This is a genomic window from Streptomyces sp. STAM6, from assembly GCF_054963715.1.
In genome coordinates, this window is record NZ_JBUEFZ010000006.1 from 113,852 (window position 1) to 284,962 (window position 171,111).

The 171,111-nt window shown below is 71.3% G+C and carries 138 protein-coding genes, 1 tRNA gene, 2 pseudogenes and 1 riboswitch (1 of these 142 running past the window's edge); of the genes and pseudogenes, 53 read left to right on the forward strand and 88 right to left on the reverse strand.

Annotated features, from left to right (window positions below; all coding sequences use genetic code 11):
• Positions 1 to 470 carry the 3' portion of a cation:proton antiporter gene (locus tag ACY34K_RS10780; protein WP_462745949.1) on the forward strand. It extends 805 nt beyond the left edge of the window, so the window shows 470 of its 1,275 coding nt (coding positions 806–1,275); its start codon lies beyond the left edge, outside the window; the stop codon is at positions 468 to 470.
• A 740-nt stretch (positions 471 to 1,210) separates the two neighbouring features.
• On the opposite strand, the gene ACY34K_RS10785 is transcribed toward ACY34K_RS10780, so the two are convergent.
• The gene (locus ACY34K_RS10785; RefSeq protein ID WP_462745950.1) at positions 1,211 to 1,549 is read right to left on the reverse strand and encodes a helix-turn-helix domain-containing protein; all 339 of its coding nucleotides are present in this window, start codon (positions 1,547 to 1,549) and stop codon (positions 1,211 to 1,213) included.
• 751 nt (positions 1,550 to 2,300) lie between these two features.
• Here ACY34K_RS10785 and ACY34K_RS10790 point away from each other — a divergent pair.
• A complete protein-coding gene (locus ACY34K_RS10790; RefSeq protein ID WP_462745952.1) occupies positions 2,301 to 2,660 on the forward strand; it encodes a hypothetical protein in 360 nt (119 codons plus the stop codon).
• 84 nt (positions 2,661 to 2,744) lie between these two features.
• On the opposite strand, the gene ACY34K_RS10795 is transcribed toward ACY34K_RS10790, so the two are convergent.
• From ACY34K_RS10795 to ACY34K_RS10805, 3 genes are all read right to left on the reverse strand, one after another.
• Positions 2,745 to 3,053, reverse strand: coding sequence for an SCO5918 family protein (locus tag ACY34K_RS10795; RefSeq protein ID WP_462745953.1), 309 nt, complete (start codon positions 3,051 to 3,053; stop codon positions 2,745 to 2,747).
• A gap of 119 nt (positions 3,054 to 3,172) precedes the next feature.
• Complete coding sequence (locus tag ACY34K_RS10800) at positions 3,173 to 3,472, reverse strand: CBS domain-containing protein (RefSeq protein ID WP_462745954.1); 300 nt, start codon at positions 3,470 to 3,472, stop codon at positions 3,173 to 3,175.
• 805 nt (positions 3,473 to 4,277) lie between these two features.
• A complete protein-coding gene (locus ACY34K_RS10805) occupies positions 4,278 to 4,481 on the reverse strand; it encodes a cold-shock protein (RefSeq protein WP_462745955.1) in 204 nt (67 codons plus the stop codon).
• A gap of 1,292 nt (positions 4,482 to 5,773) precedes the next feature.
• Between ACY34K_RS10805 and ACY34K_RS10810 the strand changes: the two genes are divergently transcribed.
• From ACY34K_RS10810 to ACY34K_RS10820, 3 genes are read left to right on the forward strand one after another with little or no spacing between them, the layout of a single operon-like run.
• Positions 5,774 to 6,673 (forward strand): hypothetical protein, encoded by a 900-nt coding sequence (locus tag ACY34K_RS10810; RefSeq protein ID WP_462745956.1) that lies wholly within the window; start codon positions 5,774 to 5,776, stop codon positions 6,671 to 6,673.
• A gap of 16 nt (positions 6,674 to 6,689) precedes the next feature.
• The gene (locus ACY34K_RS10815) at positions 6,690 to 7,769 is read left to right on the forward strand and encodes an ATP-binding cassette domain-containing protein (RefSeq protein ID WP_462745957.1); all 1,080 of its coding nucleotides are present in this window, start codon (positions 6,690 to 6,692) and stop codon (positions 7,767 to 7,769) included.
• Positions 7,766 to 9,166: an MFS transporter gene (locus ACY34K_RS10820; protein WP_462745958.1), complete on the forward strand. Its 1,401-nt coding sequence runs from the start codon at positions 7,766 to 7,768 to the stop codon at positions 9,164 to 9,166. Before ACY34K_RS10815 ends, ACY34K_RS10820 begins: the two co-directional genes overlap by 4 nt.
• Positions 9,167 to 9,407: 241 nt before the next feature.
• Here the strand turns inward: ACY34K_RS10820 and ACY34K_RS10825 are convergent, their stop codons facing one another.
• Together ACY34K_RS10825 and ACY34K_RS10830 are read right to left on the reverse strand one after the other, a co-directional pair.
• Positions 9,408 to 9,599, reverse strand: a complete 192-nt coding sequence (locus tag ACY34K_RS10825) for a CsbD family protein (protein ID WP_462745960.1) — start codon at positions 9,597 to 9,599, stop codon at positions 9,408 to 9,410.
• A gap of 841 nt (positions 9,600 to 10,440) precedes the next feature.
• Positions 10,441 to 11,934, reverse strand: a complete 1,494-nt coding sequence (locus ACY34K_RS10830; protein ID WP_462745961.1) for a long-chain-fatty-acid--CoA ligase — start codon at positions 11,932 to 11,934, stop codon at positions 10,441 to 10,443.
• Between the two features lie 344 nt (positions 11,935 to 12,278).
• Here ACY34K_RS10830 and ACY34K_RS10835 point away from each other — a divergent pair, with 344 nt between their 5' ends.
• From ACY34K_RS10835 to ACY34K_RS10865, 7 genes and pseudogenes are all read left to right on the forward strand, one after another.
• Positions 12,279 to 13,304 (forward strand): AraC family transcriptional regulator, encoded by a 1,026-nt coding sequence (locus ACY34K_RS10835; RefSeq protein WP_462745962.1) that lies wholly within the window; start codon positions 12,279 to 12,281, stop codon positions 13,302 to 13,304.
• 323 nt (positions 13,305 to 13,627) lie between these two features.
• Entirely contained in the window at positions 13,628 to 14,686 is a 1,059-nt protein-coding gene (locus ACY34K_RS10840) for a beta-keto acid cleavage family enzyme (RefSeq protein WP_462745963.1), read from the forward strand.
• A gap of 53 nt (positions 14,687 to 14,739) precedes the next feature.
• Positions 14,740 to 15,714 carry a quinone oxidoreductase family protein gene (locus ACY34K_RS10845; protein WP_462745964.1) on the forward strand — a complete coding sequence of 325 codons (975 nt, stop codon included), beginning with the start codon at positions 14,740 to 14,742 and terminating at the stop codon, positions 15,712 to 15,714.
• A 205-nt stretch (positions 15,715 to 15,919) separates the two neighbouring features.
• Positions 15,920 to 16,837: a TauD/TfdA dioxygenase family protein gene (locus ACY34K_RS10850; protein WP_462745965.1), complete on the forward strand. Its 918-nt coding sequence runs from the start codon at positions 15,920 to 15,922 to the stop codon at positions 16,835 to 16,837.
• A gap of 93 nt (positions 16,838 to 16,930) precedes the next feature.
• Positions 16,931 to 18,217: an MFS transporter gene (locus ACY34K_RS10855; RefSeq protein ID WP_462745966.1), complete on the forward strand. Its 1,287-nt coding sequence runs from the start codon at positions 16,931 to 16,933 to the stop codon at positions 18,215 to 18,217.
• Positions 18,214 to 18,822 carry an RBBP9/YdeN family alpha/beta hydrolase gene (locus ACY34K_RS10860; protein ID WP_462745967.1) on the forward strand — a complete coding sequence of 203 codons (609 nt, stop codon included), beginning with the start codon at positions 18,214 to 18,216 and terminating at the stop codon, positions 18,820 to 18,822. The genes ACY34K_RS10855 and ACY34K_RS10860 overlap by 4 nt, the downstream gene beginning before the upstream one ends.
• A 118-nt stretch (positions 18,823 to 18,940) precedes the next feature.
• Positions 18,941 to 21,046 (forward strand): annotated as a pseudogene (locus tag ACY34K_RS10865) (acetoacetate--CoA ligase); the annotation flags it as partial.
• A 43-nt stretch (positions 21,047 to 21,089) separates the two neighbouring features.
• On the opposite strand, the gene ACY34K_RS10870 reads toward ACY34K_RS10865, so the two are convergent.
• From ACY34K_RS10870 to ACY34K_RS10895, 6 genes are all read right to left on the reverse strand, one after another.
• On the reverse strand, positions 21,090 to 22,001 hold the full coding sequence (locus tag ACY34K_RS10870; protein WP_462745968.1) for an aminoglycoside phosphotransferase family protein: 912 nt from the start codon (positions 21,999 to 22,001) through the stop codon (positions 21,090 to 21,092).
• Positions 22,002 to 22,045: 44 nt separating this feature from the next.
• The gene (locus tag ACY34K_RS10875; RefSeq protein WP_462745969.1) at positions 22,046 to 22,597 is read right to left on the reverse strand and encodes a hypothetical protein; all 552 of its coding nucleotides are present in this window, start codon (positions 22,595 to 22,597) and stop codon (positions 22,046 to 22,048) included.
• Between the two features lie 436 nt (positions 22,598 to 23,033).
• Positions 23,034 to 23,426 (reverse strand): hypothetical protein, encoded by a 393-nt coding sequence (locus tag ACY34K_RS10880; RefSeq protein WP_462745970.1) that lies wholly within the window; start codon positions 23,424 to 23,426, stop codon positions 23,034 to 23,036.
• Between the two features lie 640 nt (positions 23,427 to 24,066).
• Positions 24,067 to 24,693 carry a carbamoyltransferase C-terminal domain-containing protein gene (locus ACY34K_RS10885; protein WP_462745971.1) on the reverse strand — a complete coding sequence of 209 codons (627 nt, stop codon included), beginning with the start codon at positions 24,691 to 24,693 and terminating at the stop codon, positions 24,067 to 24,069.
• 154 nt (positions 24,694 to 24,847) lie between these two features.
• Positions 24,848 to 26,176 carry a class I SAM-dependent RNA methyltransferase gene (locus ACY34K_RS10890; protein WP_462745972.1) on the reverse strand — a complete coding sequence of 443 codons (1,329 nt, stop codon included), beginning with the start codon at positions 26,174 to 26,176 and terminating at the stop codon, positions 24,848 to 24,850.
• 76 nt (positions 26,177 to 26,252) lie between these two features.
• The gene (locus tag ACY34K_RS10895; RefSeq protein ID WP_462745973.1) at positions 26,253 to 28,301 is read right to left on the reverse strand and encodes an APC family permease; all 2,049 of its coding nucleotides are present in this window, start codon (positions 28,299 to 28,301) and stop codon (positions 26,253 to 26,255) included.
• Between the two features lie 320 nt (positions 28,302 to 28,621).
• Here ACY34K_RS10895 and ACY34K_RS10900 point away from each other — a divergent pair, with 320 nt between their 5' ends.
• Together ACY34K_RS10900 and ACY34K_RS10905 are read left to right on the forward strand one after the other, a co-directional pair.
• Entirely contained in the window at positions 28,622 to 29,290 is a 669-nt protein-coding gene (locus ACY34K_RS10900) for a potassium channel family protein (RefSeq protein WP_462745974.1), read from the forward strand.
• On the forward strand, positions 29,290 to 29,967 hold the full coding sequence (locus ACY34K_RS10905; RefSeq protein WP_462745975.1) for a potassium channel family protein: 678 nt from the start codon (positions 29,290 to 29,292) through the stop codon (positions 29,965 to 29,967). The genes ACY34K_RS10900 and ACY34K_RS10905 overlap by 1 nt, the downstream gene beginning before the upstream one ends.
• 927 nt (positions 29,968 to 30,894) lie before the next feature.
• Here ACY34K_RS10905 and ACY34K_RS10910 read toward each other — a convergent pair.
• The 8 genes from ACY34K_RS10910 to ACY34K_RS10945 form a co-directional block, all read right to left on the reverse strand.
• Positions 30,895 to 31,656, reverse strand: coding sequence for a DUF3159 domain-containing protein (locus tag ACY34K_RS10910; RefSeq protein ID WP_462745976.1), 762 nt, complete (start codon positions 31,654 to 31,656; stop codon positions 30,895 to 30,897).
• A 3-nt stretch (positions 31,657 to 31,659) separates the two neighbouring features.
• Complete coding sequence (locus tag ACY34K_RS10915; protein WP_462745977.1) at positions 31,660 to 32,058, reverse strand: OB-fold nucleic acid binding domain-containing protein; 399 nt, start codon at positions 32,056 to 32,058, stop codon at positions 31,660 to 31,662.
• 33 nt (positions 32,059 to 32,091) lie between these two features.
• A complete protein-coding gene (locus ACY34K_RS10920) occupies positions 32,092 to 32,778 on the reverse strand; it encodes a response regulator (protein ID WP_462745978.1) in 687 nt (228 codons plus the stop codon).
• Positions 32,775 to 35,393: an ATP-binding protein gene (locus ACY34K_RS10925; protein ID WP_462745979.1), complete on the reverse strand. Its 2,619-nt coding sequence runs from the start codon at positions 35,391 to 35,393 to the stop codon at positions 32,775 to 32,777. Before ACY34K_RS10925 ends, ACY34K_RS10920 begins: the two co-directional genes overlap by 4 nt.
• 226 nt (positions 35,394 to 35,619) lie before the next feature.
• Positions 35,620 to 36,357 carry an ABC transporter ATP-binding protein gene (locus ACY34K_RS10930; RefSeq protein ID WP_462745980.1) on the reverse strand — a complete coding sequence of 246 codons (738 nt, stop codon included), beginning with the start codon at positions 36,355 to 36,357 and terminating at the stop codon, positions 35,620 to 35,622.
• A gap of 132 nt (positions 36,358 to 36,489) precedes the next feature.
• Positions 36,490 to 37,263: a DUF3710 domain-containing protein gene (locus tag ACY34K_RS10935; RefSeq protein WP_462745981.1), complete on the reverse strand. Its 774-nt coding sequence runs from the start codon at positions 37,261 to 37,263 to the stop codon at positions 36,490 to 36,492.
• Between the two features lies 1 nt (position 37,264).
• A complete protein-coding gene (dut, locus tag ACY34K_RS10940; RefSeq protein WP_462745982.1) occupies positions 37,265 to 37,777 on the reverse strand; it encodes a dUTP diphosphatase in 513 nt (170 codons plus the stop codon).
• Complete coding sequence (locus ACY34K_RS10945; RefSeq protein ID WP_462745983.1) at positions 37,777 to 38,352, reverse strand: PaaI family thioesterase; 576 nt, start codon at positions 38,350 to 38,352, stop codon at positions 37,777 to 37,779. The genes dut and ACY34K_RS10945 overlap by 1 nt, the downstream gene beginning before the upstream one ends.
• Positions 38,353 to 38,410: 58 nt before the next feature.
• On the opposite strand from ACY34K_RS10945, the gene ACY34K_RS10950 reads away from it, so the two are divergent.
• Entirely contained in the window at positions 38,411 to 38,896 is a 486-nt protein-coding gene (locus ACY34K_RS10950) for a DUF3093 domain-containing protein (RefSeq protein ID WP_462745984.1), read from the forward strand.
• Between the two features lie 73 nt (positions 38,897 to 38,969).
• Here the strand turns inward: ACY34K_RS10950 and ACY34K_RS10955 are convergent, their stop codons facing one another.
• The 4 genes from ACY34K_RS10955 to ACY34K_RS10970 all read right to left on the reverse strand — a co-directional run bounded on the left by ACY34K_RS10955 (position 38,970) and on the right by ACY34K_RS10970 (position 42,474).
• Positions 38,970 to 39,878, reverse strand: coding sequence for a hypothetical protein (locus ACY34K_RS10955; RefSeq protein ID WP_462745985.1), 909 nt, complete (start codon positions 39,876 to 39,878; stop codon positions 38,970 to 38,972).
• Between the two features lie 13 nt (positions 39,879 to 39,891).
• Positions 39,892 to 40,188 carry a DUF4193 domain-containing protein gene (locus ACY34K_RS10960; protein ID WP_003955561.1) on the reverse strand — a complete coding sequence of 99 codons (297 nt, stop codon included), beginning with the start codon at positions 40,186 to 40,188 and terminating at the stop codon, positions 39,892 to 39,894.
• 395 nt (positions 40,189 to 40,583) lie between these two features.
• Complete coding sequence (locus ACY34K_RS10965; protein WP_462745986.1) at positions 40,584 to 41,816, reverse strand: sensor histidine kinase; 1,233 nt, start codon at positions 41,814 to 41,816, stop codon at positions 40,584 to 40,586.
• 4 nt (positions 41,817 to 41,820) lie between these two features.
• Positions 41,821 to 42,474 carry a response regulator transcription factor gene (locus tag ACY34K_RS10970; RefSeq protein ID WP_462746079.1) on the reverse strand — a complete coding sequence of 218 codons (654 nt, stop codon included), beginning with the start codon at positions 42,472 to 42,474 and terminating at the stop codon, positions 41,821 to 41,823.
• Between the two features lie 353 nt (positions 42,475 to 42,827).
• Between ACY34K_RS10970 and ACY34K_RS10975 the strand changes: the two genes are divergently transcribed.
• Entirely contained in the window at positions 42,828 to 43,001 is a 174-nt protein-coding gene (locus ACY34K_RS10975; RefSeq protein WP_462745987.1) for a hypothetical protein, read from the forward strand.
• Positions 43,002 to 43,162: 161 nt separating this feature from the next.
• On the opposite strand, the gene ACY34K_RS10980 is transcribed toward ACY34K_RS10975, so the two are convergent.
• Both ACY34K_RS10980 and ACY34K_RS10985 read right to left on the reverse strand, forming a co-directional pair.
• Positions 43,163 to 43,966, reverse strand: a complete 804-nt coding sequence (locus ACY34K_RS10980) for an inositol monophosphatase family protein (protein ID WP_462745988.1) — start codon at positions 43,964 to 43,966, stop codon at positions 43,163 to 43,165.
• A gap of 213 nt (positions 43,967 to 44,179) precedes the next feature.
• Complete coding sequence (locus tag ACY34K_RS10985; RefSeq protein WP_462745989.1) at positions 44,180 to 45,307, reverse strand: ferrochelatase; 1,128 nt, start codon at positions 45,305 to 45,307, stop codon at positions 44,180 to 44,182.
• Positions 45,308 to 45,436: 129 nt separating this feature from the next.
• Here ACY34K_RS10985 and ACY34K_RS10990 point away from each other — a divergent pair, with 129 nt between their 5' ends.
• The 3 genes from ACY34K_RS10990 (at position 45,437) to sepH (ending at position 49,669) form a co-directional block, all read left to right on the forward strand.
• Positions 45,437 to 46,684, forward strand: a complete 1,248-nt coding sequence (locus ACY34K_RS10990; protein ID WP_462745990.1) for an MFS transporter — start codon at positions 45,437 to 45,439, stop codon at positions 46,682 to 46,684.
• Positions 46,644 to 47,963, forward strand: a complete 1,320-nt coding sequence (locus ACY34K_RS10995; RefSeq protein WP_462746080.1) for a D-arabinono-1,4-lactone oxidase — start codon at positions 46,644 to 46,646, stop codon at positions 47,961 to 47,963. Before ACY34K_RS10990 ends, ACY34K_RS10995 begins: the two co-directional genes overlap by 41 nt.
• 656 nt (positions 47,964 to 48,619) lie before the next feature.
• On the forward strand, positions 48,620 to 49,669 hold the full coding sequence (sepH, locus tag ACY34K_RS11000) for a septation protein SepH (RefSeq protein ID WP_462745991.1): 1,050 nt from the start codon (positions 48,620 to 48,622) through the stop codon (positions 49,667 to 49,669).
• A gap of 55 nt (positions 49,670 to 49,724) precedes the next feature.
• Here the strand turns inward: sepH and ACY34K_RS11005 are convergent, their stop codons facing one another.
• Entirely contained in the window at positions 49,725 to 50,555 is an 831-nt protein-coding gene (locus ACY34K_RS11005) for a sulfurtransferase (RefSeq protein ID WP_462745992.1), read from the reverse strand.
• Positions 50,556 to 50,781: 226 nt separating this feature from the next.
• On the opposite strand from ACY34K_RS11005, the gene ACY34K_RS11010 reads away from it, so the two are divergent.
• Positions 50,782 to 51,555: a VOC family protein gene (locus ACY34K_RS11010; protein ID WP_462745993.1), complete on the forward strand. Its 774-nt coding sequence runs from the start codon at positions 50,782 to 50,784 to the stop codon at positions 51,553 to 51,555.
• Here ACY34K_RS11010 and ACY34K_RS11015 read toward each other — a convergent pair.
• Positions 51,527 to 52,178: pseudogene (locus ACY34K_RS11015) on the reverse strand (thymidine kinase). The gene ACY34K_RS11010 and the pseudogene ACY34K_RS11015 sit on opposite strands and share 29 nt — an antisense overlap.
• A 621-nt stretch (positions 52,179 to 52,799) precedes the next feature.
• Between ACY34K_RS11015 and ACY34K_RS11020 the strand changes: the two are divergent.
• On the forward strand, positions 52,800 to 52,979 hold the full coding sequence (locus ACY34K_RS11020) for a DUF1932 domain-containing protein (protein WP_462745994.1): 180 nt from the start codon (positions 52,800 to 52,802) through the stop codon (positions 52,977 to 52,979).
• Between the two features lie 390 nt (positions 52,980 to 53,369).
• The gene (locus tag ACY34K_RS11025) at positions 53,370 to 54,827 is read left to right on the forward strand and encodes a hypothetical protein (RefSeq protein WP_462745995.1); all 1,458 of its coding nucleotides are present in this window, start codon (positions 53,370 to 53,372) and stop codon (positions 54,825 to 54,827) included.
• 325 nt (positions 54,828 to 55,152) lie between these two features.
• Here the strand turns inward: ACY34K_RS11025 and ACY34K_RS11030 are convergent, their stop codons facing one another.
• The 4 genes from ACY34K_RS11030 to ACY34K_RS11045 form a co-directional block, all read right to left on the reverse strand.
• Positions 55,153 to 55,800, reverse strand: coding sequence for a thymidine kinase (locus tag ACY34K_RS11030; protein WP_462745996.1), 648 nt, complete (start codon positions 55,798 to 55,800; stop codon positions 55,153 to 55,155).
• Between the two features lie 159 nt (positions 55,801 to 55,959).
• A complete protein-coding gene (locus ACY34K_RS11035) occupies positions 55,960 to 57,165 on the reverse strand; it encodes an alkaline phosphatase family protein (protein ID WP_462745997.1) in 1,206 nt (401 codons plus the stop codon).
• Positions 57,165 to 57,749, reverse strand: coding sequence for a DUF5998 family protein (locus ACY34K_RS11040; protein WP_462745998.1), 585 nt, complete (start codon positions 57,747 to 57,749; stop codon positions 57,165 to 57,167). The genes ACY34K_RS11035 and ACY34K_RS11040 overlap by 1 nt, the downstream gene beginning before the upstream one ends.
• A 94-nt stretch (positions 57,750 to 57,843) precedes the next feature.
• The gene (locus ACY34K_RS11045) at positions 57,844 to 60,807 is read right to left on the reverse strand and encodes a bifunctional acetate--CoA ligase family protein/GNAT family N-acetyltransferase (protein ID WP_462745999.1); all 2,964 of its coding nucleotides are present in this window, start codon (positions 60,805 to 60,807) and stop codon (positions 57,844 to 57,846) included.
• 87 nt (positions 60,808 to 60,894) lie between these two features.
• On the opposite strand from ACY34K_RS11045, the gene ACY34K_RS11050 reads away from it, so the two are divergent.
• Positions 60,895 to 61,176 carry an HPr family phosphocarrier protein gene (locus ACY34K_RS11050; RefSeq protein WP_003981826.1) on the forward strand — a complete coding sequence of 94 codons (282 nt, stop codon included), beginning with the start codon at positions 60,895 to 60,897 and terminating at the stop codon, positions 61,174 to 61,176.
• A 168-nt stretch (positions 61,177 to 61,344) separates the two neighbouring features.
• Here ACY34K_RS11050 and ACY34K_RS11055 read toward each other — a convergent pair whose 3' ends face one another.
• The 4 genes from ACY34K_RS11055 to ACY34K_RS11070 form a co-directional block, all read right to left on the reverse strand.
• Positions 61,345 to 62,043: a GntR family transcriptional regulator gene (locus ACY34K_RS11055; RefSeq protein ID WP_462746000.1), complete on the reverse strand. Its 699-nt coding sequence runs from the start codon at positions 62,041 to 62,043 to the stop codon at positions 61,345 to 61,347.
• 292 nt (positions 62,044 to 62,335) lie between these two features.
• Positions 62,336 to 63,118 (reverse strand): M23 family metallopeptidase, encoded by a 783-nt coding sequence (locus ACY34K_RS11060; RefSeq protein WP_462746001.1) that lies wholly within the window; start codon positions 63,116 to 63,118, stop codon positions 62,336 to 62,338.
• 12 nt (positions 63,119 to 63,130) lie between these two features.
• Positions 63,131 to 63,298: riboswitch (cyclic di-AMP (ydaO/yuaA leader) on the reverse strand.
• Positions 63,299 to 63,519: 221 nt separating this feature from the next.
• Positions 63,520 to 64,887 carry a M16 family metallopeptidase gene (locus tag ACY34K_RS11065; protein ID WP_462746081.1) on the reverse strand — a complete coding sequence of 456 codons (1,368 nt, stop codon included), beginning with the start codon at positions 64,885 to 64,887 and terminating at the stop codon, positions 63,520 to 63,522.
• Positions 64,888 to 64,910: 23 nt separating this feature from the next.
• The gene (locus tag ACY34K_RS11070) at positions 64,911 to 66,245 is read right to left on the reverse strand and encodes a M16 family metallopeptidase (protein ID WP_462746082.1); all 1,335 of its coding nucleotides are present in this window, start codon (positions 66,243 to 66,245) and stop codon (positions 64,911 to 64,913) included.
• Positions 66,246 to 66,433: 188 nt separating this feature from the next.
• On the opposite strand from ACY34K_RS11070, the gene ACY34K_RS11075 reads away from it, so the two are divergent.
• The gene (locus ACY34K_RS11075; protein WP_462746002.1) at positions 66,434 to 68,887 is read left to right on the forward strand and encodes a DNA gyrase/topoisomerase IV subunit A; all 2,454 of its coding nucleotides are present in this window, start codon (positions 66,434 to 66,436) and stop codon (positions 68,885 to 68,887) included.
• A gap of 265 nt (positions 68,888 to 69,152) precedes the next feature.
• Here the strand turns inward: ACY34K_RS11075 and ACY34K_RS11080 are convergent, their stop codons facing one another.
• Entirely contained in the window at positions 69,153 to 70,226 is a 1,074-nt protein-coding gene (locus ACY34K_RS11080; RefSeq protein ID WP_462746003.1) for a CobW family GTP-binding protein, read from the reverse strand.
• Between the two features lie 235 nt (positions 70,227 to 70,461).
• On the opposite strand from ACY34K_RS11080, the gene ACY34K_RS11085 reads away from it, so the two are divergent.
• Both ACY34K_RS11085 and ACY34K_RS11090 read left to right on the forward strand, forming a co-directional pair.
• Positions 70,462 to 72,216, forward strand: a complete 1,755-nt coding sequence (locus ACY34K_RS11085; protein ID WP_462746004.1) for a sensor histidine kinase — start codon at positions 70,462 to 70,464, stop codon at positions 72,214 to 72,216.
• Positions 72,213 to 72,905: a DUF7342 family protein gene (locus ACY34K_RS11090; protein WP_462746005.1), complete on the forward strand. Its 693-nt coding sequence runs from the start codon at positions 72,213 to 72,215 to the stop codon at positions 72,903 to 72,905. Before ACY34K_RS11085 ends, ACY34K_RS11090 begins: the two co-directional genes overlap by 4 nt.
• Before the next feature lie 6 nt (positions 72,906 to 72,911).
• Here the strand turns inward: ACY34K_RS11090 and ACY34K_RS11095 are convergent, their stop codons facing one another.
• From ACY34K_RS11095 to ACY34K_RS11105, 3 genes are all read right to left on the reverse strand, one after another.
• On the reverse strand, positions 72,912 to 74,504 hold the full coding sequence (locus ACY34K_RS11095) for a solute symporter family protein (RefSeq protein ID WP_462746006.1): 1,593 nt from the start codon (positions 74,502 to 74,504) through the stop codon (positions 72,912 to 72,914).
• Entirely contained in the window at positions 74,501 to 75,043 is a 543-nt protein-coding gene (locus ACY34K_RS11100) for a DUF485 domain-containing protein (RefSeq protein ID WP_462746007.1), read from the reverse strand. The genes ACY34K_RS11095 and ACY34K_RS11100 overlap by 4 nt, the downstream gene beginning before the upstream one ends.
• A 172-nt stretch (positions 75,044 to 75,215) precedes the next feature.
• Positions 75,216 to 77,333, reverse strand: coding sequence for a DNA gyrase/topoisomerase IV subunit B (locus ACY34K_RS11105; RefSeq protein WP_462746008.1), 2,118 nt, complete (start codon positions 77,331 to 77,333; stop codon positions 75,216 to 75,218).
• Positions 77,334 to 77,769: 436 nt separating this feature from the next.
• On the opposite strand from ACY34K_RS11105, the gene ACY34K_RS11110 reads away from it, so the two are divergent.
• A complete protein-coding gene (locus ACY34K_RS11110; RefSeq protein WP_392220176.1) occupies positions 77,770 to 77,997 on the forward strand; it encodes a DUF7455 domain-containing protein in 228 nt (75 codons plus the stop codon).
• A gap of 91 nt (positions 77,998 to 78,088) precedes the next feature.
• Here the strand turns inward: ACY34K_RS11110 and ACY34K_RS11115 are convergent, their stop codons facing one another.
• Both ACY34K_RS11115 and ACY34K_RS11120 read right to left on the reverse strand, forming a co-directional pair.
• Positions 78,089 to 78,904 (reverse strand): serine protease, encoded by an 816-nt coding sequence (locus tag ACY34K_RS11115; protein WP_462746009.1) that lies wholly within the window; start codon positions 78,902 to 78,904, stop codon positions 78,089 to 78,091.
• A gap of 181 nt (positions 78,905 to 79,085) precedes the next feature.
• Positions 79,086 to 80,639 carry an RNA polymerase sigma factor gene (locus ACY34K_RS11120; RefSeq protein ID WP_462746010.1) on the reverse strand — a complete coding sequence of 518 codons (1,554 nt, stop codon included), beginning with the start codon at positions 80,637 to 80,639 and terminating at the stop codon, positions 79,086 to 79,088.
• Here ACY34K_RS11120 and ACY34K_RS11125 point away from each other — a divergent pair.
• On the forward strand, positions 80,572 to 80,739 hold the full coding sequence (locus ACY34K_RS11125) for a hypothetical protein (protein WP_462746086.1): 168 nt from the start codon (positions 80,572 to 80,574) through the stop codon (positions 80,737 to 80,739). The two genes, ACY34K_RS11120 and ACY34K_RS11125, sit on opposite strands and share 68 nt — an antisense overlap.
• 336 nt (positions 80,740 to 81,075) lie before the next feature.
• Here the strand turns inward: ACY34K_RS11125 and ACY34K_RS11130 are convergent, their stop codons facing one another.
• The 5 genes from ACY34K_RS11130 to ACY34K_RS11150 all read right to left on the reverse strand — a co-directional run bounded on the left by ACY34K_RS11130 (position 81,076) and on the right by ACY34K_RS11150 (position 88,438).
• Positions 81,076 to 81,963: a FadR/GntR family transcriptional regulator gene (locus ACY34K_RS11130; protein WP_462746011.1), complete on the reverse strand. Its 888-nt coding sequence runs from the start codon at positions 81,961 to 81,963 to the stop codon at positions 81,076 to 81,078.
• Positions 81,964 to 82,123: 160 nt separating this feature from the next.
• Positions 82,124 to 83,860 carry an ABC transporter ATP-binding protein gene (locus ACY34K_RS11135; protein WP_462746012.1) on the reverse strand — a complete coding sequence of 579 codons (1,737 nt, stop codon included), beginning with the start codon at positions 83,858 to 83,860 and terminating at the stop codon, positions 82,124 to 82,126.
• A gap of 109 nt (positions 83,861 to 83,969) precedes the next feature.
• Complete coding sequence (locus ACY34K_RS11140) at positions 83,970 to 84,740, reverse strand: NUDIX hydrolase (RefSeq protein ID WP_462746013.1); 771 nt, start codon at positions 84,738 to 84,740, stop codon at positions 83,970 to 83,972.
• Between the two features lie 97 nt (positions 84,741 to 84,837).
• Positions 84,838 to 86,913 (reverse strand): glycogen debranching N-terminal domain-containing protein, encoded by a 2,076-nt coding sequence (locus ACY34K_RS11145; protein WP_462746014.1) that lies wholly within the window; start codon positions 86,911 to 86,913, stop codon positions 84,838 to 84,840.
• A 115-nt stretch (positions 86,914 to 87,028) separates the two neighbouring features.
• A complete protein-coding gene (locus tag ACY34K_RS11150) occupies positions 87,029 to 88,438 on the reverse strand; it encodes a DUF4192 domain-containing protein (protein ID WP_462746015.1) in 1,410 nt (469 codons plus the stop codon).
• A 311-nt stretch (positions 88,439 to 88,749) separates the two neighbouring features.
• Between ACY34K_RS11150 and ACY34K_RS11155 the strand changes: the two genes are divergently transcribed.
• Positions 88,750 to 90,930, forward strand: coding sequence for a RecQ family ATP-dependent DNA helicase (locus tag ACY34K_RS11155; RefSeq protein ID WP_462746016.1), 2,181 nt, complete (start codon positions 88,750 to 88,752; stop codon positions 90,928 to 90,930).
• 218 nt (positions 90,931 to 91,148) lie between these two features.
• Entirely contained in the window at positions 91,149 to 91,781 is a 633-nt protein-coding gene (locus ACY34K_RS11160; RefSeq protein ID WP_462746017.1) for a hypothetical protein, read from the forward strand.
• A 561-nt stretch (positions 91,782 to 92,342) separates the two neighbouring features.
• Here ACY34K_RS11160 and ACY34K_RS11165 read toward each other — a convergent pair.
• From ACY34K_RS11165 to ACY34K_RS11175, 3 genes are all read right to left on the reverse strand, one after another.
• Positions 92,343 to 92,975, reverse strand: a complete 633-nt coding sequence (locus tag ACY34K_RS11165) for a hypothetical protein (protein WP_462746018.1) — start codon at positions 92,973 to 92,975, stop codon at positions 92,343 to 92,345.
• Positions 92,976 to 93,066: 91 nt separating this feature from the next.
• A complete protein-coding gene (locus ACY34K_RS11170) occupies positions 93,067 to 93,777 on the reverse strand; it encodes a ribonuclease HII (protein ID WP_462746019.1) in 711 nt (236 codons plus the stop codon).
• 161 nt (positions 93,778 to 93,938) lie between these two features.
• Complete coding sequence (locus tag ACY34K_RS11175) at positions 93,939 to 94,565, reverse strand: TetR/AcrR family transcriptional regulator (RefSeq protein WP_462746020.1); 627 nt, start codon at positions 94,563 to 94,565, stop codon at positions 93,939 to 93,941.
• A gap of 156 nt (positions 94,566 to 94,721) precedes the next feature.
• Between ACY34K_RS11175 and ACY34K_RS11180 the strand changes: the two genes are divergently transcribed.
• Complete coding sequence (locus tag ACY34K_RS11180) at positions 94,722 to 96,278, forward strand: MFS transporter (protein WP_462746021.1); 1,557 nt, start codon at positions 94,722 to 94,724, stop codon at positions 96,276 to 96,278.
• A gap of 448 nt (positions 96,279 to 96,726) precedes the next feature.
• Here the strand turns inward: ACY34K_RS11180 and ACY34K_RS11185 are convergent, their stop codons facing one another.
• The 3 genes from ACY34K_RS11185 to ACY34K_RS11195 all read right to left on the reverse strand — a co-directional run bounded on the left by ACY34K_RS11185 (position 96,727) and on the right by ACY34K_RS11195 (position 99,130).
• Positions 96,727 to 97,638: an ADP-ribosylglycohydrolase family protein gene (locus ACY34K_RS11185; RefSeq protein ID WP_462746022.1), complete on the reverse strand. Its 912-nt coding sequence runs from the start codon at positions 97,636 to 97,638 to the stop codon at positions 96,727 to 96,729.
• A 12-nt stretch (positions 97,639 to 97,650) separates the two neighbouring features.
• Positions 97,651 to 98,310: a histidine phosphatase family protein gene (locus ACY34K_RS11190; protein WP_462746023.1), complete on the reverse strand. Its 660-nt coding sequence runs from the start codon at positions 98,308 to 98,310 to the stop codon at positions 97,651 to 97,653.
• 214 nt (positions 98,311 to 98,524) lie between these two features.
• On the reverse strand, positions 98,525 to 99,130 hold the full coding sequence (locus tag ACY34K_RS11195) for a YdbC family protein (protein WP_462746024.1): 606 nt from the start codon (positions 99,128 to 99,130) through the stop codon (positions 98,525 to 98,527).
• Positions 99,131 to 99,323: 193 nt separating this feature from the next.
• Between ACY34K_RS11195 and ACY34K_RS11200 the strand changes: the two genes are divergently transcribed.
• Positions 99,324 to 99,854 carry a TerD family protein gene (locus ACY34K_RS11200; protein ID WP_462746025.1) on the forward strand — a complete coding sequence of 177 codons (531 nt, stop codon included), beginning with the start codon at positions 99,324 to 99,326 and terminating at the stop codon, positions 99,852 to 99,854.
• A 109-nt stretch (positions 99,855 to 99,963) separates the two neighbouring features.
• On the opposite strand, the gene ACY34K_RS11205 is transcribed toward ACY34K_RS11200, so the two are convergent.
• Positions 99,964 to 102,867, reverse strand: coding sequence for a vitamin B12-dependent ribonucleotide reductase (locus ACY34K_RS11205; RefSeq protein WP_462746026.1), 2,904 nt, complete (start codon positions 102,865 to 102,867; stop codon positions 99,964 to 99,966).
• Between the two features lie 143 nt (positions 102,868 to 103,010).
• A complete protein-coding gene (gene nrdR / locus ACY34K_RS11210; protein ID WP_462746027.1) occupies positions 103,011 to 103,523 on the reverse strand; it encodes a transcriptional regulator NrdR in 513 nt (170 codons plus the stop codon).
• 479 nt (positions 103,524 to 104,002) lie between these two features.
• Between nrdR and lexA the strand changes: the two genes are divergently transcribed.
• Positions 104,003 to 104,788: a transcriptional repressor LexA gene (lexA, locus tag ACY34K_RS11215; protein ID WP_462746028.1), complete on the forward strand. Its 786-nt coding sequence runs from the start codon at positions 104,003 to 104,005 to the stop codon at positions 104,786 to 104,788.
• 112 nt (positions 104,789 to 104,900) lie between these two features.
• Here lexA and ACY34K_RS11220 read toward each other — a convergent pair whose 3' ends face one another.
• Genes ACY34K_RS11220 through ACY34K_RS11240 form a run of 5 tightly spaced genes read right to left on the reverse strand, consistent with a single transcriptional unit; the run spans position 104,901 to position 112,892 of the window.
• Positions 104,901 to 106,898 carry an ATP-dependent DNA helicase gene (locus ACY34K_RS11220; protein WP_462746029.1) on the reverse strand — a complete coding sequence of 666 codons (1,998 nt, stop codon included), beginning with the start codon at positions 106,896 to 106,898 and terminating at the stop codon, positions 104,901 to 104,903.
• A 54-nt stretch (positions 106,899 to 106,952) separates the two neighbouring features.
• Complete coding sequence (locus tag ACY34K_RS11225) at positions 106,953 to 108,818, reverse strand: IucA/IucC family protein (RefSeq protein ID WP_462746030.1); 1,866 nt, start codon at positions 108,816 to 108,818, stop codon at positions 106,953 to 106,955.
• A 59-nt stretch (positions 108,819 to 108,877) separates the two neighbouring features.
• On the reverse strand, positions 108,878 to 109,477 hold the full coding sequence (locus tag ACY34K_RS11230; RefSeq protein WP_462746083.1) for a GNAT family N-acetyltransferase: 600 nt from the start codon (positions 109,475 to 109,477) through the stop codon (positions 108,878 to 108,880).
• A gap of 57 nt (positions 109,478 to 109,534) precedes the next feature.
• Entirely contained in the window at positions 109,535 to 111,427 is a 1,893-nt protein-coding gene (locus tag ACY34K_RS11235) for an IucA/IucC family protein (RefSeq protein WP_462746031.1), read from the reverse strand.
• Between the two features lie 31 nt (positions 111,428 to 111,458).
• Positions 111,459 to 112,892 (reverse strand): aminotransferase class III-fold pyridoxal phosphate-dependent enzyme, encoded by a 1,434-nt coding sequence (locus ACY34K_RS11240; protein WP_462746032.1) that lies wholly within the window; start codon positions 112,890 to 112,892, stop codon positions 111,459 to 111,461.
• Positions 112,893 to 113,187: 295 nt separating this feature from the next.
• Between ACY34K_RS11240 and ACY34K_RS11245 the strand changes: the two genes are divergently transcribed.
• Both ACY34K_RS11245 and ACY34K_RS11250 read left to right on the forward strand, forming a co-directional pair.
• Positions 113,188 to 114,363, forward strand: a complete 1,176-nt coding sequence (locus ACY34K_RS11245; RefSeq protein WP_462746033.1) for a trypsin-like serine peptidase — start codon at positions 113,188 to 113,190, stop codon at positions 114,361 to 114,363.
• Positions 114,364 to 114,656: 293 nt separating this feature from the next.
• Positions 114,657 to 115,823, forward strand: a complete 1,167-nt coding sequence (locus tag ACY34K_RS11250; protein ID WP_462746034.1) for a trypsin-like serine peptidase — start codon at positions 114,657 to 114,659, stop codon at positions 115,821 to 115,823.
• An 87-nt stretch (positions 115,824 to 115,910) separates the two neighbouring features.
• Here the strand turns inward: ACY34K_RS11250 and hflX are convergent, their stop codons facing one another.
• The 6 genes from hflX to miaA form a co-directional block, all read right to left on the reverse strand.
• Positions 115,911 to 117,404, reverse strand: a complete 1,494-nt coding sequence (gene hflX, locus ACY34K_RS11255; RefSeq protein WP_462746035.1) for a GTPase HflX — start codon at positions 117,402 to 117,404, stop codon at positions 115,911 to 115,913.
• 270 nt (positions 117,405 to 117,674) lie between these two features.
• Positions 117,675 to 119,237 carry a M1 family metallopeptidase gene (locus ACY34K_RS11260; RefSeq protein WP_462746036.1) on the reverse strand — a complete coding sequence of 521 codons (1,563 nt, stop codon included), beginning with the start codon at positions 119,235 to 119,237 and terminating at the stop codon, positions 117,675 to 117,677.
• A gap of 197 nt (positions 119,238 to 119,434) precedes the next feature.
• Positions 119,435 to 121,528, reverse strand: a complete 2,094-nt coding sequence (locus tag ACY34K_RS11265) for a RelA/SpoT family protein (RefSeq protein WP_462746037.1) — start codon at positions 121,526 to 121,528, stop codon at positions 119,435 to 119,437.
• A 171-nt stretch (positions 121,529 to 121,699) separates the two neighbouring features.
• Positions 121,700 to 122,572, reverse strand: coding sequence for a diaminopimelate epimerase (gene dapF, locus ACY34K_RS11270; RefSeq protein WP_462746038.1), 873 nt, complete (start codon positions 122,570 to 122,572; stop codon positions 121,700 to 121,702).
• A 67-nt stretch (positions 122,573 to 122,639) separates the two neighbouring features.
• Positions 122,640 to 123,140, reverse strand: a complete 501-nt coding sequence (locus ACY34K_RS11275) for a hypothetical protein (protein ID WP_462746084.1) — start codon at positions 123,138 to 123,140, stop codon at positions 122,640 to 122,642.
• A 105-nt stretch (positions 123,141 to 123,245) separates the two neighbouring features.
• A complete protein-coding gene (miaA, locus tag ACY34K_RS11280) occupies positions 123,246 to 124,184 on the reverse strand; it encodes a tRNA (adenosine(37)-N6)-dimethylallyltransferase MiaA (RefSeq protein WP_462746039.1) in 939 nt (312 codons plus the stop codon).
• Between the two features lie 182 nt (positions 124,185 to 124,366).
• Here miaA and ACY34K_RS11285 point away from each other — a divergent pair, with 182 nt between their 5' ends.
• Together ACY34K_RS11285 and ACY34K_RS11290 are read left to right on the forward strand one after the other, a co-directional pair.
• Complete coding sequence (locus tag ACY34K_RS11285) at positions 124,367 to 124,603, forward strand: gliding motility protein (RefSeq protein ID WP_462746040.1); 237 nt, start codon at positions 124,367 to 124,369, stop codon at positions 124,601 to 124,603.
• Positions 124,604 to 124,637: 34 nt separating this feature from the next.
• A complete protein-coding gene (locus ACY34K_RS11290) occupies positions 124,638 to 124,892 on the forward strand; it encodes an antitoxin (protein WP_462746041.1) in 255 nt (84 codons plus the stop codon).
• Positions 124,893 to 125,148: 256 nt separating this feature from the next.
• Here ACY34K_RS11290 and ACY34K_RS11295 read toward each other — a convergent pair whose 3' ends face one another.
• A complete protein-coding gene (locus ACY34K_RS11295) occupies positions 125,149 to 125,871 on the reverse strand; it encodes a class III extradiol dioxygenase subunit B-like domain-containing protein (RefSeq protein WP_462746042.1) in 723 nt (240 codons plus the stop codon).
• Between the two features lie 38 nt (positions 125,872 to 125,909).
• Positions 125,910 to 127,397, reverse strand: coding sequence for a tRNA (N6-isopentenyl adenosine(37)-C2)-methylthiotransferase MiaB (gene miaB, locus ACY34K_RS11300; RefSeq protein ID WP_462746043.1), 1,488 nt, complete (start codon positions 127,395 to 127,397; stop codon positions 125,910 to 125,912).
• Between the two features lie 76 nt (positions 127,398 to 127,473).
• Between miaB and ACY34K_RS11305 the strand changes: the two genes are divergently transcribed.
• On the forward strand, positions 127,474 to 128,472 hold the full coding sequence (locus ACY34K_RS11305) for a TAXI family TRAP transporter solute-binding subunit (RefSeq protein WP_462746044.1): 999 nt from the start codon (positions 127,474 to 127,476) through the stop codon (positions 128,470 to 128,472).
• Positions 128,473 to 128,581: 109 nt separating this feature from the next.
• Here ACY34K_RS11305 and ACY34K_RS11310 read toward each other — a convergent pair whose 3' ends face one another.
• Both ACY34K_RS11310 and ACY34K_RS11315 read right to left on the reverse strand, forming a co-directional pair.
• The gene (locus ACY34K_RS11310) at positions 128,582 to 129,976 is read right to left on the reverse strand and encodes a sensor histidine kinase (protein WP_462746045.1); all 1,395 of its coding nucleotides are present in this window, start codon (positions 129,974 to 129,976) and stop codon (positions 128,582 to 128,584) included.
• Between the two features lie 12 nt (positions 129,977 to 129,988).
• Positions 129,989 to 130,696: a response regulator transcription factor gene (locus tag ACY34K_RS11315; protein ID WP_462746046.1), complete on the reverse strand. Its 708-nt coding sequence runs from the start codon at positions 130,694 to 130,696 to the stop codon at positions 129,989 to 129,991.
• Positions 130,697 to 130,947: 251 nt separating this feature from the next.
• Between ACY34K_RS11315 and ACY34K_RS11320 the strand changes: the two genes are divergently transcribed.
• The 7 genes from ACY34K_RS11320 to ACY34K_RS11350 all read left to right on the forward strand — a co-directional run bounded on the left by ACY34K_RS11320 (position 130,948) and on the right by ACY34K_RS11350 (position 137,591).
• Positions 130,948 to 131,733 (forward strand): amino acid ABC transporter ATP-binding protein, encoded by a 786-nt coding sequence (locus tag ACY34K_RS11320; protein WP_462746047.1) that lies wholly within the window; start codon positions 130,948 to 130,950, stop codon positions 131,731 to 131,733.
• A gap of 41 nt (positions 131,734 to 131,774) precedes the next feature.
• On the forward strand, positions 131,775 to 132,698 hold the full coding sequence (locus tag ACY34K_RS11325) for a glutamate ABC transporter substrate-binding protein (RefSeq protein ID WP_462746048.1): 924 nt from the start codon (positions 131,775 to 131,777) through the stop codon (positions 132,696 to 132,698).
• Positions 132,699 to 132,831: 133 nt separating this feature from the next.
• A complete protein-coding gene (locus ACY34K_RS11330) occupies positions 132,832 to 133,479 on the forward strand; it encodes an amino acid ABC transporter permease (RefSeq protein WP_462746049.1) in 648 nt (215 codons plus the stop codon).
• The gene (locus ACY34K_RS11335; RefSeq protein ID WP_462746050.1) at positions 133,476 to 134,366 is read left to right on the forward strand and encodes an amino acid ABC transporter permease; all 891 of its coding nucleotides are present in this window, start codon (positions 133,476 to 133,478) and stop codon (positions 134,364 to 134,366) included. The genes ACY34K_RS11330 and ACY34K_RS11335 overlap by 4 nt, the downstream gene beginning before the upstream one ends.
• A 225-nt stretch (positions 134,367 to 134,591) precedes the next feature.
• Positions 134,592 to 136,307, forward strand: coding sequence for an FAD-dependent monooxygenase (locus ACY34K_RS11340; RefSeq protein ID WP_462746051.1), 1,716 nt, complete (start codon positions 134,592 to 134,594; stop codon positions 136,305 to 136,307).
• Positions 136,308 to 136,521: 214 nt separating this feature from the next.
• A complete protein-coding gene (locus ACY34K_RS11345; protein ID WP_462746052.1) occupies positions 136,522 to 137,151 on the forward strand; it encodes a cupin domain-containing protein in 630 nt (209 codons plus the stop codon).
• Between the two features lie 2 nt (positions 137,152 to 137,153).
• On the forward strand, positions 137,154 to 137,591 hold the full coding sequence (locus ACY34K_RS11350; RefSeq protein ID WP_462746053.1) for a rhodanese-like domain-containing protein: 438 nt from the start codon (positions 137,154 to 137,156) through the stop codon (positions 137,589 to 137,591).
• Positions 137,592 to 137,612: 21 nt separating this feature from the next.
• Here ACY34K_RS11350 and recX read toward each other — a convergent pair whose 3' ends face one another.
• Complete coding sequence (recX, locus tag ACY34K_RS11355; RefSeq protein ID WP_462746054.1) at positions 137,613 to 138,281, reverse strand: recombination regulator RecX; 669 nt, start codon at positions 138,279 to 138,281, stop codon at positions 137,613 to 137,615.
• Positions 138,187 to 139,320 (reverse strand): recombinase RecA, encoded by a 1,134-nt coding sequence (recA, locus tag ACY34K_RS11360; protein WP_462746055.1) that lies wholly within the window; start codon positions 139,318 to 139,320, stop codon positions 138,187 to 138,189. Before recA ends, recX begins: the two co-directional genes overlap by 95 nt.
• Positions 139,321 to 139,637: 317 nt before the next feature.
• On the opposite strand from recA, the gene ACY34K_RS11365 reads away from it, so the two are divergent.
• The 3 genes from ACY34K_RS11365 to ACY34K_RS11375 all read left to right on the forward strand — a co-directional run bounded on the left by ACY34K_RS11365 (position 139,638) and on the right by ACY34K_RS11375 (position 141,871).
• Entirely contained in the window at positions 139,638 to 140,933 is a 1,296-nt protein-coding gene (locus ACY34K_RS11365) for a sensor histidine kinase (protein WP_462746056.1), read from the forward strand.
• On the forward strand, positions 140,930 to 141,595 hold the full coding sequence (locus ACY34K_RS11370; RefSeq protein ID WP_462746057.1) for a response regulator: 666 nt from the start codon (positions 140,930 to 140,932) through the stop codon (positions 141,593 to 141,595). The genes ACY34K_RS11365 and ACY34K_RS11370 overlap by 4 nt, the downstream gene beginning before the upstream one ends.
• 138 nt (positions 141,596 to 141,733) lie before the next feature.
• Entirely contained in the window at positions 141,734 to 141,871 is a 138-nt protein-coding gene (locus ACY34K_RS11375; RefSeq protein ID WP_462746058.1) for a hypothetical protein, read from the forward strand.
• Positions 141,872 to 141,917: 46 nt separating this feature from the next.
• Here ACY34K_RS11375 and ACY34K_RS11380 read toward each other — a convergent pair whose 3' ends face one another.
• The gene (locus tag ACY34K_RS11380; protein ID WP_462746059.1) at positions 141,918 to 143,174 is read right to left on the reverse strand and encodes an AI-2E family transporter; all 1,257 of its coding nucleotides are present in this window, start codon (positions 143,172 to 143,174) and stop codon (positions 141,918 to 141,920) included.
• Between the two features lie 137 nt (positions 143,175 to 143,311).
• Entirely contained in the window at positions 143,312 to 143,506 is a 195-nt protein-coding gene (locus tag ACY34K_RS11385; RefSeq protein ID WP_462746060.1) for a DUF3046 domain-containing protein, read from the reverse strand.
• 79 nt (positions 143,507 to 143,585) lie between these two features.
• Here ACY34K_RS11385 and ACY34K_RS11390 point away from each other — a divergent pair, with 79 nt between their 5' ends.
• Entirely contained in the window at positions 143,586 to 144,491 is a 906-nt protein-coding gene (locus tag ACY34K_RS11390) for a hypothetical protein (RefSeq protein WP_462746061.1), read from the forward strand.
• A gap of 2 nt (positions 144,492 to 144,493) precedes the next feature.
• Here the strand turns inward: ACY34K_RS11390 and ACY34K_RS11395 are convergent, their stop codons facing one another.
• Genes ACY34K_RS11395 through ACY34K_RS11405 form a run of 3 tightly spaced genes read right to left on the reverse strand, consistent with a single transcriptional unit; the run spans position 144,494 to position 146,452 of the window.
• On the reverse strand, positions 144,494 to 144,802 hold the full coding sequence (locus ACY34K_RS11395; RefSeq protein WP_462746062.1) for an AzlD domain-containing protein: 309 nt from the start codon (positions 144,800 to 144,802) through the stop codon (positions 144,494 to 144,496).
• Positions 144,799 to 145,566 carry an AzlC family ABC transporter permease gene (locus ACY34K_RS11400; protein ID WP_462746063.1) on the reverse strand — a complete coding sequence of 256 codons (768 nt, stop codon included), beginning with the start codon at positions 145,564 to 145,566 and terminating at the stop codon, positions 144,799 to 144,801. The genes ACY34K_RS11395 and ACY34K_RS11400 overlap by 4 nt, the downstream gene beginning before the upstream one ends.
• Before the next feature lie 10 nt (positions 145,567 to 145,576).
• Positions 145,577 to 146,452 carry an AraC family transcriptional regulator gene (locus ACY34K_RS11405; RefSeq protein ID WP_462746064.1) on the reverse strand — a complete coding sequence of 292 codons (876 nt, stop codon included), beginning with the start codon at positions 146,450 to 146,452 and terminating at the stop codon, positions 145,577 to 145,579.
• A gap of 81 nt (positions 146,453 to 146,533) precedes the next feature.
• Here ACY34K_RS11405 and ACY34K_RS11410 point away from each other — a divergent pair, with 81 nt between their 5' ends.
• The 3 genes from ACY34K_RS11410 to ACY34K_RS11420 are packed head-to-tail and all read left to right on the forward strand — an operon-like array spanning position 146,534 to position 152,797.
• Positions 146,534 to 151,153: an ATP-dependent helicase gene (locus tag ACY34K_RS11410; RefSeq protein WP_462746065.1), complete on the forward strand. Its 4,620-nt coding sequence runs from the start codon at positions 146,534 to 146,536 to the stop codon at positions 151,151 to 151,153.
• Positions 151,154 to 151,190: 37 nt separating this feature from the next.
• Positions 151,191 to 152,000, forward strand: coding sequence for an Fpg/Nei family DNA glycosylase (locus ACY34K_RS11415; protein WP_462746066.1), 810 nt, complete (start codon positions 151,191 to 151,193; stop codon positions 151,998 to 152,000).
• A gap of 32 nt (positions 152,001 to 152,032) precedes the next feature.
• Positions 152,033 to 152,797 (forward strand): SDR family NAD(P)-dependent oxidoreductase, encoded by a 765-nt coding sequence (locus ACY34K_RS11420; protein WP_462746067.1) that lies wholly within the window; start codon positions 152,033 to 152,035, stop codon positions 152,795 to 152,797.
• Here ACY34K_RS11420 and ACY34K_RS11425 read toward each other — a convergent pair.
• From ACY34K_RS11425 to ACY34K_RS11470, 10 genes are all read right to left on the reverse strand, one after another.
• A complete protein-coding gene (locus tag ACY34K_RS11425; protein WP_462746068.1) occupies positions 152,745 to 153,029 on the reverse strand; it encodes a hypothetical protein in 285 nt (94 codons plus the stop codon). The genes ACY34K_RS11420 and ACY34K_RS11425 overlap by 53 nt on opposite strands.
• 138 nt (positions 153,030 to 153,167) lie before the next feature.
• Positions 153,168 to 153,638, reverse strand: a complete 471-nt coding sequence (locus ACY34K_RS11430; protein ID WP_462746069.1) for a Dps family protein — start codon at positions 153,636 to 153,638, stop codon at positions 153,168 to 153,170.
• Between the two features lie 212 nt (positions 153,639 to 153,850).
• The gene (locus ACY34K_RS11435; RefSeq protein WP_462746070.1) at positions 153,851 to 154,234 is read right to left on the reverse strand and encodes a helix-turn-helix domain-containing protein; all 384 of its coding nucleotides are present in this window, start codon (positions 154,232 to 154,234) and stop codon (positions 153,851 to 153,853) included.
• Positions 154,235 to 154,343: 109 nt separating this feature from the next.
• Positions 154,344 to 154,865 carry a CinA family protein gene (locus ACY34K_RS11440; protein WP_462746071.1) on the reverse strand — a complete coding sequence of 174 codons (522 nt, stop codon included), beginning with the start codon at positions 154,863 to 154,865 and terminating at the stop codon, positions 154,344 to 154,346.
• Positions 154,862 to 155,527 (reverse strand): CDP-diacylglycerol--glycerol-3-phosphate 3-phosphatidyltransferase, encoded by a 666-nt coding sequence (gene pgsA / locus ACY34K_RS11445; RefSeq protein ID WP_462746072.1) that lies wholly within the window; start codon positions 155,525 to 155,527, stop codon positions 154,862 to 154,864. The genes ACY34K_RS11440 and pgsA overlap by 4 nt, the downstream gene beginning before the upstream one ends.
• Positions 155,524 to 157,038: a 30S ribosomal protein S12 methylthiotransferase RimO gene (gene rimO, locus ACY34K_RS11450; RefSeq protein WP_462746073.1), complete on the reverse strand. Its 1,515-nt coding sequence runs from the start codon at positions 157,036 to 157,038 to the stop codon at positions 155,524 to 155,526. The genes pgsA and rimO overlap by 4 nt, the downstream gene beginning before the upstream one ends.
• 287 nt (positions 157,039 to 157,325) lie before the next feature.
• Entirely contained in the window at positions 157,326 to 158,147 is an 822-nt protein-coding gene (locus ACY34K_RS11455; RefSeq protein ID WP_462746074.1) for a helix-turn-helix domain-containing protein, read from the reverse strand.
• A 208-nt stretch (positions 158,148 to 158,355) separates the two neighbouring features.
• Entirely contained in the window at positions 158,356 to 161,145 is a 2,790-nt protein-coding gene (locus ACY34K_RS11460; RefSeq protein WP_462746075.1) for a DNA translocase FtsK, read from the reverse strand.
• Between the two features lie 123 nt (positions 161,146 to 161,268).
• The gene (locus tag ACY34K_RS11465; protein ID WP_462746076.1) at positions 161,269 to 161,943 is read right to left on the reverse strand and encodes a response regulator; all 675 of its coding nucleotides are present in this window, start codon (positions 161,941 to 161,943) and stop codon (positions 161,269 to 161,271) included.
• A 244-nt stretch (positions 161,944 to 162,187) separates the two neighbouring features.
• The gene (locus ACY34K_RS11470; RefSeq protein ID WP_462746077.1) at positions 162,188 to 167,704 is read right to left on the reverse strand and encodes a HAMP domain-containing protein; all 5,517 of its coding nucleotides are present in this window, start codon (positions 167,702 to 167,704) and stop codon (positions 162,188 to 162,190) included.
• A 328-nt stretch (positions 167,705 to 168,032) separates the two neighbouring features.
• Here ACY34K_RS11470 and ACY34K_RS11475 point away from each other — a divergent pair, with 328 nt between their 5' ends.
• Complete coding sequence (locus tag ACY34K_RS11475; protein WP_462746078.1) at positions 168,033 to 170,684, forward strand: SpoIIE family protein phosphatase; 2,652 nt, start codon at positions 168,033 to 168,035, stop codon at positions 170,682 to 170,684.
• A gap of 49 nt (positions 170,685 to 170,733) precedes the next feature.
• Here ACY34K_RS11475 and ACY34K_RS11480 read toward each other — a convergent pair.
• Positions 170,734 to 170,806, reverse strand: a tRNA-Thr gene (locus ACY34K_RS11480).
• Between the last annotated feature and the right edge of the window lie 305 nt (positions 170,807 to 171,111).

Here is a 171,111-nt window from a genome sequence, read left to right on the forward strand (position 1 = left end):
TGGGCCTGATGATCCCGCCCGACTCACCGCACTGGAACGCACCGGTCCGCTGGGTGTCCACGCTGGGCCTGTGGCTGGTGCCGGTCTTCTTCATCGCCACCGGCCTGAGGATATGGACGGGCTCGGGCGGTATCCCCTGGCTGGTGACGATCCTGGTGACGCTCCTGGCGGTGCTCTCCAAGATCGGCGGCGGCTACGCGGTGTCCCGCCTGGGCGGCGAGGAACGCGCCGAGGCACTACGGGTCGGCGTCATGCTCAACACCCGGGGCCTCACCGAGATCGTCCTGCTCCAGGCCGGGTACAGCGCCGGAGTGCTCACCTCCGGCCTGTACCTGGCGCTGCTGGTGATGGCGGTGGTCACCACCTCGATGACCGGCCCGCTCCTGTCGCTGATCGACCGCCGCCGGGCAGCGAACGCGCCGCCGGCGCCTCCCCGGAAGGGCGGGCGGGTAGCGGCCGCCCCGGGGTAGGGCCGGCGGCCCGTTACGGAAGGGGGACGGGGATCGCGACGCGCTCGACATGACGGGTGAACCCGTCCGGCGCACCGGGGGGTGACAGCGTCGTGCACGTCCGGGCACGCCGGACGGCAGCTCGTCCGGGGACGGAGGCCGTTACACGCGGAATGCGCACCTGATCGGACCCCCGTTCCCGGAATGCCGCCGTCCCGGGTCGGCACCCCGGGCGGCCGCCGGGCCGACGGGCAGGGCGGCCCCGCCCTCTCACGTGCTCGGTGTCTGACCGGTCCCGCCGTATGCGCGGTGCAAGTACCAGGAAGTGGGTCCGCCCCGCTCGGACCGCCCGCAGATGTGTACCCCGGCGAAAGGACGGATCCGCCCGGGACCGCAATGAATCAGAATCGCTCTCGGCTTCCGGGTGTGCCGAGGTCCGCATCGTCGCCGCCACGCCGGATGCAGCCCGTGGGGCGGCGGACATCCTCCGTCACCACTTCCGCGGGCAGCGGGTAGCGGGTAGCGGGCAACGCGACTGCCCGTCCCCGGCGGACGCACTCCGCTCCGCCTCGGCCTCGACATCACGCACCACGCCGAACCGGCCCGCTCCTGGCCGGCGGCCCACAGGCCCCATGAGCGGCACCGGGCGCCACACCGAGGAGCCCTGACCAGCCTCGGCGGCGAAGTCCGCCTTGGCAGCCCGTCGCCCCAGCGAGAACAGCTACCGCGGTGATGACCCCGACGCGATCGGTCCGCCCGTGTCAGTCCCTGGTCGGCGGCTCTTGCTCGCCCGCCGCCCGGCGGTACTCGGCGTTGATCCGCTGAGCCTCCTCGAGCTGGTCCTCAAGGATGATGATGCGGCAGGCGGCCTCGATGGGGGTGCCCTGATCGACGAGTTCCCTGGCCCGGGCGGCGATGCGCAGCTGGTAGCGGGAGTAGCGCCGGTGACCGCCCTCGGAACGGAGCGGTGTGATCAACCGGGCCTTGCCGAGGGCGCGAAGGAACCCGGGGGTCGTACCGAGCATCTCGGCTGCGCGGCCCATCGTGTAGGCGGGGTAGTCGTCGTCGTCAAGACGGCCGATCGGATCGTCTGCTGTCATTCGCACCTCTCTTGGGAACGCGTCGAGGGGCCCTGGTGCCGTACGGCACCAGGGCCCCGAAGGAACTGCACCATCTGCCGGCCCGGTTCTGCGCCGGCTCATCGTGTCCGCATCATCGCCCGTGAAGGGGGTGACGGTGCGGGGATCGCGAATGTGTGACCGGAGACCACCTGCCTAACGATGTCCTGCGGTACCCGGGCTCACGTTCCCTCCCGGGCGATCCGGATGGCGCTTCTCTCCTCCGTTTCTTGCCTGCGATCAACTTACTTGTCAACTGCGGTACTGCTGGTGACCCCGGGGGGCGTCACCCTTCCCGCCCGATGCGGTGGCCAGTCCCGTCACCCTTCTGTACCAACTGCGGCTCCAGGACTCCGCCACCGCCCCGTTCTGCGGGGGCTACTGCCCGGCAGATCGTCCTCTGCCGGGCTCTCTGATCTCGAGTACGACAGAAACTGTAGCCAGGTCATCGACCAATGTCTACTCTCACCAAGATAGATTTTTGCATTTCTGTCAGGGCGGTAATCTCATCCATCGAGCTGATGCTCTACCTGGGGCGATGCTCCACCGCCGCACCCCGGCGATCGACGGCCGGGAGTCGGACGGCTCATGGAGGACCGGGGCTCCTGTGCGCCCGGGGGGTGCGCCCGTCACCGCCCCTTTCCCGGCGCAGGGACATGGGTGCGCGGGCAGGTCCGGCTGCCGGCTCCCCCGTCGTGACGGCCGGTGGGCCCGATGGCTACGATCGGCCCTTATGTCGAAGCCTGACGAGTTGCTCGTTGACATCGCCGCCAAGGTCGAGTCCGGGCAGAGCAATCAGATGTCCCTGACCGTGATCACCGGTGGGGCCGTCATCACGGGGCGCCTGGCCCCCGAAGCCGTGTGGAGGCAGCGGGTGAGGGAGGTCCTGACGGATTCGGCCCGGCTGGGCGAGTTCGCCGCCGTCTTCAGCAAGCCGGCGGGTACGAGTGACCGTCCCACGCATCTCCACTTCCACGTCGCCCGGATCATCCAGGGCCCGGTGGGGATCCCGGAGACGGGCGGGATGTACCGCGTCTCGATCGACGACGTCAGCGCCTGGACAGTGGGGGACTTCAGCTACTCCGACCACTGACCCGGACGGCGCGGAGGAGGGCCCGACCGGTGATCCGGTCGGGCCCTCCTGGTCTGCCTTGGTGCGCGAGGCCGCGGTTCGCGGTCAGACCGCCGCGGACGAACCGAGCAGGGCGGACGCCCGCTGGACCGGATCGCCGACGGCCGCCGGTGATGCCGTGGGGAAGGCATGGCAGGTGAAGCCGAGCCGCACCATGGCCCGGACGACTTCGGCGGCGCTGAAGTCACGGCGGTCCTGGCGCGTGACGACCGCGCCGACCTGTTTGACGGGGTACTGGCGACGTCCGATGGTGACGGACTCGCCGGTGATCGGTTCGGGCTTGACGCCCTTCATTGCCTCCGTCACACCGTTCTTCGTGAGCTCGAACGGGAAGCGGGCGATGACGCAGCGCATGGGACCTCACAGTTGAGAGACATCGGGAGCACGAGCGGGGACCGCTCGCGTACGGCGGCGACGGGTCAGCGACCTTGGCGGGAGGTCGTCGCCGCCTCGCGACCGCCTCGGCCGCCTGGTCAGGGGTGAAGCACGCCCTGGGTGACGGACGGCGGGGCACCCAGTCGCACCCGGTCGGTGCCGGCGAGACGGGCGCGGAAGGCGGTGAGCCGGGCCTGGGTGACGAGACCGGCACGACCGCCCTCGTCGTCGCGGACGGTCGGATCCACGGCGCGGGCGCTCGGCATGCCCGACGGAGCCACCGCTGCGGCCATGTCGTCCCAGACCTGCGGTCCGGTCGCCTCATCACCGGTGTTCCGGCCCTGCGCGTGAACAGGGGCGGTGCACGCCGAGCGGACCTGGGCCTGAGTCGCTGTCACGAGTGCCTTTCGATGGGGAAGTCGATGGGCGTGGCCATGGGCGCGGCGGAGCCTGAGGCGCTGTCGCGTCGATCGGCCGGCTCTGCGCCGCGGCGCCTTGCCGCCGGGATCCGGGACGGAGGAGCGAGGCGGCCCGACGGGCCTCTCCCACGCCCGCAGGGCGAAGGCCACAGCCCCGGAGAGGTGTCCGCCCCGGCCCGCCGGGCGGGTCCGTGCGGACGGCGCGGGACGGCATGAGCGGGCCCCGTCAGGCGACCGGTGCGGCGGGGGACCGACGCCGGGCGGCACTGGACGGCGCCGTCGGGGGTGGTTCCCTGCGGGAACGGAAACCCACCAGGGGCGGCGACACTCCGACGGACGCGGCCACCCGGGTGCCCCGGTCCACCGCAACGGCCCCGATTCCGCTCCGCGACACCCCCGCCGTCAGAGTGACGGGAGAATCGGTCGCACCTGCGCGTATTGTTCATATGACCTTCCTCGATGCGCCACGAATCAAGGAATTCCCTCGGAAGAACATCGCGAGGAATTCCGGCTCGGGAAGCTGAGAAGCACAGCAGATGCCCCGGCGGTGAAGCCGCGCGATCAGGGACGCCGCAAGGGGCGAGGCGGCATGGACGCAATGACCGCCGCATCGGGCCGTGACACGGCACGGAGAGCGTGTGGCGCGTACTCCCGAGGAAAACGTCATGCGACGCGGACCGGGCGAGGCGGATTCCGACCCTGGTGGAGGTGTTCGGGAAACGCATGCAGCCGGGGCCCGCATCCCGGAGGATGCGGGCCCGGACCATGTCATGCGTGGTCAGCGTCAGGCGGGCACGATGTTCTCGGCCGTCGGGCCCTTCTGGCCCTGAGCGATGTCGAAGGCCACCTTCTGGCCCTCCTGCAGCTCGCGGAAACCCTGGGCGGCGATGTTCGAGTAGTGGGCGAACACGTCGGGGCCGCCTCCGTCCTGCTCGATGAAACCGAAACCCTTTTCCGAGTTGAACCACTTCACGGTGCCAGTGCTCATGCCGTATCTCCTTCGGGGATCATCCGCATCCGCACCGTGCGGATGCATGTCGCCGCGATGATTACCCCGCCGGAAAAACCGGAGATGAAAACGCTCCCGACGAACCCTGAGGCCGCCGGAGGGCGCCTGAAGTATCGGGAACCACAACTGCAACTGAAATCGACGGTAGCACGCGGCGATGGCTGACGCCGATGGAATGGCGCCGCCACTTATTCGCGGCAAGAAACCGAAACGCGCGACCTCGCGAACCTTCACCTCGCCGATGGAGAAACACTCCCCCGCGGGCGCACCGGGGCGCTCCTGTCGGCGGCCACGAGTATCACCAGCCGCCCCGGTGCCTTCGGCGTGGGGCTCTGGTGGCGGCAACGGAGAACCCCGGCGGTTCACCAGCCCCTCCCGGTGGGACGGGACCGTCCGAGAGCTGAGCGGGATCGTTCTCGGCTGTGTACTGGTCCGCGACGGTGAACGTGCTGGACCAGTCCGGGCACTCGGCGTGGCCGAAGAGGTAGGTCAGGCCCTCGGCCATCCGCTCCCGGCCGTGCCTCGGGGCTACGTTGTGCATCCACCGGGCCGTGCCACCGAGTTCCCCGACGACAACCGGTCCGAGTGGGCGGCGGCGGATATCGCCCAAGTCCCGGTCGCGGTGGGCCGAGTAGCGCCCGTGGTCGCCGATGGCCACGGTGACGCGCACCTCGCGGTGGGGGCAATGACGTTCAAGTGCCTCCGGAACATGGGGCGGCAGCGGAACCTCCCGGCGGCTCTTGGAGCTTTTCGGGTACCCCTTCACAGGGTGCCGGGTCATCCGAAAACCCAAGCGTCACACGCGTACCCAGCGTCGGCGTGTCGGCCACCGGTCGATCGGTGGGCGTCCGGGCCGAACAAGGATCCGTGGTCCCTACATGCGACGTCGACCGCTCCATCTCGGGGTTCCGGCAACGTCTCAAACACGCGTGTTCGATATGAGGGTCCACCTCGTTGACCTCGGTGTCGTCGTACAAGGCACAAGAAACCAGGGGTGGAGGACCGCAGTTGAGCACAGCGTGCACACGCGAGTTCCAGCAGGACAACAAAGTTCCTCGTCCGCTGCCGGCGAGGATCCGGTACACGGCGCAGTACTCCGTCAACCGCCTCGCTCGAGCCTCCTTCCGCAGGCACTGCGCCCAGGTCCCGAAGATGCCGCACCGCATCATCGGCATGTCCAGCCGCATCGACAGCCAGGCGGATCTTCTCCGCCCGCCGGGGCTTGACGTTCGCACGCGCCGCTCGGCACGACCGGGTACGAGGTGGGCGGCATGAGTGAGCCCACCGATGCAGCATCCAGCAGCGTTCCCGGGCCGCGGTCCGCCCCGCTGCCCCTGCCGCCGAGGACCGTGCCCGCCGGGCCGGAGGACGGCGACATGACCGATGCGATGGAAGAGGCGTACTGGTCCGTCCACGACGGCGCCGCCGCCAGTGCCACCGTGCGTCAGGTCCTCGCCCGGCTGCCCAGGACCCTGATCGGGCGGCTCGCCTGGCAGGCGGACCGCGCGTCCACCGTCACGGCCGTCGTCTGCCAGCTGGCCTCGGCCGCCATGGCGGCCTTCGGGCTGATCGCCTCGGTGGGTGTGCTCCAGCACCTGTTCGCTCAGGGGCCCACGCCCGATCGCGTACGCGCGGCCGTCCCCCAGATCCTCCTCGTGGCCGGCTTCCTCGCCGCCCGCGCCCTGCTGGAAGCAGCCGTCTCGGTGGCCCAGGCGCGCGTCACGCCCAAGATCCGCACCGCGCTCGAATGCGAGTTCTTGCACCTCACCGCGCACGTACGGCTGGAGGCGGTGGAGGACGCCGACTGGCACGACGAGGTGCACCGTGCCAACGACCGCGGGCTCTTCTACGCCCGGATGATCGTCGGGCAGGTCGTCTCCCTGGCCTCCGCGGCCCTCGGGCTCGTCGGCACCGCCGGCGTCCTGAGCGTCCTCCACCCCGCCCTGCTCCCGCTGTTGCTGCTGTCCGTCCTTCCGGTGGGGGCCGCCGCCGTGCACAGCGCGCGGGCCCGCTTCCACTCCTTCAAGCGATGGAACGCGCTGCAACGCCGCGTTCGCGTGTTCTCGTGGCTGCTGCTCGACGTGGACGCGGCCGCGGAGCTGCGCTCCGACACCGCCCAAGGCGCCCCTGCTGGACGAGCACCGCCGCCTGACCGTCAGGATCGCCGATGAGGACACCCGCCTGGGGGTGAACTCTGCCCTGATCAACCTGGCCGGCCGGGCGGTGGGCGGAGTCGGCACCGGCATCACGTACACCGCGCTGGCCGCCATGCTGATCGCAGGGTGGCTTCCCCTGGCCGCAGGGGCCGGCGCCGTCCTGGCCATCCAGTCCGGACGGTCCTCCCTCACCCAGCTCATCGAGTTCGCCCACCTCGTCTACGAGCACGCCCTGTGGGTCGACGACCTCCTCGCCGTCCAGGAGCGCAGTCGCCACCTCCTGCCCCGTACGGCCGATGTGCGGGCTCCGAGGAAGGTGCGGGAGATCACCGTCCAGGACCTCCACTTCACCTACCCCGGCAAGGACACCCCCGCGCTCAACGGGGTCTCCTTCACGCTCCGCGCCGGTGAGACGGTGGCGTTCGTCGGCCTCAACGGATCGGGGAAGTCGACCTGCGCCAAGGCGCTGGCCGGCCTGTACGAACCGCAGCAGGGCAGCGTGAGCTGGGACGGCATCGACGTACGCGAGATGGACGCCCAGTCGGTGCACCAGCAGGTCGCCTGTGTGCTGCAGGACCCTGTGCGGTTCCCCTTCAGCGCCCTGTCGAACATCACCGCCGGAACCGGCACGCTCACCGAGGCCGACCCCCAGCGCGCCATGACCGCCGCACGGGCCGCAGGAGCCGACGGGGTCATCGCCCCACTTCCCGCTCAGTGGAAGACACTGCTGTCCAAACGGTTCAAGGGCGGGCAACAACTCTCCGGCGGACAGTGGGCGAAGATCGCCGTCGCCCGGGGCCTGTACAAGGCGGCGCCGCTGCTGCTCCTGGACGAGCCGACGGCGAGCATGGACCCGCCGTCCGAGCACGCCGTGTACGAGGCCGTTCTGCGCGGCCGACTGCGCACCGACCAGATCACGGTGCTGATCTCCCACCGACTCGCCAGCGTCGTCGACTGCGACCGCATCCTCGTCTTCGACAGCGGCCGCATCGTCGAATCCGGGTCCCACGACGAGCTCATGGCCAGAGGCGGCGACTACGCCGCCATGTTCACCCTGCAGGCCAGCGGCTATCAGGCCGGCGCCGCCACAGCCGAGGAGGCCGGCCGGTGAACCACTCCGTCACCACTCCCCCGCTCACCGGGCCCGGTGAAGGCCGCTCGTCCACGTCGTTGTGGCGGCACCGCGACTTCCGGTGCTATCTGACCGGCCAGACCGCCAGTGTGGCGGGCAGCTCGCTCAGCTCGATGGCGATCCCGGTACTCGCCGTACTCGAGCTGGACGCCACCCCCGGCCAGGTGGCCTGGCTGGCGTTCTGGGGGCAGCTGCCGCCCGCACTGCTCGCTCTGCACGCCGGTGCGCTCGCCGACCGGCACTCCAAGCGACGGCAGATGATCACCGGTGACCTGGTCAGCGCCACGGCGCTGGCAACGGTGCCGGTGGCCGTGGCCCTGGGGGCGCTGACCCTGGCGCAGCTCATGGTCGTCGCCGTGGTTCAGGGTGCCGCGGGCGTGCTGCACGATGCGGCGGCTATCAGCCTGCTGCCGAAGCTGGTGGACCGGTCCCTGATCCAACGGGGCAACAGCCGTATCGGGGGCATGCTCGCGATCGCGGCGACCGGCGGCAGCACCCTCGGCGCCGCGCTGACCGCGCTGTTCGGCCCGGCTCGCGCTCTCGTCGGGGACGTCGGCTCCTACCTGCTCAGCGCCTGGTGCACCGCCCGCATCCAGGCCCGTGAGACCACCCGGGCGCGGACCGGGCGGCCCCGGCTGCGGACGGAGATCGCCGAGGGCCTGCGCTACGTACGCGACGACCACCGGCTGAGCGTGCTCACCTGGGTCAACGCCACCACGTCGCTGGCCCTGGCCGCGCTCAACACCCTGTGGGCGCTGTACCTGCTGCGGGTCCTGGAGATGAGCGCGACCGCCTTCGGCGTGGTGCTCGGGTTCGGCGCCCTCGGCGCGGCCGCCGGGGCGCTGTCCGCCCAGGCCGTCGCCCGGCGGTTCGGACCCGGGCCGTTGATGCTCGGCGCGCTCGCGCTGACGCCGCTCACCCAAGTCCCCCTCCTCGTAGCCTCACCGGGGCTCGGCTGGGAGATCGTGATCGGCGGCGCGTTGTTCCTGCAGCTGGCCTGCGCGGGGGCAGCGGGCACCACCCAGCGGTCGATCCGTCAGATCATCACCGAGGACAGCATGCAGGCCCGGATGCAGGCCGTCAGCACGTGGCTGACCTCCGGCGCCCGGCCGTTGGGCGCACTGCTCGCCGGCGGGCTCGGCACATGGGCCGGCGTACGCCCCGCGCTGGTCACCGGTGCCTGCCTGCTCGTCGTACCGCTGGTGGTCCTGGCCCGCTCGCCGCTGCGCGCCCTGCGGGAGATGCCCGCCCCTCCGCCCACCCCGGAGGGCACGGGCTGCACCACGGGGCAGCCGCCTGCCGCTGCCGGGCCGACCGTGCCCGCGCCGGGGCCTGAACCCGCCACGGAGGGCTCCATGGACGGAGGTATGCCGTGACGCAGCCGAACACCGGCGGTACGGAAGCGGGGCCGACCGCCATGGCGCTCCCCGGACCGCGCACCGCAGCACCCGCAGCGGCCGCATCCCGGCCGCATCCCGGTCGCTGCTCGCCGCGCCGAGAACCGCCACCCCGAGGGCCACGGCCGTCCAGCTGCCGCCCGGCGCACACGCGACACCTCCGCTGCGTGGCGGTGCCGGCCACGCCTGAGCGGTCACGGGTCGTGCGATCCGGAGAACGTCAGGAGCGGTCGTCTCTCAGTGAGTCCTTGATGCCTTCGGCGCGGCGGCGGATGCTCGTTGCCTTCTGCCGGATCCTGGCTTTCGCCTCGTCCGTTCTGCCCTCGGCCTCGAGGCGCTCGTGCCCGGTGGCCTTTCCGGCGATCACTTTGAGCCTCGCCTTGGCCTTGTCCAGGGCGCCATACCTTCTCATGATGGTCCCTTCGTCGGATCGGGCTATCAGGGTCCAGGCTAGGTTTGAGTGAGCCACCGTGCCTGTCGACGCCCCTTCCGGTCGGATCGGTGATCGCATCCGAGTGGACCATGGTCTGCTGAGCAGAGCCTCGTCCCCGGAGATCCTCACCACTGTTCCACCACATGCCCGCGTCGGCCTGATCATGTCGACTGCCGAGAGTGGTCTGTATTCGCCCTTCGTGGATCCGGCGACGGTACGTCGTGCGGCCCGTAGGGCGACATGGTCGGCGCAGGAGCTCGGGGGCTGGACACGGTGGACTCGCGGCTCACGGTCGAGCGCCCGGGGTCGCTCCCGCATCCTCCCCGGGCGTTGCCGCAGACGCGGTACCGGCGGTGGCTCCCCGCGCATCCGCACGCACGCGCGACCCCGGGAGTCCGGCGACACCGTGCGTCAGTGACGCCATCGCAGCCCTGGCCGTCCAGCAAGGGGGTGCGACCGGAGCGGCCGTGTGATGCGGGGCGCGGCCGGCTCGACAATCCGGATCTGCCGGCCCAGCCTGCCGACAGGCTCCTCGGGGCCGTGCCGAATCCGCTCGGTTCAGGGGATAAGCGTGTCAGGCGCCGGGCCATGGCTCGGCGGAGTGCTGGTCGCCGTCACCGCCCGGCAGGAGCTCTTCCGGGTGACCGCGGTGATCGCGGCGGCCAAGATCTTCCACCGACCCTCCGCGAGCTTGCCACCCACGCAGCGACGCGATTGCGGCACACGATCGAGTGGGCCGCCGTCCGCTTACCCGGGTCGCCCGCTTCCGGACCGGCTTGCCCCGCCGACATGTGCAGGACCCGCCGTACACAGAACGACCTCAGGGTGCGGTGACGACGATCTCGCGCTTGAGGATCTTGCCGGTGGGACCCTTGGGGAGTTCCGCGGTGAAGGTCACGATCCGCGGGTACTTGTACGCCGCCACTCGCTCCTTGACGTAGTCGCGGATCTCCTCGGCTGTCGCACGGGCGCCGCCGCGGAGGATGATCACCGCCGCGATCTCCTCGCCGTGCACCTCGTGGGGCACGCCGACGACCGCGGCCTCGGCGACGGCGGGGTGCTCGTACAGCACCTCCTCGATCTCCCGCGGGTACACGTTGTAGCCGCCGCGGATGATCAGGTCCTTCTTGCGGTCGACGATGAAGTAGAACCCCTCTTCGTCGACACGGGCCAGGTCGCCGGTGTGGAACCATCCGTCGCGGACCGCTTCCGCGGTCGCCTCAGGACGGTTGAAGTACCCCTTCATCACGTTCTCACCGCGGATCGCGATCTCGCCGACCTCGCCCGGTCCCGCTTCGGAGCCGTTCTCGGCGACGAGCTTCATCTCGACCCCGCGGATCGGCATCCCGATGGAGCCGGCCTTGCGGGGGCGGTCCGGGTGGTTGAAGGAGGCCACCGGCGAGGTCTCGGAGAGGCCGTAGCCCTCCAGCACGGTGGCGCTGAAACGCCGCTCGAATCCGTGCAGCACCTCGACGGGGATCGCGGCGCCGCCCGAGACGGCCACGCGCAGCGGGGAGGCGTCGAAACCGTCGGGGAGTTCGGCGTGGAGCAGCGCCGAGTACATCGTGGGGACGCCGAGGAAGACGGTGACCCCGTCACGGTGCATGATCTCCAGCGCCCGCTGCGGATCGAACCGCGGCAGCAGCGTCAGCGTCGCTCCCGCGGCCACGGCGGTGTTGAGCGCACATGTCTGCCCGAACGCGTGGAACAGCGGCAGGCCGCCGAACAGGACGTCGTCGGGGCCGAGGTGCAACAGCGTCTCGGCGGTGGTGGCCGTGTTCGAGACCAGGTTGCGGTGCGTCAGCTCGGCTCCCTTGGGCGTACCGGTGGTGCCCGAGGTGTAGAGGATCAGCGCGGGGTCGTCGTCCGCCCGGTCGACGATGCCGGACAGCGGTTCGACGGCCGTCAGCAGGTCGTGGAACGCCGAGGGTTCCGTCACCAGGCACTCGGCCCCGACCTCGGCGGCGGCCTTCGCCACCTCCTCCGCGAACAGCGGGAACGTCACCGTGACGCGGGCCCCGCAGTCGCGCAGGACGTAGGCCACTTCACGCGACTTGAGCAGGGGGTTCATCGGCACGACCACGCCCCCGGCCCGAATGATCCCGTAGTAGACGACGGGGAACAGCGGCACGTTCGGCATGGTCATGGCGACGCGGTCCCCCGGCCGCAGACCACGTTCCCGCAGCACCGCGGCGAACCTGGCGCTCATGTCGTCCAGTTCGGCGTAGGTCAGGGTGGTGTCGTCGTGGCGTACGGCGACGTGGTCGCGACAGGCCGCCGCGGAGTTCACCAGGAATGCGGCGAGGTTGGTCATGTCGGCAGTCTCCATTCTGTTCGGCTCAGCCGCCGGCACGGTGCCGGCGACGGTCGGGGCTTCCGGTGCCGGGGCGGGTGGTCCGCAGGCTCCGGGGCCGGACGGCCGGGCCCGTGAAGGGCTACCACGCCATATCCCTTAATCCGCTATATCGGGCATGATCGCCTCCGTGTGGTGACGGGCCGTCCCGGTCCGCCGGACCTGCCTCGCCCCGGGGGCGTCCGCCGCGACGAAACCGTTCGCCGGGGCGGCGCTGAGGGGATGCTAGGGTCCGCGCACACTCCCTGCTTGACGGGACGGGACGGAATACTTAACTTCTCGGGACCTAGTCCCTGGAGTACGCCATGAGGCCCCTTGTCCGTACCGCGGCGCTGAACGGCTACGTCGAGCTGAGCCGGTCCCTCGGCATCGACCCGCACGGGCTGATGAAGCGCGTGGATCTGGACACCGCGGACCTCGCCGTCCAGGACCGATGGATCTCCGGCCCGGCCGCCGTCCGGCTGCTGGAACTCTCAGCGGCCGCCTCGCACCACGACGACTTCGGCCTGCGCATGGCGGAGCTCCGGCGCTTCTCCAACCTCGGCCCCATCAGCCTGGTCGTCCGCGAGGAGCCCGACGTGCGCAGTGCGCTGGGACTGCTGCTCCGACACGAGCACATGTACAACGAACTCCTGCACACGCGGCTGTCCGAGCGGAACGGCCTGGCCACCCTCAAGGTCGACCTCCGGCTCGGTGAGACGACGCCGGCCCGGCAGGCGACGGAACTGGTCGTGGGTGCCTTCACCCGCATTCTGCGGGGATTCCTCGACGCACGGTGGCAACCGCTCTCGGTGTGGTTCGCCCACACCGCTCCGGCGGACTCCGCCCGGCACCGCCGCCTGTTCGGCCCCGGCCTCGAATTCGATCGCGAATTCGACGGCATGGTCTTCTACGCCGACGACCTCGACGCCCCCAACGCCATGGCGGACCCGCAGCTCCGGAACTACGCCCGGCAGTACTTCGACGCCATCGCCGCCGCTCCCCGGGACACCTCGGTGGCGGACCGGGTGCGCGAGCTCATCGAGGCCCTGCTGCCGACCGGCCGATGCTCGATCGAGCAGGTCGCCCGCAGCCTCGGCGTCGACCGGCGCACCGTCCACCGTCATCTGGCGCACTCGGGAGAGACGTTCTCGTCGCTGCTCAACGCTACGCGGATGCGGCTCGCGGAGCAGGTCGTGGCCAGTCCCCGCCGTTCGCTCACGGAAGTCTCCGACCTCCTGGGCTTCTCGTCCTTGAGCGCGTTCTCCCGGTGGTTCCGCGAGCAGTTCGGGTGCAGCCCGAGGGAGTGGCGCAAGGAGAAGGCACGGGAGCAGGACCCCGGCCGGGGCTGACTGGCACGACGGGACGACACACGGTCGGCGCCTCCGCCGCCGGGCCCGACTGTCCCCAAATGACAAGTCGCCCGTCACCACGGGTCAAGCAGCCGGGTTCGCCCCGCTCTACCTTGGCTGCACCGCACACAAGGTGGTCGCCCCCCGGAGGGGAGCCGGGCCACTCCCCCGCAGCACGCTCCCCTCCGGGCCGGCCGTCCGCAACCGGGCTTGTGCGCCCGACGTTCTCCCCGACCCACTTCACTCTCTGCCGTCCGAGTGCCCGACACCACGGACGCCGGTGGACACGTTGAGTGATCATCCGTACGCGAAGGAGAAGGACCGTGCATTTCCACGACGACTCGCTCTTCCCCGAGAACCAGGAGAAGCTGGTCATCCAGGCTGCCCCGTACGGGCCGGAATGGCTGCCCGGCGACGCCGACGACCTGCCCCTGACCATGGACGAGCACGTCCAGGCGGCCGTCGACTGCTACAACGCCGGGGCCACGGTTCTCCACATCCACGTGCGCGAGCTCGACGGCAAGGGCTCCAAGCGGATGTCCATGTTCAACGAGCTGATGGGCCGGCTGCGCGAGGCCGTGCCGGACATGGTCCTCCAGATCGGCGGGTCGATCTCCTTCGCCCCCGAGGGCGAGGGCGCCGACGCCAAGTGGCTCAGCTACGACACCCGCCACCTGCTGGCCGACCTCACCCCCGCGCCGGACCAGGTGACCATCGCGATCAACACCAGCCAGATGAACATCGTCGAGATCATGACGGACGACGACCTGGAGGGCACCTCGATCGCGAAGCCGGAGTACTACCGGGCCTACCGGGACATGGTCGTCGAGGCCGGCCCGGACTTCTACCTCGAACACCTCAAGCGCCTGAAGGAAAGCGGGATCCAGCCGCACTTCCAGCTCGCCACCATGGCCCAACTGGAGACCGTCGAGCGGCTCATACGCGCCGGCATCCACACCGGCCCCCTGGTCCTCAACTACGTGGCGATCGGCGGCGGTTTCGCCGGTCGGCACCCCGCCGACCTGATCGAGTTCATCCGCCGCGTCCCGGACGGCGCGGTCCTCACCATCGAGAGCTCCATGCGCGCGGTGGCGCCGATGAACGCGATCGCCATCGCCCTCGGCGTGCACGTCCGGGTGGGCAACGAGGACAACCTGTGGCGGCGCAAGGGCGAGCGGATGTCGTCCGTCGAGCAGATCGAGCAGATGGTCCAGATCGCGGACGCCCTCGGACGCGACATCGCGACCGGCCCGGAGGCCAAGGAGATCTACAAGATCGGCGAGCACTACGCGGACGCCGACGAGACCCTCGCCCGTCTGGGCATGGTCCCGAACCGCCTGCCCGGCCGGCGCGGCTTCATGCTGCGCGACCTCACGAGCTGACCCGGCATCCGCGCCAGACACGAGTCCCCACACACGAGCGATCGGAGCAACCCGTGGCACACGCCGTCCGCTTCTACGAAACCGGTGGCCCTGACGTCCTGACATGGGAGGAGGTCAGCGTGGGCGCCCCCGGTCCGGGCGAGGTGCGCGTCCGGCACACAGCCGTCGGCCTCAACTTCGCCGACACGTACTTCCGTACGGGTCTCTACCCGGTCCGGCTGCCCGACGGCATCGGCGTCGAGGCATCCGGCGTGGTCGAAGCCGTCGGCGAGGGCGTCACACATGTCGCCGAGGGCGACCGCGTGACCTATACCGGCAGCCCGCTGGGCGCCTACTCCACGGAACGGGTCATGCCCGCCTCGCACCTGATCAAGCTGCCTGACGAGATCGGCTGCGAGACCGCCGCCGCGATGACCATGCGCGGGCTCACCTCGGCGTACCTGCTGCGCCGGATCCACCCGCTGAAGGCGGGTGACACGGTGCTGCTCCACGCGGCGGCGGGGGGCGTCGGCCTCATCGTCTCGCAGTGGGCCAGGCTGCTCGGCATCCACGTGATCGGAACGGTCTCCAGCGAGGAGAAGGCGGAGGTCGCCAGGGCCCACGGCTGCGAGCACATCGTCTACTACCGGCGCGAGAACGTGGCCGAGCGGGTGCGGGAGCTGACCGGCGGTGCCGGAGTGCCGGTCGTCTTCGACAGCGTCGGCAAGGACACCTTCGCCGGCTCGCTGGCCTCGCTCGAGCGCCGCGGTCTGCTGGTCTGCTTCGGCACCGCCTCCGGCCCCGTGCCGCCGATCGACGCCATGCAACTCGCCGTCAGCGGCTCCCTGTTCGTCACCCGCCCCGCGCTGGCGGACTACATCGCCGACCCCGCGGAGCGGGACTCCCTGGCAGGCGAACTGTTCGGCCATGTCGCCTCCGGACGCATCAAGATCGAGATCAATCAGCGCTACCCCCTCAAGGACGCGGCACAGGCACATCTCGATCTGGAAGCCGGACGAACCACGGGATCCTCCGTCCTCCTTGTCTGAACAGCCACCTGATCCCCGGGACCGGCCTTCGTCCAGGACCGACCACCGACCCGGGACCGGCCTTCGTCCCGGACAGCCGACTACCGACCCGGAACCTTCGTCCCGGACCGACTACCGACCCGGGACCGGCCTTCGTCCCGGACCGACCACCGACCCGAGACCGGCCTTCATCCCAGGAGTGACCTTCACCTCAGGAGTGTGCACCATGCCCCAGACCCTCCGCCCCAACGAACCCGCTCCCGCCCTGGTGCGCCCGGGCGTGCTCCGCAGCTCGATCGAGGTCGAGCCGCTGACCTGCACCATCGGCGCCGAGATCTCCGGCGTGAGTCTCGCCGACGCCGCCCGTGACGAAGACCTCTTCGCCGAGATCAAGTGCCTGTTGCTGCAGTACAAGGTCCTGTTCGCGCGCGACCAGGACATCACCCGCGCCGAACACGTCGCCTTCGCCCGGCGCTTCGGTGAGCTGGAGGACCACCCCGTCGCCGGAAGCGACCCCGATCACCCGGGTCTGGTCCGTATCTACAAGGACCTGGACAGTCCGGCCGAGCACTACGAGAACGCCCTCCACACCGACGGGACCTGGCGCGAGAACCCGTCCATGGGAGCCGTGCTGCGCTGCGTCGAGTCACCTCCGGTGGGCGGCGACACGATCTGGGTCAACATGGCCGAGGCATACGACCGCCTGCCGGAGCACCTCAAGACGCAGATCGCGGAGTTGCGCGCCCGGCACAGCATCGAGGCGACGTTCGGCGCCGTCATGCCCGAGGAGAAGCGCCACGCCCTGAAGGCACAGTTCCCGGACGCCGAGCACCCGGTGGTCCGCACCCACCCCGAGACCGGCGAGAAGATCCTCTTCGTCAACGCCTTCACGACCCACTTCGTCAACTACCACACGCCCCAGAACGTCCGCTTCGGCCAGGACTACGCGCCCGGGGCAAACCTCCTGCTGAACTACCTGATCAGCCAGGCCGCGGTCCCCGAGTACCAGGTCCGCTTCCGCTGGCGGAAGAACAGCGTGGCCATCTGGGACAACCGCTCCACCCAGCACTACGCCGTCCAGGACTACTGGCCCGCCGTCCGCAAGATGGAGCGCGCGGGAATCGTCGGCGACAGACCGTTCTGACCCTTCCCTTCAGAAGCAGTCGAGGTGATGACAATGGGGTTTCACACCGCTGCGGACTCCGCCCCGGGGGCCACTGCCTCCTCGGGGTGGCCCGTGTCCCGGCGCTACGCCTGGGTGGTTTTCGCGCTGAGCTTCGGGCTCCTGCTGTCCGACTACATGTCCCGACAGGTGCTCAACGCCGTCTTCCCGATGCTGAAGGCCGAATGGCTGCTGTCCGACGCGAGACTGGGTTCGCTCAGCGGCATCGTGGCACTGATGGTCGGCCTCCTCACTTTCCCCCTCTCGCTGATGGCCGACCGCTGGGGCCGGGTGAAGTCCCTGGTCATCGCCGCGACGATGTGGAGCCTGGCGACCCTGGGCTGCGCGGTGGCAGCGAGCTACGGCCAGATGTTCCTCGGCCGGCTCTTCGTCGGCATAGGCGAGGCGGCCTACGGAAGCGTCGGCATCGCCGTCGTGCTGAGCATCTTCCCCGTCGCCATGCGGGCCACCCTCTCCGGTGCCTTCATCGCGGGGGGTGCCTTCGGCTCGGTCCTGGGAGTGGCGATCGGCGGCGCCGTCGCCCAGCAGTTCGGCTGGCGCTGGGCGTTCGGCGTGATGGGCGTCTTCGGCCTGGTGCTCGCCCTGATCTACGCGATCGTGGTCAAGGAGAGGAAACTGACGCCGCAGGGGCAATCGGCCGACACCGGCGACAGCGGCACCGCACGCGGTCAGCTCAGGACCCTGCTGCCCCGCCTGTTCTCCTCCGTCTCCGTGGTCAGCGCCTACATCGGCAGCGGTCTGCAGCTGTTCATCGCGGGCTCGCTCATCGCCTGGCTGCCCAGCTACTTCAACCGCTACTACGACATGCTCCCCGCGAAAGCCGGGGCGACCGCGGGTCTCTTCGCCCTTGTCATTGGAGTCGGCATGATCCTCGGCGGGATCGCGTCGGACAGGCTCAGCCGACGGTCCCCGGTCCGGAAGTGGGCTGTCGCCATCAGCTGCAGCATGGGATCCCTGATCCTGCTGATGATCACGTTCCGCCTGCCGGCCGGCCCTGTGCAGCTGCTGGTGCTGGCCCTGGGGACCCTGCTGTGCGCGGGAACGGCCGGGCCGGGGGCGGCCATGGTGGCGAACCTGACGCCCGCGGCCGTCGCCGCGACAGCGTTCGCCACCCTCACGCTGGCCCAGAGCCTGCTCGGTCTCGCCCCCGGCCCGGCCGTGACGGGGTTCCTGGCGGACCGGCTCGGCCTGCTCCGCGCGCTGCAGTTCGTCCCCCTCGTGGCGATCGGGGCCACGGTGGCCTTCCTGATCGGCCGCCGCTGGTACGAACGTGATCTGCGCCGCCTCACCGGCCTCGCCCCGGCGGCGGAGCCCAGGGAACCGTCGGAGGTGTCCGCATGAGCCCGACCACACAACCCACGGTCGTGATCGTCCCCGGCATGCGCGACCATGTCGAGGAGCACTGGCAGACGCTGCTGGCCCAGCGGCTCACCGACGCCGGCCGCACCGTGTCCACCGTTCCACCGTTGACGGGGAACCGTCTCAGCCGCCACTCCCACGTCGCCAACCTGGTGGAGATGATGGCGCAGATCACCGGACCGGTCCTGCTGGTCGCCCACAGCGCGGGCTGCATGACCACGGTGCAGTGGGCCCAACGGCACAGCGCGGACGTCCGGGGCGCCCTGCTGGCCACGCCCCCGGACTTCGACACACCCCTCCCGGACGGCTACCCCACCCCGGGCGAGCTGGAGAAGTTCGGCTGGACCCCTGTCCCCCGCCGCCCCCTCCCCTTCCCCAGCATCGTCGCGGCCAGCTCGACCGATCCTCTCGGCTCCCTGGAACGCGTCGCGGAGCTGGCCCGGAACTGGGGCAGCCGCCTTGTGGAACTCGGCGACGTCGGACACCTCAACCCCGCCTCGGGTCACGGCCCATGGCCCGGAGCCGAGGAGTGCGTCGAGGCGCTCGAGCACGGCTGGTCCCGTACGGATCCGAAGCCGGCCGCATAGGCCCGTAGGCACTCCCACCCACCGCGCGGCCCCCGGAGAGGCAACGATGAACACGGACACCGACCTGTTGTGGTCACCCGGTCGCCGCGAGCTGGAGGACTCCAACGTCGCGTGCTTCATGGAATGGCTGGAGGAGGTCCGGGGGCTGAGCTTCGCCGACTACGCCGAGCTGTGGCGGTGGAGCTCCACCGACCTGCCCGGGTTCTGGTCGGCGGTGTGGGAATTCTACGGCCTCGACGCCGTCACCCGCTACGACGAGGTACTGACCGACGCATCGATGCCGGGAGCCTCCTGGTTTCCCGGCGCACGTCTGAACTTCGCCGAGCGGTGCCTCGCTCAGGCCACCGACACGCGTCCGGCGCTGGTCGCCGTGGCGGAGGGCGGCACCCCCGTCGAGATCTCGTGGGAGCAGTTGCGACGCGACGTCACCGACGTCGCGGCGGCCCTGCGGCGAATGGGGGTGGGGCCCGGTGACTGCGTCGCCGGATACCTGACCAACATCCCCCAGGCGGTGGTGGCGCTCCTGGCCACCGCCGCCGTCGGCGCCGCATGGACGGCCTGCTCACCCGACTTCGGCACACCCAGTGTCCTCGCCAGGCTCGGGCAGGCCCGGCCGAGCGTCCTGGTCGCAGCGGACGGCTACCGCTACGGCGGCAAGGAGTACGACAGGCGCCCCGCGGTCGCCGAACTCCTGGACCGACTGCCGACGGTCCGTCATCTCCTGGCCGTCGACCGTCTCTTCCCCTCCTCCGGGGCGTGGTCCACGCGGCCCGACGTCGAGCAGCACGTCTGGTCCGCGCTGCCGCCCGCCGACGAGCCGCTCGTCTTCGCCGACGTACCGTTCGACCACCCGCTGTGGATCCTGTGGTCGTCAGGCACCACCGGTGTGCCCAAGGGCATCGTGCAGGGCCACGGCGGCATCGTGGTGGAACTGCTCAAGGCGCTCGGTCTCGGTGCCGACCTGCGCCCCGAGGACCGGTACCTGTTCCTCACCTCCACGAGCTGGATGGTCTGGAACTTCCTCGTCGGCGGCCTGCTGCACGGCAGCACGATCGTCCTGTACGACGGCAGCCCCACCTTCCCCGACGTGGGCGGAGCCTGGCGCGTCGCCGAACAGACACGGGCGACGATGGTCGGGGTGGGCGCGGCCTACCTCGCGGCCGTGGAGAAGTCCGGCACCGATCCCGCCGCCGACGCCGATCTCGGCGCGCTGCGCTCCATCCTCCAGACCGGGTCGGCCCTGGCCCCGAGCACCTGGCGCTGGGTCCACGACCGTCTCGCCCCCGGCGTCTGGCTCCAGTCCATCTGCGGCGGGACCGACATCTGCTCCGTACTGGCCGGTGGCTCCCCGCTGTTGCCGGTACGGGTCCGCCGGATCCCGTGCCCCTCGCTCGGCGTCGCGCTGGCGTCATGGGACGACGCCGGAGAGCCCCTCACCGGCGAACAGGGTGAGCTGGTGGTGACCGCCCCGCTGCCGTCCATGCCGCTCCGCTTCGTCGACGACCCCGACGGCACCCGCTACCGACGCAGCTACGTCGCCGCCGAGGCGGCGCTTACTGCCGAGCTCCGCGTGGAGCTGGGGCTGCCGGCCGACCGGGAGAGTGCGACGCAGATCCCCACGATGGGTGTGTCGTTCGCCCTTCCCCGCTTCTACGGCCCGCAGGCCACACTCGTCCCGAACATCCGGTTCTTCCGCCCCACGCTCCCCGAACCGCCGTCCGCGGCGGTCCGCGGAGCGGGCGGAGTGCCCATCGTCCTGGTCACGCTCGGGACCACGGCCGGGGTGCCGCACCGCGACTTCCTCCGGCGGATCCTCCACGGGCTGCGGGGCGCGCCCGCCCGGGTCGTCGCGGCAGTGCCGGACGCGGACCGGGCGGACCTCGCCGATGCGTTCCCCGAGTCCGAGATCCTGGGTTTCGTGGCGCTGGAGCGCCACCTCGACCGTGCGGACCTGGTGGTGACCAACGGCGGCTTCGGGACCGTGACCAACGCCCTCGTCCGCGGGGTGCCGCTCCACCTGACTCCCTTCCACAGCGACCAGTTCTTCAACGCCGAGCGATTACGGGACGCCGGCGTCGGGGTCGTCCTCGACTGGTCGGAGTGCTCGCCCGAGTCCCTGCGGGGGAGCGTGCTCGCGGCGTTGGCCGACACCTCGTTGCGCACGGCCGCCCGGTACTTCATGCAGGAACTGCACGCGCTCCCCCACCTGTCCGACTGCGTCACATCCCTGGAGGAGTACTTCGGGCAACGGAATGTGGTCCAGTGGATCAGCCGGTGGCCAGAAGCCGGTCGATCGCCGCCCGGCCCGCCGCTCCCCAGGTCCGCTTCCCACCCGGCAGGCCCCGTTCCCCGGCGTGCCCGATGGCGACGAGAGAGAGGGCCTTCAGGACAGCCCAACCGCGGGCCCGCCGGATCATCGCCTCGTCCGCGTACGGGTAGTCGGCGAGGAACCGCAGGTCCGCGCCGTCGGGGAGCAGCAGCCACGCACCCGCGACATCGGTCGCCGGATCGCCGACGCAGAGCTCGCCGAAGTCGATCACACCCGAGAGTGTGCCGTCCGAGACGACGACGTTGGCCGGGTGCACGTCACCGTGCAGCCACTTCGGCGCGCCCTGCCAGGCGGGGGCCGCCACCGCCCGCTCCCAGACATCGCGCACCGCGTTCGCCCGCTCACTGAGAGCGAAGGGCTGGAAACGCTGCTCGAACTCCTCCCTGAGGATGCCGAGCGGGACACCGCGGTTCGCGCTCCCCGGTGCTCCGGCCGGCGCCGTCCGGTGAAGCGCGGTGAGGAAGGCGGCCAGCGCGTCCGCGGCGTCCTGGTCGCGGGTGATCGTGGCACGGTCGCCGGGCTCGCCGGGAACCCATGTCACGATGCTCCACGGGCGCGGGAACAGCTCGGACGGCTCACCGGTCCGCACCAAAGCCGGCACCGTGAGGGGAAGGCCCGGTCCCAACAAGGGCAGCCACTGCTGCTCCTTCCGGAGCAACTCCGGGGCCCGCGAGGTGCGCGGCAGGCGCAGGGCAAGCTCGTCCCCGAGCCGCCACTGCTGGTTGTCCCACCCGGTGGCCGCGAACCGGAGGTCCAGCCCCGCCAGATCCGGGTGCTGTTCCCGGAGCAGGGAGCGCACCGCTTGCTCGTCGATCTCCACGATCTCCATACCTGATCTCCCATCTCTCATCGAACCACAGAACCCGTGGGGAACGGCCGGGTGGGGCGGCCGGATCAGCCTTCCAACTCCAGCAGGAGATCGAACAGCTCGCCCTGGACTGCCAGGACGACGGGATGACCTCCGAGCGCGAGATCCCGGGCATCGGAGACCTGCCGGGAAGGCCAGTCGGCGCCCCCGCAGGGCCAACGGAACTCCACGTCGCTGATCCCCTCCCGGAGCAAACCGTGCGGGATCACCACCGTGGCGGCCGTCCACGTGGGAGCCACCGCGAGCCCGGACACCGGGTGTCCGTTTACAGCGACCTCGACCCGGGAGTCCAGCCGGACGGCCGCCGGAACACGGTAGGTCAACCGCAGTCGGCCGGGGGCCACCTCGCCCAGCCGGAACCCGAACCGCGACCCACACCCGAAAGCCTGGAAGAAGGCGCGTTCGGGCAAGTGGTGGTTGACGGTCCGGAAGGCGCCGTCGATGAACCCCTTCTCCGTGGTGCGGAGCAAGTCGATCCCCTTCCGGGCCGGCGCCGTGACCGGCCCGCTCCCCACAGCGGCAATCAGGGCTGCGCGCACGCTCCACATGCCCAGCAGCTCCGCGGCCCGCGACAGCATGGGTTCGAGGTACGTGCCGCGTGCGGATGTGCGAGCAGAGGGCCGACGGCTTCGCCGCTCCACACCGGCCCGGTGCCCTCGAGCAGCCGGAGCAGCGCCTCGGCACAGCCGCGCCCTTCCGGATGCGTCCGGACGGCACGCCGGACCGGCCGTTCTACGTGCCCCGGTTCCTGGTCGTAGTAGCTGTTGTGGACGGCCGCGAGAAGGTCCCCGACGGCGCGGTCCGCCGCGGAGAGGACGTCCGACGGCCGGGTGGTCCCCGGTTGCCGGCCCGCGACAGCGTCGGCGAGGGCGGCTGCGAGCAGTTCGATGCCCGTGCTGCTCAAATGGCAGTAGTCGAGGAAGAAGTCCGGATCGGGTGCCGGGGCATCGGGACCGGTTCGCAGCGGCTCGGCGAGATCGACGCATCCGAAATTCCGTTGGGCCGCCCCTGCGATCAGGGCGCCGCGGATGCCCTCGGTGACCCGGGGGCATGGGCACCGAACAGCCCGCACACCGCGTCCCGAGACTCCTCCAGGGCCTGTCGTTCCAGTTCCGGACGACCGGCCGCGCCCGCGGCCCGCGCCCGCAGCCAGCCCGTGACCGGACTCATCCCTTGGTCGAGGTGGGCCATCTCCTTGGTGACCCGGAGCACGACGTCGGCGTCGCCGACGGCCAGGGCCGTCTCGGCCGCCCTACGGTGGTCCACCCACGCCGACAGGTCGCGGGGCGACACCGGCGGCAGCTCCAGTCCCGGGTCGGGCGACCAGCCCCGGAGGTTGAACTCGGGAACCACCACGATCACCTCGGCGGCGCAGGCCTCGGCGACCTCGGCGAGGCTGTCGAGCACCTGCTCGACGCCGGGCCCGGCGACCCGGTCTGCTAGGCACGGCGCATCGCCGGGTAGCCGCCGGCGCGAAGTCCTGCCGCCAGGGCATCGAGATCGGCGGTGGTCTGCCGCGAACGCATCCAGTTGTTGCCGGCGTAATGACGATGACATGCGGCTCCAAGCACGGCAGTTGCAGCACGGTCTCCACGAGGTCGTGCCGGTCGGCGCCGGTCTGTGCCAGGTCCACCACCTGGTAGGCGTCGCCGGACGCGTTCAACTGCCGCTCCAGTGCGAGGGCCGGGGTGAGCACAGGGTCGAGCAGGAAATCCCGGGCGCTCGACTCTCCGAGCAGCACAACCCGCCGGACACCGTCGGCGGCCGGGATCCGGTCGACCTCCGCCCACCGGCGGCTCTCGTCGGGGCCGAGTCGACGCCGGCGCAGTGCCGGGCCGCCCGGTCCGGCGAGGATCTCCCAGGCGCCCACGACGTCGCCCCCGACCGAGACGTCGGTGGTCTCGGGCGCGGCCTCTGCCGCCGTCTCCAGCCACAGCTTCCGCAGCTCGGCCAGCACCTCGGACCCGCGCTCGTCCGAGAGGAGGCGCGCCAGGTTGTCCGAACGCAGTTTGAGGGTATTGTCGGGCATGGTCGGCTCCTCGCCGGCTCAGAGGAAGGTGTAGACGTCATCGCGGATGACTGGTTGCCGGTACGACGACTGCCGGTCGACGCGGGAGAACCAGGACGGCGGCAGGTCGGACGAGCGGACGGCGAGGTCGGCCAGTACAAGGACGTCCAGACGTGACCGGACAAGGCAGGCCAGCGCGTCTGCCGGGCTCGACACGATGGGTTCACCCCGCATGTTGAACGACGTGTTGCGCAGGACCGGATAGCCGGTCCGGCGCCCGAAGGCAGTGAGCAGGCCGTGGAAGCGCGGGTGGTCGGCCCGGTCGACCGTCTGGACCCGGGCGCTCCCGTCTACGTGCGCGATCGCGGGGAGCGCCTCCGGGTCGCGAACCGGCGCGGTGTCGAGCATGAATGGCGAGGCTGTCGAGAGCTCGAAGAACTCCGCGCAGCGCTCGGCCGGGACGGCGGGTGCCAAGGGCCGGAAAGCCTCGCGCTTCTTCACGAGGGCGTTGATGTGGTCGCGCATCTCCGCCCGCCGCGGGTCAGCCAGGATCGACCTGGCGCCCAGTGCCCGGGGGCCGAACTCCATACGCCCCTGGAACCAGCCGGCGACGGCGCCCTCGTCCAGCCACCCGGCCGTCCTCGACCGTCCTCCGCTGCACCCCACAGAGGCGCCGCGGTGAGCCCTCAGAAGCCCCTGACGGCCTATCAGCAAAGGTACCAGGGCGTGCGTCAAACGAGCGTCACGAGCGTCATTTCAGCGTCGAGATATCGCCCGTAACGCCCACAACACACATAATGCGCACCGACAAAACCGCAGGTCATGAGCCTTCCCGCACCGGTTCAAGGATCGCGACGCACTCCACGTGATGCGTCATCGGGAACAGGTCGAACGCTCGCAGCGTCCGCACCCTGTATCCGCCCTCCCTGAAGTACGCGATGTCGCGCGCCAGGGCCGCCGGGTCGCAGGCCACGTAGGCGATGCGCCGGGCGCCGAGGGAGGCGAGGTGGGCGACCGTCTGCTTGCCGGCGCCCGCGCGTGGGGGGTCGAGGACGATCAGGTCGACCTCGGTGATGCGGGTCCGCGGGAGGGCCGACTCGACCTTGCCCTGTTCGATGCGGACGCGGTCGAAGTGCTGGAGGTTGTGGCGGGCGTCCTCCACCGCGCGCTTGCCGTATTCGATGCCGAGCACCGCGCCCTTGTCGCCGACGCGGTCGGCCAGGGCGCCGGCGAAGAGGCCGACGCCGCAGTAGAGGTCGAGGGCCGTGTCGCCCTTGCGGGGCAGCAGGCCCTGCATGACCGCGCGGACGAGGGTGTCGGCGGCCTTCGGGTGGACCTGCCAGAAGCCGCCGTTGCCGACGCGGTAGGTGCGGTCGTCGGCGCGCTCGCGGACGAACGGGCGGCCGTGCACGCGGTGGACGCTGCCGTCCTTCTCGTGGATGCGCAGGACCGAGACCGGCTGGTCGAGCTCGACGATGGGGAGGCGGGCGCCCGGGCGCGGGGTGAGGACGACCTGGCGGTCGCCCGAGCCGGTCGCGGCGATGGCCTCGACGGACGCCATCCCGGTCCAGTCGCGCTGCTCGATGCCGAGTTCGGAGACGCCGGGTGCGGCGATCATGCAGTGCTCGATCGGCTCGACATCGTGGGAGCGGTGGCGGCGCAGGCCCGCGTGGCCCGAGGCGTCGACGGTGTACTGGACGCGGGTGCGCCACGCGGGCACCTCGCCGGCCGGCAGCTTGTCCCCCTCGGCCGGCATGACCGTGCCGTCCCAGCCGGCCTCCTCGGGCGTGAGGCCGGCGAGGCGCTTGAGCTGTTCGGCGATGACCTCGCCCTTGAGGCGGCGCTGGGCGCCGGGCTTGGCGTGCTGCCAGTCGCAGCCGCCGCACTTGCCGGGGCCGGCGTACGGGCAGGGCGCCTCGACCCGGTCCTTGGAGGCGTCGAGGACGCGTACGGCGTCGGCGCGCAGGAAGCGGGAGTCCGCGGAGCCCTCCGTGACGCGGGCGACGACCTTCTCGCCGGGCAGCGCGTGCCGGACGAACAGGACGCGGCCCTCGTCGGTGCGCGCGATGCAGTGGCCGCCGTGGGCGACAGGGCCGACCTCGACCTCGTACTCCTCCCCGATCAGCGAGGACTCAGGTGCGTTCGGCATGGCGGGGTGGCTCCAGGGATAGAAAAGTGGGCTGCCGGAGTGGCAGCCCACCAGTCTACGTGGCCCGGGGGAGCGCTCAGCCCTTGGTGGAGGACTGCTTGGGTCGCTCGTCGACGGGGCCGCGTCGCACGGCGCCCGGGGCGTTCCATTCCTGGCGCTTCTTCGCCCGCTTCCTGGCCAGCTCGGAGGACTGGAGCTGGTAGGGGACGGACGTGACCATCACACCGGGCGTGAACAGCAGCCTGCCCTTGAGGCGCAGGGCGCTCTGGTTGTGCAGCAGGTGTTCGTACCAGTGGCCGACGACGTACTCGGGGATGATCACGCTGACGGCGTCCCGTGGGCTCTCGCGGCGCAGGCCCTTCACGTATTCGATGATCGGCCTGGTGATCTCGCGGTAGGGCGAGTCGAGGATCTTCAGCGGGACGTTGATGCCGCGCCGTTCCCACTCGGCCCTGAGGGCCTTGGTCTCGGCCGGGTCGACGTTGATGCTGAGCGCCTCCAGTTTGTCGGAGCGCATCAGCTGGGCGTAGGCGAGGGCCCGCAGCGTGGGCCGGTGGAGCTTGGAGACCAGGACGATGGAGTGGACCCGCGACGGGCGGGCGGTGTCGTCGGTGGGCTGGTCGGGAGCGGCGATCTCCTCCGCGACGCGGTCGTAGTGCTTACGGATCGCGGTCATGGTCCCGTAGAAGATGACCATGCCCAGCAGGGCGACCCAGGCGCCGTGGGTGAACTTGGTGGCGAGGACGACGACCAGCACCAGGCCGGTGAAGAAGGCGCCGAAGGTGTTGATCGCTCGGGAGCGGATCATACGGCGGCGTACGGCGGGGTTGCGCTCGTTCTTCAGGTGCCGGTTCCAGTGCCGGACCATGCCGGTCTGGCTGAGCGTGAAGGAGACGAACACGCCGACGATGTAGAGCTGGATGAGGCGCGTGGAGTCGGCGCCGTAGAGCCAGACGAGCAGAATCGCGGCGCCGGCCAGGAGCACGATGCCGTTGGAGAAGGCGAGCCGGTCGCCGCGGGTGTGCAGCTGGCGCGGCAGGTAGCGGTCCTGGGCGAGGATCGAGCCGAGGAGCGGGAAGCCGTTGTACGCGGTGTTCGCGGCGAGGAACAGCACCAGGGCGGTGGCCGCGGCGAGCAGGACGAAGAAGAAGGTCCCGTCTCCGAAGACGGCGGCCGCGACCTGGGAGATCACCGGGTTCTGGACGTAGTCCTCACCGACCGGGACGCCGTTGCGCAGCAGGTCGTGGGCGGGGGTCTCGGCCATCTTCACGTCGGTGGCCATCGCCAGGCCGATGATGCCGCAGAACATGGTGACGGCGAGGGCGCCCATGAGCAGCAGCGTGGTGGCGGCGTTCTTGCTCTTCGGCTTGCGGAAGGCGGGGACGCCGTTGCTGATGGCCTCGACGCCGGTGAGCGCGGCACAGCCGGAGGAGAAGGCGCGCAGGAGGAGGAAGACGAGCGCGACTCCGGCGAGACCCTCGTGCTCCGCCTTGATCTCGAAGTCGGCGGTGGGGGCCTTCATGGTGTCGTCGAGGACGATGCCCTTGAACGCACCCCAGGCGATCATGATGAAGACGCCGGCGACGAAGACGTAGGTGGGAATCGCGAAGAGTTTGCCCGACTCCTTCACACCCCGGAGGTTCATGAGGGTGAGGAGGACGATGATTCCGATGGCGCAAAGCACTTTGTGCTCGACGACGAACGGAATGGCCGAACCCAGGTTCTCCACGCCGGAGGAGATGGAGACCGCCACGGTCAGGACGTAGTCCACGAGGAGCGCGCTGGCGACGGTCAGGCCGGCCTTGGGGCCGAGGTTGGTGTTGGCGACCTCGTAGTCGCCGCCCCCGCTGGGATAGGCGTGCACGTTCTGGCGGTAGGAGGCCACGACCGTGAACATCAGGACCACGACGGCGACCGCGATCCACGGGCTGAAGTGGTAGGCCGACACACCTGCGATGGAGAGAACCAGCAGGACTTCTCCCGGTGCGTACGCCACCGAGGACAGCGGGTCGGAGGCGAAGACGGGGAGCGCGATGCGTTTGGGCAGGAGGGTCTCCCCCAGCCTGTCACTGCGCAGCGCACGGCCGATCAGGATCCGTTTGGGCAGGTCGGTCAGTTTGGACACGGAGAGGATCGTAAGCGTTCGAAATCGGACCCGCCCACCCACCACCCCTCATGCGCACGGAATCTCCGTGTGGTCTACCGCATAGGACAACCATGGTTGTGGCCGAGACCACGCCCGGGTTTCACGCGTCTTCCTTCGGGAGATTGGCCGAAAGGGCCGGTGGTGCCTCGGATGCGGGCAAGAACACCGTCCCGGCATAAGCTCGTCATCAGGCAACACCGCACGCTGTTGCCCACGTGGGCCCGGCAGGCCGAGAGAAAGAAGTGAGCAGGGTGTTTTCGCAGGTCAGCAGAGTGACCAGGAGTGCGGGGTAAGCGGACGTGCACATCGTCATCATGGGCTGCGGTCGCGTGGGCGCCGCTCTCGCTCAGACCCTGGAGCAGCAGGGGCACACGGTCGCCGTCGTCGACCAGGACCCCACGGCCTTCCGCCGCCTGGGCGCCGGCTTCGGCGGGCGGCGCGTCACCGGCGTCGGGTTCGACCAGGACACCCTGCGTGAAGCGGGGATCGAGGAGGCCGGGGCGTTCGCCGCGGTGAGCAGCGGCGACAACTCCAACATCATCGCGGCGCGGGTGGCACGCGAGATGTTCGGGATCGAGAACGTCGCGGCCCGGATCTACGACCCCCGGCGCGCGGAGGTGTACCAGCGTCTCGGTATCCCGACGGTCGCCACGGTCCGCTGGACCGCCGACCAGATGCTGCGCCGGCTGCTGCCGTCCGGCGCGGAGCCGCTGTGGCGGGACCCGAGCGGTGGTGTGCAGCTCGCCGAGGTGCACACGACACCGGCGTGGATCGGGCACAAGATCAGCAAACTGCAGGAGGAGACCGGCGTACGCGTGGCCTTCCTCACCCGGCTGGGCGAAGCGGTCCTGCCGACCTCGCAGACCGTGCTGCAGGAGGGCGATCTGGTCCACGTCATGATGCGTACGGACGAGATCGAGAAGGTCGAGGCGGCGTTCGCCGAAGGGCCTGAGGAGGGCGGTCACTGATGCGGGTCGCTATTGCGGGTGCCGGCGCGGTGGGCCGATCCATCGCGGGCGAGCTGCTGGAGAACGGGCACGAGGTGCTCCTGATCGACAAGGCACCGACCGCCATCTCGGTGGAGCGGGTGCCGCAGGCGGAGTGGCTGCTGGCCGACGCCTGTGAGATCACCTCGCTGGACGAGGCGGCGCTGCAGCGCTGCAACGTCGTCATCGCGGCGACCGGCGACGACAAGGTGAACCTCGTCGTGTCACTGCTCGCGAAGACGGAGTACGGCGTGCCGCGGGTGGTCGCCCGTGTGAACAACCCGAAGAACGAGTGGCTGTTCAACGAGGCGTGGGGCGTCGACGTCGCGGTCTCCACACCGCGTCTGATGTCGGCGCTGGTGGAGGAGGCGGTGAGCGTCGGCGACCTGGTCCGGCTGCTGCGCTTCAGCCACGGCGACGCGAACCTGGTCGAGCTGACGCTGCCGCCGGAGTCGGCGATCGCCGGTACGCAGGTGGGCGACGTCGCGTGGCCGGAGGACACCTCGCTGGTGACGATCATCCGCGGCTCTCGGGTCCTCACCCCCAGCCCGGAGGAGACGCTGGAGGCGGGCGACGAGCTCCTGTTCGTGGCGGCCCAGGCCCGCGAGGAGCAGCTGGAGGACCTGCTGTCGGTCCGCCGCCAGGACGCCACGAGCTGAGCCCCCGGCGCCGACGGCGCCAGGGCGCTCGGGTGCCGTGGCGCTTCGGTGCCGGTGCTTCGGTGCCGCGGGCGTTTTGGCGCTTCGGTGCTTCGGCGCACAAGAGCGGCAGGGGCCCGGCGACCGTCACGGTCGTCGGGCCTTTTCGGCATACCGGCCCGCCCCCGGGGGTGGTGACCCTCGCGACACGGGGCGATCGTGACCCAGCGGGCCGGCGGTCCTACGGGCCTTTGGCTGTCGTGCGGGCCCGGCAGGCGATGCGGGTGCAGTGGACCGGCGGTCCTGCGGGTTCGGCAGGCGCTGCGGGCCCTGTGGCCCGGCGGCCCAGGGGCTTGGCCGGCGATGCGGGCCTGCCGGATGGCTGGTGCGGTGGTCCTGCGGGCCCGCAGGTCCTGGGGGCCTGACAGGTAGCCAGCCCGGCGGTCGTGCGGGCTCGACGGGCGTGCGGGCTCCGTGGCCCAGCGGTCCTACGGGGCTGGCAGGCGCTGCGGGCCTGACAGCTTGCGCGCCCCGCGACCCAGCCGGCCCGGTGGTCCTGCGCGCCCCGCGACCCGCGCGCCCTGTGGCCCGGCGGTCCTAAGCTCCCACGAGACTGGCAGGCGCCGCGCGGCCCGGCAGGGCCTGCTGGCTCGGCAGCCCTGCGGCCCTGAGCCGCACAGCCGTGCGTGTGGCCGGGCCCCGGAGGAACGTAGGGCCCCGGCCGGGAACCCTGAGAACCCAGGAAGCGGGTACGCCCGGCGTCGCCACGGGCGGGCCTGGCCGAGTTCCCGGAAGCGTCGGCCGCGCGTACGGCCCGAGGGGCGCAGGGGCGCCCCTGGTCGGGTCCGGGTGCGCCCAGCAGTCGCGAGGAGACCCGCCGTCGGGGGCCGGTGCACCGTTTCGGCAGGGGCAGGGGCAGGGACGCACGGGCAGGGGCAGGACGGGCCCCTAGACCTCCGTCTGCCGCGCGGCCGCGGCCTTGCGCTCCTTCTCCGCCTGCTCCTCCGCCTCCATCTCCGCGAAGACGTCGATCGGCGGCGGGGCCTTCGCCAGGAAGACCCAGGTGAGGTAGACCGCGAGCAGGAACGGCGGGATCTTCAGGGTCACCAGGACCCAGCCGAGCTGGGTGGTGTCGGCCCACCAGTAGAGCGGGAAGAGGATCGCGCACTTGGCGAGCAGGATCAGGCCCCAGGCGTAGCTGGCCTTGGTGTACGCCTTCTTGCGACCCGGGTTGCGGGTCCGCCAGGAGAGGTTCTCCTTGAAGACGGGGCCGAGGATGAGGCCGATCAGCGGGACGCCGGCCACGGCGGTAGCGATGTACGCGACGCCGAGGCCCAGTGTGTAGAGCATGCCCGGCAGGTAGAAGTCCTTGGCGTTGCCGGTCATCATCGCGAAGACCACACCGAAGGCGACACCGAAGACGCCGCTGAAGGCGTGCTTCACGGTGTCGCGCCGGATCAGGCGGACGGCCACGAGCAGCAGGGACACCCCGAGGGCCGCGATGGCCGAGATGTGCAGGTCCTTGTTGATCGTGAAGATCGTGACGAAGAGCAGGCCGGGGAGGACCGTCTCCACCATGCCGCGGACGCCGCCGAAGGCGTCGAACAGGGCGGCCTCCGTCACGGCCTTGGCGGCGTGGTCGTCGTGGCCGGCGGTGTCGCCGTCGCCCTGGGCGTCCTGATCGGTGGTCGGCTTGTCGAGTGACGTCACCGGCTACTCCTGTCCGAGCGGTCGGAGTTCGTATTTGGGGTTGAAGAGCACCCTACGGCCGTGGCTCATGGAGATGCGGCCGGAGGCGATGAGCTTACGGCCCGGCTCTATGCCCACGATGGACCGCCGGCCCAGCCACACCACGTCCAGGGGGGCCGTGCCGTCGAAGAGTTCCGCCTCCAGCGCGGGCACGCCGGCCCGCGGACGCAGGGTGACCGTCCGCAAGGTACCAGTCACCTTCACTATTTGCCGGTCGTCGCAGTCGGAGATACGGGTGCACCCCGAAGCCTCCGCGTCCTCCTGGAGCTCCTCCGACTCGATGTCCCCCTGGGAGCTGGACAGCCGGTCGAGCATCCGGCGGAAACGGCCGGCCGGCTTCTCTGTACGCGGTGCAGCACTCATACAGAAAGCGTACCGGCCTCCACTGTCAAGGGATCAACGCTCGAAGCGGTATCCCATTCCGGGCTCGGTGATGAAGTGCCGGGGGTGCGAGGGGTCCGCCTCCAGCTTGCGGCGGAGCTGCGCCATGTAGACCCGCAGGTAGTTGCTCTCGGTGCCGTAGGAGGGCCCCCAGACCTCCTGGAGCAGCTGTTTCTGGCTGACGAGCCGGCCGCCGTTGCGTACGAGGACCTCCAGCAGGTGCCACTCGGTGGGGGTGAGCCGGACGTCCCGGCCGTCCCGGTGGACCTTCTTGGCGGCGAGGTCGACGGTGAACCCGTCGGTCTCGACCACGACGACGTCCCCGTCGCCACCGCCGACGGGTTCGGCGCGGCGGACGGCGGCGCGCAGCCGGGCCAGCAGCTCGTCCATGCCGAAGGGCTTGGTGACGTAGTCGTCCGCGCCGGCGTCGAGTGCCTCGACCTTCTCGTCGGAGGTGTGGCGGGCGGAGAGGACGAGGATGGGTACACGGGTCCAGCCACGCAGGCCCCTGATGACGTCGACGCCGTCCATGTCGGGCAGGCCGAGGTCGAGTATGACCACGTCGGGGTGGCGGCCGGCGGCCAGTTCGAGCGCGGTGGCGCCGTCGGGCGCGGCGTCGACCTCGTACTTGCGCGCCTTCAGGTTGATCACGAGCGCGCGTACGATCTGCGGCTCGTCGTCGACCACGAGCACCCGCGTCATGGGGATCCTGCTTTCTCTGGGAAGGTGGCTGGGGCGGTGGGCGGGGAGGCCGGTCGGGGGGCGGCGGCGGCCGGGGAGGCCGGTTCGGGGACGGCGACGCGCCGGAGGGTGAGGACCATGGTGAGGCCGCCGCCGGGGGTGTCCTCGGCGGTGAGGGTGCCGCCCATGGCCTCGACGAAGCCGCGGGCGACGGCGAGGCCGAGCCCGACGCCCGCGCCGCGCGGTGCGTCGCCGAACCGCTGGAAGGGCTCGAAGATGCGTTCCTTCGCGTCCTCGGGGACACCGGGCCCGCGGTCCACGACGCGCAGTTCCACGCGCTCGGCGATGGCGCTGGCCGACACCAGGACGGGCTCGTGGGCGGGACTGTACTTGACGGCGTTCTCGACGATGTTGGCGACGGCCCGTTCGAGGAGGCCCTTGTCGACGTCGACCATGGGGAGCGTTTCGGGGATGTCGAGGTCCGCGCTGCCGTCGGGGACGCCGCCGAGGGCCATGGGGACGACCTCGTCGAGGTCGATGGCGCGGATCAGCGGGGTGACGGTGCCCGTCTGCAGGCGCGACATGTCGAGGAGGTTGCCGACGAGGTGGTCGAGCCGGTCGGCGCCGTTCTCGATGCCTTCGAGCAGTTCGGCGCGGTCCTCCTCGGACCATTCGACGTCGTCGGAGCGCAGGGAGGACACCGCTGCCTTGATGCCCGCGAGGGGTGTGCGCAGGTCGTGGCTGACGGCGGCGAGCAGGGAGGTGCGGATCTTGTTGCCCTCGGCGAGTTTGCGGGCCTCCTCGGCCTCCCCGACGAGGCGCTGCCGGTCGAGGACGACGGCCGCCTGGGCGGCGAAGGCGCCGAGCACGCGGCGGTCCTCGGCGGGCAGGACACGGCCGGAGAGGGCGAGGGCCAGGTGGTCGCCGACGGGCATGTCGACGTCCGCGTCCTCGGGGCGGGTCACCGGCCGTGGGCCGACACCGGCCGCGCACGTCCACGGGTCGACGCCACTCGTGCGTTCGAGCAGGGCGACGGACACCATCGAGAACGTCTCCCGGACCCGTTCGAGGAGGGCGTCGAGGGCGGTTTCCTCCCCGGGCTGTGCCGGGGCGACCCCCAGGCGCAGCACGCTGCCGGCGAGGAAGGAGAGGATCTCGGACTCGGCGCGGAGCCGGGCCGCCTGGTGGGTGCGGCGGGCGGCGAGGTCGACCACGGAGGCGACGGAGACGGCGACGCCGAAGAAGACCACGATGGCGACGATGTTCTTGGGGTCGGCGATCGTGATGCGGTGCAGCGGCGGGGAGAAGAACCAGTTGAGGAGCAGCGATCCGAAGGCGGCGGAGGCCAGGGCGGGGCGCAGGCCGCCGAGGAGTGCGGCGGCCACCGTCAGCGACAGGAACAGCAGCATGTCGTTGGCGAGGCCGAGGTCGGCGTCGATGTGGGTGAGCAGCAGGGCGAGCAGGGCGGGCCCGGCGACGCCGACGAGCCAGCCGCCGACGATCCTGGAACGGCCGAGCCGGGCGCCCCGGGCGCCGGGCAGTCCGCGGCCTTTGGCGACGGCCTCGTGGGTGACGATGTGGACGTCGAGGTCGGGTCCGGAGTCGCGGGCGACGGTGGCGCCGACGCCGGGGCCGAGCATGTACTGCCAGGTCTTGCGGCGGCTGGAGCCGAGCACGATCTGGGTGGCGTTGACGCCGCGGGCGAACTCCAGCAGCGCGGGGGGCACGTCGTCGCCTATGACGTGGTGGAAGGTCCCGCCGAGGTCCTCGACGAGCGTGCGCTGGACGGCGAGTTCCTTGGGGGACGCGGCGGTGAGGCCGTCGCTGCGGGCGACGTAGACGGCGAGGACCTCGCCGCCGGCGCCCTTCTCGGCGAGGCGGGCGGCACGGCGGATGAGGGTGCGGCCCTCGGGACCGCCGGTGAGGCCGACGACGATGCGCTCACGGGCCTGCCAGGTGCTGCGGATGTTGTGCTCGCCGCGGTACTGCCGGAGGTACTCGTCGACGCGGTCGGCGGTCCACAGCAGGGCCAGCTCGCGCAGGGCCGTGAGGTTGCCGGGGCGGAAGTAGTTGGAGAGGGCCGCGTCGACCTTGTCCGGCTTGTAGATGTTGCCGTGGGCCATGCGGCGGCGCAGGGCCTGGGGCGACATGTCGATCAGTTCGATCTGGTCGGCCCGGCGGACGATCTCGTCGGGGACGGTCTCGCGCTGCCGTACGCCGGTTATGGACTCCACGACGTCGCCCAGCGACTCCAGGTGCTGGATGTTGACGGTCGAGACGACGTCGATGCCGGCGGCGAGAAGTTCCTCCACGTCCTGCCAGCGCTTGGTGTTGCGCGAGCCGGGGACGTTGGTGTGGGCGAGCTCGTCCACCAGGGCGACGGCGGGCCTGCGGTCGAGGACCGCGTCGATGTCCATCTCGGTGAACACGGCGCCCCGGTGTTCGAGGGTGCGGCGGCCGATCTGCTCCAGACCGTGCAGGAGGACTTCGGTCCGGGGCCGGTCGTGGTGTTCGACGAAGGCGACGACGCAGTCGGTGCCGCGTTCTGCGCGCCGGTGGGCCTCGGCGAGCATGGCGTAGGTCTTGCCGACGCCCGGTGCCGCACCGAGGTAGATCCGGAGTTTGCCGCGTCCCATGCCCTCATTGTCTTTCGCGCTCACGCAGCGCCGAGCCCGCTCGTACCGGTCGTGCCGGTCCGTGCCGACTGCGCAGCGTCGACCTTACGTCCAGCGATTCCGGCAAACCGAACACGGTGGGCGGTTGTGGGGCGTCTTTGACGCGATCCTGATGCGGGGTGCGGGCGCCCCCCGGGTGCGGGGGCCGCGGTCGGCCCGCCGGTGCTCAAGCCGGCCGGATCACCGCTCAGTCGGCGCATCGCTGGGCCAGCTCGCCGTCGCTCAGCTCCAGGACCCGGTCGGCGAGGCCCAGGAGCTGGGCGTCATGGGTGGCCACCAGTGCGGTGACGCCCTCGCCGCGTACTACGGCGCGCAGGAGTTCCATGACGGCGAGGCCGGTCTCGGCGTCGAGCTGGCCGGTCGGTTCGTCGGCGATCAGCAGGGCCGGCTTGTTGGCGAGGGCGCGGGCGATGGCGACGCGCTGCTGCTGCCCGCCGGAGAGCTCACCTGGGCGCTGTGCGGCGTGGTCGGCGAGGCCGACGAGGGCGAGCAGCAGCGCGACGCGCTCCTCCCGCTCCCGCGGGTCGGTCTTGCGCAGCCGCATCGGCACGCCGACGTTCTCCGCGGCCGTCAGGATCGGTATCAGCCCGAACGACTGGAAGATGAATCCGATCCGGTCGCGGCGCAACTCCAGCAGTTCGTTCTCGCCGAGGCCCGCGAGGTCGGTGCCGTCGACGGTGATGCGGCCGCCGTCAGGGGTGTCGAGGCCTCCGACGAGGTTGAGGAGAGTGGTCTTGCCGGAGCCCGAGCGACCCTTGAGGGCGACGAGCTCGCCGCGCGGGATCTCGAAGGAGACGCCCCGCAGGGCGTGCACGGCGGACGGCCCACTGCCGTGCGACCGGTGCACATTCTCCACCCGCACCATGGGTGCCGGCCCGTCGGCGACGGCCGTGGCGGTGCCGTCGGTACTGCGCTGCTCACTCATGAGTTCCCCCCGTCACTCCCCGTAACCCCGTGCGCGGTCAGTATGAGCGGGCCCGGAAGGGAGGCGCAACGCCTGTGGAAAACCCGGTGGGCCGCACCCCGGAGCCCGGGATGCGGCCCACCGAAACACGCCTTAGCGCACCTCGGTGATTTCCGGGCCGCGCTGAAGCTGGCCCATGCCACCGGAGAAGCGGGAGTTCTCCTGATCCTCCTGCTGCACGCCCTCCGGCACCATCTGCGCGTCATTCGGCAGCTTCAGGACGATCGGGTCGCGGGGCGCCATCGGTCCTTCGCCGCGGACGACGACGGTGTCCCGGAAGATCTGCTCCAGCAGGCCGGCGGCCTGCGGCTGCACCGCGCCCTGGCCGGAGATGACACCCCGGAGGAACCAGCGCGGCCCGTCCACGCCGACGAAACGCACCAGCTGCACGCCGCCGGTGCCGTCCGGCAGCTGTACGGGGACCTGGGCGCGCAGCTCCCAGCCGAGCGGGCCCTCGACCTCGTCGATGATGCCGCCCTGCTGGGTGATGCCGGAGGCGATCTCCTCGCGGACCTCGCCCCAGATGCCCTCCTTCTTCGGAGCGGCGAAGGCCTGGAGCTGGATGGCGCTGTCGCGCAGCACGACCGTCGCGGCGACGATCGCGTCGCCGGCGACCTCCACACGCAGTTCCATGCCCTCGACTCCGGGCACGAACATGCCTCCCAGGTCGACCCGGCCCTCGTCGGGCTTGGAGACCTCGGAGACGTCCCAGGGACCGTCGGGCCGGGGCGCCGGCGGAAGGTTCACCCGGCGCGGGGCGCTCTCCGCCGCGTCGTCAGTGTCGACCTCGTCGACGACCTGCTCGGCCTCGCGCGCCACGTCCGCTGCGTCCCCAGCGGCCCTGCTCTTCTTGCGACGTCCGAACACGTCACTGTCCTTCCCGGTCGGATACGACCGAAGCGTATCGATTCCCACCCGTCCAGCCCTCCACGGCTGCATGACCGCCGGTGGACCCGAAGCCCCCCTCGGCCCGCGCCGAGCCGGGAAGCTCCGCCACCTCGTGGAAGCGGACCTTCTCGACCTGCTGAACGACCAGTTGGGCGATCCGGTCGAACCGCTCGAACCGCACGCTTTCGCGGGGGTCCAGGTTGACCACGATCACCTTGATCTCTCCACGGTACCCGGCATCCACGGTCCCGGGGGCATTCACCAGCGCGATGCCCAGCCGGGCCGCCAGCCCGGAACGGGGGTGCACGAAGGCCGCGTACCCGTCGGGCAGGGCGATCGAGACACCGGTGGGCAGAACGACCCGCTCACCGGGGGCGAGTTCGGCGGCCTCGGTGGTGACGAGATCGGCGCCGGCGTCGCCGGGGTGCCCGTACGACGGAATCGGCACCTCCGGGTCCACGCGGCGGATCAGCACATCAACAGGGTTACGCATCAGGGATTCACCTCGAAGGCGCGGGCGCGCCGGACCTGGTCGGGGTCGGCCATCGCCGCCTGGATCTCCTCCGGGCGGCCGTTGTCGATGAAGTGATCGACTTTGACCTCGATGAAGAGGGCTTCGGCGCGGACGGCCACGGGGCCGTCGGGGCCGCCGATCCGGCCGGTCGCCCGGGAGTAGATCTTGCGGCCGGCGACGGCGGTCACCCCTGCCGACAGATGGAGCACCGTTCCGACGGGGACCGGGCGGACGAAGTCGGTCTCCAGCCGGCCGGTCACCGCGATCACCCGCAGCAGCCAGTTCAGCGAGCCGAGCGTCTCGTCGAGCGCGGTGGCGAGGACGCCTCCGTGGGCGAGGCCTGGGGCGCCCTGGTGGTCGGTGGTCACGGTGAACTCGGCGGTGACGGTCACGCCTTCGCCGGCCCGGGCCGCGAGGTGCAGCCCGTGGGGCTGCCCGCCGCCGCAGCCGAAGCAGTACTCGTAGTGGGCGCCCAGGAGCTCGCCGGGGGCGGGCGCGTCGGGGTGCCTCACTGGTGGTATGGCGTCGGCGGGAGGCGTCAGTGCAGTGCTCACAGGCGCAGACCTTACCCGCGCGGAAGGCGACCGGTCGCGCCGTGCCAAGCTTGGGTTCATGCAGCCTTCCGCACCGGCTTCCGCCCCGCAGTACGACGAACGTCTCACCGCCCCTCGTTCCTGGTGGCTGATCGCCGCCCTGCTGGGTCTGTCGGGCGGGCTGATCATGCTGCCGCTGGGGTCCCTGCCGCTGCTCGGAGGGCTGATCGGAGCGGGAGCGCTGGCCGCGGTGGCGGTCAGTTCGTACGGTTCGGCGCGGATCCGTGTGGTGGCGGGCTCCCTGGTCGCGGGAGACGCCCGGATCCCGTTGTCGGCGCTCGGCGAGCCGGAGGCGCTGGACGCGGAGGAGGCGCGCGCCTGGCGCACGCACCGGGCGGATCCGCGGGCCTTCATGCTGCTGCGCGGCTATGTCCCGACGGCGCTGCGGGTGGAGGTCACGGACCCGGACGATCCGACGCCGTACGTCTATGTGTCGACGCGCGATCCGCGGGCGCTGGCCGACGCGCTCACGCAGGCGCGTGCCGATGCGGAGCGGACTCGATAGGGCACCCCTGAGGGCTCCCCTGAGGGCGGGCGGCCGGAGCCAGGCAGCCGGAGCCGGCAGCCGTACAGGCGGACTAGAAGCCGATTTCCTTGGGGTTCTCCGGCTGGTCCAGCGGCGGGAGCGCCGACAGGGCGTCCCAGGGCACCTGGCGGCTGCGCAGGTCCTTGCGGATGTGTTCGGCGAGCTTCTTGGTGTCCCGTCGGTTCATGACGGCGCCGACGGCCGCGCCGACCATGAACGGCATGAGGTTGGGCAGGTTGCGCACCATGCGTTTCATGATCTGCTGGCGCAGTTCACGCTTCATTCGGCCGCCCAGGGCGGCGTTGACGGTGGCGGGCTTGGTGACGTCGATGCCGCGCTCCTCCGTCCAGGAGGTCAGATAGGCCGCGGCGCGCTGGCGGATGTTGCCCGGAGGGCGCTGGCCGTAGACCTCGTGGAGCTCGGCGATGAGCTTGAGCTCGATCGCGGCGACGCCGGTGATCTCCGCGGCCATTTCGGCCGGCATGGCCGGCGGTACGGGCATCATGGCGGCCGCGCCGATGCCGGCGCCCACTGTGGAGGTGGCGTTGGCCGCGCCCGCGATCAGTTTGTCCGCGAGTTCCTCCGGGCCGAGGCCGGGGAACTGCCGGCGCAGGGCGGCCAGGTCCCGGACGGGAACGCGCGGCGCGTTCTCGATGAGCAGGTCGGCGAGGTGGTTCAGACCCGCACGGGCGCTGTCGCCGCTCTTGCGCACACCGCGCCTGACGGCGTCCAGGCGGCGTGGCCGGCCCGCGGGCTCGGGGTGCGCCTGCCGCCCGGACACTGCTTCGAGCGAGGCCGAGCGGCCTCGCTCGTCGTCACGTGCGCCGGGGGAGGGCAGGAGGGCGGTGTGCTCGGCAGGCGCGACGTGAGCGCCTTCTGCCGGGCCTGAGCCGCCCTGGTCCGCCTCCGGCTTCCGGGGGAGCCGGAAGCGTCGCTTCCGAGACGGGTTGTCGCCTGCCACGGCGGACCGGACCTCAGTCGCAGTCTCGGCAGATCGGCTGGCCGTTCTTCTCCCGAGCCAGCTGGCTGCGGTGGTGCACCAGGAAGCAGCTCATGCAGGTGAACTCGTCCGCCTGCTTGGGCAGCACCCGGACGGCCAGCTCCTCGTTGGAGAGGTCGGCGCCGGGCAGCTCCAGGCCCTCGGCGGCCTCGAACTCGTCGACGTCGACGGTCGAGGTCGACTTGTCGTTCCGGCGGGCCTTCAGCTCTTCAAGGCTGTCCGAGTCGACGTCGTCGTCGGTCTTGCGTGGGGTGTCGTAATCCGTTGCCATGTCGCTCTCCCCCTCTGGGTGTTTGCGGTGTCTCCAGCGCACGTAACGCGTGAGAGGCCGGACTTGTGCCCGACCTGAGGCGGAGATTTTGCCTCACATCAAGGTCTGTTACTCAATCGACACCCAAGTGGACCCCTCAAGAGTGATCGGGTTTGGGTGGCGAACGGGACCGTACACGGTCCGGATGCCGCGCTTCACGGGCGCCACCCCGTGTACTTCCCGTGATCTCGACCCCTGGAAACCCGGACTTTTCCTGGTTTTCCGGGGGAATTCTTGATCACGGAGAGTAGATGACCAGAAACCTGCCCTTGTGATCGATCACACACGGAAGTCCCGGGGACAGTTCCCGAAAATTCAGCGCAAAGCGAACACTGGGCCGCAGGTCATTCGGCGCGTCACAACGGGAGCGTGACACGCATCACGAGCCCGCCGCCCTCGCGCGGCTCCGCGATGATACGGCCCCCGTGGGCCCGGGCGACCGACCGGGCGATCGACAGGCCGAGCCCGACACCCTTGTCGCTGCCCGTCCGCTCCTGTCGCAGCCGCCTGAACGGCTCGAAGAGGTTGTCGATCTCGTATGCGGGAACCACTGGTCCCGTGTTCGAGACCACCAGAACCGCCTGGCCGGACCGGGTCTCGGTGGTGACCTCGACCCACCCGTCCTCGACGTTGTAGCGCACGGCATTCTGCACCAGGTTCAGCGCGATCCGCTCCAGCAGGACCCCATTGCCCTGGACGACGGCCGGGGAGCGCTCGCCGCGGATCTCCACGCCCTTGGCCTCGGCCTCGGCGTGGGTCTGGTCGATGGCGCGGGAGGCGACCTCGGCGAGGTCGACGGGCTTGCGCTCGACGATCTCGTTGTCGCTGCGTGCGAGCAGCAGCAGGCCCTCGACGAGCTGTTCACTGCGCTCGTTGGTGGCCAGCAGCGTCTTGCCGAGCTGCTGGAGTTCCACGGGCGCCCCGGGATCCGACAGGTGCACCTCCAGCAGCGTGCGGTTGATCGCCAGCGGCGTCCGCAGCTCGTGTGAGGCGTTGCCGACGAACCGCTGCTGGGCGGTGAACGCGCGCTCCAGCCGGTCCAGCATGTCGTCGAAGGTGTCGGCGAGCTCCTTGAGCTCGTCGTCGGGACCGTCCAGCTCGATACGGCGGGAGAGGTCCGTGCCGGCCACGTTGCGGGCCGTGCGGGTGATCTTGCCCAGCGGGGAGAGGACCCGGCCGGCCATGGCGTAGCCGAAGGCGAAGGCGATCACGCTGAGGCCCAGCAGGGCGAAGAGCGAGCGCCGCAGCAGATCGTCGAGCGCGTGCTGCTTCTGCACCGACATGCACGACTTGAGCGCGGCGTTGAGCTGCTCGTTGTTGATCGCTCCGTCGAGCTTGGGGCAGGTCGGGCTGGTGAGCGTCACCTCACGGCCGGTGACCGTGAGGGCGAGTTCGCTGCCCTGGCGGATGGCCTGGGCGGCGAGCAGATAGATGATCGACAGCAGCAGGATGCCGGCGATCAGGAACATCCCGCCGTACAGCAGCGTGAGCCGTATGCGGATCGTCGGGCGCAGCCAGGGGCGCACCGGCTCCCGGGGGTCCCAGGTCGGTTTCGGGGGCGCCTGTGGGGGCGCGGGGGTCGCGGCCACGGGGTCAGATCCGGTAGCCGGAGCCGGGCACGGTGACGATCACCGGCGGCTCGCCGAGCTTGCGGCGCAGGGTCATCACCGTCACCCGCACGACATTGGTGAACGGGTCGGTGTTCTCGTCCCAGGCCTTCTCCAGCAGCTGCTCGGCCGAGACGACCGCGCCCTCACTGCGCATGAGCACCTCCAGCACCGCGAACTCCTTCGGCGCCAGCTGGATCTCCCTGCCCTCCCGGAACACCTCACGCCGGTTCGGGTCGAGCTTGATTCCAGCCCGCTCCAGGACGGGCGGCAGCGGGACGGTCGTACGCCGTCCCAGGGCGCGCACGCGCGCGATGAGCTCGCTGAAGGCGAAGGGCTTGGGGAGGTAGTCGTCCGCGCCGATCTCCAGGCCCTCGACGCGGTCGCTGACGTCGCCGGAAGCGGTGAGCATCAGGACGCGCGTGGGCATTCCGAGGTCGACGATCTTGCGGCAGACGTCGTCGCCGTGGACGAGCGGCAGGTCGCGGTCGAGGACGACCACGTCGTAGTCGTTGACGCCGATACGTTCGAGGGCGGCCGCACCGTCGTACACGACGTCGACCGCCATGGCCTCCCGGCGCAGTCCGGTGGCCACCGCATCGGCGAGCAGCTGCTCGTCCTCGACGACGAGTACGCGCACGGCGCTGTCCTTCCTCCGGGCCCGGTCGGTTCCGGGCAGGTTCATCTCACTGACTGTGCGTATCCATCCTGCCCCTTACGCGCGTAAACCGGCTGTAAGGCGGCCTGCGGGCACTGACCGGCCCACCGCGGCGGTGGACGGCTTCCGGCCCGGATCCGGGAATTCACCGGATTCCCGTTTCGGTTGAGGTTTCCGTGCGGGGAGCCTTGGGGAGGACGACTGCACACCCGACCGATCACGCCCTGTACGTGGCACGCCACAATTCGCCCTGTCCCCCAGAGGTGTCTGTGCGTGATCGACTGACAACCCTCGGCACACCCCCGTGCCACCGACCCACGACGAGGGGGCGCACGATGGACGCTTTCACCGCAGGACTGCTGCAGCGCATAAGGGCCACGGAAACCGACCTCACGCGGGCACGCGAGACCGGAGACGACTTCCTGGCGGACGTCGAGCAGGCAGAGCTCGACGATCTTCGCCGCCTCGCCGCCGAGCACGGCGTGCAGATCTCCCACGCGACCGCCTGATCGCGTACGCGAGGGCCCCGGCGTCCCCCAGGGACGGCGCCGGGGCCCTTCCGCGTCCGGTCACGGTCGCCCTTCCGTCGCCCGGCACCGTCACCCGCCGTGACGCCGTGGCCCCGTCCTGCTGCGGCGGCCACGGGTGCCTCCTGTGAGGGGCCCTGGTCTCAGTCGTGCCAGGCGCCGAACTCCTCGAGGAGTTCCTGGAGCGGCTCGAAGACGCCCGGGGAGGCCGCCACCGTCAGCTCGCCCGACGGGGCCGTCCCGGGCCGCCCACCGGTCAGCGCGCCCGCCTCACGGGCGATGAGGGCACCGGCGGCGAGGTCCCACGGGCTGAGCCCCCGCTCGTAGTACCCGTCCAGGCGGCCGGCGGCCACGTCGGCGAGGTCGATCGCCGCGGAGCCGCCGCGGCGGATGTCGCGCAGCCTCGGGATCAGCCGCTGGGCCACGTCGGCCTGGTGGCTGCGGACCTTCGTCACATAGTTGAAGCCGGTCGAGACGAGGGCCTGGTCCAGCGGCGGCGACGGCCGGCAGCCGATCGGGCGGTCGTTCAGGAAGGCCCCGCCGCCGAGCACCGCGCGGAAGGTCTCACCGCGCATCGGAGCCTCCACGACGCCGACGACCGTCTCGCCGTCGCGCTCGGCGGCGATGGAGACGGCCCACGTCGGCAGGCCGTACAGGTAGTTCACCGTGCCGTCGAGGGGGTCGATGACCCAGCGGACGCCGGTGCTGCCCTCCGTCGCCGCGCCTTCCTCGCCGAGCAGCCCGTCGTCGGGACGGTGCTCCGCGAGAAAGCCCGTGATCAGCTTCTCGGCGGCGATGTCCATCTCGGTGACGACGTCGATGGGGCTCGACTTGGTCGCCGCCACCCCCAGGTCGGAGGGGCGGCCGTCACGGAGCAGGGCGCCGGCCCGGCGGCCGGCCTCCAGGGCCAGTTCCAGCAGCTCGTCAAGGAGCGGGTCGCTCGTCACAGGGTCTCCTCAGTGGGTGGCCGGTGGGCGGGTGGCCGGTGGGCGGGTGGCCGGACGGGCCAGGGCGTTTCTTTCGGATCGTGCCCGGGCTCGCGAGCCCTTGCACGGGCAGGTGCCGCGCGAGGAAGAAGCGCCCTGGGGCGTGTTTCGAAAATGGCGTCGTCCGCCCGGAGGGCGGGGACGCCCCCGGCCGGACGGGACTTTCGAAACGCACTAGGCGTACGGGCTGTCGGCGCCCGCCGCGGCGGGCCGTTCGGAACGGGCCGGGCAGCAGCCGATCGGGCACAGGTCGTGCGACGCGCCCAGTGCCCCGAGCGCGCACTTGTCCACCACCGTGCCGCGCTCCGTCGCCGCGCGCTCCAGCAGCAGATCGCGGACGGCGGCCGCGAAACGCGGGTCGGCGCCGACGGTGGCGGACCGGCGTACGGGCAGTCCCAGCTCGGCGGCCTTCGCGGTGGCCTCCGTGTCCAGGTCGTACAGGACCTCCATGTGGTCCGAGACGAAGCCGATGGGGACCATGACGACGGCGGGCGCCCCGGCGCCGTGCAGCGCCTCCAGGTGGTCGCAGATGTCCGGCTCCAGCCAGGGGATGTGGGGGGCGCCGCTGCGGGACTGGTAGACGAGTTCCCAGGGGCGCTCGACGCCGGTCTCGTCCCGGACGGCGTCGGCGACGAGGCGGGCGACCTCCAGGTGCTGGCGGACGTACGCGCCGCCCTCGCCGTGCTCCTCGACGGGGCCGGAACTGTCGGCGGCGGAGTCCGGGATGGAGTGGGTGGTGAAGGCGAGGTGGGCGGCCGCGCGGACCGACTCGTCCAGCTCGGACAGGGACTTCAGGACGCCCTCGACCATGGGCCGCACGAAGCCGGGGTGGTTGAAGTAGTGCCGCAGCTTGTCGACCCGGGGCAGCGGCAGTCCCTCCGCCTCCAGTGTGGCCAGGGCGTCCGCGAGGTTCTCGCGGTACTGGCGGCAGCCGGAGTACGAGGCGTAGGCGCTGGTGGTGAGGACGGCGATGTGGCGCCGGCCGTCGAGGACCATCTCGCGCAGCGTGTCCGTGAGGTACGGCGCCCAGTTCCGGTTGCCCCAGTACACCGGAAGGTCGAGACCGGCGCCCGCGAAGTCCTCGCGCAGCGCTTCGAGCAGCGCGCGGTTCTGGTCGTTGATCGGGCTCACGCCACCGAACAGGAAGTAGTGCTGCCCCACTTCCTTGAGCCGTTCCTTCGGGATGCCGCGGCCGCGGGTCACGTTCTCCAGGAACGGGACCACGTCGTCCGGGCCCTCGGGCCCGCCGAAGGAGAGCAGCAGCAGGGCGTCGTACGGAGCTGGATCACGCTGATCGGACATGGGATCGATCCTGCCACCCGGCTCCGACCGCGGGAAAACCGCCGTGCGAGGTCACCCATTCGGACGTAATCTGTGAAGACTGCCCATACGCCTTACGCGACGCGTCCCATGCCACGGCCGGAGTTCCCCTTGCCCAGTCCCTACCGCGCGATCTTCGACGCCCCCGGTTCCCTGGGCTTCTCCGCCGCCGGCTTCCTCGGCCGGATGCCCCTTGCCATGCTGGGGATCGGCATCGTCACGATGATCTCGCAGCTCACCGGCCGTTATGGGCTGGCGGGCGCACTGTCGGCGACCCTCGCGATCTCCGCCGCCGTGCTGGGGCCGCAGGTCTCCCGGCTGGTGGACCGGCACGGTCAGCGCAGGGTGCTGCGCCCGGCGACGCTGGTGACCGTGGTGGCCGTCGCGGGCCTGCTGGTCTGCGCCCAGCAGGGACTGGCGGACTGGACGCTCTTCGTGTTCTCGGCGGCGGCCGGGTGCGCGCCCAGTGTCGGGGCCATGACCCGGGCCCGCTGGGCGGCGATCTACGAGGGTTCGTCCCGGAGGCTGCACACGGCGTACTCGTTCGAGTCGATCGTCGACGAGGTGTGCTTCATCTTCGGTCCGATCGTGTCGATCGGCCTGTCGACCATCTGGTTCCCCGAGGCGGGCCCGCTGCTGGCCGCGTTGTTCCTGCTGGTCGGTGTCTGGTGGCTGACGGCCCAGCGCGACACGGAACCGAAGCCGCACCCGGTCGAGCAGCACAGCGGCGGTTCCGCGCTGCGCTCCCCCGGCCTGCAGGTGCTGGTGCTGGCGTTCGTGGCGACCGGGGCGATCTTCGGGGCGGTGGACGTGGTGACGGTGGCGTTCGCCGAGGAGCGGGGTCACAAGGCCGCCGCCAGCCTCGTCCTCGCGGTGTACGCGCTGGGGTCGTGTCTGGCGGGCGCCGTCTTCGGACTGCTGCACCTGAAGGGGGAACCTTCCCGCAGATGGGTGCTGGGTGTCTGCGCCATGGCCGTGAGTATGATCCCCCTCCAACTGGCCGGGAGCCTGCCGTTCCTGGCCGTGGCGCTCTTTGTCGCGGGCCTTGCCATCGCACCGACGATGGTGACCACGATGGCCCTCGTCGAGGCGCACGTACCGCGCAGCAAACTGACCGAGGGCATGTCCTGGACGGGTACCGGGCTCGCGGTCGGTGTGGCACTGGGTTCCTCGGCCGCCGGCTGGGTGGTCGACGCCCACGGGGCCGAGGCGGGGTACGGGGTGCCGGGGGTTGCGGGGGTACTCGCGGCCGTGGTGGCGTTCCTGGGGTACAGCCGGCTGCGCAAGCCGGCGCCGAGGCGGGAGGGGCAGCGTGAGCGTGACGAGTGCGGTGAACCGGAGCAGCAGCACGTGGCGTAACTGGGCGGGGAACGTCACCGCCCGGCCCGTGCGGGAGGCCCGTCCGGCCTCGGTGGACGAGCTGGCCGAGACGGTGCGCCGGGCGGCCGGCGACGGCCTGCGGGTCAAGACCGTCGGTACCGGTCATTCGTTCACGGCGATCGCCGCGACCGACGGCGTGCTGATCCGGCCCGATCTCCTCACCGGCATCCGGCGGATCGACCGCCGTGAGATGACCGTGACGGTGGAGTCGGGCACGCCGTTGAAGCGGCTGAACGCGGCGCTCGCGCGCGAGGGCCTGTCGCTCACGAACATGGGCGACATCATGGAGCAGACGGTCGCGGGTGCCACCAGCACTGGTACGCACGGCACGGGCCGCGACTCGGCGTCGATCGCCGCGCAGATCCGGGCCCTGGAGCTGGTCACGGCCGACGGGACGGTCCTGACCTGTTCCGAGAAGGAGAATCCGGAAGTCTTCGCGGCCGCCCGGATCGGGCTCGGGGCCCTGGGCGTGGTCTCCGCCATCACCTTCGCCGTGGAGCCGGTCTTCCTGCTCACCGCGCGCGAGGAACCGATGTCCTTCGACCGGGTCACGTCGGAGTTCGACGAACTGCACGCCGAGAACGAGCATTTCGAGTTCTACTGGTTCCCGCACACCGGCAACTGCAACACCAAGCGCAACAATCGCAGCGCGGGCCCGGCGGCCCCCGCCGGGCGGATCAGCGGCTGGATCGAGGACGAGCTCCTCTCCAACGGGCTGTTCCAGGTGGTGAACTCCATCGGCCGGGCGGTGCCCGCGACCATCCCCGCCATCGCCAAGGTCTCCAGCCGGGCGCTGTCCGCGCGTACGTACACGGACATCCCCTACAAGGTGTTCACCAGTCCGCGCCGGGTGCGGTTCACGGAAATGGAGTACGCCGTTCCGCGCGCGGCGGCGGTCGGGGCGCTGCGGGAACTGAAGGCGATGGTGGAGCGGTCTCCACTGCGGGTCAGCTTCCCGGTGGAGGTGCGCACGGCGCCCGCCGACGACATCACGCTGTCCACGGCCTCCGGCCGGGAGAGCGCCTACATCGCGGTGCACATGTACAAGGGGACGCCGTACCGGGCGTACTTCACCGCGGTGGAGCGGATCATGACGGCGCACGGCGGCCGGCCGCACTGGGGCAAGGTGCACACGCGTGACGCCGGGTACCTCGCGGATGTCTATCCGCGGTTCGGCGAGTTCACGGCGCTGCGCGACCGACTGGACCCGGACCGGATGTTCGGCAACGACTATCTGCGCCGGGTGCTGGGCGCCTGACCTTCGTGTCGCGCGCGTGCGGAGCCGTCCGCGGGACGGCGGGCACGGTGGGAGCGGTCCCCCTGTCCGATGCCGCGGGGGGGGGCGGTCGCGAGGTGCGCCACATTCGGGCCGGGCCGTCCGGCCGGCTCCCCGTCCCGTTCTCCGGCTTGCCCCCCTTGTGATCCACTTCCGGCCCCTGTTCACCCATCTGTCCGATCATGAAGCGAGAAGGGACATTTGAGCGAAGCGATTAGTTCCATTTCTGCCGATTCCGTGAAGAGGGCAACATTGGGGCGGTAGTTCACGGAGGCTCAACTACCGTGCAGCCGGAGAACTTCGGCGGCGCGCCGGTCCACCCAGGTGGCCCGAATGGAGTACTGTGGCGAGCCCTGGGCCCCGTTCCCTTTCGGGTGCCCGGGACCACGGGAGGGGGCCGAAAGCGGCACTCGATCCGGCGGCGCCGCGGCCCGCACGGGTGTCTGCTGCGCAGAGTGACCAAGTCGGTCACGCTGTGTGGCAAAGAGGTAACCGTGCCATAACGGCGTTCCAGGGCCCATGCCCGACACGCCGGGCAACTCGGCAAGGTTGTGGCAGGCTGCACCCGGGCAGGCCACACTCGACTAGCGGAAGCAGCGACGCACGTGACGTCGGCAGGCACCACCCGGGAGGTCCCCATGCCCGAACTGCGTGTCGTGGCCGTCTCAAACGACGGCACACGACTGGTGCTGAAGGCTGCTGACAGCACGGAGTACACGCTTCCGATCGACGAGCGGCTGCGCGCCGCCGTCCGCAACGACCGTGCCCGCCTCGGCCAGATCGAGATCGAGGTCGAGAGCCATCTCCGCCCCCGCGACATCCAGGCGCGTATACGCGCGGGTGCGTCCGCCGAGGAAGTCGCCCAGCTGGCGGGCATCCCGGTGGAGCGCGTCCGCCGTTTCGAGGGCCCCGTGCTCGCGGAGCGTGCCTTCATGGCCGAGCGGGCCCGCAAGACGCCCGTGCGCCGCCCCGGCGAGAACACCGGGCCCCAGCTCGGCGAGGCGGTGCAGGAGCGGCTGCTGCTGCGCGGTGCCGAGAAGGACACCGTGGTGTGGGACTCCTGGCGCCGGGACGACGGCACCTGGGAGGTGCTGCTGCTCTACCGCGTCGCGGGCGAAGTGCACTCCGCGAGCTGGACGTACGACCCGCCGCGGCGGCTCGTACAGGCCGTGGACGACGAGGCGCGGGCGCTGATCGGCGAGACCGACGACGCCGTGGCGGTCCAGCAGGAGCCGAGCTTCCCGTTCGTCCCCCGGATCGCCCGTCTCCCGCGCGACCGGCCGCTGGACCGTGCGCTGGACCGGCAGATCGAACGGCCCGCGCCGGCGCCGGCGGCCGAGCCCGACGAGGAGCCGGAGCGCGATTCGCTGACCAGCCTCCTGGAGGCGGTGCCGAACTTCCGCGGCGACATGGTGGTGCCCGAGCGCACCCCCGCGGCCGAGACCCCGGCGGCCGAGACCACCGAGGAGCCGGACGCGGAGGAGCCCCCGGCGCCCGCGGCCTCGGCCGGTGCCGGTTCGGCGTACGCGGACGTGCTGATGCCCCGTGCGGTGAGCGGTCACCGCGACCGGCTGACCGGCACCACGGACCGCCAGGCGGAGGCGGACGGCGTCCGCCCCGGCCGCCGGGCCGCCGTGCCGAGCTGGGACGAGATCGTCTTCGGTACGCGCCGCAAGAAGCAGGAGTGACGGCCCGGTCCGTTCCGGGCCGTCACCCCCGTTTTCCCGGACGGACGGTCCGGGTTCAGCCGCGCTCGGGGCCCGTGGCCACCGGGCGCCGCTCGTCGCTCGACCACTCCGACCACGAGCCCGCGTACAGCGCCGCCGGGATGCCGGCGATGTCCAGGGCGAGCACCTGCTGTGCGGCGGAGACGCCCGAACCGCAGTAGACGCCGACCTCTTGGGCGTCCGTCGCCCCGAGTGCCTTGAAGCGGGCGGCGAGGTCCTCGGCGGGGAGGAAGCGGCCGTCCGGCCCCACGTTCTCCATGGTGGGCGCGGAGACCGCCCCCGGGATGTGGCCGGCGACCTTGTCGATCGGCTCCACCTCGCCGCGGTAGCGCTCCGCCGCGCGCGCGTCCAGCAGCAGGCCGCCGCGGGCCAGCGAGGCCGCGCCGTCCGCGTCCAGGAGCCGCAGAGCGCCCGGGGCGGGGAGGAAGTCGCCCTCCGCCGGGCTCGGCACCTCGGTGGACAGCGGGCCGCTCCAGGCCCGCAGACCGCCGTCCAGCACGCGGACGTCCGGGTGGCCCGCCCAGCGCAGCATCCACCACGCGCGCGCCGCGGCCCAGCCCTGTCCGCCGTCGTAGACGACCACGGGTACGCCGCCGGAGACTCCGGCCCGGCGCATCACTGCCCCGAAGGCCTCCGGGTCCGGCAGCGGATGCCGGCCGCGCCCACCGCCGGGCGGATCGGCAAGCTCCGCCTCCAGGTCGACGTAGACCGCGCCCGGGATGTGCCCGGCCTCGTACAGCGGGCGCCCGGGCGGCCCGCCCATCTGGTAGCGGACGTCCAGAAGGACCGGGCGGCGGGGGCCGGCCAGCTCGTGCTCGAGTTCGGTTGCCGAAACGATCGGTTTCATGGCGTCATCCTCGCGCAGACACGTCCCGCGCGGGACCACGGATGGGCGGATGGGCCACGAAAATTCGGGCATCCTCCTGCCGGATCGCGCCAAACCACGGCGCGGCCGGGGCGCACCGCGCGGCCGGTGGTGCAAGCATCTGACGGGGCGTACGGCCGGTTCTCCGACCTGGTCGCGCCCGGGTCCCCCCACACGGCCACGACGATGGTCCGAGGAGAGAGTGACGATGACCGAGGCGACTCGGCGCAAGCCCGGTACACCCTGCTGGGTGAGTTTGATGGTGCACGGCCTTGACGCGACCAAGGAGTTCTACGGGGAGCTTTTCGGCTGGCGTTTCCAGCCCGGCCCGCAGCAGCTCGGCCCGTACGTGCGCGGGCTCCTCGACGGCAAGGAGGTGGCCGGGATCGGTCAGCTGCCGGCCGACCGCGATCTGCCGATCGCCTGGACGACCTATCTGGCCTCCGACGACGCCGACGAGACCGCCGAATCGATCCGCTCCAGTGGCGGCACGGTCGCCGTGGGGCCGCTGGACGCAGCCGACGCGGGCCGGCTGGTGATCTGCTCCGACCCGACGGGCGCGGTCTTCGGGGTCTGGCAGGCGGCCGCGCACCTCGGTACGGCGGTGGCGGGCACCCACGGCACCCCGGCCTGGAACGAACTGCTCACCCAGGAGACCGAGGCCGTGGCCAAGTTCTACAAGACGGTGTTCGGCTACGACCTCGACCCGCTGGTATCGCCCGACGAGGACCTGGTGACCCTGCGGGTGGCCGGCCGGCCGGTGGCCTCGCTGCGCGGCGTGGGCAGGGCGCTGCCGCGGGACCGGGGCGCGCACTGGATGACGTGGTTCGAGGTGGCGGACACCGACGCGGCGGCGCGACGGGTGGTCGAGCTGGGCGGCCGGGTCCTGGTGCCTCCCCGGGACGACGCCAGCGGCCGGCAGGCCACGGTCGCGGACCCGGAGGGCGCGGTGTTCACGATCGTACGGTCGGCCGATCGGTGACCAGGCCGGCCGGGTCGCCGTCGCCGTCCTCGACGGGCAGCACGTCCGGGGAGAGCGCGGCGGCGCGGGCCGTGGCGGCCGTCATCCGGCGCCGGTGGTGACGGCGGCACAGCACTTCGTACCCGATCTCGTCACCGGCGTTGACGTCACCGACGACGACCTGGGCGCCCTCGACGACCATCTCGCCGCCGACGGTGCGCGCGTTGTGGGTGGCGCGCGCACCGCACCAGCACAGCGCCTCGACCTGGAGCACCTGCACCCGGTCGGCGAGTTCGACCAGCCGCTGGGAGCCGGGGAAGAGCTTGGAACGGAAGTCGGTGGTGATGCCGAAGGCGAACACGTCGAGTTCGAGGTCGTCGACGACGCGCGCGAGCTGGTCGATCTGCTCGGGCGCGAGGAACTGCGCCTCGTCGGCGATGACGTAGTCGCAGCGGCCGCCCTTGGAGAGGTGGGCGACGAGATAGGCGTAGAAGTCGAAGCCCTCGGCCGCCTCGACGGCGTCGGTGACCAGCCCCAGGCGCGAGGAGAGCTTGCCCTCGCCGGCCCGGTCGTCCCGGGTGAAGATCATGCCCTGGAGGCCGCGGGCGGACCTGTGTGTGCTCGATCTGAAGAGCGAGGGTCAGTGCATCTCAGGCCGCTCAGTCCATCGACGAAGGACTGACGGCGGGCTCGGCCAGTCAGACTCGCGACATTCGGGGGTTGGTCGGATGACTGTCGTCGGTATCCAGCACCCGGGCAGCATGGGCGCCGCAGTCGCCTCTCAAACCAAGACAAACGGTGCCCGGGTCCTGTGGTGCCCCAAGGGGCGCAGTCCGGCGAGCAGGGCACGCACGCAGAGGTACGGTCTCGACCCGGTCGACGATCTCAGGGCGATGACCGATCAGGCCGACGTCATCCTGAGCATCGGCCCGCCTACTCACGCGGTGGAGGTGGCCGCCGCGGTCGCCGCTCAGGCATGCACCGGCGTCTACGTCGACGAAACGCGATCTGCCCCGCCACGATATGGAAGGAATCGGCGCCGTCCTGCAGCAGAGCGGCGCCACGGCCGTTGACGGACCGGTGGTCGGCTCCCTGCCATCCGCGTCAACGTCGACCCGCCTCTACCTGGCCGGCCCGCATGAGGCACGGCCCGCGTGGCCTCCGTCTTCTCCGACTCAGCGGCCCACGTGCGCATCCTGCCCGGCGGCTTCGGCCAGGCGTCTGCCCTGAAGCTGCCCTGCAGTAGCTACCAACCGGCAAGCCGTGTGTTGACGGCGGTCGCCCACGCCCTCGCCGCCGAGCTCGGAGTAGAGGCGGAGCTACAGGAGGTCGCGCAGGGCCGCACAACGAGCTACCTCGCCGAGACCGAGTACTTCCCGAAAGTCGCAGCGCGGGCATGGCGCTGGGCTCCCGAGATGGAGGAGGTGGCCCGACGCACTCGATGAGGCCGGCTTGCCACCAGAACTCGCGACGGCGTCGGCCACCGCGACGGAACGGTGGGCCCCCTCAGGGACGCGCCGATGACAATCGAGCAGGTGCTCTCGGCCTTGCATGCGCCGGCGGGCGGCGGAGACGCGGAGCCAGCTGGAGAGCGTTGAATGAGCGGCCGCCGCCTCTGCGACGTCTGCCACCACTACATCGGGGCTGCGCACATATCGTGGGTCACTGTCGTCCGGCCAACCCATATCGTGTGCAGCCCCGCAGCCCTTCCCCAGCTCGATGTCGGGTTTCCGGGTTGTCTCCGATCATTCAGCTCTGATCAATCGAACGCAGCAGCTCGGCGTGCACGTGGCGGCCGGGACGCCAAGTCTGGTCCCATGGGCATACAACCATGGGTGGTCATCGAGCCACCTGACCGGCGCGGTCTGCGCCGAATCACCATCAACGGCAAGACGGTGGGCAGCGCCTGGTCCCTCCGCGAGTTGCGGAAGGTGCTCCGCCGCCTCGGCTACCCCGACGACATGGACCTGGAAGACCGCTGGCGCATCTACTGGCGCGGCGGCGACAGCAGCGTGTGGCCCGACGACAGGGGCTGGAGACGGCGTGTGGTCATCGCCGTCATGCTCGTGGGGCTGCTCGGCTCACTGGCGCTGCACGCCGTCATCGGCTGGACGGACGCCCTCGGAGCACTCACCTTCGCGCAACGCCTGGTCGGCGTCCTGTTCCTGCTGGCAGCCGCAGTTCAGGGCACTGCCTTGCCTGCTGTCGTCGACTACTGGGGCCGCCGGCAGGTCCCGCTGTCCGGAGCGCTGGTACTGCTCGGCGCGCTCATGGCACTGGCCACCAGCAGCCTTCTTCTCCTTCTTTGGCTTGAGGAGCGAGAATTCATACCCAATACCCTGGCCTTCATTACCTTGTGGCTCTGGTCGCTGTGGGCCCTCCATATCCTTATCCATGAAAAGGTATGGAGAGGGATACCACATCCCAGGAAGTTCGCAGCCGGGGTCACCTTCACCGCGCTGCTGACGGCCGTCAGCCTGGGTTACTCCATTATCTATCAACCCATTGTCGCTCCCCAGCATTTTATCCTGAAAGCAGAATTTGGCACGCCACAGGCGGGGGCCAATTCGCCCTACATTCATGTTCCACTCAAATTCTACGCAAAGAATGCCGGAGGGATCCCGGTCTACCTCGTCGTCGACGATTACTCCGTATGGGGATCCACGGCCAAGTTCTCCGAGGCGGGCGAAGGGATGAAGGAATGGAAGGGCGACGAGGAACGCGAATTCAGCACGGATGCAGAAAGATTCGCAAAGAACGCCCGCTACGAGATCGTGGCATCTGGGCAATTCCAAGGCCCTGGGTCGGGATTGGACGTCGGTGAAGAGTATAAGTACGAGAGGGTGATCACGCTTCCCAAGAACACCCGGTATGAGACACTCGACGCCCAGCTCTTCTTCGCCGTCGTGAGACAGGATCGAGGGGAGATCGACCGAGAATTCAGCGTCGCCAGACCCTCCTGGATGCAATCAGAAGGGAGATATTACTGCCCACCCGAGCACTGCGGTGAGCAGCTCATATATCACGGCCGGGTGCGCCACAACAATAGCTTGATCAACATGACGAGAAGACCGCGCTATGTGGCTGCTTTCTGGTCAGCGGAAGAGTCCACGGATGTCTTTATCTCCTCATTCGACTTCAAGAAAAAGGAGACGACTGAGTCGATTTACGACATATACAATTCCCTGGACGAAGAAGAGTTGGAAAGAGAGGAGGAGAGGTACGACCTCAGCTGGTTCATTGGCAACTCGAATGTGTCCGTCAAGGGACTACTGAAGCAGGCGCAGCCCTGAGTCGCACGCACGGTCTCATCAGATAATGTTTAAGCGGCGTGAGGGGAGGCGGAGATCAGGTTTACAAAGCAGGTGTCGTAGAAATCGTCCGTACCTACCAGCGAAAAGCCCCTAACCGAAGATCACGGCTGGGGGCTTATCCATGTCGGCTGAGCTGCCCGCTGGCATCACGAGGAAGCTCACTCCGAACGTGACGAGCGTTCGTGGAGCCGATGGACATGGTCGGCGTTCCCCGCCACCTGTATAGGTGCAACCAAACGATTGGTGGACTTCGGTCGACAGGTTCGACCGCTTCCTGGGCGGCAAGGAGTACGCAGCCGGTCGATCAGGCGCGATTGACGGGGAGGACGTCCGGGGAGAGGGCGGCGGCGCGTGCGGAGGCTGAAGTCATGCGGCGTCGGTGGTGGCGTCGGCACAGGACCTCGTAGCCAACCTCTACGGGGCGGTTGACGTCGCCCACGACGACCTGTTCGCCCTCGACAACCATCTCCCCGTCGACGGTACGGGCATTGTGGGTGGCCCGTGCGCCGCACCAGCACAACGCCTCGACCTGGAGTTGCTCGACACGGTCCGCGAGTTCGATGAGGCGCTGCGAGCCCGGGAAGAGCTTCGTGCGGAAGTCCGTCGTGATCCCGAAGGCGAAGACGTCCATGTCGAGGTCGTCCACGATCCGGGCCAACTGGTCGATCTGCTTCGAGGCCAGGAACTGGGCCTCGTCCACGATCACGTAGTCCGCTCTCCCACCCTGGGACAGCTCAGCGACCACGTACGCGTACAGGTCCATCGCGTCGGTGACCTCGACCGCGTCGGTCACCAGGCCCAGGCGGGACGAGAGCTTGCCTTCGCCGGCGCGGTCCTGACGGGTGAAGATCACGCTCTGAAGGCCGCGAGCCGAGCGGTTGTGGGTGATTTGCAGCGCCAGTGTGCTCTTCCCACAGTCCATCGTGCCTGAGAAAAAGACCAGTTCGGACATCAGTAGGAAGTGACCTTTCGGGTCATTGGGCGGACAGCTCCGGCGCATGGCGGATTCCCCAGCGAGAGGGTGCTCTTTCCGCAGTCCATCGTTCCGGAGAAGAACACCAACTCGGGCATGGGGAAGTGACGACCTTTCGGGTCATGGCGTGAGGAGGGGCTACGAGCGTACTTCGAGGAGCGGGACGAGCTGCTCGGCCGCGGTCATCGAGCCGTGCATGCCGGCCATCGCCGACTCGTGCGGCTCGTTGACGGAGGCCGTGATGGCGACGTCGTCGTGGGCGGCGGCGACGACGTCGCCGATCCGGCCGTAGACCCGCTCGTCGACCCGCGGCCCGAACCAGCCGGCGGCGATCGCCTCGTCGCGGCTCGCCACCCAGAACTGCTCGCCGAGGACCTCCCGCCAGCAGGTCAGGACGTCGGACTCGGCACCCGGTACGGCGTAGACGTGGCGGGCGCGGCCCTCGCCGCCCAGCAGGGCGACTCCGGCGCGCAGTTCCCAGTCCTCGTCGAAGTCGATCCGCGAGTGTTCGTCGAACGGGATGTCGACCATGCCGTGGTCGGCGGTGACGTACAGCGCGCTGCGGGGCGGGAGCTGTTCCGCGAGCCGCTGGACGAGCCGGTCGACGCACATGAGCTGGCCCCGCCAGGCGTCGGAGTCGATGCCGAAGCGGTGACCGCTGCCGTCGAGCTCGCTGTAGTAGGTGTAGATCAGTGACCGGTCACCGGCCGCCAGTTGCTCGGCGGCGAAGTCCATGCGTTCCTCGCCGGTCAGCCGTCCGTGAAACGTTCCGCCACTGAGGGCGACCTGGGTGAGCGGGGTTTCCCGGAAGCCCGGCGACGAGACCTGGGCGGTGTGGACACCGGCGGCGTCGGCGAGCTGGAAGACGGTGGGGTGCGGCTGCCAGACGTGCGGCGCGGTCCAGGGCCTCCAGCGGAGCTGGTTCATCAGCGCGCCGGTCGCGGGGTCGAGGACGGTGTAGCCCGGCAGGCCGTGCTCGCCGGGCGGCAGGCCGGTGCCGACCGAGGCGAGCGAGGTCGCGGTGGTGGCGGGGAAGCCGGAGGTCAGGGGCTGCCCCGTGCCTCCGCGCGAGGTGGCGAGGAGGGAAGTGAGGAACGGGGCCTCGTCCGGGTGGGCCCTGATCTGCTCCCAGCCGAGCCCGTCGATCAGGAACACGCAGTTCCGGTCGGCGGGTGTCAGCTCGGTGATGCGGTGCTCGTACCCGGGCACGCCCTGGCCGGCCACCAGGGTCGGCAGCAGGTCGCTGAGGGCCCCGGAGCCGTACTGGGGGACGGGTGCGCCGTCGAGGGCGAGCGGAAGCGGTTCGTCGGGCCAGGCGGCGGCCGTGCTCGGGGAGTGGACCATCAGCGGGTGGCCGCGGTGGCTTCGGAGAGCGCCTGGGCGAAGGCGAGGGCCTGGCGGACGGTCTCGGGGCCGTCGCCGGCCTCGCTGACGCGCAGGCTCAGGTCGTCGGCGGTGGAGTTGCCGGTGTAGCCGTGGTCCGCGTCGCAGTTCGGGTCGCCGCAGGCCGCGGGCTCCAGGTCGATGCGGGAGACGGCACCCCATCCGATGGTCAGGACGACCTCGCGGGGCAGGGTGCCCGGGGTGTACGACTCCGGGTTGGCGACGACTCGGCTGAGCACGACCGACGAGATCCGCCCGAGCTTGACCGACTCGGTGGACGTCGTGGCGTACGGCGTCGGGGAGCTGGTGTCGGCGTTCTGCTCGTCGGTGTGGCTGACGATGAAGCGGTTGGCCGTCAGGACGAGGACCGTGACGTGGCGGCGGACTTCGTTGGCGTCGAAGGTGGTCTCCTGGTGGACCAGGTACGAGGCGATCGGCTCGCCGCCGATGGCGGCCTCCACCGCCTCGGCCACGAGGGCCGGGTAATAGCCGCTGCGCTCGATCGCCGCGCGCAGCCCCTGGGTCGTCGTACCGGTCTTCGCCATGCGCTCCATCCTACGGGGGCCCGGTGCCTGCGCGGGACGCTCGTGCGTCGGGGGCCGTCCGGCGGCGGGGCTCACCGGCCGGTTCCGGACCGGTTCAGTAGCTGGGGAGCCGTCGCGGCCCGAGGTCGGTGCGGGCCGGCGGGCGGGCCAGCCGGACGGTGGCTCCCAGCACGGAGACGCCGTGGGGGGCCACGACCACGGGTTCGAGGCCGACGGCGACGATCTCGGGGTGGTCGTCGACGAGCCGCGACACGCGCAGCAGGAGCTCTTCCAGGGCGGCGGTGTCGACGGGCGCGGAGCCGCGCCAGCCGAACAGGAGGGGCGCCGTGCGGATGGACCTGATCTGTTCGGCGACGTCCCGGTCGGTGGCGGGGACGAGTCGGTGGGCCGTGTCGCCCAGCAGTTCGGAGGGCGCGCCCGCGAGGCCGAAGGAGAGGACGGCGCCGACGGCCGGGTCGATGGCCGCGCGGACGACGGTGTCGACCCCGCGCGGAACCATGGCCTGGACGACGGGCTGGAGCTCGGCGGGCTTGCCGAGGGCCTCGGTCAGCTCGGTGTAGGCCTGTCGCAGCTGCTCCTCGGTGGCGAGGTCGAGCCGGACGCCGCCGAGGTCGGGACGGTGGCGCAGCTGCGGCGCGGTGGTCTTCAGCGCGACGGGGTAGCCGAGCCGCTCGGCGGCCCGGACGGCGGCTTCGGGGTCGGCGGCGGGCAGGGCGGGCCGTACGGGGATGCCGTACCGCCCAAGGAGCTCGCGCGTGGCGTCGGGGTCCAGGGCGATTCCGCGCTCTCCGGCGTCCGCCGCGAGCGCGCGCTCGATCTGGGCGGCGGCGCCGGCCTCGTCGATCCCCTCGTACTCGGGCACGCGCCCGGGGTCGGCGACCTGCCTGCGCCACTGGCCGTACCGCACGGCTTCGGCGAGGGCCCGGACCGCCCGCTCGGCGGCGGGGTAGGCGGGGATGCGGTTCACGGCCTCCCCGGCCTCCGCTTCGTGGGCGCCCCTCTCGCGGCCCGCCCCGGCCTCCTGGTCGCCCGCCTCGGCGCCGTGGCCCCCGGCGGCCGGGGTTCCCGCGGGCGGAGCGGCGGCGGCCGGTGCAGGCTGGGGGACGGCCGTCTTCCGGGCGGGGTCCCCGGGGGCGGCCTGCTGCCGCGGGCTGGCGCCGAACCAGGGGTCCGGTGGGGGCTGGGGCGCCGTGCTGGTGGCGGCTGACAGGGCGTCGGCCAGCGCGCCCATCTCCACGTGGACGACGAGTACGGGCTTGGCCGGGGCGGTCGCCGACGCCGCCCGCAGGGCGTCCGCCAGGACCTCTCCGTCGCCCGACTCGGTCACGCCGTTCTCACCGACCCAGGGGATCGCGGTCACCACGACCGCGTCGCAGGCGTCGTCACGGAGCGCCTCGGACAGGGCCGTGCGGAAGTCCTCCGGGGTGGCCGCGGTGGTCAGGTCGAGGGGGTGCAGCGGGCGCAGGCCCTCGGTCAGGCACGCGTCGTAGGTGAGCAGGCCGAGTGACTCGGAGTTGCCGAGGATCGCCACCCGGGGGCCGGCCGGAAGGGGCTGTCCGGCCAGCAGCAGTCCGGCGTCGACCAGTTCGGTGACCGTGTCGACGCGGATGACTCCGGCCTGCCGCAGCAGGGCGGAGACGGTGGCGTGCGGGATGCGGGTGACCGGTACGGCGTGGCCGGGCGGGGCGCTGCCGCTGTGCCGGGCGGCCTTGACCACGACGACCGGCTTCACCGCGGCCGTGCGGCGCGCCAGGCGGGTGAACTTGCGCGGGTTGCCGATCGATTCGAGGTAGAGCAGCACGACGTCCGTGTCGGGGTCCTCGTACCAGTACTGCAGGATGTCGTTGCCGGAGACGTCGGCGCGGTTGCCGGACGAGATGAAGGACGACAGGCCCGCGCCCCGCCGGTGCAGTCCGGCGAGCAGCGCGATGCCGATCGCGCCGGACTGGGTGAACAGTCCGATGCGGCCGGTGGCGGGCGGGTGCGGCGCGAGCGAGGCGTTCAGCCGGCTGCCGGGGGCGGTGTTGATGATGCCGAAGGCGTTGGGCCCGATGATGCGCATGCCGTACGAGCGGGCCTGGCGCACCAGCTCGCGCTGGCGGGCGCGGCCCTCGGCGCCCTGTTCGGCGTATCCGGCGGAGAGGACCACGAGGCCCTGGACGCCGTGTTCCCCGCAGTCGGCGACGACATCGGGGACGCTCTCGGCGGGCACGGCGACGACGGCCAGGTCGACCGGCTCACCGATGTCGGCGACCGAGCGGAAGGCGGTGACCCCGTCGAGCGAGGCCCGGTTCTCGGGCAGCGCGCGGTTCACGGCGTACGTACGGCCGGTGAAACCGGCTTCCAGCAGGTTGCGCAGCACGGTGCGTCCGACGCCGCCAGGGGCGCGCCCGGCCCCGATCACGGCGACCGATCCGGGGGCGAGCAGCCGCTGCACGGAGCGGGCCTCGGCCCGCTGTTCCCGGGCGCGCTGGACGGCCAGCGACCGGTCGGTCGGCTCCAGGTCGAGGTGGAGTCGGACGGAGCCGTCCTCGAAGCTGCGCTTCTGGGTGTAGCCGGCGTCCGTGAACACTTTGATCATCTTGGTGTTGGCCGGCAGCACCTCGGCCGCGAACCGCCGGATGCCCCGCTCGCGGGCGACGGCCGCGATGTGCTCCAGGAGTGCGGAGGCGACTCCCCTGCCCTGGTGGGCGTCCTGGACCAGGAAGGCGACCTCGGCCTCGTCGGCGGGAGCGGTGGCGGGCAGCCCCCGGGCGTCGATCCGGTCGTAGCGGACGGTGGCGATGAACTCGCCGCCGACGGTCGCCGCGAGGCCCACCCGGTCCACGTAGTCGTGGTGTGTGAAGCGGTGCACGTCCTTGGCCGAGAGCCGGGGGTAGGGTGCGAAGAACCGGTAGTACTTCGACTCGTCCGAGACCTGCTCGTAGAAGCTGACCAGGCGTTCGGCGTCGTCCGTGGTGATCGGCCTGATCCGCGCGGTGCCGCCGTCGCGCAGCACCACATCGGCCTCCCAGTGATCGGGATACACGTGTTCCGACTGATCCGGCGGGGTCCGCATGGGGCCAGAGTACGGTGCGGGCTCCGGAGCACGCCGCAGAACATGAGAGACTGGTCTAGACAACTCCTCGCACCGAAGGGCAACACCATGGCTGAGCGCCGCGTCAACGTCGGCTGGGCCGAGGGCCTGCACGCCCGCCCCGCCTCGATCTTCGTCCGTGCCGCCACGGCCTCCGGCGTCCCCGTGACGATCGCCAAGGCCGACGGCAACCCGGTGAACGCCGCTTCGATGCTCGCGGTGCTCGGCCTGGGCGCGCAGGGCGGCGAGGAGATCGTGCTCGCTTCGGACGCCGAGGGCGCGGACGCCGCCCTGGACCGCCTGGCGAAGCTGGTCGCCGAGGGGCTCGAGGAGCTTCCCGAGACCGTCTGACGAGCCCGACGCGGTTCTCCGCGCAAGGGTGCGCAAATCGGTGGAGCCGTATCACGCGGAATTCCGGGTGATACGGCTCCACCGATTTCTGCACGCTGTTCATTTTTGTTTTCGGGCAGCCTCGACAGACCCCGCAAACAAAGCACTTCTTTGTATACGGCCGTGCTGTTAATTGCGGGCACCCGCGGTGTTTACGGGATGTTGCGAAGTCCTCACGCGACGGGTCAGCCGCTCGGGGCGCTCCGGCCGGCGCGGCACCAGCGAGCCGAGGGAGCGCTCGGCGTGCAGGGCGGTGAGCGACCGCGCCCGCTCCGCGTCGCCGCGTGCCACCGCGTCCACGATCGCGCCGTGCTCGGCCCACGCCTCCACCGGCCGGGCCGGCTGCTCCACCGTGTACATCCAGGCGATCTTGTGCCTCAGCTGGGTCAGCAGGGCGGTCAGCCCGGGGCTGCCGCACGCCTGGGCGAGCGTCTCGTGGAACCAGCCGCCGAGCGCCCGCAGATCCTCCCCCTGGTCTCGGCGGGCCCGCTCCTGCCCCAGCCTGACCAGGCCACGCAGCACCTTGAGGTGCGCCTCGGTGCGGCGCTGGGCGGCGCGTGCCGCGCCGAGCGGCTCCAGGAGCGTACGGACCTCCAGCAGGTCGACGGCCTCCTGTTCGGTGGGTTCGGCCACGCAGGCACCGGCGTGCCGCCGTGTGGTCACGAAGCCCTCCGACTCCAGGGTGCGCAGGGCTTCGCGGACCGGGACGCGGGAGACGCCGTAGCGGCGCGCCAGCTGTTCCTCGGTGAGCCGGCTGCCCCGGGCGAAGACACCGGAGACGATGTCGTCGCGGATCGCCGTGCACACCGAGTGTGCTGGAATGCGCATACCGAACCTCCGCATCAATTCGCTTAACCCGCGCGAAACTCGAGCGTTTGACGCCTGTTCGTGACTCTATTGCAGTACGCCCGGAATTCCGATGCCCACTGGCAAATAAAGGATGTCTTTTGGCCGGTACCGGCCGCCTCACGTCCGTCCACCGGCGCTCCACCGCCCGTCCACCGGCCGTACGCGGTCGCCGGGGCAGCCGGGGGCCGGGGAGGACCGCCCGGCGGCACGACGAAGCCCCGGCTCGCCGGGAGCCGGGGCCTTCGGAACGCGGGCCTTCGAGCAGCGGGGGTCAGACGTTGACGCCGTGCGAGCGCAGGTACGCGACGGGGTCGATGTCGGAGCCGTAGTCGGCGCCGCTGCGGGCCTCGAAGTGGAGGTGGGGACCGCTGGAGTTGCCGGTCGAGCCCGACAGGCCGATCTGCTGACCCGGCTCGACGGTCTGGCCGACCGAGACGCTGATGGAGGAGAGGTGACCGTACTGGGTGTACGTGCCGTCGTGCATCTTGATCACGACGTTGTTGCCGTACGCGCCGCCCCAGCCGGCCTCCACCACGGTGCCCAGGCCCACGGCGACGACCTTGGTGCCGGACGCGGCGTGGAAGTCCACGCCGGTGTGGCTGCCGGAGGACCACATGGCCCCGCCGGTCTGGTAGCCGGTGCTGACGTAGGAGCCGGCGACCGGGGACGTGAAGGAGTTCAGGCGCTTGCGCTCGGCCTCGCGGGCGGCGCGCTCCTCGGCATCGCGGGCGGCCTTCACGCGCGCCTCGGCCTTGCGCTTCGCCTCGGCCTCGGCCTTCGCCTGCGCCTGGGCCAGGGCGGCGGCCTCCTCGGCCTCGCGCTCCTGGGCCTCGGCCTGGGCGTCGATCCGGTCGGCGATGGTGTCGGTGATGACCGCCTGGTTGAGACCGGTGTCCTCGAGGGCGCGGGTGTCCGTGTCGGCGGCCAGCGCCGGGGAAGCGAGGGTTCCGATGACGCCGGTGGTGGCGATGGCCGCGACGCCGGCGGCATGCGCGCTCTTGCGGCTCATACGGCTCGGGGCACGGTGCTTCCCGGTGGCACGGGTGAACGCCATGAAGTGGCTGGTCCTTTCCTTCCCTCTCGCCTACCGGGTTAGCTGACGGGTTCGGAGCAGGAAGGTCTCCTACGGGCCCCTCCGCCGGCCGGCGAAGGCGTCCGATTCACCCCGGGGGACTTGATGTGGGTCCCCGGCTCCCCAGGCTCGCGCCGGACGGGGACTCGGCGATCGCTGTCCGATGTCGCGGATGCGACGCGTGCAACTGGCGGACAGCGCACATGACGCTAAGCGGGAGATCTTTCAATCGCCAAACAGACACGGGTTTTTGTAGCGCACGCCACAGGGCAGACACCCAGCCTCTCCAACAAACCGGACATACGACGGAACCCCGGCGTCCTGCTGGAGGCCGGGGTTCCGTGTCCGGTCCGCGCGAGGCGCGCGGACCGGGGCGGGCTCAATCAGCTCGTGACAACGGTCACTTCACCGATGCCGAGCGCCTCGACCGGCTCCTTGATCTGAGCGGCGTCACCGACGAGGACCGTGACGAGACGGTCCACCGGGAAGGCGCTGACGACCGCCGCGGTGGCCTCCACCGTGCCGGTCCCGGCCAGCCGGACGTACAACTCGGCCTGGTAGTCGTCCGGAAGGTGCTGCTCGACCTGGTCGGCGAGGGTGGCGGCGACGGAGGCGGCCGTCTCGTACTTCAGCGGTGCCACCCCCACCAGGTTCTGCACGGCCACATCGCGCTCGGTGTCCGTCAGGCCCTCCGCCGCGAGGGTGCGCAGCACCTTCCACAGGTCGTCCAGCGCGGGGCCGGTGTTCGGCGTGTCGACCGATCCGCTGATGGCGAGCATGGCGGCGCCCGTGCCGTCGGGAGCGGAACGCAGCACCTGGCCGAAGGCCCGTACGCCGTAGGTGTAGCCCTTCTCCTCGCGCAGCACGCGGTCGAGGCGGGAGGTGAGGGTGCCGCCCAGGCAGTACGTGCCGAGGACCTGTGCGGGCCAGACGCGGTCGTGCCGGTCGGCGCCGACGCGGCCGATCAGCAGCTGGGTCTGGACCGCGCCGGGGCGGTCGACGATGACCACGCGGCCGGTGTCGTCCGCGGTGACCGGCGGAACGGCGAGCGGCTTGCCCGGGGTGCCGGTCCAGTCACCGACGGTCTCGGCCAGGACCGCGTCCAGGTCGACGCCCGTCAGGTCGCCGACGACCACCGCGGTGGCCGTGGCGGGCCGGACGTGCGCCTCGTAGAAGGCCCGTACGGCCGCGGAGTCGATCCGCGCCACGGTCTCCTCGGTGCCCTGGCGGGGGCGCGACATGCGCGACGTCGCCGGGAAGAGCTCCTGGGAGAGCTGCTTGGCCGCGCGGCGGGACGGGTTCGCCATCTCGTGCGGGATCTCGTCGAGGCGGTTGCGCACCAGCCGCTCGACCTCGCCGTCGGCGAAGGCGGGCGCCCGCAGTGCCTCGGCGAGCAGGCCGAGCGCCTTGCGCAGCCGGGACACCGGGACCTCCAGGGAGACCCGTACGCCGGGGTGGTCGGCGTGCGCGTCGAGCGTGGCGCCGCAGCGCTCCAGCTCGGCGGCGAACTCCTCGGCCGAGTGCTTGTCGGTGCCCTCGGACAGCGCCCGGGCCATGATGGTGGCCACGCCGTCGAGGCCCTCCGGCTCGGCGTCCAGCGGGGCGGCGAGGGAGATCTCCACGGCGACGACCTGCTGGCCGGGGCGGTGGCAGCGCAGCACGGTCAGGCCATTGTCCAGGGTGCTCCGCTCGGGGGCGGGGAAGGCCCAGGGCCTGGCCTCACCGGGCTGCGGCTGCGGGTGGAACTCCATGGACGTCAAAGGCTCGGCGGCGCTCACTGGTCCGCACCCTCTTCCTGGTCGTTCTGGTCGGCGGTCACGGGCTCGTAGACCAGCACCGCCCTGTTGTCGGGGCGCAGCCGTGCCTGGGCGACCGCCTGGACCTCCTCGGCGGTGATGTCGAGCACCCGCTGGACGGCGGTCAGGGCGAGCTGCGGGTCGCCGAACAGCACGGCGAACCGGCACAGTTCGTCCGCGCGGCCCGCGACCGTGCCGAGCCGGTCCAGCCACTCGCGTTCCAACTGGGCCTGGGCGCGCTCCATCTCCTCGGCCGTCGGCCCCTCGGCGGCGAAGCGGGCGAGCTCCTCGTCGACCGCGGCCTCGATGTCCGGCACCTCGACGCCGCCGGACGTCTTCACGTCCAGCCAGCCCAGGGACGGCGCCCCCGCCAGCCGCAGCAGACCGAAGCCGGCCGCGACGGCCGTGCGGTCGCGGCGGACCAGACGGTTGTGCAGGCGGGACGACTCGCCGCCGCCGAGGACGGTGAGGGCCAGGTCGGCGGCGTCACACTCGCGCGTGCCGTCGTGCGGCAGCCGGTAGGCGGCCATCAGCGCGCGGGCCGGGACCTCCTCCTCGACGACCTCGCGCAGCTGCTCGCCGATGATGTCGGGCAGGGTGCCGTCGCGCGGGGGCTGCTTGCCGTCGTGGGAGGGGATGGAGCCGAAGTACTTCTCGATCCAGGCGAGCGTCTGCTTCGGGTCGATGTCGCCGACGACCGACAGGACGGCGTTGTTCGGCGCGTAATACGTACGGAAGAAGTTCCGCGCGTCCTCGAGGGTGGCGGCGTCCAGGTCGGCCATGGAGCCGATCGGGGTGTGGTGGTACGGGTGACCCTCGGGGTAGGCCAGGGCGGTCAGCTTCTCGAACGCCGTGCCGTAGGGAACATTGTCGTACCGCTGGCGGCGCTCGTTCTTGACGACGTCCCGCTGGTTCTCCATGGACTCGTCGTCGAGCGCGGCGAGGAGCGAGCCCATCCGGTCGGCCTCGAGCCACAGCGCCAGCTCCAGCTGGTGCGTCGGCATGGTCTCGAAGTAGTTGGTGCGCTCGAAGCTGGTGGTGCCGTTGAGGGAGCCGCCGGCGCCCTGCACCAGCTCGAAGTGGCCGTTGCCCTTGACCTGCTTCGAGCCCTGGAACATAAGGTGCTCGAAGAGGTGGGCGAGGCCGGTACGGCCTTCGACCTCGTGGCGCGAGCCGACGTCGTACCAGAGGCACACCGCGGCGACCGGGGTCAGGTGGTCCTCGGAGAGCACCACGCGCAGGCCGTTGGCCAGGCGGTGCTCGGTCGCTGTCAGGCCGCCGGAGCCGGCCTGGGCTGTGGCCGTGTGACCCATGGGCATGTACGTCCCTTCGATCGCTGTGTGGAAGAGTCCTGCCACTGTATGCAAGCGGACTGGCACCTGGCGAAGTTCCCGGGCCGCCGATTCGTCCCTCGTCCGGGTCGCGGTCGGTGTTGTCAGTGGGACGGTCCACAATGGTCCGCGTCAGATCAGCCTTTGTTGGTGAAGGAGCCGCAGCCGCGATGGCCCGCCGCAGCACGAAGACCACGCAGCCCGACGACTTCGAGGAGAAGATCCTCGACATCGACGTCGTCGACGAAATGCAGGGCTCCTTCCTCGAGTACGCGTACTCGGTGATCTACTCCAGGGCCCTGCCGGACGCCCGGGACGGCATGAAGCCCGTGCACCGCCGCATCGTGTACCAGATGAACGAAATGGGGCTGCGCCCCGACCGGGGCTACGTGAAGTGCGCCCGCGTCGTCGGCGAGGTCATGGGCAAGCTCCACCCGCACGGCGACGCGTCGATCTACGACGCGCTGGTGCGCATGGCGCAGCCGTTCTCGATGCGGCTCCCGCTGGTGGACGGGCACGGCAACTTCGGCTCGCTGGGCAACGACGACCCGCCGGCGGCCATGCGGTACACGGAGTGCCGGATGGCCGACGCCACCTCCCTGATGACGGAGTCGATCGACGAGGACACCGTCGACTTCTCGCCGAACTACGACGGCCAGGAGCGGGAGCCGGTGGCCCTGCCGGCCGCCTTCCCGAACCTGCTGGTCAACGGCGCCTCCGGGATCGCGGTCGGCATGGCGACGAACATGCCTCCGCACAACCTGGGCGAGGTGATCGCCGCCGCCCGGCACCTGATCCGGCACCCGGGCGCGGACCTGGAGACCCTGATGCGGTACGTGCCGGGCCCGGACCTGCCGACCGGTGGCCGGATCGTGGGCCTGTCCGGGATCAAGGACGCGTACGAGTCGGGCCGCGGCTCGTTCAAGATCCGCGCCACCGCGACCGTGGAGAACGTGACGGCGCGCCGCAAGGGCCTGGTCGTCACGGAACTGCCCTTCTCGGTCGGCCCGGAGAAGGTCATCGCGAAGATCAAGGACCTGGTCGCCGCCAAGAAGCTGCAGGGCATCGCGGACGTGAAGGACCTCACCGACCGTGAGCACGGCCTGCGGCTGGTGATCGAGGTCAAGAACGGCTTCGTCCCGGAGGCGGTGCTGGAGCAGCTCTACAAGCTGACGCCGATGGAGGAGTCCTTCGGCATCAACAATGTGGCGCTGGTCGACGGGCAGCCGCTCACGCTGGGCCTGAAGGAGCTGCTGGAGGTCTATCTCGACCACCGCTTCGAGGTGGTGCGGCGGCGCAGCGAGTTCCGGCGGGGCAAGAAGCGCGACCGGCTGCACCTGGTGGAGGGCCTGCTCGTCGCCCTGCTCGACATCGACGAGGTCATCCGGCTGATCCGGTCGAGCGAGAACTCCGCGGAGGCGAAGGAGCGACTGATCGACCGGTTCTCGCTCAGCGAGATCCAGACACAGTACATCCTGGACACGCCGCTGCGCCGGCTCACCAAGTTCGACCGGCTGGAGCTGGAGAGCGAGCGGGACCGGCTCAACGGCGAGATCGCCGAGCTGACCCGGATCCTGGAGTCGGACGCGGAACTGCGCAAGCTGGTGTCGTCGGAACTGGCCGCGGTGGCCAAGAAGTTCGGCACCGAGCGGCGTACGGTGCTGCTGGAGTCGGCTGGTGCGCCGGTCGCCGCCGTGGCGCTGGAGGTCGCGGACGATCCGTGCCGGGTGCTGATGTCGTCGACCGGCCTGCTGGCCCGTACGGCGAGCGGTGAGCCGCTGCCCGAGGGCGACGGCAGGCGCACCAAGCACGACGTGATCGTCTCGGCCGTTCCCGCGACTCAGCGCGGTGACGTCGGTGCGGTGACCTCGACCGGACGGCTGCTGCGGCTGTCGGTGATCGACCTGCCACAGCTGCCGGAGACCGCGTCCGCTCCGAACCTGTCGGGCGGGGCTCAGATCTCGGAGTTCCTCACGCTGGAGAAGGACGAGACGGTCGTCAGCCTGACGACGCTGGACGAGTCGTCGCCCGGCCTGGCGATCGGCACGCTGCAGGGTGTGGTGAAGCGCGTCGTGCCGGACTATCCGGCGAACAAGGACGAGCTGGAGGTCATCTCCCTGAAGGAGGGCGACCGGATCGTCGGCGCCGCCGAGCTGCGGACGGGCGAGGAGGACCTGGTCTTCATCACGTCCGACGCGCAGCTGCTGCGGTACCCGGCCTCGCAGGTGCGGCCGCAGGGCCGCCCGGCGGGTGGCATGGCCGGCATCAAGCTGACGGCCGGCGCCGAGGTGCTCTCGTTCACCGCCGTGGACCCGTCGGCGGACGCGATGGTGTTCACGGTGGCGGGCGCCACGGGCACGCTGGACGCGTCGGCGGGTACGTCGGCGAAGCTGACGCCGTTCGACCAGTACCCGCGCAAGGGGCGGGCCACGGGCGGCGTGCGTTGTCAGCGCTTCCTGAAGGGCGAGGACGTTCTGGTGCTCGCCTGGGCGGGAGCGGCCCCGGCCCGCGCCGCGCAGAAGAACGGCGCACCGGTGGAGCTTCCCGAGGTGGATCCGCGCCGCGACGGCTCGGGCAGCCCGCTGGCGAAGCCGGTGGCGGTACTGGCCGGGCCGGCTTCCTAGGGCGTGTTTCGAAAGTCCCGTCCGGCCGGGGGCCCGCCCTCCGGGCGGACGACGCCACTTTCGAAACAAGCCCCAGGGCTCTTCTTCGGATCAGGCCGGGCCTGTGAGCGGGTTCCGGTGCGCGCGGGCGCGAGGCGGAGGAGGAAGCCCCTGCGGTGGGCACCTCCCGTGCTCGGAGGGCCAGGGAGGCATGGGCGACCGACGTCGGCGCGGCAGCCGTGCGTGCCGGGGCTCGCGAGCCCCGGCACGATCCGAAAGAAGCGCCCTAGAGAACCGCGTCCTCATGGGCGTCCCGGGCCTCGTCGTCCGGGTCGCCCTTGTCGGGCACGTAGCGCAGGACGCCCCACATGGCGTGTTCGTCGGGGGCGTCCTCGGGGCCTGCCGACCGGCAGGCCGCCAGCTCCTTGCGGAGCGTCTCACCGTCCGTTCCGGAGCCGATGAGTACGAGCCGGGTACGTCGTTCCTCGCCGTCCGGCCACGGCTGCGGGTAGAAGCGGAGAAAACGGCCGACGGCGTGCACGGCGTACCGGTTGGCCGGATCGGCCTCGCCGAAGTCGACGAAACCCTTGATGCGGTAGAGCCCCTCGGGCCGTGAGTCGAGGAAGGCCATCAGGCGTCGGGGGTGCATCGGCTCGCCGGCGGTGTAGGAGACGGTTTCGTACGCCGCGTGCGGATGGTCGTGGTACTCGTCCTCGCGCAGGTCGTCGAAGGTGAGCTGGCCCTCGATCTCGTCGTCGGGCCGGGCGGCCCGGTCGAAGAGCAGCTCGGGGTCGATGCGCCCGTGGGCCGCGTCGACGACGGCGGCCCGGCCGGCCAGCCCGGTGACGACCGTGTGGACGCGCCGCAGCTCTCCCTCGCCGACCCGGTCGGCCTTGTTGACGACGACGAGGTCGGCGAGGGCCAGGTGCCGGTCGGTCTCCGGGTGCCGGGCCCGAGTGGCGTCGAACTCGGCGGCGTCGACGACCTGCACCAGGCCCCCGTACACGATCCGCTCGTTGTCGCTGGCGAGGATCATCCGGATCAGTTCCTGGGGCTCGGCGAGCCCGCTGGCCTCGATGACGATGACGTCGAGGCGTGAGGAGGGCCGGGTGAGCTTCTCCAGATAGACGTCGAGTTCACTCGCGTCGACGGCGCAGCACAGACAGCCGTTGCCGAGGGAGACGGTCGAGCCGACCTGGCCAGCGACCGTCATGGCGTCGATCTCGATGGACCCGAAGTCATTGACCATGACACCGATACGGGTGCCTCTGGCGGTGCGGAGCAGATGGTTCAGCAGGGTCGTCTTCCCCGACCCCAGAAAGCCCGCGAGGACGACGACGGGGATCTGCTGCACGCTCAAGGAACACCTTTCTGGATCTTGACGTCCGTCTGCGGACGACGCCCGACGGCGTTCCGCGGACGGCGCGGGACGGCGTTCCGCGGACGGCCGGGGACGGCGTGCCACAGACGTCGATCTTCGGACCGGGCCTCTCAGGATAGGCGCGACGCGGCGGCCGGGGTGGCGGACCGGAGGTCCCGCCGAGCGTGACGGCGGACATTTCGAAATGGCGGCCCCGCACCTTACGGTTCCGTCCATGAGCCCCGCAGCGACGTCGTCCCCCGCGCGCGGTCCCGCGCCCGGACCCGCGCGGCGCCGTCGGTTCGGCTGGCCGCAGCGGGTCTTCTCGCAGGTCCTGCTGGTGCAGCTGGCCATCGTTGCCGGCGTCATCGTGCTGGCCACGGGCCTCTTCCTGGCGCCGCTGAGCGCACAGCTGGACGACCAGGCGATGCGGCGGGCGCTCGCCATCGCCGAGACCACGGCATCGCCCGAGGTGGCCGCGGAGCTCGTCGGCTCGCCCGCGAGCGCGGCCGGACCGGTGCAGGCCGAGGCCGAGCGGATCCGGCGGGCCACCGGCGCCGAGTACGTCGTGATCATGGACCGGCGCGGGGTGCGCTGGTCCCACACGGACCCCCGTCAGATCGGCAGGGTGGTCTCCACCGATCCGAGCGACGCCTTGGCCGGCAAGGACGTCATGGAGATCGACAGCGGCACGCTCGGCCGCTCGGCCCGCGGGAAGGTGCCGCTGCGTGACGCCCGGGGCGACATCGTCGGCGCGGTGTCGGTGGGCATCGAGTACGACAGCGTCCGCGCCCGGCTGCTGGGGGCCATCCCGGGGCTGCTGGCGTACGCGGGCGGCGCCCTGGCCGTCGGGGCGCTCGCGGCCTACCTGATCTCCCGCCGCCTGCAGCGGCAGACCCACGACCTGGCGTTCTCCGACATCTCCGCGCTGTTGGCGGAGCGCGAGGCCATGCTGCACGGCATCCGGGAGGGTGTGGTCGCCCTCGACCGCGAGGGCCGCATCCGGTTGATGAACGACGAGGCGCAGCGGCTGCTCGGGCTGGGCCCGGAGGCCACCGGGCGGCCGCTGGACGAGGTGCTCGGCGAGGGCCGTACGACCGATGTGCTGGCGGGCCGGGTCGGCGGCGAGGACCTGGTGACCGTGCGCGGGCAGCGCGTACTGATCGCCAACAGGATGCCGACCCACGACGGGGGTGCCGTCGCCACCCTGCGCGACCGGACCGAGCTGGAGCGCCTGGGGCGCGAGCTGGACTCCACACGCGGCCTGATCGACGCGCTGCGCGCCCAGGACCACGAGCACGCCAATCGCATGCACACCCTGCTCGGGCTGCTGGAGCTGGAGATGCACGAGGAGGCGGTGGAGTTCGTCACCGAAGTGGTGGGCGTGCACCGGGCCACGGCCGAGCAGGTCACCGAGAAGGTGCACGATCCGCTGCTGGCGGCCCTGCTGGTGGGCAAGGCCACCGTGGCGGCGGAGCGCGGGGTCTCGCTGCGGATCGCGCCGGACAGCCTGCTGCCGGACCGTCTGGTCGATCCGCGCGAGCTGGTGACGGTGCTGGGCAATCTCGTCGACAACGCGCTGGACGCGGCGGCCGGGTCCGAGGACCCCAGGGTGGAGGTCGAGCTGCGCACGGAGGGACGTACCGCGGTGCTGCGGGTCACCGACAGCGGGCCGGGTGTGCCCGCCGAGCAGCGTGAGCTGATCTTCACCGAGGGCTGGTCCACCAAGGACCTGCCCGCGCACGGCGGCCAACGGGGACTCGGCCTGGCCATGGTGCGCCGGCTGGCGGAACGCCGGGGCGGCGGCGTACGGGTCGGCACTCCGGCCGATGGCTCCCCCGGCGAGACCGGCGCAGCAACCGGCATCCGTACCGGGACCGGCGCAGGGACCTGCTCCGGCACACGGGCCGGCACCGGGGCCGAGTTCACGGTCGTCCTGCCGGAGGCACTGACCGAGCCGGGGCTCACCCCCGTGACGGAGGCGCGATGACGGCCATCGGCGTACTGGTCGTGGACGACGACGTCCGGGTCGCTGAGATCAACGCCGCCTATGTGACCAAGGTTCCGGGCTTCGACGTCGTCGCCCGGGCCTATACGGCGGGCGAGGCCCTCGCCAGGGTCGAGGAGTTGCCGGTCGATCTGATCCTCCTCGACCACTATCTGCCGGACGAGAGCGGCCTGGCGGTCGTACGGGAACTGCGCCGGCGGGGCCACCAGACCGACGTGATCATGGTGACGGCGGCCCGTGACGTGGCGACCGTGCAGGCCGCGATGCGCCACGGCGCGCTGCAGTACCTGGTGAAGCCGTTCAACTTCGCGGGGCTGCGCCCGAAGCTGGAGGCGTACGCGGAGCTGCGCCGGACCCTGGAAGGCGGCGGTGAGGCCGAGCAGGCCGAGGTGGACCGGATGTTCGGCGCGCTGTCGGTGAACTCAGGCGCTCCGGATCTGCCCAAGGGCCACTCCCCCACCACGGCCGAGCTCGTACGGCAGGTGCTGCTGGCAGCCGACGGCCCGCTCTCCGCACAGGAGATCGCGGAACGGGCCGGGGTCAGCCGGCAGACCGCCCAGCGTTATCTGAAGCTGCTGGAGCGCGCGGGCCGGGTACGGCTGTCGCTGCGGTACGGCGAGACGGGCCGCCCGGAGCACCGCTACGTCTGGGCCACCGGCACCCGGGCCTGATCGCGTTCACACCGCGCCCGCGCCGGTCAGGGACCGCACCTCGGTCTCCGCGTGCTTCGCCTCGTCGGATGCCTCCCGGGAGGTGACCGTACCGAGCCAGCCCGCGAGGAAGCCGAGCGGAATGGAGACGACACCGGGGTTCTGCAGGGGGAAGAGCTGGAAGTCGACGCCCGGGAAGAGGGCCTCGGGGCTTCCGGAGACCACCGGGGAGAGCAGCACCAGCAGCACGGCCGGGACCAGGCCGCCGTAGACCGACCACACCGCTCCCCGGGTGGTGAAGTTCCGCCAGAACAGCGAGTACAGCAGGGCCGGCAGGTTGGCGGACGCGGCGACCGCGAAGGCGAGGCCGACGAGGAACGCCACGTTCAGGTCGCGGGCCACGAGCCCCAGCCCGATCGCGACCGCCCCGATCCCGGCCGCGGCGACCCGGGCGACAGCGACCTCGCTGTACTGCTTGGCGCGGCGGCGCCCCAGTGAAGCGTAGAGATCGTGCGCGACCGAGGCGGACGACGCGAGCGTGATACCGGCGACCACGGCGAGGATCGTCGCGAAGGCCACCGCCGCGACGATCGCGAAGAGCACGGCTCCTCCGGTCGAGCCGGCTCCTCCGCCGAGGTCCAGGGCGAGGAGCGGCACTGCGGTGTTGCCCGCGCTGTTGGACGTGCGTACTTCGTCGGTGCCGACGATCGCGGCCGCGCCGAACCCCAGCACGATCGTCATCAGGTAGAAGCTGCCGATGAGTCCGATGGCCCAGACGACGGACCGGCGGGCGGCCCGCGCGGTGGGCACGGTGTAGAAGCGGGAGAGGATGTGCGGCAGTCCGGCGGTGCCCAGGACGAGTGCCAGCCCGAGGCTGATGAAGTCCAGTCGGGCGGTCCAGTCCCCGCCGTACCTGAGACCGGGCGACAGAAAGTCCCGTCCGTGGCCGCTTCGTTCGGCGGCGGTCGTGAGCAACTGGTTGAAGTCGCCCTGGAAGCGGAGCAGGACCAGCACGGTGAGCGCGACGGCTCCCGCCATCAGCAGGACGGCCTTGACGATCTGGATCCAGGTGGTGGCCCGCATTCCTCCCATCGACACGTAGACGACCATCAGCGCGCCCACACCGATCACGGTCCATGAGCGCGCGGCCTCGCTCGTGCCGCCCAGGAGCAGCACGACCAGGCTGCCGGCCCCGACCATCTGGGCGACCAGATAGAGCACGGAGACGGTGACGGAGGACGTTCCCGCCGCGATCCTGACCGGCCGCTCCCGCATCCGGGCCGCGATGACGTCGGCGAGGGTGAACCGGCCGCAGTTGCGTACGAGTTCGGCCACGAGCATCAGCACGACCAGCCAGGCCACCAGGAAGCCGACGGAGTACAGCATCCCGTCGTACCCGAACAGGGCGATCAGGCCGGAGATGCCGAGGAAGGAGGCGGCCGACATGTAGTCGCCGGCGATGGCGAAACCGTTCTCCATGGGTGAGAAGAGCCGACCGCCGGCGTAGAACTCCTCGGCCGAGCCGCGCCGGCTGCGGCTGACCCAGGTGGTGATGGCCAGGGTGACCGCGATGAACGCGCTGAACAGCAGCAGCGCCAGGGTCTGGTGGTTTCCGGTCAACTCTGCGTCCCCCACGTCGTTCCGAAGCCTCCCCGTCCGCCGTCCGTACCCTGGTCCCGGCGCCCATCACGGCTTCGCTCCCGGTCGAACACGGTCCAGCGCAGGTCGAGCGCGGCCCGGTCCCGGTGCAGCCGGGCATGACGCACATAGGCCCAGGTCAGCACGAAGGTGGTGAGGAACTGGCCGAGGCCGGCGACCATGGCGACGTTCACCGCGCCGGCGACCGGCCGGGACATCAGCCCGGGGGCCGCGGTCGCGGCGACCACGTAGGCCACGTACCACGCGAAGAAGGCGACGGCAGCCGGCACGACGAACCGCCGGTAGCGGCCGCGCACCTCCTGGAACGCGGCGCTGCGCTGCACTTCCAGATAGATGTCGGCAGCGCTGTGGCTCCGCTCCGGCCGCTCGGGGCCGTACGGCGCCGCGCCGGTGGGAGATCCCGTTCCGTCCACTTCGCCCCAGCCGGAGGCCAGCGCGTCGTACCAAGGGTCATCGATCCGCAGCGGCGCAGCGGCGTCGAGTCCTTCCTGCTTCTCCACCGGTCAACTCTCCTTGTCAGCGAACCGTTTCGGCCGCGTGCCCAAGGATGGACAGACCAGGAAGATCTCGGACTCTTCAATCCGCGCTCTTCACTCCATTAGGTGACGGAACGGGACGGCTCCACCCGTGGGCCACGGGTGGAGCCGGTATGCCGAGCGTGCCGTCGCCGCGTCAGGCGTCGATGCGCGAGCGGTCCAGGGTGGCCGCGGAGCTGGTGATGAACTCCTTGCGCGGGGCGACGTCGTTGCCCATCAGCAGGTCGAAGACCTGTTCCGCCGACTCCAGGTCCCCGATGTTGATCCGGCGCAGGGTGCGGTGGCGCGGGTCCATGGTGGTCTCCGCCAGCTGGTCGGCGTCCATCTCGCCGAGGCCCTTGTAGCGCTGGATGGAGTCCTTGTACCGGACGCCCTTGCGCTGGAACTCCAGCAGCGTCTGGCGGAGTTCGTTGTCCGAGTACGTGTAGACGTACTTGTCCTGGCCCTTCTTGGGCTGGACGAGCTCGATGCGGTGCAGCGGCGGCACGGCGGCGAAGACCCGGCCCGCCTCGACCATCGGCCGCATGTACCGCTGGAAGAGCGTCAGCAGCAGGCAGCGGATGTGGGCGCCGTCGACGTCGGCGTCCACCAGGAGCACGATCTTGCCGTACCGCGCGGCGTCGATGTCGAAGGTCCGGCCGGAGCCCGCCCCTATGACCTGGATGATCGCGCCGCACTCGGCGTTCTTCAGCATGTCCGAGACGGACGACTTCTGAACGTTGAGGATCTTGCCGCGGATCGGCAGCAGTGCCTGGAACTCGCTGTTGCGGGCGAGCTTGGCGGTGCCGAGAGCGGAGTCCCCCTCGACGATGAAGAGCTCGCTGCGCTCCACGTCGTCGCTGCGGCAGTCGGCGAGCTTGGCGGGCAGGGACGAGGTCTCCAGCGCCGTCTTCCTGCGCTGCGCCTCCTTGTGCTGGCGGGCCGCGATCCGGGTACGGGCGGCGGCGACGGCCTTCTCCAGCACCGCGCGGGCCTGCGCCTTGGCGTCCCTCTTGGTGGAGGTCAGGAACGCCTTCAGCTCCCGGGCGACGACATTGGCGACAATACGGTTCGCCGCGGAGGTGCCGAGGACCTCCTTGGTCTGGCCCTCGAACTGCGGCTCGGCGAGCCGCACGGTCACGACCGCGGTGAGGCCCTCCAGGGCGTCGTCCTTGACGATGTCGTCCTCGGCGACGCGCAGCAGCTTGGTGGAGCGGAGCACTTCGTTCACCGTTTTGGTGACGGAGCGCTCGAAGCCGGTGACGTGGGTGCCGCCCTTCGGGGTGGCGATGATGTTCACGAACGACTTCACCGTGGTGTCGTACCCGGTGCCCCAGCGCAGCGCGACGTCGACACCCAGCTCGCGCGTGACCTCGGTGGGGGTCATGTGGCCGCGGTCGTCGAGGACCGGCACGGTCTCCTTGAAGGTGCCCTGGCCGGTGAGCCGGAGGACGTCGCAGACGGCCTTGTCCTGCGCGAGGAACTCGCAGAACTCGCTGATGCCGCCGTCGAAGCGGAACGTCTCCTCGGTCTTGCCCTCGCCGTCGATGCCCCGCTCGTCGCGCACGACGATGGTGAGGCCGGGCACCAGGAAGGCGGTCTGACGGGCGCGCTGGTACAGGTTCTCCAGGGAGAGCTTGGCGTCCTTGAGGAAGATCTGCCGGTCCGCCCAGTACCGCACGCGGGTGCCGGTGCGGGCCTTGGGCACGCGCTTGCCCTTGAGCAGGCCGTTCGCCGGATCGAACGGGGCGTCGGGGCCGGACTCGGTGAAGATGCCGGGGACGCCGCGGCGGAAGCTGATGGAGTGCGTGGCGCTGTTGCGGTCGACCTCGACGTCGAGCCGGGCCGACAGCGCGTTCACCACGGAGGCGCCCACGCCGTGCAGACCGCCGGACGCGGCGTACGAGCCGCCGCCGAACTTGCCGCCGGCGTGCAGCTTGGTCATGACGACCTCGACACCCGACAGCCCGGTCTTGGGCTCGACGTCGACGGGGATGCCGCGGCCGTTGTCCCGGACCTCCACGGACCCGTCGTCGTGGAGGATCACCTCGATGTGGTCGCAGTACCCGCCGAGGGCCTCGTCGACGGAGTTGTCGATGATCTCCCACAGGCAGTGCATCAGACCACGGCTGTCGGTGGACCCGATGTACATGCCAGGGCGCTTGCGGACGGCCTCGAGCCCCTCGAGGACGAGCAGGTGCCGCGCGGTGTAGTTGGAACCGTCACGGTCTGCGGTCAGCAGCGCACTGGACGGCACGGACGTCTCGGCGGTCACGCGGTTCGCTCCTCGCTGAATTTGAGATGTGGCCTGTGGGGGTAAAGGCCCGGCGCCTGTCGCCGGTCAGAGGGTACCGAGGCCTGGTAGAGCCGTTGTAACGCCACCCTCGTGAAAACTCATGCTAGTCCAGAGTCGCATGCCTGTTCGATCGCTCGATGGAGTGACGTGCACATCACGTTCCCTTCCAGGCATGAACCATTTAGGCTCCGGGCACGTCCTCATGAACAACCGGCAACCCAGCCGGGAGGGCTGAACGAGACAAGCAAGCAACCGCGAAACCCGTAAAGCACAGCAATACGGCTCATTCGCCGCCAACCGGCAGCAGACAGCCTCCTCGAAAAACTTTCGAGGAAAAGCCACGAGCGGGAACGTTTTCGGCCTGGTTGGATGTTGACCCTGGTACGACAGCTCGTCGAGCTAGAGAAGAGGCGACGTGACTACTGTTCTGACCCCCGCGAGCCCGCTGACGGCCGCCGATCGCTGCGACCGCTGTGGCGCCCAGGCATATCTGCGCGTCGTGCTGACCAGCGGTGGTGAGCTGCTCTTCTGTGCCCACCACGGGCGCAAGTTCGAGCCGGAACTCAAGAAGATCGCCGCGGAAATACAGGATGAGACGGACCGGCTCACGGCCGTTCCGAGCGCAGTCGAAGAGGACCGCTGACACTCGCATCCACGACGAGCCAGGGGCCGGTCCCGGACCGGCCGACGGGCGGCCGCCCCCGAGCCACGGGGGCGGCCGCCCGTTCTCGTTCTCACACGGCCGGCAGGACCGCGGCGACCCGGGTGTAGACGCCCGGGCTGTCGGCGTGTCCGCAGCCGCTCCCCCAGGACACCAGTCCGATCAACCGTCCCTGCGCCACCAGCGGCCCCCCGCTGTCGCCCTGACAGGCGTCCCTCCCGCCCTCCGGCGTGCCGGCGCACAGCATCGTGTCCGCCAGGTAGGCCCCGCCCCGGCTCGCGGGGTAGGCCCGCGCGCAGAGTTCGTCGGGCAGCACCTGGACCTGTGCGGAGCGAAGGGAGGACGCATAGGTGCCCCCGCCCGTGGTGTCGCCCCAGCCGTACACGGCGGCGGCCGTCCCCGGCCGGTACGCCGGATCACCGGGGCCGGCCATCTCGAGCACGTGGGTGCGCGGCAGCGCGGTCGCCAGCGTCAGTACGGCCAGGTCGCCGGACTGCGTACGGGGCTCGTAGTGGGGGCTGATCCTCGCGCGGGTCACGCGTATCTCGCGGCCTCCGGTGGACGTGAGCCGCTTACGGCCCGCGATGACCTTGAGATCGGCCAGCTCGGTCGGATCGGGGCCGAGCACATCGGGGCCCAGGCAGTGGGCGGCGGTGACCACTTTCGTCGGGGCGACGAGCACGCCTCCGCAGAACTGGCCCGCCCGCGTACCGCCGAACCGGTCACGGCTGGACAGCGCGACCACCCATGGGCTTTCGGAGGTGCTGACCGGCTGTCCGCCGACGACCACGCTGTCGGCCGCTGCGGGTGGCGGCGCGGCGAGTGACAGGGCCGCCGTTGCGGCTGTCGCGGCCGCCACCCCCGTCCATTTCCGGCTGGGTCGACGCATAGGGCCTCCTGACTCTCCGGTGAACGGTGTTCACTCAGGGTCGGTCAGTCGGCCCCGGCCCGCACCCTCGGGCGCAGACCGGTCCGGCACGCCGGAGGGCCCGGCCCCCTGCTGGGGAACCGGGCCCTCCGCTGCGTACGAACCGCGCCCGGACCGCATACGTCCGCATGCGGACGGTGGCTCAGTCCAGGTAGTCGCGCAGAACCTGGGAGCGCGACGGGTGGCGCAGCTTCGACATGGTCTTGGACTCGATCTGGCGGATGCGCTCACGGGTCACGCCGTAGACCTTGCCGATCTCGTCCAGGGTCTTCGGCTGGCCGTCGGTCAGGCCGAAGCGCATGGAGACGACGCCCGCCTCACGCTCGGAGAGCGTGTCGAGCACCGAGTGCAGCTGCTCCTGGAGGAGCGTGAAGCTCACCGCGTCGGCCGGCACGACCGCCTCGGAGTCCTCGATCAGGTCACCGAACTCGCTGTCGCCGTCCTCGCCGAGCGGGGTGTGCAGCGAGATCGGCTCGCGCCCGTACTTCTGGACCTCGATGACCTTCTCCGGGGTCATGTCGAGCTCCTTGGCCAGCTCCTCCGGGGTGGGCTCGCGGCCCAGGTCCTGGAGCATCTGGCGCTGGACGCGCGCGAGCTTGTTGATGACCTCGACCATGTGCACCGGGATACGGATGGTGCGGGCCTGGTCGGCCATGGCGCGGGTGATCGCCTGACGGATCCACCAGGTGGCGTACGTGGAGAACTTGTAGCCCTTGGTGTAGTCGAACTTCTCGACGGCGCGGATCAGACCCAGGTTGCCCTCCTGGATCAGGTCCAGGAAGAGCATGCCGCGGCCGGTGTACCGCTTGGCCAGCGAGACCACGAGGCGGAGGTTGGCCTCCAGCAGGTGGTTCTTGGCGCGGCGGCCGTCCTCGGCGATGATCTCCAGCTCGCGCTTGAGCTTGGGGGCGAGCTTGTCGGCGTTCGCCAGCTTGTCCTCGGCGAACAGGCCGGCCTCGATGCGCTTGGCGAGCTCGACCTCCTGCTCCGCGTTGAGGAGCGGGACCTTGCCGATCTGCTTCAGGTAGTCCTTGACCGGGTCGGCGGTGGCACCGGCGACGGCCACCTGCTGCGCGGGCGCGTCGTCCTCGTCCTCGTCCGACAGGACGAAGCCCTTGCTCTCGCCCTCGGCCTCTTCGTCCTCGCCCTTGCCGGGCGCGACGTCGTCGAGCAGCTCTTCGCCCTCGAGGACCTCGTCGGCGTCCTTCTTGCCCGCGGCCTTCTTGGCCGTGGTCTTCTTCGCGGCGGTGGTCTTCTTGACCGCCGTCTTCTTGGCCGCGGTCTTCTTCGCGGCCGTCTTCTTGGCAGGGGTACCGGCCTCGTCGGCCGGGGCGTCCGCGCTCTGGGCCGCCGGAGCCGCCGCGGCGGCCGCGACGGTCTTCGTCACGGTCGTCTTGGCGGTGACGGTCTTGGTGGCGGTGCGCTTTGCCGGGCTCTTCGCTGCGACGCTCTTGCGGGCGCGCTTCGGCGACTCCGCTGCACTGACCATCAGCGTCACACCCTCTTCCTCGAGGATCTGATTGAGGCTGCGCAGAACATTCTTCCACTGGGTTGGCGGAATCTGGTCAGCCTCGAAGGCCCGACGCACGTCATCGCCGGCGATCTGCCCATCAGCCTTTCCCCGCTCGATGAGCGCCATCACAGACTCGGACTCGGCGATCTCCGGCGGGAGCGTACGGGATGTGCTGGCCGACACGAACAACCTCTCGGAACGATGGAAACGGCTTCCGGCCCCGCCCATGATCGGGCCGGAGCCGACGACCGCCGGCTGGGAATGTGCCGACGACGCGGGCTGAACCTCGGAGCTGCACAGCGCCATGAACGGCGGCTGTATTCCCTCCTCGGCTGTCACCTCTTAGGTCATCGCAGTGTTTCGAGGAGTGTTACGCCCAATCCGCGTGGCCCGAGTCACACTCCGGGTCGGGACGAAAGGACCATACGGGGAGATCTCACCGCAATCGTGTCGCCGGGCCCCCAGGTACACCACCGGGTAACCCCGCGGGCGCTCCCTCGGGTACCCCTGGGGGCCGGGCGACACACAGTGCGGGCCTGGGTCCGTACACCGCCGTGCGCGGGGCCGCCCGGGACGGTCTCGCCGGGCAGGGCCGCGGACGGGGCCACGGACGGCGGGCTCAGTGCTCGCGGGGAGCGGGTACGACCCGCTCCACCTCCGGGTGGACGGTCAGCAGTTGGCGCATGGCCGATTCGGCGGCGGGGGCGTCGCCGGTGGCCAGTGCGTCGAGGATGCGGCCGTGCAGGGCGAGGCAGGGCTCGCTGGGCCGGTCGCAGCTGATCGCCGGGGAGCCGGAGACCTGGAGGGCAGCGGACACGATGCCGAAGAGGTGCTCCAGCATCCGGTTGCCGGCGAGCTGGATCAGAAGAGAGTGGAACTCCGCGTCCGCGCGGGAGAAGGTGATCGCGTCACCCTGAGCGAGGGCGTGGCCCATGATCTCGACCATGTCGCCGAGCCGCTGCTGGACGTCCTCGCGGCCGTGACCGGCGGCCAGCCGGGCGGCGAGGGGTTCGATCGTCCACCGGAGCTCGCTGAGCTCCCGGCGCTGGTCGTCGCGCTGCGGCCCGAAGGCCCGCCACTCGATGATGTCGGGGTCCAGGAGGTTCCAGTCGCTGACCGGGCGGACCCGGGTACCGACGTTGGGGCGGGCGCTGACCAGGCCCTTGGCCTCGAGGACGCGCAGCGACTCCCGTACCACGGTCCGGGAGACCTCGAACCGCTGGCCGATCTCCTCGGGCACGAGCGGGCGGTCGGCACCGAGATCGCCGGAGACGATCATCTGGCCGAGCTGCTGGACGAGTTGGCCGTGGAGCCCGCGGCCGCGGCTGCCGGCCGCTCGCCGGCCCACCCGGCCCAGGTCCGTGTCGGCGCCCTCCCAGGAAGGGGGCCCGACACGGTCGGCGGCGGGGGCCTCCGCGTAGGGGTAGCGGTCGAGTCCGCCCGGGGCCGCGAGGCCCGTCTCGACGGGGCGGGCGGCGGTCATCATGGTGTGCGCAAGGGTACTCACGCATCCTTTGTCGGCGCCGGTTCAGCAGCCCTTGAGGTCTTTGGTGAAAAGCACACGAAAGGGTGATCGGCGCTCGCTCTTCAATTGACGCCTTATCGGAAGGAAGCGGGCAATTTCCTAGGGAGTTGTGACCGTTTGGAGCGCTTTGGTCACCGGTTTGTCACCAACGGGCTCGGGGGCGCAGGCCGGTGAACAGATAAGCGCAGATCAGTGCGGCCAGGGACAACACCAGTGCGGTTCCCACCGGTTGACCGACGACCCGCACGGCGGCGAGGAGCCAGCGGTCGGCCTCGTACGGCCACTCCGTCCAGGCCAGCTCGCGCAGCCGGCCGGGCAGCCCGGCGATCGAGCGTGCGGCCGGGCCGTCGATCGCCTTCTGCACGAGCGGCGTGATGATGACCGGTACGGCCAGCACGGCGGCGATGCCGGCCGCGGTCGCACGGAAGACACCGGCGGCGAGGAGCCCGGCCCAGGCGCAGCCCATCGAGAGCGCGGCCCAACTCACCCACAGTGAGGCCCAGTTGCCGGGCAGGGGGACGGCGTCGGCGCCGTACACCAGCCGCAGCGCCGCCAGATCGGCCACCGCGACGAGCAGGGCGAGCAGCAGGGCACAGCAGGCCGCCACGGCGAGTTTGGCGAGGAGCAGGCCGAGCCGGCGGGGGACGGTGCCCCGGCCGGAGGAGAGGGCCGGGTAGCGGTATTCGTCACCGAACGACAGTGCGCCGAGCAGGCCCGCGCCGAAGGCCGCGGGGGGCAGCGGGAAGAGTGCGGGCCAGGCGGCGAGGGCGGCGGGCAGCGGGGTGCGCCCGCCGCGGGCGAGCAGGACGGCGATCACGGCGGAGGCGACGAGGACGGCGGCGGCGGTCAGGGGCGTGCTGGGGACGCCGAGGAGTCTGCGCACCTCGTAGCGCAGCGGGCGCAGCGGGCTGCGCCGCGGCCTGGGGGCGGCCGGGACCGGCAGCACGTCCGCTTCCGGCGCGGGGCGGGCGGCGGCCTTCCGTTCGGGCGCGGGAGCCGGGGGCGGGCCGCTGTCGCCGACCTCGTCGGCGAGCCGGTGGACGAGGATGCCGTGCCGGAACGCGGTTTCGCCGATCTCCGCGCAGTCGCTTCCGTAGACGGAGAGACGGTTGCCGCCTTCGGCCACCACTTCGACGGAGCGGCGGCCCGCGCGGGCCTCGCGGCTGACGACGGCCGCCAGACGGGCTGCGTGCGGGGTGCGGACGGCGACGCGGGGGCGCAGCCGCGTGCGGGCGAAGGCGGCGGCGTCCTGGTCGGCGACGAGCCGCCCCTCGTGGATGGTGACGACCCGGTCGGCGGTCCGGGCGGCCTCCTTGGGGTCGTCGGTCGTGTAGAGCACCGTGCCGCCGTGGGCGGCGTGGGCGCGCAGCAGCCCGTAGAGCCAGCTGTTCTCGCGCGGGGACAGCCCGGCGGCCGGCTCGTCGAGGATGAGGGTGTGCGGGTCTCCCAACAGCGCGGAGGCGAGACCGAGTCGGCGCTCCATGCCCAGGGAGAGGCTGCCGAGGCGCTGGGCCCGCAGGCCCGCCAGGCCGACGATGTCGAGCATGTCGTCGGCGCGGGAGGCGGGCACTCCGGCGGCCGCGCAGAGCAGCCGCAGCTGGCCGCGGGCGGTGCGGGCGGGGTGTCCGGGTACGTCGCCAAGGAGCACCCCGACCTCTCGGGCGGGGTGGGCGATGCGGTGGAGCGGGCGGCCGCGGAAGTACGTGACGCCCCGGCCCGGTTCGAGTTCGAGCATCAGCCGCAGGGCGGTGGTCTTTCCGGCGCCCGGGGCTCCAAGGAGCGCGGTGACACGGCCTGGAGGCGCCTCGAAGGTGAGATCGTCCACGGCGGGCGGAACGTCTCGGCGGCGGTTGCTGGTGAGTCCGATTGCCTGGAGCATCGTTCTCTCTCGCGGTAGGTGAGACCGCTCGGCGGCAGGGCGGGTACCGCAGAAAGATAACGCGACATTTCGGACTTTTTATGCAGCCTGGAGAGCGTGGGGCCGGGTTTCAGACCTCCGGACGCAGCATCGGCGGGTTCAGCAGCGTCGCCCCGCCGGCCCGGAACAACTGCGCCGGCCTGCCGCCCTGCCGCGTGGTGGTGCCGCCGGAGGGCACCAGGAAGCCGGGCGTACCGGTCACCTTCCGGTGGAAGTTGCGCGGGTCCAGCGCCACTCCCCACACCGCTTCGTACACCCGCCTCAGCTCGCCGACGGTGAACTCCGGCGGGCAGAACGCGGTGGCCAGCGACGAGTACTCGATCTTCGAGCGGGCCCGCTCGACCCCGTCGGCCAGGATCTGCGCGTGGTCGAAGGCGAGCGGGGCGGGCAGCTCGTCCTCGCGCCCGAAGCCGCCCTCCTGATTGAGGAGGTCCTCGACGGGCGCCCAGCGGGCGCTGTTGGCGTCACCGCCGGCACGGGGCGCGGGGAGGTCGGGGGCGAGCGCGAGATGGGCGACGCTGACGACCCGCATCCGGGGATCACGCTTGGGGTCGCCATAGGTGGCCAGCTGCTCGAGGTGGGCCCCGTTCCCCGCCTCGGGGAGCGGCTCTGCCGGATCGTGCACGCACAGGCCCGTCTCCTCGACCAGTTCGCGCGCGGCGGCGGCCCCGAGATCCTCGTCGGGCCGCACGAACCCGCCGGGAAGCGCCCAGCGTCCCTGGAACGGCTGCTCCCCACGCCGCACCACCAGTGCGCACAGGGCGTGGCGGCGGACCGTGAGCACGACCAGGTCGACGGTCACGGCGAAGGGCGGAAAAGCCGACGGGTCGTAGGGTGACATGCCGCGATCATAGTCGTCTCCCTGACGATAAGCACGTCCCTGGACCTCTACCGTGGTCACTTCTTCTCCCATGGCCGTGTCGGCGGTACGCATACCGTCATACCCCCAGCTGAAGATCGTCGGCGGCTTCTTCGACCATGCCGAGGCCGAGCCGGCTGACCCGGACCGCGAACGGCTCGCCCGCGACGCTCAACCCCGCCAGGCGGACCGCTCCGAGCGGCGCTCCGCGCAGGGGGTGCAGGGCGACCGTCCCGGCGGGCGCGTCGGGCCTGATGCCGGCCAGGGCGGCCAGCACATGGACGGAGGCGGCCGACGCCACCGCCGCGGGACGGCACGCGGCCGGGTGCGGCACCGGTGCGCTGCCGCTGGTGCGCTGTTCCCCCGCGTACATCTCGGGCAGCCGGTAGGCGAACGCCTCGGCCGCGTCGAGCAGACCGCGCAGCAGGGACGTCGCCTCCTTCTCGTAGCCCGCGGCGGCCAGGCCGGCGACGGCCACGGCCGTCTCGTGCACCCGGACCGCGCCCGCACGGTGCCCGAAGGGGTTGTGCCCCGGCTCCTTGACCCCGAGGCTGCGCAGACCCCAGCCGGAGTCCAGGGCGGGCCCGCCGAGCAACCGGGCGAGCTGCTCGGTCTGCACCTTGTCCAGCAGGCCTTCGGCGAGCCGACCGCCGCCGACGAGTCCGGTGTCCAGGAGGTGCGCCGCACCCCCACCGAGGTGCGGCAGGGGTCTGCCGTCCCCCGTCCGTGCGGCGGCCGGTCGCCCCCCGGTGCGGTCGTCGACCCAGAACTCCTCCCGGAACCGGTGCCGCAGGGCGTACGCCCAGTCGCGCCAGGAATCCGCTCCGGACCGGCCGCAGGCCTCCAGGAGGTCGGCGCCCAGCAGGGCCGCGCGGTGCGCGTGTGCCTGGGTCTCGGCGCGTCGCAGCCCGGGGGGCCCCGGCTCGCGCACCAGGCCGCGCTCGTCGGTGACCCCGCGCAGCCAGCGCAGGCACCGCTCTGCCGCCGGGAGCAGCTCCTCCACGTCCTGGTCGGGCAGACCCCAGCGCCGGGCCTCGGCGAGCACCGCGGGGAAGGCGAGGGTCGCCTCGACGCCGGTGCAACCGGGCGGGAGGTGGGGGCCGCTGTCCCGCAGGGGACCGGGGATCCGTCCCGCGCCGGGCCCGGTGCCGCCGAGCTGGGTGCGAGCAAGGGTGCGCAGGGTGGCCGCGGCGAGCTGGGGGCCGAGCGGGAGGGCCATGCGCGCTGCCCACAGGGATTCCGCCGGGGCGGGTCCGCAACGCCACGGGACGCCGGCGGCCGGATGGAGGTCGGAGGGGTGCGCCGGATCGCGCAACAGCAGCGCCCGCAGGTCGTCGAGGCCGGCCCGGAGCAGCTTCTCCACACGCGGATCGTCGCCCTCGGCGCGGGCTTCGGGAAGGCTGTTGCCGGTGCGTCCGGCCGGTCGGACGGGGCGCCCCGACCGGACGCGCAGCTCGATGGTGCGGGCCTCGCCGGGTTCGAGCCGCAGCTCCCAGCACAGCAGCCCGGCCGACGCCAGGGCGTCCTTGGGGGGCGGATCGGCCGTGACGATCGCCTGCGCCCCGTCGGGTGCCGACCATCGCATGCCGGAGTCGTGGACCGTGGCGCGCAGTTCGGGTCCGGCCCGGCCGGCCGCGACCGCCCCGAGATCCGCGAGGTCGGTCCCGAGCGCGAGCTCGACCGGCAGCCGGACCGTGTGGCCCGCCGAGCTGCGCAGGGTGATCCGCTCGGTCCCGTCCGCGTCCCTGGAACGCTCCACTCCCACGCCTGGGTCGGGGCCGGGGTCGGCCGCGGTCCGCACCACGGCGAAGAACCGGGCGCGGTCGGCCGCGACCAGTCTTCCCTGCACCGCCACCGGTTCGCGGCCGGCGACCCGGAGTCTGGAGCGGGACAGAAGGCGGCGGCCCGACTGGTAGACGCCTTCCAGTCCCTGGCCGTTGAGCTGGCCGTGCTCCGCCGAGACCGCGAGGCAGGGCAGGGCCACACAGATGAGGGCGTTGTGCACGGACGGCAGGTCACCCGGCCGACCGCTGCCCGGCGGGGCGAGAGCGGCCGGGGCCGGGGGTGCGAGGACGCCGGCCGGCGGGGCGAGCCCGGCGGAGGCCGGCTGCCGGGCCGGCGAGACGGGGGGCTGGGACGGGACAGTGCGGTCCATGGGTGGTCTGCTGAGCCTTCTGTGCGCTCCGGACAGCCGCTGAGGTTACGGCGGCACGGGTCGTGCGACTCCGCCACACAGGTGAACGGCGACACAGGCGCACTGGTCACGGCCCTCATCGCCCGCTCCTGCCGCCGCGCTGTCCGCCGGTCCGCCGGTCTCCGCCGTACGGCACGCCGCCCCGTCGGCTCCCGGGCCCCGGTCCCCCCGCGGGGTTGATGCCGGCCCGCCGCGCGCCGCGACGGAGGGAGGCCGGTCCCTGGCCGTGCCTCGGCGGCCGGGCCGGTCCCCGGCCGGCTCGGCGGCCGGTACCCGGTTCCGCGTTACCGGCCGCCGCGGCGACCTCACCCGCGCCGACGGCGGCCGGTGTCCCGGCCCCGGTGCGGGCGGTCCGGGCCTGGCGGAGGCAGGCCCGCAGCGACTCGGGGTCCAGGTCCTCGTTGCACGCCTGGTGCAGCAGCCGGGCGAAGACGTACTCGGGATCGGCCTCCAGGGCGAGCCCGAGCGCGACCCGTGCGCTCGGCTCGTCGCCCGTCGACCAGGCCACCCAGCCGGCCAGGGTGAGGGGCGCGGTGGCGTGCTCCGCGTAGGCCCCGGAGCAGCGGCGGGCCAGTACCCGCCACAGCCGCAGCGCCGGTCCGGCTTCCGCGCCCTCCATCCACTCCGCCGCCTGGTCCCTGGTCTCCCGGTCCTGCAGGCCCATGATCAGGGCAGCCGCCTCGTCGGGGCCGATCAGGGCGTCGTCCCCCGCGTCGCCGTCGACGCCCGCCCCCGCCGGGCTCTCCGTGAGCCTGGCCATCAGGCGGACGGCCAGCGCCAGTGTCCGCGAGCGCACCCGGTCGCGTTCCCCCGCGGCCAGGATCCTGGGCATCAGCTCCGCACTGGCCCTGTCCAGGGCCCGCTCCTGCTCCCGCTGCCGCTCCCGCACGCTCCGGGCCTCCGGCCGCGGTGGCCGCAGCCGTGCTTCCATCTCGCGCAGTGTGCCCCGCACTTGGATACCCGCGTACGCCGCGGCGGCCGCCATCACCGAGGTCCCGGGCAGGGCCAGGGCGTTGCCGTCGGGAGGACAGCACCGGCTGTCGGGACAGCAGTACGACCAGAAGCGCCCGTCGGAGATGCAGAGCGCTTCGTACACGGGCACGTCGAGCGCTCCACAGGCCGTTCGGAGCCGCTGTGCGAGCGGTCGCAGACGCTCCATCACTCGCGTGCCCGTCTCACCGTCGGCCGGGTCCTGGCAGAGGAAGACGACGATGCCGTCCGGCCGGGAGCCGCGCCGCTCGCAGCCTTCGACGAGGCATTCGGCGAGCTGCTCCGCCATGGGCGACCACTCCTTCGGCGAGCGCGGAATGCCGAGCCTGACCCGGCCGCCGAAGCGGCCGCGGCGCCCGTGCAGCGCGACCAGGACGATCGAGTCGGTCGGGTGATAGCCCAGCATGTACGGCAGCGCATCGGCCAGTTCGGCCGGGCCGCGCAGGGTGATCTGCTGGTCGTCGGTGGGTCCGGTGGTGTCGCGGTGCTTGTTCATGGCCCGACCGTCCCGCAGACCCCACGAGACCGTCGACCCCTGTGGATAACGTTGTCCACAGGTGCTGGAGGTCTGCTCGCGCTCCTGGCGCCCCGCTGGTATACGCCCGCCGGCACGCGCCCCGTACGCCTAGGCCACGCGCCACGTACCCCCACGGCACACGCCACGTCCCCGCCCGGCCGCCAACGGCTCGCCCCCCTCGCCGGCACACCAGCGGGGCGCAACTCGTGCTCGGCCGCCACCGGCTCGCCGCCCCCGCCGCCGCGTCGCCCGTTCGCCCGTTGTCACACCCGTGCTGTTGCATGGAGGGCATGGAGAACACGAGCGACGCAGGACCCGGCACTCTTCGCGCATCCGCCGACGCCGTGCTCGCCCGGCTCGTCGGGGACGACACCGGCGGGGCGCGGCTGCGCGAGGACCAGTGGCGGGCGATCGAGGCGCTGGTCGCGGACAAGCGGCGTGCGCTCGTCGTGCAGCGCACCGGCTGGGGCAAGTCGGCGGTGTACTTCGTCGCGACCTCCCTGCTGCGGGCCCGGGGCAGCGGGCCGACCGTGATCGTCTCGCCGCTGCTCGCGCTGATGCGCAACCAGGTGGAGGCTGCGGCCAGGGCGGGCATCCACGCCCGGACCATCAACTCCTCCAACACCGAGGAGTGGGACACGGTCCAGGAGGAGGTGGCCGCGGGCACGGTGGACGTGCTGCTCGTGAGCCCCGAAAGGCTGAACAACCCGGACTTCCGCGATCAGGTCCTGCCCCGGCTGGCCGCGGCCACCGGTCTGCTCGTGGTCGACGAGGCGCACTGCATCTCCGACTGGGGTCACGACTTCCGGCCGGACTACCGGCGGCTGCGCACCATGCTCGCGGAGCTGCCGCCCGGGGTTCCGGTGCTGGCCACCACCGCCACGGCCAACGCCCGGGTGACCGCGGACGTCGCCGAGCAGCTCGGCACGGGAGCGGAAACCGACGCCCTCGTGCTGCGGGGTCCGCTGGACCGGGAGAGTCTGAGTCTGTCGGTCGTACGCCTGCCGGACGCCGCCCACCGGCTGGCGTGGCTGGCCGACCACCTGGGCGAACTGCCCGGCTCCGGAATCATCTACACGCTCACGGTGGCCGCCGCCGAGGAGGTCACCGCCTATCTGCGGCAGTGCGGCCACACCGTCGCCTCGTACACCGGGCGCACGGAGAACGCGGACCGCCAGCAGGCCGAGGAGGATCTGCTGGCCAACCGGGTCAAGGCGCTGGTGGCCACCTCCGCGCTGGGCATGGGCTTCGACAAGCCGGATCTCGGCTTCGTCGTGCACCTCGGCTCGCCCTCCTCCCCCATCGCCTACTACCAGCAGGTCGGCCGGGCGGGCCGCGGTGTGGAGCACGCGGAGGTGCTGCTGCTGCCGGGCAAGGAGGACGAGGCGATCTGGCAGTACTTCGCGTCGGTGGCCTTCCCGCCCGAGGAGCAGGTGCGCCGGACGCTCGACGTGCTCGCGCGGGCGGACCGGCCGCTGTCGCTGCCGGCCCTGGAACCGCTGGTGGAGCTGCGCCGCACACGCCTCGAGACGATGCTCAAGGTCCTTGACGTGGACGGCGCGGTGCGCCGTGTGAAGGGCGGCTGGACCACCACCGGCCGGAGCTGGTCGTACGACTCCGAGCGGTACGCGTGGGTGGCGCGGCAGCGTGCGGCCGAGCAGCAGGCGATGCGCGACTACGCCTCTTCGACGGGCTGCCGCATGGAATTCCTCCGGCGGCAGCTGGACGACGAGGAGGCCGCGCCGTGCGGCCGGTGCGACAACTGCGCTGGGGCCCGGTTCGACGCCAAGGTGACGGACGCCGCCCTGGACGCGGCACGCGGCGAGCTCGGCCGGCCGGGGGTGGAGGTCGAGCCGCGCAAGATGTGGCCGACCGGCCTCCCGGCGGTCGGGGTCGATCTGAAGGGCCGTATCCCCGCGGGCGAGCAGTCCTTCCCTGGCCGTGCGCTGGGGCGGCTCTCGGACATCGGCTGGGGCAACCGACTGCGGCCGATGCTGTCACCGCAGGCGGCCGACGGTCCCGTGCCGGACGACGTGGCGGACGCGGTGGTGCGGGTCCTGGCCGACTGGGCCAGGGGACCGGGCGGTTGGGCGTCCGGTGAGCCCGACGCACCGCCGCGTCCCGTGGGGGTCGTCACGGTCGCCTCGCACAGCCGGCCGCGGCTCGTCGACTCCCTCGGCCGGCGGATCGCGGAGGTGGGCAGGATGCCTCTGCTGGGTGCCGTCGAGTACGTACCGGAGGCGGCGGACGAGCGGATCTCCCGGACGAACAGCGCGCAGCGGGTCCGGGGTCTGCACCGGGCGCTGACGGTGCCTCCCGCGCTGGCGGCGGAATTGGCGTCGGCCGGCGGGCCGGTGCTGCTGGTCGACGACCTTTCGGACAGCGGGTGGACACTCGCGGTGGCGGCGCGGCTGCTGCGGCGGGCGGGTGCCGAGGGGGTGTTTCCGCTGGTCCTCGCCGTCCAGGGATGACGTGACGCGTCATCGGCCGCTCAACTGGGCAGGATATGAGCGTCATACCGGCCGATTCCAGACAGCAGGTCCAATTGCTCGTTGCCGCCTGCCCATTGAGCCAGCAAGAATTGGAAGCCGCCCCCCGCACGGCCCGTTCGCGGTCCTGAAGGGCTGTGCCGCGGTGCGCCCTCACCCGATCCTGCCCGCACTGTGGGCGCGTATGCGAAGGGAGGACCGTGACCTTCGGATTCGCTCCGTCCGCAGCCGGCTCGATCACGTCTTCGGCCGACTCAGCAAGCCGTCTCGCCCGTCTGCTGGAGCCCGCCGAGTGGGCCGCAGCAGGGATTCCGCTGCTGCGCAATCCGCGCGAAGTCGTCAGCGGCCTGCACGTCCGCCACCGGCCGACACCCGCGACCGCCGTGGTGGCCGTGCTCGATCATGAGGAACGGCTGGCCGCCAGCGCCTCGTTCGTGCGGCGCCGCTCCGATCCGGCGGACGGCTGGGCGTTCCGCAATGCCCTGCTGGCGCACCTGCGCCGGGTCATCCCGCACGATCTGCGGCGGCGGACCCCGGTGCGTACGGCCGTCCTGCTCTACTGCCGCGAGGGCGACGAACGGTGGACGGAGGAGGACGGGGCCTGGATGTGGGGGCTGCGGGACGCGTGCACCCTGCACGGTCTGCGGTGCGGCGCGTACATCACCCTGACGAGCGGCGGTTGGCAGGTGCTGGGCGAGGGCCGCGGCGGCCGGCGGCCGCACTCCACCTCACAGCCGGGTGATCTGGCGGACGTGTCGGTGGACGATGCGTTGCCCGCGCCGCGGACGGCGAGCGGCGCCGTCGAGCCGCTTCGGCGCACGGCCGCGCGCTGAACCGGCCGGTGCGGCACGCGGCCGGGCGCCCGGGCACTTCGCACAACGGGTGACCGGCCCCGGCACTGCTCCCCCACGGGGGCCGCAGTGCCGGAAGGCCTCGTCACCGGAAGTCTCGTCGGCCGGACAGCCTCGGTGCCGCGCGGTCGCGGTGCCGCCCAGTCTCGGGCCGCGCGGTCTCGGTGCCGGCCGGGTCATGAACCGGGCACCGGGCCGTGCGGTCCGACGACGGGTGCGCCCACCACGGTGGATGCCCACGACGGAGTGCGCCGCGACGGCTGCGCACGGCGACGGGTGCCCCCGGTGGCCACGCGAACCCAGCATCCACGGAGGGCGGTCATGACCGGACGGCGGACCCATTCGGTCAGCTCCGCGCGACCCGAGCCCCGGGCCGCGCGGTCCGACGACGGGGTGCGCCCACCACGGTGGGTACCGGCGACGGAGGGCGCCCGCGACGGCTGCCCACAGCGACGGGGCCTCGGTCGCCACGCGCGAACGCGGCACTCACCGGACGGCAGCCACCGAGTCCAGGGCCAAGGGCACCCGCGGCTCAGGAGACGCTCAGACTCCCGCGCCGAGCACGGAGTTGATCCGCTGCGGGTCACCGCACACGATCAGCAGCGCGCTCGCCCGGGTCAGGGCGGCGGGCAGCACACGGGCGGTCGCGTCGTCGCCGCCGCCGTTGACCGCGACGACCACGACGGGGCGGCCCGAGGCGCGCTCGACGGCGGCCGCGTCGGCGAAGAACACGTCGTCACGGGCGTCGTGCTGGGCCCAGTAGGCGGTGTCGCCGAAGGACAGCTCGTGCGTGGCCCACGGGTGCTGTTCGCCGGTCGTGAGCACCAGGATGTCGCCCGGGGCACGGCCGGTCTCGAGCAGCAGGTCGACCGCTTCTTCGGCGGCGTCGAGCGCACCGTCGGCCGGAGCGGGGATCAGCTGGATCTGCGGTTGCGGCTGCGACGCGGAACGATTCTCCGGCCGGGACGACGGGGACTGCCCGGCACCGGAGTGCGGGCGCGGCACCGGCGGCGCGGGACGGGCCGGGCCGGGGCCCGGGCGACCGGGACGCGGCGAGGCCGCGGAACGCGGACCGGGTACGGGACGGGGGGTCGGCGCGGGGCGGCCGGCGGCCGGAGTTGCGCGGGGACCCTGGGCACTCTCGTGAATCTGAGGCTCCTCGGGGATGAGAGGCATAAATGGATGTCTATCAGACGTCGGTGCGAGAAGCACCGCCGGGTGGCACCTGCGTGCGATCCGGCTCTTCGGGCGGGCAGTGCCGGACAGTTCAGAAATCGAAGCCGAGCTGGCCCCCGTCTTCGAGTGCGGCCGCCTCGGCGGAGAGACGGACCTTCTTGAGGTGGCGCCACTGGGGCAGCGCGTCCAGATACGCCCAGCTCAGCCGGTGGTACGGCGTCGGCCCCCATTCCCGGAGCGCCGCCTTGTGGACCGGCGAGGGGTAGCCCGCGTTGGCCCCGAACCCGAAGGTCGCGTAGTGCGCGTCCTCCGCTTCGAGGGCGGCCATCATGGCGTCCCGCCGCACCTTGGCGATGACGGACGCGGCCGCCACGGCGACACAGGACTGATCGCCCTTGATCACCGTGCGGACCCGCCAGGGCAACCCCAGATAGTCGTGCTTGCCGTCCAGGATCACCGCGTCGGGACGTACCGGAAGCGCGTCCAGCGCCCGCAGGGCCGCCAGCCTCAGCGCCGCGGTCATCCCGAGCTCGTCGATCTCCTCGGGGGAGGCGTGCCCGAGGGCATGCGAGGTGACCCACTTCTCCAGCTCCTCGGCCAGTTCGGCACGACGGTTGGGGGAGATCAGCTTGGAATCGGTCAGTCCGGCGGGTGGCCGGCGCAGTCCGGTGACAGCGGCGCAGACCGTGACGGGCCCGGCCCACGCCCCGCGTCCGACCTCATCGACGCCGGCGATGATCTTGGCGCCGGTTGTCGCTCTGATCGAGCGCTCGACGGTGTGGGTGGGTGGTTCGTACGGCATGGCGCTGACAGATTACGCCGCCCGACCCCGGCCGCGATACCCGGATTGGCATCCCGCGGCCGAGCCGGTCGCCGCCGGCCGGGCGGGTCGCGGTGGCAGCCTTTGCACGGAATCCACGGCTCCGTTCCGGATCGCGAGGTTCCGGGGCGCGCGAGCCCCCGTCAGACCGCCTGGGAGCGGAGCAGGGGCAGCATGACCCGGTCGACCAGCTCGGCGATCTCGGCGTCCGCCCATTCACTTCCGCACATCTTGGAGCGGTACATCATCATGGCGGGCATGACATCGACGACCATGTCGTCGGTCGCTTCCGCCCGAACCTCGCCCCTTGTGATTCCGCGCCGCAAGACCTCCCGGAAGAGGCGCGTGGAGGGCTCGATCACTCCACTGAGGATCAGGCCATGAAAGCGTTCAGCGGTCACACTGTCGCATTCGTGAATCACCGAGCGAAGTGCGAAGCCTGGCCTGGAGTACATCGCGTCCCGGATCCGGCGACAGAGTTCGTAGAGGTCCTCGCGCACACTGCCCCGGTCGGGGGCCTCGCTGAACGTGGGCAGCCCGGCCTGCAGCGCATCGGCGACGAGATCCTCCTTCGAGGGCCAGCGCCGGTAGACGGCGGCCTTGCCCGTCTGGGCGCCGGCCGCGACGCCCTCCATCGTCAGGCCGCTCCAGCCGACGGTACTCAGCTGCTCCAGGGCGGCCTCCAGGATCGCCCTCTCCAGGACGGGACCCCGGCGCCGGAAGGGCACCCTCTGCGGCCGAGCGGCGGCCGACGAACTCGTGGTAGCCATCAGGACTTCTCCATCGATGCGGTGTCAACTCTCCATCAGTGCGGGGACTTTGTCGCGCGACAGGTTCAGTGAACGGTTGCGTTCCCTGAAGGGGACTCCTACCGTTGACGCGACAGTGAACGGGCTCGTTCACTACTTACTCATGGGGGACCCATCGTGACCACCTCTCCACCGGAAACCAAGAGCGGGCCCGGCGCCGCCCGCAGACAAGGCCGGCCGGGAATCGCGCTCACCGTCATCGCCGCCTGTCAGCTCATGGTCGTGCTCGACGCGACCATCGTGAACATCGCGCTGCCCCACATCCAGGACGCGCTGTCCTTCTCGACGACCGATCTGTCCTGGGTGCTCAGCGCGTACACGCTGACCTTCGGCGGTCTGCTGCTGCTCGGCGGCAGGGCGGGCGACATCCTGGGGCGTCGCCGGGTCTTCATGACCGGCATCCTGATCTTCACCTTCGCCTCCCTGCTGGGCGGATTCGCGCAGGAGCCGTGGCAGTTGCTCGCCGCACGCGCCCTCCAGGGAGTCGGCGGCGCGATCGCCTCCCCCACCTCGCTCGCCCTCATCACCACGACGTTCCCCGAAGGACCTGAGCGGAACCGGGCATTCGGGGTCTTTGCCGCGGTCTCGGCCGGTGGTGGCGCGATCGGGCTGCTGGCCGGCGGCATGCTCACCGAGTGGCTCGACTGGCGCTGGGTGCTCTTCGTGAACGTACCCATCGGTGTGCTCATCGCCTTCCTCACGCCCCTCTACATCACAGAGTCTCAGCGTCATCCGGGCCGCTTCGACATCGCGGGCGCGCTGACCTCGACGGCCGGCATGGCCTCCCTCGTATACGGATTCATCCGGGCCTCCGAGGACGGCTGGCGCGATTCGCTCACCATCACCTCGTTCGCCGCTGCCGTGGTGCTCCTCGCGGCATTCGCCGTCATCGAGTCGCGGGCCCGGGAACCGATCACTCCGCTCCGGATGTTCGCCGACCGGAACCGCTCGGGCACGTACCTCATCATGCTGAGCCTGGCCGCGGCGATGTTCGGCATGTTCTTCTTCATCGTGCTGTTCGTCCAGAACGTCCTGGGCTACAGCCCGATCCAGTCCGGGCTGGCGTTCCTGCCCGTGACGGTCGCGATCATCACGGGTGCGGGTCTGTCGCAGCGGCTGCTGCCCGTGCTCGGGCCGAAGCCGTTCATGGTCACGGGATCCGCGCTCACGGGTGTGGGCCTCCTGTGGCAGACGTTCATCACGCCCGACAGCTCGTACGTGGGCGGGGTCCTCGGCCCGATGGTGCTCTTCGGCTTCGGTATGGGGCTGAACTTCGTGACGCTGACCCTGACGGCGGTGTCGGGGGTCGCCCAGCACGAGGCGGGCGCGGCGTCCGGACTTCTCAACGCGACCCAGCAGGTCGGTGGTTCCCTGGGACTGTCCATCCTGGTCACCGTGTTCGGCACGGCGAGCCGCAACGAGGCCGAGAAGCAGATCCCCTCCTTCCTCGCCGAAGCGACCCCCGAGCAGAAGGCGCAGTTCGCAAAGACCAAGGAGCTGCCGGCGCCGTGGGGGCACGACGTCCTGACCCAGGGCATCTCGACAGCCTTCATGGCGGCCGTGCTCATGGTGCTGGTGGCCCTGCTGACCGCGGTGACGGTGATCCGGGTCCGCAAGAGCGACCTCGAGGCGCTCAGCGGCAAGGCGGAGGCGGCGGGCCCGTCGGCGGCGTAGCCCCGGCGGCCCTCCCGCACAGCCGTGACGGCCGGACCACGGCACCACGTCGAGCACGAGCGGGCCCGGTCCGGCCGCGGCGGACATCAGGCCGGCCCACGGCACACACCACGGCCGGACTGACAGCTCGCCAGGGCCGGCCCATGATCGCTCGCCGGGGCCCGGGCCCGTGATCAACTTCACCGGGGTCGGCCGGCGGCACTACGCCTGGGCAGGCCCCTGTTCACTCGCCTCGGCCGACCGTGATCAACTTCACCGTAGGCCGGCCCGCGGCACCACGCCTGGACCGGCCTGTGGTCACTCGCCTCGGCCGGGCGTCCTCAACTTCACCGGGGCCGGCCCGCGGCGCTCCGCCGGGCCGGCCCGTGGTCGCTGTGCCTGGTGCGGGCACGCGTGGACGGGCTCCCGCACCCGACGTGCCGGGGGCCGGCCGCGGGCCGCGCCTCCGTCAGGCGGCGGGGGCGGTCGGAACCCAGTCGGGCAGGTCTTCCGTCTGCTCCAGCCAGTGGGCGGGGGGCGCCCCTCCCCCGGCCGCGGCCACCACTCCACCGGCGATGGCACAGGTCGTGTCGACGTCGCCGCCGACCTGCGCCGTCGTCCAGAAGGCACGCTCGTAGTCGCCGAGGGCTCGGGCGGCCGACCAGAGCGCGAACGGCACCGTGTCGTGCGCGCTGGTGCGCCGGCCGCTGCCGAGCACGGCGGCGACCGTGCCCGCGTCGCCGTAGTCGAGCATGTCCCGGGCACGGCGCAGCCCCGCGCCCACCGCGCTGCGGGGCACCAGCGCGACGACTCCGTCGAGGAGAGCCTCGGGCGTGGGCGGCCCCGCCGGGTCGGCGGCGAGCGCGGCGGCGGCCGCGACGGCCATACAGCCCACCACTGCTTCCCGGTGCTGGTGGGTGGTGTACGAGGAGATCTCGGCCTGGTGCGTGGCCTGCTCCGGGTCGTCGGCGTACCAGGCGCCGAGCGGGGCGATGCGCATCGCTGCGCCGTTGCCCCAGGAGCCCTGGCCGTTGAAAAGCGCTGCGGCCAGCTCGCGCCAGTCGGCGCCCTCCCGGATCAGCCGGAGCATCCGGTTCACGGCGGGGCCGTAGCCCCGGTCGAAGTCATGGTGCTCGGCGAAGGAGAGGGCCAGTGCGTCCTGGTCGACGCGGCCGTGCCGGGCGAGGACGGCCAGCACCGAGCAGGCCATCTCCGTGTCGTCGGTCCACTGCCAGGGGCCGGGCGGCAGCTCGCGGCGCTTGAGCAGGGGATAGTTGGCGGGTACGAAGAACTGGGAGCCCAAGGCGTCTCCCACGGCCAGTCCGCGCAGGCTGGCCAGGGCGCGTTCGAAGCGCCGGTCGGGTGCGGAGTCAGGGATCATCGCACTGCCACTCTAACCGGTGAACCCGTACGACTCGGGGGTCCGCCAGCGCACGAACGGCTGGTCCAGCCTGTACCTGCCGTCGTCGCCGAGCAGCAGGGAGCGGGTCTCGCCGTTGCGCGGGTTGGCGAGCGACTCGAAGTCCGCGACGGTCCAGTGGAACCACCGCATGCAGAACAGCCGCATGGTCAGGCCGTGGGTGACCAGAAGGACGTTCGGCGGGTGGTCCGGGGCCTGGAAACTGCGGTGGAGACTCTCCAGGAAGGCCCCCACCCGGTCGTAGACGTCGGCGCCCGACTCGCCCTGCGCGAACCTGTAGAAGAAGTGCCCGTATCTGTCCCGGTACTCCTTCTGCAACCGCACGTCCTCCCGGTCCTGCCAGTTTCCCCAGTCCTGCTCGCGCAGGCGCGGCTCCTCCCGTACCCGCACCCGCGCGGGGTCCAGCCCGAACGCGAGGTACGTCTCATGGGTGCGGCGGTAGGGCGAGATGTAGACGCTGACCCGCTCCTCCCCGAACAGTTCGCGCAGCCGCGCGCCGGTTTCCTCGGCCTGGCGCCGGCCCGCGGCCGTGAGCCTCAAGGCGTGGTCGGGCTCCCGCTCGTACACCGTGTCATCGGTATTCCCCTCCGATTCGCCGTGCCGTACCAGAACGATGCGACGTGGTCGTGCCATGTCATGACCCTAGGGGGGAGGCCCGTGTTCCGCCGCACGGCAGCGCCGACTACCGGAGGATGGGCCGCCACGCCCGCCGCCACCGCCCCCGGCACGACCGCCGCCGCCCCCGGCACGACCGGCCCGCGCCGCGCGGCCCGGGCGTCACCCCGTCCGGGCGTCGCACCGCGCGACCCGCCGCACACCGTCCGGACCTCGGCCGCACCACCCGCGGTCACACCGTCCAGGCCGCTTCCAGGTCCACGACGTCCCCCGTGAGCGCGGCGACGTCGGCCTCGGTCTGCGCCCGCAGAGCGAGGCGCTCCACCCGCTCCGTGCGGTACTTACCGTGCTCGGCCGCCGACTGCCACATCGACAGGACCAGGAACTCGTTGCCCGGCGCCTCACCGAAGATCCCCCGCACCATGCCGGGCGACCCCGCCATCGCCGGGTTCCACACCTTCTCCTGCATCAGCGCGAAGTGATCGACCCGCTCGGCGTGGATCCGGCTGTGTGCGACCCGGACGACATCGGCGTCGGTGAACCGAGGCTCGAACCCGGTCTTCACATCGAAGCGGTAGTCGAAGAGCTTGGCCTGGAGGTTCCGGTACGTGCCCGACTGGGCGGCCGCCAGCCGGTCGTGGGACCGGGCCATGAAGGAGTCGTAGAAGGCCCGGCTCTCCCAGAAGGCGAACACATGGGCAACACCGGGCCGGCTGCGGCTCCAGCCGCCGCCCTGTCCCCGGAATCCGGGCTCACCCAGCAGCCCCGCCCATTTCCGCTGCCCCCGCTCGAACCCACGACGGTCCACCACAGTGCAGCGAATCCACTTGACCAGCACCGCGCCATCGTACGGCTGCGGGACGTGGCGCGGGTCACCCTCCGCCGCACTGCACCCCGGTAGGGGGAGTGTGTGCGGTCACGTGCTCAACGCCCGATCACACGTGGTGGTCGCGTGACACCATGGCAAGGAGCGCGGGGCCGGGGGCAGTTGGCCCCGTCCGAACGAGGCGGGTACGAGAGAGGGGAATTCGGTGAGCAGTCTCAACAAGGGGGTCGGCAAGGTCGAGGTGACGCTCAAATGGGACCCGAGCCCGTCCGGGGCCTCCGACCACGACCTCGACATCGTCGCCGCGGTCTACAGCACGGAGGACCCCCATGGCACCCCCGTCTACCTGGTGCACTTCGACAGCCGGTCGCCGGACGGCACCATCACCCTCAGCAGGGACAGCAGGACCGGCCAGGGTTTCGGCGTCGACGAGGCGATGACGCTGGAGCTGAACCGTCTCGCACCGGCGTACGCGCGCGTGGTGGTGGGTGTCGTCATACAGCAGGGTGGCGGGCGCCGGACCTTCGCCGAGATCTCCCACACCCGGGTCGTGGTCCGTGAGGGCTACACCGACCTGGAGACCCATGATTTCGCCGGCCTCCAGGACGCTACCGCGGCGACCGTCGTGGAGTTCACCCGGGACGGCACCGGCGGCTGGGAGTACCGCAGGATCATCCGCGGATTCGACACCGACCCCGAGTCGTTCACCGCGCTGATGGGCGCCGAGCACGCCTGACGGCGCGCCGTCCGCCCGCGCCGGGAGGACGCCCGACGAGGGGCGGTGGGCATCGTGCCCACCGCCCCTCGTCACAGGTGCGTTCCGGCCGGCGCGCCGGCCCGCCGGGTCAGCTGCAGCCGCTGGTGGAGCCGCAGCCCTCGCAGATGTAGCAGGAACCGGCACGCTGCATCTTCGTACCGCAGGAGAAACACAGCGGCGCGTCCGCGCTGATGCCCAGCTGCATCTCGACCAGCTCGGCCGAGGTGTGAGCCTGCTTGGGGGCCGGCACTTCCGCCTTCGGCGACGCGGCGGCGATCACCTTCGGGGCCTCCTGCTGGCGCGGGGCGGACTGGGCCAGGCCCTCGACGTCCACCTCGTCCTCGGCGGGCTCGTAGGAACCGGTCTCCAGGTGCCGCTGGCGCTCCTCGGCGGAGTGGATGCCGAGCGCGGAGCGGGTCTCGAAGGGCAGGAAGTCCAGCGCCAGGCGGCGGAAGATGTAGTCGACGATCGACTGGGCCATCCGCACGTCCGGGTCGTCCGTCATACCGGCCGGCTCGAAGCGCATGTTGGTGAACTTCGAGACGTACGTCTCCAGCGGGACGCCGTACTGCAGGCCGACCGAGACGGCGATCGAGAAGGCGTCCATCATGCCCGCGAGCGTCGAGCCCTGCTTGGACATCTTCAGGAAGACCTCACCGAGACCGTCGTCCGGGTAGGAGTTGGCGGTCATGTACCCCTCGGCGCCACCCACCGTGAAGGAGGTGGTGATGCCGGGACGGCCCTTGGGAAGGCGCTTGCGGACCGGGCGGTACTCGACGACCTTCTCGACCGCGGCCCGGATGGTCTCCTCGGCCTTCTCGGCGACCTCGGCCTTCTTCTCCTCCTTCTTCTTGGCGGAGAGCGGCTGGCCGACCTTGCAGTTGTCGCGGTAGATCGCGAGCGCCTTGACGCCCATCTTCCAGGCCTCGAAGTAGATCTCCTCGACCTCTTCGACGGTCGCCGACTCCGGCATGTTGACCGTCTTGGAGAGCGCGCCCGAGATCCACGGCTGGATGGCGGCCATCATGCGGACATGGCCCATCGCGGAGATGGAGCGCTCGCCCATGGCGCAGTCGAAGACCTCGTAGTGCTCCTGCTTGAGGCCCGGGGCGTCGATCACATTGCCGTGCTCGGCGATGTGGGCGACGATCGCCTCGATCTGCTCCGGCTGGTAGCCGAGGCGGCGCAGCGCCTGCGGAACGGTGCCGTTGACGATCTGCATCGAGCCGCCGCCGACCAGCTTCTTGAACTTGACCAGGGCGAGGTCGGGCTCCAGCCCGGTGGTGTCGCAGGACATCGCGAGACCGATGGTGCCGGTCGGGGCGATGACGGAGGCCTGGGAGTTACGGAAACCGTTCTTCTCGCCGAGGCGGAGCACGTCCTGCCAGGCCTCCGTTGCGGCGGCCCAGATCGGGGTGTCCAGGTCGTCCATGCGGACGGCGGTGGCGTTGGCGTCGGCGTGCTGCTTCATGACGCGCTTGTGCGGCTCGGCGTTGCGGGCGTAGCCGTCGTACGGACCGACGACCGCGGCGAGCTCCGCGGAGCGCTTGTAGGAGGTGCCGGTCATCAGGGAGGTGATGGCACCGGCGAGGGCGCGGCCGCCGTCGGAGTCGTACGCGTGGCCCGTGGCCATCAGCAGGGCGCCGAGGTTGGCGTAGCCGATGCCGAGCTGACGGAAGGCGCGGGTGTTCTCGCCGATCTTCTGCGTCGGGAAGTCGGCGAAGCAGATGGAGATGTCCATCGCCGTGATGACCAGCTCGACGACCTTGGCGAAGCGCACGGAGTCGAAGGACTGGTTGCCCTCGCCGTCGTCCTTCAGGAACTTCATGAGGTTCAGCGAGGCGAGGTTGCACGAGGTGTTGTCCAGGTGCATGTACTCGCTGCAGGGGTTCGAGCCGTTGATGCGGCCGGACTCCGGGCAGGTGTGCCAGTGGTTGATCGTGTCGTCGTACTGGATGCCGGGGTCGGCGCAGGCCCAGGCGGCCTCGGCCATCTTGCGGAAGAGCGACTTGGCGTCGACCTCCTCGATGACCTCGCCGGTCATGCGGGCGCGCAGGCCGAACGTGCCGCCGGCCTCCACGGCCTTCATGAACTCGTCGTTCACGCGGACCGAGTTGTTGGCGTTCTGGTACTGGACGGACGTGATGTCGTCGCCGCCCAGGTCCATGTCGAAGCCCGCGTCGCGCAGGGCGCGGATCTTCTCCTCTTCCTTCACCTTGGTCTCGATGAAGTCCTCGATGTCGGGGTGGTCGACGTCGAGGATGACCATCTTGGCGGCGCGGCGGGTGGCGCCACCGGACTTGATCGTTCCCGCGGAGGCGTCCGCACCGCGCATGAAGGACACGGGGCCGGAGGCGTTGCCGCCGGAGGAGAGGAGCTCCTTGGAGGAGCGGATGCGGGAGAGGTTCAGGCCGGCGCCGGAGCCGCCCTTGAAGATCATGCCCTCTTCCTTGTACCAGTCGAGGATCGACTCCATGGAGTCGTCGACGGACAGGATGAAGCAGGCGGAGACCTGCTGCGGCTGGGGCGTGCCGACGTTGAACCACACCGGGGAGTTGAAGCTGAAGATCTGGTGCAGGAGGGCGTAGGCCAGTTCGTGCTCGAAGATCTCGGCGTCGGCGGGCGAGGCGAAGTAGTTGTACTCCTCACCGGCCTTCCGGTACGTCTTCACGATCCGGTCGATCAGCTGCTTCAGACCGGTCTCGCGCTGCGGGGTGCCGACGGCTCCGCGGAAGTACTTGCTGGTGACGATGTTGACCGCGTTCACCGACCAGAAGTCGGGGAACTCGACGCCACGCTGCTCGAAGTTGACCGAGCCGTCGCGCCAGTTGGTCATGACGACGTCACGGCGCTCCCAGACCACCTCGTCGTACGGGTGCACGCCGGGCGTGGTGTGGATGCGCTCGATACGCAGACCCTGCCGGGCGGCAGCAGCCGCCTTGGCCCCCTTGGTACGGGACCCTCGTGCCGGACCGCTCGTCGTCTCTGTCATGCCGCCTCCCATATACGGGCAAAAACGCCCTGAAGTGCCCAGATCTTCCCAAGGCACAGTCTCTGTTCTCTTGTCGCGGGGGCTGCGCCCAGCACCCGTGACACGTCAATTGCCGCTCTGCGGCCGATCGCCGGACGGGGCGATCAGTCGGCGGCAGCGGCGGGCACCGGGACCTCGTGGGTCGCACCGGTGCCGCCCTCTTCCGCCGGCGGCCGCTGCTCGCGGAGCTCCGCGATGGCGGCCTCGAAGTCTTCGAGTGAGTCGAATGCCCGGTACACGGACGCGAAGCGCAGGTACGCGACGAGGTCGAGTTCCTGCAGGGGGCCGAGTATGGCCAGACCGACGTCGTGCGTGGTCAGCTCCGCGCTGCCGGTCGCCCGCACCGCCTCCTCGACCCGCTGGCCGAGCAGTGCGAGGGCGTCCTCGGTCACCGGCCGCCCCTGGCACGCCTTGCGCACACCGCTGATGACCTTGGCGCGGCTGAAGGGCTCGGTGACCCCGCTGCGCTTGATCACCATCAGTGAGCAGGTCTCCACCGTGGTGAAGCGGCGGGAGCAGTCGGGGCACTGGCGGCGGCGCCGGATGGACGTGCCGTCGTCGGTGGTGCGACTGTCGACGACGCGGCTGTCGGGGTGCCTGCAGAAGGGGCAGTGCATGGCTCCCAACCCTCCTTCACAGCACGACTGAATAGCCTCGGCGGAACCACTGGGGCCCTCCGAAGCAGCCACAAGCATAGGCGATGACCTTCACCCCGAAGCACCGGGTACCACTACTTGTGGGAGGCCGGGGCAATACAACCACTAGATCTTGGGTCCGGCCGCGCATCGCGCGCATCGCGCGTGTCGCGCGGCCGGGCCGCCGGAGCCGGGCGGGAGCCTACGGGAAAGGGCGCGGCTCCCGGGATCCGGGAGGCCGGGATGACAGACTGGGAGTACCAGCCCGCCCCCACCGGGCCGCGGGGCCGGAACCACCGTCATGACCCGGATCGCCACCGCGCCGCGGGTCGCACATACACCTAGTCACACGTACACGTAAGCCAATCTGCGATTTTTCACTCGAACGTGTGTTTGGCGCAACCTTTCGAAAGCAACTACCGTTGTGCAGCCAGGGAGACCATTCGAGAGGGGCCGACGACGTGACCACCACCGCAGACAGTGCCACCATCACTGCCCAGGACCGCTCACAGAGCCGACTCGAGCCGGTGCATGCCATGAATGAAGCAACCACGAGCACGGAGGGGCCCAAGCCCACGCGCTCGCTGCCCGGTCGACCTCCAGGCATCCGGGCGGACAGCTCCGGGCTCACGGACCGGCAGCGGCGGGTCATCGAAGTCATCCGGGACTCCGTACAGCGACGGGGTTACCCGCCGTCGATGCGCGAGATCGGCCAGGCCGTCGGCCTCTCCAGCACCTCCTCCGTGGCCCACCAGCTCATGGCCCTGGAGCGCAAGGGCTTCCTGCGCCGCGACCCCCACCGCCCGCGCGCCTACGAGGTCCGCGGCTCCGACCAGCCCAGCACCCAGCCGACCGACACCACGGGCAAGCCCGCCGCGTCGTACGTCCCCCTGGTCGGCCGGATCGCCGCCGGTGGCCCCATCCTCGCGGAGGAGTCCGTCGAGGACGTCTTCCCCCTCCCCCGCCAGCTGGTCGGCGACGGCGAGCTGTTCGTCCTGAAGGTCGTCGGCGACTCCATGATCGAGGCCGCCATCTGCGACGGTGACTGGGTGACCGTGCGTCGCCAGCCGGTCGCGGAGAACGGCGACATCGTGGCCGCCATGCTCGACGGCGAGGCCACCGTCAAGCGCTTCAAGCGCGAGGACGGCCATGTCTGGCTCCTCCCGCACAATGCGGCGTACCAGCCCATCCCCGGCGACGAGGCCACGATCCTCGGCAAGGTCGTGGCGGTACTGCGGCGGGTGTGACCACCCGCCGGCTCGGACCGGCCCCGGGACCCCCTGCGCCGGTCCCGGGGCCCTGCTGTGTCCCCAGGGGCCGCGCCCCAGGACCCCGGCGCCCCAAGGAGCCCCGGCGCCTTCAGGCCCCAGCGGCCTTGGAGGCCGCGTCGATCGCCGCCAGTGACTTGCGCACCTGATTGCGGTCCGTCGTGTACCAGAAGTCCGGCAGCGACGCCTTCAGATAGCTGCCGTAGCGGGCCGTCGCCAGGCGCGGATCCAGCACGGCGACCACACCGCGATCGCCCGTGGCCCGTACGAGACGACCGGCGCCCTGTGCCATCAGAAGCGCCGCATGAGTCGCCGCCACCGCCATGAAGCCATTGCCGCCCGCGTCCTCCACCGCCTTCTGCCGCGCGCTCATCAGCGGGTCGTCCGGGCGCGGGAAGGGGATCTTGTCCATGACGACCAGCTGACAGCTCGGTCCCGGGACATCCACGCCCTGCCAGAGCGAGAGCGTGCCGAAAAGACAGGTCTCCGGATCGGCCGCGAAGTTCTTGATCAGTTCGCCCAGGGTGTCCTCGCCCTGCAGGAGGATCGGCAGCTCGGGAATCCGGGTGCGCAGTTCCTCGGCCGCCTGCTGGGCCGCGCGCATCGAGGAGAACAGCCCGAGCGTCCGACCGCCGGCCGCCTGGATCAGCTCCGTGAGCTCGTCCAGCATGTCCCCGCGCTCGCCGTCCCGCGCGGGGCGGGCGAGGTGCTTGGCGACGTAGAGGATGCCCTGCTTGGGATAGTCGAACGGCGAACCGACGTCGATGCCCTTCCACACCGGCAGGTCGTCGCCCTCGGTGCCCTCGGGAGCCAGGCCCAGCGAGGCACCGACCCCGTTGAAATCGCCGCCCAGCTTGAGAGTGGCGGAGGTCAGGACCACCGACCGGTCCGCGAAGAGCTTCTCCCGCAGCAGCCCCGAGACCGTGAGTGGGGCGACCCGCAGCGAAGCGCCGCTGTGCCGGAAGGAGGCTCCTCCGCGGAGATCATGACGCTCGTACCAGACGACGTCGTACTCCGAGCCCTGAGTGATCCGCTCCGCGACCCCGTGCACCGTCTCGACGGAGGCCAGGGCCTGCTTGCGGACCGCGTCCTCGTCCTGCACGGACTTGTCACGGGTGGAGCCCAGCGCCGTGATCACCGCGCGGCAGGCGTCGCGCAGCGCCATCAGTGCATAGCCCAAGTCCTCCGGGATCTCCTCCAGGCGGCCCGGCAGGGCCAGCTCCATCAGCTTCTCGAAGCCCTCGGCGGCGGTCTGGAGCTGGTCCGCGACCTTCTCGTTGACCAGCTTCGCCGCCCGCCGCACCGCGCGATTGACCTGCCCCGGGGTCAGCTCACCGGTCGCCACCCCGGTGACCCGGGAGACCAGCTCGTGCGCCTCGTCGACGATCAGCACCTCGTGCTCGGGCAGGACCGGGGCACCCTCGATCGCGTCGATCGCCAGCAGGGCGTGGTTGGTGACCACGACCTCGGCGAGCTTGGCGCGCTCCCGCGCGGCCTCGGCGAAGCACTCCGCCCCGTAGGCGCACTTCGACGCGCCCAGGCACTCCCGGGACGAGACGGAGACCTGCCCCCAGGCCCGGTCGGAGACGCCGGGGGTCAGGTCGTCGCGGTCACCGGTCTCGGTCTCGTCCGCCCAGTCCCGCAGGCGCAGCAGGTCCTGCCCGAGCTTGCTGGTCGGGGCGGCCGCCTCGAACGGGTCGAAGAGCCCCTCCTCCTCGTCCTGCGGCACCCCTTCATGGAGGCGGTGCAGACAGAGGTAGTTCGACCGCCCCTTGAGCATGGCGAACTCCGGACGGCGGCGCAGCTGTGGATGCAGTGCCTCGACCGTCCGCGGCAGGTCGCGCTCGACCAGCTGCCGCTGGAGCGCCAGGGTCGCCGTGGCCACCACGACCCGGTCCCCGTGGGCCAGTGCGGGCACCAGGTACCCCAGGGACTTACCGGTGCCGGTGCCGGCCTGGACGAGGAGGTGCGAGCCGTCGTCGATGGCCTGGGCGACGGCCTCGGCCATGGTGACCTGGCCTGGCCTTTCCACGCCGCCGACGGCGGACACGGCGGCGTGGAGGAGCTCGGGGAGGGTTGGCTTCGTCATAGCCCGTCCACCCTACGGCGCCCCACTGACAGTCGGATCACGCGAGCCGTCGGATCACGCCAAAGGATTGCGGACGGTGCCGTGGACCGCCGCGTGCGGGCGCTCGGGGCGGTCACGGTAACCGTCCAGATGCAGCCGGTTGCGATTGAGGCAGAGCCGATCGATGCGCGGCGCGAGCAGGTCGAAGGTCTCGTACCGGTCCTTGAGCTCCGGGAAGCGCGCCTGGTAGCGCAGGATCTCCGCCCGCACGAGTGACCAGAACTCCCTTTCCGGCACACCCAGTTGTTCCTCGCACAGGGGCGCGAGGTAGCGGAAGACACCGATGAAGAGCCCCGCGTGGATGAACTGCGGGAGGAAGTCCGGTTCCTCGGTGAGCAGGACGGCCCGTACGTCGTCGGGCATCGCGTCGAGCTCGGGCAGCCGTCGCGCACTGATGTTGACGTCGTCGACGAAGTCCTTGATCGCGAGGTGCACGGGGATGTCCCGTTCGTCGAACACGACGATGGCGTTCTCGCCGTGCGGGGAGAACACGGTGCCGTAGCGGTAGAGGAAGTGCAGCAGGGGCGGCAGCAGGGCGGCGAAGAGGTGCTGGAGCCAGACGGTGGGGGTGAGGCCCGAGCGGGCGACCAGCTCGGCGGTGAAGGCCCGGCCCTGCGGGTCGGTGTGCAGCAGGGAGGCCAGGGTGCGGGCGCGTTCCCCGGACGGGAGGCGCAGCGGTTCGCGCCAGATGGCGCCGAGAAGCTCCTTGTACTGGTACGGCACCTCGGGGAGGCGGTCGTAGAGCGGGTGCTCGACGGTGACGGAGGCGACCTCGCCGAGGAGGACGACTCCGCACTCGTCCCGCAGGAAGGGGTCGCCGTCCCGCAGGCCGTGCACCCAGGCGGTGACGGCGGGGGCGGCGAGGGTGCGTTCGGTCGGGAGTCCGCGCCAGACGAGGGTGTTCAGGATCGACAGGGGCAGTTTGACCGTGTGCCGGTCGGGGCGGCTCGTGTTCAGGAAGGTCCGGATGGACTGCTGCGGCAGCCGGAGATCACCGTCGGCGGGCAGCGGCACGATCGCGCCTTCGGCGACGGCGGGGGCGAAGAGCGTGAGGATGGTCTCGTCCCACTGCCAGGGGTGGACCGGCAGGTAGAGGTAGGCGGCGGGGTCGAGGCCGCGGGCGCGCAGGGTGGCCGCGAAGGCTTCCCGGTCGGCGGGGTCGAGCTCGCGGTCGTAGAGGCGCTCGGGCGTGTCGAGCCCGGAGACGCCGCGGTAGGCGGCGAGGTCGGTGCGGACCGCGATCCAGGGCAGCCTGGCCGGTCGGCGTGCTTCGGGGGTCCAGTGCGCCGCGTCGGTGGCGGAGAAACCGACACGGCCCTTGTTGAGGACGATCCACGGGTGCCCGGTCTGGTGGCCTTCGAGGTCGGCGTAGTCGAGGTCGGCGAGCTCGGCGGCCGTGAGGGCGGTGTGGTCGAGCCGGGTGTCGGCGGCGAGGGTCGTGGTGAGTTCTCGGATGAGGTGGCCGAGGGTGGCGCCGTCGAGGGCCAGCAGGCGGCGGGCCCGTACGAGGAAGTCCAGGGGGTCGGTGAAGGGCTCCCCGTCGCGGGTGATCGAGTCGGGGGCGACCCGCCAGCTCCCGTAGGCGGTCCGGCGGGCGGTGAAGGTGACTTCGGAGCCGTCGTCGAGGCGGAAGGTGTGGGGGGCGTCGTCGGGGTGCCGGTCGCCGTCCGGGTGCTCCTCGTGCGGCGCCCCGGTGTGCCGGACCGGTTCGATGATCTCCTCGTAGGCGAACTCGCCGATCATCTTCGCCAGGAGGTGGCGGGATGCCCGGGCCCACGCCTGCGGGTTCAGCTCGGGTGGAGCGGTCGCGGCCGCCGTGACGGCCGGAGTCGGCGCGGTGGCCGGCTCCGTGGAGTCATGGGTGGCAGGGGACTTCGGCACGTGGACTCCTCAAGAGGGAACCGATGCGGTTCGAGCGGTGTGTGTAAGGCGGTGATCTTTCACAGTAGGTGCCTCAGGGCACGTTCTCGGATCATCAGAGCTGCTCGCTTCTCCGGGAGTTGGACTTCGGCGGAGCGGCGGAAACCGGCCGTCAGGAAGGTGGCGACGGACGGGGTGGTGCGGATGTCGGGCTCGGCCACCACGCGGGCGCACTCGGGCCGGTGGTCGAGGACGAGGTCGGCGACGGCTCTCAGAAGGACGGCGCCGAGGCCGCGGCCCCGATCGGCGGCGCCACCGATGAGCAGGTGGATGCCGGTGTCGTGGGGCTGGGCCGGGTAGTGGCGGGCGAGCGGGTCCAGGTCGGCCCGGTAGATCTCGAAATAGCTCATCGGGGTGTCCGCCAGGACTCCGAGGCAGGGCACGCTGTGTCCGTCGCCTTCGAGTGGGGAGCGCAGGGGGGCGGCGGTGACGGAGTCCGGGCCCGCCAGTTCCCGGAAGGCGGCGACCTCCCGGTCGTTCATCCAGTGACTGACCAGGGGGAGGTCGCGCTCGATGTCCACGGTGACGAGCCGGAAGGGCCCGGCGGGGGTGGCCGCCGGGCCCAGGTCGGCCAGGTTGTCGAGCGGGTCGGCGCCGTGGCCGCGTGCCGCCTGGGTCACGGTCGCGGTGGCGGCGTTCGCCTCGGTGGGGGGCACGCGGCGCTCCTTTCGGGCTGGTCAAAGGTGCACGGGGTTGGTGATCGTTACGTAGACGGACTGAGTGTCCACGGGGCCGACGAGTTCGTCGAGACCGTCGAGCCTGGTGAGGAGGTTGGCCTTGCAGCGCAGGGTGGGTGCTTCCAGTAGCTGCCGCGGGAGCGGTGAGCCGAGCGTGGTGGCGGTGGTGAGGAACTGGCGGAAGGCGGCGAGGAGGAGCCGTTCGTCGGCGAGGCGTTGCGCGCCGAAGGCGCCGATCAGACCGAGGACGTTGTTGATGCCGAGGTAGTAGGCGAACCGCTCGTCGGTGACGGCGTCGGAGACGAAGGTGTCGCTGGCGGTGCCGATGCCGGGGAGCCGGCTCTCCAGGGCTGCCCGGTGTGACTCACGGAAGTAGTAGCCCTGGTTGTCGCGGTAGCGGCCGCCGACGGGCCAGCCGTCGGGGTCGAGGACGACCAGGGTGTTCTGCTGGTGCGCTTCGAGGGCGATGCCCGCGGTTGCGTCGAGCCAGAGGATCGGGCGTACGACGTGGTCGAGGTAGCGGAGGAACCACTCGGCGGCGACGGCTCCGGTGGGGCGGCCCGTGCGGGCGGCGAGCCGGGACATGGTGGCGGCGAGCCGCGACTGCACGCGGGTGCTGCCGGGCCAGGGCCGCGGGGCGGTGAGGCCGGCGATGCAGACGGCGTCGTCGCCGGGGCCGAAGGGGTTGTGGCGGAGCATGACGTCCAGACCCGGCACGGGCTCCCCGGACGGCGTGTCGACCGCCAGCCAGGCGGGGTCGCGCACGATGTCGAAGCCCGGGTGGGCGGATCGCCACTCTTTCGAGAGTCCGGTGCGCAGCAGACGGTGGACCTCGACGCCGCGGTGGAGTTCCTTGCGGAGGTTCTCCCGGCGGGAGTTGGTGATCCTGACGCCGAGCGAGAGCTTCAGCATGGCGGGTGCGCCGGGCTGGTGGACGGTGCGGACGGAGGAGGTGGGGTGCCAGGGGCGGCCGTGCGGGCCGAGGTCGTGCAGCAGGCCCGCGGCGAGGAGTTCGGTGACGGCCGGGCGGTGGAGCAGTTCGCGGGCCTGCCAGGGGTGCAGGGGCAGGGCGGCCGTGTTGTCCGGGAGGGCCAGTCCGTCGGAGAGGCGGGCGGTGAGCTGGGGGGCGGGGAGGGCGCGGCCCTGCTCGGTCCAGGCGGACTCGGTGGCCAGTACGGAGCGGTCGACGGCCATCCAGTGGAGCGGGAAGGAACCGTTCAGCTCGGGTGAGTAGTGGCGGGCCTCCGACTCGGAGAACCCTTCGCGGCTCTTGGGGGTCGGGTGGAGGGGGTGGCCGAGGACGAGGGCCTGTTCGGCGGTGAGGAAGAGGTCGGCCTCGGGCGCGGGGGCGGGGTGGGCGCGCCGGTGGGCGAGGAAGTCGGCGGTGCGGCGGGCCGAGTCGGCGACCCGGCCGACCAGTTCGGTGCCTTCGCGCCCGCACGTCTCGCGGGCGAGGAGGGCGGCGACGGTCACGGCGTCCGCGGTGGGGGCGCTGTGCGGGGCGCTTTCGAGTGCGGGCGGGCCGAAGCGGTGCCACCCGGTGGGTGACCAGTGGCGGACGGGGACGAGCAGGGCGGTGCCGCTGGCGTCGAGGGGGATGCGCAGGGTGTCGCCGTCGGGCCCGGGGAGGCTGTTCTCGCGCACCCAGCAGCGGAGCAGGTTCTCGGTCGCTGCGGCGTCGGCCGCGCGGCGCGGGTCCGGGTGGTCGAGGGGGTCCGCGGAGCCGGTGGGGGTCTGTGCGGGGGCGCGGAGCTGGTCGTACGCGCCGGATTGCTGGCGCGGCACGGTCGCCGGCTCGACGGTGAGGGAGCCGTGCGTGCCGTTCGGTCCCGGGTGGTGTGCGGGGCGCCGACCGTGGGGGTCTGCTGCTTCGGGGGTGGGAGTGGGGTTCACGGAGGAGGCTTTCTGGTGAGGATGTGCGGGGTCAGCAGCGGGACGGTCCGGGGCCGTTCCCGTGGCGGTGGGACGGGGGTCGCCCGGCGGCGGCCAGGGCGTCGGCGAAGCGGTCGAGGACCGCGTCGGCCTGTTCGTCGGTGAGGGTGAGCGGGGGCAGCAGGTGGACGACGCCGCCGTGGGGGCCGCCGAGTCCGACGATGAGTCCGCGGTGCAGGCACTCCTGCTGGACTGCCGCCGCGAGGGACGGGGAGGGAGGCGGGGGCGGGGTGCCGTCGGCAGGGTGGGTGCCGGGGGTGCCCAGCACAGGGGTGTCCGGGTGGGGGGTGTCCGGGTCGACCAGTTCGACGCCGATCATCAGACCCCGGCCCCGGACGTCGCCGATGTGGGGGTGGGCGGCGGCCAGTGCCGTCAGTTGCCGCAGCATGCGGGCGCCGAGGTCGGCCGCGCGTTCGGCCAGCTTGTTGTGGCGCACGAACGCGAGGGTCGCGGCGCCGGCGGCCATGGCGAGCTGGTTGCCGCGGGTGGCGCCCGGCCGGCTGCCGGGCCCGGAGACGTCGAGAGCGGAGCTGTGCACGACGACGGCCAGGGGGAGGGAACCGCCGATGGCCTTGGACAGGACCATCACGTCGGGGACGACCCCGCTGTGCTCGACGGCCCAGAAGACTCCGGTGCGCCCGACGCCGGTCTGCACCTCGTCGGCGATCAGGGGGAGGGAACGGGCTTCGGTGAGGGCGCGGATGCGGCGCAGCCAGCTGTCGGGGGCGGGCAGGACGCCGCCGTCGCCCTGGATGGGTTCGAGGATCATCGCGGCGGGGGCGGGCAGGTCCCGGCCGGGGTCGTTCAGGAGGTTCTCGGTCCAGCGGGCGGCGAGTTCGGCGCCGCGTTCGCCGCCGATGCCGAAGGGGCAGCGGTAGTCCTGCGGGTAGGGCAGGCGGGTGGCCGCCATGCCTTCGTGGGAGCCGGTGAAGGCGACGAGTCCGCTGCGGCCGGTCGCCGTGCGGACGAGGTCGAGGGCGGCTTCGACGGCGTCGGTCCGGGCGGGACCGCAGAACTGGATGCGGGCGTCGTCGGCGAGGCGGCGGGGCAGGGTGGCGAACAGCTCGGTGGTGAAGGCGTCCTTGACGGGGGTGGCGAGGTCCTGGACGTGGAGCGGGGCGCCCGAGTCGATGACCTTCTTGATGGCTTCGAGGACCACCGGGTGGTTGTGGCCGAGCGCCAGGCTCCCGGCTCCGGAGAGGCAGTCGAGGTAACGGCGCCCGTCCGCGCCCTCGATGGTCAGCCCGCGCGCCCGCACGGGAACGACGGGGAGGGAGCGCGCGTAGGTGCGGGCCGTGGGTTCACGCAGCGACTGCCTGCGCAGGATTCCCTCGTGCGCGAGGACCGCGGCGGGCGGGACGGCCGGTGAGGACGCGTGTGAGGACGCGGGGGGCGGGGCCGCCGGCGGGGGTTCGGTCACGGCCACGTCTTCGTTCCTCCCGGTGTAACGGTTGCGTTGCACATCGGGGCGGGAGGTGGTCCGCCGTACGGCGCCGCCGAACGCCGGCCTTCCGTCCCCCGTACGTACCAACGACGGCATCTGCCGGGGATCACGGGCCTCTGGAAGATCCTTTCGGTCGGGAACCGCGGACCTGCCGCATACCGTCCCCCACTGCACCGGCATAGTGGGGGGCCGCACTCCGGACCCGTACTCCGGATGTCCGAGTGCGATGTACTCATGACGAAGTGCCAGAAATACGAAGTCCCAGGGGGATCACGACATGCGACCCATACGTCCGCTGCTCGCCGCAGCCTCCGTCGCCGCGGCGCTGGCGCTGACGGCCACCGGGTGTGGCCCGAGCGAGGACAACGCGGGCGGGCAGCCCACGGCTTCCGCCGACCAGTCCTCCAACGGGAAGATCACGATTCCGGACGATCTGAAGGACCGGCTCAAGCAGCACGGGATCGATCTGGACAAGTGGAAGAACGGCGAGTGGAAGAACTGGGACAAGGACAAGTGGCTGCGTGAGGCCAAGGACTTCGTCAACCCGATCATCGAGGACCTGTGGGACCCGGACCGGATGCGGGACGCCGAGCAGCCCGACAGGCCGGTCGAGGACGAGGACATCTCGGGCGACAAGGGTGTGACGGACCCGACGCCGAAGCCGGTCGAGGCCCGGGCCGTGCAGACGCCGTACCACTCCGGCGCCCCGGAGGCCGGAAAGGTGCTCTTCGACGGTCCCCAGGGTTCGATGGTCTGCTCGGCGACGGTGGTGAAGGACCCGGCCAACCCCGGTAAGTCGAACCTGGTGTGGACGGCCGGACACTGTGTGCACGCCGGCAAGGAGGGTGGCTGGTACCGGAACATCGCCTTCGTTCCGTCGTACAACGACAGCGGCAAGTCGACCGCCGAACTGGAGAAGGCCACCCGTGAGGAGATCGCTCCCTACGGTGTGTGGTGGGGCGACTGGGCCCAGACCTCCGAGCAGTGGATCAACGAGGGTGCCGCGACCGGTGGTCAGGGCGCTCCGTACGACTTCGCGGTCATCCATGTGACTCCGGAGAAGGGCGGCAACGGCAAGTCGCTGGAGGAGACGGTCGGTTCGGCCCTGCCGGTGGAGTTCAACGCTCCGGCCACGCAGAAGATCGCGAGCATGGAGGCGACCGGTTACCCGGCGGCGCCGCCGTTCGACGGCCAGAAGATGTTCCAGTGCGAGGACAAGCCGGGCCGGCTGTCCATCAAGGCCGACCAGCCGACCATGCACCGCATCGGCTGCACCATGACCGGTGGTTCGTCCGGTGGCGGCTGGGTCGCCAAGGGCAGCGACGGCAAGCCGGCCCTGGTGTCGAACACCTCGATCGGCCCGGTCACGGCGGGCTGGCTGGCCGGTCCGCGCCTGGGCGCCGAGGCCAAGGGCATCTACGAAGAGGTCAGCAAGAAGTTCGCGGGCCGCTGAGTGCGGGCGGGGCCTTCGGCGCTGCGCCGAAGGCCCCTTTTCGGCGCGGCTCGTGGAGAGTCCGTGCAGGTCGGCCGGGGAAGCCATGGGATGTCGGTCGCCCCCGGCGCGACCGGCTTAGAGTAGGGGCGCCTCGTCGCGCGTGCGGCCCCGGAAGGCCGCCCTCCGCGTGACGTGTTCATGGCAACACAGCCGGCATCCCGCCCCACGGGCCATCGGCACCATGTGCAATCAGCACGACGACGTGCGCTTCCGCACGTCCTCGAACAGCGTTATCAGGGGGAATCGTTCGCATGCGATCCATACGTCCATTGCTGGCCGTCACCGGCCTGGCCGCGGCGCTCGCGCTGACGGCCACCGCCTGCGGCCCCACCGGCGACCCGGCCGACAAGCCGGCCGCCGGGAGTTCCGCGGGTGAACAGGGCGGCGCCGAGCTTCCCAAGGACCTGGCCGACAAGCTCAAGGAGCACGGTGTCGACCCGGAGAAGTGGAAGAACGGCGAGTGGAAGAACTGGGACAAGGACAAGTGGCTGCGTGAGGCCAAGGACTTCGTCAACCCGGTGATCGAGGGGCTGTGGAAGCCCGACCGGATGCAGTCGGCCAAGTCCCCGCAGAAGACGATGGCCGCCGGCGCCGTCACGGGCGACCAGGACGTCACCGACCCGGAGCCGCGGCCCGTGCAGGCCAAGGCCGAGAACAAGCCGTACCACAAGAACGCCGCCCCGGTCGGCAAGGTGTTCTTCGACGCTCCCGAGGGCTCGATGGTCTGCTCGGCCACGGTCGTCAAGGACCCGAAGAACCCGGGCAAGTCCAACCTGGTGTGGACAGCGGGCCACTGCGTGCACGCCGGTCAGACCGGCGGCTGGTACCGCAACATCGTCTTCGTGCCCGCCTACAACGATCTGGGCAAGTCCCCCGAGCAGCTGCAGAACGCCCAGCCGCAGGAGGTCGCCCCGTACGGCACGTACTGGGCGGACTGGGTGGCCACCTCCGGTGAGTGGATCTCGCAGGGCGGCCCGACGGGGGGCGGCGGCGCTCCGTACGACTACGCCGTGATGCACGTGAAGCCGGAGAAGGGCACCAAGTCGCTGGAGGAGACGGTCGGCGTCGCGCTCGACATCGACTTCAACGCCCCCGAGGCGAAGGACATCCCCGCGATGGGCGCCTGGGGCTACCCGGCCGCCCCGCCGTACAACGGCGCGCTGATGCACAAGTGCGTCGACCGGCCCGGCCGGCTCTCCCTCGCCCCCGGTACGCCGACGATGTGGCGGATCGGCTGCACCATGACCGGTGGTTCGTCCGGCGGCGGCTGGTTCGCCGAACAGCCGGGCGGCAAGCTGGCGCTGGTTTCCAACACCTCCATCGGCCCGGTCACGTCGGGCTGGCTCGCCGGCCCGCGCCTCGACCGGGGCGCGCAGGACATCTACACGATGATGAGCGACAAGTTCGCGGGCCGGTAGGACCGCGCGCTTCCCGCACGACGCCCGAAGGCCCGCCCCCGGAAGGGGACGGGCCTTCGGCCTGCTCGGTTCGTTCCGCGCGACGGGTCAGTGCGCCGCCGGCACGAACGGCGCCAGGAGGGCAGCCAGCTCCTCGTGCACCCGCGCCTTGAGCAGCGTGCCCTCCGGGGTGTGCTCCTCGGAGATCACCTCGCCCTCGGCGTGCACGCGCGAGACCAGCCCGCCTTGGGTGTACGGCACGAGCGCCTCGATCTCGACCCGCGGCCGGGGCAGCTCGTCGTCGATCAGCCGGAGCAGCTCGTCGATGCCCTCGCCGGTCCGCGCCGACACCGCGATCGCGTGCCGTTCGATGCGCAGCAGCCGTGCCAGTTCGAGCGGATCTGCGGCGTCCGCCTTGTTGATGACCACGATCTCGGGCACGTTCACCGCGCCCACGTCGCGGATCACCTCGCGCACGGCGGCCAGCTGCTCCTCCGGCGCCGGGTGCGAGCCGTCCACCACATGGAGGATCAGGTCGGAGTCGCCGACCTCCTCCATGGTGGAGCGGAACGCCTCGACGAGGTGGTGCGGCAGGTGCCGTACGAACCCGACGGTGTCGGCCAGGGTGTAGAGCCGGCCGCTCGGCGTCTCGGCCCGGCGCACGGTCGGGTCGAGGGTGGCGAACAGGGCGTTCTCCACCAGCACGCCGGCGCCCGTGAGCCGGTTCAGCAGGGACGACTTGCCGGCGTTGGTGTATCCGGCGATCGCGACCGACGGCACCTTGTTGCGCCGGCGCTCCTGCCGCTTGATGTCACGGCCGGTCTTCATCTCCGCGATCTCACGGCGTGTCTTCGCCATCTTCTCGCGGATCCGTCGCCGGTCCGTCTCGATCTTGGTCTCACCGGGACCACGCGTGGCCATGCCGCCACCGCCGCCGCCACCCATCTGCCGGGACAGCGACTGACCCCAGCCTCGCAGCCGCGGCAGCATGTACTGCATCTGCGCGAGCGCGACCTGCGCCTTGCCCTCTCGGGACTTGGCGTGCTGGGCGAAGATGTCGAGGATCAGGGCGGTCCGGTCGACCACCTTGACCTTGACGACGTCCTCGAGGTGGATCAGCTGGCCGGGGCTGAGCTCACCGTCGCAGACGACGGTGTCGGCGCCGGTCTCGAGCACGATGTCACGCAGCTCGTTCGCCTTGCCCGAGCCGATGTACGTGGCCGGGTCGGGCTTGTCGCGGCGCTGGATCACGCCGTCGAGCACCAGCGCGCCCGCCGTCTCGGCGAGGGCCGCAAGCTCGGCCAGGGAGTTCTCCGCGTCCTGCACGGTGCCCGAGGTCCACACGCCCACCAGCACCACTCGCTCGAGGCGCAGCTGGCGGTACTCGACCTCGGTGACGTCCTCGAGCTCGGTGGAAAGTCCCGCCACACGCCGCAGGGCGGCGCGCTCGGAGCGGTCGAACTGATCGCCGTCCCGCTCCCCGTCGATCTCGTAGCTCCAGGCGACGTCCTCTTCCATCAGGGCATCGGCCCGAAGGCTCTCGGTGCGGTTCTTCTCCGCGAAGCTCTGTGCGTCCTGGGAAGGGGATGAAGAGGAGGTCATTGGATCCTTACGTCGATGGGAATGAAGTTCCGATTTCGTCAGTCACAACGCGTGACACACCCGGATCATTCCCGGGGCGGCCTCCGACATTCCGGAGGCCCGGCAGCGCCGCCGACCCATCGATGGTCGCACGGTGCCACCGGGCCCGTCATCCCGGTTTACGCGCGGTACACGGCACGGTGCGCGCGGGCACCCGGCACGCGGGTCGGCGCACGCGGACGCCGTCGGCGCACGCGGGTCGGCGCACAGGACTCCGCGGTTCAGTGCGGGTCAGCGCAGGCGGCTCCGCGTGGGATCGTGCGACGCGATCTTCACCGAGCCGCCGGCCGGAGCGGCGGCCGGGGTGACGCCCGAGGCGGGGGCGCCGGCGGGCGGCTTGGCGGAGGACTTGGCCGGGGTCCTGCTCTGCCAGTCCGGATGCCCGGGCATCTTCGGCGTCCTCTCGCCGTACAGCCATCCGTTCATGAAGCCGGTCAGGTCGCGTCCCGCGACGTCGGAGGCCAGCCGGACGAAGTCGGAGGTGCTCGCCGTCCCATGCGCGAACTCGTCGACCCAGCGCCGTTCCAGCCGCTGGAAGGCGTCCTTGCCGATCTCCTGCCGCAGGGCGTAGAGGATGAGCGCGCTGCCGTCGTACACGACCGGCCGGAACAGGCTGATCTTCTGGCCGGGTGCCGGCGGCTTCGGCGCGGCCGGCGGTCCGCCCGCCGCCCGCCAGCCGTCGGACGCGGTGTACGCCTCCCGCATGCGCCGCTCCAGCGACTGTTTGGAGGCCTCCTCCGCGTACAGCGCTTCGTACCAGGTGGCGTGCCCCTCGTTGAGCCACAGGTCGGACCAGTTCCGCGGCGAGACGCTGTTGCCGAACCAGTGGTGGGCCAGCTCATGGACCATGATCGAGTCGACGTACCACTCGGGCAGGGTGCCGCCGGTGAACAGGGAGCGTTCGAACAGGGAGAGCGTCTGGGTCTCCAGCTCGAAGCCGGTGTCGGCGTCGGCGACGAGCAGGCCGTAGGTCTCGAAGGGGTAGGTGCCGACCTGCCGCTCCATCCACTCCATGTGGCCGGGGGTCTTCTTCAGCCAGGGCTCCATCCGCGCGACGTCGCCGGCCGGGACGACATCGCGGATGGGCAGGCCGTGGGGACCGGTGCGGCGGACGACCGCGGACCGGCCGATGGAAACCTGTGCCAGCTCGGTGGCCATGGGCCGTTCGGTCCGGTAGAGCCAGGTGCTGGTCCCGCCGGTGAGGGCGTAGGCCGCCATGCGGCCGTTGGCGACCGCGGTGAGCTGCTTGGGGGCGGCGATGCGGAAGGTGAAGTACGCCTTGTCGGCGGGGTGGTCGTTGCAGGGGAACACGCGGTGTCCGGCGTCGGCCTGGTTGGCCATCGCCAGCCCGTCCGCGGTACGGACCCAGCCGCCGGCCTCCGCGGGGCCGCTCGGGTCGCTGGTGTGGGCGACGCTGATGTCCATCCGCTCGCCCGCGTCGACGGGACGGGCCGGCTGGATGACGAGGTCTTCGCCGCTGGTGGCGAACTCGGCGGGCAGGCCGTTGACCTCGACGGTGCGGACGGTGCCGTGGGTGAAGTCGAGGTTGATACGGTCCAGCCGCTCGGTGGCCCGCGCGTCGATCTTGGTCAGGGCGTCCAGCGGCTTGGTGTTGTCTCCGCGGTAGGTGAAGGCGATGTCGTAGGACTGGACGTCGTACCCCGGATTGCCGAGCTGCGGGAAGAGCGGATCCCCGATGCCGAGGGCCTGGGGTGAGGGCAGAGCGGCGGCGATCATGCCGGCCGAGGCCGCGGCCAGCACGGCCGCGCGCAGTCGTCGAGAAGTGAGGCGCATGGGGCAACGGCTACCAGCGCGCCCCGCGCGGGCCGCGACGGCGCGCGCCTCGCGCGTCCGAAAGGCGCCCGAACGCCCGAACAGGCCCCGGGCCCGTACCGGCCCGTGTCAGGCCGTGGCGGCACGGCGCGAGGCCCCGGCCTCAGCCCGTGTGGCACCGCCCGCAGCCCGTGTGGCAGGTGCGCGGGCCCGGTGCCTCAGCCGGTGGTGGCCCGGTGCTGGGCGCGCCTGACGTCGTACACCCCCGCCACGTCGCGCATCGCGCGCATCAGCGCGGGCAGTTCGGCCGCGTCGGCGAGTTGCAGCGTGTACGTGTGCCGGACGCGCTGTTCGCTGGGGGGCTCGACGGTGGCGGAGACGATCGCGGCACCCGCGGTCGCGATGGCCTCGGTGAGGTCGGCGAGCAGCCGCGGCCGGCCGAACGACTCGGCGACGAGGGTGACCCGGCAGGCGGCGGCCTCCCCCCAGCGCACCCCGACGGGGGCCCGGCCGAGGGCCTCCATGCGCCGTACGGCGGGGCACTCCGCGCGGTGGACGGTCACGGCGCCGCCGCGTACGGCGAATCCGGTGACGGCGTCCGGGGAGACCGGCGTGCAGCAGCCGGCCAGCCGGACGGTGGCATCCGGCAGGTCGGTGACGACGTTCGCCGCGGGGTGCCGGTCGGCGGTGACAGAGGCGACGGGCGGGCGGGGAGCGGCCGACGGCGGGTGCGTGCCCTCCGGGTGGGTGGCCAGCCAGCTGGTGATGGCGATGCGCGCGCCGGTGGTGCGGGCGTGCTCCAGCCAGTCGGGGGACGGTCCGGAGGCGGAGTCCTGGGCGAGCAGCAGCTGCACGGTGTCGCCGTCGTCCAGCACCGTGCCGAGGGTCGCGAGGCGGCCGTTGACCCGTGCCCCGATGCAGGTGTGCGCGGCTTCGCCGTACTGCTCGTAGGCGGCGTCCACGCAGGTGGCCCCGGCGGGCAGGCCCAGGCGGCCGCCGTCGGAGCGGAAGACGGTGATCTCGCCGTCCTGGGCCAGGTCCGCGCGGAGCGAGGTCCAGAAGGTGTCGGGGTCGGGCGTGGCCTGCTGCCAGTCCAGCAGGCGGGACAGCCAGCCCGGCCGGGTCGGGTCGGCCCGCTCCCCGTCGTCGGTCCGCTCGGCGGACTCGGTGCCCTCGGGCGGTGCGGCGTACGGGTTGCCGAGGGCGACGACGCCCGCCTCGGCGACCTTGTGCATCTGGTGGGTGCGGATGAGGACTTCGGCGACCGCCCCGTCGGGTGCCGCGACGGCGGTGTGGAGCGACTGGTACAGGTTGAACTTCGGGGCCGCGATGAAGTCCTTGAACTCGGAGATCACCGGGGTGAAGCAGGTGTGCAGCTCGCCCAGGACTCCGTAGCAGTCGGCGTCCTCCCCGACCAGGACAAGGAGCCGGCCGAAGTCGGTGCCGCGCAGTTCGCCGCGCTTGAGCCTGACCCGGTGGACGGAGACGAAGTGGCGGGGCCGGATGAGGACTTCGGCGGTGATGCCGGCCTCCCTGAGCACGGCCCTGACGTCCTCGGCGATGGCGGCGAGCGCGTCTCCGGCGGTGGCGTTCTCGGCGATGAGCGCGCGGGTGTTCTCGTACTCGGCCGGGTGGAGGATCGCGAAGACGAGGTCCTCCAGCTCCGTCTTGAGGGCCTGTACGCCGAGCCGCTCGGCGAGCGGGATGAGGACGTCGCGGGTGACCTTGGCGATCCGCGCCTGTTTCTCCGGGCGCATGACGCCGAGCGTGCGCATGTTGTGCAGCCGGTCGGCGAGCTTGATCGACATGACCCGGACGTCGTTGCCGGTGGCGACGAGCATCTTGCGGAAGGTCTCGGGTTCGGCGGCGGCGCCGTAGTCGACCTTCTCCAGTTTGGTGACGCCGTCGACGAGGTAGCAGACCTCGGCGCCGAACTCCTCGCGCACCTGATCGAGGGTCACCTCGGTGTCCTCGACGGTGTCGTGCAGGAGGGAGGCGGTCAAAGTGGTGGTCTCGGCGCCCAGTTCGGCGAGGATCAGCGTGACGGCGAGCGGATGGGTGATGTACGGCTCGCCGCTCTTGCGGAACTGGCCCCGGTGCGAGGACTCGGCGAGCACATAGGCCCGGCGCAGCACGGACAGGTCGGCGTCCGGGTGATGGGCGCGGTGTGCCTCGGCGACATGGCTGATCGCGTCGGGCAGCCGGTCCCGGGCGGTGGGACCGAGCAGTGCCGCGCGGCCGAGCCTCCGGAGATCGATCCGTGGGCGGCCGCGCTTTCGGCTGGGAGCGGGGTTGGCGGCCTCTGCACTCATGGGCACCTCCGGCGGCGTCGACCGGCGATGCACGGGCCAGGCGTGCCCGGCGGGCCGGTGCTTGATGCTACCGAGCCCACCACGTAGCGCTGACCCGCTCTCGCTCAGCGTGAACCGGATCACCCATTCGAGCGATGACCCACAAGCGGCCGGCGAGCCGCGGGACAGCCGTCAGGCGCGTGCGGCCGCGAACCACGCCGGGTCGATCGTCCCCTCGGCCACGATGACCGCCGGTCCGGTCATCTCGATCTCGCCGTCGGGGTGCTCGGTGATGAGCAGGGTGCCACCGAGGACGTCGACCGTGTACGTCACCGGGGTCCCCGTGCCGGCGGGGTCGGCACCGTCCCGCCGGGCGGCGGCGACGGCGACGGCGCAGGCGCCGGTGCCGCAGGAACGGGTCTCGGCCGCGCCGCGCTCGTACACGCGCATGGCCACGTGCCGCGGGCCGCGGTCGACGACGAACTCGATGTTCACCCCGTCCGGGTACACGGCGGCCGGCTCGTAGGGCGGCTCGGACCGCAGTTCCCCGGCGTGGGCCAGGTCCTCGACGAAGGCCACGGCGTGGGGATTGCCCATGTTGACGTTCCGCGCGGGCCAGCTGCGGCCGTCGACCGTGACGGTGACGCCCTCCTCGGGCAGCACGGCGCGGCCCATCCGGACGGTCACGTCGCCGGTCTTGGAGACGTGCACGCGCTTGACCCCGTCGCGCGTGGCCACGGCCACCTCGCCCGGTTCGACCAGTCCGGTGTGCTGGAGATAGCGGGCGAAGACACGGATGCCGTTGCCGCACATCTCGGCGACCGAGCCGTCGGCGTTGCGGTAGTCCATGAACCACTCGGCCTCGCCGGCCAGGTGCCGCGCCTCGGGGTGGGCGGCGGCCCGGACGGCGTGGAGCAGCCCGTCGCCGCCGATGCCGGCCCGGCGGTCACAGATCCTGGCCACGACGGAGGCGGGCAGGTCGATGCTGTCGTCCGGGTCCGGGAGGATCACGAAGTCGTTCTCGGTGCCGTGGCCCTTGAGGAAACTGATGGCTGCAGTGGTCACGGGACAATCGTACGGGGCGGGACGGCTGCCGCCGGGGCCGGTCCGGTGGCCGGAGCGGGCGGGCCCGTCAGCGGAGGCGGGCCACCCGCCACACGGCGAGGACCACGAGCACGGTGACGCAGACGGCGTAGAGCGCGATCACACGCCAGTCGGGCCGCTCCCCGGAGCCCCGGGCGGGCAGTCCCGGCCAGGTGTGTCCGACGCGGCGGGCGGCCATCATGCCCCAGCCGGCCGCGCAGCCGCTGAGCAGCAGGCCCAGCATGGCGAGTACCGCGCCGCCGTCGCCCGACCCGAAGGCCAGGGGGAAGGCGAACATCAGTGAGCCGAGAGCGGCGAGGCCGACGATCGGCGCGAGCTGCCAGATGCGCAGTCGCCGCTGGGGCCGCAGTTCGACCTCGACCTCGTCCGGCGTGATCTCCTGGGCCCCGTCCTCGGTGAGGTCGGGACCGTCCGGGCTCAGGCCGGGCGCGTCCGGCAGACGGGACGGCGCGTGTGCGGTGTCCTGTGCCGCGTCCTGTCCCGTGCCCGGTACTCCGTGCTGTTCTCTGTCGCGAGGGCCGGCCTCCATCGCCACGCGCCCTCCCAACTGGCATCAACGGTCGATCGATGCTCGATGATGGCACGGCCCCGGCCACCGGAATGACGGGCAGGGCGTCCCGATGCCATCACGTGATCAGGCTGTAACCGCTCGTTCGACCAACGCCAGCGCCTGGTGCGGAAGTTCCCCGTGGTTGGTCACCGCGCCGCTCAGCCAGTGGACACGCGGGTCGCGGCGGAACCAGGAGTCCTGGCGCCGCGCGAAACGCTTCGTGGCGCGTACGGTCTCGGCACGGGCTTCGTCCTCGGTGCACTCCCCCGCCAGCGCGGCGAGCACCTGCTGGTAGCCGAGGGCCCGGGCGGCGGTGCGGCCCTCGCGCAGCCCGCGGGCCTCCAGGGCCCGGACCTCGTCCACGAGGCCGGCCTCCCACATGCGGTCCACGCGCACGGTGATGCGCTCGTCGAGTTCGGGGCGCTCGACGTCGACGCCGATCTGGACCGTGTCGTAGACGGAGTCGGGACCGGGGAGGTTGGCGGTGAAGGGCTTGCCGGTGATCTCGATGACCTCGAGGGCGCGGACGATCCGCCGGCCGTTGCTGGGCAGGATGGCCCGGGCGGCGTCGGGGTCGGCCGCGGCGAGACGGGCGTGCAGGACACCGGAGCCGCGCTCCTCCAGCTCGGCCTCGAGGCGGGCGCGGACGGCGGGGTCGGTGCCGGGGAATTCGAGGGCGTCGATCGCGCCCCGCACGTACAGCCCGGAGCCGCCGACGAGGACCGGGGTGCGGCCGTCGGCGAGCAGCCGGTCGATCTCCGCGCGGGCCAGCCGCTGGTACTCGGCGACGCTGGCCGCCTCCGTGACGTCCCAGATGTCGAGGAGGTGGTGCGGGATGCCGCCACGCTCCTCGGGCGTCAATTTGGCGGTACCGATGTCCATCCCGCGGTAGAGCTGCATGGAGTCGGCGTTGACGACTTCGCCGCCGAGCTGCTGGGCGAGGAAGACGCCCAGATCGGACTTTCCGGCCGCGGTGGGACCGACGACGGCGATGACCCGCGGGGCGGGAGCTGCACTTCTCACCGTCCCAGTCTCGCAAACCCACCGGCACGCCCCCGAACGAGTTACGTGACGGCACGGCCCGGGCGTCGTTGCCAGTTGCGAGGTTCCGACCGCCGGTATGAGTACCGGCCCCACCGGGCGACGCAATGGGACGCTCCGGACGGCGCGGAATTTCGCCCACACGAGTACGCTATGGAGTTGATATGGGCGTTTTTGCATGGCTTCGCCGGAAGGGTAAGGAGTCTCCCGAGACCCTGGCCGAGGAGACGGCGACCGACACGGCGTCGGCCGAGACCGAGGCCGCCGAACTCGAGGCGTCGGAGACGGCCGAGGGGGCGGACGAGGCGGAGGCCGCTGCGGCCGAGGGAGTGGAGATCCCCAAGCAGCAGTCGGCCGAGGAGGCGGCGGACAACGAGGCCGGCGAAGGCGCCCGTAAGTAGGAACCTGGACCGGTACTCCGAGGGAAGGTGACCCATGGGCCTCCGGGATTCGTTGAAGGTCAAGCTCGCCCCCGCAAAGGAAAAGGTCTCCCACCTCGCGCAGAGGAACGAGGAGAAGATCGACCGGGGGCTGGACAAGGCCGCTCGGGTGGTCGACCAGAAGACCAAGGGCAAGTACAGCAACAAGATCGAATCAGGGACGGGCAGGGCCAAGAGCGCCTTGGACCGGATCGCCCACAAGCACGAGGGCGGCGCTCCACCGGCACCGCCGGCACCGCCCGCCGCCTGACCTCATCCACAGCCGGCGCAGCACGGCGGACGGCCGCGAAGCTCTCCTTCGCGGCCGTCCGCCTGTGTGGCCGGTCGCGGCCGTCCGCCTGTGTGGCCGGTGCACAAGAGCCCCACGTCGAGAGCGGTCTCGCCGGGGCACAGGAGGGGCCACCCCCACCGGGGTGCTTGCGCGGGGCCACCCCACCGGGGTGCTTGCGCTGGCCTCCGGGAGCCGCCGTGCGGCGTGGGCGTTGCTGACCGGGGCTGGTTCCCGGTTATGTCCAGGCGGCGACGAAGTAGCCGACGCCGTAGGGCGCGTCCTCGTACAGCAGGCGGCCCTCCAGGCCCACGCCGTCCGCGGCGCCCGCCAGGACCTGCCAGGGGGCGCGGCCGGCGGCCTGGAGCTCGTACGCGAGGCGTTCGTCGATCGACGCCAGCGCGCCGGCGTCCGCCGCGCCCAGGGCCCGTGCGGCGCGCTCGTCGAATCCGGCCGCGCGCTCGTCGAGGTAGCCCGGCGCCTTGACGGTGCGGCAGGCGCTGCCGTCACCCATCACCAGGAGCGCGACCCGCGGGGCGCGGCCGGCGAGTTCCCGGCCGGTGCCGGCACACCGCTCGGGTGAGAACCGCTCCCCCACGGCCAGGCCCTCCACCGGGGCGTCGGCCCAGCCGGCACGCTCCAGGAGCCAGGCGCCGACGGCGAGGGACGGCGGCAGGGCCGGGCCCTCGGGATCCGCGTACGGCTCCGTGCCTCCGCCGAGCCTTACGCCGACGTCCACGCCGAACCCGCGGAAGTCACCCGCCGCCCCCTCCGGGAACGGCTGGACGCCGTCCCGCAGGCCGGGCCCGACGACGATGAGCAGATCGGGCCGCGAAGCGGCGAGCACCCCCACGGCGTCGGCGCACGCGGTCCGCGCGCGATCCATCTCGGGTGCGGCGCCCGCGGCGACATCGGGGACGAGGAGCGGCGGGCAGGGGCAGACAGCGGCGGCGACAAGCATGATCGCAGCGTAACCGCTGGCTGCCGGACCGGTAGTCGTCAGACGATCGAGCAGCCGCTCGTGGCCGGCGGCAGCGGGGCCGGAACACCGATCTGGGGCAGTCCGAGCATGACGCCTGCGGGCTTCGCCGCCTCCGTGGTGTTGCGCTTCTCCCAGGCGTCGCCCGCGCGGGTGCGGCGCACCGCGGTCGTCGGTCCCTCGGCGAGGAGGTGGTGCGGCGCCGCGTAGGTGATCTCGACGGTCACCACGTCGCCGGGACGCACCTCCTGCTCCGGCTTGGTGAAGTGCACCAGGCGGTTGTCGGGGGCGCGGCCGGAGAGCCGGTGGGTGGTGTCGTCCTTGCGGCCCTCACCCTCCGCCACCATGACCTCGAGCGTCCGGCCGACCTGCTTCTTGTTCTCCTCCCAGGAGATCTCCTCCTGGAGGGCGACCAGCCGCTCGTAGCGGGCCTGCACGACCTGCTTGGGGATCTGGCCGTCCATGGTCGCCGCCGGAGTGCCGGGGCGCTTGGAGTACTGGAAGGTGAAGGCCTGCGCGAAGCGCGCCTCGCGCACCACGTGCATCGTCTGCTCGAAGTCCTCCTCGGTCTCGCCGGGGAAGCCCACGATGATGTCGGTGGAGATGGCGGCGTGCGGGATGGCCGCGCGGACCTTCTCGATGATGCCGAGGAAGCGGTCCTGGCGGTACGAGCGGCGCATCGCCTTCAGGATCGGGTCGGAGCCGGACTGCAGCGGCATGTGGAGCTGCGGCATCACATTGGGCGTCTCGGCCATCGCGGCGATGACGTCGTCGGTGAAGTCACGGGGGTGCGGGGAGGTGAAGCGGACGCGCTCCAGGCCCTCGATCTTCCCGCAGGCGCGCAGCAGCTTGGAGAACGCCTCGCGGTCGCCGATGTCGGAGCCGTACGCGTTGACGTTCTGGCCGAGCAGGGTGATCTCGGAGACGCCCTCGCCGACCAGCGCCTCGATCTCGGCGAGGATGTCGCCGGGACGGCGGTCCTTCTCCTTGCCGCGCAGCGCGGGGACGATACAGAACGTGCAGGTGTTGTTGCAGCCGACGGAGATGGAGACCCACGCGGCGTACGCGGACTCGCGGCGCGTGGGCAGCGTCGAGGGGAAGGCCTCGAGGGACTCGGCGATCTCGATCTGCGCCTCCTCCTGGATGCGTGCGCGCTCCAGGAGCACCGGCAGCTTGCCGATGTTGTGCGTACCGAAGACGACGTCGACCCACGGCGCCTTCTTGACGATGGTGTCGCGGTCCTTCTGCGCCAGGCAGCCGCCGACGGCGATCTGCATGCCGGGCCGCTTGGTCTTCATCGGCGCGAGCCGGCCGAGATTGCCGTACAGCTTGTTGTCGGCGTTCTCCCGCACCGCGCAGGTGTTGAAGACGACGACATCGGCATCTCCGTCGGCGCCTTCGGGCGCGCGCACGTAGCCGGCGTCCTCCAGCAGGCCGGAGAGGCGCTCGGAGTCGTGGACGTTCATCTGGCACCCGTAGGTGCGCACCTCGTAAGTTTTCGCACTCATCGCGCTCACCAGAGTACGGGACACCACAGTCGCCAGGCCTGGCCATTACGGGGAGTGAGCTGGCAGGATCGCGCCCATGTTCGCCGCCCTGTCCCGCATCAGCCGCCGTCGCGCCCTGCAGGCGTCGGCGGCGTTCGCCGTCGCGCTGGGGCTGCTCCTGTGGTGGCTGGTGCCGGCCGGGGAGCCGGCTCCGCGCGGAAACGTCACGTTCAGCACGGGGGTGCCGACGGGCGTCTACCAGCGGTACGGCGAGCTGCTGCAGGAGGCGCTCGGCCGCAATGTGCCGGACGTGCGCATAACCCTGCGCGACAGTGAGGGCTCCCAGCAGAACCTGGCGCGGATCACTTCCGGAGAGGCCGATTTCACGATCGCCACGGCCGACGCCGTCGCGACGTACATCCAGGCCAGCCGGCCCGGCTCGCACCGGCTGCGCGGCATGGCGCGGCTGTACGACGACTACGTGCAGCTGGTCGTGCCGAAGACGTCGCGGGTGCGCACGCCGCAGGATCTGCGGAACATGCGGGTCGGCGTGGGGCAGGAGGGCTCCGGTGTGCGGCTGATAGCGAACCGGCTGCTGAACGCCGCCGGGCTGGACTCGGAGAAGGACGTCAGGCCGGTGTCGGCGGGCATCGACACGATGCCCGGGCTGCTGGAGCGGGGGCAGCTGGACGCCTTCTTCTGGTCGGGCGGTCTGCCCACGAGCGCCGTGCAGAAGCTGTCGGAGCGCTTCCCGATCCGGCTCGTACCGCTGGACAGCGATCTGGTGGACCGGGTGCACGAGTCGGGCGGGACGAGCCGCTACTACCGGTCCGCCGTGGTTCCCGGCGACGCCTATGCCCTGGCACAGGAGGGCCAGCCGGTGGAGACGGTCGCCGTGGCCAACCTGCTGGTGACGACGGACCGTACGGACGCGGCTCTGGCGGAGGGTTTCACCCGCACGGTGATCAGGAGCCGGGACCGGATCGGCCACCAGGTGCATCCGGCGCAGCTGGTGGACCTGCGTACGGCGATCTACACGGATCCGCTGCCGCTGCACGAAGGGGCGCGGCGCTACTACCGCTCGGTCAAGCCGTAGCCGCAGCAGTAGCTGTGAGCGCGGGCACGGGCCGGTCGTGCCGCGGGGGCCGGGCAGCTCGGGCCGCGGGCGCCAGGCAGCTCGGGCCGCGGGCGCCGGCCGGTCATTCTCAGGACGCGGGTTCGCTGCGCGGGACGGTGACGGTGACCCGCAGGCCGTGGGGCTCGTGGTGGTCGTACGTGATCGATCCGCCGCCCGCCGCGAGCAGGGCGCGGGAGATGGACAGGCCGAGACCCGAGCCCTTGACGTTCTGGTGGCGGTTGCTGCGCCAGAAGCGGTCTCCGACCCGGATGAGCTCCTCGTCGGTCAGTCCGGGGCCACCGTCGGTGATCACGATGGTGGAGGTGTCGCCGTCGGAGGCGACCGTGACGGCGACCTCCTCACCGGCCGGGGTGAACTTCAGGGCGTTGTCGATCACCGCGTCGAGGGCGCTGGAGAGCGCCACGGGGTCGGCCCAGGCGGTGACCGCGGACTCGCACACGGTCAGTGCGACGCCCTTCTCGTCGGCGAGCGGGCGCCAGGCGGCGGCCCGTTCCCGGGCCAGCTCGCCGATGTCGGTCAGCCGGAGGTCCGCCGCGGCGTGTTCGGCCAGCGCCAGGTCCAGCAGATCGTCGAGGACCTGGGCGAGGCGCTTGCCCTCGGTGCGCACGGAGGCGATCTCCTCGTTACCTGGGGGCAGTTCCAGCGCGAGGAGCTCGATGCGCAGCAGCAGGGCCGCCAGGGGGTTGCGCAGCTGGTGCGAGGCGTCGGCGACGAAGGCGCGCTGCTGTTCCAGCACTTCCTCGACGTTGTCCGCCATTTCGTTGAAGGAGCGGGCCAGGCGTCTGAGCTCCGGTGGGCCGCCGGCGGCGGCGACCCGGGAGTTCATCCGGCCGGTCGCGATGTCGTGGGTGGCCGCGTCCAGGACGCGTACGGGCTTCAGGACCCAGCCGGTGAGCCGGAACGCCGCGCCCACCGCGAGCAGCATGGCCGCGAACTCACCGGCGGCGATGAGCAGCCAGCCGTGCAGGATGTCGGAGCGCAGATGCCCGGTGGGCGAGTCGGTGACCACGACGGCGACGACGTCGCCGTCCCGGACGACCGGTGAGGCGACGGCGAGCCGGGCGTGCGGCTGCCAGGGCCAGACCTGCGGCGGATCGTGGCTGCGGCGGCCGAGCAGGGCCTCGCGGAAGGCCCGGCGGAGCTCGCCGTCCGGCGGTATGTCCCAGCTCTTGGGCGCGCGGGCCATGGCGGTGCCGTCGCGGTAGAAGACGCCGACGTCGATCCCGTACACCTCGTTGTAGCGGACGAGTTCACCCTGCAGGGTGGACTTGCGCTCGTCGAGGCCGAGTCCCCGCTCCGTGACGTACTGGGCGAGCGCCGCGAAGCGCGCCGTGTCGTCGATCCGGTCGACGACGACGCTCTGCTGCTTGGCCGCGGCGAGGCTGGCGGCCAGCGGGAACCCGAGCGCGAGCAGCACGCCCGCCATGAGGACGATGAGGAGGGGGAGGAGACGGGTGCGCACAGGGTCGGGAGGTTACGCGGCCGGGGCGACCAGGCGGTAACCGACCCCGCGCACGGTCTCGATGAGGGCGGGCATGCGCAGCTTCGAGCGGAGGGAGGCCACATGCACCTCCAGGGTGCGTCCGGTCCCTTCCCAGCTGGTGCGCCAGACCTCGCTGATGATCTGCTCGCGGCGGAAGACGACGCCCGGCCGCTGGGCGAGCAGGGCGAGCAGGTCGAATTCCTTGCGGGTGAGCTGGACCTCCGCGCCGTCCACACTGACGCGGCGGGTGGGGAGCTCGATGACGACCGGGCCCAGCCGCAGCGGTGTCTCGTCGGAGGTCCCGGTCTCCTCGGCCTCCGTACCCGCGGCGCGCCGGCTGACGGCGTGGATGCGGGCGAGCAACTCCCCGGTGTCGTACGGCTTGACGACGTAGTCGTCGGCGCCCAGGTTCAGCCCGTGGATACGGGAGCGGACGTCGGCCCGCGCGGTCACCATGATCACGGGTGTGGAGGTGAGCTTCCGGATCTTGCCGCACACCTGGTACCCGTCCTGGTCGGGCAGGCCGAGGTCCAGCAGGACGACGCCGAAGGGCGCCTTTCCGGTCGCGGAGGCGGGCAGGACGGCCTGGAGGGCCTCCTCGCCGTTCCTGGCGTGTGTGACGTCGAAACCGTGGCGCTTGAGGATGGCGGACAGGGCCGCCGCGACATGATCGTCGTCCTCGACGAGCAGCAGTCTCATGGGCCCCCCTCCAAAGGTGCGATCGCGTTCGTTACCAGGGCATGAACGCCGATGGTCGGCATGCCAGTCAAGAGCTTTCCGGCGCTGCGGGGTTTCCGTTATCCACCCGTACTCAGCCCCGCCGCCCCCTTCACGCATAGTGTCCGGTTGCAGCCGGATCGTTATGCTCAATTTCAGCTCAGATGTAATGACGCTCGTCCCACCGCGTGCCTAGTGTCCTCTCCAACCGAGGAGGACGGAGCAAGAAGCCGATGAGCGGAGTGTCAGTGACCAAGGGCGCGGAGGACGCCGTACCGACGGCAAGCGACCTGGTCGTGCTGAGCAACGTCAACAAGCACTTCGGCGCGCTGCATGTGCTCCAGGACATCGACCTGACCATCGCCCGTGGCGAGGTCGTGGTCGTCATCGGGCCCTCCGGGTCCGGCAAGTCCACGCTGTGCCGCACGATCAACCGGCTTGAGACGATCGACTCGGGCGCGATCACCATCGACGGGAAGCCGCTGCCCCAGGAGGGCAAGGAGCTGGCACGGCTGCGCGCCGATGTCGGCATGGTCTTCCAGTCGTTCAATCTCTTCGCGCACAAGACCGTGCTCGAGAACGTCATGCTGGGCCAGACAAAGGTCCGCAAGACGGACAAGAAGGTTGCCGAGCAGAAGGCCCGGACCCTGCTCGACCGGGTGGGCGTCGGCTCCCAGGCGGACAAGTACCCGGCACAGCTCTCCGGTGGCCAGCAGCAGCGTGTCGCGATCGCCCGTGCGCTCGCGATGGACCCCAAGGTCATGCTCTTCGACGAGCCGACCTCGGCGCTGGACCCCGAGATGATCAATGAGGTCCTCGAGGTCATGCAGCAGCTGGCGCGGGACGGGATGACGATGGTCGTCGTCACCCACGAGATGGGCTTCGCCCGCTCCGCGGCCAACCGTGTCGTCTTCATGGCGGACGGAAAGATCGTCGAAGAGGCGACGCCGGAGCAGTTCTTCAGCAGTCCGCGCAGCGACCGGGCCAAGGACTTCCTGTCGAAGATCCTTCACCACTGACGTCTGACGACCAACGAACCACGACTCAAGGGATGTTCATCATGAAGTTCCGTACCTCGGCGGCCGTGGCCGTCGCCGTGCTCGCGCTGACCGCGACCGCCTGCGGAGGCAAGGAAGGCTCCGCCGGCGACAAGCCGTCCGGTGTGCAGCCGGGTGCGACGAACGCTCCGGCGCTGCCGAAGTACATCGTCGCCACGGACGCCAAGGTCGACGGCTCGCCGACCTTCAAGAAGGCCAAGGAGCGGGGCAAGCTGATCATCGGCTCGAAGGCCGACCAGCCGTACCTGGGCTTCGAGGACCAGGCGACCAAGAAGCGCTCCGGCTTCGACATCGAGATCGCCAAGATGATCGCCGCCGACCTGGGCTTCACCGAGGACCAGATCGAGTGGAAGACCGTCGACTCCAAGCTCCGTGAGACGGCCATCTCCTCCGGCCAGGTCGACTACTACGTCGGTACGTACACGATCAACGACAAGCGCAAGGCGCAGGTCGGCTTCGCGGGTCCGTACTACAAGGCCGGCGCGGACCTCCTGGTCCGCAAGGACGAGACCACGATCACCAGCCCGCAGACCCTCAAGGGCAAGAAGGTCTGCTCGATCACGGGCTCCACCCCGCTCCAGGAGATCAAGAAGCCGGAGTACGGCGCGAAGACCACCGAGCTCGGCAAGTACTCGGACTGCGTCCAGCAGCTGCTCACCAAGCAGGTCGACGCCGTCACCACCGACGACTCGATCCTCAAGGGCTACGCCGCCGCCAACTCCGGCAAGCTCAAGGTCCTCGGCAAGCCGTTCACCGAGGAGCCCTACGGCGTCGGCATGAACAAGGACGACAAGGCCCTGCGCGAGGCGATCAACAAGTCGCTCGAGACGCACATCAAGGACGGCACGTACAAGAAGATCTACGACGCGACGCTGGGTCTGTCCGGCTCGCCGTACGTCGCCCCGCCGGCGATCGTCCGCTACTGATCACCGCCCGGCCGGGCCCGCCCAGGGCCTTGCCGGAGTGGGAAGCGGCGCCCCGTGTATGCGTACGGGGCGCCGCTCCCCCTGCCCCGAATCCCTTGCCCCTTAAGCCGCTGACCGCCGACGCGGAGACCTCATGAACGTACTGCTCGACCATTTCCCGGAGTTCCGCGAAGGCTTCATAGGAACCGTGTCGATCACCGCCGTCAGCTCGGTCATCGCGCTGGTCCTCGGCATCATCATCGCCGGATTCCGGGTCTCGCCCGTGCCCCCGCTGCGCATCTTCGGCACCGCGTGGGTGACCCTGCTGCGCAACACCCCGCTGACGCTGCTCTTCCTGGTGTCGTTCTTCGTGGTTCCCGAGATCCTCTTCCCCGGGATGAGCCCCTTCGTGCTGGGCTCGCTGGCGCTCGGTTTCTACACCTCCGCCTTCATCTGCGAGGCCGTCCGCTCCGGCATCAGCACGGTGCCGCTGGGCCAGGCCGAGGCCGCCCGCTCGCTCGGCATGACCTTCTCGCAGACCCTGCGCATGATCGTGCTGCCGCAGGCCACCCGCACGGTGCTGCCGCCGCTGAGCTCGATCTTCATCGCGCTGACCAAGAACTCGGCCATCGCCGGCGCCTTCAGCGTCACCGAGCTGTTCGGCTGGCAGACGCTGATGAGCGAGCAGGGTTACGCCATCGGCCCCATCTTCCTCTGGGTGGCTGTCGCGTACCTCGTCGTCACCTTCACCATCAGCGGGTTCTTCCGTCTCCTTGAGCGCCGCCTGGAGGTCGCCCGATGAGTGCCAGCGTTCTTTTCGACGCCCCGGGCCCCAAGGCCGTCATACGCAACCGGATCTTCGCCGTCGTCGGCTCCCTCGCCATCGTCGCGCTGATCGCCGTCAGCGTCATGCGGCTGAGTGAGAAGGGGCACCTCGCCCCCGAGATGTGGGACATCTTCAACTACGCGGGCATCCGGCAGAACATCGCCGACGCCGTGCTCGCGACGCTGAAGGCGTTCGGCATCGCCGCGGTCGGCTCGCTGGTGCTCGGCGTACTGCTCGCCGTCGCCCGGCTCTCCGACCACAAGCCGGTCCGCTGGGTGGCCACCGGCTTCATCGAGCTCTTCCGCTCCATCCCGCTCCTCATCACCATCTACGCCGTCTGGGTCGCTTTCCTCACCGACTACTCCATGTGGGCGCTGGCGCTCGGCCTGTCCATCTACAACGGATGCGTTCAGGCCGAGGTGTTGCGCGCCGGAGTGAACGCGGTACCCAAGGGCCAGCGGGAGGCCGCGTACGCGCTCGGCATGAGCAAGACGCAGGTGATGACCACCGTCCTGATGCCGCAGGCGATCCGCTCGATGCTGCCGACGATCATCAGCCAGCTCGTGGTGACGCTGAAGGACACCTCGCTGGGCTTCGTCATCCTGTACCCGGAGCTGCTCCAGACAGCACGTCTGATCGCCTCCAACACGCAGGTCAACGGCCAGTACCCGTACGTCTCGACCATCGTGGTCATCGGCACCATCTACATCCTGATGTGTCTGGCGCTCTCCTCTCTCGCGACCTGGATCGAGAAGCGCGGCCGCCGCGCCAAGACCGGTATCGAGGTGGCCCCGGCCGCCGCGTCGACGGACGTCCTGAGCGGCGAGGCGGGACAGGCCGCCGGCAACTCGAAGCTCATGTGACCCGGTAGCCCGGGAACTGACACCGTGTGACATCATCCGGTTCAGCCGGATGGCCTTATGGGGGCAGTGGCGACCGCGCCACTGCCCCCGTCGCTTGACGGGGGCACCCGCAGTGGGTTGCATACGTTCTGTGATCGCGCTCCGGGCTCCAGCCGCTTGTTCGTCGGGTGTTTCCCGTGTTCTTCCTGTTCGTCGCATGACCGCAAGGGCCTGTGGAGTCGCGCCGTGGACCCGGTGATCGTCGTCGGTGCCGGCCCGGTCGGGCTGGCACTGTCCCTCGCCCTCGCCGCCCAGGGCGTACCGTCCGTCGTCCTGGACGAGGGCCCCGGCCGGGAGGAGCCCCGGCCCGCGCGCACCGCGGTACTGCGCCCGGACACGGCGGCTCTCGTGGCGCGCCTGGGCTGCGCCGACCTGCGGGAGGAGGGCGCCCGCTGGCCGGGCTGGCGGTCGCTGCGCCGGCGGCAGGAGGTGCGGCGCATCGTCTTCGCCGCCCCGGGCGACGGTACCGAGGCGGCCGTCGGCAAGGCCGTCACCGGTGCGGCCCGCGACGAGGTCCGTGGTACGGCCGCTCCCGGTCAGGACCGCGGTGCCGGCGACCGCACCGAGGACATCGTCTCGCCGCTGCACATCCCCCAGCATGCGCTCAGCCGGGGGCTGAGGGCCGCCGCCGCGGAGTCACCCGCCCGCTCCCTGGTGCAGATCGTCACGCACAGTCGTCTCGACGCCATCGAGCAGGACGCGCACGGGGTCACCGTGCACACCCGCGGGCCCGATGCGACCTGGTGGCGCGGGAGTTACCTGGTGGGCTGCGACGGCGCCCGCTCCACCGTGCGCAAGCTCCTCGACGTCCGCTTCCCGGGGCGTACGGCGGTCGAACGGCACGCCGTGGCCGTCCTCCGTGCCGAACTTCCCTGGCAGGGCGAGGCGGTCCTGCACCGCCAGCCGCCGTGGCGGGACATCGGCGAGGAGGTCACCGCGCGGCCGCTGCCCGACGACGGGTGGCGGCTGGACTGGCTGCTGCCTCCGCGCGGCGACCTGGTCACGCCGGACGCCCTGATCGCGCGGATCCGCGAGACGCTGGCGGGCTGGTGCGACGTCACACCGCCGTACGACCTGCTCGACACCGGTGTCTACACCCTGCACCACCGGCTCGCCCGGCGCTGGCGGGTGGAGCGGGCCTTCCTGGCCGGTGACGCCGCCCATCTGCTGGGCGCCCTCGGCACCCAGGGCCTCGACGAGGGGCTCCGGGACATCGACAACCTGGCCTGGAAACTGGCCCTTGCCTGGCACCACGGCGCCTCCGACGTGCTGCTCGACAGCTACCAGGCCGAGCGCCGCACAGCGGTCGCGGCCCGGCTGCGCGCCGCCGACCAGTCGCTGCCCGTGCTGCGGGGCGGCGGCGGGCTGCGGACCTATCTCCGGGGCGGCGCACGGGGGCACGACGCCCTCCTGACGGATGGCCACTTGGGGTACGGCCCGCTCGGCGCGCCCCCCTCCTACCCGCACTCCCCCCTCGCACCCCAGGACGCCGAGGCGCACATGGGCGTCGGGACGCCACTGGGCGCGCCGGTCATGGATGTCCCGGTGACCGCGCCCGACGGCACCACCGTGCGCCTGCGCGACCGGCTCGGCCGGGGCAGTCTGCTGGTGGTCCTGGTCGCTCCCGGTACGGGCGTGTGGGACCAGCGGCACTGGAAGAGCGCGGGTGTGATGCCCCGGCTGGCGTCGGCGGTCGCCGCGCTGCCGGTCCAGGGTGAGCTCCTCGTCACGGAGGCCTACCCGGGAGCGTCCGCGCACACCGTGCTGCTGGTGCGGCCCGACGGTCATCTGGCGGCCGCGTTCGGCGGGGTGCGCCCGGCCGAACTGCACGCCGCGGCCGAGGCGGTACGGGGCGGTGCCCCGGCGTCCGTACGGCGCGATCAGACCGCGGACGTCAATTGACCCTGCCGGGTCTCCGTGGTGTACTCCGGATCATGACCGACACCGCTGTACGCCTGTGGCGGCGGGTCCATATGGACCTCGTCCGCTACGTGGGCGGCGTGTGTCGTCCGTCCTGCTGAATTCGCCTTCCCTCCCGCGCACCGGCGCGCCGCTCGTCGGCGCTCGTTCCGACGTGCGCGTTCTTTCGCGAACCCAGGACTTCAGGACGGTCTTCGTGTCTCAGCCTGCCTCAGATTCCCCTGCCTCAGTTTCCCCTGCCCCCGTTCCCCCTGCCTCGGATTCCCCCGACTCACCCCCCGCTTCCGGCCGCGCTCCGGCTCTCGGCTCCCCCGGCTCCGCGCGCCGGAGCGGCGGTCCCACGTCGGCGGAACTCCTCGACTTCGTCAGCCGCACCGCGGCCGACACCGCACTGGTCTCCTCCCTGCCGCTCGACCCTGAGGGCCGCACCTGGGTGCGGCTGGACGGGCCCGGTGGCAGCGAGGCCTGGCTCATCGGCTGGCCGCCGGGTACGGGCACGGGGTGGCACGACCACGCCGAGTCGCTCGGCGCCTTCGCGACCGCACGCGGCGCCCTGAGGGAGCACTCCCTGTCCGTGCGGCTGCCCTCGGGTGGCTGGCGTTCCCTCGAACTGGCCGAGGACGTCGATCGCTCGCGGGTGGTCCGGCCCGGTGCCGGACGGGCCTTCGGGCGGCACCATGTGCACGAGGTGCTCAACGAGTCGGCGACCGAGCACGCCGTGTCGGTGCATGCGTACTACCCGCCGCTTCCATTGATCCGGCGCTTCAGCCGTGCGGGAGCGGTGCTCCGTCTCGAGCAGGTCGAGCGTCCGGAGGACTGGCAGTGAGCATGGAAGGTACGGAGCACGCGCAGCATACGGAACGCGCGGAACCGGTCGGCATCGACGAGTTGTTGGAGCGGGTCCGCGCAGGGCTGGACCGGATCGGGCCGCACGAGGCGTTCGCGGCGGCCGAGGCGGGTGAGGCTCTGCTGGTGGACATCCGGTACGCCGCGCTGCGTGACCGTGACGGGCTGATCCCGGGTGCGCTGGTCGTCGAGCGCAACGAGCTGGAGTGGCGGCTGGACCCCCGGGGCAGCCATCGGGTGCCGGAGGCGGTGAGCCACGATCTGCGGGTCGTGGTCGTCTGCAACGAGGGGTACGCCTCGTCCTTGGCGGCTGACTCCCTCCGGCGGCTGGGACTTCACCGCGCCACGGACCTGGTGGGTGGCTTCCAGGCCTGGCGCGGGGAGGGTTTGCCGGTGACGGCGCCTCTTGCCCGTGGGTAGGCCGGCCCACGAGCGACTCCCTCAGAGGCCCTCGTGTCCCAGGTCTTCCGTGTCCTCTCCCTCCTCCTCCAGGGCTTGCCGCACGACCCGCAGGGCCAGGCCCTCGGGGTAGCCCTTGCGGGCGAGCATGCCGGCGAGGCGGCGGAGGCGGCGGTCCCGGTCGAGGCCCCGGGTGGAACGGAGCTTGCGGGCCACCAGCTCCCGGGCCGTCGCCTCCTCCTGTTCGGAGTCGAGCTGTCCGACCGCCTCGTCGATCAGTGTCGGGTCCACTCCCTTCGTCCGCAGCTCCCGGGCGAGGGCGCGGCGGGCCAGGCCCCGGCCGTGGTGCCGGGACTCCACCCACGCGTCGGCGAAGGCCGCGTCGTCGATGAGACCGACGTCCTCGAAGCGCGAGAGGACCTCGTCGGCGACATCGTCCGGGATCTCACGTTTGCGCAGGGCGTCCGCGAGCTGCTTGCGGGTGCGCGGGGTCCCGGTGAGCAGGCGCAGGCAGATCGCCCGCGCCCGCTCAGCCGGATCCTGGGGCGACAGCTCCTTCTCGGCCCTCGACGAGTCGGTGCTGTCGCCCGGCCATTCGGTGCGCCGGACCATGGGGTCAGCCCTTGGCCGCCGTGGCCTTGGTCGCCTTGGCCGCCTTCGCCGCCGGGGCCGGGACCGACTTCGCCGACTCGTCGGCCGCTCCGGCCGCACCCGCCGCGTCCGCGCCCGGCTCGGCCGCCGGGGCCTCCGCCGGCCTGACGCCGACGCCCAGCTTCTCCTTGATCTTCTTCTCGATCTCGTTGGCGAGATCGGGGTTGTCCTTCAGGAAGTTGCGGGCGTTCTCCTTGCCCTGGCCCAGCTGGTCGCCCTCGTACGTGTACCAGGCGCCGGCCTTGCGCACGAAGCCGTGCTCGACGCCCATGTCGATCAGACCGCCCTCGCGGCTGATGCCCTGGCCGTAGAGGATGTCGAACTCGGCCTGCTTGAAGGGCGGCGCGACCTTGTTCTTGACGACCTTGCAGCGGGTGCGGTTGCCGACCGCCTCCGTGCCGTCCTTGAGGGTCTCGATGCGACGGATGTCGATACGCACCGAGGCGTAGAACTTCAGCGCGCGGCCACCGGTCGTGGTCTCGGGCGAGCCGAACATCACGCCGATCTTCTCGCGGAGCTGGTTGATGAAGATCGCCGTGGTCTTGGACTGGTTGAGCGCGCTGGTGATCTTCCGGAGGGCCTGGCTCATCAGCCGGGCCTGGAGACCCACGTGGGAGTCGCCCATCTCGCCCTCGATCTCGGCGCGCGGCACGAGCGCGGCCACCGAGTCGATGACGATCAGGTCGAGCGCGCCGGAGCGGACCAGCATGTCCACGATCTCCAGCGCCTGCTCGCCGTTGTCCGGCTGGGACAGGATCAGGTTGTCGATGTCGACGCCGAGCTTCTTCGCGTATTCGGGGTCGAGGGCGTGCTCGGCGTCGACGAACGCCACCTGGCCGCCGGCCTTCTGGGCGTTGGCCACGGCGTGCAGGGTCAGGGTCGTCTTACCGGAGGACTCCGGGCCGTAGATCTCCACCACACGGCCGCGCGGCAGGCCGCCGACGCCGAGCGCGACGTCGAGCGCGGTCGAGCCGGTCGGGATGACCTCGATGGGCTCCCTCGACCGCTCGCCCATGCGCATCACTGCGCCCTTGCCGAATTGCCGTTCAATCTGTGCGAGCGCGGCGTCGAGCGCCTTCTCGCGGTCGGTTCCTGCCATGGGTTCCACCCGGTTTGCTTGTGTCGATCGCTTCACGTCAAAGACGCTAACCCCTGCCACTGACAATGGGCCCCGACGTCCCTCCAGCCTGTGGATAACTCCGCGACCGACGCCTCGTCGCCCCCGGGAAATCGGGCCGGAACCCCATAAGAATGGATGTTCGATTTCAGTGTCAAGCGAGCCACACCGGTCCGGGTGACCCCGTCCGGCCCGTCCCCCGGGGTCCCCGGTGGAGCAGCCACGGACCCGGCGGAGCAGGCCGGCGGGTCCGGCGGAGCGCACCGGGCCGCGTTTCCCACCCGCCTATCCTTCGAGACATGGCCCCTCCCTCCCGCACCCGTACGGGCCGTGCCTCCTCGCGGACCGCCGACGCCGCCGTGACCGGCGCCGTCGCCCTCTTCGTGGTCGTCTGGACTCTGGTGTCGGCGGCCCACGAGAGCGAGCCGCCCGTCCGGACGCTCATCGGCTGGGCCCTGATCGCCGCCGGCTGCGGCGCCCTGTACTTCCGGCGGCGCCGGCCCGTCGCCGTCGCGGTGATCACCCTGGTGGCGTGCGCCGTCTACTACCCGCTCAGTTCCTACGACGGTCCGCTCATGGTGGCCTTCGCGCTGGCCCTCTACACCACCGCGGCCGAGGGCCGGTTCGTCGCCTCGGTGGCCCTCGCCTCCGTCACGCTGCTCGCCGTCGGTCTCGGCGAGTTCCGTCAGGACCCCGGCCGGCGCCAGATCGACGACACCTCACTCGTCATGCTGGCCGGCTGGCTGATCAGCCTGGTCGCCATCGGCCGGGCCCAGCGCACCCGGATCGCCTATCTCCACGAGGTCGAGCAGCGGGCGCTGGCCGCCGAGCGCGAGCAGGAGGCCCGGGCCAGGGAGAGCGCCACCGAGGAGCGCCTGCGCATCGCGCGCGAACTCCACGACGTGCTGGGCCACAGCATCTCGCTGATCAACGTCCAGTCCAGCGCGGCACTGCACCGGCTGGGCAAGAAGCCGGACCCCGCCGTCGCCCTCACCACGGCCGGGGAGGCCCTGGAGGCCGTCAAGGCGACCAGCAAGGACGCGCTGCTGGAGCTGCGCTCCACACTCGGAGTGCTCCGCCAGGCCGACGAGGTCGCGCCGACCGCGCCGGTCTCGGGGCTCGGCCGGCTCGACGAGCTGGTCGCCCGGGCCCGCTCCACGGGACTGGACGTCCGCCTGGGCACCGAGGGCACGCCGCGCTCCCTGCCACCCGCGCTCGACCTGGCCGCCTACCGCATCGTGCAGGAGTCCCTCACCAACGTGACCCGGCACGCCCACGCCCGTTCGGCGTTGATCACCCTTGCCTGGAGCGAGGACAATCTGCGGGTGCGGATCGACGACGACGGCGAGGAAGCGCCCGGCGAGCTCCTTCCTCCCGCGCCCGGCGCGCCCGGGGACACCGGTGGTGTCGGAGGCCCCGAGGGCGGAGGGCACGGGCACGCGCGGCGCGGTGACAAGGCGCCGGGCAGCGGAATCCGGGGCATGGCCGAGCGCGCCAGGGCCTTCGGCGGCGAACTCACCGCGGAGAACACCGCCGAGGGGTTCCGGGTCACCGCCCGGCTGCCGCTCTCCACGTCCGAGGGGGACCACAGATGATCCGTGTCGTACTGGCCGACGACCAGACGCTCGTACGGGCCGGCTTCCGGTCCATCCTGGCCGACGAGACCGACATCGAGGTGGTGGGCGAGGCAGGGGACGGCGAGCGGACGGTCGCCCTGGCCCGCGAGCTGCGCCCGGACGTCGTGCTCATGGACGTCCGCATGCCCGGGACGGACGGTCTGGAGGCCACCCGGCGGATCACCGCGGACCCGCGCCTCGACGGGGTGCGGGTCATCATCCTGACCACCTTCGATGTGGACGACTACGTGTACGGCGCGCTGCGCGCCGGCGCGTCGGGCTTCCTCGTCAAGGACACCGAGCCCATGGAACTGCTTCACGGCGTTCGGGTGGTGGCGCGCGGCGACGCGCTGATCGCGCCGGCCGTGACGCGTCGTCTCATCGCGGAGTTCGCCGACCGCGGCCGGCAGCCCGACCCCGGTCCCCGGCTGAACGCCCTGACCGAGCGGGAGCGCGAGGTGATGGGGCTGGTCGGGGCCGGTCTGTCCAACGACGAGATCGCGCAGCGGCTGGTGCTGTCCCCCGCCACCGCCAAGACTCACGTCAGCCGCATCATGACCAAGCTGGACGTCCGGGACCGGGCGCAGCTGGTGATCCTGGCCTATGAGTCGGGGATGATCACACCGGGCTGGCTCGGCTGACCTCCGGTGCCGGCTCGGTTCGGTCGCGCGCTCCCGGGGTTGGCCTCGGGGTGTTCTCGGGGTTCGCGCGCGTGTGGACGCAACTCGGGCGGTACGCGCGCGTGAGGATCCGCAACCAGGGGTGTAGGCACGCTGGCGGTGGCGATCCTGCTGGACGCGATCGTCATCCGCTGTCTGATCGTGCCGGCGGTCATGCAGCTGCTGGGGCGCGGCGCGTGGTGGCTCCCGTCCTGGCTCTCGCGAACGCTGCCGAAGGTGCGGCTGGAGCACCACTGACGCGCGCGTGCCGGCGGTGGGCCGGCGGACCGTACCGGGGGGCGGGTCAGGCTCCGTCGAGGGGCGGGGCCGACGGCGGCGGTCCGCCCGCCTCCTCCTTCTTCGTACGCAGCGCCCGCTGCACACGCGCGAGGACAGCCTCGCCCTGCTTGCGGTGGCCGTGCACGCGCGGGTCCTCCGTCACGTCGTACCGCTTCACATAGGCGCCGAGGAAGGCCTGCAGGGTGGCGACCGCCGGGATCGCGATCAGGGCACCGACTGCGCCGAGCAGCGCGGTACCCGCGACGACCGACCCGAACGCGACGGCCGGGTGGATGTCGACCGTCCTGGCGGTGAGCTTCGGCTGGAGCACGTAGTTCTCGAACTGCTGGTACACGACCACGAAGGCGAGCACCCACAGCGCGTACCAGGGGTTGACCGTGAAGGCGATCAGCATCGGCAGGGCGCCTGCCAGATACGTGCCGATGGTGGGCAGGAACTGGGAGACCAGACCCACCCACACGGCGAGCGCCGGTGCGTACGGCACGCCGAGGAACTCCAGCAGGACGTAGTGCGCGAGACCGGAGATCAGGGCCATCAGTCCGCGCGAGTAGAGGTAGCCGCCCGTCTTGTCGACGGCGATCTCCCACGCGCGGAGCACCTCGGCCTGTTTGGCGGGCGGCAGCACGGAGCACAGCGCCCGGCGCAGGCGTGGCCCGTCGGCCGCGAAGTAGAACGAGAACAGCAGGATCGTCAGCAGCTTGAACAGCCCGCCCAGGACGGTCGCGGAGACGTCCAGCACACCGCTCGCGCTGTTCTGGACGTACTTGCGGAGCCAGTCGGAGCGCAGCAGGCTGTCCTGGACCTCGACCCGGGACAGCTCGGTCTGGAAGGTGTGGTTGATCCAGTTGATCAGCGAGTCGAGGTACTTGGGGAAGTCCTCGACCATCTCCACGATCTGGCCCGCCAGCATCGAGCCGAGCAGGACGACGAAGCCGGCGGCGGCCGCCACGACGGCGAAGAAGACGAGGAACGTCGCCAGGCCCCGGCGCATGCCGCGGGCCGCCATGCGTCCCACCGCCGGTTCGACGGCCAGGGCCAGGAAGAAGGCGATCAGAATGTTGATCAGCAGGCCGATCAGCTGGTGGAACGCCCAGCTGCCGAGCTGGAAGCAGGCGTAGAGGGCGAGGGCGAGCGCCATCGCCCGCGGCAGCCAGCGGGGCATACGGGCGGCGGGGGCGGCGCCCCGCGTCGTCGACCCGCCGGCCGTACCCTCCGTCACCGAGCCGGTGGTCGTCGTGTCGTTCTCGTCAGTCGGGGCCACGGGGCAAGTGTCCCGTACGGCTGCGACATTCCGACCGCCCATCCAGTGATCACCGGGCAGCTGCGACGGAGATCACTGATCGTCCGGACACGCGCCGCGGTGGGCTCACCGCGCGCGTGGGTCAGCGCGCGCGTGGGTCAGCGCTTCTCCGCGGGGATGTCCACCGCCGCGCACACCGCCCGCCAGACGTCCTTCGTCTCCCACCCCGCGTCCAGGGCCTCGCGGACCGTCCGGCCGCCGAGCTCCGACATGACATGGTCCCGCGCGAAGGACTCGGCGTACGCGTCACCGAAGTGGTCCGCCATCCGCTCCCAGAAAATCGTCAACCGCATGCATCCAGTATCCCGCTCCTGAGAGTGCAGCCCTGTCCGCGCCCGTTGCCGAAAGCCCTTTCCGCCCTACCGTCGGAATATGGCTGGAACTCCTCTCGCGCGCGCCGAGCGCTTCATCTGGCTGACGGCCCGCGTGCTCGAACAGCGGCGGTTCGCGTACCACTTCCTGGGCGGGGACGCCGATGCGGTCGAGGCCGCCCTCGCGGCGTACCTCAACGAGGACGGCGGTTACGGTCACGCCCTCGAACCGGATGTGCGCGGCCCGGTGAGCCAGCCGCTGCACACCGGGCACGCCCTGCGCGTGCTGGACTCCATCGGCCGCTGCGGCGGGCTGCGGGTGGACCGGATCTGCCGCTATCTGACGGACATCTCCACCCCGGACGGGGCGCTGCCCGCCATCCACCCCTCGATCCGGGGCTATCCGGTGGCACCGTTCGTCCCGGTCGTCGACGACCCGCCCAGCGAGCTGCTGGCGACCGGCCCGGTGGTCGGTCTGCTCCACCGCAACCAGGTGTGGCACGCATGGCTGTTTCGCGCCACGGACTTCTGCTGGGCCGCCGTCGAGGCACTGGAGAAGTCGCATCCGTACGAGATCCACGCCGCCGTCGCCTTCCTGGACGGTGTCCCGGACCGGTCCCGCGCGGAGGCGGCCGCGGACCGGCTGGGCCGACTGGTGCGCGAACAGCGGCTCGCGGTGCTGGACCCGGAACGCATCGACGACTTCCCGGTCGCACCCGGCTACGCGCCCACCGAGCACCACTTCCCGCACGACTACGCGCGCGTGCCGGACTCGCTCGCCCGGCGGTGGTTCACGGACGAGGAGATGGCACGCTCGCTGGACCACCTCACCGCGGCGCAGGCCGAGGACGGCGGCTGGCCGGTCAACTGGCGCCAGTGGGCACCGGGCACCTCCCTGGAGTCACGGCCGATCGTGACCATCGAGGCGCTTCGCACACTGCGGGCGCACGGCAGGCGGATCGACTGACGTCAGCCGCCGATGGCCCGCACCCCGGCCGTCACCGCCACCGCGACGCCGACGACCACCAGGAACGGGGCGCGGAGCACCAGGGCAAGGGCGGCCGCCGCGAGACCGGCGCCGCGCGCGTCGGCGACGAGCGCGCCGTCGGCGCTGAAGGTCTGCTGGGCGGTGAGCGCGGCGAGCAGGGCGACCGGCAGGAGCCCGGCCAGCCGCCGCACGAGGGGCCGCTCCAGTGCCCCGGCGGGCACCAGCAGGCCGGCCAGCTTCAGGAGGTAGCAGCCGGCGAAGGTCAGTCCTATCGCGATCCAGACGTTCAACGGTCCATTCCCTTCCGGTCCCGGCCGCCGTCGTCGGCCGGCCCGTTCCCGCCACCGGTCCGGCGGCCCTCGAACCACAACACCGCGGGCGCGGCGAGGGCCGCGACCAGCACCGGCACGCCCGCGGGCAGCACGGGCAGGAAGCCGAGCCCGAGGACGACCGCGATGCCGGCGACGGCCCGTTCGGTCGTCGTCCGCAGCATGGGGGCGAGCAGCGCCAGGAAGACGGCCGGTCCGGCGGCGTCCAGGCCCCAGGAGTCGGTGTCGCCGACGGCCTCGGCGCCGAGGGCGCCGAGCAGGGTGGTGAGGTTCCACAGCACGTACAGCGTGAGGCCGGTGACCGCGAAGCCGATCCGGGCGGCCCGCCGGTCCGGCTGGGCGAGCGACACGGCCGCCGTCTCGTCGATGACTCCGTGCGCGGCCAGCGGCCGCAGCAGCCGGGGGAGCGCGAGGAGCTGCGACAGCCGCAGCCCGTAGAAGGCGTTGCGGGTGCCGAGGAAGAAGGCGCCGGCGGCGGCCGTGAACGGGTTCCCGCCCGCCGCGAGGGCTCCGACCAGCGCGAACTGCGAGGCGCCGGTGAAGACCAGCAGGCTCAGCGCGCAGGTCTGCAGGACGCTCAGGCCGGCGCCGGCCGACGTCACGCCGAATGCGAAGCCGGAGAGCCCGACCGCGACGCCGACGCCGAGCGCGTCCCGGACGACGGCGCTGTCGGGTTTGGCGGGCGGGTCGGTGCGTAGGGGTGCTGGTGCTGTCTGTTCTGCCACGGCGGCGACGCTACGTCGGGCCGCCGGACCCGGTCTTGTACGTTCTTGCACCGCTGCGGCCCACCAGCCGGGCACGTCCCCGCTGGTAGGCGCCGGGTGGCACCCCGACGATCCGCGCGAAGTGACGGTTCAGGTGCGGCTGGTCGGTGAAGCCGACCGCGACGGCGGCGTCGGCCGGGGCCGTGCCCATGTCCAGGAGGTGCCGGGCGCGGCGCACCCGCGCGTCGGTCAGCCAGGTGTGCGGCGGCATCCCGTAGGCGTCCCGGAAGGCACGCAGCAGCGCGAAAGGACTGGTGCCCAGTTCGGCGGCGAGCCCCTCAAGGGTGGGCGGATCGTCCATCCGCTCCTCCAGGACGGCCCGCGCGCGTGCCGCGTTGCGCGCTCCGGCCGAGCGTGGGGCGAGGGCCGCCGTCCTGCCACCGTGACTGCGCAGCATGCGTGCCGTGACCAGCCGCAGCAGGCTGTCGGCGGCGAGCGCGTTGCCCTCCTCGGCGGCCCGGTGCACCCCGATGACGAGCTGTGCGGCGCGGGGGTCGTCCACGACGGGGCTGGTGAATCCGACCGAGCCGCGCAGCGCGATGGTGTCGCCGGCGATCGACTCGATGAGCTCGGCCGCCGGGTAGATCGTGCGGTAGGTCCAGCCCTCGGGGACGCCGGCGTGTCCGGTGTGCGGTGTGTCGGGGTTCACCAGGGCGATCTGTCCGGGGCCCGCCCGCACGAGGTCGTTGCGGTAGTGGAACGCCTCCACGCCCTCGGTGATCGCGGCGAACACGAATGTCTCGTGGGTGTGCCGCGCGAAGGCCTTGCGGATGTAGCGGGCGTGCAGCAGATCGACTCCGGGCAGCTCGGGGTACTGCCAGTACCGTGCCTGCTCGCGAGTCGCCACGGGTCCATTCTGCGCTACCGGCCGGAAGCGGGTTTCCCCAGGTCCGCGCCGTTGTCAGTGGCCGGGTGCACGATGGGGGGCATGGCCAGGACTGCGCTCGACTCCTTCTCCCCCGCGACCCGCGGCTGGTTCACGGGGGCCTTCAGCGCGCCCACCGCGGCCCAGGAGGGAGCCTGGCGGGCGATCGGGGAGGGCTCGGACGTGCTGGTCGTGGCCCCGACCGGGTCGGGCAAGACGCTGGCCGCGTTCCTGGCCGCCCTGGACCGGCTCGCGTCCACTCCCCCGCCCGCGGACGCCAAGAAGCGCTGCCGGGTGCTGTACGTCTCCCCGCTGAAGGCGCTCGCGGTCGACGTGGAGCGGAATCTGCGCAGCCCGCTCACCGGCATCCGGCAGGAGTCGGTGCGGCTCGGGCTGCCCGAGCCCGAGGTGCGGGTGGGCATCCGCTCCGGTGACACGCCCGCCGCCGAGCGGCGCTCACTGGCCACCAGGCCGCCGGACATCCTGATCACCACACCCGAGTCGCTGTTCCTGATGCTCACCTCCGCGACGCGCGACGCGCTGTCCGGTGTGGAGACGGTGATCGTCGACGAGGTGCACGCCGTGGCGGGTACGAAGCGGGGTGCCCACCTCGCCCTGTCCCTGGAGCGGCTGGACGAGCTGCTGCCGCGCCCGGCGCGCCGGATCGGCCTCTCGGCGACGGTCCGCCCGGTGGACGAGGTGGCCCGCTATCTGTCCCCGCAGCGCAGGGTGGAGATCGTCCAGCCGAAGTCCGGCAAGGAGTTCGACCTGTCGGTGGTCGTGCCCGTGGAGGACCTCGGCGAGCTGGGCGGCTCCCCGGCCACCGACTCCGACCCCGGCGAGAAGCCCTCGATCTGGCCGCACGTGGAGGAACGGATCGCCGATCTCGTGCAGGCGCACCGTTCCACGATCGTCTTCGCCAACTCGCGCCGGCTCGCGGAGCGCCTGTGCAACCGGCTCAACGAGATCGCCTATGAGCGCGCGACCGGCGAGGCCCTTCCCGAGGACGGGTCGCCCGCGGAGCTGATGGCCCAGTCGGGCGCGGCCAAGGGGGCCCCACCGCTGCTGGCCCGGGCCCACCACGGCTCCGTCTCCAAGGAGCAGCGCGCCCTGGTGGAGGAGGACCTCAAGGCGGGCCGGCTGCCCGCCGTGGTCGCCACCTCCAGCCTGGAGCTGGGCATCGACATGGGTGCGGTGGACCTGGTGGTCCAGGTCGAGTCGCCGCCGTCCGTCGCGTCCGGCCTGCAGCGCGTGGGCCGCGCGGGACACCAGGTGGGCGCGGTCTCCACCGGTGTGGTCTTCCCCAAGTACCGCGGTGACCTCGTGCAGGCGGCGGTGGTCACCGAGCGGATGCGCAGCGGGTCCATCGAGTCGATGCGCATCCCGGCCAATCCGCTGGACGTCCTCGCCCAGCAGCTGGTCGCCATGGTCGCCCTGGACACCTGGCAGTTCGACGATCTGCTGGCGGTGGTCCGGCGGGCGGCGCCGTTCGCCTCGCTGCCCGAGTCGGCGTTCACCGCGGTCCTGGACATGCTGGCCGGCCGCTATCCCTCCGACGCGTTCGCCGAGCTGCGTCCCCGCGTGGTTTGGGACCGGGTCGCCGGTACCGTCACCGGCCGCCCGGGCGCTCAGCGCCTCGCCGTCACTTCCGGCGGCACCATCCCCGACCGGGGCCTGTTCGGTGTGTTCCTGGCCGGGGCCGATCCCAAGAAGGGCGGCGGCCGGGTCGGCGAGCTCGACGAGGAGATGGTGTACGAGTCGCGGGTCGGCGACGTGTTCACACTCGGCACGTCCTCGTGGCGGATCGAGGACATCACGCGCGACCGGGTACTGGTGTCGCCCGCGCCGGGTGTTCCGGGGCGGCTGCCGTTCTGGAAGGGCGACCAGCTGGGCAGGCCGCTGGAGCTGGGCCGCGCGGTGGGCGCCTTCCTCCGCGAGATCGGTGCCCTGGAGCCGGACGACGCGCGGCTGCGGCTGCTGGCCGCGGGACTTGACGCGTGGGCGGCCGACAATGTGCTGGCCTACCTCGACGAGCAGCGCCGCGCGTGCGGGCACGTCCCGGACGACCGGACGATCCTCGTCGAGCGGTTCCGCGACGAACTGGGCGACTGGCGGGTGGTGGTGCATTCGCCGTTCGGCGCCCAGGTGCACGCCCCGTGGGCGCTGGCGCTGGGCGCCCGGCTCACGGAGCGGTACGGCATGGACGCCCAGGTGATGCACGCCGACGACGGCATCGTGCTGCGGCTGCCCGACGCGGACCTGATGGGCCTGGACCTGCTCGACCAGGACCCGGCCGTGCCGGGCCTGGAGTACGACAGCGAGCAGGCACCGGTCGGCGCCGGGGACGTCCTGTTCGACAAGGGCGATGTGGACCAGATCGTCACCGACCAGGTGGGCGGCTCCGCGCTGTTCGCCTCCCGGTTCCGCGAGTGCGCGGCCCGCGCCCTGCTGCTGCCCCGCCGCAATCCGGGGAAACGAACGCCCTTGTGGCAGCAGCGTCAGCGCGCCGCACAGCTGCTCCAGGTGGCGAGCGAGTTCGGCTCGTTCCCGATCGTCCTGGAAGCGGTCCGCGAGTGCCTCCAGGACGTGTTCGACGTCCCCGGGCTGCGGGAGCTGATGGGCGACATCGAGGCGCGCCGCGTTCGTCTGGTCGAGGTCACGACCCCCGAGCCGTCGCCGTTCGCCCGCTCGCTGCTCTTCGGCTATGTCGCCCAGTTCCTGTACGAGGGCGACTCCCCGCTCGCGGAGCGGCGGGCCGCCGCGCTGTCCCTGGACTCGCGCCTGCTGGCGGAGTTGCTGGGCCAGGCCGAGCTGCGCGAGCTCCTCGACGCCGAGGTGCTGACCGAGCTGGAGAGCGAGCTGCAGTGGCTGACGGAGGACCGCCGCGTCAAGGACGTGGAGGGGGTGGCGGACGCGCTGCGCGTCCTCGGTCCGCTCACCGACGCCGAGCTGTCCGAGCGCGGCGCCGACGCGGACTGGGCCCCGCACCTGGCCGGGACACGGCGGGCGATCCGGGTCCGGATCGCGGGGGCGGACCACTGGGCGGCCGTCGAGGACGCGGGCCGGCTGCGCGACGCCCTGGGCACCGCTCTCCCGGTCGGCGTCCCCGAGGCTTTCACCGAGCCGGTGAAGGACCCTCTGGGCGACCTCCTCGCGCGGTACGCCCGCACCCACGGCCCCTTCACCTCCGCCCAGGCGGCGGCCCGCTTCGGCCTCGGCAGCGCGGTGACCGACGGGGCGCTGCACCGGCTGGCCGCCGCCGGCCGGGTCGTGCAGGGCGAGTTCCACCCCTCCGGCATCGGCCAGGAGTGGTGCGACGCGGCCGTGCTGCGGCGGCTCCGTCGACGCTCCCTGGCGGCTCTGCGGCACGAGCTCGAACCGGTCCCGCCGACCGCGCTCGCCACGTTCCTCCCCCAGTGGCAGCACCTGGGCAGCAACAGCCTGCGCGGTATCGACGGCCTGGCGCGGGCGATCGAGCAGCTGCAGGGCGCCCCCGTCCCCGCCTCCGCGCTCGAAAAGCTGATCCTGCCCTCCCGCGTCAACGGCTACAGCCCGGGGCTGCTCGACGAACTGACCACCACCGGCGAGGTCGTCTGGGCGGGCGCGGGCGCGCTCCCCGGCAAGGACGGCTGGGTCTCGCTCTATCTCGCGGACGCCGCGCCGCTCCTGCTGCCGGCACCGCACCCGCTGGAGCTCACCGCCCTCCACGAGTCGGTCCTCACCACCCTGTCGGGTGGGTACGGCCTGTTCTTCCGGCAGATCGCCGACCAGGTCCGCGCCACCACCCACCCCGACGCGACGGATCCGCAGCTTGCGGACGCCCTGTGGGACCTGGCCTGGTCCGGGCGGCTCACCAACGACACCCTGGCGCCGCTGCGGGCGATGCTCGGCTCGGGCCGGACAGCCGGTTCGACCGCCCACCGCGCCAGGCGCACCGTCCCGCGCGGGCGGTACGGCGCGCTCGCGGGGGCGGCTCGTACGGCGTCCCGATCCGGTCCGCCGACCGTCAGCGGGCGCTGGTCGCTTCTGCCGCCTCCCGAGCCGGAGCCCACCCATCGGGCGCACGCGCTGGCCCGCACGCTGCTCGACCGGCACGGCGTGGTAACCCGCGGCGCGGTCGCCGCCGAGGGCGTCGAGGGCGGCTTCTCGGCGACGTACCGCGTGCTGTCCGCGTTCGAGGACAGCGGCCAGGCCCGCCGCGGCTATGTCGTCGAGGGCCTCGGCGCCGCCCAGTTCGCGATGGACGGCGCCGTGGACCGGCTGCGCGCGGCGGCGAACGCCCGCGACCGTGCCGACGGGTCCGCCGCGCCGCGCGCGGTGGTCCTGGCCGCGGCGGACCCGGCCAACGCGTACGGCTCCGCGCTGTCCTGGCCCGAGCCGCCGACCGGGGCCGGCCACAAGCCCGGCCGTAAGGCGGGCTCCCTCGTCGTGCTGGTGGACGGCGAGCTCGCGCTGTACATGGAGCGTGGCGGCAAGACCCTGCTGTCCTGGCCCGTCGAGCCGGACGATCCGGTCCTCGCGGCGGCCGCCGTCGCCCTCGCGGAAGCGGCCCGCGCGGGCTCCCTCGGCACGGTCACGGTGGAGCGGATCAACGGCGAGGCGGCCCTCACGTCACCGCTCTCCCGCTCCCTGGAGGCGGCTGGTTTCCACGCCACTCCGCGGGGCCTGCGACTGCGCGCATAGCCGTCGCGGTGCCCGCCGGGTCCCGCATCATGGACGCATGCCCGAAGGAGACACCGTCTGGCTGACCGCCCGCCGGCTGCACACCGCCCTCGCGGGCCGGCTCCTGACCCGGTCCGATCTGCGGGTGCCGCGCTTCGCCACCGCGGACCTGACCGGCCGGACGCTGCTGGACGTCACCCCGCGCGGCAAGCACCTGCTGACCCGCATCGAGGGCGGGCTCACGCTGCACTCGCACCTCCGGATGGACGGCTCCTGGCGCCTGTACGCGCCGGACGAGCGGTGGAACGGCGGACCCGAACACCAGATCCGGGCGATCCTCGCGACCACGGCGCACACGGCGGTGGGCTACCGTCTGCCGATCCTGGAGCTGATCCGCACCAATGACGAGGCGAAGGTCGTCGGTCATCTGGGCCCGGATCTGCTGGGCCCGGACTGGGACTTCGAGGAGGCGGTACGGCGGGTGTGCGCCGATCCGGCCCGCCCGCTCGGCGAGGCGCTCCTGGACCAGCGGAACCTCGCCGGCATCGGCAATGTCTACAAGTGCGAGCTGGCGTTCCTGGCCCGTGTCACGCCGTGGTTCCCGGTCGGCGAGCTGCCGCCCGGCGTTCCCCGGCGCCTGGTCGCGACCGCGCACCGCCTCCTGGAGGCCAACAAGGAACGGTTCGACCGCCGTACGGTGCCGGGCGACCGTCCCGACCGGAGGCTGTACGTCTACGGCCGCCGCCGGCAGCCCTGTTACCGCTGCGGGACACCGATCCGCCGGTGGGAGGAGTCGGACCGGGAGCGCGTTTCCTATTGGTGCCCGGGCTGTCAGGAGGGTCCGGTGCCGCCGGAACCGCCCCGTTGACGGACCGTCAGATACGGTCGTACCGTCCCCGCATGCCCCTCTCGGCGTACGACCTCACCGGCCGCACCGCGTTCGTCACGGGAGCCGCCAGCGGCATCGGCCGCGCCACCGCCGTCCTGCTCGCCGAGGCAGGGGCCACGGTGCACGGCGCCGACCGCGACGAGGTGGGCCTGCAGGAGACCCGCGGGCTGATCACCAAGCTGGGCGGCACGGCCCACACCCACGCCCTGGATGTGACCGACCGCGCCGCGCTGCGGGACGCGGTGGAGAGCACGGGCACCCTCCACGTGATGGCGGCCGTCGCCGGCATCATGCACACCAGCACGGTCCTCGAGACGGCGGACGAGGACCTCGACCGGGTCCTCGCCGTCAACTTCAAGGGAGTTCTGTACGCGTGCCAGGAGGCGGCGCGCTCCATGCTGGCCACCGGCACACCCGGCTCCATCATCACGATGGCCTCGGGCGCGGTGGACGCGGCGAGCCCGGGCCTGCTCTGCTACAGCGCGGCGAAGGCGGCGGTCGTCCAGCTGACGAGGACACTGGCCGCGGAGGCGGGCCCGCACGGCATACGGGTCAACGCCGTCGCACCCGGCTGGATCCGTACGCCCATGACGGAGCGCCACCAGGCCGCGGACAGACAGCGCGTGGAGTCGGCGATGGCCCGGATGTCACCGCTCGGCCGGGTCGGCGAGCCGGAGGACATCGCCCACGCGGTGCTCCATCTGGCCTCGGACGCCGCCTCCTTCACGACCGGTCAGATCGTGCGCCCCAACGGCGGGGTGACCATGCCCTGGTAGGCGGGTCGAACCAGCCCCTCCACCGCGCCAACGCCACGGGTACTCGTACCGTGCGCGCACGCGCCGAGGCCACATGGACGGGCAGCAGGCTGAGCCCCCAGCCGCCGGCGGCCACGGTTCCCTCGACGAGCCCCGCCTGTTCGGGCGCCAGTGCCAGCCGCAGCACCGCCCACCACCACAGTCCGCCGAGCACCAGCGCGAGCGCCGGCCGCAGGACCCGTCGCCTTACCATCGCCGCCTCCTCCGGTCGACGCTAGACCGGCGCGATCACCCGGCGGGAGGGCGCACCGGCCGGGCGGCAGGGCGCACCGGAGTGCTCCCGGCGCATCCAGCGTGAAAGCGCGCTCGGGCGCCCCGGGACTGGCCCGCTTTACACGCTCTCGGCCTGGAACATCCAGGCGTGCTTCTCGAGCTCGGCGGTGAGCCCGATCAGCAGGTCCTGCGTCACGGGGTCCGGCTCGTCGGTGGCGGCGACGCGTCCCCGCATCCGCCCGATCACCGCGCCGAGCGCGTCGACCAGGATCCGTACGGCATCGATGTCCTTGATCCATCCCTCCGGCACGGACTTGATCGCGCTCCCCGATGCGACTGTCGCGGCCCGGCCGTCGGGGTTGACGCCGAGCGCCGCGGCGCGTTCGGCCATGACGTCGGAGTGCTGCCGGGCGGTCATCACGACGTCGTCCAGCTGGAGGTGGATGGAGCGGAAGCGCGGCCCGACCACGTTCCAGTGCACCTGCTTGGCCACCAGCGACAGGTCGACGAGGTCGACCAGTGCGCCCTGCAGAGCTTCACCGACCACCTTCAGGTCGGCGTCGGACAGGGAGCTCTTGACGACAGTCATCCGAATCCTCCATTCCGGCATGCGGGCCATGACCGCATGCATCTCCACCATTACACAATCGATCCAAAAGGGGCATTCGGGATATGCGAAAGCCCCGGTCGGCACTCGGGTACCCGACCGGGGCTCAGCCCAAAACGTGAGCTCGAAAAGCGAGCCGCACAACCTGAGGTCGCCGGAACGACCCCGTCCCCGCATCCGCGCGGAGACCGTGATCAGGCCGCGACGACGTCCACCGCCTCCGCTGGCGCCTTGATGGTCACCCGTTCCGTCGGCACACCGGCCACCGACGTCACGGACACAGAATTGAGCATCGGGCGTACTGGCACAGGCACCGGCTCACTCGCCGCTGCCGATTCGGCCAGCTCAGCCAGCGAGAGCTCGTCGCTCACTTCTCGCATGAGCTCGGACATCCGTACGTCAAGCGCGTCGCAGATCGCGGAGAGCAGCTCGGAGGACGCCTCCTTCTGCCCCCGCTCCACCTCGGAGAGATAGCCGAGCGAGACTCGGGCGGACGAGGAGACTTCGCGCAGAGTACGGCCCTGGCGCTGGCGCTGCCGACGCAGCACGTCACCCAGCAGGCGACGGAGCAGAATCATCGGTGGCTCCCTCCTCGGACCGCGTAGCCGCATCCTTCACGCCCCACCGTACCGCCTCGCGCTGCGGCCGTGCGGGGAGCGATGTCGTGTTCACTCAGGGCTGTAAACATCAATTCCCCCCGTTCTGTTCCGTATCCTGTGCCCGCGCATTTTCCGAGAGTTGGTCCGCGAGCAGTTCCAGCACGCTCCGTACACTCTCTCTACGGATTTCCGCACGGTCGCCGTTCAATCGCAGCGCGAGGACTTTCCCCGCGCCGAGTGGTCCGCCGGCTGGTCCGCAGACGGCCACGAAGACCGTCCCCACCGGCTGTCCGTCCTGCGGTTCGGGGCCCGCGACACCGGTCGTCGCGACCCCCCATCCGGCCCCCAGACGGGTCCGCACACCTACCGCCATCTGCAGTGCGACATCCGGATCCACCGCCCCGCGCTCCGCCAGAAGGGTCTCGTCCACCCCGAGCAGATCGCGCTTGAGCACCGTCGCATACGCGGTGACGGACCCGCGAAAGGATTGTGAGGCGCCCGGCACCGAGGTGAGCTCCGCGGCCACCAGACCGCCCGTGAGGGACTCCGCCACGGCGACGGTCTGGTTACGCTCAGCGAGGAGCGTGAGCGCCCGCGCGGCGGCATTCATCGCGGCGGCTCCGCCGCGGCACGCTCCTCCGCGAGCCCCTTGCGTCGCAGCACCACCGCCTGGCGCACGTAGTCGAGGCCCGTGACGACCGTCAGCACGACCGCGACCGCCATCACCCAGAAGCGGAGTGTGGCCAGTGCACCGGTCAGCGCGAGCACGTACATGCCCACCGCGGTGCCCTGTGCCAGGGTCTTCAGCTTGCCGCCACGGCTGGCCGGAATGACGCCGTGCCGGATCACCCAGAAGCGCATCAGCGTGATCCCCAGCTCACGGAAGAGGATCACACCGGTCACCCACCAGGGCAGGTCGCCCAGCGCCGACAGGCAGATCAGCCCCGCCGCCATGATCGCCTTGTCGGCGATCGGGTCGGCGATCTTCCCGAAGTCGGTGACCAGGTTGTACGTACGCGCCAGATGGCCGTCGAAGACGTCGGTGATCATGGCGACGGCGAACGCCGCCCAGGCCCAGGCGCGCCAGGCCGGGTCGTACCCGCCGTCCTGGAGCATCAGCACCACGAAGGCCGGCACGAGCACCAGGCGCATCATCGTAAGGATGTTCGCGATGTTCCACAGGCTGGCCTGGTTGACGGCCGCAGCGCCCAGCTTGCCGCCGGGCGTCGGCCTACCCCTACCGCCCGCGGCGGATGCCGGCACTCCGGTCATCTGCCCGCCTCCTCAGCCAGACACTCGGCCACCAGGTCGACGCCCTCCGTACCCACGACCTTCGCCACGACCATACGGCCCGGTGCGAGCCCGTCGGTCGAGGTGAAGATCACCTGCCCGTCGGTCTCCGGCGCCTGGTGGGCGGCGCGCCCGACGGCGCCGTCCCCGTCCACCGAGTCGTCGACCGACTCGACCAGTACTTCCAGGGTCTCTCCGAGTCGCTCTTCCGCGCGCTGCGCGGTCAGCTCCTCCGCGAGCCGCGACAGATGCGCCAGGCGCTCGTCGACGACGTCCTGGTCCAGCTTTCCGTCGTACGTGGCCGCCTCGGTGCCCTCCTCGTCGGAGTAGCCGAACACACCGATGGCGTCGAGCCGGGCGTGTGTGACGAAGCGTTCCAGCTCGGCGAAGTCCTCGGCGCTCTCGCCGGGGAAGCCGACGATGAAGTTGGACCGCACACCGGCCTGCGGCGCCTTGCCGCGGATCGTGTCGAGCAGTTCCAGGAACCGGTCGGTGTCGCCGAAGCGCCGCATGGAGCGCAGCACGGTCGGCGCCGAGTGCTGGAACGACAGGTCGAAGTAGGGCGCCACCTTCTCGGTCGACGTCAGCACGTCGATCAGACCCGGCCGCATCTCGGCCGGCTGCAGATAGCTGACCCGCACCCGCTCGATGCCGTCGACGGCGGCGAGCTCCGGCAGCAGGGTCTCCAGAAGACGGATGTCGCCCAGGTCCTTGCCGTACGAGGTGTTGTTCTCGGAGACCAGCATGATCTCCTTCACGCCCTGCTCGGCCAGCCAGCGGGTCTCCCCCAGCACATCGCTCGGGCGGCGCGAGATGAAGGAGCCGCGGAACGAGGGGATCGCACAGAACGAGCAGCGGCGGTCGCAGCCGGAAGCCAGCTTCACCGAGGCGACCGGGCTGGTGTCCAGACGGCGGCGCAGCGGCGCGCGCGGGCCCGAGGCGGGCGCGAGGCCCTCGGGGAGGTCGGCGGGGGCGCTCTCCTGCGGCGCGTCCCCTGCCTGCGGCAGAGAACCGGAACCTGCCTGGGCGTGGCCCGGCAGGGCGACACCCGGGGCGGACTGGCGCTCCACCGGGCTCAGGGGCAGCAGCTTGCGCCGGTCACGCGGTGTGTGGGCCTCCACACTGCCGCCGCTGAGGATGGTCTGGAGGCGGTTGGAGATGTCCGCGTAGTCGTCGAAGCCGAGCACCCCGTCGGCCTCCGGCAGGGCTTCCGCCAGCTCCTTGCCGTACCGCTCGGCCATGCAGCCGACCGCGACGACGGCCTGGGTTCTGCCATGATCCTTCAGGTCATTGGCTTCCAGCAGGGCGTCGACGGAGTCCTTCTTGGCGGCCTCCACGAACCCGCAGGTGTTGACGACTGCGACATCCGCGTCTGCGGCTTCCTCGACGAGCTCCCAGCCGTCCGCTGCCAAGCGGCCTGCGAGCTCCTCCGAGTCCACCTCGTTACGGGCGCAGCCAAGAGTGACAAGGGCGACGGTACGGCGTTCGGGCATGGACTCAAGACTACTTTGTCCCAGCCGTACCCCCGTCGCTCCCCCTTCTCGGGGCTCACCCCCGCCTCCAGGGCGCGTGCTGCCGGTCGGGACGGCCGATCGCCCCTGCGCCCCACGGGCGCGGGAGGTGCCACTCGTGCCCGGTTCGCTCGCGCCTCACGACTGTGCGCGCTCGGGGAAGCCCGCGCGCCCCCTGCCGTCGGCGGGGGACCCACTTCACCTCGCTCGCCCCGGCGCCCTCGTCCTGCTGGGCGGCCACCCGACCCCCGGGCGGCCGAGCCCTCGCGTCAGCCGACCTGGGGGTCGCCCTTGGTGTAGCTCAGGCGCTCGACCTGGCCCGCCTCGAACTCGTCCTCGACCTTCTTGCCATTGACGAAGAGCTCGATGGCTCCGGCGTTGCCGAGGATCAGGTCGAGCCGTTCGTCGTCCTGGAAGGTCTTGGAGTCACCCTTGAGGAGGAGGCCGTCGAAGAGCAGCTTGCCGTCGCGGGCCTTCGCGGAGATCCAGCTCTTGTCGTCGACGGCGGTGAGCTTGACCGTCACCTTGTCCTTGGGGACGGCGGCGATGGCGCTCTCGGCGGGCGCGGGCGGCGCCGGCGGCTTGGGCGCGCTCGGCTTCTTGGTGTGCTTCTGTGCCGGCGCCGGGCCCTCGGCGACCTGGTTGCTCCTGGAGCCGCCGTCGCCGTTGAACATGGTGAAGCCGACGAAGCCGATCACGGCGACGATCGCCGCGACCATGGCGGCGGTCCAGTTGGGCCGGCGTCGCTCCGGGCGGATACGTTCCGCCTCGAACAGCGGCGCGGCAGGCGTCGGCGCGGGCCGGCCACCGTGCTCGGCGTCGTACTGGTCGACCAGTGCGCCGGCGTCGAGGCCGACCGCACGCGCGAGCGTGCGGATGTGGCCACGGGCGTACACATCACCGCCGCACCGCGAGAAGTCGTCCTCCTCGATGGCGTGCACGATCGGAACGCGCACGCGGGTGGAGGTGCTGACCTCCTCGACGGTCAGACCTGCGTCGATACGGGCTTGCTGGAGGGCGCGACCGATCGAAGGCACGGCGTCTTCGGGGGTCGAAGGACGGTCGTCTTCGGGGGAGTTGCCGATGGACACGAGGGCGCCTTTCGAGCGTGTAACCACCTGCTGGAGGTTCAGTCTATGGGTGGTACGAAAGGGTGGAGCAACCGGGCGGATGCACTTTGTACGCCATCGGAATGGCCGGGCATCCAAGGGCGGGACAACTATTCTCCGTCCCTCCCTCCAACTTGACGTACGGCAGGGGGAAACGGTTGCTCACGATTCCCTTACGAGTGAGTCATCCTTACGTGTCCGACTCCCCACGGATGACGGCGAGTACTCCATCCAGCTCATCCGGTTTGACAAGCACGTCCCGCGCCTTGGACCCCTCGCTGGGTCCCACGATGCTGCGGGACTCCATCAGGTCCATGAGCCGGCCGGCCTTGGCGAAGCCGACGCGAAGCTTGCGCTGGAGCATCGACGTGGAACCGAACTGGGTCGACACCACGAGCTCGGCGGCCTGGCAGAGGAGGTCGAGGTCGTCGCCGATCTCCTCGTCGATCTCCTTCTTCTGCTTGCCGCCGACGGTGACGTCGTCCCGGAAGACGGGGGCCATCTGGTCCTTGCAGTGCCGTACGACCGCCTGGACCTCTTCCTCGGTGACAAAGGCTCCCTGCATACGGGTCGGCTTGTTGGCCCCCATGGGCAGGAACAGCCCGTCGCCCTTGCCGATGAGCTTCTCGGCGCCCGGCTGGTCGAGGATGACCCGGCTGTCGGCGAGCGAGGAGGTGGCGAAGGCGAGCCGCGAGGGCACGTTCGCCTTGATCAGGCCGGTGACGACGTCGACGGAGGGCCGCTGGGTGGCGAGCACCAGATGGATGCCGGCGGCGCGGGCCAGCTGGGTGATCCGGACGATGGCGTCCTCGACGTCCCGCGGGGCGACCATCATCAGGTCGGCGAGCTCGTCGACGATGACCAGCAGGTACGGGTAGGGCTGCAGCTCGCGCTCGCTGCCCTCCGGGGGCTTGACCTTGCCGGCGCGCACGGCGGCGTTGAAGTCGTCGATGTGCCGGTAGCCGTACGCCGCGAGGTCGTCATAGCGCAGGTCCATCTCGCGCACCACCCACTGGAGCGCCTCGGCGGCCCGCTTGGGGTTGGTGATGATCGGGGTGATCAGGTGCGGGATTCCCTCGTACGCGGTGAGCTCGACCCGTTTGGGGTCGACGAGGACCATCCGCACGTCCTCGGGAGTCGCTCTTATCATGATCGAAGTGATCAGGCAGTTGATGCAGGACGACTTGCCGGAGCCGGTCGCGCCGGCCACCAGCACGTGCGGCATCTTGGCCAGGTTGGCCATCACATAGCCGCCCTCGACGTCCTTGCCGAGCGCCACGAGCATCGGGTGGTCGTCCTCGGCGGCGTCGGCCAGCCGGAGCACGTCGCCCAGGTTGACCATTTCGCGGTCGGTGTTGGGGATCTCGATGCCGACGGCGGACTTGCCAGGGATCGGAGAGATGATCCGCACGTCGGGGCTGGCGACGGCGTACGCGATGTTCTTGGTGAGGGCCGTGATGCGCTCGACCTTGACGGCCGGGCCGAGCTCCACTTCGTAGCGGGTGACCGTCGGACCGCGGGTGAAGCCGGTGACGGCGGCGTCGACCTTGAACTCGGAGAAGACGTTGGTGAGCGCGGCGACGATGGCGTCGTTGGCGGCGCTGCGGGTCTTGCCGGGCCCGCCGCGCTCCAGCAGGTCCAGCGAGGGCAGGGAGTAGGTGATGTCCCCGGAGAGCTGGAGCTGCTCGGCGCGTGCGGGCAGGCCCTGTGACCCGTCGCGTACGGGCGCGGGCTTGGTCAGGTCGGGCACCAGCCCGTCCTGCCGGGCCCCGGCCGTTCTCGCGTCCCCGGCGTCGCGTGCGGGCGGTACGGGGGCGGCGGCGCGGGCGGCCTCGGCGGCCTGTCGGCGGTCGCCGCTGACGTCCCGGGTGAGGTCGGCGACGACCGGCGAGGGCGGCATCCCGTTCAGGACGGCTCCGTCGAGGGCCGCCGCCGCTGCCGCCGCGACGTCCACCGCGTCCATGGGGCGGTCGAACAGAGGCTCGGGGGGTGTGGAGCGCGCGGCGGTCTTCCGGGGCTTCCTGCGCCGGGCGAGGGCCTCTTCCTCGGCCTCGTCCGGATCGTGGGCGCCGGCGGCCGGTCCACGCCGGCGGGACCGGGCGGGCAGCGCCTCGCGCCACTGCTCCTCGTACCGCTCGTCGTCCTGGCCCGGCTCCTGGTCGTGGGGCTCGACGATGCCGAGGCGCGCGCCGAGGGCACGCAGCCGCTGCGGGATGGCGTTGACGGGGGTCGCCGTGACGACGAGCAGCCCGAAGACGGTGAGCAGGACCAGCATCGGTACGGCGAGGACCTCGCCCATCATGAAGACCAGCGGCTGGGATGCGCCCCATCCGATCAGGCCGCCGGCGTCCTGCACGGCCTCGCCGCCCTCGCCCCGTCCGGGTGATCCGCACGCGATGTGGACCTGCCCGAGGACGCCGATGACGAGCGCGGACAGCCCGATCACGATGCGTCCGTTGGCCTCGGGCCTCTCGGGGTGCAGGATCAGCCGGATCGCGATGGCGCCGACGAGTAGGGGGACAAGCAGGTCGAGCCGGCCGAAGGCGCCGGTCACCAGCATGTCGACGAGGTCGCCGACCGGGCCGCGCAGGTTGGCCCAGGTGCCGGCCGCGACGATCAGGGCGACGCCGAGCAGCAGCAGCGCGAGGCCGTCCTTGCGGTGGGCGGGATCGAGGCCCTTGGCGCCGCGGCCTATGCCGCGGAACATGGCGCCGACCGCGTGGGCGAGCCCGAGCCAGAGGGCGCGCACCAGGCGGTACACACCCCCGGTCGGGGACGGCGCGGGCGTGGGGGCGGGTTTCCTGGCCGCGGCCTTCTTGGCCGGAGTGGCCTTCTTCGGTGCGGTCTTCTTGGCGGCGGTCTTCTTCGCGGGAGGTTTGGCGGGCGCCGCTTTCTTCGGGGCGCCGGTCGTACGGCCGGCGCGCGGCTTCGCGGTGCCCGCCGTGCCCTGGGAACCCTTGCCGGACGTACGTGAGGCCATGGTGGTGAGGTTACCGGTGTGCGCCGCGGGGGACACGCGTGACTTCCGCTTCACCCGTTCGTGTCGCCCTGGACGTGCACGCGAACTGACGTCTGCTCATGCGGACGGTGCTTGCAGGGCCGGTCAGTTGGGTGAGGGAAGGCCGGACGAGCTGCCTCCGGTGCCCGGCTCCAGCGCGTCCAGCGCCCTGCGCAGCCCGGTGAGCTTGCGCTCCAGATGGGCGGCCGTGGCGACCGCGGCGGCGTCCGCCGAGTCGTCGTCGAGCTGCTTGGAGAGCGCCTCGGCCTGCTCCTCAACTGCCGCGAGCCGGGCGGACAGTTCGGCGAGGAGGCCGGCGGACTCCTTGGCCGGGCCCTGACCGCCGCCCTCGAGCTGGAGCCGCAGCAGCGCGGCCTGCTCACGCAGCTGACAGTTCTTCATATAAAGCTCGACGAAGACGGAGACCTTGGCGCGCAGCACCCAGGGGTCGAACGGCTTGGAGATGTAGTCGACGGCCCCCGCGGCGTACCCCCGGAAGGTGTGGTGCGGGCCGTGGTTGATCGCGGTCAGGAAGATGATCGGGATGTCCCGTGTCCGTTCCCGACGCTTGATGTGCGCGGCGGTCTCGAATCCGTCCATTCCTGGCATCTGGACGTCCAGCAGAATGACCGCGAAGTCGTCCGTCAGCAGCGCTTTGAGCGCTTCCTCCCCTGACGATGCCCGCACCAGTGTCTGATCGAGCGCAGAGAGGATGGCCTCCAGCGCCAGCAGATTCTCCGGTCGGTCATCGACCAGGAGGATCTTGGCCTTCTGCACCATGGCCCGTCCTCCTCGCCCCGGCAGTTGGCCGGGCGCCGCCCCAGGGGACGACTCCCTTGCGCCGTCCGTCCTTGTGCCGGTCATGGTAGCCGCACCCCGCCTGTCACCACACCCTGTCACCGCGATGTCACTGTGCACGTAGCAGAAACGCGGTGGGAGACCAGAAGGTTCCCCGAATGCCGTCGCCTCACACGCCTTCGACCACAGTCAGTCAGCAAAACACCAGGATTGGCCCCACCACCGATCACTCTCCGCGCATCCACTGCTCCATCACCGAGAGCAAATGATCCGGATCCACCGGCTTCGTAACGTAATCGGAGGCGCCGGACTCGATCGCCTTCTCCCGGTCGCCCTTCATCGCCTTCGCCGTGAGCGCGATGATCGGCAGACCGGCGAACTGCGGCATCCGGCGGATGGCGGTCGTCGTGGCATACCCGTCCATCTCGGGCATCATGATGTCCATCAGTACGACCGTCACATCGTCGTGCTGTTCCAGGACTTCGATGCCCTCGCGCCCGTTCTCCGCGTAGAGCACCGACAGCCCGTGCTGCTCGAGCACGCTCGTGAGCGCGAAGACATTGCGGATGTCGTCGTCGACGATCAGCACCTTCTCGCCGCCGAACTCGAAACTCCGCCGGGGCTCCTGCAGCTCCTGGCCGGCCGCCGGCCACGCCTCCTGCGGCGCGGCGGCGCCGTTGGGCGCGGCGGACTGCGCGGTGGGCCGATCGGCGGACGCCGGTGCGGCGCTCCCCTGCCCTGGCAGCGCGGGCCGCTGCTCCGTCCCGCTCAGCGCCCGCCGCCTGTGCCGGAACAACGCGCCCGCGCCGGAGCGGCCACCGGCTACCGGCCCGGACCCGGCGCCCTGCTGCGCCGCCCCGTCCAGGCCTCCCTGGTCGGCCACGCCGAGCTGCGGGTCCGATCCGGGGGCCTGCGGGTAGCCCTGCGGCGGCAGCTCGCTCGGGTGCAGCGGCAGGTAGAGGGTGAACGTCGAGCCGCGGCCCGGTTCGCTCGCCGCGTGGATCTCGCCGCCCAGGAGCCGGGCGATCTCCCGGCTGATCGACAGCCCCAGGCCCGTACCGCCGTACTTGCGGCTGGTCGTGCCGTCGGCCTGCTTGAACGCCTCGAAGATCACGCGCATCTTGCTCGCCGCGATGCCGATACCCGTGTCCGTCACCGAGAAGGCGATCAGATCGGCCTCCGGGTCGCGCAGCGAACCCGCCTCCAGCAGCTGCTCCCGGATCGACTGCGGCACATCCATGCTCGCCGGCCGGATCACCAGCTCGACCGCCCCGCTGTCGGTGAACTTCACCGCGTTGGACAGCAGGTTGCGCAGCACCTGCAGCAGCCGCTGTTCGTCGGTGTGCAGCGTGGCCGGCAGCTCCGGGGACACCCGTACGGAGAAGTCGAGCCCCTTCTCCGCCGTCAGCGGCCGGAACGTCGCCTCGACGTAGTCGACGAGCTGCACCAGCGCGATCCGGGTCGGGCTGACGTCCATCTTGCCCGCCTCGACCTTCGACAGGTCGAGGATGTCGTTGATCAGCTGGAGCAGGTCGGATCCCGCCCCGTGAATGGTCTCGGCGAACTCGACCTGCTTCGGTGACAGGTTCCCCTCGGCGTTGTCCGCGAGCAGCTTCGCGAGGATGAGCAGCGAGTTCAGCGGCGTACGCAGCTCGTGCGACATGTTCGCCAGGAACTCCGACTTGTACCGCATGGAGACGGCGAGCTGCTCGGCCCGCTCCTCCAGCACCTGCCGGGCCTCCTCGATCTCGGTGTTCTTCACCTCGATGTCGCGGTTCTGCTGCGCCAGCAGCTCGGCCTTCTCCTCCAGCTCCGCGTTGGAGTCCTGCAGCGCCTTCTGCCGGCTCTCCAGCTCGGCCGACCGCTCCCGCAGCTGCTCGGTCAGTTCCTGCGACTGCTTCAGCAGCACCTCGGTCTTGGTGTTGACGCTGATGGTGTTGACGCTGGTCGCGATCATCTCGGCGATCTGGTTGAGGAAGTCGCGCTGGATCTGGGTGAAGGGCTGGAACGACGCCAGCTCGATCACACCCAGCACCTTGCCCTCGAAGAGCACCGGCAGCACGACGACATGCGCGGGCGCGGCCTCACCGAGGCCGGAGGAGATCCTCAGATAGCCCGGCGGCACATTGACCTGGATGGTCCGCTTCTCCTCGGCCGCCGTGCCGATCAGCGTCTCGCCCGGACGGAAGGACGTGGGCATCGAGCCGGCCGAGTAGCCGTAGCTGCCGCGCATGACCAGCTCGTACGAGCTGTCTCCGGGCACCTCCAGTTCCCCGCCGCCGCCCGTGGGCATCGCCAGGAAGAAGGCGCCGTGCTGGGCGGAGACGACCGGCGTCAGCTCGCTCATGATCAGCGACGCCACGTCGTCGAGATCGCGGCGGCCCTGCATCAGACCGGAGATACGGGCCAGGTTGCCCTTCAGCCAGTCCTGCTCCTCGTTGGCGAGGGTGGTGTCCCGCAGGTTGGCGATCATCGTGTTGATGTTGTCCTGGAGGACCTGGATCTCGCCCGCCGCGTCCACGTCGATCTTGAGGTTGAGGTCACCGCGGGTCACCGCCGTGGCGACGGCCGCGATGGCGCGCACCTGCCGGGTCAGGTTCCCGGCCATCTCGTTCACCGACTCGGTCAGGTCGCGCCAGGTGCCGTCGACGTCCCGCACACGCGCCTGGCCGCCCAGGATGCCCTCGGTGCCCACCTCACGGGCCACACGGGTGACCTCCTGGGCGAACGAGGAGAGCTGGTCGACCATCGTGTTGATGGTGTTCTTCAGCTCCTGGATCTCTCCGCGCGCGTCGATGTCGATCTTCTTGGTGAGATCGCCCTTGGCGATGGCGGTGGTGACCGTGGCGATCTGGCGCACCTGGCCGGTCAGGTTGGACGCCATCGAGTTCACCGACTCGGTCAGGTCCTTCCAGGTGCCGGAGACTCCCGGCACCCGGGCCTGACCGCCCAGCTCACCCTCCGTGCCCACCTCACGCGCCACACGCGTCACCTCGTCGGCGAACGACGACAGCGTCGTCACCATCGTGTTGACCGTGTCGGCGAGCTCGGCGACCTCGCCGCGCGCCTCGACCGTCACCTTCTTCGTCAGATCGCCGTTGGCGACGGCCGACGACACCCGGGAGATGTTGCGCACCTGGGAGGTCAGGTTGTTGGCCATGACGTTGACGTTGTCGCTCAGGTCCTTCCAGATGCCGGTGACGCCCCGCACCCGGGCCTGACCGCCGAGGATGCCCTCCGTGCCCACCTCGCGGGCGACGCGCGTCACCTCGTCGGCGAAGTTGGACAGCTGGTCCACCATCGTGTTGACGGTGGTGACCAGGTCGAGGATCTCACCGCGCGCGTCGACGGTGATCTTCTTGGACAGGTCGCCCTTGGCGACGGCGGTGGTCACCTCCGCGATGTTGCGCACCTGGGAAGTGAGGTTGTTCGCCATCGAGTTGACGGACTGGGTCAGGTCCTTCCAGGTACCGGAGACGCCCTGCACCTCCGCCTGACCTCCGAGGATGCCCTCGGTGCCCACCTCGCGGGCGACCCGCGTCACCTGCTCGGCGAAGTTGGACAGCTGGTCCACCATCGTGTTGAGGGTGTTCTTCAGCTCCAGGATCTCGCCCCGGGCGTCCACATCGATCTTCTGGGACAGATCACCGCGCGCCACCGCCGTGGCGACCTGGGCGATATTGCGGACCTGGGCGGTCAGGTTCCCGGCCATGCCGTTCACCGAGTCCGTCAGGTCGCGCCAGACACCGGCCACACCCGGCACCTGCGCCTGCCCGCCGAGCCGCCCGTCCGTGCCCACCTCGCGGGCCACCCGCGTCACCTGCTCGGCGAACGCGGACAGCTGGTCCACCATCGTGTTGATGGTGTTCTTCAGCTCCAGGATCTCGCCCCGGGCGTCCACGTCGATCTTCTGGGACAGATCACCGCGCGCCACCGCCGTCGTCACCTGGGCGATCTGACGCACCTGGGAAGTCAGGTTCCCCGCCATGAAGTTGACGGAGTCGGTGAGCTCCTTCCACGTACCGGAGACACCGTCCACCCGGGCCTGGCCGCCGAGCCGGCCCTCCGTGCCCACGTCTCGCGCCATCCGCGTCACCTGGTCGGCGAACGACGACAGCTGCGCCACCATCGTGTTGACGGTGTTCTTCAACTCCAGCATCTCGCCCGCGACATCGACGGTGACCTTCTGCGACAGATCACCGTTGGCGACCGCCGTCGTCACCTGCGCGATGTCACGCACCTGACCGGTCAGGTTGCGGAACGCCGTGTTCACCGAGTCGGTGAGGTCCTTCCACGTACCGGCCGCGCCGGGCACCTCCGCCTGACCGCCCAGCCGGCCCTCGACCCCGACCTCCCGCGCCACACGCGTGACTTCGGACCCGAACGCCGACAGCTGGTCCACCATCGTGTTGACGGTGTTCTTCAACTCCAGCATCTCGCCGGCCACATCGACGGTGACCTTCTGCGACAGATCACCGTTGGCGACCGCCGTCGTCACCTGCGCGATGTCACGCACCTGGGTGGTGAGGTTGCGGAAGACGGTGTTGACGGAGTCGGTGAGGTCCTTCCAGGTCCCCGCCGCGCCCGGCACCTGCGCCTGACCGCCGAGCAGACCCTTGGCACCGACCTCGCTCGCCACGCGCGTCACCTCGTCGGCGAACGTCCGGAGCGTCTCCGTCATCTGGTTGATCGTGTCAGCGAGCTGCGCCACCTCACCGCGCGCACTCACGGTCACCTTCTGTGACAGGTCGCCGTTCGCGACCGCCGTCGTCACCTCGGCGATGCCCCGCACCTGGGACGTGAGGTTGCCCGCCATCGTGTTGACGGAGTCGGTCAGGTCCTTCCACACACCGGCCACACCCGGCACCTCGGCCTGACCGCCGAGCTCACCCTCCGTACCCACCTCGCGTGCGACGCGGGTCACCTCGGAGGAGAACGACGACAGCTGGTCCACCATCGTGTTGACGGTGTTCTTCAGCTGCAGCATCTCACCGGCGACGTGGACGGTGACCTTGCGCGACAGATCACCCTTGGCGACGGCGGTCGTCACCAGGGCGATGTCACGCACCTGAGCGGTCAGCCGGTACGCCATGGTGTTGACCGAGTCCGTCAGGTCCTTCCACGAACCGGACATACCGCGCACCTGGGCCTGGCCACCCAGCTTGCCCTCGGTGCCGACCTCCAGCGCCACCCGCGTCACCTCGTCGGTGAACGCCGACAGCTGGTCGACCAGGTTGTTGACCGTCCGCGCGACCTTCAGGAACTCGCCCCGCAGCGGCCTCGCCGCCCCGTCGGCGCTCTCCGAGCGCAGCTCCATCCGCTGGTCCAGGTCGCCCTCGGCGACCGCCGACAGCACCCGGCCGACCTCGGAGACCGGCCGCGTCAGATCGTCCACCAGCGCGTTCGCGGCCTCGATGGCCTGCGCCCACGCGCCCTCGCTGGCCCCCACCTCCAGCCGCTCGGACAGCTTGCCCTCACGGCCGACCATCCGCCGGACCCGTGACAGCTCCCCGGTCAGATGCAGCTTGCGGTCGGCGACCTCGTTGAAGACCGCGGAGATCTCCGCCATGACGCCGTCACCGGTCACGGTCAGGCGCTTGCGGAAATTGCCGTCCCGCATCGACGCCAGGGCCGCCAGCAGCCGCTCCAGGGCAGCGGCGTCCACCTCGACCGTCCCGCCGCTCCGGGACCGTCCGCCCTTCGCGCGCGTGCTGCCGCCCCGCGCCGTCACGCCAGACTCCACCGTGTCCCTCCCGCAGGGGTTGACCGTTCGGGTACTGCTCGGGTACTGCTCAGTACTTCTCTGGCATTACCGCACTTCTCCGGCATTGCCAGTCCGGCTGCCTCTGGAAGCCTTCCCAGTGTTTCACCACGTCCGTACGAGGCCATAACAGTTCGGCAGCTTCGCATAACGTCCCCACCCTCGGGGGACGGAAACAGCCGTGACCACCATCCACCCGGACTGCGAAGGTAAGTAACCTGGCATCCGGCTGTCCAACCGCCCCGGTCCGCCCGGCGGGGGCGGTGCGGCGCAGCACGACCAGCGGGCACCGGGAGGGGCAGGGCCGATCATGGCAGAGCCGGGCGTCGAGACGCGTACGAGGAGTTCTGTGATCACCGCGCGGGCGGCCGCCAGCTTCGAGCCTGTGGGGCGGTCCGTAGCGACCGCGCGGGCCTTTGTCCGGGACACTCTCCAGGGCTGGGGGTACACCGACGTCGTCGACGACGCCGTAGTCCTCACCAGTGAACTCGTGACCAACGCCGTGATCCACGCCGGCACCGCCGCGGACGTCCTGTGCCTGCGCACGGAGGAGGGGGTGCGCGTCGAGGTCGCCGATCGCTACCCCGAACGCGAGGTCCCCCTCCAGGGCACCGGCCGCTCCCTGGGCAGCCCCGACCGCGAGAACGGCCGCGGACTGCTGCTGTGCGCCGCCCTCGCCTCCCGCTGGGGCGTCGAGTACTCCCCCACCCAGAAGCAGGTGTGGTTCCAGCTCGACCTGCCGCAGCGCCGCGTCGGCACCCGCTCCGCCGGCCCCGCGCTGCCCACCGAGCTCCTCCCGGTGGCCGACGAACGGGTCCGCGTCGCGGTCGCCCAGATCGACCGCAACGGCGCCATCACGGCCTGGAACGAGGACGCCGAGGCCCTTTTCGGGTACGCCGCCGACCAAGTCGTCGGCAAGCCACTGGGCGACTTCGCCGCCTGGCCGCACACCCCCGGCATCGGCACCGGTCTGGCCGAGGCGCTCCGGCTGTCCCGCTGGGAAGGCAGCTACGGCCTGCGCGGCAACGACGGCCGCGTGATCCCCGTCTACGCCTCCCACCTGCGCGTACGGGACACCAACGGGGAACCGTCGACGGTCTGTCTCCTGGTGCGGGACTACGAACGCGCGGTCCTTCAGTCCCCGCCGCGCACTCCGGTCTCCGATTCCGGCAGTGACAACCGCAGCAGCGACCCGTTCGAGGTCTTCATCGGCTCCCCCGCCCCCGACGACCTGGACGGCCTCCTCCAGCGCACCGTCGAGCGCGCCCGCGACATGCTGGACGGCGATTCGGCCTTCCTGCTGCTGGCCACCGACGACGAGACCGAGCTGGAGGTGCGCGCCACCACCGGCCTCCCCTCCGCCCGCCAGCGGTTCGCCCGCGTTCCCGTCGAGTCCGGCACCGGCCGGTACGCCTCCGCCCGCATGCCGGCCGTCCACGAGGACCTCGCAGCCGTGCCCGGCGCCGTCCCGCTGCTCAACGGCACCGGCATGCGCTCGGTCGTCACGGTCCCGCTCAAGGTCGAGGGCCGTCTCACCGGTTCCCTGGGTGTCGCCGCCGAAGCCGCCAACCGCTACTCGAACGAGGAGGCCCTCCGTCTCCAGTTCGCCGCCGACCGCATCGCCCTGGCCGTCGAGTCCGCCCGCCTCGGCGAGCTCGAACGCCTCCGCCGCGGCTCCCTGAGCTTCCTCGTCGAGGCCTCCGACCTCCTGGCCGGCACTCTGGACCGCGACCAGACCCTGGCCCTCATGGCGCAGATGACCGTGCCCACGCTCGCGACCTGGTGCGCCGTCTACACGATCGCCGATCAGGCCTCCGACCCGTATCTCTCGTACGTCCTCCACGAGGACGAGGAGCGCATCGACGGCCTGAAGGCCCTCCTGTCGAAGATCCCCCCGCCGGAGCCGCTGCTGTCGCCCGGAGCCCGGATCTGGACGGCGCCCGCCGACGCCGCCCACCAGGCCGCCCTGCGGACCTCGATGCGTGAGCTGGGCCTCGGCTCCACGCCCCTCTCGTCCGGCATCGGCACGACCCTCGCCACGGCGGCCGCCGTCGGCGGCGAGACGGTCGTCCTCCCCCTGGTGGCCCGCAACCGTGTCATCGGCATGCTCACCCTCGGGAAGCCCTCCGACGACCACTTCCGCCAGGAGATCCTGGAGCTCGCCGAGGACCTCTCCCGCCGGGCCGCCCTCGCCCTCGACAACGCCCGCCTGTACTCGGAGCGCATGGCGATCAGCCAGTCCCTCCAGCGCAGTCTGCTGCCCCCTGGCCTGCCCCAGATCCCCGGCGTCGAGGTCGACGTCATCTACCGCGCGGCCGGCGAGGGCAATGAGGTCGGCGGCGACTTCTACGACCTCTTCCCGATCCATGACAACGCGTACGGCTTCGCCATCGGCGACGTCTGCGGCACGGGTCCGGAGGCCGCGGCCGTCACCGGCCTGGCCCGTCACGCGCTGCGTCTGCTGGCCCGCGAGGGCTTCGGCGGCCCGGCCGTCCTGGAGCGCCTCAACGCCGCGATCCTCGACGAGGGAGCCCGCAGCCGTTTCCTCACGCTCCTGTACGGCGAGCTGTGGCCGCAGGAGGACGGCAGCGCCGTCCTCAAGGTCGTCTGCGCCGGGCATCCCCTGCCGCTCCGTCTGCGCCAGGACGGCACGGTCGAGGCGGCGGCCGAACCGCAGCCGCTGCTGGGTGTGATGGAGGACCTGGAGCTGTACGAGCAGACGGTCACCCTGGCCCCGGGCGATGTCCTGCTGTGCGTCACGGACGGCGTCACGGAACGCCGCGAGGGCACCCGCATGCTGGGCGACGACGGCCTCGCCGACGTCCTCACGACGTGCACGGGCCTGACCGCCGGTGCGGTCACCGCCCGCGTGTTGCGCGCGGTCGAACGCTTCGCCGCGGAGCCGGCCTCCGACGACATGGCCATCCTCGCGATGCGCGTTCCGGAGCCCCACACGAGCTGAACGCGAAGAAGGCCCCCGCCACTTGGGCGGGGGCCTTCTTCTTTTTCGGAGCCCCCAAACGGAATCGAACCGTTGACCTTCTCCTTACCATGGAGACGCTCTGCCGACTGAGCTATAGGGGCCGGCTTGTCGCTGTGGGGTTTCCCCCTCGGCAACGGAATAGATCATACCCCGAAAGTGTCGGTGCTCCTAACCAGCCGCTCTTCCGGACTGTCCCGGGTGCCGCTCCACCCACAGAAGGATGCGGTTCGGCACGGAGAAGTCGCCGCGCCGACGCGGTTGTTGCCGCTGTCGACTGCGGCGCGGGCAGCAGCAGGGCAACAAGGGTGGGTGCCGAGAGTTGCGACGCAGACATTCAACGGCGTTTGAAACCGATGGGGTTGGCCGAGGCTCCGACGCAGAAGCTCTCAAGCCACCCCTGAACGCG

Coding starts and splice junctions, on each gene's coding strand:
- pgsA (WP_462746072.1), bottom strand. CDS start 155,527: ATGACCGGAGTGCCGGCATCCGCCGCGGGCGGTAGGGGTAGGCCGACG.
- ACY34K_RS11425 (WP_462746068.1), bottom strand. CDS start 153,029: ATGGTAAGGCGACGGGTCCTGCGGCCGGCGCTCGCGCTGGTGCTCGGC.
- ACY34K_RS10870 (WP_462745968.1), bottom strand. CDS start 22,001: ATGAGAGATGGGAGATCAGGTATGGAGATCGTGGAGATCGACGAGCAA.
- ACY34K_RS10790 (WP_462745952.1), top strand. CDS start 2,301: ATGTCGAAGCCTGACGAGTTGCTCGTTGACATCGCCGCCAAGGTCGAG.
- miaB (WP_462746043.1), bottom strand. CDS start 127,397: ATGAGTGCGAAAACTTACGAGGTGCGCACCTACGGGTGCCAGATGAAC.
- ACY34K_RS11415 (WP_462746066.1), top strand. CDS start 151,191: ATGCCCGAAGGAGACACCGTCTGGCTGACCGCCCGCCGGCTGCACACC.
- ACY34K_RS11315 (WP_462746046.1), bottom strand. CDS start 130,696: ATGAGACTGCTGCTCGTCGAGGACGACGATCATGTCGCGGCGGCCCTG.
- ACY34K_RS11035 (WP_462745997.1), bottom strand. CDS start 57,165: ATGGTCCACTCCCCGAGCACGGCCGCCGCCTGGCCCGACGAACCGCTT.
- ACY34K_RS11115 (WP_462746009.1), bottom strand. CDS start 78,904: ATGCGTCGACCCAGCCGGAAATGGACGGGGGTGGCGGCCGCGACAGCC.
- ACY34K_RS11165 (WP_462746018.1), bottom strand. CDS start 92,975: ATGCCTCTCATCCCCGAGGAGCCTCAGATTCACGAGAGTGCCCAGGGT.
- ACY34K_RS10890 (WP_462745972.1), bottom strand. CDS start 26,176: ATGCCGAACGCACCTGAGTCCTCGCTGATCGGGGAGGAGTACGAGGTC.
- ACY34K_RS11330 (WP_462746049.1), top strand. CDS start 132,832: ATGAACGTACTGCTCGACCATTTCCCGGAGTTCCGCGAAGGCTTCATA.
- ACY34K_RS11325 (WP_462746048.1), top strand. CDS start 131,775: ATGAAGTTCCGTACCTCGGCGGCCGTGGCCGTCGCCGTGCTCGCGCTG.
- ACY34K_RS11050 (WP_003981826.1), top strand. CDS start 60,895: ATGGCTGAGCGCCGCGTCAACGTCGGCTGGGCCGAGGGCCTGCACGCC.
- ACY34K_RS11220 (WP_462746029.1), bottom strand. CDS start 106,898: ATGACGAAGCCAACCCTCCCCGAGCTCCTCCACGCCGCCGTGTCCGCC.
- ACY34K_RS11045 (WP_462745999.1), bottom strand. CDS start 60,807: ATGCGGACCCCGCCGGATCAGTCGGAACACGTGTATCCCGATCACTGG.
- ACY34K_RS11055 (WP_462746000.1), bottom strand. CDS start 62,043: ATGCGCATTCCAGCACACTCGGTGTGCACGGCGATCCGCGACGACATC.
- ACY34K_RS10930 (WP_462745980.1), bottom strand. CDS start 36,357: ATGAGTGAGCAGCGCAGTACCGACGGCACCGCCACGGCCGTCGCCGAC.
- ACY34K_RS11175 (WP_462746020.1), bottom strand. CDS start 94,565: ATGGCTACCACGAGTTCGTCGGCCGCCGCTCGGCCGCAGAGGGTGCCC.
- ACY34K_RS11320 (WP_462746047.1), top strand. CDS start 130,948: ATGAGCGGAGTGTCAGTGACCAAGGGCGCGGAGGACGCCGTACCGACG.
- ACY34K_RS11465 (WP_462746076.1), bottom strand. CDS start 161,943: ATGGTGCAGAAGGCCAAGATCCTCCTGGTCGATGACCGACCGGAGAAT.
- ACY34K_RS10875 (WP_462745969.1), bottom strand. CDS start 22,597: ATGCTGTCGCGGGCCGCGGAGCTGCTGGGCATGTGGAGCGTGCGCGCA.
- ACY34K_RS10860 (WP_462745967.1), top strand. CDS start 18,214: ATGAGCCCGACCACACAACCCACGGTCGTGATCGTCCCCGGCATGCGC.
- ACY34K_RS11260 (WP_462746036.1), bottom strand. CDS start 119,237: ATGCGCCTCACTTCTCGACGACTGCGCGCGGCCGTGCTGGCCGCGGCC.
- ACY34K_RS11005 (WP_462745992.1), bottom strand. CDS start 50,555: ATGAAACCGATCGTTTCGGCAACCGAACTCGAGCACGAGCTGGCCGGC.
- rimO (WP_462746073.1), bottom strand. CDS start 157,038: ATGCCCGAACGCCGTACCGTCGCCCTTGTCACTCTTGGCTGCGCCCGT.
- ACY34K_RS11440 (WP_462746071.1), bottom strand. CDS start 154,865: ATGAATGCCGCCGCGCGGGCGCTCACGCTCCTCGCTGAGCGTAACCAG.
- ACY34K_RS11385 (WP_462746060.1), bottom strand. CDS start 143,506: ATGCGGTTGACGATTTTCTGGGAGCGGATGGCGGACCACTTCGGTGAC.
- ACY34K_RS11335 (WP_462746050.1), top strand. CDS start 133,476: ATGAGTGCCAGCGTTCTTTTCGACGCCCCGGGCCCCAAGGCCGTCATA.
- dut (WP_462745982.1), bottom strand. CDS start 37,777: ATGCGTAACCCTGTTGATGTGCTGATCCGCCGCGTGGACCCGGAGGTG.
- ACY34K_RS11435 (WP_462746070.1), bottom strand. CDS start 154,234: ATGATTCTGCTCCGTCGCCTGCTGGGTGACGTGCTGCGTCGGCAGCGC.
- ACY34K_RS11085 (WP_462746004.1), top strand. CDS start 70,462: ATGAGCCCCGCAGCGACGTCGTCCCCCGCGCGCGGTCCCGCGCCCGGA.
- ACY34K_RS10810 (WP_462745956.1), top strand. CDS start 5,774: ATGAGTGAGCCCACCGATGCAGCATCCAGCAGCGTTCCCGGGCCGCGG.
- ACY34K_RS10795 (WP_462745953.1), bottom strand. CDS start 3,053: ATGCGCTGCGTCATCGCCCGCTTCCCGTTCGAGCTCACGAAGAACGGT.
- ACY34K_RS11155 (WP_462746016.1), top strand. CDS start 88,750: ATGGAGAACACGAGCGACGCAGGACCCGGCACTCTTCGCGCATCCGCC.
- ACY34K_RS11010 (WP_462745993.1), top strand. CDS start 50,782: ATGACCGAGGCGACTCGGCGCAAGCCCGGTACACCCTGCTGGGTGAGT.
- ACY34K_RS11190 (WP_462746023.1), bottom strand. CDS start 98,310: ATGGCACGACCACGTCGCATCGTTCTGGTACGGCACGGCGAATCGGAG.
- ACY34K_RS10985 (WP_462745989.1), bottom strand. CDS start 45,307: ATGTCCGATCAGCGTGATCCAGCTCCGTACGACGCCCTGCTGCTGCTC.
- ACY34K_RS10950 (WP_462745984.1), top strand. CDS start 38,411: ATGCAGCCTTCCGCACCGGCTTCCGCCCCGCAGTACGACGAACGTCTC.
- ACY34K_RS10830 (WP_462745961.1), bottom strand. CDS start 11,934: ATGACCAACCTCGCCGCATTCCTGGTGAACTCCGCGGCGGCCTGTCGC.
- ACY34K_RS11185 (WP_462746022.1), bottom strand. CDS start 97,638: ATGATCCCTGACTCCGCACCCGACCGGCGCTTCGAACGCGCCCTGGCC.
- sepH (WP_462745991.1), top strand. CDS start 48,620: ATGCCCGAACTGCGTGTCGTGGCCGTCTCAAACGACGGCACACGACTG.
- ACY34K_RS11145 (WP_462746014.1), bottom strand. CDS start 86,913: ATGGACCGCACTGTCCCGTCCCAGCCCCCCGTCTCGCCGGCCCGGCAG.
- ACY34K_RS11460 (WP_462746075.1), bottom strand. CDS start 161,145: ATGGCCTCACGTACGTCCGGCAAGGGTTCCCAGGGCACGGCGGGCACC.
- ACY34K_RS11250 (WP_462746034.1), top strand. CDS start 114,657: ATGCGATCCATACGTCCATTGCTGGCCGTCACCGGCCTGGCCGCGGCG.
- ACY34K_RS11275 (WP_462746084.1), bottom strand. CDS start 123,140: ATGGAGGCCGGCCCTCGCGACAGAGAACAGCACGGAGTACCGGGCACG.
- ACY34K_RS11030 (WP_462745996.1), bottom strand. CDS start 55,800: ATGTCCGAACTGGTCTTTTTCTCAGGCACGATGGACTGTGGGAAGAGC.
- ACY34K_RS10905 (WP_462745975.1), top strand. CDS start 29,290: ATGCGGGTCGCTATTGCGGGTGCCGGCGCGGTGGGCCGATCCATCGCG.
- ACY34K_RS10785 (WP_462745950.1), bottom strand. CDS start 1,549: ATGACAGCAGACGATCCGATCGGCCGTCTTGACGACGACGACTACCCC.
- ACY34K_RS11150 (WP_462746015.1), bottom strand. CDS start 88,438: ATGAACAAGCACCGCGACACCACCGGACCCACCGACGACCAGCAGATC.
- ACY34K_RS10920 (WP_462745978.1), bottom strand. CDS start 32,778: ATGACGCGGGTGCTCGTGGTCGACGACGAGCCGCAGATCGTACGCGCG.
- ACY34K_RS11420 (WP_462746067.1), top strand. CDS start 152,033: ATGCCCCTCTCGGCGTACGACCTCACCGGCCGCACCGCGTTCGTCACG.
- ACY34K_RS11370 (WP_462746057.1), top strand. CDS start 140,930: ATGATCCGTGTCGTACTGGCCGACGACCAGACGCTCGTACGGGCCGGC.
- recA (WP_462746055.1), bottom strand. CDS start 139,320: ATGGCAGGAACCGACCGCGAGAAGGCGCTCGACGCCGCGCTCGCACAG.
- ACY34K_RS11475 (WP_462746078.1), top strand. CDS start 168,033: ATGGCAGAGCCGGGCGTCGAGACGCGTACGAGGAGTTCTGTGATCACC.
- ACY34K_RS11135 (WP_462746012.1), bottom strand. CDS start 83,860: ATGCTCCAGGCAATCGGACTCACCAGCAACCGCCGCCGAGACGTTCCG.
- ACY34K_RS11125 (WP_462746086.1), top strand. CDS start 80,572: ATGAGCGCCATCACAGACTCGGACTCGGCGATCTCCGGCGGGAGCGTA.
- ACY34K_RS10975 (WP_462745987.1), top strand. CDS start 42,828: ATGGACGCTTTCACCGCAGGACTGCTGCAGCGCATAAGGGCCACGGAA.
- ACY34K_RS11365 (WP_462746056.1), top strand. CDS start 139,638: ATGGCCCCTCCCTCCCGCACCCGTACGGGCCGTGCCTCCTCGCGGACC.
- ACY34K_RS11090 (WP_462746005.1), top strand. CDS start 72,213: ATGACGGCCATCGGCGTACTGGTCGTGGACGACGACGTCCGGGTCGCT.
- ACY34K_RS11265 (WP_462746037.1), bottom strand. CDS start 121,528: ATGAGTGCAGAGGCCGCCAACCCCGCTCCCAGCCGAAAGCGCGGCCGC.
- ACY34K_RS11170 (WP_462746019.1), bottom strand. CDS start 93,777: ATGCCGTACGAACCACCCACCCACACCGTCGAGCGCTCGATCAGAGCG.
- ACY34K_RS10825 (WP_462745960.1), bottom strand. CDS start 9,599: ATGAGAAGGTATGGCGCCCTGGACAAGGCCAAGGCGAGGCTCAAAGTG.
- nrdR (WP_462746027.1), bottom strand. CDS start 103,523: ATGCACTGCCCCTTCTGCAGGCACCCCGACAGCCGCGTCGTCGACAGT.
- hflX (WP_462746035.1), bottom strand. CDS start 117,404: ATGACCTCCTCTTCATCCCCTTCCCAGGACGCACAGAGCTTCGCGGAG.
- ACY34K_RS10925 (WP_462745979.1), bottom strand. CDS start 35,393: ATGGGACGCGGCAAACTCCGGATCTACCTCGGTGCGGCACCGGGCGTC.
- ACY34K_RS11295 (WP_462746042.1), bottom strand. CDS start 125,871: ATGCTTGTCGCCGCCGCTGTCTGCCCCTGCCCGCCGCTCCTCGTCCCC.
- ACY34K_RS11140 (WP_462746013.1), bottom strand. CDS start 84,740: ATGTCACCCTACGACCCGTCGGCTTTTCCGCCCTTCGCCGTGACCGTC.
- ACY34K_RS11205 (WP_462746026.1), bottom strand. CDS start 102,867: ATGACAGAGACGACGAGCGGTCCGGCACGAGGGTCCCGTACCAAGGGG.
- ACY34K_RS10805 (WP_462745955.1), bottom strand. CDS start 4,481: ATGAGCACTGGCACCGTGAAGTGGTTCAACTCGGAAAAGGGTTTCGGT.
- ACY34K_RS11430 (WP_462746069.1), bottom strand. CDS start 153,638: ATGACTGTCGTCAAGAGCTCCCTGTCCGACGCCGACCTGAAGGTGGTC.
- ACY34K_RS10850 (WP_462745965.1), top strand. CDS start 15,920: ATGCCCCAGACCCTCCGCCCCAACGAACCCGCTCCCGCCCTGGTGCGC.
- ACY34K_RS11075 (WP_462746002.1), top strand. CDS start 66,434: ATGGCCCGCCGCAGCACGAAGACCACGCAGCCCGACGACTTCGAGGAG.
- ACY34K_RS11290 (WP_462746041.1), top strand. CDS start 124,638: ATGGGCCTCCGGGATTCGTTGAAGGTCAAGCTCGCCCCCGCAAAGGAA.
- ACY34K_RS11065 (WP_462746081.1), bottom strand. CDS start 64,887: ATGGAGTTCCACCCGCAGCCGCAGCCCGGTGAGGCCAGGCCCTGGGCC.
- ACY34K_RS10915 (WP_462745977.1), bottom strand. CDS start 32,058: ATGAGTGCTGCACCGCGTACAGAGAAGCCGGCCGGCCGTTTCCGCCGG.
- ACY34K_RS10960 (WP_003955561.1), bottom strand. CDS start 40,188: ATGGCAACGGATTACGACACCCCACGCAAGACCGACGACGACGTCGAC.
- ACY34K_RS11350 (WP_462746053.1), top strand. CDS start 137,154: ATGGAAGGTACGGAGCACGCGCAGCATACGGAACGCGCGGAACCGGTC.
- ACY34K_RS11305 (WP_462746044.1), top strand. CDS start 127,474: ATGTTCGCCGCCCTGTCCCGCATCAGCCGCCGTCGCGCCCTGCAGGCG.
- ACY34K_RS11285 (WP_462746040.1), top strand. CDS start 124,367: ATGGGCGTTTTTGCATGGCTTCGCCGGAAGGGTAAGGAGTCTCCCGAG.
- ACY34K_RS11070 (WP_462746082.1), bottom strand. CDS start 66,245: ATGGGTCACACGGCCACAGCCCAGGCCGGCTCCGGCGGCCTGACAGCG.
- ACY34K_RS10835 (WP_462745962.1), top strand. CDS start 12,279: ATGAGGCCCCTTGTCCGTACCGCGGCGCTGAACGGCTACGTCGAGCTG.
- ACY34K_RS11040 (WP_462745998.1), bottom strand. CDS start 57,749: ATGGCGAAGACCGGTACGACGACCCAGGGGCTGCGCGCGGCGATCGAG.
- ACY34K_RS11390 (WP_462746061.1), top strand. CDS start 143,586: ATGGCTGGAACTCCTCTCGCGCGCGCCGAGCGCTTCATCTGGCTGACG.
- ACY34K_RS11060 (WP_462746001.1), bottom strand. CDS start 63,118: ATGGCGTTCACCCGTGCCACCGGGAAGCACCGTGCCCCGAGCCGTATG.
- ACY34K_RS11410 (WP_462746065.1), top strand. CDS start 146,534: ATGGCCAGGACTGCGCTCGACTCCTTCTCCCCCGCGACCCGCGGCTGG.
- ACY34K_RS11245 (WP_462746033.1), top strand. CDS start 113,188: ATGCGACCCATACGTCCGCTGCTCGCCGCAGCCTCCGTCGCCGCGGCG.